We start from the raw sequence: 230,686 nt of genomic DNA on the forward strand, positions 1-230,686 counted from the left end.
CGCGAGCATCAACTCCTGAAAGACGATGGAGATGCCCTTGGCGGCGGCATCGCGCGTACTCGAAAACTCGACCTCCTGACCGTCGAACATCATGCGTCCCGAGGTCGGCGCATGTGCCCCTGCGATCACTTGCATCAAGGTCGACTTGCCCGCGCCGTTCTCGCCCATGACCGCATGCACGGTGCCGGCCTCGACATTGAAGGACACTTCCTGCAGCGCTTTCACGCCGGGATAGGTCTTCGTTATCTGCTCAACGCTCAACAGCACGGTCATGGCAGCACTCTTTCTCACGAATGACGCGGGGCACAGCGCGTGGCCGGCCCCGCGCGCGGTTCATTTACCGCCGACGAATTTATCGACGTTCGACGAGTTGACGATATCCACGCCCGTATCCGTGACCGGCGGCACCTTGCCACCCTTGGTCAGCGCATCGAGTTGCTTGACGGATTCGGTGCCCATCGTGAGCGGCCGCTGACCGATCAGCGTCGTCGCATAACCTTCCTTCAGCAGCTTGATCTGCGATGGCAAGGTATCGAACGAAACGATCACGAACTTGCCCGCCTTGATATCGGCAGCCTTGTTGCGAACCGCGCGAATATAGGCCTCGGGCGCGAACATGGGCCAGCCGCCAGCGAAGAAGATGCCGTCGAGTTTCGGGTTCTTCGCGAGCATGTCCTGAATGAGCTGCACGCCCGTGCTCGAATCGTCGTTGCAGGCGAAAGGCGAGCCCGACACTTCCTTGAAGTCGCCATTGAGCTTCGACTTGAAGCCCTTGATGCGCTCGTTCAGATTCGCCGCCGACAAACCGCCCGTCAGAACCGCATACGTGCCGCCCTTGGGCAGCGCCTTCGCGAACGCTTCGCCCGCCGCTTCGCCGCCCGCTTCGTTGTTCGTGCCGATGAAAGCAATGCGTTTGGACTTCGGCGCGTCCGAGTCGAAGGTCACGACCGGGATGTTCTTCGCCAATGCCGCGCTGATGACGCCGCTGATCGAATCCGCATTGTTCGGCGCGATGGCGATACCCGCGACCTTCTTGGTGATCAGATCGCGCACGATACGGCCTTGTTCTGCGTCGTCGAGCTGGGCCGGGCCGGTGAACAGACATTCGGCGCCGATCTTCGCGGCTTCTTCCTTGCAGCCTTTTTCCGCGTCGGCATAGAACGCGACGCCGAGCGCCTTCGGTACGACGGCGAACACCTTCTTGTCCGCCGCCTGCGACTGGGCAATGCCTATCCCGAGCAGGAGCGTAGCGGCTACGGCACTGAGCATGGTGCGTGTCATGGTCTTCTCCAGAGTCGTTGTAATACAGCTTTCATCGACGTCGCCAGACGCCTTTTCTAAGTTGATCGATAAACACGGCAAGAACGATCACCGAACCGACGAACACCCCTTGCCAGTAAGCGTCCGTGCCGAGCAGAACGAGACCGTTGCGCAGCACTTCGAGAATGACGGTGCCGACGAATACGCCGATCACGGTACCTTCGCCGCCGGACAACGCCGTTCCGCCGATGACAGCCGCCGCGATCACGCTCAGCTCCTTGCCCAATCCTTGATTGGAGATTGCCGACGAGAGATAGCTCACTTCGATGATGCCCGCGAGACCCGCGAGCACCGACGACATCACGTAGACGCTCATCTTGAGGCGGTCGACGTTGAGGCCGGTGAGCATGGCCGCGCGTTCGTTGCCGCCTACCGCGTATAACTGGCGGCCATAGACGGTACGCTTCAGAACGATGGCGGACACGATGGCGAGCGCCACGAAAATCAGAAACGGTACAGGCAGATCGAGAAAGTCGCCGCCGCCGAGGGCAAAAAACGAATCGCCATCGGGACGAAAGCCATCGATAGCCTTGCCGCGCGTAATGACGAGCGCCAACGCCCGCGCAATGCTCATGGTGGCAAGCGTAGGCACGAAGGGCAGCATGCGCAGTTTGGTGACGCAGAAGCCGTTGAAGAGGCCGACGCACGCGGCTATGAGCAGCGTCAGCACGCAAGCGGGAAACACAGGCATGCCGGCCTGCATCATCGCGGCTGACGCGACGGCGGCCAGTCCCCATACGCTGCCGACCGAGAGATCGATGCCGCCCGTGATCATCACCGCTGCCTGCCCCAGCACCACGATGCCAATGAAGGACAGGTTGCGCGCGTCGTTGAGGAGGTTGCCCTTGCTCGCGAAGTCGGGCGCGAAGATCGACAGAAGCACGACCATGATCAGCAGGGCGCCGACGATACCGGTTTCGCGCGAGTGCAGCAATTGAGCGGCGAACCCGCGACGGGGTCTCGCCCGCTCGCTGGCTGCCAGCGTTGGCTTGCTCATGGTGTCGCCTCCAGTGCCTCTGTGCGCCCGTCGCGTGTCATGGACAAGCTGTTTTTGTGCTGAAAGAGTTTAGTTTCGGGTCGAAACCCAGTCAAAGCGGGTTTTCCCTGCCGGGCTTGAGGCGCGATCCGGTTCACCTATGAACCTGCTTTCAAATATTGGATTCCTTAGTTTTCATTCGATCACTTTGCCTGCGTATGCATGCGGCAGGCCTCCGCATAAACACGGATTACGTCGCGGACCTTGCTGTAAATAAGGCTCATGGGCGATGCATCGATCGACCCCCGCCTCACCTGCCAGTATTGCTCCGGCAGATAGCGGCTGATGAGGTTTTCCCGTATGCCGATGTTCGCGAGGTTCGCCACCAGCTTGCGCGTCGCCTCATCGATATCATGGTCGGACCAGTAGTAGCGCACGCGGTCGCTATAGCTATAGGTTCGCAGCAACCGCTTCTCCGCGTCGCTGCCGTGATAGTACTTCTCCCAGTTGTTGGGTTTCGCGCGCATCACGCGTTCGACTATCTCACGCAGATTCGACCGGATATTCGGCGCGAGGAGTTCGCACTCGATGTCCGCCAATGCATAAAGCGCTTCACGCAAAGCGAAGGTTACGCCCGGTCCCACCTTGAGAATGGCGAAGCCATCATCGACCAGCGCCGAGAGCGCCTCGGGCTTTTGATAATCGGTGGAATGCGCTTCGAACACGATACCCGGTAGCCTTTCGAGCACCTTGGAAAGTCCGCTTGCAAGCGCGGGGGCGTAGTCGACGACCCTCGTATGATCGAACTCCACGCCGGGTTGAACGACAAGTCCCACCACACGCTCCCACGCCGCGCCGAGTCCGCGTGCATCCCAAGCCTTGCGATGCACGGCGACGGTTTCGAGCGCAGCGCTCGCGTGCGTAACCTCCACGGTGGCAAGTTCTTCCGATGCACCGCCCGGAACGGGCACTTCAGTGCCGATGATATACACCGGACCTTCGGCGAGCCCCACGCGCGCGGCAGCCGCTTCGGCGACGGCGCACATACGCGCGGCACGTTCGGCCACGACCTCGTCGGATAGACGCGCGGGGTCATCGGCGCAGGGCATGCTTGCATCGAGATGGAGCTTTCTGAAACCTGCGGCGGCATAAGCATCGATCAAGGCATCGGCGCGTTGCATGGCATCTTCGGCAGGCAGATTACGCCATGCGTTAGGGCCTAAATGATCGCCACCGAGAAGCAATCTATGGCGATCAAAGCCCATGCGATCGGCAAGGCCATGCACGAAGCGAACGAAATCCGCAGGCTTCATGCCGGTGTAACCACCATACTGATCCACCTGATTCGACGTCGATTCCAGGAGCAAGGGCGTGTCGTCATCGAGCGCCTGCTTCATCGCGGCTTCGATCACCCAGTGATGCGCCGAACAAATCGAATAGATGCCTTTCAGGCGCCCGGCGGCGCGCTCGTCGCCGGTCAAGCGCGTGACGATGTCAGTCATGCTTTGCCTCCGATGTCGCGGCGATGAACGCATCGAGTTCGGCAAGTGTCGCCGTGCCTTCCATCGGACCACGGAACGTCACGGCCCGCGCGCCCGCCGCGCTTGCATACTTGAGGGCGCGCTCCACGGAAAAGCCCTGCGCGCGGCACGCAATGTATGTCCCGCCGAAGCAATCGCCCGCGCCGGTAGGATCGACCTCCGTAACCGACAATGCCGCGAAGTGGCTCGCGTGATTGCCGTCGTAATGACTACAGCCGTCCTTGCCGCGCTTGATGACGACCTCGCGCACGCCGCGCGCAAGCAGTTCGTCGATTGCGCCTTGCTCCGTTCGCGCATTCGCAAGCAGCATTACTTCGTGGCCGCTCGGAAGAAACACATCGGTGTAGTCGAGAATGAAGTCGAGCGCCTCGCGCATCTCCGGAATGCGCAGCATTTCCTTGCGAATGTTTGGATCGAAGCTAACCGTACCGCCGTTTGCCTTCACGGTCTCGATCACCTTCTTCATCGCCTCGATGATGCGAAACGAGAACAGCGATGAGCCCATCACATGAAAGTGACCACACTCTTTCAGCAAGTGCTCGCGGATCTCGCCGACTGACAAATGCCCCGACGCGCTATTCGCAATGTTGTAGATGAAGTCGCGGTCGCCGTCTTCGCGATACGTCACGAAGGCACTACCTGTCGTCGCGGATTTGATCACGGAGATGCCCGACACATCGACGCCGTCGTCACGCAACCGTTCGACGTTGAGCACGCCGAAGTCGTCGTCGCCGACGCAGCCGATGATCGCGCAACGACTGCCCGACTTCGCCACCTGATCGATGAAGATGGCAGGCGCGCCGCTCGCATACGGTCCCATCAACGTGCCTGGCCGGCGAAACGACTGCCCGATTTGAGTCGCCAGGATTTCGACGAGGATCTCGCCCATCGTTACGATGTAGCCGGTGCGGCCGGCCTCTTGCGCTTGAGCTTGAGCTTCGTCCATGGCGTTCTTTGGTCAGGATGCCAACAAGGCAGATTGACGTTCAGGGCGTACCGCGCTTTCAACTTAATTCTGCCTAAACTCCAGAATGCCGCTATCCCTTCGCTGCAATTGCAGACCGTTGCGCGACACGGTGTCGAGCGTCGGCGAATCGATACCGTCATCCATTATCAACGTGTCGATATCTGCCACGCTTGCGAAGACTTCGCCGTTGCGCTCGTCGAGCAGCGGCTGATAAGCGACGACGACCGTCCGCTTGGCCGTACGTCTTGCCGCTTGCGCAACGCGCGCCTGTGCAGGGTCGGCAGCCAGCAGATTGCCATCGCGATCGAGCCCCGACGCCTGAAGAATGCACAGATCGAGCGAATGACGCGCCACCGATGCCTCGGCGTCGGGTCCAGTCATCGCAGTTGCGCCATGCTCCAGTTGGCCGCCGGTCAGAAGTAACTCGCAATGCAGAAAGCGCTGCGCCATGCCGCCGACCGCGACGTCCTGCACGAGAAGCGACAGGTTGGCGCGGTCCGACAAAAACGGAATGATCTTGTGAATGATCTCTCCCGCTCCCAGCAAGAGTGCTTCGTGATCGCCCACGGCTTCAGCGGCAATTCGCGCGATCATGCTCTCGGACGCCTTGCGCGTGGCGCCATCCGACGCCGGCACGAGAATATCGTCGCCCGTTTTCTGCACGAGATAGCGCGCCTTGCCAAACGAGCGCAGCAAATAACGCTGCTGCTCGAGATACGTCAGATCACTTCGAATGGTGACGCTCGAAACGTCGAACGCCTGACTGAGTTCCTCGACAGACACTTCGCCGCGCTTGCGCACAAGTTCGACGATCTGCAGCCGCCGCTTAAGCGAACTCTTGTTGGTGAGCATCGAATCGTCGAGTCGAAATGTCTTTTGTTCCGTAAGAGTCTAGTTTCGATTCGAAAGAACGTCAAAGGCATTTCCCTTCGTGATCCGTAGGTGTTTTCCCGCTTGGTACTTAGCGGTTTTTTGCTAATGCGCCGCGCAATGTCATTACCGTGCTCGCGACGCTCGCCACGAATTTGCCGTCTTCGCGCTGAATGTCGCATCGGTAATGACTGATGGTCCTGCCGCGATGCTCGGCCCATGCGCGCGCCGAAAGCCTCGATTTCCACACGGGGCGCAGAAAGGTCGCCCTCAGGTCGATGCTCGTGAAGCTCTCCTCGATGTCCATCACAGTGGAATGCGCCGTGCCGATAGCCGCATCGGCGAGTTCGCACAAAAGACCGCCGTGCACGGTGCCTTGTTGATTGCCGTGAATGGCGCAATCGGCATCGAGCTCGATAACGGCCAGCGCTTCGCCTATTTCGACGATGCGAAACTTGAGCAGCGCCGATATCGCGGTGGGATAACGCATGTGCGTGACGGTATCGGCAGTGAGGCTGCCGTCTAGTTGACGCTTCAGGAACTCGAGGACGGGAACGTGGCGGTGTGCGCTATCGGTCATGTCGGCTCCAACTCGGTGTTTTTCCGACAATAATCGCTTAAACTAGGACAATCAAATAATTGTCCTACATACACATGAGCGCAACGACACAGGTCAGGAAAGTTGCAGCCACGCTCGAAGCCGATATACGCAATGGCAAACTGCACCCGGGAGCGCTATTGCCCACGCATCGGCAGCTTGCCACGCGTTACGGCATTGCCATCGCGTCGGCGACCAAGGTCTATGCGGAGCTGAAGTCGTTGGGTCTAGTTGTCGGCGAAACCGGTCGTGGCACCTTCGTGCGCGACCGGCCGCAAAAACGCGAGTGGGATATCGGCGATGAAGCGCGGCTTTCAGGCAGCACCGCCGATCTGTCGTTCAATCATCCAACGTGGCCGGGTCAGACCGACCTATTGCGCTCGATGTTGCGCGAACTCGCATCTTCAGGCGACCTTGCCGCGCTCATGCGTCAGCAACCGCCTGGTGGCCGGCTTCATGAGCGCGCCATTGTCGCCAAGTTTCTGGCCAAGGCGCGTGGAATTCGCGTGGAAGCCGAGCAAATCTTCTTAGTGCTTGGCGCGCAGCAAGGTCTCGACATCACGACGCGCGCACTGCTCGAGCCGCACGATTCCGTTGCGGCTGACGCGCTGACTTATCCGGGATTCAAGATGCTCGCGCATACGCAAGGCCGCGATGTGCACGCGATCCCCACCCTGGATGACGGTCCCGATCTCGACGCGCTCGACAAGCTATGCCGCCGTCACCGCATACGCGCGATCTACACCATGCCAACCGTGCACAATCCGCTCGGCTGGGTGCTGTCGGCTAAACAGCGTCATCGTTTGGTCGAGATCGCACGGCGTCACGACTGTATGTTGATCGAAGACGCCGCCTACGCGTATCTCGTGAACGACGCACCGCCGCCGCTCGTGGCGCTGGCGCCTGAGCGAACGGTGTATGTATCGAGTTTGGCCAAGAGTCTCGCAAGCGGCCTGCGCTTTGGCTTTATTGTCGCGCCAGAAGACTGCACGAGCCGCATCAAGGCCACGATCCGCGCAAGTTACTGGAGCATGCCGAGCATAGTCACTGCGATAGCCACGCGCTGGATGGCCGACGGCACCGTCGCGCGGCACGAAGTCATGCTGCGCCGCGAAGCGCGCCGCAGACAAGCGATCGCGCGAGACGTGTTCGCGAACATGGAGATGCTCGCGCACCCGTCCTCGCTGTTCCTCTGGCTACGCTTGCCAGAAGACTTGCGCGCGGATCGCGTAGCGACGGCGCTGGCTTCGCAGGGTATCGCCGTATCGAAAGCAGAGTCCTATGCGACGACGCGGCATGCACCGCGAGCCTTACGTATAGGCTTGAGTTCAGTGCCCATGGAAATGCTCGAACACGTACTGAAGCAGGTACGCGACACCATCGAGCACTTTCCAATCTGAGCGCTTTGGCCTTTAGACCAGCGCCTCGGCTTGACGCGTGCGCGGCAACATGCGTTCGAACTCACGCTTGACGATGCCGTAGCATTCGCACGCACGCTCTTCCAGACCGGCGCGGTCGAGCACCTTGATACAGCCACGGCTGTGATGGATCAGGCCCGCGTCGTGCAGCTTGCCTGCGGCTTCCGTCACGCCTTCGCGACGCACGCCGAGCATGTCCGCGATCATTTGCTGCGTCACGCGCAGTTGATCCGACGGGGTGCGGTCCGTTTGAATCAGCAGCCAGCGGCACAGTTGCTTCGAGAGCGAATGGTGACGATTGCAAGCGGCCGTTTGCGCGACTTGCGTCAGCAGGGCTTGCATATACAGCAGCATCACACGACGCAGAAAGTCCGACTTGCCGAAGTGTTCACGCAAGGCGCCCGCGCTCATGCGATACGCAAAACCCGCGCACTGCACTTGAACGCGCGTCGGCATGGTGTCGCCGCCCGTGAGCACCGGAACACCCGTCATGCCTTCACGGCCCACTGCCGCGACTTCCACCGAGCCGCCGTCTTCCATCGTATGCAGAAGCGAGACGATAGCCGTGGTCGGGAAGTACACGTGGTGAATGCGTTGTCCGGAATCGCAAAGCAACTGTTCCGTGCGCAACTGGACGAGTTCGAGATGAGGAGCGATTGCTTGCCATTCTTGCGCCGGAAGCGCGCCCAACAAATGGTTGCCGTGCAGGTCTGATTGAAGGCTCAACATGATTTGACTTTTTGGTCTGTGCGCATTGCGCTGTGCTTTTTTCTGGCCACTTGAGGTTTCGTGATCGCATCTGACGGCGATCATCGAAACCTCAGGGCCAGCCCCGTAGCACCGTTAGCCGCTTGTTCGATTCCCGTTCGCGACTATCTACCGTGCTTTGTCATACATAAGCGAGAGGCGTGCCAGGAGCCCTCAATCCTCATACCAGCAAGGCGTCAGCCGGAATGTGCCGGGCCATACGAAGTGCGGCCGATGAAAAATGATTCAGTTTCGAACACGTTAAATCGCCGCTTAATGATCCTGCTTACATTTCAAGCGTCTTTCAGTGTTTCTCGAATACCGGTTTTAGCGTTTGCGCGCCTTTATCGGCCAGTGGTGCTTTTTTAATGGCAATGTTTTTGAGCCCGTTAAAGACTTGCTTCAAAATTGTTGCAGTGCTGCACGATAGACGCGCGCTGAAACCAAGATAGGGAAGAACTAGACTGCAGAACGCCCCGCCGAGGCAGGCGGTGCAAGCAATTGCGGCATCTCGGCGGCCCGAGCGCCTTGAGGAGAAGGGATGACAAAACCCGGCCAAAATTGTTGCATTGCAGATACCCGCTCTCGTTTTCGCCTGCCGACAACCTTCTGTGAAGAACCGCCGAATCACATCTGGATTCAAGTTTTGCGGAAACAATTCCGCCTCACGGGTGGTAACTCTGTCGTTTTCATACATCAGGCGAAAGAAATTTTTACGGAATATTTTGCCGAAAGTGACTTTTTCAACGATCAAAGGCCTGAGCAGCATTTTCTTGAACCAGCGGAAATATTTACGATTGATCAGACTGGAAGCGTCACTGGCGGACCCATATTTCGTCCATGTGAGAAGATTCTTTCTCCGGACAGGACGCCAATAAAGTATTTATCTTCTTTCCATAAACGTTTGCCTACTCAAAAAAGTCCGATCGCAAAGGTTTGCCTCTGTAACATTGTGTTGCATGACAAATGGAATCGCCTCACAATCGGTTCCGTGCTCTGAAACAACTGATGTTTCCGACACTCCCCGTCACAGTCAACTTCGGTCCAACGCCATGACGCACGACAGCCAAACCCTCGATTCGATTCGTGAATTGAACCTGTCTTATCTGCTGCTTGCGCAGCGTGTGCTGACCGAAGACCGGGACGCGGCGCAGGCTCATCTCGGCCTGTCCGCCGAAATGGCTCAAACGCTGACGCAGTTGTCGCCCGACCAGACCGTGCGGCTGGCTTCGTCGTCGCAACTGCTGTGCTTCTTCCGCCTTGGCGGCCATGCGCTGCTCACAGGCCTCGCCAGTCTCACGGAACGCGCGCAAAGCGCTTCTGCCGCATCCAACGCATCGCTTCTGGTGGCCTGAACATGAGCACGACTGCATCGACGAAGAGTCTCGCCGACGACGCAAGCCAGGTGCTGCGCGCGGTTACGCTGATCAAACTCGGCGCACGCATGCAAGTGCTCGAGTCGGAGTTTCCGAAGCTCTCGCGCGACCGTCTCATTCGCCTCTATCGCGAAGTGAAGGGTGCTTCACCGCCCAAGGGCATGCTGCCCTTCTCCGCCGACTGGTATCTGACATGGGGGCCGAACATCCATGCATCCATGTTCGCCAATGTCTATGCGTTTCTCGAAGCCAACAGCCGCGAACTGGACCGCGTCGATCTCTTGAGCCGCGCCTATGGTCTTTATGCCGAGCATTTCACGATGCAAGGCGAGCCGCTGCAAATGGACCTGACGCGCGCATGGACGCTGGTGCGCTTCAAGGAAGCCGGCATGCTGCGCCTCGCGGGCTGCAAGCGCTGCCACGGCAAGTTCGTGGCGCACTCGCAGGACATCACGACCGGCATGGTCTGCGGAATCTGCCAGCCGCCGTCGCGTGCAGGCAAGACCAAGGCGGCGAAGGCCGCGCGCGAAGAAAGCGCCGCGTTGCAGGCGCGTGCCGCATAACACCAAGCCTTCTTCCAAGGTCATTCGCATCGCAGTTCCTCGGGCAAAGTGAGAGACTTCTTCGTGTCTCTCACCGCTCACATGGCCGTCTCACGCCAGACCAACACATGGAACTGCGCCATCTTCGTTACTTCATTGCCGTTGCCGAATTGCGCAGCGTGCGCGCCGCGTCCGAGCATCTGCATGTCACGCAGCCCGCCATTTCCCGGCAGATTCAAGATCTCGAACAGACCATCGGCGCGACGCTTTTCGAACGCACGCCGCGCGGCCTGAAGCTGACCGCTGCCGGCATCGCCTATCTCTCCGAAGCACGCGCGATCCTCGCCCATGTCGATGCCGCGAACCGGCTCGCGCATCGCATGGCATCGGGCGAACAAGGACGTTTGCGTGTGGGTTTCGTCGAGAATGCATCGTGGAGCGGTCTCGTGCTGTCCGCGCTCAACGCGTTTCAGCAGAACGCTCGCGACATAGCGCTCGAATTGCAGCCGATGAACACGCCCGAGCAACTCGATGCCATCGCCGCCGAACGGCTCGAAGGCGGCTTTTGTTACCGCTTCGGCGCGCTGCCCGATGGCTTCGCCAGCATCCGGCTGCTCGAACAGAACGTGGTGCTTGCGGTGCCCGAGCAATGTCCGCTCGCCGCGCAAGCCAGGGTGCGTGCAAGCGAGCTTGCCGCGTTGCCGTTCATCGCGTTTCCGCGACACGTCTATGCGGCCTACTATGACCGCCTCATCTCCGCGTGCGCCGAGCGCGGTCTCACGCTGAATATTCGCCAAGAAGCCTCCACCGAAACCGCGATTCTCTCGCTCGTGGCGGCAGGCGTCGGCGCGGCGCTCGTTAATGCGGCCAATCGCGAACGTCCGCCCGCACGCGTGCGCTTCGTCGAAGTGGAGGACCTGTCGGTGTCGTTGCCGCTCGAATTCTGTTTTCTTGCGCAGCACGGCAGCGCGGCATTGCAACGCTTCATCGAAATGCTCGAAGCGCAAAAGCACCCTGAAGCGTGATGCCCTGAAGGCATCGCCCGCTGCAGAAAACGGCATTGGCCAGCGGATATTTCGTCGGCAATAGTGGATACGAACCTACTCGATTCGAGATCCGCTCATGTCCACTACAGCCTCGCTCATTGCAACCGATATCGACTACGAACGCCACGGTTTTCAGACCGGCACACTGCGTCTACCGTGGTCGCATGACCGTTCCGCATACGGTCATATCCCCATTCCGCTCGCCGTCCTGAACGCGGGCGACGGCCCCACGGTGCTTCTTACCGGCGGCAATCACGGCGACGAATACGAAGGCCCCGTCGCGCTGATGAAGCTCATGCAGCGCATGCCATCGCTTTCGATTCGAGGTCGTATCATCGTCATACCGGGGCTGAATTTTCCGGCGTTCGTGAATGGCTCGCGCACATCGCCTATCGACGGCGGCAATCTCAACCGGCTCTTCCCCGGCTCACGTCACGGCAAGCCGACCGAGATGATTGCGCATTATGTCGAGACAGAACTGCTGCCGCGCGCCGATGTCGTCATCGACCTGCACGCGGGCGGCGCGAGCTTCGAACATGCGCCGACACTGCTTGCATCGCCGCCATCGGGCGATGCCGCACGTCGCGCGCGCTATCTCGATCTGGTGCGCGCGTTCGGCGCGCCCTACACCATGATCATGGATCTGCTCGGCGAGGATCGCACCTTCGCAGCCGCGGCCGAACGCCACGACACGCTCTTCCTATGCGGCGAATTCGGCGGCCATGCCGGTTGCGACGCGGCGAATCTCGCTATCGTCGAAAGCGGTTTGCAGCGCGTGCTGCATCGCCTCGATGTATTGCACGATGCCGCGCACGATGCGCCGCCCAGGACGCGTTATCTACGCGTGGAAGGCACGCAGCATTACGTGTATGCGCCGCATGCGGGCGTCTTCGAACCCGCCTTCGCCTTGAACGACGAAGTGCGCTCGGGTCAGCTCGCGGGCCGTCTCTTCGATCCACAAGAACCGTGGCGCGCGCCGCGCGACATCGCATTTCGTGGCGATGGTCGCGTGATGTGTGCGCGCACCTTTGCCCGCGTCGAAGCTGGCGATTGCATTGCGCTTCTTGCCGCCGAAGCATCCCTCGACTGATTTCAAGGAGCATTCGCATGAGCGCTCATCCGCTTGCGTCGGCTTCTAACGCCGATGCCCCGCTCGACGTCCGTCATCCGCTGTACGTCGTGCTGTTGTTCTTCACGTGCTTCGCGTTTTCGTATCTGGACCGTCAGATCGTCAGCATTCTCGTGCAGCCGATCAAGCTCACGCTCGGCATCACCGATACTCAAATCGGCCTGCTGCAAGGCTTCTCGTTCACCATGTGCTATGCGACTGCGGGTGTGTTCGTCGCGCGTCTCGTGGATCGCGCTAATCGCGTCAGGCTGATCGCCATATGCGTCGCGATCTGGGCCATTTCCACGGCTCTTTGCGGCTTCGCGACGAGCTTCACCGAACTGCTGTTCGCGCGCGCGGGAACCGCCATCGCGGAAGCGGCGCTGAGTCCTGCGGCGCTCTCCATCTTCAGCGATATCTTCGCGCCGCGTAAGGTCGCGCGAGCGAGCAGCGTCTTCATGCTGGGACCGTATATCGGCGGCGGGCTTGCACTCTTCGGCGGCGGCATGCTGCTATCCGCCGCTGGCGGCGACGTGAGTACATGGCTCGCCGCGCATGGCTTTCAGCCGTGGCAAGCGGTTTTCGTGCTCGTCGGACTACCGGGACTCGTGCTGGCAGCACTCGTTGCCTTGACGATTCGCGAGCCGGCAAGACGCGAAGCCACGACTATCAGCATCGCCAATACGGATTTTGATGAAGCCCTGCCCTCGCTACGCGAAGTGCTCGCCGAACTGTTCGTGCGCAATCGCTTCTGCGCACCGTACTTTGCCGCTTATGTCGCGCTCATCACGCTGTTCTATTCGCATGCCGCGTGGTTTCCCACCTTGCTCATGCGGCACTTCCATCTTGCGCCCGCCATGGTCGGAAAGATGGCCGCGCCTGCTTACATGACCGGCGGCATAATGGGCGTGGCGCTTGCTGGCATGCTCGCCGCGCGCGTCACCGACGAACGCACGCTACACAAAGTCCTCATGCTGTCGACATGCGCCGTTACCGCGCTGGTGCCCGCCGCCATCGCCATGCCGCTCGTGACCAACAGCACGCTCGCGATTTTGCTCTACGGCGCATGCGCGCTCGCCGCGAGCATTGCGATGGCGCTCGCCCCTGTGCCGCTGCAAATCGCCGTGCCTAATCGCATGCGCGGCCGTTCGATCGCGCTGCTCGTCTTCATGACCAATGCGATAAGCGGCGGCGTCGGTCCGCTCGCGGTAGGCTACCTCAACGAGCATCTCGCGGGTGCGCATGCCGGCTTAGGCACGACGCTCGCCATCGTCGGCGGTGTATCCGCGCTTGCGAGCGCCCTGCTTTACGCATTGGCGACGACGCGCATTGCATCGACTACGAGGAAGAACGCATGAACACAGCGCTCGACTGGCGTCTTAATGAAATGCGGGTCACGCGTATCGACGAAACGGAATTTTCGTTAAAGGCCGACGTGCTGTTTCCCAACGAAGATTTGGCGAGCATCGGTTCGGACAATCAGCAAGTGACGCTACGCACACATCTATGGGTCGTCGAGATCGACGGGCTGACGCTCGTGGTGGATACGGGCATCGGCAACGGAAAGCCAAGACCCTTCAGTGCGCTATTCGACCGGCTCGACAACCCTGTGCTGCAGCGTTTCGAAGCGGCGGGCTTCGACCGGCATCGCGTGGACTATGTGCTGCTCACGCATTTGCATGTCGATCACGTCGGCTGGAATACGCATTGGGAGAACGGGCGCTGGACGCCTGTGTTTCCCAACGCGACTCATGTATTCGGCGAACGTGAGCGCGCGTTTTTCGACACGCCCGCGGGCGCACCGCGACGCATGGTGTTCGATGACAGCGTTGCGCCTTTGATCGATGCGGGCATCGCGCTTACCGTGCCGGACGAAGGCGCAATCCTTCGCGAAGGCATCCGGTTTTGGCCAACCTTCGGGCATAGCGCGGGACACATGGCGATAGAGATAACGTCCGGCAACGAGCGTGCGCTCTTCTCGGGCGATGTCATGCATAGCCCGTTGCAAGTATCAAGACCGCAGTTCGGTTCGACCTTCTGCCTTCGACCTGATCTTGCACGCGCTTCGCGCGAATGGCTCTTGAACCATGCAGCCGAGACGAATGCAACGGTCTTTCCCGCGCATTTCCCGATGACCTCAGCAGGCAAGGTGCAGCGCATCGGCGATGAATTCGTCTGGCGCTATCTTGCGTACAACGCGAGCCATTGAGCTTGCGCTAAAGCGTCGTCATGCCCATGCCTTGCGGATACGCTTCGTATCACAGCGTATCCGCATCCTGGAGCGACACACGCCGATTCATAACCACCACAAGCGAGATACACCGCCGCGATCCAATACGACCTGACATCGACTCCAAAGGAGTAAATCATGTACAGTCGTTTCAAGATCGCCGCTGTTGCAGCGGGCATCGCGGGCAGCGCGGCGTTCGCGGTCTTCGCATCCAGTCATGTCTCGTTGCCCACTACCGCAACCGTAGCGAACGGTGCAAGCGCGCCGGACTTCAAGGGTATCGACAACTGGTTCAACAGCGCGCCGCTCGATCTTAAGCAACTGCGCGGCAAGGTGGTGCTCGTCGAGTTCTGGACTTTCGACTGCATCAATTGCGCTCACACGCTGCCCTACGTGAAGGACTTGCATGCGCGTTATCGCGACAAAGGGCTCGTCGTGGTGGGCGTGCATTCGCCCGAGTATGGCTTCGAACGCGATACGGGCAATCTCAGGAAAGCCATCGTTCGCAATGGCATTGAATACCCCGTTGCGCAAGACAACGAGTTCGCGACATGGCGAGCCTATGGGAATCGATACTGGCCAGCTTTCTATCTCATCGATCAGAACGGCAAACTCGTCTATAGCCACTTCGGCGAAGGTCAATACGCGCAGACCGAGCAAAAGATTCGCGCACTGCTCGCACGTGACGACAAAGCGAAGTAACCAACCCTCAGTCAGCAAGCACGTTCATGCCGAAAATTCTCGGGAATAGATTCGCCGCAACGGTTGTTTGTCTACATGCAAGCTCATTAAACACGCTCAAGGAGCCGAACATGAACCTCGTCAAACTCGCCGCTGTATCCGCCGCACTCGTCCTCTCCTCAGGCGCTTTCGCGCAGAGCCTCACACGCGCCGAAGTCCGCGCACAACTCGTTCAGGCCGAGCAAAACGGCTCGCGACTCGTGGTCGATGCGTCGTATCCCGACGTCAGCCCGATCTATCAGAACCAGGTTGCGCATGCGAAGTCCGCGGATACGACCTCATACGGCGGCGCCGCGTCCACGAGAGACTCGGGCAACGCACGCATGAACATGAGCGCCTCGCAATGCGTGGGGCCCTACAGCTTCTGCCATATCTACGCCGGTTCCTGATGGCCGCAAGCTCGCCCGCCGCTGCATCGAAAAATATTCGCGTCTTGCGGAATAAACGCGGCGTGGCGCTGTTTGCGTCATTGAACCGATCCTCGAACAGGCCCGCAATCGTGAATCCGCCCTCTGAAATGCGTCTATCCGAAGCCGATGTCCAGGCTTTCGCGGACGGCGTGCTCGCGTCGGAACGGACCGAACGCTTGCACGCCTATCTGGCGCGGCGGCCGGATGAAGCGCGCAGAGTCGTGTTTTACGATCGACTGAACGTGCGACTGCGTTCGATGTACGACGTCAGCCACGCTCAACCAGCATCGCGCCGTCCCACGATCGACCTGCGCTTCCGGTTACTCGCGGCGATCCTGGCGTGTTTCGCGCTCATGATCTCGGCGATCTGGGTCACCGTGCGCGTCCCTGATGAGGCGCTCGAACGCGCAGCTGTCGAAGCACTATCGATAGATGCACCAACAGCGACAACGCCCGTTCCCGCCGCTGCCGCGCCCGATCTTTCGTCGCTTGGATTTCGCGCTAACTGCATACGCAACGTGACGCTCGGCGCTTTCTCGACCGTCAGCGTAATCACCTATCGCAACGCTTTAAATGATCCGCTCGTCCTGCTCTCGATGCGCGCACCCGCGGCATCCATGCGAACGCCGTGGCAGGCGCATAGAATCGATGCGGCGCGCCTTCTCGAATGGACTTCGACCGCTGGCGTGCGCACAGTGGTGGGCGCTAGAGCGGGCACGCAAGGACTGATGCGCGCGGCCGACTTGCTGGCGAAGCAACAGAACATGCAAGGGAATGCCTCGTGAACGCCCGCGTCACCAATCGAACCGCCCGCTGCAAGGAGCCGCAATGAGCGTGCGAGACCAATTGATGGACCACGTACCGCGTTTGCGGCGCTATTCGCGTGCGCTCATCCGCAATCAGGAACTCGCCGACGATCTCGTGCAGGACACGCTCGAACGCGCCCTGCGCAACACCGAAAAATTCGAATCCGGCACCGACCTGCGCGCGTGGCTTTTCACGATCATGCACAACGTGTTCGCCAACCAAACGCGCCGTGCGGATGCGCGAGCCGTGCATGTCTCCGTCGATGAAGAAGCTATCGACGAAAGCGAGTTCGCGGTGGCTAGCCGCGACACGCAATCGCTGGAAATGCGCGATCTCGACTATGCGCTGCAGCGTCTGCCCATCGAACAGCGGCAAGTGGTGCTGCTTGTCGGGCTCGAAGAGATGAGCTATGCGGAAGTGGCGCTCGCCCTCGAAATACCGCTCGGCACGGTAATGTCGCGGCTTTCGCGCGGACGCGAGCGGCTTCGCGCGCTAATGGCAGGCAAGCAGGACAGCGCTCAATTGAAGGTGGTGCGATGAACAGACAATCGACTTCCGTCAGCGAGGACGAAATCCAGGCCTACGTGGATGGCGTGATCGCCGAACACCGGCGCGAGGAAATCGATCGGCTGCTTGAAACCGACGACGCGCTCGCGGGCCGCGTGAGCGACTACTTTTCGCTCAACAGCATGCTGCATGATCGTTACGATCGCGTATTGCAAGAGCCGCTGCCGCAACGTCTCGTGCTGCCGCTCGAATCGGCATCCAGTACTGTCACGAAGGTCGATGCGGGTCGACGTGAAGCCGCGAATTGGCCGCGCTTTGCGGGACTCGCTGCGGCACTCGTGCTGGGTATCGGCATCGGCGCGGGCGGCATGTTCAGCGAAACAGCGCGCGACATGCTCATGCCGAATGGCGAGAACACTTCGCTTCGTCACGTCAGTCTCTCCCGCGACGAATCGTTCGCGCGGCAATCGGCTATCGCCTATGTCACGTATGCGCCAATGGTCACGCGTCCCGTCGAAGTCGGTGCGGATCAGGAAGAAGAACTCGTGAAGTGGCTATCGAGCCGCCTCGGCACCGACGTGCACGCGCCCGTGCTCACGCGCGTGGGCTTCAATCTGATGGGCGGCCGTCTCTTGCCCGGCGATGAAGGTCCTATCGCGCAGTTCATGTATCACGATGCCAATGGCGAACGCATCACGCTCAACGTGTCTCATCGCAAAGTGAGCCGCGACGTCACCGCGTTCAAGCTGTATCAGGACGGCTCGGTCAACGTGTTCTATTGGGTCGATGGCGACTTCGGCTATGCGGTATCGGGCGCGATTGCACGGCCGCAATTGCTCACGGTGTCGCACGACGTGTACGAGCAACTCACCGCGAGAAACGGACAGAAATCAACGCAGTGAGCGCGGCTTATGGGGCATCCGCGGCAAGTTCGACGCGCATCTCGCCGATGGATATCGCCGTTCCCTTAACCGCATTCACACCGCTCACGCGCACGAACGACACGACCACTTCATTCGGGTTCGCCACGCCCGCGCGCGCGAGCAATTCAGTCACGGGAAACTCGATCGAGCTGCCGCCGTGATGCGTCGCTGTCGATACCTCGAACGCGCCGAGCGTGCCGACGAAGTGAGCATCGCGTTGAGCATCCGGGTCGCCGGTTGCGGGCAAATTCACATAGACGTTGTAGAAGAATCCGCCGGCACGCGCCGCCGCCGGCATGGACACGCCGTCCAGCACGAGATTCACATGACGAAATCCCGAAGCGGCGGGCCTGGCCGCTTGCGATTGCGCTTGCGATTCGACCGCGCTGCTGTCGTCCGCTTCCGGAGCCACGGCAAGCGCATCGCGCAGCAACGTGGCATTGGCGGCCAGAAGCGAAATGCGCGCGCTGATGGAGTTGTCGGCAAGGGCGACGCCCTTCACGCCGCCAAGCGAACGCCGCGTGGATGACACCGTGCGCCCCGCGCTTGCGGTAAAGGTGCCTATCTGAGGACGTCCGCTTATGGGTGACATTTGCGCCTGAACCCGAATGATTCCGCCGCGTTCTGCTTGCGGTGGCAAGATGACTGGAACGGTATCGTTGGCGTAATCGTATCCCAGCCCTGTGGTCGTCCGCGTCTTGGCCTTCGTCATCGTGAGGTTGGTCGCATACGTGAAGCTGCCGGACCAGTACTTGTTATTGGCCGCAGGAACCTTGCTCGTCGAGCGTAACGACCAGGCATTCCACAGGCGGTCGAGATTCGCATGATGCAGATAGAAAATGGGATCGAGCGGCGCGGTCATGATATCCGCCATGTATCCGCCGATGATGTCATGCACCGGATTGTGCGGTGCATTCTCCAGTTTAGTCTCGAACGCGTTGCTCGTGCCGCGCTGAAAATTGGCAACGCTGCGCGCGAACGGGCTCAAATCGAGCGCCTGATAGACGTTCGTGTTCACACGCGATGTGTATAAGGGATTGCCGCTCGCGGTATCGGTGAATTCGGAGGGCATCACGGGATACGTGTAGTAATCCCAGTACGGAAGCGTCAGCGTGTTATCGCCTGACACAGTGCGCAGTTGTTGTTCGAAGTAATAGATATAACCGCGATGCCACGTCAGAAAGTACGCCACGCCATGCGGGCAATAATTCGAATGCACGTTGCTCCAGTACTGCCATGATGCCGGTTTGCTGCTGTCGGCCGTGGCTCGCATGGTGCGGATGGCATTGAGAAACGACGCGTAGTGAGGCGTTGTCTTGAAGACTTGCCATTCGAGCCGTATGACATTGGGCGTCGCGGCGAAACCGAGTTCGGGTATGGACGCAAGCGCAAGCGCCGACGCCGTCCCCGTGACGAACGAGCGCCGGGTAATCGTGGAAGCCATGTTTGTCCCCTCGTGCCCGCGGATTGCCCGCGAACGCTCCGCGTCCGACTCTTCTAATGAGTCAGCCGACGTGGCAGTAGTGATCGGAAAATGCCAAGGAAGTATGGTTCACTTCGCGCAGGGTTCAACGAATATTTAGAATACCCAACGAAAGTGAACGTGTACTAGCGCACATTGCCGGAACTCAAACGTCCGTTCGTGCTGCGTTGCTCCAGACGATCACAGTCTGCTCCGACTCTGCCCCATAGCCTATTTCGTGACTGTCATAGGGAATCGAGCACGAGAGGTGTCGCGTCAAGATCGGCGATTGATCGAAGATATGCGCGCAGACGGGGTAGATATAAACCACCGTGAGTTTGCGGATAGTTGCATCTGCAACCGCTTTCTCCAGATTGTTCAGAAGCGTTGCCATGAGCGCGGCGCCGAAGGGATTGAACAGGAAGACAACGAGATCGCCCTTCGGAAATGCGAGTTCGAGCGCATTCTCGACGAAGGCCTGCATGCGTATCCTCTGCGGAAACCGGCGCGCAACGATCTCGGCATTGCGGTTCGCTATCTCGATGAGCGGCTCGGCCAGGTCATAACCGAGCACGGCGTCGAAGGGAAACTCGGTGGCCACGATCATCGGCCGCCCTTTTCCGCAGCCGATATCGATGAACGTGCTGCCACGCACGTCTCCGAGTTGCCGCAGCGCATGCCGCACAATGCTTGGCTGCGATCCCATATACGGTAGATTGCCCGCATCGGCGCCGGGGCCGCTGTCGGATTCGGGCGGATAGACGCCGCCTGTATCGGTGCCGAGCATGCGGTCGATAGGATGCGTTCTATAGCAGCCGTTATAAAGCACGCGCAAGACAGGAACGTGTTCGCCGAAGCGCCTGATCCACGAGACGAAGAGCAGCGTCTGAACCCAGTCCGGCAACGCGGCGACCACGGCGATCAGCCGCCATTTGATCGTGCGTTTCATTCGGGTTTTGAAGCTCATGCTCATCGTCGTGTTCATGGAAACTCCGTTGGGGGCGGGCTGCGAATGTACGCAAGTACGACGAATGACGCGCAACGTCTCGATGGTCGCGACCAGTCTTTATAGACTCGCGCCTGGCGATTGAATGTGACGTGACGCACATAGCGTCGCGGGACAGGAGTGGCGTTTTCCCGAACGCGAGGCCAGTTCGTGATCCCAATGCGCCATGCCTCGCAGGCATGGCCCACTGCCTCGAAAGTCTTTTTCTTGAGCAAGCACGCGCCCTACATTTGAGTCCACCGACGGGCCTGCAACGCAACCCCGTCTCTCTCAGACCTCATGGAGTCACGAAATGGACAAGCCAGTCATTCTCATCACGGGCGCGCTCACCGGCATTGGCCGCGCAACGGCGTTTGCTTTTGCCGACAGCGGCGCGCGCATCGTCGTATCGGGCCGGCGTGAAGCCGAAGGACGCGCGCTCGAAGCCGAACTGCGCGAACGCGGTGCAGAAGCGTTCTTCGTTTCCGCCGACGTACGCCACGAAGACAGCGTGCGCGATCTCGTCGATGCAGCCGTCGCGCACTTCGGCCGTATCGATGCCGCCGTGAACAACGCGGGCACCGAAGGCCAGCCCGGTGCGATCGTCGATCAGAGCGCCGCAAGCTATGCATCGACTTTCGATACCAACGTGCTCGGCACGCTCCTTAGCATGAAGCACGAACTGCGCGTCATGCAGGCGCAGAAGCACGGCAGCATCGTGAACGTGTCGTCGACTTACGGGCATGAAGGCGCGGCGTTCGCGTCGGTCTATGCGGGCAGCAAGCATGCGGTCGAAGGCATGACGAAGTCCGCCGCCCTCGAAGTCGCGGCGCTCGGCGTGCGCGTCAACGCAGTGGCGCCCGGCCCCACGGATACCGGCATGCTCGACCGCTTCACCGGAACAGCCGAACGCAAGGCCGCGCTTGCATCGAAGGTGCCGCTTGGACGTGTTGGCACGCCCGTCGATATCGCGCGCGCAATCGTCTTTCTTGCTTCGGATGCGGCCTCGTTCGTCACGGGTCAGATCGTCACCGTCGATGGTGGCAAGACCGCGGGCTGACGCGTTCTCTTCCCCATTCAAAGGAGCAACGACATGAACGATCTTTCAGGCAAGACCGCGCTCGTCACGGGCGCATCGCGCGGTATCGGTCGCGCAACGGCTATCGCGCTGTCGCGTGCGGGAGCGAGCGTGCTGGTTCACTACAGCAGCGGCGAACAGGAAGCCGAAGCCGTCGTCGCGCAGATTCGCGCCGCAGGCGGCACCGCGCAGAAAGTGCAGGCGAATTTGCGCGATGCAGACGGACCGCATCAACTCGCACGGCGTGTACGTGAAGTGGTCGGCGACAGGCTCGACATCCTGGTTGCCAACGCGGGCATCTCGAAGGCCGCGAGCATCGAGAATACGACCGTCGATGACTTCGACGCGCTCTACGCCGTGAACGTGCGCGCGCCCTACTTCCTCGTGCAGCAACTGCTTCCCGCGATGTGCAAGGGCAGCAGCGTGGTGTTGCTGTCGTCGCTCGTGGCGCGCGCGTCCGTGAACTCGCTGTCCGCTTACGCCGCGACCAAAGGCGCGGTCGATACGCTCGTCAAGCACTTCGCGGCGACGCTCGGCGAACGCGGCATTCGCGTGAATGCCGTGGCGCCGGGCGTCGTGGAAACCGATATGTCGAACTTCACGAAGACCGACGCTGGCCGCGCACTCACGCTCGGCATGCAGGCGCTCAAACGCATTGCGCAACCGGACGACATCGGCGACGCCGTGGCCTTTCTTGCTTCGAATGCCGCACGCTGGGTCACGGGCGAGACGCTACACGTGGACGGCGGCTCGAAGCTTTGACCGTTGAACGCGCATGACGACTCGTGCAGTTGGACGATTGCCCGGATAATCTCTGGGTGATACGTTCAACGACTCGCACGGGAAGCCCATGGAACTGCGGCATCTGCGGTACTTCATTGCAGTGGCGGAAACCGGCAGTCTGACCGAAGCGGCGGAACAGCGGCTGTTCACGTCGCAGCCTTCGCTCAGCAGACAGATCCGCGATCTGGAAGATCAGGTCGGCACGCGCCTCTTCGAGCGTACCGCGCGCGGCGTGGATCTGACGCCCGCTGGCAAGGCCTTCATGGAACACGCGAAAATCGCCTTGAATCAGGTCGATGCCGCCGTCGAAGCCGCGCGCCGTGCCGCGACGCCAAGCAAGCAACGTTTCGCGCTCGGCTTTCTCACGGGCCAAGAGATGAACTGGCTTCCGGGCGCCATGCATATTCTTCGCGACGAATTGCTCAACGTCGATGTCACGGTATCGAGCGATTATTCGACCGAACTCGCGGAAGGCGTCGCGCGCGGCAAGCTCGACCTCGCCTTCATGCGCGCGGAGCCGGACTTCGATCTGGCGTATTACATCGTCGATAAAGAACCGCTCGTCGTGTTGATGCCGAGCGATCACGCGTTGACCGAACGCGCCGAGATTGCGCCGCAAGACCTCGTGGGCGAACCGTTCATTGCCATGGCGGGCAAGGCGAAGGTGCTGCGTTCCGTCGTCGACGATTATCTCGAACGCTCGGGCGTGCATATCGTGCCTTCGCAGAGCGTGGATAACCCGGCGATGGTCATGTCGCTCGTGGCATCGACACGCGGTCTCGTGTTGATTCCATCGTACGTTCAGAACCTGATGCCGTGGTCCGTCGTCAGCCGTCCCTTGGCGGGCGATGCACCGACTATCGACCTGGCTGTCGGCTATAGCAAGTCGAATCAGTCGCCGACCTTGCGCCTCTTTCTTTCGCGGCTCGACGAGCTCATCGCGCGTCACGCCGCCGAGCGTCGAATGAACATAAACAACACTTAACGGCCGGAGCGAATCGTCGCGACCGCGACGCCTCCCGCTGCGAAAGCGCATAGCGCGGACAGCAACGCGACGGCGCGCAATGCGCCGGCGACCGCGCTGGCATCGCTGACAGATGCTGCCTTGGAAGCCATCGCGGCGTCGTGCGACCACACGAACACAATGCCGAGCAGCGCAATCGCAAGCAGGCTCGCCACGCGTGCAACCGCATTGTTGATCCCCGATGCCACGCCCACGCGTTCGCTTTCGACCGACGCCATGACTACCGCCGTGAGCGGCGCGACCGTGATCGTGAGGCCGATGCCGAGCACGACGAGCGCGGGAAGAAAGCCCGTCCAGTAGCTGCCGCTCACGAAAGGCAGCGCGAGCATGCCGAAGCCGAAGCCCGCGACGCACGGCCCCACGGTCAACAATGTGCGCGCGCCGAAGCGCCCCGTCACGCCGCCTGTCACGCGCGACAGCAGTCCGATGATGAGCGGCATCGGCAAGAGCGCTGCGCCCGCTTGCGTCGCCGTATAGCCATAGGCGCGAATCAGCGTGAACGGCAGGAAGAACAACACGCCGCCCAAGCCGAAGTACAGCAGCAACGTGACGACGTTCGCGCCGCTGAAGTCGCGCGAGCGGAAGACATCGAGCGGCATCATCGGCGCCGCGCTTTTCGCTTCTATCGCGACGAACACGGCAAGCACGAGCACGCCGACGGCCAGCGCGCACAGCACGAGCGAATTCACGAAACCGCGTGCCGATGCTTCCGTGAGTCCATAGGTCAGCGCCCCGAGTCCCGCCGCCGCGCACGCCGCGCCGGGCCAGTCGAGGCGCTGTGTCGCGTCGGGCTTGTGGCTGTCGGGAACGGCCAGCATGGCGAGCGCGATGGTCGCGGCGGCCAGCGGCACATTGAGGAAGAAGATCGCGCGCCATGAGTAGGCATCGACGAGCCAGCCGCCCGCCGCCGGACCGAGCGCCGACGTAATTGCGCCAACGCCCGCCCATGTGCCGATGGCGCGTCCGCGCGCTTCGCCCTCGAACACGGCGCCGATGATCGCGAGACTGCTCGGCACGAGGAGCGCCGCGCCGATGCCCTGCACCGCCCGCGCGCCAATGAGCCACGCGGTATCCGGCGCGAAGCCGCATACCGCCGAAGCCAGCATGAAGATGGCGATGCCCGCGATGAACACGGTGCGACGGCCGAGCTTGTCGCCCATCGACCCGCCGACCAGCACGAGCGAGCCGAGCGAAAGCAGATACGCGTTCACGACCCACTGCATGGCCGCGACGCTCGCGCCAAGCTGGCTTTGAATGGACGAGAGCGCGACGTTGACGACCGAGCCGTCGATGAAGGCCATGCTGGAACCGAGGATCGTCGCCGCCAGCGCAAGCCGTTTGCGCCGGCAGGGTCGATCGGTCGCTTCAGGCTGCGTGCGAATGATCAGTTCATCGCACGGACCTTGCGGCGCGGCGTGCCGCACCACGGAAGGCGACACCGCGCGCTCTTTCAAGTCCTGACTCGTCACATTCGCTCCTCGATGGCGTGAACCATCAAGGATACGTCCGCGCGCGGCTAGCCGCCGAAGAGCTTCGTGATAGCCGGCACGCTCAGGACCGCCGTGTAGTAGCCCATGAACTGCACGCCGGTGTTGAAGCCGAACAAGCGCGACAACAGTCCGCCGATCAGCCCCACGGTCAGGATCACGAGCAGCCCGAGCAGTTGCCCTTCCCACACGCTGATCACCACGATCAAGCCGACGAAGGTCGCGATGATCGCCTCGTGACTCAGCTTGCGTGCGACGAACGACGCCGCGCGATGCGCGTAGTTCATCGACAGTGGATAGGCCACGAGCGCCGCCAGCACCACTGCAAGCAAGCCGAAGCCGAGGAACTGCCAGGTCGTCATCATCGTGTGAAGATTGTTGATGTGACCCGTCGCGGTATCCACGGTAAAGCGCGGCGGCGCGTTGAAGAGCGGCGCGGCCGGTCCCGCCGCGACCGGACTCAGCGGCAGACCGAAGGCGATGAGCGGAATCAGCGCCTCGGCGATATACGTGGCCTCGGTCACACCGTTACGCGCCGAAATCACGGTCGTGAGCCGGTGATACGCATGCTTCACGCGCGAGCCGACGAGTTCGCCGAGCACGACCGTCATGGCGACCGGGCTGAACACGAAGGTCGCGCTGGAGATGGCGGCGGTCGCGACGACCCAGCCGCGTTGCTGGCCATCGAGCACCTTCAGCGGATTCGGGAAGTAACCGCTCCAGCCCTTTACATCGGGCGCGAGCGAAAACGTGCGCGGACGATCGCGCCGCATATGTGCGCGGCCCACGGGCGAAAGTATTGAAAAGAGATCGGCGATAAGCGGCCCGATGGCGATGCCGAGAAAGTAGCTGACCGAGAGCTTGACGCCGTATTTGCCCGTGAGCGCCTGCAAGCCGATGATCAAAAGCACGAACGGCACGAGCAGCAGCACCGAAGCCCAGCGTCCCGACGAAAAGTATGCAATGGCAATGGCCGCCGCCAGAAACACCCACGGCGCGGCCTTCGTGATGACCGGCCCGAACGGTGCGAGCAGCACGGCGAACAGCACCGCGAGCGGGACCGCGACGAATGCCGCGATGATCGCGCCCGAGATCATCTTGCGCAGCGCAATGTGCGGCACGCCGAGATTGCGCAGCATCGTCGCTTGTTGCAGAAGCGGCGTGGCGAGCGTGTCGCCGGGAATGCCGAGCAGCGCGGTGGGTATCGCGTGTGTCATGTGCTTGGAGACCGCGCCCGCCATGAAGAACGAGAATACGCCGACAGGCGGCACACCCAGCAACACGACGAGCAGCGTGAGCGGCGCGAGCGTGGTGGTTTCGTCCGTGCCCGAGATGAGGCCGATGCCCGCAAAGACGACCGCGCCGATGAGACCCATCGACAGCGCGACGAGCAGTTGTTGAACGAGCGGTTCCATCAGCGCGCTCCTTCGCGCACATCGGCGCGCTTTTCGTAATCGGCGAAGAGTTCGTAGAGGCCGAGTTCCTTCATTTCCGCCGCCACCGCGGGCGGCAGATCCGCGACGCGTCCGAGGCCACCCGCTTCGCTTGCAAGTTGCGCGAGCACTTCCTCGCGGCCCGCCGCGCCATGCGCTTCCTCGATCACTTCGCGCTTCGGGCGGAACAGCTTCGCGCAGACCGCGCCCGCAATCAGGCATCCCGCGAGACCGACGAGCATTGCGTAGGCGCGCGCCATCGCCGGGTCGGGTACATAGGCCGCGAGCACGCGATTGGCCGCCGCGAACGTGCCATAGCTGATCGCGATGCCGAGCACGACCGACCAAGCGAGATGCCGCGTATCGACGGTATCGCCCCAGATTTCGACGAGCTTGTAGTCGGCCTCGGCCGCGTTCGTCGTTGCCCGATGACCGCGCTGAGGCGCGGCGAGTTGTTGTTCCATGTCTCCTCCTTATACGGAGTTCGTATCGTATTGATGTCGTGCGTCAAACCTTGCGCGCCGCGCTTTCCAGCTGGCGTTTGCCCTCCAGTGCACGCGCCACGCGCGACGATGTTGCGCGTCCGAGCGCTGCCGAAATGAACGCGCCCGCATCCGCAAGTTTGTCGAGGTCGATGTCCGTCGTCATGCCCATACCTTCGCACAGGTAGACGATGTCCTCGGTCGCGACATTGCCCGTCGCGCCCGGCGAATAAGGGCATCCGCCAATACCGGATACCGAGCTGTCGAAGGTCGCCACGCCGCGTTGCAGCGCGGCCAGCACGTTGGCGGCACCCATGCCCCACGTGTCGTGAAAGTGGCCGGCGAGCGCCTGCAGCGGAACCTGCGCGGCGCACGCGTCGAGCATGGCTTGCGTCTTGAGCGGCGTGCCCGCACCGATGGTGTCGCCTAGGCTGATCTCGTAGCAGCCGAGATCGTAAAGCCGTTTGGCGACGCGCGCGACCGCTTCCGGCGCGATTTCGCCTTCGAACGGGCAGCCGAGCACGCACGACACGTAGCCGCGCACGCGCACGCCCGCCTTGCGCGCCGCGCCGATTACCGGCTCGAAGCGCGCGATGCTTTCGTCGATCGAGCAGTTGATGTTCTTCTGCGAGAACGACTCGGACGCCGCCGCGAACACCGCGACTTCATCCGCGTGTGCGGCGAGCGCGGCTTCGAGTCCCTTGAGATTCGGCACGAGCGCGGCGAGCGTCGTACCCGTGCGGCGCGCGGACGGCAACACGCGCTCGAGCACTTGCGCGCCATCGGCCATTTGCGGCACCCATTTCGGCGAGACGAACGACGCGGCTTCGACATAGCGCACGCCAGCATCGATCAGACGCTCGATCAGTTCGGCCTTCACCGTTGCCGAGACGGGCGACGGTTCGTTTTGCAAGCCATCGCGCGGACCGACTTCGACAATCCGCACGCGCTTCGGAAGCTCATGCATCGCGCGGCCCCTGCAGCAGGCTCATGCCGTAGTCGACGCTCACGTTGCGCGCGGCGACCATCTTCTTCACGACCCAGTCGATATCCGCGCCGCTCGCGCCCGCCGCCAGCGCAATATTGCGCGCGTGCAGCGCCATGTGGCCGCGCTGGATGCCTTCCGTGGAAAGCGCGCGCAACGCGCCCATGTTCTGTGCGAGGCCGACGGCCACGGCGATTTCGCCGAGATCCTGCGCCGATTCGACTTGCATGATCTTCAACGCGAGCCGCGCGAGCGGATGCGTCTTGGTCGCGCCCCCGACGAGCCCCACGGGCATCGGCATTTCAATGGCGCCGACGAGGTCGCCGTTGTTCGCCACCTCCCACGTGGTCAGCGACGTATAGCGGCCACCGCGGCTCGCATAGGCATGCGCGCCCGCTTCGACCGCGCGCCAGTCGTTGCCGGTCGCGACGATCACCGGATCGATACCGTTCATGATGCCCTTGTTATGCGTCGCGGCGCGATACGGATCGATGGCGGCGAAGAGATAGGCATCGACCACACCGGCGATCACGTCTTCGCCCGAATACTCCTTCGTTTGCAGCGTGGCGGCGCTGTAGCGCACGGAGGCGCGCGCAAGCCGCAAGTCCGCGAGATTAGAGAGGATACGCAACCGCACCTTGCCGCCCGTGATTTCCTCGATACGCCCGGCTACGGTTTCGGCCATCGTGTTGACGGTGTTGGCGCCCATGGCGTCGCGAACATCGACGATCAGATGCGCGACGACCATCGCGCCGCGCGGCGTATCCGGAAACACGTGTACTTCGATATCGCGGCAACCGCCGCCAAGACCGATCAGCACCTTGTCGCGTGCGTTGGCCATCTCGATCAACTCGTCGCGATGCTTGAGGATAGCGAGACGCGCGCCGTACGGGTCCGACACGCCGACCACCTGCACCTGCGCGCGCATCAGCGGACCGGTGCTCGACGTGCGAAAGCCGCCTTCCACGCGCGCGAGCTTCGCCATATAAGAGGCTGCGGCGACGATAGACGGCTCTTCCACCGCCATCGGCACCAGCACGTCGCGACCGTTGATCTGAAAGTAGCCTGCGACGGCCATCGGCAACTCGAACGTGCCGATCACGTTTTCGATCATGCCGTCCGCCGTTTCGAGCGACAGCGCGCCGGGCGTCTTCAGTAGCGCGTGCTCGGCGTCGTCCATGCCAGTCGCCTGGGCAATATGGCTCAGGCGCTGCGCGGGTGACATCGCGCGAAAGTTGGGCAATTGCGAATCTGTCATGTGTCTTCCTCTTATCTCTTTCGATGGATGTCCGTTCCGTTGTCCGCGAAGCTTGCGGGCGTGCGGCGGTTGGGCGAATAATAGGCTTGCTGTACCCAATGGAAAGGTACAATTCGAGAAGACAGCGCGCGTACTGTACCCATGACAGACGCGAACATGCGACAAGAGGAAGATGCAATGCGCCATGAGAAGCCCAGCCTGTCAGGAACACTGGCGGACAATCTGGCCAGACAGATCGAGGACGGGCTCCTGCGCGCCGGCGACAAACTGCCTTCCATCAGGGAATACGCTGAGGCGAACGGTTGCTCGAAAAACACCGTCATCAGCGCGTTCGACGCGTTGACCGCGCGCGGTCTGATCGAACCGAGACGCGGCGCGGGCTTTTTCGTCGCGAGCGTCGCCGGGCAGCAACTACCGGATGAAGACGCGCCCACACTCGATCGCGCGATGGATTCCGTCTGGCTCATGCGCGAACAGTTGCAGAGCAAGCCCGACTTTCTCAACGTGGGCGAAGGCTTTCCGCCCGTCGCGTGGCTCGAAGAGACGCGGCTCGATCACTTTCATCAGCGCGTGGTGCGCACGGGCGTCGCGTCGCTCTTTCGGTACGGCAGCCGCTTCGGTTATCTGCCGTTGCGCCAACATTTGCAGCAAAAGCTGGCCGGATACGAGATCGAGGCCGCGCCGCCGCAGATCGTCCTCACGCATGGCGCGAATCAGGCCATGGACATGGTCGTGCGTTACTTCGTGCGCGCAGGCGACACGGTTCTCGTCGATGACCCCGGTTACTACGCGCTCTTCGGCAAGCTCAAACTCTCGGGCGCGAATATCGTCGGCGTGCCGCGCGGTGTGGACGGGCCCGATATCGTGGCGCTCGAAGAGCAGCTCAAGACGCATCGTCCGAAGCTCTTCTTCACGCAATCGGTCGGCCATAATCCGACCGCGACCGATATCAGCGCGGCCAAGGCCCATCGCATCTTGCGGCTTGCCGAAGCGCACGATCTGATCGTCGTCGAGAACGATGCCCTCGCCGATCTCAAGCCGCGCTCGGCCACGCGCATCTGCGCGCTCGATCAATTGCGGCGCACGATCTATGTCGGCAGCTTTTCGAAGTCGGTATCGGCAGCACTGCGGGTCGGCTTTCTGGCGTGCGGCGCGGATCTGGCAAGCGATCTGGCTGACGTGAAAATGCTCACGCACGTCAGCAGCTCGGAATACTGCGAACGCACGCTAGACGCCATCGTCAGCGACGGTCATTTCCTGCGGCATACCAATCGCCTGCAAGACCGGCTACGGCGCGCGACGGCCAACGGCGTCGAAGTGCTCACGCGTTGCGGCGCGACGCTTTACAAGGTGAGCGATCAGAGTCTGTACCTGTGGGCCAGGCTGCCCGGTTGCGACGACTCCATCGCCTTCGCACGCGAGATGCTCGACAAGCACGTGATTCTCGCGCCCGGCACCATTTTCTCGGCGCACGCGAATAGCGTCTCGCCGTGGTTCCGCTTCAACGTCGGCTATCTCGGCGATCCGCGCTTCGAAAAGGCAATGGAACGGTTTGCGGGCCGCGCGAAGTAACGGCACGTTCCGCGTCGCACGTTACGTGGCATTCGCGTTTGTCCGTGCAGCATTTGGCCATGCCCGCGTCCGTCATCCTTCCCTGGTCCACCAAGCTTATCGACCCGTTGCTTGCGCCATAAGCGTCGCGTTGAGCGGATACCGCTTTCTTTCATCCTGTCGAAACCCGCACGGCAAGGCAGCCGATGACTGGAACGGTTAGTGCTGAGTAGTCAGTACTCGCACCGCTCGTCGGGAAGATCAACAAACCCGAGCGGCGCGATGCTCAAACCGTTGCCCCGGTGTCCGGCTGCTTCCCGGCGAGCCCTCGTACGCTACCGATGAAGATCATGACTGGACGAAGACCGAAGCTCGTGCTTTCCCCCTCCCGCTATACCGTTCCCGCGCCCGGCATCAGCGCTGGCGACTTCGAAATTTATGCGTCTTACCGCGGCTCGCCCACCTCCGGATTTTTCGGCACGCTGAAAGTCGTCAGAAAGACCGACGGCCGTCTGCTTTTTCCGTTCGATGGCGCCGAAACCATTGGTCCATATAGCAAGAAGGACGAAGCCGTCAACGCCGCATCGGCGCGCGGCAGCGAAATCGTCCAGGCGGATATCCGCATTCCGGAGATGTAATCCGCGTATGCCGCTCAGGCACACGGTGTGCGATTGCATCGCTTCGAAAACGACATGGCGCGCCGGATGATCGGCAGCCAGCGTCGAATCGCGCTCGATGCGCCCGTTCTGCCCACGACTACTTGCTCCACATGCTCAAACCTAAAACCAAGGTGCCTGATTCCGAAAGCCGTCAGGACATCCTGAAGCTCAAGCGCAACGCCAAGATGGCACGCTCGACGCATGCCTATGTGCGCGGTAACACGATCAAGTTTTACGACTGGCTCGAAGAAGCCGAGATTCGCAGTTTGCCGCACGGCCCGGCCATCTGGATTTGCGGCGATTGTCATACCGGGAATCTCGGCCCGATCGCGGACGCGAAAGGGAAGATCGAAATCCAGATACGCGATCTGGACCAGACGGTTATCGGCAATCCCGCGCACGATTTGATCCGGCTTGGCTTGTCGCTCGCGACGGCCGCGCGCGGATCGGCGCTGCCCGGCGTTACGACCATCAACATGATCGAAGCGCTGTTCGCGGGTTACGCCGAAGCCTTCGACAAGGATAGCGACGCCAATTCCGTGCGCAGGCCCGAAGTTGTTCGCGTGGTGATGCGCGAAGCGGTACGCCGTTCGTGGAAGCATCTTGCCCGCGAGCGGCTCGACGACGTGCAGCCCACCATTCCATTCGGCAACCGTTTCTGGCCGATCAGCAAGAAAGAGCGCGCCGAAATCGTATCGCTCTTCGAAAAGGCCAGTGTGACGCAACTCGCGACGAGCCTGCGCGGACGCCCGGATACCGGCGAAGTCACGGTGCTCGACGCCGCCTACTGGGTCAAAGGTTGTAGCTCGCTCGGACGTCTGCGCTACGCCGTGCTGCTGGATGTCGACGGCGGCGTGATCGAAGGCGACGACCTGTGCATCATGGACATCAAGGAAGGCGTCAAGGCCGCCGCGCCGCGCTATCCCGGCACGTCGATGCCGCGCGATCACGCCGAACGCGTCGTGGAAGGCGCGCGCCATCTCTCGCCTCATCTCGGCGAACGCATGCGCGCCGCGAGTCTGCAGGGACGGCCGGTAATCCTGCGCGAATTGTTGCCGCAGGATTTGAAGCTGGAGATCGAGCAGATCGGACAAACGGAGGCGATGGAAGTCGCGCGTTATCTCGCGCTCGTCGTCGGTCAGGCGCACGCGCGTCAAATGGACAAGAACACCCGCCGCAGCTGGCTTTCGGAGCTACGGCGCACGAAGACCAAATCGATCGACGCGCCGTTGTGGCTTTGGAGCAGCATCGTCGAACTCGTGGGCAGTCACGAAACCGGCTATCTCGAACATTGCCGGCGCTACGCGCTTGCGGCAGCCTGAGCATGGGTTGCGGGCGGGTTCGGAGCCGGGTTTTTGGACCTCCGGTCCGCCTTTTATTCACGGTGACAAATATATACTTGACTAAAATATGTGGAATTGTGATAATCCGTTCTGAAGTTCAAGAAGTTGATTGCTGCTCATCAATAGTGCGTTTTCCGCGGTATTCGTTGTCCATTCCCTCCTTGCAGCTTCGCTGTTTCAAAGCAATTTTCATCCAAATTTTTTCCAAGGAATATCATGGATACCGGTACCGTCAAGTGGTTTAACGACACCAAGGGCTTCGGCTTTATCAGCCCGGATAACGGCGGCGACGACCTCTTCGCCCATTTTTCCGAAATCCGTTCGGAAGGCTTCAAGACCCTGGTCGAAGCACAGAAGGTAAGCTTCGAAACGAAGCGCGGCCCGAAGGGCATGCAAGCTTCGAACATCACGCCGCTGTAAGCTCCAAGTAGCTTCGTAGCGTGAGGACCCGGGAAACCGGGTCCTTTTTTATATCAGTTGGGTTTTAGTTGAGCCTCGCAGTCCAAATCTCGCAGTCCAGATTTTCTCCCGCGCAGTTCATCAAACAGGCTAATTCGCCTGACATCCTTCAGTTTTCGTTTTTGCGGCATTAGTCCGCTGACTTTCCGTGTTTATTGCCGGAAGGCCTCTTCATTAAAATTAAAATGGCACATTCTCAAAACTACCGCGGTTATGCGGTATATCCGTCCGCGCATCGTTTGCGCGATCAAAGCTTCTCCGCGAATCTCCTCCTCGAGCGTTCCGACGAAGATCCCATCGACACGCAGTATCGTTTTTATTCGCTCGGCTATTTTTCGAAAGAAGCCGACGCCGTGAATTACTCACGCATCTGGGCACGCGACTGGATCGACGCGCGCGGCTGATCCAGCCTGCGACATGGATCCACGCAGCATTTCTTATAGCGGGAATTTTTCACGCTAGCGGCGTGTAAAGACAGTTAGCCGGATGGCATAATCGGCTGACTTTCATCTGCCTCCCCGCCTGGGCCTATGCGCAGCCGCACTCATCAACGAACGGGTTCTCTGCTGGCATTGCTTGCAATGCTGCTGATTACGTTCGCGCCGATGGTCTCGCAGCTGATTGCCGCCAATACGCATAACGGCATCCCGCTCGCCGAATTGTGTTCGGCACATGCTGCATCGGGCGATGCTGGTTCCGGTCATCACTCGCCCGACGCGCTCTCGCAATTCGACGGCAAAGCGTGTGGCTATTGTCACTTCTTCGCGCATACACCCGTCGTACCGGGCGCAAGCGCGAGCTTCGCGCTCGATGTTCCCGCAGCACGCGCTATCGCGGTCGCACGGACCGAGATCGAGCGTCCCGCACAGCCGTTCACCACCGCGCAACCGCGCGCGCCTCCCGTTCTGATCTGACTTCGTTTTGCCAACGCAATGCCGCACTGCCGTGAGGCGTTGCGCGGTCTCGCACGTTCGTCTGTTCGTGCGAGTCCCGATCAATCGAACTCGGAGATGAACCATGTTCACCACATTCGAACGTGGCGGCGCTTTGCCGTCCACGCGTCATACGCACGTCCCCGCCGGGACGTCTTCCGCGTCTTCCGCACGGGGGACGCGATCATGAGACGACTTGCCAGAAAGGGCGCGTTGATGACAGGCATGACGGCGCTCTTCGCAACGCGCGCCATTGCGCAGACGCCGCAAGACGACGCGACCGCCACACTTCCCGCAGTCATCGTCCAGGGCCAGTCCGCGAACTCGCTGACATCGCAAACTGTCGTCAAGCAAAAGCAGACGCTCGATCAGACCGTCGGCTCCGTGGGCTTCGTGGATAGCGCCGATTACCGCGACACCTACGCGTTCACGTTGCGCGACGTGCTCAAGAACGTGCCCGGCGTATTCGTGCAGACGCGCTACGGACAAGAGTTGCGCTTGTCGATTCGCGGCTCGGGCATCGCACGCGGCTATCACACGCGCGGCCTCGAAATTCTTCAGGACGGCATTCCCACCAATCTCGCCGATGGCAGCGGCGACTACTACCAGATCGACCCGCTCGCGCTGCAATCCGCCGAAGTCTATAAAGGCGGCAACGGTCTCGCGTATGGCTCGTCGACGCTCGGCGGCGCCATCGATTTCCTCACGCCCACCGCCTACACGGCGGATGCGCCCAACATCGTGCGGCTGGAGGGCGGCAGTTACGGCACCATCCGGGGCAGCGCGCAATTCTCGCGCGTGGTCGGGCCGCTGGACTTCATCGGCACTTTCTCGGTGAATCATGCGGACGGTTATCGCGATCACGATCGCGGCCAGTACGAGCAGTTCAACGCGAATATCGGTTATAAATTTTCGCCCGATGTCGAAACGCGCTTCTATCTCGGCGCGTACATCATCGATCAGCAACTGCCCGGCACGCTGTCGCTGAGCGATGCCCTGAACAATCCCACGAAGGCTTCCGCGAGCGCGCTTGCCGGCGATCAGACGCGCGACACGCGCACCGAGCGCATTGCCAATCGCACGACGGTCAAGCTCGATGTCGGACAGCTCGATTTCGTCACGTGGGCCATTCACAAGAGCCTTTATCACCCGATCTTCCAGGTGATCGATCAGGATGGCTGGACCTACGGCTTCGCGCCGCGTTATACGGCGACCATCGACGTGGGCGGCATGCGCAACGATGTGATCGCGGGCGCGCGTTTCTTCGGCGGCAACACCCAGGCGCGGCAGTACGTGAACGTGTCGAGCGAGCGCGGCACGCAAACGCTCGACTCGACGCAAAGCGCCTATAACTACGAAGCGTATGTCGAAGACCGGCTCTTCTTTCTGCCGACCTTCGCCGTGATGGCTGGCCTCAAGGCGCTGCGCGACGTGCGCAAATATGTCGATCATGGCGGTCTCGCCGCCGATCCGAACTACAAGTCGGCGAGCGAAAATTTCAGCGGCGTGAATCCGAAGCTCGGCCTGCTGTGGCAACCGAACAAGGACATTCAGGCATTCGTGGATGTCACGCGCAGCCAGGATGTTCCGGACTTCACCGACCTCACGCAGACCTTCTCGAACACCACGCGCTTCACGCCGCTGGCATCGCAACATGCATGGACGCTCGAGATCGGCACGCGCGGCACGCGCGATCGCGTGAGCTGGGACCTGACCGCATATCGCTCGCTCGTGCGCGATCAGCTGCTTCAATACACGACCGATCCCGACATTCCGGCCTCCACGTTCAACGCCAACAAGACCGTGCTGCAAGGCATCGAGGCGGGTGTATCGGTGGATGTGCTGCGCGACATCACGCATGCCGGCGCGGGCGACAAGATCACGTTGTCCGGGCTCTGGAATCTGAGCGATTTCCGTTTCAAGGACGATCCGCAATACGGCTCCAACCGCATCGCAGGCGTGCCGGTGAACGTGATCCGCGCGGCGCTCGGCTATTCGCGGCCCAACGGGTTTCATATATCGGCATCGGTGGACTGGGTTCCGGCGGGCGCATGGGCGGACGACGCCAACACCTTGCGCGTGCCCGGTTACACGCTCCTCGGCGTGCAGGCGGGAATGGATTTTCGCAATGGTCTCTCGGTTTTCGTCGATGCGCGCAACTTGACGAACAAGCGTTACGTGAGCGACATCAGCACGGTCGCCGATGCTCGCACGACCTCGAACGCAATCTTCTATCCGGGCGAAGGACGTAGCATTTTCGCGGGCATGCGCTACGCTTTCTAAGGCATCTTCATTGACCCACCGCGACATGCAGAGCCGTTTCTTTCGGACATGGTGCAGCTTGCTGGGATTGCTTGCGATCCTCATGGCAACGCTCGCGCCTACGGTTTCGCAACTCGTCGTCGCCGCGCGCATGCCGGCCATGACGATGAACGCGGATTGCCCGATGGAACGAATGCAATCGATGAGCGACGACGCAGACCACGCGTCTCACTCGCACACCACGATGCCGGATGGACAAGCATGCGGTTATTGCAGCCTGCTTGCGCATGTGCCCTTCATTCCGGGCTTGCCGGTGAGCTTTGCGGTCACCGCTCGCGCCATCGCGCAACTCGTCGCCACGCGTTTTGTCAGCACGTTACGCATCGAGCCGCGCACCTCGCGCCATGCGCGCGCCCCGCCCGCTTTCTCCTGAAGCCGATATCCGCTTGATCGATGCCGAACGTCGCGCAGGCATGCGCGCGCACTCGCATCGTGATGTCCCGATCCCACGGTACGCCACCGAAAGTGGCATGGAGAAACACAATGCACGCGAAGACCAGCAGCGCCGCCTCGAGTGCGGCCCAGGCGGCCAGCGCATCCCAGGGCAGTTATCGAACGCTATGGCGCTGGCACTTTTACGCGGGGCTCTTCGTAATGCCCTTTCTGATCGTCCTCGCCATCACGGGAACGATCTATTGTTTTCAGCCGCAAATCGAGCCGTTGTTATACAGACAACAAATGGTGGTTGCACCGCGAACCACGCCACGTTTGCCTCCCGATCAACTGATGCACGATGCACGCGCGGCGGTGCCGCATGGCGCGGTCATATCGACAGTGCACGTTCTCGACGATCCTTCTCGCAGCGCCGAATTCGTCTTCAAGCTGCCGAGCGGCGAAAAGGAAAGTGTCTACCTCAATCCGTACACCGGCGCGGTGCTCGGCACGCTAAGCGTCGAGAACCGGTTCATCCAGCTCGATCGCATGGTGCATCGCAAACTGTTACTCGGCAAGGCTGGCGAGCTGTTGATGGAACTCGCCGCATGCTGGACGCTCGTGATGATCGGCACTGGGGTTGCGTTATGGTGGCCACGCACGAAGACCACCGCGCGCGATGCGCTGCTGCCGCGGCTCTCGCTTAAAGGCCGGCCCTTGTGGAAGAACGTGCATGCGGTAATGGGCATTTGGCTTGCGCTCGGCGCGCTGTTCTTCGTGGTGACGGGTTTGCCGTGGTCGGGCTCGTGGGGCAAAAACTTCAATGCGCTTGCGACGAGCGCGAATATCGGTACGCCGGCGGGCGCTTGGGGCGGCTTGCCCCTGCAATCATCCGTGCCGGGCAAGGCCAGCGTCGCGACCGCTTCGAACAATGCCGGCGAACATCGTCACGACGCCGGCAACGGCGATTCCATGCCCGGCATGGTGATGAGCGATCTACCCTTGACGCAAACACCGTGGGCCGTCACGAACGCCGCTGTTCCCGAGTCGCACGCAGCGGAAGGCGCACGCCTGCCGTTGCAGCGCGTGATGGATATCGCGGCATCGCTTGGCGTGGGAAGCGGCTATGACATCGTGGTGCCATCGACAGCAACGGGCGTCTACACCGTCTCCTGGTTCCCCGCCGATCCGAAACTCGAACGCACCCTCTACGTGGATCAATACAGCGGCGCGGTGCTCAAGGACATCCGCTATCGGGACTATGGCGCAGTTGCGCAGGCGGTTTCGTACGGCACGTCGCTGCACATGGGCCGATACTTCGGCTTCTGGAATCAACTTGCGTGCGCGTCGATTTCGCTCGGCCTCGCGGCAATGGCCGTCACCGGCTTCGTCATGTGGTGGAAGCGTCGTCCGCAACGCACGCTCGGCGCACCGGCGCGTGAGCGACTGGCGCCGCCCATGCGCGCATGGAAAACCGGACTCGCGCTGCTTGGCATCGTATTCCCGTTGATGGGACTCACCATGCTCGCCGTCTGGCTGATGGACCGGCTGATGTTCGATCGCGCGTTTCGCCGCATCGCATCATAAGGACATGACGCGCGTCATTTCGCCGACGCAGCACGGCTCGCGTTGAGTGACGTCTGATCGATGAACGCGGTGACGTCGTCGAGCACCGGTGCAACCTTGATGAGCGGCGACAGCGCGCGCACCGGTCGCCCCACGCTCCCGACGATCATCGCGTGATTGATGCCCGCGTACTGCTTCACCTCGACGCTGTCGCCTGCTTCGTTGGCACGCGCCGCGAACCGGAACGTGTTGCCGGGATCGACCGTTACATCCGACAAACCGACGCCCAGAAAGAGCGGCGGCTCGTGGCCGCTTACATGATTGATCGGCTGGCTCGCCGCTCTGAGACTCGCGGGAAAGATGCTCCTGAGCGCATCGTCCTTCAAGGGCAGGAAGTCATACGGACCGGACAACCCTATCGCGCCAGCAAGCGAACTCGTCTCCAAGCCATCGGCGGCCAGATAGTGCTTGTCCGTGACGAGCAGCATGACGATATGCGCGCCCGCCGAGTGTCCCATCAAGAAGATGCGCTCAGGGTCTGCGCCGTAGTCTTTCGCATGCGCCTTCGCCCATGCAACGGCAGCAGCGGCGTCCTCGACGAAACCTGGAAAAAGGGTGGACGGATATAAGCGGTAATCGGGAATGACCGTGACGATGCCGCGCGACGCCAGCGCCTCGCCCACGAAGAGGTAGTCACGACGGCTTCCCGATTGCCAGCTTCCGCCATAGAAGAACACGACCATCGGCCGGCCGCGTGGGTTATCCGCGGATGCGCGCGGCACATAGACATCGGCTTCGTGCCTGTCGCCTTCTGCATAAGGAACGGCGCGTTGTACATCGAAATCATTGCTTGGCACGAGTGCATTCAGGAGCCTGACGGGACTGCATGCGGTCAGCGCCGACAACACGGCAAAGCAGGAAACGAGCTTGAGCGATAAGCGGCGAGACTGTAGATACGGCATGTCGGATGAAGAAGTTGAAGAGAGCGATTGACGCCACTTACGCTATACGCGAGTGCGTGTCTTGCGGATGCAAAAACATCTTTATTCGAGCACCGTCATGTTTCCCGATGCTCGTCCCGCATCGAGTAAAGAACTCGTCAACCACCGAATAGATGCAAGCATGTGTTACAGCGCGAATCTCTTCGCACGATCTTCAACGTATCCGTCGACGTGGCTGCCAGACGTATCGGTCGAGTCTGCTCACCATCGAAACATCCGTTGGAGAAGCGCGGCGCATGCCCCTTCGTCCATGCGGAAAACATGTACGCCCATCTACCTGAGATAAAGGAGACTGACATGCTCGAAGATATTGCGGTGACATCGGTGCTCGACCGTCGAGTGGAACGACGTGAAAAGCGGCGCCAGTTCTTTCGGAGTGCTGGCGGCCTGGGACTAGGGCTCGTCGGCGGCACGATTCTCGGCGCCTGCGGGGGCGGCTCGGGCGATAACGCCAATGCCGCAACCGGCCCAACCGATGCCGAGATTCTCAACTTCGCATTGAATCTCGAATATCTCGAAGCAACGTTCTATGCCTACGCAACGACCGGCGCAGGACTCCCCGCCAATCTCATGAGCGGCGTGGGCACGCCAGGCAAGGTCGTGGCCGGACAACAAGTCCAGTTCTCCGATCCCGTCGTCGCCGCTTATGCACGCGAGATTGCCAAGGATGAACTGGAGCACGTGGCGTTCCTTCGCACGGCGTTAGGCGCATCCGCCGTGGCGATGCCCGCGCTCGATGTCGGCGGTGTCGATCCGAACGGGGCCTTCTCGCTCGCGGCCCAAGCGGCGGGCCTGGCTCCGGCTGGCACGGCGTTCAACCCTTATCTGAACGACAACAACTTCCTCCTCGGCGCCTATATTTTCGAGGACGTGGGCGTGACCGCTTATAAGGGCGCGTCGCCGCTCATTACGAACAAGACCTATCTGGAAGCGGCAGCGGGCATTCTCGCGGCCGAGGCCTATCACGCGGGTCTCGTTCGAACGGTGCTCTATACGAAGGGAATTCAGACACCGAGCCTCGTAACCGCGACGCAAGCCATTTCCGATGCGCGCGATTCGCTCGATTCATCCAGCGATGTCGATCAGGGTATTGCGGGCGCGTCGTCGCAAATCTCGAACATCGTCCCGCTCGATAGCAACGGCATCGCGTTCAGCCGCTCGTATGACGATGTGCTCAACATCGTTTATCTGAGCAAGGCGGCAGTGAACAAAGGCGGCTTTTTCCCGGCAGGCGTCAATGGCAGTCTGAACATGAGCAGTGCCTTCGTGTAAGTCTTCGCATCACGGGTAGGTTCATCGCGCGGCTCGCTTGCATGGGAGTCGCGCGGAATTGCTTTTACCGCTCAAAGGAGCGCCGAATCATGGGTGACACATCGGTCGAAGACTGGAGAATGCGCGTGCGGCTCAGCGTCGTCGCGTGTTTTCTCGCTGGCGGTGCGCTGTTGCAATGCTTGGCGTCGCTGCACTTGTTGCGAGGCGGCTTTTAGCCGATTCGCGCGCCTTCTCGCAAGTTCAGGCGCCGAGCATGGCGCGTACGCGATCAAGCAGCGCCTCCGTCGAAAACGGCTTGGTGAGCATCTGCATGCCTGTATCCAGCGAGTTGTTCGCGGTCGCCGCTTGCGCATAGCCCGTGATGAACAACACCGGCAGCGCGGGATGATGCATACGGGCGGCATCGGCCATCTGTCTGCCGTTTAGGCCAGGCAGGCCCACGTCCGTAATCAGCAAGTCGACCGGCGTCTTGCTCTGCAAGACAGCGAGCCCCGAGGGACCGTCGTGCGCGGTCATCGTCTTGTAGCCCAGGCGCTCGAATAATTCCTGGAGCACCTGGCGAACGGTTTCGTCGTCATCGACGATGAGGATGGTTTCGCCCGCGCCCGTGCCGATTTCCTTGCGGTGGACCGACGCGTCCGGTGCCGCGTCAGCCTGTTCCATCTCTTCAGGAAGAAACAGTCGCACCACGGTGCCGACGCCGACGCTGCTATCGATGGTCACGAAGCCGCCGGACTGGCCGACGAAGCCATAGACCATCGACAGTCCGAGGCCCGTGCCCTGCCCTAGCGGCTTGGTCGTAAAGAACGGCTCGAACGCCTGATTGACGACGTATTGCGGCATGCCGGAGCCGGTGTCCTTGACCGCGATGCAAACGTACTGTCCAGGGCGCGCATCCTTGTGCATGCGTGCCTCTTTCTCGCTGATCGTCTTGCGCGATGTCTCGATGGACAACGACCCGCCGTCGGGCATGGCGTCGCACGCGTTGATCGCGAGATTGAGCAAGGCGCTTTCGAGCTGGTTCGTATCGCAGAGCACGAAGCACGGCTCGGCATCCGCGACGACGGAAAGCGAAATGGTCTCCTTCGCCATCTGCTGAATCAGGTCTTCTAGCGATACGACGAGCTCGCAAATATCCACCGACTTCGGCGCGAGCGGCTGCCTGCGCGAAAACGCCAGCAGACGATGCGTGAGCCCCGCCGCGCGCTTGGCCGAAGAGATCGCCATCTCGATGAAGCGATCGAGGCCAGCGGTATTGCCTTTCGTGACGAGATGCCGGATGAGTTCGAGCGGTCCGATCACGCCTTGCAGCATGTTGTTGAAGTCGTGCGCGATGCCGCCGGTCAGATGCCCGACCGCTTCCATTTTCTGACTCTGGCGCAGCTGCTGTTCGAGGTCCCGCTGCGAAGTCATGTCGATGCCGACGCCCGTGCGCCGCACCGGCACGCCTGCGTCGTTGAAATGCGTATTGCCGCGCGACAAGACCCAACGGGTAGAACCGTCGGGATGACGAATGCGGTACTCGAGTTCGAGATCGCCGCTGCGCACGAGGCCGCCCGACATCGTGGACTGCAACGCGGCGCGGTCGTCCGGATGGACATTCGCGAGAAATCCCTCGCGCCTGATGCCGCGCGCGGCTTCCTTGGCGTCGATGCCGTAGAGCTCCGACACGGCTGCATCGCAGAAGAAGCAGTCGCTTGCGACCTCATACGTCCACGCGCCCACGCCGCTGACCGCCGACAGCGCAAGCCGCGCGAAGTCTCGAGAATCGTTCAGTGCGATCTCGCGCTCGCGCAGTTCCGTGATGTCGCGCGCCACGATGAAAATGCGTCCGCGCATGCGATCCACTCGACCGTCCAGCAGACGATAACTGCCCGAAGCCGTGCGCATGCGACTTTTGAATTCAGCGGTGGAACCGTCGCGATCGAGCTTTTGCAGTGCATCCAGCGTTTCCTCGCGATCTTCCTCATGCACGAACTCGCCGAGATTCTGGCCGATGATTTCGTCGAGCGACCAGCCGAGATTGCGCGTCCACGCGGGATTGACGTTCGCGAGCGAGCCTTGTTCGTCGGCGACGGCCAGCAGATCGCGACTGAGTTGCCACAGCACTTGTTCGTGCGCGTCGTCGCGTGAATTCAGTTGCGCACGCAAGGACTCGATTTCGGCCTGAAGCGCCGCAACGTCCTGATGCGAGGAAGATTCGTCTGTCATCGACTAAAGGCTAAAGGCTAAAGGCTTTCAAAAGAAACTCTGCGTGCCGAATGCAAGCGATTCGCCGACGATAATACCGTTTTGTCGGCAACGTGAAGGCGTGCGTCGCGGCAACCGACGAGTTTAAGCGGATATGGGTTTTCGCGCGGGATTCGGCCGGCGCGTGGCGCGACTTACCGTCGCATGCAATCGATGTCATACGGCGCGTTCGCGTCGAATACGCGGCGGCGGTCAGCAGAATTCAAGGCGCGGTTGATACCATGCACGCCATTGCACACTCGCACTCTCGCCTGTCTTCTTATGTCGCTCATCAGTTTGCTCGAACCGTGGGAGCCGTCGTACGCGCTGGTTGCCGTGTTTATCGTCGTGGCCGGGCTGTTGGCGCGCGGCGCGCGAAAGGCGCGCATGAGCGTGGCGCGGCGCATCGCGTTCTGGACCGGAATCGTCCTCTTCTACGTCGCGCTGCACACGAAAGTGGACTACTACGCCGAGCATCAGTTCTTCGTGCATCGTTTGCAGCATCTCGTGCTGCATCATCTGGCGCCGCTCGTTCTCATGGCTTCGTATCCGGGCGCCGCGCTGCGTGCGGGCCTGCCGTTCGCCTGGCGGCCCCTGCTACGGAACTGGCAACGCAGTCGCGGTGCGCGTCTGCTCGGAGCGGTACTGCTGAATCCGACGGTCATCGGCATGGCGTTCATCGTGTCGGTGCTCGTGTGGCTGCTGCCTTCAATCCAATTCGTGTCGATGCTCGACTGGCGCATTTATCGCTTCATGAACTGGTCCGTCGCGATCAGCGGACTCATGTACTGGTGGATGATCCTCGATCATCGCCCGAGCCCGCCGAGCCGCGCGCGGCCTGGCTTGCGCGTGCTGTCGCCCGTCATCACCATGACGCCGCAAATTCTGGCGGGTGCGTTGATCACCTTCAGCTCGCGCGATCTCTACCCAGTGTTCGAAGTTTGCGGTCGCGCGTTCACGTCCGTTCCGCCCGCGCTCGATCAGAGCCTCGGCGGACTCATCATGTGGGTGCCAGCCGCCGTACTGGAAACCGTCGGCGCGATGATGGCGCTGCGCTTGATGATGCGTCTGTCGAACTCGCCGCGCGAAAAGGCGCGTCAGGCATCGAGGAGAAGGTCGGCACGACAGGACCGCGTTCACCCGGTCACACGCTAGGCCGCGTGCCCGTGTTTGCAGAAAAGCGCGACGCCACGAAGGCCGGGATGTTTTCGGGCGTGACCACCACGACCGACGACGACAGCGCCACGCCCGAAGCAGGAAGCAGCTTGTGAAACTGCATCACGTGCTGACAGGCCGAACGCATGTCTTGACGAAGATCGTGGTGCAGCACAGCGGAGATCGCGCCCTCGCGCAGCAGATGCGTGTTCTCCCGGTCCAGATCGTGCGCGACGAAACACTTCGGCCGAAGCCTCAATGCTTCGAGCGCTCGGAGTATCGCGACATTGCCGCCGCCGATCGAATAGACCGCCGCGATTTTTTGGCCACCGCCGACAGCCTGCCTCACGCGTTCTTCCGTCGCCGCGTCGAGACCGTGGCCACCGCTGGCATCGATCAAGGCGAGCCGCGGGTTGCGCGCGCGTAGTGCCTGCCGGAAGCTCAGTTCGCGTTCCTCTTCGCCGCGAAAACGTTCGTGGCTCAACGTGACGAGCACATTGCCCGGCCGCCGACCCAGCCACTGTCCGATGAGATACGCCGCCGTGGCGCCTGCCGCGCGGTTATCGAGGCCCGCGTAGGTGATTCGGCCAGACGACGGGATGTCGGTGAAAACCGTCACCACCGGAATGCCACACGATTGAAGCTCGGCAATCGCGCTCGAAATCTCCGGCACATCGCGCGCTTTCAGAAAGACGCCGTGACTGCCCCGGCGCGCGATGTCGCGCAGCGCCTGAACCACCTCGGACGCAACCATGCTTTCGCGCATGAGATAGCGCATACGGAACACGGCCGGATGCAGGCCCGGCACTTCGGCTTCCAGCGCCTCGCGAATCTCGTCGGCGAATCGGCGCGGCGCTTCCACGACGACATCGACGACGATCTTGCGGCCCGTCGTCGCCAGCTGGAATTGCTGCTGTTCCAGTTCCCTGATCGCCTGTTCGATACGCCGCCGCGTATGTTCGCGCACGTGCGCCCGCCCGTTCAGCGCGCGGTCCACGGTGGCGGTGCCGACACCCGCCTGAAGCGCGATTTCCTTGATCAGAAACGGGTGAGACATGGCTTCGCGTCCCGGCGTTTTGATGTGTTTTTGATGTTTCGATGATAACGCAGCCCGCGTCGATAAGACTAAGCTTGTCGCCAGAGTGGAGGAGACACCATGACGTCGGCGCAGCGGTCGGGCTGGTATCGGGAAGAGGATTGTTCGGTGAGCGACTTCGTGGCGCAGGTCGAAGCCGCGGATGACATTGAAGCGCTCGAGTACTGCGCCGAAGTGCGCGAGCGCATCCCTGTTTATGCGTGCCCCGAACTCGAGAACGTGCTCGGCGATGCCGCGCGTCGCCGGTCCTTGCTCGCGGAATGGGCGCACGTGCTGTCGAAGGGCGCCGGTGTTTTCGTGCTTCAGGAAGCGTATGCGGATACCGCGCCCATCGACGAAGCTACCGAAGTCTTCGAAGCAATCATTCGCGAGGAACGCGCTGCGGGCGGCGGCAAGGCGGACCACTTCGCCAAGGCCGGAGCGAACGACCGCATCTGGAACGCGCAGGAAAAGCTCTGCCTGAAAGCGCCAGCCGTCTTCGCTCGATACTTCGCCAACCCCGTCATCGCGGCTGCATCGGAAGCGTGGCTGGGGCCGGGTTATCAGATGACATCGCAAGTCAATGTCGTGCGGCCGGGCGGTGCGGCGCAGCAAGCGCATCGCGACTTCCACCTCGGTTTCCTCACGGTCGACGAGGCGCAGCGCGTTCCCGCGCACGTTCACGCAATGTCGCCGTTTCTCACTTTGCAAGGCGCGGTCGCGCATGGCGACATGCCGGTTGAAAGCGGTCCCACCAAGCTGCTGCCCTGTTCGCAGCGCTATGCCGAAGGCTACGTCGCGTGGCGGCGGCAAGACTTCCGCGACTACTTCGAAGCGAACTTCGTGCAGTTGCCGCTGAAAAAGGGCGATGCAATCTTCTTCAGCCCCGCGCTATTTCATGCGGCCGGCTCGAACCGGACCACGGACGTTCAGCGCATGGCGAATCTGCTACAGGTGTCGTCGGCGTATGGACGTGCGATGGAGTCGCTCGACCGCAACCGCATGTGCGCCGCGCTTTATTCCGTGCTGCGCGAGATGCGTGCCGAAGGACGCATCACGAATACGGAAACGCGGACGATCATCGCTTCCTGCGCGGAAGGCTACGCGTTCCCGACGAACCTCGACATCAATCCGCCGCTCAACGGTCTTGCGCCAGCCACACAGCAGGATCTGTTCAACCAGGCAATCGAAGACGCCTGGTCCGCGCAACGGTTCGATGACGCGCTCACCCACTACGCGTCGCTCGGGCGCACCGCTTGACCTTCCAACGGGACTCGACAATGACGATCGACATAATCGGACGGCGCATCCGTCTTGGACTCGTAGGCGGCGGACCGGGCTCGATAATCGGCGAGACGCATCGGATCGCGGCGCGGCTCGATGGTCAATACGAGGTTGTCGCGTGTGCGCTGACTTCGGACGCCGTGCGCTCGCGCGAGGCGGGCATTGCGCTTGGCATCGTTGCAGAACGCGCGTATGGCTCGTGGCAGGAGATGCTGCAAGCCGAAGCTCAACGTCCCGACCGGATGGACGTGGTCGCCGTCATGACGCCCAACGACTCGCACTACGACATCTGCATGCAGGCGCTGGATCGCGGATTTCATATCATCTGCGACAAGCCGCTCGCGCACGGGCTCGCCGCCGCGCGGGACATTGCGCGCAAAGTCGCCGAGACACACGCCGAATTCTGCGTGACCTACTGCTATACCGGTTACCCGATGGTGCGACAAGCGCGCGACATGGTCGCGGCGGGCGAACTGGGCGAGATCCGGCAAGTGCATCTGCAATACATCCAGGGCTATTTCGCGGACCACGACTTGCCCTCGGGATGGCGCACCGAGGGCAAACGCGGTGGCGAGTCGCTCGTCCTCATGGATATCGGCACGCACGCGTTTCATCTTGGCGGCTTCGTCACGGGACTCGACGTCACGCAAATCTGCGCGGACCTCGGCTCGGCCATTCCCGGCCGCCAGGTGGACGACTATGTCGGCGCGTTGACGCACTACGGCAACGGCGCGCGTGGCTCGTTATACGTGACCAATGCGGCCGCGGGTTCCGAGCATGGCCTGAGCTTTCGAATTCATGGCGACGCGGGCGGCCTGGAATGGCATCAGGAAGAGCCGAACCGGTTGATCCATCGGCGCAAGGATGGCTTCGAACAGATCATCACGCGCAGACTCGGGCCCGCCACGAGCCAAGGCGCGCAGCAATCGACACGCATTGCGATAGGGCATCCCGAAGGTTACTTCGAGGCGTTTGCGAATCTGTACACCGAGTTCGCGAAGCGCGTCGCCAACCGATTGGCCGGGCGCGATGTCTCCGGCGAAGCGACGCTCTACCCGGGTGTCATCGACGGCGTGAAGGGCCTCGCTTTCGTCGCGGCGGCGGTGCAAAGCGCGAACGCCGGACGCTGGACGGATGTGGCCATCTAGAGCGTCTTATCCGGCACGACGATAAAGCCTCCGGCCTCGTCGCCGAAGGCGCGCGTGTTGCCTTCGACAAAGCGCTGCGCCGTGACCGCGCAGAGCGCTGCATCCACGAAGTCGATCGATTTCAGCCGCGTCGTTTCAAAGCCCAGGTCTTCGAGAAGGCGTCGGCGCTGCACGCGCTTCAGCTTCGCCGACGCGACTTCGCGCCCAAGGAGCGCACATGTCGTCGCGTGCGGAAACGTCTCGATGGCGACTGCCTTGCCCGAGTATCGATTCGTTTCGAGAATGGGATGAGTGTTCGCGAATGCATCGTACACACGCGCGCCGTTGATCATCCAGTCGAAGAACCCGCTCGGATTCGATTCTGCGCGTTGGAGCGTTGGCGTCGAGAAACAGGAGATGCGTTCGCGCGCCAGTTGCCGCTCGGCCGTGCGCCCAACGCCTTCCGCTCCCCAACGACAAGGGGCATCGATGGCGACGACAGCGACGCCGAAGCGCAGGCACTGCTCGTGTAATTCGAGCGGATGCGTGCTGGTCAAAACGCATTCGATGCCGCGGCCCCTCACGATGACCAGATGAAACCCCTTCTTCGTCCCGCCGACATCGATACCGGCCACGAATTTTTGATCGACAACGCTCAACTTGTTCCTCTACTCTTATCAGGAAGTACTGCCGCGTGCGCAAATGCGACCTGCTGGTGCCTATTTGCGCGGTATGACAATTGCTACGGATTACGAATAAGCCTCGCCGCGAAATAAAGGCGAAGCTCAAGAGCCGACCTGAGAGACCGGCTCGGGATGTCAGACAAAGAGCGAAAGCCGCATTGGAATGCGAAGTTTTCGCCTATTCCGAGGACAGTGACATGCGTACCAATATCGGCCCGCCATCCGACATGGCTAATCGGGTGCGCTCGTCCGGAGGTCTTCAATGACCGGCGCCGCCACGTCCTCCAAAGACGCATCCGACGAAGTTTCGAGACATACCCCCGACTTCCAGACCGCGCGCCGGCGACTCATGGCCGCGCTCGTCACCTCCGTTACGGTTCCCCTGCTGTGCGCGGCATTGTACGGCTACGTTACGTACGATCGCGCCATTCACGAAAAGCAAATTGCGCTCGACCGTCTTGCGTGGATCGCCGAGTGCAAGCTCGTCAACCTTCTCGATCTGAATCGCGAACTTTTTGCACGTGTCGGAGAGGCAATCGGCTCGACCGACGAGGTAACGCTGCGCACCCAACAGGTGCAGTTGCACGACACGCTGAGTGCGCTCGTCACCAAGCTGCCGCACGTGGCGGCGCTTTCCGTGGTTGGACGAACCGGCCAAATACTCGCGACAAGTAAGCAGATGCCCGCGCCTGCCGTATCGATAGGCGACCGGGACGACTTTCTGGCCACGCGCGCCGCGCACGCACCGCTGTATGTGTCGATGCCGGTGCGCGGCCGGATGGCAGGCCTTGATATCGTGAACGAACTCGTTGCGCGGACCGCGAGCGACGGGCGCTTTATTGGCGCGGTGGTCGTTTCGCTCGACCGGAATTATCTGCTCGACTTCTATCGCCAGCTTCTCGTGGACAATCCTCGACTTACGCTCGGTCTGTATCGACAGGACGGCGGCATTCTCGTGCGTCTGCCGGCGCCGAAGCTCATGAATGCGCCGACGCATCATGTGCCGCTCGCCAACGCGTTCGCGCGCAGGGTGTCCATCGGCTCCATGCGAGGCGACTCACCGCTCGATGGCGGCCAGAGCATGATGGCGTTTCGCGAGGCATCGAATTACCCGGTCTATGTATCGGCGAGTTATGCGATGAGCGACGTGATACACGACTGGTGGCACGACGACATGCTGGTGGCCGGACTCGCGCTCGTGCCATGCGTCTGCTTGTGGTTTCTCGTCGTATTCTCGCTGCGCCGCCTCAAAGCGGAAGAGGCGGCTTGGCTCAACTGGCGCCGCGAACTGGCGATGCGCCAGCGCGCCGAAGACGCGACGCGGCATCTGCAACGCATGGGCGCGCTCGGTAATCTCGTGGCGAGCGTGGCACACGACTTCAACAACCTGCTGATGGTCGTCACGGCCAACATGGAGCTCGTGCGGCGCAAGAACTATATCGGCGTCAGGAACGAGGTGAACGCGGTCGAGCGCGCGTCCATCAATGCGCGAGTCTTGGCTCGCCGGCTGATGAGCGTCGCACGCAAGCAGCCGTTGCAACAGCGCGTGCTCAATCTGAACCGCTGGCTCGAACAGGCGGAGCCGCTGCTCCATTCGGCCATGAGCAGCAAGATCACGGTGCAAATCAATGCGCCGGACGCGCTCTGGATGGTCAAGGTCGATCCTGTCGAGCTCACGTCCGCGCTCGTCAATCTTGCCGTCAATGCGAAAGACGCGATGCGTGGCGGCGGCCATTTCATCGTCACCGCGCGCAATACCTCGTTCAGCAGCCGGCGCTACAGCGTTCCGCCCGGCGATTACGTGGTGATCGAAAGCCGCGACACCGGAACCGGCATGAGCGACGAAGTGGCGCACCAGGCTTTCGAGCCGCTCTTCACCACGAAGGCAGCGGGCGCGGGCACGGGCCTCGGACTCGCTCAGGTACTGGCCATGGCCGAGCAAGCCGGAGGCACGGCGCGACTGGAGACGACATGGGGAAAAGGCACGACCGTTTTCATCTACCTTCCACGCTGGACGGGCGCCGCGCCGCTCGAAGCAGACGAAGCGGAACCGGTCAGCGTGCCTTTGATCGACAATGAGACGTCCGTGCTGCTGGTCGAGGACAACGAGGAAGTGGCTGCGGGACTCGTCGCGGTGCTGGACGTGCTCGGCTGGCACGCGCGCCACGAGTCGGACGGAGACGCGGCCATGGGCGTATTAAAGGAGGGAAACCGATTCACTCTGGTACTGTCCGACATTCAGATGCCGGGCTGCGACGGAATTTGCCTGGCCGAATGGATAAGAAAACATTTGCCCCGGCAAGCGGTCGTGCTTATGACAGGTTACGCTGATCATCTCGCCGAGGCGCGTCGCCTGGGTGTAACCGTTCTGGCGAAACCGTTTAATACCGACGACCTCAGGGCGCTCCTTACCGGAGTACCGATGACTTACCCGGAATGAGCGCCGGCACATATGCTTTACTACACAGATACGCCCCTGTGATAACAATTTTTAGGCGAATAACGCAAGTCGAGGATGGCCGCTATGTCACAAGTCGAACATGAAATTCAATCCGCATTCCTGGATGCCCTGATAGCCGAACGAAAAACCGTCTGGGTTTTTCTCGTGAACGGTATAAAACTCACCGGCGTCATCGAGTCTTTCGATCAGTACGTCATTGCCGTGCAGTCGCCGGTAGGCTCGCAGGCCATTTACAAGAACGCGATCTCCACGGTGTGCGAGCCGCATACGCTGCCGCCGAGAAGGACGGACGAACGTACGCCGATGGCGCGCGTGCAGCGTCCGCGACGCGCGTAACGAACAACGCGTTGCGCACTTTATCCGTGAAGACCGGCTCCCTGTTTGTTGCACTGTGGTTGTGGGCCGGCGCGGTCCGGGCCGACGTGGCGTGCTATCCCGTCGGCACGGCAATCACGCTTTTCGGCACCGCCGTGCGTGAAGACGTGGAATCGAGCGATGGCTCCGTCAGGACCGCCTGGATGCTCGCAATGGACCCGCCCCTGTGCGTCGTGGACAGGCGGTTTTCGCAGGACGCGCTGGGACGGCTCATGGTCCCGCGCATACAGCTCATTGGCGTGCCGCCGCCTCCGGTGCGGGTTCCTATCGCCGTTACTGGCACGCTCTCCACGCGCAATGCGCCGCAGTATTTCATCGTGCCGAGCGCCATGTGGGTAACGCCACCCCGGCCACCCCGGCCACCCCAGCCGCTCCAGCCGCCCGTATCGCGATAAAACCGCCAAAGCCGCATCCAGCGGTCGTTTCAGGGCCTGTGGGATACTATTGGGATTGCCCGCGGCGAAGCTCAAAAGGTCGTTCGCACGGGCGCATGTCCGGCCGCCCATCCCCTGGCCCACATTCTTCCCCGCGACTCCTCGAAATCACAATGCCCGCATACCGTTCCAAAACCTCCACCGCCGGCCGCAACATGGCGGGAGCGCGCTCGCTGTGGCGCGCCACCGGCATGAAAGACGAAGACTTTTCGAAGCCGATCATCGCCGTCGTCAATTCGTTCACGCAGTTCGTTCCCGGACATGTTCACCTGAAAGATCTCGGTCAGCTCGTCGCGCGCGAGATCGAGGCGGCGGGCGGCGTCGCCAAGGAATTCAACACCATTGCGGTCGATGACGGCATCGCCATGGGTCACGACGGCATGCTGTATTCGCTGCCGAGCCGCGAGATCATCGCGGATTCGGTCGAGTACATGGTCAACGCGCACTGCGCCGACGCCATGGTCTGCATTTCCAATTGCGACAAGATCACGCCGGGCATGTTGATGGCCGCCATGCGCCTCAACATTCCGGTTGTCTTCGTGTCCGGCGGACCGATGGAAGCCGGCAAGACGCATCTTGCCAATCCGAAGACCAAGGCAATCGAGTTCAAGAAGCTCGATCTGGTCGATGCCATGGTGATCGCCGCCGACGCCTCCTACTCCGACGCCGATGTCGCTGAGGTCGAACGCTCCGCGTGCCCGACGTGCGGTTCGTGCTCGGGCATGTTCACGGCCAACTCGATGAACTGCCTGACCGAAGCGCTCGGTCTGTCGCTGCCGGGCAACGGCACGGTGGTCGCCACGCACGCGGATCGCGAGCAGCTTTTCAAGCGCGCGGGGCGCCGTATCGTCGGTCTGGCGCGGCAGTATTACGAGCACGAGGAAGACCGCGTGCTGCCACGCTCGGTCGGCTTCAAGGCGTTCGAAAACGCGATGACGCTCGACATCGCCATGGGCGGCTCGACCAACACGATCCTGCACTTGCTGGCCATTGCACGCGAGGCGGAAATCGACTTCACCATGGCGGACATCGACCGCCTTTCGCGCGTCGTGCCGCAACTGTGCAAGGTCGCGCCGAACACGAACAAGTATCACATCGAGGACGTGCATCGCGCGGGCGGCATCATGGCTATCCTCGGCGAACTGGATCGCGCGGGCAAGCTGCATACCGACGTGCCGACGGTCCACGCGCACACGCTCAAGGACGCGCTCGACGAGTGGGACATCAAGCGCAATCCCGACGATGCCGTGAAGACCTTCTACATGGCCGGTCCCGCAGGCGTGCCGACGCAAGTGGCGTTCAGCCAGAACACGCGTTGGCCGAGTCTCGATACGGATCGCGCCGAAGGCTGCATCCGCTCGTATGAACACGCGTTCTCGCGCGAAGGCGGACTGGCGGTGCTCACGGGCAATATCGCGCTGGACGGCTGCGTGGTGAAAACGGCTGGCGTGGACGAGAGCATTCTGGTGTTCGAAGGCACGGCTCATGTCACCGAATCGCAGGACGAGGCGGTCGAAAACATTCTGAACGACAAGGTCAAGGCGGGCGACGTGGTGATCGTGCGCTACGAAGGTCCGAAGGGCGGACCCGGCATGCAGGAGATGCTTTATCCGACGAGCTACATCAAATCCAAGGGGCTCGGCAAGTCGTGCGCGCTTCTCACGGACGGGCGTTTTTCGGGCGGCACGTCGGGCCTGTCAATCGGTCATTGCTCGCCCGAAGCGGCGGCGGGCGGCGCTATCGGCCTCGTGCGCAATGGCGACAAGATTCGCATCGACATTCCGAATCGCACTATCGACGTGCTGCTGTCGGATGACGAGCTCGCGCGCCGCCGCGAAGAGCAGAACGCCCGAGGCTGGAAGCCGGCCGCGCCGCGTCCGCGCAAGGTATCGACCGCGCTCAAGGCTTACGCCAAGCTCGTGATGTCGGCGGATAAGGGCGCGGTGCGGGACGCTTCGCTGCTGGACGATTGAGGTCGTCGCGGGCTTCGGCGGCGGCGTGCGGTGCTGCCGCGCAAAGCCCGCGATGTATCAAGGCGTGATCCCGTCGACGCCATTGGCCGGTTGCTCCGGCCGTGCGACCGCGCGGGCCGCGTAGGATTCGACCGCCCGGTACGCCACCGTCGAACCCGCAATGCCGAGCGCAGCCGGAATCAGAAAGTCCTGGCTGAAACGCGTGAATTCGATCATCAGCACGATGGCCGTCAACGGCATCTGCATCGATGCCCCCAGGAACGCTGCCGCCCCCACCACAGCGAACGCGCCAAGCGACGTTCCCGGCCAGAGCACATTCCACACGCTACCGAGAATCACGGCCAGCAGCGCGCCATTCGTAAGCCCCGGCGTGAGCAGACCGCCCTCCGCGCCCGCGCGCAACGTAATCACTTCGACCATCACCTTGAGCACGAGCAGCACGGCGGCGAGCCCGAGCGTCATCTGATTGTCGAACGACAGGCCCGCCGGCCCCTTGCCGTTGCCGACGAGTTGCGGGAAATACATGGCGAGCGCACCGATCATCGCGAAGTTGATGAGTGCAAGCACCGGCAATGCATTGCCGCGCGGTGCGGCATTGCGCGCCGCCGATGTCAGCCGCACGAACACCCAGGCAGCGACGCCGAAAAGCGGCCCCGTGACCACGGCCCACACGACGATCTGCGCATTGAAGGCGAGCGCGGGCAACCGATACTGATGTTCATCGCCGAGACCGACCCACGCTACCAGCGCGCCGATTGCCGAGGTCGCGAACGCCGCCGCGACGATGGACCATTCGAAGGTGCCGAGCAGCACTTCGAGCACGAACACCGCGCCGCCGAGCGGCACGTTATAGACCGCCGCGAGCCCCGCACCCGCGCCGCACGCCACCATGATGCGCGACTGCGCGGGCGTGAGTCCCGCGTAATGCGCGAGCCATCCCGCCCATAGCGAACCGATCTCGCGCGGCGCGACTTCACGGCCGAGCGGCGAACCCATGGCTACCGTGACGATCTGCAACACCGTATGCGCGAGCGTGCTGATCACCGGCATACGCGGATCGTCCGATTTGACGGCCTTGCGGATACTCACGAGCGGCTTGCCGAAGCGATACACGCACCACCAGCCGATTCCCGCCACGAGACCGCACAACGTAAGCACGACGAGCCGGCGCTCGGGTGGCGCGGCCGTCACGCCTTCGAGAAAGCTCTCCCGGCTGATGACCGCATCGAGGCTATAGCCGAACGCGATGTGCTGGATGGCGTGCAGCAACAACGCGAGCAACATGCCGCCGATGCCCGCGCCCACACCCACGAGCACGGTCACGACGATAAACCTGCTGGCCGAAGCCAAGCCGTTGCCAGGCGAAGTCGGTGTCATCTCGGTCACGTTGAGCGCAAAAACCATAGAGTATCGCGCCTGACTTGCAGGCTCTCCGAACCAAGCGCGTTGTTTTTCTATTCGCACGGCTTTGCGCGATTCACTGACGTGTTGGCGAGAGACCGTTAGTAGCTATTTTGGGATGAAGAAAAGCCGGGCCACGATGAATGGACCCGGCTTGCATCACTTCGCTTCGAACAATCTCGCGATAGGCAAGGTATGCGCGTAGACCGCGCCCGCACGCAGAATGATCGCGACCGCGTAGGCTTCTTCGAGCGCCTCGGATGTGACGCCTGCTTCGATGGCAAGCGCGTGCAGCGACCGCCGCAACGGCTCGTGATTTTGCGCTTGCGCGACAGCGGCGGCGGTCACGAGGCGTAATTCACGCGGCAAGGTATCGTCGCGAAAGACGGTGCTTGCGAACGTATCGCGGCCCGCGCCGATAGCCGTGCCGTTGATCACCGACTCGCGTTGTTCGAACGTGAAGGCGGCATCGATCTTCACTTCACCGCGCCCGAAAGTCTCTAGCGCCGCAGCGATATACGAAGCGGCAAGCAACTCATCGAGCGACGCACCCAGGCGCTTCGCGATCTCCGCGTGATGCTCGATACAGTACTCGCAGCGCGTCACCTGTCCCACCGCCACAGCGACCAAATGTTTGTCGCGGCTCGACAGACGACCGTCGCTCCAATGCGCCTGCGAGAGACGGCGAAACGCCCCAGCATGCGCGTTACGTGATTCGAGCGCGGCGAGCGCGCGGACATCGGCTTGATGAGTCATGTGCGATCCGTTCGATATGAAAGCCAGGCGAGACACGAAACGTACACCATTCTTCGTGGCCGCGCAGCGCTCATCCGCCGCACCGATGCGAAGCATGCTACGTCATATGCACAGCACTTTTTATTGGTTCCTCACGTGGCGAGTCGTTGCTATCGTTCGCGATCCCGCAAGGTGCTCGCCCTGTCTTGCAGCGGCCATCTACCGCAACATCGAATCAACACTACGCAAATATCGCGCAACATCACAACAAGAGGAATCGCACGTGTCGACCAGCACAACACTCAGGCTCTGGCAGCGTTGGGCGCGCCCGCTCGCATTCGTGGCGCTCATCGCGGGATCGAGCCTGGCTCACGCAGAAACGCCCAAACGCGGCGGCACGCTCACCGTCATCTCGCAGCCCGAGCCTGTCATTCTGACGGCAGCACTGAGCACGTCTTCGCCGACGGGAACCTTCAGCACCAATGTCTTCGACGGCCTCATCGAATACGACAACGACTTTCATCTCAAGCCGGGACTCGCGGTCAAGTGGGCGCTTTCGACCGACGGCAAGACGCTCACGTTGAATCTGCGTCAGGGCGTGAAGTGGCACGACGGCAAACCCTTCACTTCCGCCGACGTGAAGTGGACGCTCGAAAACGTGTGGAAAAAATATCATCCGCGCAATCAGGCTCTTTTCGCCAACGCGGACCGCGTGGATACGCCGGACGATTACACCGTCATCATCCATTTTTCGAAGCCATCGCTTGCCGTGCTGAGTTCGCTCAACAGCAACGGCGCGCAAGTGTTGCCGAAGCATCTTTATGAAGGCACGGACGTCCTCAACAATCCGTATAACAACAAGCCAGTGGGCACGGGTCCGTTCATTTTCCGCAAATGGGTGAAAGGCGACTACATTCTGCTCGAACGCAATCCGGACTACTGGGACAAGGGCAAGCCGTATCTCGACAAGGTGATCTATCGTGTGATTCCCGATGGCGGCGCACGCACCGCCGCGCTCGAAAAGGGCGAAGTGCAATACGCGCCGCTGAGCCCCGTACCCGCTCGCGACGCGCAACGTCTCGCGAAACTGCCGAACCTCAAGGTGGAAACGAAGGGTTATGAATGGCTCTCGCCGTGGCTCTTTCTCGACATCAACAACGATCGTCCTCAGTTGAAGGATGCGCGCGTGCGGCAGGCGCTTTATCTGGCCATCGATCGCAATGCATATAACCGCGTGGTGTGGTCAGGCTTCGGCAAACCAGCGGTGAGCCCTGTCGTATCGACGCTCAAGGAATTCTTCGAGCCCGACGTGCCGCAGTATCCCTACGACATTGCAAAGGCCAACTCGCTGCTCGATACGGCCGGTTACAAGGCAGGCCCCAACGGTACACGCTTCAAGCTGACTATCGATTATCTGCCGTACGGTGACGAGTTTCTTCGCAGCGCGGAGTTCATCAAGCAAGCGTTCAAGAAAATCGGTATCGACGCGGATATCCGCAATCAGGACACGCCGACCTACACGCGCCGCATTTACGGCGACCGCGATTTCGACGTGACGATCCAGTGGTACGCAGGCTTCTCGGACCCGCAGGTGGGCGTGACGCGCGAGTATCAGTCGGACAGTATCGGCAAGAACATTCCGTTCACGAATGGCTCGGGGTATCGCAACGCCAAGGTCGATCAACTGATTCGCGATGCGCAAGCCTCCGGCGATCAAGCCGAACGCGTAACGCTTTTCAAAGCGTTCCAGCGTCAGGTGCAGACCGATCTGCCGTCGCTGCCGCTGCTCGAACTGCACTTCTTCACGGTGCAATCGGCCGACCTCAACGATACGGTAAGCGGCGTCGATCAGGTCTATGGCTCGTTCAAGAACGTGTGGTACACCGACCCTTCGAAGCATGAGTGAGCTCATCGCGACCGATACGAAGCGCACCGCGCGATGGCTCTCCATCGCGTTGAGTCGGCTCGGGCAACTCGTGGGCGTCGTGCTCGGCATCGCGGTCGTCAACTTCTTCCTGCTTCGGCTCGCCCCCGGCGATGCCGTGCAGGTCATCGCGGGCGAATCCGGCGGCGCGTCGGCGCAATACGTCGCCGCGTTGCGTCAGCAGTTCGGGCTCGATCAACCGCTCTGGGTGCAGTTTGCAAAGTACCTCGGACATCTTGCGCGCTTCGATCTCGGCTACTCGTTCCGCGAAGGCATGCCCGTCGCGCAGCTCATCTGGAACCGCGTGCCCGCCACGCTTTTGCTGATGGGCAGCGCAGTGCTGATAGCGGCCATCGTCGGACTGCTGCTCGGCGCGCTCGCTGCATGGTACGCGGGACGTTTCGTCGATGTCGTCATCTCCACGCTTTCGCTGCTTTGTTTCGCCACGCCGCTTTTCTGGACCGGGCTCATGCTGGTGGTCGTGTTCTCGGTGTGGCTCGACTGGCTGCCGGTCGGAGGTATGCAGACCATTTCATCTGAGCTCACAGGCTGGGCGCATGTGCTGGATGTCGCACATCATCTTATTCTTCCCGCTGTCACGCTCGCGCTTTTCTACGTCGCCACGTATGCGCGTTTGATTCGCGCGACCGTCATCGAAGTACGTCGCGAAGATTATGTGCGCACCGCTATTGCGCGCGGCGTGCGGCCGTTGCGGCTCTTTCGCGTGCACGTGCTGCGCAATGCGCTCATTCCGTTCGTGACGATGCTCGGCATGCAGATCGGCTCGGTGATCGGCGGCGCGGTGGTGGTCGAAACGGTGTTCTCGTGGCCGGGGCTTGGGCGGCTCGCTTTCGATGCGCTCGTGCGGCGCGATCTCAACGTGCTGCTCGGCGTGCTGCTGTGCAGCTCGATTCTCGTCGTCCTCGTCAACTGGGCCACCGACGCCATCAACCGCTGGCTCGACCCGCGCATTTCCTGAGAACCGCACCATGTCCCAACTCTCCGCGCTGCAAAAGCCTCGCCGCTGGCATGCCGCTCTGCGCTTTCTGCGCGCGCCTTCCGCGTTGATCGGCGGCGTGCTGCTCGTGGCGATCATCGCGGTCGCGCTCTGTGCGCAGTGGCTGCGTCCCGGAGATCCACTAGAACTCGTCGCCGAACCATTTCTGCGTCCGGGGCAAGATGCGGCGTTTCCGCTCGGCACCGACATGCTGGGCCGCGATATCCTCTCGGGATTGTTGTATGGCGCACGCGCCTCGCTCGTGATCGCCGCGGCTTCGACGTTCATCAGCGTCGTCATCGGCGTGGTGGCGGGCCTTTTCGCCGGATACTTCGGCGGCTGGCTCGATCGTGAAATCAATCGCGTCACCGTGTTCTTTCAGACGGTGCCGCCGTTTCTGTTCGCGCTCGCCATCGTCGCCATCGTGCAGCCTTCGGTGATGACGATTGCGCTCGCTATCGGCGTGACTTCGTGGCCGAACCTCGCGCGGCTGGTGCGCGCGGAAACGCAAAAGCTGCGGCACGGCGAGATGGTGCAGGCAAGCATCGCGCTTGGGGCGAGCGACCTGCGCATCATCGTGTCGGATGTCTTGCCCAATACGATGACGCCCGTGCTCGTGTCATCGACATTGCTGGTTGCCACCGCCATTCTCACGGAGTCCGCGCTGGCGTTTCTCGGGCTTGGCGACCCAAACGTGGCGAGCTGGGGCAACATGGTCGGCGCGGGCCGCGAAGTGCTGCGCACGGACTGGTATATCGCGACCTTGCCGGGTCTTGCTATCGTCGTCACGGTGCTTGCGCTCAATCTGCTTGGCGATGGTCTTGCTTCCTTGTTCGGCTTGCATGCGGAGCGTTGACCGCTCAACTGCTTATGCGGCGATGGAATCGCTGCCCGCAATCTGTCGCTGCCCCGCCACCGATGCAATGAGCGTGCGCGTGTAAGCGTGCTTGGGCGCGTCCCAGATCTCGTCGTGCCTGCCGCTTTCGACGATGCGTCCATCTTTCATCACCAGCACGCGATCCGCCATGTAGCGAACGACAGCGAGATCGTGCGAGATGAAGAGCATCGACAGACCGAATTCATCCTTCAGATCGCTGAGCAAATTCAGTATCTGCGCCTGAATGGAAACATCGAGCGCGGATACCGGCTCGTCGCAGATCAGAAGCGCCGGTTCGAGTATCAACGCCCGCGCAATGCCGATGCGTTGCCGCTGCCCGCCCGAAAACTCGTGCGCATAACGACGCGCCGCGCCCGAAGGCAAACCGACTGCATCGAGCATCTTCATGATCCTTGCGTCGCGATCGCGGGTAGGAACGGTGCCCTGAACATCGAGCGCGAAATGCAGAATCTGCCCTACCGTCTTGCGCGGGTTCAACGATGCATAAGGGTCCTGAAACACCATCTGCATCTTATGCCGATGCGGCGCCAGCTCACGCCGCGTCAGCCGCGCGATATCGACGCCATCGAGCACGATGCGTCCGGCATCCGGCGTCAAAAGCCGCATGATGGTGCGCGAGAGCGTGGACTTGCCGCAACCCGATTCGCCGACCAGACCCACCGTCTCGCCACGCGCGATATCGAAGGAAATATCGTGCAGCACATGACGCGTGCCACGCGCTGTCGTGTAAGCCGTGTCGACCTTGTCGAGCGAGAGCAGCGGTCTTGCATCGTGGTCGATGGGCCGTGCCGAATGCGCCGCGCGCGTCGGCACATGTAGCGTGAAATCCGTCGTGCCCGTGGCCGAAGCGAGCGCGCGAATCTCCGGCAAGCGCGCCTCGCGATAATGCTTGTCGGCCGAGAGATGCAGCGCCGCGCCGCGCAGTCCACGTGAATAGGCATGACGCGGATGATCGAGCACGTCGCGCGCCGAACCCTGTTCGAGCGCCTCGCCGCCATGCATCACGACTACGCGATCCGCCCAGTCGGACACGATACCCAGATCGTGCGTGATGAGCAGCAATGCCATCGAAAGATCGCGCCGCAAGTTATCGAGCAGACGCAGGATGCCGGCCTGCACGGTGACATCGAGCGCCGTGGTGGGTTCATCGGCGATAAGAAGCGCGGGCTCGCAAGCGATGGCTGCGGCGATCATCGCGCGCTGGCGTTGTCCGCCGGAAAGATGATGCGGATAGTCGTCCGCCCGACGCGCGGGTTCGGGAATGCGCACAAGATCGAGCAGTTCGACGGCACGCTTGCGCGCAGCGGCACGCGACATCGATGTATGAAGAATCAGCGCCTCGGCGACTTGTGCACCAATAGTCAGCACGGGATTGAGCGAAGTCATCGGCTCCTGAAAGATCATCGACATGCGGCGGCCACGCAGGTCCGCGAGCTTGCGTTCCGGCGCCGATAAAAGATCGATGCCATCGAAGAGCGCCGCGCCGCCGGTCTTCGCATGCTTCGGCAGAAGGCGCATGAGCGACATCGCCGTAGTGGACTTGCCGCAGCCCGATTCGCCGACGAGCGCCACCGCCTGCCCCGCCGCGATGTCGAACGACAGCTTGCGCACCGCGCGATGCGCGCCGTAGTCGACATCGAGGTGACGCACTTGAAGAAGCGGAGAAGTGGAGTTGCTGGGCATGAGACGCGGATAAAAGCCAAAGCCTCGAAAGTAGCGCAGCGCCGCCAAAAATAGAACCAAGCACTTCTGCTAAGAACATGCATGGCATTGCTAACCCGGCCCCATAAGCCGCGGTTGGGTCACTTGTGCAGAAGATGAAAGGCAGTGTTATGTTGCCGGCAAAGATGCTCGAAGATAAGCCCGCACTCACTCCTTACCCGGATCGAAAAACGCCATGCTGATGGAAGACTCGACGCTCGAACGCGCCACGCCCCTGACCGACGACAAAAACTCGTCGCTGCGTCAGTGGCTCGCGGTCGCCGCCGTGACGATTGGCGCGTTCGCGTTCGTCACCACTGAATTTTTACCCGTTGGATTGCTTCCTCACGTCGCGCACGACTTGAACATTCTCCCCGGCGTGGCGGGATTGATGGTGACCATTCCCGGCATCGTCGCGGCCATTTCCGCACCCGCTTTGATGCTCGGCGCGGGACGCATGGACCGGCGGCATGTGTTCCTGTTGCTCACCGCGTTGCTCTTGTGCTCGAACCTGCTGTCGGCGTTCGCACCGAATCTCGTTGTCATGCTGCTTGGCCGCGCGCTTCTGGGCGCCGCGCTCGGCGGCTTCTGGACGCTCGCGACATCGGCGGCGGGAAGGCTCGTCGAGGCGAAAGACAGTGCACGCGCAATGGCCGCCATTCTCACCGGCGTGACGTGCGCGACGGTCATTGGCGTGCCGCTCGGTACGTTCATCGCGAGCGTGGCGTCTTGGCGCGTGTCGTTTCTGGCGACGGGAGGGCTCGTTGCCGTCGCGCTCGTCGCGCAGTGGTTGCTCGTGCCTTCGTTGCCATCGGCTGCGGCTTTGCGCTTCGGCGATCTCACGGCGCTTCTCAAGCACTCGCATCCGCGCAGAAGTCTTTTGATGGTGGCGCTCGTCTTCGGCGCGCACTTTTCTTCCTACACGTACGTAACGCCCTTCTTGCTCGGCGATGCACACCTCGACATGGCGACGGTCACGTGGCTTCTGCTCGGCTTCGGCATCATCGGGTTCTTCTCGAATTTCGCGGCGTCGTCCGCCGTGCAGCGCAATCTCAAGGGCACGCTACTCACGATGGTGTCGCTCCTCATGTTCGCGCTGCTGCTAATGCCGATCCTGCGGCATTCGTCGCTCGCGGTCAGCGCGGTTGTGCTGGCGTGGGGTATTGCATTCGGCGCGCTGCCGCTTTGCTTCAGCATGTGGATTCAGCGCGCGACGCCCGAGCATCCGGAGGCGGGATCGGCGCTTTTCGTGAGCATCATCCAAGTGGCGATTGCGATGGGCTCGTTCGTCGGCGGCGCGGTCGTCGATCGCGCGAGCATTCCGACGGACTTCATGGTGGGCGGTGCGCTGGCGTTGCTGGGACTTGCGACGCTTGCAGGCATCGGCTCGGAGGCACGGCCTGTTGCCGCGGCTTGCAACGTGCCGTGCGAGGAATGACATTCAACCCATGAGCCACGAGGCGCACGCGGGAAACATCGAAGCCGTCCCGCGTGCGAATCACATCACCCGCGCTTACTGACCTGTGCCAAAAGCCTGCTGCAAGCGCGTCCCCGCATACTGCTGCGCATCTTTCGCCTTCTGCACCACAGCCGCCGTGCCGAAGAACTCGTGCGTCACGCCGTCATAGACGCGACGATCGACCGGCCCGTTCACCGCTGCAATCGCCTTCTGCAACTGCGCGCCATCGTCACGCAAAGGATCGATACGCGCGTTGATGATGGTGACCGGCGGCAAGCCCGCGAGATTGGCGTGAACGAGGTCGAGACGCGTGTCCTGCTTGTCGGCCGGCGTGCGCAAGAGCTTGTCGAGGAACCACGCGATCATCGGCTTGTTGAGCGGCTTGGCCACTGCGTTCTCGATATACGACTCCGTGTTCATGCTGCCCGTTTGCGCCACCGGATACACGGCGATCACGGCAAGCGGCTTCGGCGCATTCGCATCGCGTGCGGCGATGGCCGTCGCGACCGCGAGATTGCCGCCCGCGCTTTCGCCCGCGAGCGCAAGCCTCTTCGGGTCGCCGCCAAGCGAAGCGGCGTGGCTTGCCACCCACTTGTACGACGCGAAGGCGTCATCCCACGCGGCGGGAAACCGCGCCTCGGGCGCACGCCGGTAATCGACCGATACGACGATTGCATTGGCCGCCTTCGCAAGCCCACGCGCGCCGCCGTCATAAACCTTGCGGTCCGCGATTACCCAGCCGCCCCCATGAAAATACGTCACGACGGGAAACGGGCCATTGCCTGCGGGCTTGTACACCGTCGCGGGCAAGCTGCCGGCCGCGCCCTGCACGGTAATGTCGCGGCTCGTGACGCCCGGCACCAACGCTTGCGGCGAAGTGCTGCGACCCTGCGTCTTCAGCACGGAGTTGACGGCATCGGCGATAGTAGGTTGAGCGCGCGCCGTCGGCACATCGACCTTCTCGATGGCCTTCGGATCGAGTGCCGCATAAGCGTCGAGCACGGTCTTCATGTCGTCATCCGCGCGCACGGCCGCGGTTGCATTGGCGACCGCGTTCGCCACGGGTGACGGCTTGTCCGGTGCGCTGTTGCATGCTGCAAGAGAGAACGACAAGCAAGCAGCCACACCGAATGCGGCACGACGCATGAGTTTCGGGACGGGCGTTCGAAGGGTGGGTCGGACGTTATGATCGAGGTCGAGGTCACGCATAGGTGGGCTCCGTAGGCAGTCCGCGCGTGGCTTCGCGAGAATGTTTTCGCGAATGTGCAAGACGCGGTTAATGCTATTTTTGTGAGAGAAAGTGCTCGTCATGCGAAGGCTTTCAACAGTGCCTTAGCTCGTAAGCAAGAGCAGACGTTGTTCCCGGCAAAGCCATACGTGGAAGGCATTGAACCGTCCACGTCTTGTCGAACGCGCGTTTGCTCCGGTCGCAAGACGATCAAAACCTAAAGGGAAGCGAGACATGGCACAGGGGCCGAACGCGCATCGCGTCACGCAGGAAGCAGCACAAGATGGCGGACGCTGGCTTGCCATCGGCGGTCCGATTGTCTTTTTGCTTTTGTGGTCCGCGGGCTTTCCCGTCGCCAAGACCGGCCTGCACTACGCCTCGCCGCTCACGTTTCTCTCGATACGCTTTGCGCTCAGCATCGCGGTGCTCATCGGCGTATGCGTGTTCAGACGGCCGCTCTGGCCAAGCGACATGCGAAGCTGGCGTTACCTGGTCGTCATGGGTCTGCTCGTGCAGGTGATGTACTTCGGCCTCAGCTATCTGTCGATGACAGCGGGCATTGCAACGTCATGGCTTGCGCTGATCGTTTCGTTGCAGCCGATACTCGTGAGCGTGCTTGCGCCATCGCTGACCGGTGAGCGTATTGGCGTGCGGCAATGGCTGGGCTTGATACTCGCGCTCGGCGGCTCGGCCGGCGTGATCCTGTCGCGCGGCACGCTGCACGCATCGGCACTCGGGCCGGTATTGCTCGCGGTGGGCGCGCTAATCGGCATCACGGCCGCGATGTTGTACGAGAAACGCGCGGGCACCGCGCAGGACCCGCTCACGTCGAACCTCGTTCAATATTCAGTGGGCTTCGCGTGCTGTGCGCCGATGGCATTCTTCTTCGAGCGCACGGAAGTGCAGTGGAACCCGACGCTCGCCGTCACGCTCGCTTATCTCGTGATCGGCAACTCGCTGATCGCGATCACGCTGCTGCTCGCATTGACACGCGCCGGAAAGGTGTCGCAAGTAGCGGCGCTGTTCTTCTTCGTGCCGCCCGGCGCGGCAATCATGTCCTACTTCATTCTCGGCGAAGTGTTGCCGACAATGGCCTGGTGGGCGATGGGCGTCGCCGTTCTCGGTGTGGCCATCGCGACGTGGAAAGGTCGGGGCGCCAAAAACTAGCGCGCCTCGAAGCGCACCACGCAACGTGCAAGTCAGTTTCGTTTTGCAGCGACGACCGCGGCCGTATCCGTATCGCGTGTCGAACCCTTCGCCGGACGGCCAGCCCAATAACCCGCGAGCATCGAGCCCGAGAGGTTGTGCCACACGGAGAACAAGGCGCCGGGCAAGGCCGCTATCGGCGTGAAATAGAGCTTGCCGAGCGTGGCCGCGAGCCCTGAATTCTGCATGCCCACTTCGATAGCGAGCGTGCGGCACACGGCCTCGTCGAAGCCGAGCAAGCGGCCGCCCCAATAGCCGCTCAGGAGCCCGATGCCGTTATGCATCACCACGCCGAACGCGACCACGAGCCCGACCGACGCAATACTCTTTTGCGTCCCGCCAACCACGGCGGCAATGATGAGCAAAATGGACACCATCGACACGAGCGGCAGCAGCCATTCGATCTTGCGCACGAACTTCTCGAACAGATGATTCACGATAAGTCCGACCACGATAGGCAGCGCGACAATCTGCAGGATGCTAATCAACATGCCGTGGACATCGACCGAGATCGACGCATCGACATAAAGGCGCGTGAGCAGCGGCGTCGCGAACACGCCGACGAGTGTCGAGAGCGCGCTGATGGTCACCGACAAGGCGACGTCGCCGCGCGCCAGATAAATCATGACGTTGGACGCCGTGCCGCTCGCCACGCTGCCAACCAGCACCATGCCCGCCGTCAGATCGGGCGGCATGTGCAACGCCTTTGCAATAACCCACGCGGCAAGCGGCATGACGAGGTAATGCAGCACGATGCCCGCGATTACCGGCGCGGGGCGCGTGAAGACGCGCCGGAAGTCGTCGACGGAGAGCGTTACGCCCATCGACAGCATGATGATGGTCAGGAGCGTGGTGACATGCGGCGCAATGCCCGTGACGGACGAAGGCGAATAGTAGGCGGCAACGGAGACCAGAACGGCCCAGAGCGGAAACAGGCGGGTGATGCGGGCAAGCATGAAAGGCGGTCCTTGAATGTCGTGGCGTGTCGTGGTCTGTCGATGCGGGCGAAAAACGTCGAATTTTAACCGGCACGGGCTAAGGTCTTCTGAAAATGCTTAATTGGGCCAGACTTTTTCGAAAAACAGGTTTTAGGCTGTTTTTACTATTTACAGTCTAAAACTTGTTTTTTGCTTTAACAGGTCATAGACTGTAGAAACGCTTAACAGTCTTAAGACTGTAGGGATCTTCGTGGACTATCCGGTAAAGACGCTCAGCCAATTGCGGCCCATTCTCAAAGGCTTTCGCAAAGCCGCCGGGCTGACTCAGGCAAGCATGGCCGCGCAATTGGGCGTGACGCAGCAGACCTATGCGCAACTGGAAGCCAATCCCGCTGCGGCAAGCATGGAGCGCATGTTCAAAGTCTTGCGCGTGCTGGGCGTCGAGATGATGCTGACGGATGGCGTCATAGCGGACGAAGCCCCGCCCATCACGAAGAAAATCGCGGCGAAGGCAACGTCGGCGCGGGCCAGAGCCGCGAAAAAGCGGGAGAACTGGTAAGCATGGCGCGCCGCACCGACCCGAACCGGCTCGACCTTTGGATGAACGGACTGCCCGTCGGCCACTGGGAATCCAGCACCGGTGGCGAGCGCCTCGTCTATCGCGATGAGTGGATTGCCGACCCGCAAGGCCGTCCTCTCTCGCTGTCGCTGCCGTTCACGCCGGGCAATCAGCCGTATCGCGGGCAAGTCGTCGCGAACTTTTTCGACAACCTTCTGCCCGACAGCGAGCCAATCCGCCGTCGCATTGCCATGCGTTATCGAACGGGCGGCACGGCGCCGTTTCAGCTGCTCGCACAGTTGGGTCGCGACTGCGTCGGCGCCCTTCAAATGCTGCCGCCCGGAGAGACGCCGGTCGATCTCGAAAGCATAACGGGACGCGCGATGAGCGAATCGCAGATCGCCCGGCTGCTGCGCGAAACGACCGCCACGCCGCAACTCGGACAACACGAACCGCTCGACGACCTGCGTCTCTCGATAGCAGGCGCGCAAGAAAAGACCGCCCTGCTTCGGCGCGGCAAGCAGTGGCTATTGCCCGAGGGCAGCACGCCGACCACGCACATTTTCAAATTGCCGCTTGGGCTCGTCGGCAACATGCGAGCGGACATGCGGACATCGGTGGAGAACGAATGGCTTTGCTCGAAGATCGTCGCGGCATTCGGGCTGGCTATCGCGCGGTGCGAGATCGAAGTCTTCGAAGAACAGAAAGTGCTCGTCGTCGAACGGTTCGATCGCCGTCTGTCGAGCGACAAGCGCTGGATTTTGCGGCTCCCGCAAGAGGATATGTGTCAGGCCACCGGCACGCCCGCGCTACAAAAGTACGAAGCGGATGGCGGACCGGGAATCGGCCATGTCATGGAAGTGCTGTCGGGCTCGGGGCGCGCGGCCGACGACCGGCGCGACTTCTTCATGGCGCAGTTGGTTTTCTGGCTGCTCGCCGCCACCGATGGTCACGCGAAGAACTTCAGCATCGCGCATCTGCCCGGCAATCGTTATGAATCGACGCCGCTTTATGACGTGCTGTCCGCGCATCCGATCATCGGACGGGGACGCAATCAGCTTGCCGCGCAGCGCGCGAAACTCGCCATGGCCGTGCATGGCAAGAACATTCATTACGTCATCGCCGAGATTTTGCCGCGTCACTGGATCGCGCAAGGGCGCACAGTCGGACTCGCCGCGCCGGAAGTCGAAGCGCTGATCGCCGAAGTCACGGCGCGCACCGAACAAGTCGTCGATGAAGTCGCGAGCGTGCTGCCCCGCGACTTCCCGATGGACATTGCCGAAGCGATTTTCAACGGCATGCGGCGTCTCTGCAACAAGCTCGCAGGCTAGCCGCCCGCGCCCGTCACGCGCCACACGGTATTGCCGGCATCGTCCGCAAAGACGAGTCCGCCGTCCTTGTCCTGAGTTAGGCCGACAGGCGCGCCGCGCAGTTCCTTCTCATCATCGGAAACGAAGCCTGTTACCACGGGCTTGGGCGTGCCTACAGGCTTGCCGTTCTCGAACGCGATATACGTCACCGCATACCCCGACAGCGGCGAGCGATCCCAACTGCCATGCTCGCCGATAAACACGCCACCGCGATACTGCGCCGGCAAATTGCTGCCCGTATAGAACATCAGCCCGAGCGGCGCGACGTGCGAACCGATTGCGTAATCCGGCGGAATAGCCTTTGCGACGAGATCGGGACGCTGCTCCTTGACGCGCGTATCGACATGCTGGCCGTAGTAGCTATAAGGCCAGCCATAGAAAGCGCCATCCTTTACCGAAGTCAGATAGTCCGGCACGAGGTCCGCGCCAATCTCATCGCGTTCGTTGGCCACGGTCCAGAGTTGCCCCGTCTTCGGTTCCCATTGCAAGCCGGTCGGGTTGCGAATGCCTGCCGCAAAGATACGGCTCGCGCCGGTCGCGACATCCACTTCAAGCACGTTCGCGCGCCGATACTCCACGTCGAGTCCGTTCTCGCCGACGTTGCTGTTCGACCCGACGCCCACATAAAGTTTCTTGCCATCGCGGCTCGCGAGCAGCGCCTTGGTCCAGTGATGGTTCACGCGATCAGGCAGATCGGCGAGCTCGACGCCTTCCGCCGAGATGCTCGTTTCGCCCGTCGTGTACGGGAACTTGAGCAGCGCGTCCGTATCGGCGACATAGAGCGTGTCGCCTATCAACTGCATGCCGAAGGGCGAATGCAGATGGTCGATGAACACGTGCTTTTCCCATTCCCCGCTGCCATCGCCACGCTTTCTGAGCAACGTGATGCGGTTCGCGCCCTTCGATTCCTTGCCTGAGCGGCTCTGGACCATGCCCGCGATCAACTGCTTCGGCGTGGTGACCGGCTCCGCGTTCGGGCTGCCCGATTCGGCCACGAGAATGTCGCCATTCGGAAGCGCATACACCTGCCGCGGATGCTCGAGGCCAGACGCGATCTTCTCGATCTTCAGTCCGTCCGCGACCTTGGGCGTTTCGTTGTCTTTCCAGCCCGCGAACTTCGGGACTTGCATCGGCGGAGTAAAGAAGCTCTTGGCGGTAGGCAGTGGCGGATTCGCGCCAGCCTGATGCGCGCTGTCGTATTCGGCGTGCTCGTTGCATCCCGCAAAGAGTGCAGCAATAGAGAGCGCGATAACGCTCGTCAAAGTGGTTCGCTTAGTCACGAGCCGCCTCCTGGAAGCCGAATTTGTCGAAGGCAAGCGCGATATGTCCAACGCTCAACAGCACCACGGTGATAACCGAAAGAATCACGCCGAGCGGCACGATTCCATAACCGTCGCGGCTATGCACGAACGCGTTGACGACCGCCGCGATGATGCCGAGCAGGTTGAGCCAGAAGTCGAGCTTCTCGGTGCGCGTGACGACGTGGCGTGAGCCGAACCACACATGCCCGAGATTGATGAAGCGCGGAATGATCGCGAGGATGAGCCCCGTCGTGACGAGCCACGCGGCGCCCTTCGCCCAGAACACGTTGGCGGTGATGACGAAGATGATGTCGAAAATCAGCGTCCCGACGAAGAGTCCGTAGGGAATGGGATTGAGTAGATCGAAGAGGGCTGTCGCCGTCCGCGATCGATATCTCAGGCTGGTCGTGCTCATGAGTGAGTACCCCAAAAAAGATTAGGCAGTGGGCCGTGCATCGGTTGCGGAAGGCGGCGTGCATTGCCTTCTGACTCCGTATGAACAGCACATCACATGCCCGATTTTGGGGAACGCTTACATGATCGATTAGACAACGTGCACGCTCGCCACTTTGCAAGCGTGCCGTCAGGTGACAGTCGGCTATCGGTGTGTCACGGGTTCAGACGCCGCGCCCGAGATGCTTCAGTTCGAGCTGCGTAATGGTTCGCTGCAAGGCGCGCTCAGCGCAGCCGCTCAGGTCGATGAAGCGGCAACCGAGAATCGCGCGGCGCTCGCCGGTCTGCATGAGTTCGTAACGCGGCGCGGCGATCTCGAGGTCGACGCTCACTTCGCCGAATGCGCCCATCCGCAAGGTGACGCCTCGCCAGACTCCGCCACGTTCGGCGGTTTCGATGCGGTCATCGGAGACACGCAAGGCCACGCCGCCGAGCGAAAGGTTCTTTACGTCGAAGTGGAAGGCATTGCCGGCTTCGTCACGCCCGTGCGCGACGAACGGATTAACGAGCGGCGTCTCGACCCGGTAATACTGCCGCCGCTGCACGTAATACAGCAGCGTGGGCATCGGCGCTTCGAACGCGGGACGGCCATCGAAAAGCACTTTTACGGCCGGCCCGGTCGTGAATTCCGTCTGGATGCCCGATGGCTGGCTGCGCAACGTCAGGGCATCCGCGCGGGCAAGCGCGGCATTGCTGGAATCCGAGCAGCCGAGATCGAAGACAAAGCGCGCGCTGCGCGAATCGACGTCAAGGACCTGCGTCACGATCTGCCCGCCTTCGAATTCCACGGTGAGAAAGTCGCCGCGCGACAGAAGGCTGCGCAGGCAAAGCGCAATCTGCAACGGATGGCGCTGCGCATAGCATTCGTCGATAAGGGTCGCGGTACGGTCGGCGTCGAGACTCGGGAGGGTGGCGGCAATCATCTTGTTATCCGTGCGTTGTCTGGTTTTTATTAGCGCCAAGCCTCTCAGGTTGCTAGCGCTACGGTGCACACCAGACAATGCAGAGACCGTGCCAATTGCGGCGCACGGTCGCCGATCGCCTGCAAGCCGCGCCGGGCAAGGCTCGGGCGGCATGAGGAAACCAAAGCGATGGGCGCTTGCTACGTTACGCGGACCTCGCGTTACGGCCGCGCGCGGCGGATCACCGCACGCCGATATGCGGCGCGAGCGCGCGGAGCCAGAACGTCACCGCGACCGCGCCGCCATCGGGCGAACCCACGGCGCGCTCGCCCAGATAGCTTGCGCGACCCGCCCGAGGCGTCATGCTCGCCGTGGCCTGCGCGCCCTCTTCAGCGGCCGATAAAGCCGCTTCCCAGGCGTCTCGCGCGGACTTTCCTTCGTTCAATACCGCTTCGAATGTCGCCGATGCGGGGAACAGCGCGTCGAGCATGGTGCGGTCGCCCGCCTTCGCGCCGCCCAGGTCGCTGATGGCCTGCACCGCTTCCCTGAACGCGGCGGCCCAATCGGCCGGCTTCGGTTGCGCGACTCCCGCGAGATGGCGCGACGCGCGCAAGAGCGCCGTCGCGTAGAACGGGCCGGAGCTTCCCGCTATCGCCCGGCGCAAGGACGCGCCGAGCGCGGCAAGCGCGCCGTCCGGCGTGCCGAGCGCCGATCCCGGCACGCCGAGGATCGCGTCCGCCGCGCGTTTCATGCTCGCACCGAGATCGCCGTCGCCGGCGAGGGAATCGAGTTCGGTCAGGCGCGGTTCGTTGTCGATCAGCGCACGCGCCACCGACTGAAGCGCCGGCTCGATGACCCGCGCCCAGCCGCCGTCGCTTTCCCGCGCGATTCCGGGCCGCTCCGCGACGGTATCGGCCGCCATAGCGATACGGATTTCCCGTCCGACCGCGCCGCCGCCCGGCCATGCGCGCGATTCAGTCGCGGCATCGAGCAGACCGAGCGTCGCGTCATCGACACGCAACAGCGAAACGGAGCAGCCCGGCATATTGAGCGCCGACAGCAGCGTGCCCGACCATGCACGCTCGACGTGAATCTCGCGCCGCGACAGATTGTCGAAGGCGGCGCGCAACACGACATCCAGTTCCATTTGCGGCGTCGCGCCAAGGCCGTTCACGAGCAGTGCGACGCGCTCGCCGCTTTCGAGCGCGAGATCGTCGACGATATTCGTGAGCAGAACGTCGGTCAGTTGGTCGGCGGGAAGCGGCGCGGTGCGCTCCACGCCCTTTTCTCCGTGGATGCCGAGACCGAGTTCGATCTCGTCGTCGGCGAGCGTGAAGCTGGACTTTTCGACGCCCGGCAGCGTGCAGCCATCGAGCGCGACGCCCATGGTGCCGAGATTGGCCGCCGCATGGCGCGCGATCGCCGCGACCTCTTCGAGCGACGATCCGCGCGAGGCGGCCGCGCCCGTGACCTTGTGGATGAGCACGGTTCCCGCGATACCGCGCCGCTGATTGCGCGCGGCCTGTTTGCGCAGCGAGACATCGTCGGCCACGATGACCACTTCGACCGGAATGCCTTCCGCGCGCGCCAGTTCCGCCGCGAGACCGAAGTTAAGGCGGTCGCCCGTGTAGTTCTTCACGATCAGCACCGCGCCGCGCGGACCGGCACAAGCGCGGATCGCGGCGAGCACGGCATCCGTGGGCGGCGAGGTGAAGACTTCACCGCATACCGCCGCGCTCAGCATGCCCGCGCCGACATAGCCGCCGTGCGCGGGTTCGTGACCGCTGCCGCCGCCCGAGATGACGGCGACCTGCCGGTCCTTCGCCTCGTGCTGCGCGCGCTGTACGAGCACGTTTTCATTGCCGAGGATGGCTAAATGCGGCGACTGCCGCGCGACGCCTTCGAGCATCTCGCGCACGACATCGGCGGGATTGTTGATGAGCTTCTTCATGGCAGTCTCCTTGACGCGTTCGAGCGATGGCGACCATGTTAAACGACCGCGCCGCGAACGCTCGCGCGCTCTCATTCTTCTTTAATTCAGCCGCTCTACGATGCCTTCATCTGCTCGACAACGAATCATCCGACTGAAGGAGAAACGAAAATGACACTGCAAATGATCGTTCATGGCACGCCGGTCTGGGTCTGGCTGCTGCTGGCTTATCTGATTTCGCGCGGCGTGAAGGCAATGAAAGGCGGTACCACGCCGCTGTCCAAGCTGGCGATCATCCCGCTGATCTTCGCGGGCTTCGGCCTCGTGCATTTGGCTCACAATCCGCACGCGAGCCTCTTTGCGGTGAGCGCGTGGATCGTCGGGATTTTTGCGGGCATCGCGGCTGGCGTGTTCAACGCGACGCGCACGCGCTTTTCCGTCGATATGGTGGCGCGCACCGTCACGCTGCCGGGTTCGGTCGTGCCGCTCTTGCTGATCCTCGCCATCTTCGCCGCCAAGTTCTGGCTCGGCTTCGAGATGGCAACGGTGACGGATGCGGCGCTCCTCGGAACCTATGCGTCCATCGACGCACTCGTGTCTGGCGTCGTCGCCGGGATGTTCGCGGGACGCTTCATCACGTACTGGAAAGCGCTGCAGGCGCACCGCTTCTTGCACGCTTGAACGGCCGAGCCTCCTTCGTGTCGAGCAGGTTTTTACCCGACCTGCTAACCTCGGGCGACATTGAAAACCTGACGCGAAGGAGGCTGCAGCATGAGCGATTCACCCGAATACGTACCGCCCAAGGTCTGGACCTGGGACAAGGAAAGCGGCGGGCAGTTTGCAAGCATCAACCGTCCAATCGCGGGGCCGACGCATGACAAGGATCTACCGGTCGGCAAGCATCCGCTGCAGCTTTATTCGCTTGCCACGCCCAACGGCGTCAAGGTCACGGCGATGCTGGAAGAACTGCTCGCCGCGGGTCACAGTGGCGCGGAATACGATGCCTGGCTCATCAAGATCGGCGACGGCGACCAGTTCGGCAGCGGCTTCGTCCAAGCCAATCCCAATTCGAAGATACCCGCGCTGATCGACCACAGCGGCCCCAAGCCCGTGCGCGTGTTCGAATCCGGCGCCATCCTCCTGTATCTCGCGGACAAGTTTGGCGCATTCGTGCCGACCAGCGCGGCGGAACGCGCCGAGTGTCTCTCGTGGCTTTTCTGGCAGATGGGCAGCGCGCCGTATCTTGGCGGCGGCTTCGGTCACTTCTATGCTTATGCGCCGAGCAAGATGGAGTATCCGATCAACCGCTTCGCCATGGAGGTGAAGCGTCAGCTCGACGTGCTCGACCGGAGGCTTGCGGAAAGCCGGTACATTGCGGGCGACGAATACACCATCGCCGATATCGCCATCTTTCCGTGGTACGGCGGTCTCGTGAATGGCTGGATTTACAGTGCCGCCGAGTTTCTCGCCGTGCATGAATACGAGCATGTGCGACGTTGGGCCGATGCGATCGGTGCGCGTCCCGCCGTGCAACGCGGCCGCATGGTGAACCGGACCTTCGGCGAGCTTTCGACCCAGTTGCATGAGCGGCATGATGCTGGCGACTTTGAAACGAAGACGCAGGACAAGCTCGCGGTTAAGTAGATTTTTGGTCAAGTGCTTGCGCACGAAGGCTGTAACGTCGTTGGCGCGCTTCCTGCGTGCACGAAAATAAACCGCACAGGAAGCCGCCAATGAACCGCTATCTCATTCCCGCAACCGTCGCTGCAAGCCTGCTCTTGGGCGTGACCAATACCTCGCAAGCAGCCGGAAGCGCGGCAATATCTTCCATCGAACAGTACACATGGCACAAGCGTCTGCTCGTCGTTTTCGCCGATGACGTCAGTTCCGCCGCACTCGCGAAGCAACGCGCATCGGTTCAGGATGCGAGCGATGGCTACACGCAACGCGACCTGCAAGTGATCGAAGTAATCGGCAACGACGTGCAAGGCGCAAGCGATTCCGCCGATGCATTGCGTCGACGATACGGCGTCAAACCCGGCGCGTTTCGCGCGGTGCTCGTTGGCAAGGACGGCGGCGTGAAGCTCGAATCGCGCGAGCCGATTGCATCGCGCGAATTGTTCACGACCATCGACGGCATGCCGATGCGTAAGCAAGAGGCAGCGGGTAACGCGCCGAAGTCGTGATCGCCGTATGATCCATGCATGTTGAAGTCTTCTTACGCTTCGTGACCTGATCCCAGCGAAGTCGTCATTCTTTGTCCGGCAACGCGACGCCGATCTTCTGCGCGGCGGCAAGCGCGCGGGGCGGCAACGGTGGTGGCGTCCGCCCCGGCGATACAGATGCTTGCTTGGCCGCGCCTGACATGAAGATGCGCTCAGGCAGGGCGAAGTGCCGTAGCACAAGCACATCCAGCGGTCCAGCGCCCGTCTCCGCGCGAAGTTGAACCGACAGCGGCGGCGTAAGACTCTGATCCGGCGTCCACGAGAGCAGATAACGCGCGTTATCTTGTTGCGAGACCTTCGCACGTTCGAGCAGACGAATCAGCGCGAAACGCCCTTGTGCGTACATGGTCGAGCGTACGCCGCCTGCCTCCGTTTGCCATTGAAGTTGTGCGGTGTTGTCCAGGACTTGCCCCGGCCATTCGAACGGCTCCCATTGCTCCATCTGATTGAAGTAGTGCAACTGTTGACCCGATGTCACCAGCGTCAAATCAGTGATGCCCGGCGTCGGCACGCCGCGTAGTTCATACCGCGCCCGCGCATCGCCAGAGGGAAACACGACCCTTGCTACGCGCGAGAGCTTGTTGAGCGCGACGAGAAACGCCGGATCAAGCATGAGCGTGCCTTGATTCACGCCTTGCGTGGCGACCCAGCGGTCGCCCTGACGTTCGATCACGCCCGCAAGCTGCGTCGTGACGAACTGCGCTATCACGCCGTTGTCCATGCGCATGAAGTGCGCCATATCGGGCAGCGATGCATCGTTGTCGGAGTCCGCAAACGGATAGCGGCCGCCGAAGCTGTGATTCCAGTCAGCAAGGATGGATGTGCGCCAGACTTCGTTCAGACTGGACGATGCCGGTTGCACGACCACTTGCCACGTCTGGTCAAGCGGGGCTTCGAAAAGCCGGCCGAAACCCGACCATTGTTCGCCCAAGCTCGCAGAGAGACGGCTCGCATAATCGCGACTATCGGCGATATCGGACGTTCTACCCTGTAGCACGGCTTGAGCGGCGACGCGCGACATGCCGTCGGGGTCGGGACTGGCCATCATTTGTTGCGTCTTCAAACGCATTGCGGTGACACGCTCAAGATAGCGAGCCAAGCTCAGATCGCTCACGAGTTGCAGCGTGGTTCTGGTGTTGGCGGGTGCGTTGCTTGCGAACTCGCTGCCAGTCAGACGCAGAATAGGACCGAACGCGCTTGCCAGCGGCAAAAGTGATGGCTGCATCTGCTTGGACGGGTCCTTTTCGTCCTTGCCTACAAGATGTTGCGCCTTCGAAATCAGAGCGTCCGATATTGATTGCGTCGATGCGTCCGCACTTGCCTGAAAAACGAGAGCGTTCATTAGTGCGACCAGCGGCGAGCGTTGCGGGTCGCCGAGCAGCGTCAATTGATCGACCGTGCCAGATAACGACGAAGCGTTTTGCCAGCGAATGCTGTTCAAAAACTGCTGCCACGCGCGCGCGTAGTCATCGAAGTAACGTTGACGGAGTTCGGTTTTGAGCGTTGACGGCGCGGTGTTATCAAGTTTCGCGTCAGACAGCACCCAGTCGCCCGTCACCGCGCGCTGTTCGCTCGCCTCATCGATCGCCTTTGGGATGCGTTCGTCCCACGCGGCACGCGTAAAAACGCCCGGAACAGTCGCGCTCGTGTTGAACAAGCCTCGGCTTGGGTGATCGCCGAGCAAGGTTGCCAACGTCATCGGCGGATATTTCGGTTTCGTCTCGTCGATGATCTGCTGATAGATCGCGTCTGTCGAATTCTGGATGCCGCGCACGCCGATGATCGTCTGCCGCGTCGCCGCGACAAGCGTGATCTCAGGCGCGATGGCTGACGCCGATCCGCGCTTAAGGTGCCTCGCGTAAAACCAGACGGCCTGTTGGCGCAAGTCTTCCCAAGTGCCCGCCGTCACTGACGCATTCTGCGGACGCGCTGGCGCATTCGTCGTCAGCAACTGTGTGGCGATAAACGACGCGTCGGCATGCTCGGGATGGGCGAGCATCAAATACGCCTTGAGCGTGTCGTACGCGGCCTGGACCTGTGTGTTGCCACCGCTGGCGATTTCGGCATCGGACAGGGAAGCGAGTTGCTGAAGGCGAGATTCGAGTCTTGCCTTGATCGGATCGATCAGTACGCGCGAGGCGACGCTTTGATAAACCGGGGAAAGCGCTTCATAAAGAGCGGCGTCACGGTTCAGGCCGAAACGAGCGAGCCACGGAGCGCCGAGCTGGCGGTGTATTTCAAGCGTGTCGAGTTGTTTGTCAAGAGCATCCAGGGCGAGCAAGGCTTGCGTCTGGTCGCGCGGCGAAGAAACCTTGCTCAACGTCGACGCAACGTCCCGCATGGTTGCGCGGTTCGACATGCCGGAAATTATCGAGCCGATAAACCATAGTACGGCGACAGCGCTGACGAGATATGCGGCAACACTCGACGACGAGAGGCCCACGCGCCTGCCGTAAGCTTTGCGACTGTGGTTCGCGATGGTTTGCCATAGCGTTCGATTCGACGCTTCGGGCACACCGGCGTGGTGGCGCGCGGCCTCGCGCGGATACTCTGTCGGTCCCGCGGGTATGTCCAGCGGTGTGAAGAAAAGCCCGCGAATAGCATCGTGCGACCGTGAAGCGCCTGTCACGAGATGCTTCAGCGATTCCCGTGCTTTGCTTATGTGCTGCGACAATTCCGCCAGATATCGATCTGCAGGGTTCTTCGACAGACGCATCACCCCGGCGTTTGCCAATTCGCCGCTGAGGTCATGTAGTGCCGAGCCGACGAAATCGGAAACCATACGCGAGTGCGACCAGGTAAGCCCGACCGGCGGCTCATCTGTATGAGACGGACTCGCCTGCAATGGCTCCGCATTCAGCAAATACACCGGAGCAGACCAGCGAAGCACGCGCGCGACACGTGCCAGCGCTTGCGAGACGCTTTGAACATCGAACATATCGTGGCCCGTCGCACGGGCGACGGTCAGTGCAACGACCGCGTCCACTGGACGGCGGCGGCGCAATCGGCGCAACGCGGCGAGATGCTGCACATCCGGGGCACTGTCTGTCTGCTTCGCGTAAAGAAGAACCGCGCCTCCCGCGCTGGCATACCCGAACTTGAAGAGCGTAGGCGCCACGCGCCGAACTACTTCCCCGTCGCCGACAACCAGGATCCAACGCTCGCGCCAACGCCAGCGCCAGCCGTGCTGCTCGACTAGCCATTGCCTGAGATCGCTGAAATCACCAACGCCTGGCTTCGTGGCCCCCTGCGCGGCGTCATCGGACGCACCGCCGTGTTTGAGCATCCAGTCTTTCACCGCGCGATAAGCCACGGCCGCACGCGACGCTTCGCTATAACTGAGCACGAGCCATAGCACGATGAAAATAGCGCACAGTGCTGCTATGACAGCTCCACGACTGTCAGCTGAGATCCCGACCCACTGAGGCCGTACCCAGACCAGCATGCCGGGCAAGATCACGAGGGATAGCGTGGCTAAAAAGTCTAGCTTGAATTTACGAGTCATTCGTCTTTCTGCTTATTACGGCTGTTTTGCACCACAGCCATGTGAAAGTGTTCGCCGGCGCTACGGGCGACGAGTTGCGGCGCGCTCAACCGGTCCGCTCTGTTCGCCCCGCACGCTACGGCGAGCCAGTCGGCCGATCTCCCCGCTCGTCCCACCGTGCCGTCGAGATTGAATTCCGTCAGCGGATCTTCGCCTGCCTCACGCACGCCAACGTGGCTCAGGGATGAGTGCAAAGGCCCGACCGATTCGCCGTCGAATCCGGTCATCCAGACCGACTCCAACGACGGCGCGTCGGCTCTTGCCCATTGCAGCGCATGTGTGAGCGCGCTGTCGAGATGGGTCCGCGCCGAATTCAACGGGCGATGCATGTGCGCGACGGGCATGAGTCGATGCTCGGCCGCTAATCCATGCGAGGCCACGAGAAGCGCGACGCCCGCCTCGGCCTCGCCTGCGTTGGGCGCTCCATCCAACATGCTCTGAAGCGATACCGAAATCAGCAGGACCGCGTAGAGATGCAAGGCGCCACTCGTATCGTCGAGCCATTGATCGACCGTCATCAGATCAACGGGCACTAGCGTGTACGTCGTTTCCGCCTGACGCAACTCATGACGCGCCCATATGCCTTCCCAGGTCGTTTTTGCGTCTGCCTCCCCGATATAGCCCCCGATATCGAGAAAGACGCGCAGCGGAAAATCATCCGGAAGCGACCCGAGACGGTCCGCAAGTTCGCCGATAAGTTGGTCGAAGAGCCAGGACAGCAGCAGGCCGTGGCGCTCCTTGTCGTCGACGGCGAAGAGCGCGTCGTCTGGTTGGAGCCACCGCGCCGTTACCGATGCGTCCTCCATGAGCTCCGATGGCTGAGCCTCGAGTGTCAACGCGTTTTCTTCTATCTTTGTCACGAGTTTCGCTGTCTCGTCATCCGTTACGCGGATGGCCGTGGCGAGCACGGCCATCGGAATGCTTTCGCGTGCGAACAACTTTTCGTTGTACCGCTTTCGTGCCTCATTCCAGTCCCGCGCATCGAGACACTGCCTCTCGTGAATGCTGAACCGACGTGAAACGACAAACGCGGCGAGGCCCGTTGGATATAGCAAAAGGCAAGTCCAGAACAAGGGCGTCTGCATTGGTTCCGCGCGCGGCCACAACGCCATCACGCCGAAGATTCCGGCGATAGCCAGGACGAAGAAGACCACCGTCCAGACGAACCTCGATGGCGGCTCGTCAGGTTCGGCGCGTTCCGGTGGAAGGTTATCCAGGTCCAGCGCCATGCTTAGCTTTTGCCGCTATTTGGAAGTGACGAGATCAGACGACAACCGCATTCGCAGCGGTCGTTGTGTTGCGCGATCTCCAAACCGTTATCGAAAGCCCCTGAGGTTGCCGAAGCAATACGGTTGTCACCGTGGCGGGGACATGTGACACGATCGTGCAGGCGCGCAACCGCGCGTCCCATGAAAACGCAGGTTGCTGAACCTTGCGTGACGGCGCCGTCGCCGGTATGGCTGTCGCCTATGCGAATAATTCCTGGCATGTCTGGTCCGAGGAGGAAATAATCAAGTGGTCATGGCTTACGCAACACATGGCCATGACCGCCACGTTCAAACACGGGCGGGAGGTCGCGGCGCGGGGTTCATGCCACGGTTGATCTGCGACGCGCGGCTCGCGTTCTCTTCCGTACGCTTGCGCGCTTTCTCCTCGGCCTCGTAGTCGGTCGAGCCGAACGCATCGACTCCGCGCAACCGGAAATAAAGCGAGGAAGACAGCACATGGTCCTGCCAGCTCGTGAGCATGGTGTCGTGCACGAGAAGATCGAACAGCGCCATGACCTTGGGCGGAAGCGGGTTCTTGCCCGACAGCCCCATCTTCCACGCCTGAACCAGGCTTTGCTGCTCGGCGCTGATCATCGCGTCCATGTGTTCCTCGATGATCGATGCGCCAAACTCCGGGTCCGCGTCATAAGGCTGTTCGCCGATCTGTACACCGGTGCGCGCTTGATTCACCGCGCGGCGCATGCCGGCCAAAACGGTGTCGCGTTGGATCATGTCCGTCGACTCCGCCTGGATACGCTCCCACACGCCGACCGACGGTCTCGCTTTCTCGGCGCTGGCGTCGCGCAACGCCTCCATTTCAGCGCTCCTTGCCGCCTCCATGCGGTTCTGCGCCTTGCCTAAGGTGATCGAATCCGGCACCGGAAATTGCTTGCGCAAGGCGAGATAAGCAGCAGTCGCGTCGTTGCGTTCCTTCAGAATGGCTTCATGCTTTGCAGCCAGCGCGTCGAACTGGTTGGTCACGGTGGCGCGAAATTCGGACGATGTATAGCGAACCGCCATCCAGCGTAAAAAGACCTGCATGTGATCGACAAAATTCAGACGCGCGACGTAGGGCACCATCTCACGGTAGGCCTTCATCAATTCCCAGATCTTGTACGTGTTCTGGCCGTCAGTGATGGGATTTGCCAAGGTGAATTTTTGGAATGTCTTAGGTTTAAACTTTGCCAAATCCTCCATGCAGTCCAATGCCCCGCCATAAGAAATTGCCTCGTTCAGCATGTCGCGCAGGACGACGCGCTGAAGCTCCGCGCGCGCGCCGAGCGATCCTGGCGGTGCGCCGCCAGTTATGTCTTCGCTGGTGCCGGGATAAAGATATTGCAGGCCGCGTGTATTTTCCAGGCTGTCGAGCCGTTGATAGAAGCGTAGTTCGTGCGCGGCGGCAAAGTGAACGCAGCGCTGAACTGCCTGCGGCACGCCAAGCATTTGGTCGCCGTAATTCTGTTTGATTGCCCCGATCAAGGGCACCATGCTGATCAGCGCATTCTCCTGGACCAACGACGACACCGCGTCGAGCAAACCGACGAACACGATCTCGATAGGAATCGTCGCGCCGTTCGGGTCTTTTGGAATCTTGTATTCCAGTATGGCTTCGCTCGGATGTTTGTATGTCGCGCTCAGGTCATTCAGCAAGGCCCTCGCAAGGACGCAACCGCGATCCGCGCCGAACACAGACACCTTGACGTGCTGGACCTTGGGCATCCTTGCCCTCGCGTCCTCAATCGCTTTCTCAAACTGGGTCTTGGCCGCCTGAAGGCGCGGCTCGACCCCGGTGCCCAAAAGCCGCGCGACCACTGAGTTGTCCCTGAGAACAGGAACCACGTCGAACGAACATTTGAACAGCTCGCCCGCCACTGCCCAGCCAACCTTCAACGGATTCTTCCTGAGATCGAAAAGGATTTGACGGCCGCTTTTCATCGCGTCCTTGGCGAGGATGCGCCCGGCCGCGCGGCCACGGTCGAGCACGGCGCCGGTCCTGAAGAAGCGCAAGACGCGTCCGGCATTGGTACGCAACGCCTTCGCCTCTTTGACGAGTCCATCGTATGCATCCACGACAGGGCGATAGGAATGCTCCTCCAAACCTTTTTTGAATCCGTCGATAATGGCGCTCTTCGGATCGAGCTTGAGACGGTCGATACCGGTGATTTTCTCGCCAATCTTCTTTGCGTTCGATACCTGACCTTGAGCCGCACTCAAGACCTTGCTCGTCAGCGCGGATACGATTTCGCCATCTCTGGCCTCTTTGTTGAGGTCCGTGCCCAGGCCGGAGTAGTAGAGCGGATACCAGAACTGATTCGGCAGGTCTTTTTTGCGTTCATCTTTGTTATCGCGGTACGCCTCCCAAAGTCGGCAGATATTGGAATATCGGGACGTCGATGGGTCATCATGGTCACGGTGTCGACCGAATCCATCAAAAAAGAAGCCGATATGAATTACCGCACCGCATGGGATGCAGTCATCGGAAGGATAAGCCTTCGTGTTGGCGCCAATTGCGTCCAGCACTTCAAGAGGCGTGCGATCTGCGGGATCGGTTTTGTTCGTATTAGCCATTCTTACTTCCACCTGCGGCATGGATAAACTTGTTGCTCTTAATCTCGCGCACAACATCTGCAGGCAGCCTCTGCATTGCAAGACCAAACGCTCCGGGCTTGCCCTTCGACTCCATGACGATGCGCTGCACCGCCGGGTGTTCGTCAAACTTCGGATTGACGAGCAACGTGTAGTACACGTACTGCTCAAGATCGACCGAGTCGGTGAAGCGGTATTTCAGCCAGCCTTGAACAGCCACACGCGTGGTTCGACGGTAGGCGGCAGCCCAGTCAAGATCGTCTGGATTTGCAGCCTTGCCGTATTTCGTTTTAAACCAATGATGTACTTCAGCATAGTCAAATCGAGAGCCGCTAAAGTCATTGCGAAACTCGAATTCGACATGGTCGTCTGGATAGAAGTGCACAGCCAAGACGTCGTTGCCGGCCCGGTCAGACCTCTTCACAGGATCAAGATGAACCGTGGTTACTTTTTTGATCTCCTTTATGGGTGCGTACAGGTCCTTTACGGCCTCGTCCGCGTCATAGACTTGCCACTCGACCGTGAACTCCGTTCCCTTTAGCTTGTAGCAGCAGCTTATTCTTCCTTCGCCTGACCCTGGCGGCAGATCCCCGCCTCCACTGGCTCGATTCCCGTATTTGTCACGGACCACAAACTCCGTCAGGTTGTACGGCGTGTAATTCATACCCTCCGCGCTCAACCCGCCATACACTGGCTCAGAAGAAAAGAAGTCGCAGCCCGCAAGAAAGACGGTTGCCACAAGCAAAAAAAAGATGTGTTTCATCAAACTTGAAAGGTTCATTCGTATGCGCATGATTGCGTTAGTTCACCATTCCACCAGATAGATAGGGCAATACTTTTGGTTGCAACAACCGCGTTCAACCAGCGACGCCGCACGCGGTTAGCAAGATCAAATTGAATCGGCTTGGCCAACTTTGCTTCCGTTTGCCACATGATCGAATTTGTTGCTCTTAATCTCGCGCACAACATCTACAGGCAGCTTCTGCATCGCAAGACCAAACGCTCCGGGCTTGCCCTTCGACTCCATGACGATGCGCTGCACCGCCGGGTGTTCGTCAAATTTCGGATTGACGAGCAACGTGTAGTACACGTACTGCTCAAGATCGACAGTGTCGGTGAAGCGGTATTTCAGCCAGCCTTGAACAGCCACACGCGTGGTTCGACGGTAGGCGGCAGCCCAGTCAAGATCGTCTGGATTTGCAGCCTTGCCGTATTTCGTTTGAAACCACTCATCGACCTTTCCATATTCGAATCGAGAGCCGCTAAAGTCATTGCGAAACTCGAATTCGACATGGTCGTCTGGATAGAAGTGCACAGCCAAGACGTCGTTGCCGGCTCGGTCAGACCTCTTCACAGGATCAAGATGAACCGTGGTTACTTTCTTGATCTCTTTTATGGGTGCATAGATGTCTTTAGAGAATTCTTCCATGTCATAGACCTGCCACTCGACCGTGAACTCCGTTCCCTTTAGCTTGTAGCAGCAGCTTATTCTTCCTTCGCCTGACCCTGGCGGCAGATCGCCGCCTCCACTGGCTCGATTCCCATATTTGTCACGGACCACAAACTGCGTCAGGTTGTACGGCGTGTAGTTCATACCCTCCGCGCTCAACCCGCCATACACTTGACCTGCCCGTTTTTCTAAGACCACTGCGTTCTAGCAATAACGGCTTGGGTTGAATTGGTTTCTAAGCGCTGGCGATACGCCAGCGGCGTGTCGTAGTTCAAGCTCGAATGCGGTCGAACCTCGTTGTAATGCCGTCGCCAGTCGTCAATCACGATCTTGGCTTCAATCCGATTGCGAAACCATTCCATAGCAAGACATTCGTCACGGAATTTACCGTTGAAGCTTTCGTTCGTGCCGTTCTGCCATGGCTTGCCGGGATCGATTAACGCCGATTCGATCTTCTCCGATACCACCCACTTGAGCAACGCTGCGCTGACGAATTCGGGGCCGTTGTCGCTTCGCATATAGCGTGGCGCGCCGTGAACGCTGATTAGCTTGCTCAGCACCTCAATGACTCTGGCCGATCGGATCGAGCCAGACACATCTATGGCCAAACATTCACGCGTGTACTCGTCGACGACCGTCAGACACTTCAGTTGCTGGCCGTTGGCACACGCGTCAAAGACGAAATCGTAACTCCATACGGCGTTGCGAGCGCTCGGAGCAAGCGGTCGAGGACGCGAACCGGCAACGCGGCGTCGGCGTCGTTTGCGAGGCACTTGAAGACCGGCTTGCGCCCACAACCGGCTGCACCGCTCCTTGCCGATGACGATCCCTTCGCGGCCCAGCATGATGCGGATGCGCCGCGAGCCGAAGCGGGGATAATCACCCGAGAGGCGTCGCATCATCTCCACGATCGGGCCGTTCTTGCCCGGCATGAGGCTGATGTAACCGAGATTGGCGCGACTGACGTGAATCAGCGCACACGCACGTCGTTGGCTCAGCCCGCGCGAAATGGCATAGCGGGCTTGCTCGCGGCGTGCCTGTGCGCTTACCATTTTTTTGCGGAAATCTCCCTCATGACCTCGATTTCCAGGTCACGCTCCGCCACGAGCTTCTTCAGTCGATTGTTCTCGAGCTCTAACGCCTTCAATCGCTTGACGTCGTAACTGACCATTTCGCCAAATCGCTTGCGCCACGCGTAAATCGACGCGTCGCTGACACCGTGTCGCTTTGCCACCTCGGCAATCGGCGCACTGTCCGCCTCCCGCAAGATCCGAACAATCTGCTCATCGCTGTATCGACTCTTCTTCATGACGCGCTCCGTATGGATGCGCCGTTATCCTAGATCAATTCGGTCTCAAGTTACCGGGGCAGGTCACACTGGCTCAGAAGAAAAGAAGTCGCAGCCCGCAAGAAAGACGGTTGCCACAAGCAAAAAAAAGATGTGTTTCATCAAACTTGAAATGTTCATTCGTATGTGCATGATTGCGTTAGTTCACCATTCCACCAGATAGATAGGGCAAGCACTTTTGCTTGCAACAACCGCGTTCAACCAGCGACGCCGCACGCGGTTAGCAAGATCAAATTGAATCGGCTTGGCCAACTTTGCTTCCGTTTGCCAAATGATCGAATTTGTTGCTCTTAATCTCGCGCACAACATCTGCAGGCATCTTCTGCATTGCAAGACCAAACGCTCCGGGCTTGCCCTTCGACTCCATGACGATGCGCTGCACCGCCGGGTGTTCGTCAAATTTCGGATTGACGAGCAACGTGTAGTACACGTACTGCTCAAGATCGACGGAGTCGGTGAAGCGGTATTTCAGCCAGCCTTGAACAGCCACACGCGTGGTTCGACGGTAGGCGGCAGCCCAGTCAAGATCGTCTGGATTTGCAGCCTTGCCGTATTTCGTCTGAAACCACTCATCGACCTCTCCATAGTCAAATCGAGAGCCGCTAAAGTCATTGCGAAACTCGAATTCAACATGGTCGTCTGGATAGAAGTGCACAGCCAAGACGTCGTTGCCGGCTCGGTCAGACCTCTTCACAGGATCAAGATGAACCGTGGTCACTTTTTTGATCTTTTTTATGGGCGCATAGATGTCTTTAGAGAATTCTTCCATGTCATAGACTTCCCACTCGACCGTGAACTCCGTTCCCTTTAGCTTGTAACAACAACTCAAACTTCCTTCGCCTGACCCTGGCGGCAGATCGCCGCCTCCACTGGCTCGATTCCCATATTTGTCACGGACCACAAACTCCGTCAGGTTGTACGGCGTGTAGTTCATACCCTCCGCGCTCAACCCGCCATACACTGGCTCAGAAGAAAAGAAATCGCAGCCCGCAAGAAAGACGGTTGCCAGGGCCGAAAAAAGGAAATGCCAGAACAACCTTGATAGGTTCATTCGTTTGTAGCCCATTGGCTTATCTCATCAATTCAGTGTGCGTCGCGAGGGCAAGCACGTATCAAGAACACAAGTCACGGAATCCATACGGCAAACCCGTAACCGCTCAACTCTCCGCCACCTGTTTAATCACGTCAGGAGTAAGTCCGCTCAAAGCCTCCCGATGCGATATCTCGCCGTTTCGCGCTCGTTGCAGACGCTCCTGAATCACCGGATGCTCGTCGAAACGAGGCGAAAGCACGATGCCCTTCGAGACGTAATTCAGGAAGTCGTCTTTCTCTCTTAGACGATAGCGGCTGGCTCGTTCGAGTTGCTCGGTGACAAGCAGGTACAGCGCAAAATCGCTCTTCTCGTCGAGCCTCACGCCATACATTTCGCGCAATTGCATCGCGAGTTTGTCCGCATGGCCAAGCGCAAATAATCGCGCGTGCTGATCCGACGACAGAAGTAATGGCGCATCCGCTCGCGCTGGCTTCGAAGCCCCATCGCTCCGCCAGACGATCTCGCCTTGATCGCGATTTCGAAACCAGATTTCCCTGCAGGGCGCGATAAAACAATATGCCTGCTCGTCGGTCCAGACGCTTCGAATACGCGCAAGAATGCGGTTGTCGTAAAAGTGCAGAAAGTACTCGCGCTTGTCGGGTATCGCGTAACGCGTGTAGTGTTTCAAATGCTCATCCAGCTCTGTCAACGAAAGAGGTGACCAGATCCAGGTGAGCATGAATCCCGAGGCGCCTTCCATCCAGATGCGTCGAGCAAGTCGGCCCGCCAGCTCTTGCGGGTCGTCAAGCGCCAGGCGTTCGACATGAATCAAATACGGTGCGATATCCGTATAGGAGTCGAGCACGGAACCATGCCAAAGCGAAGTCCAAGCGAGGCCTTTTACTTTCGGAAATAGCTTGTCGATTCCCGGGCTGCCACGAGTATCCACGAGCAGATATAGATTGACGGATTGCTCGTGCATGAACGAATCGAATTGAGCCAGCAGCCGATGTCGCCATTGCTCCCAATCCATATCGGCATCTTGCGCGGAAGGTGTCGCGATCATGTTTTCCATCACGCCACCTCGGTCATTGCTTCGACGCCGCGGTGCGCATCCATCAGACACTGCTTGCACGGGCCAATCGGCATTTCGGGCATGGGGAGCGACAGATTGCCGGGGCCTGACCAGTTGAAGCTGCCGCACTTGAGCAGAATGCTGCCTGGTGCGCCCAGTTCGATGTTGCCGCCTTCAATCTTGATATAAGCTCCGCCGCTCGTGAGCGTGAGCGCGCCTTTCGACTGTGCCGTAACAGCGCCGTCGATGCTGTTGAAGTGCATGTCCTTCGACGCGGACAGCTCCATGCCGCCTGTGCGTGCATGAACCACGATATCCTGCTTGGCAGCGGTCAGCCGCATGCCCTGAGACTGCGCAAAGAGTGACACCTGGCGACCTGCTGCCACCGTGAAATTGCGCATTACGCCGATATCGGCGTTGCCACCGGCAGTAGCAATCAAGTTTTGGTCTGCATTCAACTGCAGGTGTTCACCCGACGTGATCCCGATGCCCGAAGGGCCGCTCATGAGCACGACGGACTGTTTGAGCCCGTCGAGTGCGTCGCTAAAGAGCGCTTTCTGCTTCTGCAGGTCAGCGACTACGGCTTCGGCCGACTGCACAGCCTGGTTCAGCAACTCGATGCGCTCGATCGCGCGCTTCAACTGCTCTTGCGCCGCAGCCATGTCGAGTTGCGCGCCCGTAGCTTTCCTTTGCACTTCGGCCGTCAGCAGCAGACCCTTTCCGCCTCTCACCGCTATATGCTCATCCGAGCGTAACTCTGCGCCGCGACCGCGCTCCTTGCGCCCTTCGTCGACCATATGCCCGAGATTGAGCTCGCTGGTCTGATACGGCGTGGTCAGGTGGATATGCTCGACCCCCGCCTTGTCCTCCATGCGCAACTCATTCTCCGCAGCCGAGCGGATAATATTTCGCGTGTGATTGAGGTTATTGACGAGGTCCGGATTGAGGCTGTCATGCAACGCGCCTACGATGATTGGTCTGTTTGGATCTTGTGCCGTAAAAACCAGCGCCACCTCGGTTCCGTCGATCAGCGGCATGTGATGACCGTAGTTAGGTCCCGCATACGGCCGTGCCATCCGGATAGGGCGACTGCGTCCACCCGGACTCCACTCGTCCAAATCGAACGGCATCTTCGTGACGTACAGGCCCTTCTCCGTGAGATAGCTGTACTTGTACTTGCCTGGAGAATCTATCCGCGCGGGAAGAGTTCCTGCGATCTTCGGTCGCTCGATCTTGTCGATGCTCGTGCGCCATCTCCGATCTGCGGGAATCGCCCGGAAAGCGCACCAATACGACGTACCGCGTCCACCTCCGCAGCGTACCGACGTGACAAAGAGACCATGCGGCGCGTCCTTCGGATTCACGTCCAGACGCATTACCTCACCTGCCTCGAGGGAGAACGGATTGCCTCGACCTGAATAGCTGATCTGCTCCGCCAGATGCGCCTCATGACGAATCAGCGCAATCGTCTTGCCTTCTTCTTGCGTCTCATAGTGTTCGCCCCAATGGTTGTCCACGCCATCAGTGGTTTTATCGGCAGGCGCGGCATTGGACTCGACTAGCAATGAGACATCCGCTTGCCGATGGTTGTAATCGTCGAGCTGAATTGCTTCGGGCACGCGCCGGGTGATCGTTTTGAGCGAACGAAGCGATTCCGCACCCGCGCTTTCCAAACCGGAATGAAGACGATAAGGAACGACGCGCTGTTTGCGCGCGTAGGCATCGAGATCGTCGCCGAAAATCATGGCGGTACCATTGGACTTCTGCTCGAAGCGAAACCACAGCCCTTCCTCTGCGCAAAGTCGCTGAATGAAGGCGAACGTCGTCTCGTGATATTGAGTCACGTACTCGCGGCGCTTGTATTTGCCGCGAAGCTTCATAAAATCGAAATCCACGCCAAGGCGATAGCCGTAGTGGCGCAATGTATCGGTGATGATTTCCACGACGGATTGCATCTGGAACAGCCTGCTTTTGCGGGCGCGGGCGAGATCCGCGATCCTGGGGACGAGCACGACGCGGTAACGCGTCTCGTCGGCGGACATTCCGAGTTGCTCAAAGCGGCAGATCATCCCGTGCGTGACGTACGACTTCGGCATCTTGCTAAAGTCCTTCCAGCGCTCACCGAACATTCTTTGCAGATACCCTTGATCGGGATCAACAGGATCGATGGTAAATGTCGCTGGTCGGCCGACGCCTTGGTCCATTGGAATATCGGCGACCGGGCTCGTGAAATCTATTTGATATTCATAGAGCTCACTGACGCTCGCTTTGCCGGAAAATCTAAGCACGGAGACGGGAAAGGACTGCGGCTTGAGTTGTAGCGTATAGGCCTGACTTGGCAATACCATCGACATCTAAATACATCTCCTATGAATCTCTTTTGATGCGCACGACATTTCGATCCAGCGTTTCGGCATCCTGATCGCACTGCGTAGTTCTTTGCCCTGAGATCGACGAATCGCTAGTCGAACTCAATTCAGGCCAGTAAGGAATTGTTGCCGAAAAAATCGCTGCTCGTGCGCAGCCAATCTCTCCGCAATGCGATGCTCGACTATAAGAATTTCTGCAGATTCATCGACTTAACAAGCCATTTGGATATCGATGCAGTATTCTATTTTTAGGAGTTTTCTGATGACCCAAAGGGCTTTCTCGCTGATACATCGGCCACATCTTTACCGAGGCTGCAGTCAGTCACGCGCCCAAAGAAGGCCGCCGTCAGAGCTTCCACCGACGGCGGTCATGTGACTTCCTAACGCGATCCTCGCACGCGCGCCATAACAGGCAACACTCGTCTCACAACTTCGTCACCTGCAACATCGCATCAGCAAACTCCCTCGGCGCTTCCTGCGGAAAGTTGTGTCCGACACCCCCGCCCAGCGTGCGATGCACATACTTGCCCGTAAACTTCTTCGCATACGCAGCAGGTTCGGGATGCGGCGCGCCGTTGGCATCGCCTTCCAGCGTGATGGTGGGCACGGAGATGGTCGGGCCTGCCGCAAGACGCTGTTCGAGCGCGTCGTATTGCGCTTCGCCCTGTACAAGCCCGAGCCGCCAGCGATAGTTATGAATGACCACCGCGACATGGTCCGGGTTCTGGAACGATGCGGCCGAGCGTTCGTACGTGGCATCGTCGAAATTCCACTTCGGTGACGCAAGCTGCCAGATCAGCTTGTTGAAGGCATCGCGATTGGCCGCATAACCCAGCGCGCCACGCTCCGTCGAGAAATAGTACTGATACCACCACTGGAACTCCGCCTTGGGCGGCAGCGGCTTTTTGTTCGCCTCCTGACTGCCGATGAGATACCCGCTCACCGACACCAGCGCCTTCACGCGCTCCGGCCACAATGCAGCGATGCAATCTGCCGTGCGCGCACCCCAGTCGTAACCACCGAAGATGGCCTGCTCGATCTTGAGCGCATCCATGAGCGCGACGATATCCACCGCTGTCACGACCTGTTGACCGTTGCGCACGGTATCGGCGGAAAGGAAGCGCGTGGAGCCATAGCCACGCAGATACGGCACGATCACGCGATAACCGGCCGCGGCCAGAATAGGCGCAACCTCGGCATAGCTGTGGATGTCGTAAGGCCAGCCATGCAGCAGAAACACGACCGTGCCATTGGCGGGCCCGAGTTCCGCATAGCCGACGTTGAGCTTGCCCGCATCGATCTGCCTGATCGGGCCAAACGACGCGCCCGCGCTCGTCGCTCTAACAGTGGACGATTGCGCCTTCGCGAACGTGCTGAAGCCGAAGTCCGCAAGGGCGACGCTTGCAAGCGTCGTCCCAAGCATAAGACGACGCCGTTGATTGACGGGTTCTGACATACCAGACCTCCTTATCGATTGGTTCGGGGATTTTCGTGGGTCCACTTGAAGAGTGGCCTCGACGGTTTTATATCCCAGCCGATCAGGAGCGATGTATCTCAGTGTATCCGTCCATTCAATCTACACATCGCGATTCAAAAGCGCGGAATACTCAGCGCTTTTTGTAGTTTGCAAACACCTCTTTGCGGATGGAGCCATGCACGCCCCAGTTCGCATCGACAACCTGCGTCACGCCGAAATCCGCCGCCACGGACATGAGCGCGATGGCCTCGTCTTCGCTCAGTCCATGAACCGTCATCAGGAAGCGCCGCAGTTTGCGAAAGGCATCGCGCATGGCACGGTCGAGGCTCGCGTGTTGCGCGACTTCGAGTTGCGCGTTGGCGCCGAGTTCGGCGAGATAGTTCGGAAACGTAAAGCCATACACGGACCATTGCTGATCCGTTTCGAGCAGCGGATGCGTCAGTCCTTCGAGCAACGTGCCTTCGAGATCCGCCTGCTTGTGCAGGATGAATTCGAAGTCACCCGTGAGCGACGTTTCAATGGCCGTGCCGCCGAGTTCGCTGTCGCCTTGCGCCGCGTGCGGATCGCCGACTGAAAACAGCGCGCCCGCAACGGCCACCGGGTAATACATCTTCGAACCCTTGCCGATACGCCAGTCGTCGATATTGCCGCCGGTATAGCTCGGAGGAATCGAGCTGACATAGTCCGCTTCGGCGGGCGCCACGCCCATGGTGCCGAAATGTAGCCGCGCCGGCACGCGTATGTCGGGCAGGATGTTCTCGCGCTTCTTCACCAGCCGATGATCCACCTGCACGCCAGGATAATCGATGGTCGCATGCACGATGCCGTCCGGGTCGGTCTGCGGCGTCCACACATAGTTGTAGACGGCGCGCGCATACGGCTCGCCGGAAGTATCGAGTTCGAAGATCGTCACGACTTCGCGCGGCTTCGGCTCCTCGATCAGATCGTGATACTGAAAGCCCCACGACGCCGCCACGTTCGAGCCGAAGCATTTGCCCGCATGACACGCGTTGCAACTCGGGCGCGGCCGTACATCGAGGATGCGCACTTCGAGTACATCGCCGGGTTCGGCGCCTTCTATCTCGACAGGCCCGGTCAGCAGATGCACGCCGACGCCTTCGCCATCGCCCAGTTTGAACGGACCTTCTGTCGGGCCAGCGCCGCGCCGCGATACGCCCTTGTGCTCGCGCGTCCATTCGAACACGCTCTGCGCGCCGGGGTCGCCCGCGACCATGCGCTCGTGGTCGTCGTTGGCATGATGCGTCAGCGTTTCGATGGTGGCGCGGTCGCCCGACTTGAGCGTGAGACGCGGCTCTACCCGTTTGCTGAAGTATCCCCAATGCACGGTGGATGATGAAACGGGCAGCGTGTAATGCTTCATTGAATCGTCCTCGGCTTTAGGGTTTTAATGCACCGTTTCGAGCGTGCTGCCCGCGCCCATCACGTTGAGAAAGCGCGCAGTCAGCGGATGATGCGGATGCGTCAACACCTGATGCGCCGGCCCTTCCTCGACCACCGTTCCGCCGCTCAAGAACACCACGCGGTCGGCCACTTCATCGGCGAAGCGCAACTGATGCGTCGAGATGATCATGGTGAGGCCGTCGTCGAGCGCGAGACGGCGGATCACCTCGAGCACTTCGCCGACCAGTTCGGGATCGAGCGCGGATGTCGGCTCGTCGAGCAGCAGCACGCGCGGGTTCGGCGCAAGCGCACGCGCTATGGCCACACGCTGTTGCTGGCCACCCGACAGATGACGCGGCAAGGCATCCGCGCGATGCACGAGGCCCACGCGTTCGAGCAAGGCATCGGCGCGACGGTTGGCATCGGCGAGCGTTGCGCCGTGCACCCATACGAGCGGCAAGGCAATGTTCTCGCGCGCCGTCAGATGACTGAACAGATTGAATTGCTGAAACACCATGGCGACGCCGAGACTCGCACGTTCTCGCGCCAGCTCGCGCGGATTCATTCGCCGCCCGTCATCGCGAAAGCCGAGACGGCGGCCCCCCACGCGTATCTCGCCTTCGCTCCATTGTTCCAGATGGTTGATGCAGCGAAGCAGCGTGCTCTTGCCCGAACCGCTCGGCCCGAGCAACGCGACGACTTCGCCGGAGCGGATGTCGAGGTCGAAGCCATTCAGCACGGCCTGTTCGCCGTAACGCTTGTGAACGCCACTGATCTGCACGGCCACGCCGTTGCGGGCCAGCGCGTCGTAGCGGCACGCGCGTTCGGCGGGCGTAATCGGCGCGAAGACGGGTGGCAAGTCGCCGGGACTCGCGGGTTTCGGCGCGGGCGCGGGTTTGCGTCGTCCCCAGAAACCGCCGCCCGTGCTCGCGCGATCCAGATCGAGCGCTCGTTCGATCATCAACTGAATGGCTGCAATAGCGCCCGTGAGACACAGATACAAAAGCCCCGACGCGAAGAAGATCGAAAAGAAGTCGAACGTGGACGATGCAAGCTGCGTGCTACGCAAGGTCAGTTCGCCGACCGAGATCACCGACGCCAGCGACGAGTTCTTCAGTGCGCTGACCGTTTCGTTGCCAAGCGCGGGGATCATCGAACGAATCGCCTGTGGCGCGATGATTCTGCGCATCAGCACGCCCGGCGTCATGCCGAGCGCCTGCCCCGCGAGTGTTTGTCCGCGATCCACGCCGAGCACGCCCGAGCGGAATATCTCGGCGATGAACGGCGCTTCGTTCGCGGCGAGCGCGAGGCCCGCCGCGCCGATCGCGCTCAGTTTGATGCCGATATGCGGCAAGGCATCGTAGGCGAACACCAGTTGCAGAATCAGCGGCGTGCCGCGAAAGATCACCGTGTAGCCGCGCGCGATCGCCGCGAGCGGCCCGATACGGCTCAGTTGCATGGCCGCGAGCACGAGTCCCAGCACGAGGCCGCCCGCGAGTCCCAGCAAGGTCACGGCGATCGTGAAGCGGATGCCGTCGAGAAGATACGGCAGGCCGAGATAGTGAAGGAACAGGTCCATGAGCCGATGCTTCCCGTGCTTACTTCGCGACGATCAATTGCGGCGCGGCTAGGTTCTCCACGCCGAGGCCCCACTTCTTGAGCAAGTCCGACTGCGCGCCGCTCTTCTGAATGGCGACGAGCGCGGCCATCACAGCATCGCGGAAATCAAGCTTGTCTTTCGGCACGCCGATACCCACGAAATACGGCAAGGTCACCGCCGTCGCTTTTTCGAGCTTGTCCGGATACGCCTTGACGGCCTGATCGACCGTGTTCACGTCGTTGATATACGTATCTGCGCGGCCGGCGAGAATGGCCTGGATGCAGTTGGCGTTGTTGTCGTAAAGCTGCACGGTGGCTTCCGGCTTGCCTGCCGCCTTGCATTGCGGCGCGAGCGCCTGAACCAGCGGCACTTCCACGTAGCCGGTGTTTTCAGCGGCGGTCGTGCCGCACATCGACGTGTTGATGCCGGTAATTTTCTTGGGGTTGCCCTTCGCGACGAGCACGCCGTCGAACACCTTCGAATACGTGATGAAATCGGCGGCTTTGGCGCGTTCCTCGGTTGCGTAGATGTCGGAGATGACGATGTCGGCCTGACCGCTCTGCAGCGTCGTGAGCAACGCGGCGAAGGTGACGGGCTTGTACGCCATCGTGAAGCCGAGACACTGCGCGATCATCTCGCCCAAGTCGATATCGAAGCCGACGTACTTGCTCGGATCGTTCGGATCGAGCGCTTCATAGCCCGGCGTGTGCGGATTGATCGCGTTGGTGAGCGTCTTGCCCTTGAACTGTGGATACTTCGCCTGCAACGCGCTGCATTCGGCGGGCGAAGCGGCGTGTGCTTGCCCCGTGAACGCGAACAGCGACGCGCACAAAGCGCCGAGCCACACGCGAGCTAAACGGCCCATGAGATTCCTTTGCATCGATACGCTCCTGGCGGCTCTTGACCGCTGATGACGATTGACTTGCGATGCCCTGAGCGTAGGCGACCGAAATCCCGCTAACTTGTCTGGCTGCGCACAACTGCTGGTCCTCACGTGCACGCTCGTCCAAGAACCGCTTTCGCCGGTACCGCCGTGTCGCGCGCGAGTGCATGCATGCGCCGCGATGGCGCATGCATGCACTGTGGTTCGGCACGCCTTGCATCGCGTCGCCGCATGGCCGCGATGGCGCGGGAGTTGCTTTTCCAAAGCGCGTCTTTGCTGCTATTCGTGGAGTTTTCGCTTGAACCTGTCGCGCTTCACCACCGAGTCGTATCCCGAGTTCGAACGTCGACATGAATGGAAAGCGGCGCTCGCGCGCCTGGGGTGGCACGGCAAGATAGAAGGCGGCGAACGCGGTCTGCAAGGCACGCTGACATCGCGTGTATCGGCGGGCGGCATCGAGTTCACGACGATCGCCTCGGCCGCGCAGACGCTCGAACTGAGCGCCGATCAAAGCGGCAGTCTCATGCTCGTATTGCTGATCGATGGCGACGCCACGCTCGTCGCCGACGGCCTGCGCGAACGCGTTAGCCCGCATGACATCGTGTATGCGGCATCGGGACAAAGCGCGTCGCTGATCTTCGCTGGGCGCTTTCGCGCCTTTATCGTGCGTGCGCCGAAGAGCGCGATCAACGCGCGCTTGCTCTCGCCGCTTTCGTTGCGCGTGGCGCTGCTGCCGGGCGCAACAGGCATGGGCCATATCTTTTCGGGCTTCTTGCGCTCGGTGGTCGAGAGCCTCGAGACCTTGAGCGCCGATGAATTGCGTCCCACCGAACTCGCGCTCGCGGAAATGCTCGTCGCGTGTCTTGCGGGACAGGAACGCAAGGGCTCGTTCAACGGACTCACGCCGTCGCAGGCGGCGCTATTCTCGCGGCTATGCCGCTTCATCGAAGCAAATCTCGCCGAATCGACCTTGAGCGTCGCCACGCTTGCAAAGGACGAGCGCGTGTCGCCACGCTATGTGCAGAAGCTTTTCGAACTCGCCGGACAGAGCTTTTCGACCTATGTGCGCTCACGCCGTCTTGAACGATGCCGCGCGGAACTGGCCGATCCGCTCTCCGAGAAAGTATCGATTTCGGACATCTGTTTTCGCTGGGGCTTCAACGATCCCGCGCATTTCAGCCGCGTGTTTCGCGAACGTTACGGCGCGTCGCCGCGCACCTTCAGGCACGAGGCGAGCCTTGAAATAGCGCGTCACCTGGTGCGAAGTCTCTCGCGCGGCTTGCCGGTCAATGCGGCGAGCCTGATCGCGCAGGCGCGTCAGGATCATGCGGGCGATACGCTCGTCGCCGTGCGTGAAGAACTCGATGCCGTGCATATCGAACCTCGGCTCGGACGCGACAAGCCGCGCCATCATCTGCTGCGCGCAACGGCAAATACCGTGCATTGGGGCTATTTCAGCCACGATCTGAAGCCCGTGCTCGAAGTACAGAGCGGCGACACCGTGACCGTGGAAGCGCTCACGCAACATGCCGCGGATGATTGGGATCGTATGATCGCGGGCGATCCCGGCGCCGAGAGCGTGTTCCACTGGACCGCCGAGCGCAAGAACGTGGACCGGCGCGGCGCGGGACCGATGAACGCATCGATCTACGGACGCGGCGCGGGCGAAGGCTTCGGCGTGCATATCTGCACGGGACCGATTGCCGTCACGGGCGCGGAGCCGGGCGACGTGCTCGAAGTGCGGATCGTCGATATTCATCCGCGCCGCTGCGCGAACCCGAAATATCATGGCCGCGCATTTGGCAGCAACGCCGCCGCGTGGTGGGGCTTTCACTATCGCGAGCTCTTGACCGAGCCCAAGCCTCGCGAAGTCGTGACCATCTACGAGCTTCATACGGATACCGAACGCGTCGACGAGAGCGCCTATGCGCGCGCCGTCTACAACTATCGCTGGACGCCGCAACGCGATCCGTTCGGCGTGATGCATCCGATCATCGATTATCCCGGCGTGCCTGTCGATCATTCGACCGTCGTCGAAAATCACAACGTGCTGAAGAACGTCACCATTCCGGTGCGGCCGCATTTCGGCGTGATCGGCGTCGCGCCTCGACAGAACGGTCTGATCGATTCGATCCCGCCTTCGGCCTTCGGCGGCAATCTCGACAACTGGCGCGTGGGACCGGGTGCAAGCGTGTTTCTGCCAGTGGGCGTGGCGGGCGCGCTGCTTTCCATCGGCGACCCGCATGCGTCGCAAGGAGACTCCGAGTTGTGCGGCACGGCTATCGAATGCTCGCTTACGGGCGACTTCGAACTGATCCTGCACAAGAAGCACACGCTCGCCTCACAGCCCTTTGCGGACCTCACGTATCCGCTCGTCGAAACCGCCGACGAATGGGTGTTGCACGGCTTCAGCCACGCCGACTATCTCGCGGAATTCGGCACCAGCGCGCAGAGCGAGGTCTATCAGAAGTCCACGCTCGATCAGGCCATGCGCGACGCCTTCATCAAGACGCGCCGCTTTCTCATGTCGACCAAGGGACTGAGCGAAGACGAAGCCATCTCGTTGATGTCGGTGGCCGTGGACTTCGGCGTGACGCAAGTGGTCGATGGCAACTGGGGCGTGCACGCGATCATCCGCAAGGCGCTTTTCACGGATTAGCGCTTATATATGGAGCGCCATCGTTACTGAACTGCCTCGGGCTCCTCGATCGCCCGCGTCAACAATTCGACGAACGCCACCACCGCTTGCGGCAAGGTGCGTCCCGCCATCGTCTGAATCTGCAAGGTGCGCTGATGCAGTTCGGGATTGCTGATGGGCACGGCCGCCATATCGTCACGCTGCAAACGGCTGCGCACGGTGAGGTAGCCGGTCAGCGTGATGGCGTCGGTGCGTTGCACGAAACTCTGCAAGGCCATGTGATAGTTCGCGATGAACACCGGCTCGAAGACGAGCCCTTCGAGACTGCACGAGATATCGAATAACTGACGCAGCGTCACGCCCTGGTTATGCATGGCCATCGGCCATTCGTGGAGATCGGCGAGCGAAACCGACTCGCGTTTCGCCAGCGGATGACCACCGCGCATCAATGCGAACACCGGCGCGCGCTGCGCATAATGCACGTGCACGTCCTTCTCGGGCGCGACGCTGAAGCACACCGCGACATCGTGCGTGCCTTCTCGCACGCGCTGTGTGGCGACCGATGGCGGCGAGACATCGAGTTGAAACTGCGCACGCGGATGCGTCTCCAGAAACCGCGCAAAGGCTTGCGGCAAGAAATCCGGCGCCACGCCTTCGGACGCGGCGACGCGTATCGTCACGCGGCCGCCCGCGCTCAAATCGCGTATTTCATCGATCACGCGCTCGTTTTCCAGATGACTGCGGCGCGCATGATTGGCGAGCAAGCGCCCGGCATCGGTCAAGACCATGCCGCGCGGACGCCGTTCGAATAGCGGTGTGCCCATCTGCTCTTCGAGCTTCGCCATCTGCCTGCTCAATGCCGACACCGCCACGAACAGCCGCTCCGATGCCTTGCTAAGCGAGCCGCTTCGCGCGATTTCGAGGAAGTAACGCAACGCCGTCTCGTCCATTTCCGCCTTCTCGTTCCGCTCCGGGATAACCCTCGATTTGCCTTTTGGGCAAGGGTTCTTGAGAAATATTGTAATTGTCCAGAAATATCGGCGGCGGCAGCATGAGTCACGATTAAAGGGAGAACGACGTGACCCGCGATACCGCCATCCAGCTTGCCACTCAGCGTTATGAGTCCGGCGCGTTCCTCGAAGACCTGCAGCGACGCGTCGGTCGGCGCACCGATAGTCAGGAAGCCGACAGCGGCGCGCGCCTCTTCGCTTACCTCGAAGAAGAACTTTCGCCCACGCTCGAGGAATGGGGCTTCGCGTGCCGCATCGTCGAGAATCCGGTGGCGGGCGCGGGGCCATTCCTCATCGCGCATCGCCATGAAGCCGCGGACTTGCCGACGGTGCTTGGCTACGGTCACGGCGATGTCGTACGCGGCTACGACGCGCAATGGTCCGAAGGCCGGTCGCCGTGGCGCGTGACGGTGGAAGGCGAACGCTGGTATGGCCGCGGCACCGCCGACAACAAGGGCCAGCACAGCATCAATCTCGCGGCGCTGAAGGCCGTGCTCGACGCGCGCGAGGGCAAGCTCGGCTTCAATCTGAAGCTGCTGTTCGAGACCGGCGAGGAAGTCGGTTCACCCGGCCTGCATGCGGTGTGTCTCAAGTTGCGCGATGAACTGGCGGCGGACGTGTTGATTGCATCCGACGGACCGCGCCTCGCCGCCCACCGCCCGACGCTCTTTCTCGGATCGCGCGGCGTCATCAATTTCCGTCTCGATGTGAAGCTGCGCGATGGCGCGCATCATTCGGGCAACTGGGGCGGCCTCTTGCGCAATCCGGCCGTGGTGCTGGCAAACGCCATTGCATCCATGGTCGATGAGAACGGCAAGATCGTCATCGAAGGATTGCGGCCGCCGCCGGTGCCGGAATCGGTGCGGCGCGCGCTGGAGGGGATCGTCGTGGGCGGCAATCCCGGCGAACCGGAAGTCGATGCCGACTATGGCGAGCCGGGTCTCACGCCCGCCGAGCGCGTGTTCGGCTGGAACAATATCGAAGTGCTGGCGTTTCGCGCGGGCAATCCCGAGAAGCCCGTCAACGCCATTCCGCCGCATGCGTTCGCGCACATGCAGATTCGCTTCGTCGTCGGCACGAACTGGCGCGAGCTTGCCAGGATCGTGCGTGACCATCTCGATGCGCACGGTTTCACCATGGTCGATATCGAAGTGGAACGCGGCATGCCCGCCACGCGCGTCGATCCTGACAACGCGTGGGTGCAGTGGTCGATCCGTTCGCTGACGCAGACGACTGGCAGCGCGCCCGTGCTCTTGCCGAACCTCGGCGGCACGCTCCCCAACGATGTATTCGCCGATGTGCTCGGCATGCCGACCATCTGGGTGCCGCATTCGTATCCCGGATGCTCGCAGCATGCGCCGGACGAACACATGCTCGCGCCGGTGGTGCGCGAAGGCTTGCGCATCATGGCGGGTCTTTACTGGGACCTCGGCGCGCGCGATGGCAACGTAGCGCCTCGATCGAACGGAGAAGCACGCCATGAGCACTGATTCCGTCACGATATCCCCCGCGCGCGATGAGCCGGCGAAGCATCGCAACGTGGCGCGTCTGATCGTCGCCACGTCTATAGGCAATGCGCTCGAGTTCTACGATCTCGTCGTCTATGGCTACTTCGCAGGCGTATTGTCGAAGCTGTTTTTTCCCACGCAGGATCACACCGTCTCGCTGCTGCTCACCCTCGGCACCTTCGCGCTGTCGTATCTCGCGCGGCCCGTCGGTGCGCTCGTGCTCGGCTCGTATAGCGACCGGCATGGCCGCAAGGCATCGCTTACGCTGTCCATCGCGATGATGACCGTCGGCACGGCCATGGTCGCGCTCATGCCTTCGTATGCAAGCATCGGCATTGCGGCGCCCATTCTGATCTTCTTGTCGCGTTTGTTGCAGGGCTTTTCGGCGGGCGGCGAGTTCGGCAGTTCGACGGCATTTCTCGTCGAACATGCGCCCGAGCGCAGCGGCTTCATGTCGAGCTGGCAGTTTTCGAGTCAAGGCGCGAGCACGCTGCTCGCGTCGCTCTTTGGTGCCGTGCTGACGAGCACGCTCACGCCTGCGCAGCTCGAAGGCTGGGGATGGCGCATTCCGTTTCTCTTCGGCGTGTTGATCGGACCGATCGGGCTGTATATTCGCCGACGCATGGACGAAACGCCGGAGTTCGAGCAGGCCGAGAAAGTGGCGTCGCCCGTGCGCGAGTTGCTCAAGACGCAGAAGGAACGCTTGCTCATCTCCATTGGCTCGCTCGTGCTCACGACCACGGCCAACTACATGCTGCTTTATATGCCGACGTACGCGACGCGGCAGTTGGGCTTGTCGCCGTCGTCGGGCTTCATCGCCACGTTGACGGCGGGCTTCATCATGATGGTGCTCGTGCCGGTGGTGGGACACCTGTCGGACAAATTCGGGCGCATTCGCATCATGCAGGTGACGGGCGTCGTGTTCTTTCTGACCGTTTATCCGGCGTTCATGCTCATGAATGCCCATCCTTCGCTGCCGACCTTGCTCGCCGCGGTGATCTGGGTCGCGTTACTCAAGGCCACCTACTTCGCGCCGATTCCGGCATTGATGGCCGAACTCTTTCCGACCGCCACGCGCACCACGGGCATGGCCTTCGGCTACAACATCGGCACGACCATTTTCGGCGGCTTCACGCCGCTCGCGGTGGCTTCGTTGATCGCGGTCACGGGAAACAACCTTGCGCCGGGACTGTATCTGATGATCGCTGCGGTCGTGAGCCTCTTTACGCTCGTGTGGGCGCGCATGCGGATCAAGTTGCGCTAAAGCCTTTGCCAGGAACTTTGAAAATGAACGAGACATTGAAACGTGCGATTCAGTTTTCCATCGATCATGAATCGAAGTGGGACCGGAACGTCGATGGCAACTGGGGCGTGCATATCAACGATCCCGCGCCGTGGAACAAGCTGCTTGGACCGGTACATGATCGTGGTCCGGTGTCGGGCGCGATTGCGCTCGATGGCCACGTGATCACCACGTGGGGCGAGCCGGATCGCGCGGACCTTACCTTCAGCATTGCGAAGACGTACCTCGCCTTGCTTGCGGGCGTGGCGCACGACCGCGGCTTGCTGCCCGATGTCGATGAACCCGTGCGCGAGCGCGTGCCCGGTATCGGCTTCGACGACGCGCATAACGCCCCGGTTACGTGGGCGCAACTGCTGCAGCAGACGAGCGAATGGCAAGGCGATTGCTTCGGGCTTTCGGATCAGGCGGATCATTATCGCGCGGTGACATTTGGCGAGCCGCCCGCAGGCAAGAAAGGCGACTTGCGGCCGTTGCAGACGCCTGGCACCTTCTGGGAATACAACGACGTGCGGATCAACCAGTTATCGCTTGCGTTGATGCATCTGTTTCGTCGGCCACTCCCCGAAGTGTTTCGTGAAGCGATTGCCGAGCCCTGCGGCATGAGCGATGGTTGGCAATGGGTGGGTTACGACCATGCGTGGACCGAGATCGATGGACGGAGCATGCAGTCCGTTCCCGGTGGGACGCATTGGGGCGGCGGCATGTCGGTCAGCGCGAACGACCAGTTGAAGATCGCGCGGATGTTGCTGGACGAAGGTCTGGTTTCCGGGCGGCGGGTGCTGTCCCGCGAGTGGATCGAGAAAATGCGCACGCCTTGTGATATCGCGCCGTTTTATGGGTTTCTTGTCTGGCTCAATACGGGGCGGAAGATGTTTCCCTCGGTGCCGGAGTCGAGCTATTTTGGCGTGGGCGCGGGAAGTTCGTTCATGTGGATCGAACCTTCCACGCGGCTGGCGGTTATCGTGAGGTGGCTGGATTCGGCGTTTGCCGGGGAGTTTTTTGGGTTGGTGTTCGATGGCGTCAAGAGGATGACGCGTTGAAAGCTTGAGCTTCTTTCCGGCCGACACGACAAGTTGGCCGTCCTCTCATTTCGGGCTTTCGATAAATCTCCCAAGCGCGTACCTAGCGTGCACTAAAAAGGCCCCTGAACTCGCCCCCGCTAAATGCCCCACATCGCAACATCAGCAATTCCGACCGAGTAGAACTTCCCGCAATTTCGACCCTTTATTTAAGCGCTCAAACGCAATGTGTCCGAGTACACATACGCGAGTATTTCCATTCGTGCGATGAACGTTCGACGCTGATTTGACCTGCTAAGCTTTGTTTCAATGGCATGACCAATACGCGAACGCGAAGCGGCTCGATCACGCTTCCCGGCACGTACGTCATTGGCCATTCGAACGGCGGGTCAGAGCCATAGAGCTCGATACGGGGATCATCAAAGTGTGGACAAGGTCAAGTTCGGCAGGTCACGAAACGATGCCCGATCGTGTGCGTTCCGGCATTCGTGCATGCACCCCGTCGTTGACTCGTCGCGCCCTGCTCGGTGACATCGCGGCGCTCGCTCTCGGTGCAGCGTCCCCCTTCGCCTTCGCTCAACATGATGCGGTGGGACTCGTCACGCCGCCGCTTCGCCTCGACGATATCGTGCTCGTCGATCAGACCGGCAAGACGCGTCGCTTGAACGAAGTGTTGCGTCACGGCGTGACTGCGTTGCAGACGGTCTACACCGGTTGCGGCACGGTATGTCCTTTGCAGGGCGCGCTATTCAGCGCGGTACAGAAACGCATAACGGGCATCCGTACTCGTCATGCGGTGCAGTTGCTATCGATTGGAATCAATCCGCTTTCCGATTCACCTCAGGCATTGCACGCATGGCTCGCCCAGTTCGAGGCGGGTCCTTCGTGGATCGCAGCGACTCCGACGCTTGCGGATGTCGACAAGATGCGCGTGGCGTTGTCGGGCAGCAAGGCATCGGCAAGTGAAATCGCAGACCATTCGACGCAGGTCTATTGCTTCGATGCCAATGCGATGTTGCGCTGGAGAAGCGCCGACCTTCCACGCGTGAACGATGTCTGCGATGTGCTCGGCGCGCTTGCACTGACATAGCTATTCGACTTATCCACGGGGAGCAGGACCATGCCACGAATCCTTTCGGCCGGGAGCGTGTTGCTTGACGTTGCCCGCCATGCGCGCGTCGTCTTGCTGCTGGCGTTGGCGCTAACGTTAGCGAGTGTGTCGCACCAAGTCCGCGCGCAGACATCGGCGCCCATCACGCTAAGCGGCACCAGCATGTGCGCCGACGTGAGCGGCGAATCCAAAACACCGAACGCGCCAGTCATTACATGGCCCTGCACCGGCGGCGCGAATCAGCAATGGAAGCCGGTTGCTACAGGTACGCGCTACAACCTCATCAATCTCAATAGCGGTCTATGCATGGACGTGTCGGGTCAAAGTCCCGATCCCGGCGGTCCTATCATTCAATGGACCTGTAGTGGCGGCACGAATCAGGCGTTTTCGTTGATCCCGCAAGGCGGAGGTTACGCGATCGTCGCGGGACACAGCGGCTTGTGCGTGACCGCGTCGAGTACGACCTCACAAGGCGTGCAACTGACGCAGCAGGTGTGTAACGCAAGCGCCACGCAGACATGGAAAGTCAGCGGCTTGCCCGCGCCGCAAGCTGCATTGCCTTCGAAATGGACGGCGCCCATCACGTTGCCGCTCGTGCCGCTCCAAGCCGCGAATCTTCCCGATGGAACCGTGCTGGTCTGGTCGGCCGACAGCGCCCTCAACTTCACCTCTGGCGAAGTCACGCCGGGCAAGACGTACACGGCGATCTTCAATCCATCGACCGGCACGAGCAAACAAATGATCGTGACCAACACCGGGCACGACATGTTCTGTCCGGGTATCGCCAATCTTCCGGATGGCCGCATCTTCGTGACGGGCGGATCGAGCACGAAAAAGACCAGCATCTATTCGCCTACGACCGGCACATGGACGTCGAGCAATCAGATGAACATTTCGCGCGGCTATCAGGGCAGCGTGACCTTGAGCAACGGTAACGTGTTTCTCGTGGGCGGCTCATGGAATGGCGGGCTCGGTGGAAAGACGGGCGAGACGTGGACCTCGGGCTCGGGCTGGCAAGTCAACGGCGCCATTCTCGACGACTACATCCTGACGAACGACGCTGCGGGCGTGTTCCGCGCCGACAACCACGCGTGGCTCTTCGCGGTCGCCAACGGACGCGTGTTTCATGCGGGCCCGAGCCGCGCCATGCACTGGTTCGACACGGCGGGCAACGGCAGCGTCACCGCAGCCGGCAACCGGGGCAGCGACAATGACGCGATGAACGGCAACGCGGTCATGTACGACGTCGGCAAGATACTTGCTGTGGGCGGCGCGCCGAGCTACGACCAATCAACGGCCACCTCCAATGCGACGCTGATCGACATCAGCAGCGGAACGGCGATCACGCGCACCATCGCACCGATGAGCTATCAGCGCGCGTTCAACAACAGCGTCGTGTTGCCGAATGGGCAGGTCGTCGTGATCGGCGGTCAGACCTTCGCCGTGCCGTTTTCGGACGACAACGCGATCCTCACGCCCGAGTTGTGGGACCCGACCACGAATGCGTTTTCGCGGCTCGCGCCACAGGCTGTACCGCGCACTTATCACAGCATGGCACTGCTGCTGAACGATGGACGCGTGCTCAGCGGCGGCGGCGGATTGTGCGGCTCGTGCGCCACGAATCACACGAATGTCGAGATATTGACGCCGCCTTATCTTCTCAACGCGGACGGGTCCGCCGCAACCAGACCGACCATGAGTTCCGCGCCGACCGATGCGTTGCTCGGCACGACCATCGTCGTATCGGCGACCAAGGGCATGACAGCATTTGCGCTGATGCGCTCATCGTCGGCCACGCACTCGGTGAACAACGAACAGCGACGCGTGCCGCTGACGTTCACGGTGGGCACCGCTGGCGAGTACAAGTTGAAGATTCCGTCCGATCCGGGCATCGTCGTGCCCGGCTATTACATGCTTTTTGCGCTGAACGCGAAGGGCGTGCCGAGCCTCTCGCGTACCATGCGCGTGCATTGATGGCGCATCGCTGGGTCGGCCTCGCGCTCGTTGCGATGGTAACGGTTGCCCATGCCGCATGTGAACCGCGCGACCTGGGCTGCGCGATTTTCGACGGAGAGCATCCGCTGTCGGCGCATTTGCGTGATGACGATCACACGTTGCCTGCGTGGACGACTCGTTGCGTCAATTGCCATGTGGGCACATCGAAAGCGGCGGCCTTTGCGCCGCCGCTGACTCGCGAGTCCTTGCTTGGCGAAACGCGTCGTCGCGGAGGGCCGATGAGCCATTACGATCCCATCGCTTTTTGCCGCGCGATCAAGGATGGCGTCGATCCAGCGGACATCGTGCTTCGTCGGGCGATGCCGCGTTACAAGATCGCTGACGCACAGTGCGCCGCGCTCTGGCAATTCGTTATGAGCCGATGAGCGCGCGCATTCGTCGATGCGTCTTGAACGACGCAGCCGCTTCGAGCGGTCACGAGCACGGTACGGCGGCATGAGTGAATCGGTTGATCGTTGGTTGAAAGACTCAAGCCACCTTCGTCCCCTTCACCACCTCCCCCAGCAACTCCGCATGCAGCCCCTTCAGCACCTTCACGAACTCCGATGCCAATCTCTCCCTCGGCCGATGCGGCGGAAACAGCAAGTAAGTCGGAAACAACGTAGCCGGCAAAAATGGCTTGATGACAATTCCAGGACCCGCGAAATCCCGCGCGACGATCGGATGCGCAAGCGTCACGCCCATCCCATGACGCACCATCTCGCAGCACATTGCCGTGTACTGCGCCTCGATCGCAAGCACGCGCTCCACGCCCGCACGCTGAAACACCTCGTCCATCAGCGTGCGCGTGCCGTCGCCGTGACACAGCGAGATGAACGACTCGCCTTCGAGATCCTGCGGCTTGATACTGCGTTTCGACGCCAGCCGATGCCCCTCCGGCATAACACACACCGCCGCCACGTTCGACAACTGCTCGACCTCGCAATCCGACGCCTCGCTCACATACACGGCCACGCCGAGATCGCAGAACTGCGACGCCGTCCAGTGATTGACCGTACCAGATGTGTTCACGTGCAACGACACGGTCACCGTCGGAAATAACTCGACGAAGCGCTTGATCGCATGCGGCACGAGAGTCATGCCCGCCGATGGCATCGCCGCTATGCGCAAACGTCCGCTGCCGAGATTGCGTATCTGCGCCGCCGCGTTCGCCAGTCCCTGCAAGCCGACGAACGCACGTTCGACCTCGCGGAAGAACGCGGTGCCCTCGCTCGTGGGTATCAACCGCACGCCGCTGCGCTGAAAAAGCTGCAAGCCGGTTTCGCGTTCGAGCTGCGAAATCAGCCGGCTCACGTTCGGCTGCGAGGTAAAGAGCGCCTTGGCCGCCGCGGTCATCGACCCCGAGACCATGACCGCCCGAAACGCCTCGATGTGCTTCAGATTCATGCGTGATCTCCCTCTCCGGGTGAACCCCGATCCATATCATCCATGCATAGGTAGGTATTTTATTCGTATTGGACGATATGGTCCGGCGGCGCGAAACTGCATTTCAACGACGGGTCATGAAGCCCGCCCCCACACCCCGGATCTGGAGATCGTCGTCATGAAAAGAGCGTTGCATCGCCGTCTGTCCGTCCCCGCTTGTACCGCCTTCGCGGCTCTTTCTTTCGCCGCTCCGCTTCTCGCTCACGCCGAAACCACGCTCTATGTCGCCAATGTGGGCGGCTCGAACGAGCAGTTGTATCGCCAGAAAATCATCCCGCCGTTCGAAAAGACGCATGACGTCAAGATCGTCTACGTCGCGGGCAATTCCAGCGATACCCTCGCCAAGTTGCAAGCGCAAAAAGGCCATCAGCAGATCAACGTCGCCGTGATGGACGACGGCCCGATGTATCAGGCAATGCAGCTCAATCTCTGCGCCAAGCTCGACGAAGCGCCCGTGATGAAGGACGTCTATCCGCTCGCGCGTCTCGGCGCCACGTCGATCGGCGTCGGCATGGTGGCGACAGGCATCGGCTACAACGAGGAAGCGTTCAAGAAGGCCGGTCTGCCGCCGCCCGATTCGTGGAAGGTGCTCACCGACAAACGCATCAAGGGCAAGCTCGGCGTGCCGCCGATCACCAACACGTATGGTCTGCATACGCTCGTCATGCTCGCGCGTCTGAACGGCGGCGGCGAGAAGAATATCGAGCCGGGCTTCGCGGCGATGACCAAGGATGTCGCGCCGAACGTGCTGTCCTGGGCGCCCACGCCCGGCGAAATGGACGGTCAGATGCAATCCGGCGACGTGGTGCTTGCGCCCTACGGCAGCGGTCGCGCGGTTGCGCTGCAGAACACGGGCTTTCCGCTCAAGTTCGTCTACCCGAAGGAAGGCGCGGTCGCGTTGCAGGTGGCGGCATGCGCCATCGCCGAGAACGCACAGCCGCAGTTGTCGCAGCAGTTCGTCCAGTATCTGTTGAGCCCGGAAGTGCAGGCGTTGCAGGCGCAAGGCATCGGTCTCGGTCCGGTCAACAAGACGGTCAAGCTGACGCCGGAAATCGCCGCGCGCGTGCCTTACGGTCCCGACCAGATCGCGAAACTGACCGCGATGGACTGGACCACGATCAACCAGCATCGCACCGAGTGGACGGAGCGCTGGAACCGTTCGGTCGAGCGTTGAACCCCACACCGGCATGAAGGAGCGAGGCGCATGGCCTTCCTGACTCTGCAAGGTATCTCGAAACGCTACGGCGATTTCACGGCGATCGAACAACTCGATCTCGATGTCGAACGCGGCGAACTTCTCGCGCTGCTCGGACCTTCGGGTTGCGGCAAGACGACCACGCTGCAAATGGTGGCGGGGTTCGTCACGCCGACCACGGGCCGCATTCTGCTCGATGGCCGCGACATCACGCACGAACGTCCGGAGAAACGCGGCATCGGCGTGGTGTTTCAAAGCTATGCGCTCTTTCCGCACATGACGGTGGCGGGCAACGTCGGCTTCGGTCTGGAAATGCGCAAGGTCAAGCGCCGCGAACGCGAAGAGCGCGTAGAAGAAGCACTCGCGCTCGTGCGTCTAAAGGGACTCGGGCATCGCTATCCGAAGGAATTGTCGGGCGGCCAGCGGCAGCGCGTGGCCATTGCACGCGCCATCGCCATGCAGCCCGAACTGCTCTTGCTCGACGAACCGATGTCCAATCTCGACGCCAAGTTGCGCGAGGAAATGCATATCGAATTGCGGGCGATTCAAAAGCGCCTCGGCATAACGACGATCCTCGTCACGCACGATCAGGTCGAAGCCATGACCATGAGCGATCGCATTGCGGTGATGCATCGCGGAACCATCGCTCAATTGAGCACGCCATACGACGCCTACGAGCGTCCCGCCACGCCGTTCGCATCGACCTTTCTCGGGCGCACCAATACGTTTTCCGGCGAAGTCCTGCGGCGCAATCCGCGTTGCGCCGAAGTCGATGTACTCGGCACCACGCTGCACGTGCCGCACGAAGGCCGTCATGTGAACGGCGCGGTCAACGTTTATATCCGCCCGGAGAAGGTGCATATCGCCAATGGCGCAGCGCGCGTGCGCGGACGTATTGCAACGCGCGTGTTCGTCGGCAATCAGTGGCTGCTCGAAGTGGAAACGGAACTCGGCAAGCTGCGTGTCGCGCAGCCGAATCACGGTGCTCCGCCGCCCGAGGAAGGTCACGAAGTCGGCCTTGCCTGGACCGACGACGATCTGCGCGTGCTCACGCAAGATGCTCCGGAGGGCGCTCATGGCCACGCTTGACGACGACCGTCCCGGCGCCGCGCCGTGGCTCCTGTCCGGCCCCGCGCTGCTGCTTTTTGTCGGCTTGCTGCTGGCGCCGCTCGCGCTCACGCTCGTGCTGTCGTTTCGCGTTTTCAGCGACACGGCCGGCGTCACCGCCGCCTACACGCTCACGAACTATTGGGAAGTAGTGAGCGACCCGTACTACCACACCATCTTTCTGCGCACTGCCGGCCTCGCCTTCGCGGTCACGCTGCTCTCCATCGTGCTTGGCGTGCCGGAAACTATCGTGCTCGCGCGCATGAAGAAGCCGTGGCAGTCGCTGTGTCTTCTCGTCGTGCTCGGCCCGCTCCTGATCTCGGTCGTGGTGCGCACGCTCGGCTGGCAGATCCTGCTCGGCAACAACGGCGTGCTCAACAACGTGCTGCAAGCGCTGAAAATCACCGATGAACCCATCCGCCTCGTCTTCACGATGACCGGCATGATCATCGCGCTCACGCACGTTCTGGTGCCCTTCATGGTGATGTCCGTGTGGGCCACTATGCAAAAGCTCGACCCGCAAGTGGAATGGGCCGGACACTCGCTCGGCGGCTCGTCGTTCGCGGTGTTCCGCCGCGTGGTGCTGCCGCAGATCATGCCGGGCGTGCTGTCGGGATCGATCATCGTGTTCGCGCTGTCGGCATCCGCGTTCGCCACGCCCGCGCTGATCGGCGGACGGCGTCTGAAGGTCGTCGCCACCGCTGCCTACGACGAGTTTCTCGGCACGCTCAACTGGCCGCTCGGCGCGAGTATCGCCGTGTTGTTGCTGATCGCGAACGTGGCAATCGTCATGGGTTGCAGCCGCCTCGCCGAACGCCGGTTCCGGCATATCTTCGACTAACGCGGACGACGATCATGAAACAGAACGGCATTCTCGGGCTCGTCTACAACGCGTTTTTCCTGACCTTCATCATGGCGCCGCTCGTGGTCGTGATGCTCGTCGCCTTCACCGACAAAGGCTTCATCTCGATGCCTTTCGATGGCGCGTCGCTGCGCTGGTTCCGCGCGATCGTCGAGAACGGCGACATCGTTTCGGCGTTCTGGCTGTCGATCCGCCTCGCGTTCGCGGCGGCGACCATCGGCGTGCTGCTCGCGGTGCCCGCGGCGCTGGCCATCGCGCGCTATCGCTTTCCCGGCCGCGCCGCGCTCACGAGCTTTTTCCTCTCGCCGATGATGATCCCCGCCGTAGTGCTCGGCATCGCGTTCCTGCGCTTTCTGTCGCTGCTGCATCTGTCGGGATCGTTCTGGTCGCTGGTATGCGCGCACGTCATCATCGTCTTGCCGTATGCATTGCGGCTTGCGCTTTCGTCCGCCGTCGGCCTGGATCGCGATGCCGAACGCGCCGCGCTTTCATGTGGCGCGAGCCGCTTCACCGCATTTCGCCGCGTGGTCCTGCCGATGATCCGCACCGGCGTGGCAGGCGGCTGGGTGCTCTCGTTCATCCAGAGTTTCGACGAACTCACGATGACCATTTTCGTCGCGACGCCCGGCACGACCACGCTGCCCGTCGCCATGTACAACCAGATCGCGCAGACGATCGATCCGCTGGTCGCCTCGGTCTCGGCGGTGCTGATCGTCGGCACGGTGTTGCTGATGATCCTGCTCGACCGCATGGTCGGACTGGACCGCATTCTGATCGGAGAAGCGCGATGACACTTTCAACCTCCGCCAGCCCCGACGTGCTCGTGCTCGGCGGCGGCCTGGTCGGTTCCGCCGTGGCTTACGGTCTTGCCCGCGAAGGCGCGCGCGTGACCGTGCTCGACGAAGACGACGGCGGCTTTCGCGCCTCGCGCGGCAACTTCGGCCTCGTATGGATTCAAGGCAAGGGCTATGGCCTCTCGCCTTACGCACGCTGGTCGCGCAGTTCGGCCACGCGCTGGCCCGGACTCGCCGAGAGCCTCTTGAACGAAACGGGCATCGACGTGGCCTTGCGCCAGCCGGGCGGCTTCCACTTTTGCTTTAACGACGACGAACTCGCCGACCGCGAGAAACGTCTCTCGACGCTCAAGGCCGAGATCGGCGACTACCCGTATCAGATGCTCGATGCCGCCGAGATTCGCGAGCGCATTCCGCAGATCGGCCCGCAAGTGATCGGCGCGAGCTACACGCCGATGGACGGCCATGTGAACCCGCTCAAGCTCTTGCGCGCGCTTCATTCGGCGATGCAGGCGCGCGGCGTGAAGCTCGTCTCGGGCGAACGCGCGGAACGCATCGAACCGGACGCGAACGGCCAAGGCTTCGTCGTGCATGGCAAGCGCGGAACGTATCGCGCGGGGCGTGTCGTGCTTGCGGCTGGCCTCGGAAACCGCATGCTCGCGCCGTTCGTCGGATTGAACGCGCCGGTCGCGCCGAATCGCGGGCAGGTGCTGGTGAGCGAACGCGTCGCGCCGTTTCTCGACTATCCGACGCTCAACGTGCGCCAGACCGACGAAGGCAGCGTGCAATTCGGCGATTCGATGGAAGAAGTCGGCTTCAACGATTTCACGACCACGCATGTGCTCGCCGATATCGCGCGGCGCGGCGTGCGCGCGTTCCCGATGTTGCAGCACGTGCGGCTCGTGCGGATGTGGGCCGCGCTGCGCGTCTACAGCGCGGACGGCTTTCCGATCTACGACCGGTCGGAAGCGCATCCCGGCGCGTTCGTCGTCACTTGTCATAGCGGCGTGACGCTCGCCGCCGCACATGCCATGCGCGTGGCGCCGTGGATCACCGGTGCACCCGTGCCCGAGGAATTGCCGACCTTCTCCGCACGCCGCTTCGAGAACGCTCAAGAACCGATTCCCGCACACTGAATTCGACATGACTTTCCAATCGACTCACACGCTGTTCAAGCCGCTGCCGGGGGAATCCGCCGCGGCCATCGAGATCTTCTTCAACGACCAGCCTTTGTCCGTGCCGGGCGGCCGTTCCGTCGCGGCCGCGCTGCTCGCGGCGGGCGTCTCGCGCTTTCGTGCGACGCCGGTGTCGGGTGCGCCGCGCGCGCCGTATTGCATGATGGGCGCGTGCTTCGAATGCCTCGTCGAAATCGACGGCATTCCGAGCCGTCAGAGTTGCATGGTCGAAGTGCAGGCGGGCATGCGTATCCGCTCGCAGGAAGGCGCGCGCGATCTGCCGCCCATGACACTCGCCGATACCCCGCTGGAGAACGCGCATGGCCGCTGATTTCGCCTCCGAAGCCGTCGATGTGGTCGTGATCGGCGCTGGACCGGCCGGCATGAGCGCGGCCACGCGCACCGCCCGCGCGGGCCTCAAAACCGTGTTGATCGATGAACAGGACGCCGTGGGCGGCCAGATTTATCGTGGCATCGCTCACGCCGATGCGCGTCGCAAGGAAATACTTGGCCCCGACTACGCGGCGGGCGCGGAGATCGCCCGTGCGTTCGCGGCATCGGGCGCGCGTCACGTGACCAATGCGAGCGTCTGGCAAGTCACGCGCGAGCGCGGCATCAACTATCTGAAGGACGGCAAGATCGGCAGCTTCGACGCGCAACGCGTGGTTCTCGCAAGCGGCGCGCTGGAGCGGCCCTTCCCGATTCCCGGCTGGACGCTGCCCGGCGTGCTGACGGCGGGTGCCGCGCAGATTCTCCTGAAGAGCGCGGGCGAAGTGCCTGCCGCGCCACCGGTTCTCGCGGGCTGCGGGCCGTTGCTGTATCTGCTCGGCTGGCAATATGTGCGCGCCGGCGTGCCGATTCGCGCGCTCGTCGATACCACGCGTCACGAAGACCGCTGGCGCGCGAAGCGTCACATGCTGTCCGCGTTGCGCGCGTGGCCCTTCCTGAGCAAGGGCCTGCAACTGATCCGCACCTTGCGCGACGCCGGCGTGCCGATCTTCGAAGCGGCCGACGATCTGCGCGTGGAAGGGCGCATCGGCGCGGATAACGTCGAGCATGCGGCCGCGCTTCACTTCACGACGCAAGGCGCGGCGCACCGCCTTGAAGCGGACGTGATCCTGCTGCATCAGGGCGTCGTGCCGAATACGCAGTTCACGCAGGCTTTGCGGGCGTCGCATCGCTGGGACGACGCGCAGCTTTGCTTCACGCCCAAAGTCGATGCGTGGGGCGAGCTGGATGTGCCCGGCATCTTCGTCGCGGGCGACGGCGCGGGTATCGGCGGCGCGCAGGCGGCGGCCTTGCAGGGCTCGCTCGCGGGCCTCGCGGTCGCGGCGCAACTCGGCGCGCTGAACGCCGCCACGCGCGACGCCGAAGCGGCCGGGCAGCGCCGCGCGCTGGCGGGCGTGCTGCGCATCCGGCCATTTCTCGACAGCCTTTATCGTCCGCGCGATATCAACCGCATTCCGCGCAACGAGACTATCGTGTGCCGCTGCGAGGAAGTCACGGCGGGCGAATTGCGCAAATTCGTCGAGATGGGTTGCGTCGGACCGAATCAGGCGAAGTCGTTCGGACGTTGCGGCATGGGTCCGTGTCAGGGCCGCATGTGCGGCCTCACGGTGACCGAAGTCATCGCGGATGCGCGGCGTGTCTCGCCCGCCGAAGTCGGCTACTACCGCATTCGTCCGCCGATCAAGCCGCTCACGCTCGGAGAACTCGCCGGTGAATGACGCAACCGACGTTCAGGAAGCCGATGTGCTCGTGGTTGGCGGCGGACTGCACGGCACGAGCAGCGCGTTCCACATGACGCGGCGCGGCGCGAAGGTGATCGTGCTCGAAGCCGATTACGTCGCGCGTCATTCGTCCGGCGTGAATGCGGGCGGCGTACGCACGCTCGGACGCGCGCTGCCCGAGATTCCGCTCGCGCTGATGTCGCGTGAAATCTGGCATGGCATGCGCGATCTGATTGGCGAGGATGGCGGCTTCGTGCCATCGGGCCAGCTCAAGATAGCCGAGACGGACGATGAACTCGAAGCATGCCGCGAGCGCGTCGCCCTGCTCGAATCGCATGGCTTCACGCACGAGAAAGTGATAGACCGAGAGGCCGTGCTCGAACTCGAACCCGCGCTGGCTCGGCATGTCACGGGCGGCATCTGGGTCGAGCGCGATGGCTTCGCGCTGCCGTATCGCACGACCACGGCCTTCCGGCTCGCCGCGCAAAAACTCGGCGCGCGCTTTCTGGAAGGCACGCCGGTGCGTCGTATCGAGCAACGCGGCGCGCGCTGGTTCGCCTACACGCCGCACGGCACGTTCAGTGCGGAAAAGCTGCTCGTCACGGCGGGCGCGTGGTCCGGCGAACTCGCGAAACAGGTGGGCGAGCCGGTGCCGGTGCATCCCGAAGGTCTGATGCTGATGGTCACGCATCGCGTCGCGCCCTTCTGTCGCGCGACACTCGGCGCAACGGGACGGCCGCTGTCCTTCAAGCAGTTCGATAACGGCACGGTGGTGATCGGCGGCAAGCTGATCGGCATTGCGGACCTGCTTGCGCGTCATGGCGAAGTGGATTTCGTGCGCCTCGTGCGCAGCGCTAAAACCGTCACCGATCTGTTCCCGCATCTGCGCCATCTGGGCGTCAATCGCGCGTGGGCCGGTGTCGAGGCATTCACCGAGGATGAGCTTCCAGTGATCTCGGCAAGCCGCAAGGCATCGAATCTCTATTACTCGTTTGGCTATTGCGGCAGCGGTTTTCAGCTCGGACCCGGCTGCGGCAAGCTCGTCTCCGAACTCATGCTCGATGGCGCGCCGTCCATTTCACTCGATGCATTCGCCATCGATCGCTTCGGGCGCGCGGCCGCGTCTTCTTCGGATGCGAATACCGCGCGTCTCGTCGCGCATTGAATGCCGCGCGTTTTCGCGCGGCGACTTCGTTTCAATCTCAACGTTCAAGGAAAAAAATCATGGGCGATATCGTTCGCATCGACACCAATCAGCGGATGAGCCGCGTCGTCAAGGCAGCGGGTCTCGTGTTTATCGGCGGCCAGACTTCCGCCGATCATTCGCCGGATATCAAACTGCAAACCGCCAAGGTGCTCGAAAAGATCGACGGCTTTCTGGAGAAAGCGGGCATCGACAAGACGCGTCTCGTGTCGGCACAAGTGTGGCTTGCGGATATCTCCCGCGATTTCAGCGGCATGAACGAAGTGTGGGATGCGTGGGTGCCGCAAGGGCATGCGCCGACCCGCGCGACGGTGCAAGCGCAATTGGCAACGCCCGAGTTGCTGGTGGAGATCGCGGTGGTGGCGTTGGCGTGAACGGGCTGCTGCCGCTTATCGCTTTTCGTGATTTGAATGTGCGAAACGCACCGCACAAAAAGCCACGTTTCATGGTAACTTCCAGCCTGTTCATCGCACGGTTGCGATGAGCGAGTTCTCGGGGCGGGGTGAGATTCCCCACCGGCGGTAATCGTTTCCCGATGTTTTCACGAAAGGGACGTAGCCCGCGAGCGCTCTCCGGCTTTCACGGTCGGAGAGGTCAGCAGACCCGGTTTGATTCCGGGGCCGACGGTATAGTCCGGATGAAAGAGAACAGGACAGTCAGTGTGCTTCGTCACGCTTCGTTCGCGCTTATTTTGTCGCGTGCGAAGGCCATTGGCCGTCCTTCGCCCTGTTCACACCAAACAGGCTGATGTCCATGAACTTTTCCAATTCGAACGAAACCCAGGCAGTATCGGCTGCAGGCTCCACTCGTGCGCGCGTCGCTTTCGTGCAGGCTTGCTGGCATCGCGATATCGTCGATCAATGCAAGACCTCGTTCATCGAAGCCATGCAGAAGCGCGGTTACACAGCGGACGATATCGATCTCTACGAAGTCGCTGGCGCATTCGAGATTCCGCTGCACGCCAAACGTCTTGCACTAAGCGGCCAATACGCGGGCATTGTCGCGGCGGGACTGGTGGTCGATGGCGGAATTTATCGGCACGAGTTCGTCGCGACGGCTGTCATCAACGGCTTGATGCAGGTGCAACTCGAAACCGGCACGCCGGTTTTTTCGGCCGTGCTTACGCCGCATCATTTTCATCATGGCGAAGAGCATATCGGCTTCTTCAAGGAGCACTTTCTCGTAAAGGGTGCGGAAGCGGCGCATGCTTGCGCGGATACGATCGCCAAGTTGAGTGCGTTGCCGGTGGCGGGTTGAGCATTTGAAGCAGATGAGCGGGCCTTTCGACGAAGGCCCGCTTCAATCGCAAAGCGACGTGCTTTGATCGCCGACCGCGAACAGCCGTCGATCCCACACCACGGATATCGGTTCCGAAACCACGATCCGCGCGGCATCGGGATGAGCGGATTTCACGACGGCATTGAACTCCGTGCGCGCAATCACGGACGGAACCAGCAACACGGCGCACTTTGCGTTACGCCGCGATCCACTCAACTTGCGGAATCCCCTGGTTTCACCGCGCGCATGGAATCCAGCGCCTGCAACACCTCTCCATCCGACGACACCACGCAGAACCCCGCCGACGGTAAATCGTCATTGCCGACCGTCGCGAAGCCCGCTATTAGCAACGCCGTCAGCACCACACCCGCCACCCATCCCAGACGCTTTTTCATGATGTTCCCCGCTCATGCTTCTCGAATGACTCCATGAAGCGCACTTTGCGCCAGCAGAGTTACACGAGCGTTAGCAAAAGGAAGCACGGGGGTTTCATCTGAAACATAGCTCCGTTACACGCCCATCAAGGCTGCAACGCCGCAACGTCACGCCGATTTCCGCCAAAAATCAAGCGAAACGCGTGTTACACTCGGTTCGCTTTTTTAAGACAATTCCTCTTGCCCGATCCGCCAAATCGTCTTTAGGGAGTACTGGCATCCGGTCACGGAATCAGGGAATCAAGGAATTGGCAAGTTGCGCACGACCGGCTGGCCATCGGGATACACCGCGAGCGTGTTGCCCGGGTCGTATGGCAGATCGGCGGACATCGGCTTGCCGTCGAGCATGAAATCAACCTTGTAGAGATCGCCGCCGCGAAAGCGGGCGTGCTGGACATCGCCGCATTGGTCGTTCGTCACGAAGTGCTCCACCGGCACGTCGACGGGCGAATCGGGCGTGGCCGGCTTCGGCGGGGGAATCAGGAAATGCCAGAGCGCCATGCCGATAAGGCCGCCCGCCACGCCGCCGGCGACCGTCACCGATATCTTGTGCGTCAGCGCGTGCCCAAGCACGCCGCCGCCCGTACCCAGCAGGATGCCGAACGGTCCGACCACCCAGCCCACGGCGCCGCCCGCGAGCGCGGCCGGCAAAATCCAAATGCGCTCCGCCAGAAAATGCGCCGCGAGCCACGCCGCGCCCGCCGCCCCGAGCGGAGCGCCAGTCAGACCTTCGATATGCCGCACGAACCACGGGCGCGCATTCGCCTGCGCCACCTCGAACTCGCGCACGGTGGTGAGCGTCGGGCGGCACTCGTGCTGACTGGCGAGCGTGGTCGTGGTGAGCGTGCTGACGGAAACGACCGGCACGGTGACGGGCAGGCCCGTGTGCGCAACTTCGGTCGATTGCACCTCAGGTTGAGCGGTGTCGCTGCCGTTATCCGTGTTAGCCATATCGGCGGCCCTGCATCCGGGCGCGGTGGCCGAAAGCATCGCGAAAGTCATCAAGCATGCGCTCGCGACGGCAAGACGGCGCAAGCCCGGCTTCGGCGGCAAGGATCGCTTGGCCAGACCATGACTACGACTATGATTACGACGGGAAAGATCGAGGGACATGAGTAGACCGACTCTCAGGCAAGCCGAATTTGCCGCAAGCGTAGCAGAGCAGACGATTCGCGTCGCCCCCACGTTGCGACGCGCGGCGCAACGCGTACTCACCGTCTGCGCGCTCGCCTTCGGCTTGGTACTCGCGGGCTGCTCCATGTTCAGCGGCACGAGCGCGAAGCAGGCCGTCGCGGCCGTCGACTGGAGTGCGGCGGGCGACGCCATCCTCGTGCAGCTCGACGCCGACGATCTACTCAACGAATACAACAACGAGCCGCATACGCTCCTGCTCGGCGTGGTGCAGACCGCCGACGCCGATTCGTTTCGCAAACTGTCGGCCGATGCCGGCACGCTCGCCTCGACGCTCGGCGAAGCGGCGCCGAATCCCGCGATCCTTCAGCTCACGCGCTACGTCGTGCAGCCGGGCGGTCACACGATCCTCTCGATCGATCGCGCCGCGAAAGCGAAGATGGTCGGGCTGATCGCGGGCTTCTACACGATGGACCCGGCGTCCAGCGCGCGTCTCTTCGAGATTCCGCTCGCCATATCGAATCAGGCGTTCGTCGGCCACGATTATGCGGCGCAACCGCAAACGCTTGCGTTGCGCCTGTCGCTCGGACGTGATGCGATCAGCGACGCCGCGCGTCTGAATCCGGAACCGCCGCAGATCGTCGCCGCGCAAAAACGCGCACAGGCGAAGCAGCAGATCGTGCCGCTCGACGGCGGCGGCAAGGAAGTGCCGCTCACGCCATCGAACGGCGCAGCCGATACCGCCACCATCAAACTCCCCAACTGACGAGCCCGACGTGGAAGACAAGCAAGCCGTCTACTGGCATCAGGGAATGTTTCTGCAGCCGCAGCATTTTCAGCTCGCGGATCAGCACAGCCGTTTCACGCAGACGCCGCTTTACGAAGCCGGCGTGCCGCATTTCTGGGGCGTCGGCGCGCTCGAACTGTCGAGAAGCGCCATCGCGAATCGCACCATCGACGTGCAGCGCGCGCGTCTTCTGTTCCGCGATCATCACTATGCCGAGTATCCCGAGAACGCGGTGATCGCGCCGCGCACCTTCGAGGCAAGCTGGGTGCAGGGCGACCGTCCGCTCAACGTCTATCTCGGCGTGCGCCGCGCGAGCGAGCAGGAAAAGAACGTCACCGAAGTCAGCACGCTCGCCGACGCCGCGAACGTCGCCACACGCTTCGCCACGGTGATGTCCGTTCCCGAGACGCCCGACCTCTATTCCGAAGGCCCCGACGCGCCGCTGCAAACGCTGCGCTATGTGCTGAAGGTGTTCTTCGAATCGGAGCTGGATCATCTGGATCAGTACGAGCTGATTCCCATTGCGCGGCTGGTGCGCGATGGCGACACCGTCGTGCTCGCCGACCGCTTCATCCCGCCGAGTTACGCGCTCGCCGGTTCCGATGCGCTGCGCACGATGCTGCGCGAGATCCGCGACGAGCTTGCAGGACGCGCCCGCCAGTTGCAGGAGTACAAGAATCCGCGCGAGATGCAGAAGGCCGAGTTCGACGCGTCGTACATGCTGTTCCTGCTCGCGTTGCGATCGCTCAATCGCTTTTCGCCGAGCCTGTTCCATCTGATCGAGAGCGAACAGGTGCATCCGTGGCTCGCATATGGCGTGTTGCGGCAACTCGTCGGCGAACTGAGCTCGTTCTCGGAGCGCTTCACCATGCTCGGTGAGATGGACGGCGGCGCCGGTCTGCCCGCTTACGATCACCTCGACCTCGACGGCTGCTTCGGGCGCGCGCGCGTGACCATCGGGCATCTGCTCAACGAGATCACGGTCGGGCCGGAGTTTCTGGTCGTGCTGGAGCCACGCGACGGCGTCTATCACGGACAAGTGCCGCGCAGCGTGTTCGGCAACCGCAACCGCTTTTATCTCGTCGTGCGGACGCAGGAAGATCCGCAATGGGTGGTGGATGGCATCGTCAACGGCGCGCGTTTGTCCGCGCTCGGCGAGATTCCGACGCTCGTGCGCCATGCCCTGCCCGGCCTCGAACTGATTCATATGCCGCACGCGCCGCAGGGTTTGCCGCGTCGCGCGCATTCGTTCTACTTCCGTATCGAACAGGTGAGCGAGCAGTGGGAACTCGTCGAGCGCGAAGGCGATATCGCTCTTCACTGGCTCGATGCCCCCGCCGATCTGCGCGCCGAGATCGTGATCCTGCGGAGATGACGTGCATCTGACCGACACTTTGATCCCCGTCATCGCGCTGGTGCGGCAGACGATCGATACGGCCGCCGCCCCGGCCTTCTTGCGGCCGTCGACGGCGGCGCCTGCCGTTCCAAGGCCCTTGCCCGCCGCGCCACGTCCGGTTGCATCGCAGCCTGCTTCCGCTGGCGGTTCGCCGTTTGCGCCGCAGCCTATCGGCGAGATGGCCGCCAATGGCAATGCAAGCGCTAACGCTAACGCTAACGCTAACGCCAACGCCGTCGCCATCGCCGATGCCCCGCCGGCGCCCGCGCCGCTTCCTTCGCTCGCGCCACGGGCGAGTGTATCGAACGCATCGAGCGGCACGCCCGCCGAGGACGCCGCGCGCGCACGCGCACTCGCCGAAGCGATCGACGAAGCCATCGACCAGGCACGGCACGAAGCGCGCATCCACAATTTCGTACCATCGGATTTCGACAACGCGCTTTTCGCCGTGCTCGCCTGGGCCGACGAAGTGCTGATCTCATCCGAATGGGCTGGCGCGCCGCACTGGCAGCGCCATCTGATGCAGCGCCGCCACTTCAACACGACGACCGCCGGCGTCTCGTTCTACGCGCGTCTCGACGATCTGCGCGACGATCAGGCCGATGTGCGCGAAGTCTTTGCGCTGTGTCTCGCGCTCGGCTTCAAGGGTCGCTATGCGCAAGAGCGCAGCTCGCGTCAGCTCGACGAACGCCGCCGCGTCACGCTTCAGAAAGTGCTCGACGAAGGCGGCGTTCCGGCCGCCACCGGCGCGGTGCTCTTTCCGCAAGCGTATGTCAGCGAAGAATCGGCGCGCGCGGCGCAAACCGGCGTCGAACCGGCGGCGCGCCGGGTGCGCTGGCGGCTTCGCCGGCAGACGCTCATCGGCTTCGGCTTGCCCGTGGTCGTGCTCGCCGTGCTCTACGGCACCTATCACCTGATCATCGTGCAGATGGTGAACGCTCTTCTTCCGCTCATCCAATGAAAGTCCTGCGCACCGTTCTGCTGTGGCTCCTTGCGCTCGTCGTGCTGGCGCTCGTCAGCTGGGGGCTGACGCTGTATCTCGAATGGCCGTTGTGGGCGTCCGCCGCGATTTTCTTCGGCGCGCTCGGCATGTTCTTCATGTTGATCTTCCTGCGGCGCCTGACGCTTGCGTATCGTTCCCGCAGCATCATCGCGCGGCAGCGGCGTGCCGAACAGGAAGCCGCGCAGCGCGGGTCGCGCACGGGCGCCTTGCGCCGCAAGTTCCGCGATGCCGCGGCGCTCCTGCGCGGTTCGAGCCTGAAGCGTCTCGGCAATCCGCTCTACGTGCTGCCCTGGTACATGGTGATCGGCAGACCGGGCGCGGGCAAGACCACGGCGCTCGCGCGCTCGCGGCTGTCCACTTCGCTGCAGGATCACACGCAACAAGGCGCGCCGGTCCCGCAAACCGAAAATTGCGACTGGTGGTACTTCGACCGCTCCATCGTGCTCGACTGCGCGGGCCGTTATGTCGATGCCGACAACGAAGACGCCGACCGCCGCGAGTGGAATCTGGTGCTGGACCTGCTGTCGCGCTATCGCGGACGCGAAGGCATCAACGGACTCGTGCTCGCCATCTCCGCCGACCGGCTCGTCACGCCGGACCGCGAGGCGATCGATCAGGAAGCGCGCGTGATCCGTGCGCGCATAGAACAGTTGATCCGCCTTTTCGGGCGGCGCTTTCCGGTGTACGTGCTCGTCACCAAGTGCGATCAGCTCTATGGCTTCGAAAGCTGGAGCACGCTCTTGCCCGAGACCGCGTTGAATCAGGCGATGGGTCATCTCGCGCCCGCCACCGCCGACGATCCGCCGACCGAGCGCTTCCTCTCACTGGCCTTCGATGCCATCGTCGAACGACTACGCGCGATGCGGGTTGCGCTGGTTGCGCGGCATCCGCAATCGGCGGTGGAACTGCTGCTGTTTCCGAACGAACTCGACCGCCTGCGCGCGGGCACCGAACTCTTCGTGAAGGCGTGCCTTGGTAACAGCCCGTATCTGGAATCGCCGTTCTTGCGCGGACTGTTCTTTTCGAGCGGCCTGCAGGCCGGCGGCGCGCGCTCGGCGGTGCTGCCGGAGACGCTGCGCCCGATGCCGCCGCACGAACCCTCGACGACCGGCGTGTTCCTGCACGATCTCTTCGGCCGCATCCTGCCGCAAGACCGCAACGTCGGCAAACCTGCCGCGCTCGTCAATCGCTGGTTCGCCGCGACCCAGCATCTAGGCATGCTCGCGTGGGTGATGTTGGCCGTTGCGTTCGGCTTGCTGATCACGATGTCGTTCATCCGCAACGTCAACACGCTGACGCAGATCGAGCGCAGCTATCCATTTCATCAGCGCTTCGACGGCTTGCTCGTCGATGACGCCGCTACCCTCACGCGCAGCAACACCGCGCTGCGCGAGATCGATCGCCGCAACCGCAACTGGCGTTCGCGCTGGATGATCTCCGGCCATATCGACCGCTTGCAGGAACGGCTGCGCCAGCAATACACGCAGCAATATCTGCAGTACATCCGACCAGCCGTCGAACGCGATTTCGATCTGGATTTGCGGCGCGATCTCGTCAACGATACCGACGGCACGCTGCCGCTTAGCATCCTCAACGAAGTGCGCGTGACGAATCTGCTGCGCGCGAAAGTGGCGGGCGCGGATCGTCCGGAACTTGCCGCGATGCCTCAGCCGCTTTATAGCGACATGGCGCCGTGGTCGTCGCAACTCTTCGACCAGATCAACGACTTGCGCATTTCCTATATCGCGTGGTCGGCGACGAATGCGCGCGACATCGTGACGCGCGTGGCGCAACAGCAGGCGACGCTTGCCCAGGCGCTGTACCAGAACCGCATGCACTGGCTCACGCAGCTTGCGCCGATCGACCCGCATCTGCACGATGTCTCGCTCGCCGACTTCTGGCTCGACGCGAACTCGGCGCGCGCGCAATCCCTGCGTCTGGCAAACGTGGATGCTCCGGTTGCGGGCAATGTCGCGGGCGGGCGCATCACGGCGGCGTCGAGCCGTGCAACGGCGCCGGATTCGAAGGCCGTGGAAGCCGCGCGCACCGACGCGCAACTCGCCGAAGCCAACCGGCTCGCGGAGATCAAGGTGCCGGCCGCGTACACACGCGCGGGACGGGTGGATATCGACGGCTATCTGAAGGAGATTCACCAGGCGGTCGTCGACGATGCGCAACTCGTGCAGCAACAGGCGTTCTTCGACCACGACTATCAGATCGAGCGCTTTCAGGCGTGGCAGAGCTTCGTGCAAACCGTGCCGCAGGGCGAACGCATGCTACCGGGCCGCGACGCCTGGCGCGGACGGCTCGCGACCATCACGCAGAACGCGAGCCCTTATCTGCGCGCGCTCGATCGCGTCAACGACGAGTTCGAAGGCGTGGCCGACGCCCAGTTGCCCGACTGGCTGCAGACCGCTCGACGCATGGGCCGCCTGCGGCGCGATGCCACCGGCGCGCTGATCGCGAGCCGTGCGGGTGGCATCGTGCAAAGCATCAACTCGTTCGGCGGCCAGGCGATCCGCGACAGCATCGCGAGCAGTCCGCTGGCGGGCGCGGCGGCGGTGCGCGTCAATGCGCGGGCGGCATCCGCCATGCGCGACTATTTTCAGGACATCGATCAGATCGCGGCCACCGTCACCGATGGCACCGCGAAGGCATATGGCGTATCGGCTGCGTTTCATGGCTTTGGCGTCGATCCGGCGGTGAAGACATCGCCTGTACACGATGCCGCGCGCGCCCTCCTGCGCCTGCGTGACGAAGTCGATTCCAACGGCGCGGCTGATCAGGCCATCTGGCATCTGATCGGCGGGCCGCTGCATTTCGTGCTGGCTTATACGGAAGAAGAGACTTCGTGCGCGTTGCAATCGGATTGGGACAGCAAGGTGTATTGGCCGTTGCAGGCGGCGACCAGCATGACGCAGGTCGTCGATCAGTTGTACGGTCCGCAGGGTTCGGTGTGGAGTTTTGTCGATGGGCCGGCCAAGCCGTTCCTGACGCATTCGGCGAGCGCGATTTCTGAAGTGCAGACGGCCGATTACAGCGTGCCCTTCACCACCGCGTTCCTGCCGACGCTCAATTCGGCGGTCGGCAAGCGCACCGCGCAGCTGATGGAAGCACAGCGCGCCAAGTCCCGCGCCGAAGCCGACGCAGCGCAGGCGCAGGCGGCGCAAGAACAGGCCAAGCAGCAGCAGGCCAATGCGGAGCAGGCCATTGCGAGTGTGAAGCAGCAGATTGCGGCGGCGCAGGCGAAGGCGTATCCGTTGACGATCACGGCGCAGCCTATCGACGTGAATCCTTCAGCGCGCATGCGGCCATTCGCGACTGTGCTGACGGTGCAGTGTGCGGCGGGCGCGCGCACGTTGACCAACTTCAACTTCCCGGTGAGCGACACTTTCAACTGGACACTCGGCCAGTGTGGCGAGGTGAGTTTGCTGATTCGTTTCGATGGCCTGACGCTCTCCAAGCGTTATCGCGGCGATGCGGGCGTGGTCAGTTTCCTGCGCGACTTCCGCGATGGGCACCGATTGTTCACGCCGCAGGATTTTCCGTCGTCGGCGGCGGCGCTCGCGCAGCGCGGCATCGACCAGATCACGGTGCGTTACGAGTTCCGTGGCGAGGACGCGATCATCGATGGCGCGACGCAACTGGCGCAATTGCAGGACGCGCAGCAGAAAGAGACGCAGCTGCGCCAGCAAGCGATCGATACGCTTGCGGCGCAGACGCAGCAGTTGTTGCTGATCAAGCTGGCGGGTAATGGTGGCGGGACGACGCCGCAGCCGCTACGCGTGTCGTTGCCGCAGCAGATCGGGATGTGCTGGAATGCGCCGGCTTCTCCGGCTGGAACGCAGACGCTGCAGGCGCGTTTCGATAGTCTGCTGGAAGCGCGCGGCCCGTTGGTGACGGCGGCGGCGCCTTCGTTTGCACCGATTCAGTCAGGACCGATGACGGCGCCGGACGTGCCGCCGTTGCCGGTTTTGCCGGTTTTGCCGACAGTGCCGGGGTTGTCGGGGGCGGGGTCTTGAGTTCGGTGTTTGGTATCTGGGCGGGGCTTGGGATGAGGCAACGGGCCGGCTATTCTTTATTGCTGAATACACTATGACACCGGCAACGACGCTGGTTCTTCGTTCTTCCCTTCTTGCTCGCGCATCGTCTCGCGCTCTCGCCATTCAAGCGGCACGGAGTAAACTTCCGTGCCGCCTTATCTAGATATTTCCGCTCTGCTACATCTTCTCAAGGATACTGCCGCCAATGCGCGGGCTTATCCTGATCCTGCAAATGCCGCTCTCGTGCAACGTGTACCGAGTAGTTCATTGACAGTGCCCAATCCGCTGCCTCTTTCTGCGTTTTAGTTTCCTTTACCTCTTTTCGGTCAACGATTACCACGTGATGCGTCGTGCCCTTACCCTTTTCATTTGATAACGGCCTATGCGCAACATAAGCGTGCTTTTTCACAATAAATTCCTCGACTAAATTAACGGAAACTAAGTTCTTACTGCCGCATAGACATCAGGCTGTCCGCTGATTTTTTCAATGCCAGTATTTTCTGAATATTTTTAATGCGCGTCCTTGTCCGCTTCGGCATTCTTCGTCGCTAAGAGCGAAGCGGCGGTATCGCCATGAAGTGCCATGCCTCGCTATCGGGCTCGGCGTTAATTTAGATGCGCTAATTTCTGATGAAGGCGAGCGCGGCCCCGATGATGTCGTGCGTTGTCAGTTCGAAACCATTGCGCGCATGCCGAGCAGGATCAGCAACTCGTGCGCGACGTGCTCGATGCGTTGATCTTCAAGAATCAGGCGGGCGCAATGACGCGCGTGGCCGAGAGTGAGAAGCAGCTCGCGCGTAAAGCGCGTAAAGACAGTAAAAAGGGGTAGGGACCACAGCGGTAAATGGAGCGCGGCTGGGAGTTAGCACTCGCGGCCCGTTGACCAGTTCACTTGAAGGCCTGAATATGGCTAACGCCGATTCTAAAGCACATTCGCCTGTCGCGGAACGGGTGCTGACAGTGCAGCAGTTCTCCTGCGAGCACAACCAACTGGCACAAGCAGTATCACAGCAGCTTCGAACGGCGGCCTGCGCCCAAGTTTCCAACCTATGTTCTCTGGATTTGCCTCACTGGACGATGGCTTGAATAGGCGGGCTACTGGAACCGTGGGTGGCGCGCGTTGAGCAAGCGAACGAGGCGTTGTCCGGCGGCCGTCGTCACGCGTCGCGCGCGACCGCCTTCCCCTACACGCCCCCCAACGCCAACTTCACCGCCGCAGCCGCATCGATCTTCGCAATGCGCGCCACCAGTGCAATCGCTTCGGCATGCGCATCGTTTTGCTGATACAGCGCGTGCGCCGCGCTCAACGCTTCCAGCGCGAGTTGCGGCGTCCAGCGGTCGAGCTCATGCCGATCCACTTCGCCGACGATCATCTGCGCGAACGGCCGCAGCGGCGCGTTCGGCCGATGCGCCAGCATCAATTCGCTCAAGTGGATGGTCGCGCGCAGGCGTTGTTCCGGATTCGTGCCCAACGTCGCGCCCTGGAGCGCCACTGCCGCCGCTTCGAGGTCGCCCGCCGCGGCGAGCGAGCGCGCCGTGCCGAGCGCGACCGCGAGCGCATCCGGCGCCGCGCCGCCGCCCGAACCCGTCGCCGCATTGCGTTGCAGGCTCGTGATCCATTCGAGCGTCGCGCCATCCGCGAAAGGTTTGCCATCCGCGAAAGTCAGATTCGGCAACTCCGGGGCGCGGCGCAACAGTTGCAGCGTCGCCGCGTTCACTTCGGCGAGCGCGTCCGCGAACGGCTCGCCAAGATTCGCAAGCGCCTGCGCGCTCGCGCGATTCAAATCCATCCAGAACGGAAACGCCGGCAAGTTCGCCTCTGCGAACGTGAGCGTGTCCTCGGGCGCATCGCCGGATTGCAAGCGGTCCAGCGCAATCGCCAGTTCCGCGATCGGCCCCGGAATGCGCGTCTGGCCACGCTCGGCAAGCGGCGCGGTTTCAATCGCGCCCCACGCCGCAAGCCGATTCAGCCGATACGCCTGCGCATCGCTCGCCCGATTGCCACGCCGGAAGCCCGCCAGCGTCACCAGCCGCTCGGCGATCTGCTCGAAGGCGCGGTCGGCATCGGCATCGGACACAATGGCCGCGCTCGAAAGCGGCGCGACTGCAAGCGATGCGGCAGCGGCCGGCGCAGAAGGACGCGAGATTTGTGCTGGTCGTGTCTCCGCCGACGCGACAGGCGCGTCTAAAGCAGGCACGGGCTCGGGCACAACTTCCCGAACCGGCAACGTGCGAATCTGATTGAGCAACGGCCGCACGCTCGGCGCGTCCGGGTCTTTCTCGGCAAGACGCGTATCGATGGCTTCGAGGCGCGTCTGCAACGCATCGATCAATGCGCGCTCCTGCTGCGTATCGCGGTCCACCTTGTCCACGACGAACTGAACCGCCCGCTCGAAAATCCACGACAACGCGTTGCGCCGCGCCCGCAAGCGCGAGAGACCCGGATGCAGCGTTTCCCAGTAATTGGCGAGCAGATCGTCGATGACCGTCAAGCCGCTCGCAAGGCCTTCGAGGCCGGAACGGCGCATGAGTGCGCCCGCGAGATAACACGCGACGAGCAAGTCCTTGCCGCGTTCGGTGAGCAGCACGGTGGCAGCGCGCTGCACCACGTCCCAGTCCGTGCCGGCCGCCGCGCTCGGGCTGTTGAGTTTGTCGATCTCGGTCTGCAGGCGATCGAAGTCGGGATCGTCGCGGACATCGTCGCCAGCGGGGTTGTCCGGCGTAATGGGCGCGGAACCGAGCGTATCGAAAGGAGGACTCATGGCTTATTCGTCGAGGATAAATCGGGAAACACGCAAAGGTCGATCACCACACTTCCTCGATTTCCGCATTCAGGTAGTAGCCCGCGCCGCGTTCCGTGCACAGCAGCTTGGGCGCGCGCGCATCTTCCTCGATCTTGCGACGCAGCCGCAAAATCTGGACGTCGATGGCGCGGTCATAGACATCGTCGAACGCGCGCGTGCGCTCGATCATGTGTTCGCGCGACACCACGCGATTAGGCGCGCCGAGCAGCACGACCAGCAAATTGAACTCGGCGTTGGTGAGGGTAACGGTCTCGTCGTCCTGCGACTTGAGGCGGCGCGTGTTCAGATTCAGCGTCCAGCCGCCGAAGCGATACGCGCGCGGCAGCTTTCCGCGCGTGATCGGCGCGCCCTGCGCCGCGCCCGCGCCCGTGCGCCGCAACACGGCGCGCACGCGGGCGAGCACTTCGCGCGGCGAAAACGGCTTGGTGACGTAATCGTCCGCGCCGAGTTCGAGGCCCATCACGCGGTCGGCTTCCTCGGTGCGGCCCGTGAGGCAGATGATCGGCATGGCGCCGCCCTCGCCGCCCGCGCGCCATTCGCGCGCGAGTTCGAGGCCGTCGCCGTCGGGCAGGCCGAGGTCGAGCAACACGAGATCGAAGGTATCGGCGGCGAGGCATTCGCGCGCTTCGGCGGCGGATGCCGCGCCTTCGGTCGTCATGCCGTGTCCGGCTAGATATTCGACGAGCAGAACACGCAAGGAATGGTCATCGTCGACGATCAATATGCGGGGTGAACTCGGCATGGTGTTAGCGCGTGGCTTCGTGTGAGTGATAAAGCGCCTGCACCGCGCGCGAAAAATCGGCGCGGCCAAACGGTTTGGCGAGAAACGGCACGCTCACGCCCGCGGCGATATGCGCGCCCTGCCGCGCCCCGCTGATCAAGAGCGCGGGCAGCGCGGGACTGCGTTCGCGCGCGGCGACGATGAGTTCGTCGCCGCGCAGGTCATCCATTTCGATGTCGCTGACGAGGAACGCGAAGCCGTGCGGATCGGCTTGCAATGCGTCGAGCGCGGTGGCGGGCGACGCGTAGCTCGCAGGCTCGAAGCCGGATTCGGCGAGCCAGTCTTCGAGGAGCGCGCGGAGGGTGTCGTCGTCTTCGACAAGGAGGACGGGCTCGCCTTGGCCGATGGGAGCGTTGGGCTCGGTGCAGGGCGTGCCCGGCGCGTGAGCCGCATCCATCGCTCGCGACATGGACGCAATGCTCGGCGCTGTCGCCAAATAATCCGCGTTAGCCTTTTCTCCATCCGACGGCGACGCATCGGTTCCGATAGTCGACCGCGGCGGCGTCACATAAACCGCATCCGCACCACTAGCCTCACGCATTCCCCCGTCGCCCAGGCCACCGCGCGGCCCCGTCGCCACACCCTTCACGCGCTTCGCCGGCAACAACACCCGAAACATCGCCCCACCCAGCGGCCCGTTTCCGACCGTAATCCCGCCGTCGTGATCCGCGACGATTCCCGCCGCGATCGACAACCCCAACCCATGCCCGCTCTGCTTGCGCTTGGTCGAAAAGAACGGGTCGAAAATCCGCGACGCGATATCCGGCGCAATTCCGGGCCCATCGTCGTGCACTTCCAGAATCACCGCGGTGCGCTCCGGCACGCGCCCGACATCCGCGATTTCCTCGCGCGGCACGCCCGTCGACACGCGCAGGATCACCCAGCTGCGCGCCGCCTGCGCCGCGTTGCGCAGCAGGTTCAAAAGCACCCGCACGAGCTGCGCATGATCGCCCGCGACAGGCCACGCATCGATGCCGCTGGCGCCCAGGCGAACGTCGTCGTATTCCACGGCAATCGTCACCGGCCCGCGATGATCCGCCGTCGCCAAACCCACCGCCTCGTCGATGACCACGCGCATCGACACCGGTTCGCTACGTCGCGGACTGCCGCGTCCGACCGCGAGCAGCATCTGCTCGGTCATCGCGGTGCCGCTTCTGACTGCCGCCAGCACGTGTTGCAGCGGACGGCGCGCATCGGCATCGGCGGGAAGAAGTTCATCGGCGTATTCGGCGTGGCCGCGCACGGCGCCCAGCACATTGTTGAAATCGTGTGCAATGCCGCTCACCAAAAGGCCGAGCGATTCGAGCTTCTGCACGCGTTGCAGACGCGCCTCGTAACCACGCCGTTCGAGCAGCGCGACCGCCACGTAAAACACCAGCGTGCACAGCACGGCAAGGTCGATCTGCAACTGCCGCACGCCGACGATGCCGTTTTGATGGTACGAACCATTGCCCGTCACCGTGAGCGCCACGCCCGCCGTCACGATGACGAAAGCCGCGAGCGTCGCCGCGCGGATCGACCCGGCGACCGCCGCCCAGACGAGCAGCAGAATCAGCAGCAAATGCTCGGTCTCGTCAGGAAGCTGGATGCGGAACGCCTCGATCATCAGCGCCGCGCCGCACAGCGCCGGCACGACGACGACCCACGCGCGCACCGGCCGCGCATCCGGATCGGGCGGCGTAGTCCACGCGAGCAGACCGGGCACGAGGACGAGCATCGCCAGACCGTTGCTGCCCATGATGGTGCGCCAGACATCGATGAGATCGCGACCGCCGATCGCATGCGATAGCGCGCTACCCGCGAGCGCCATCGCGAAAACGGTGCCAAACGGCAGCAATAACAGGAAGCGTGTGAAGCGCGCGGTGGTATCGAGACGCGCGCGGCGGCTCACAAAGCGCCAAGCAAGCCCGACGCCCACGCCCACGCCGAGCACGTTGACGAGCGCGAAGGACGCATCGACCCAAAGCGGGAACACGTCGAACTGACCGACGATGACCATCGCGATGAAGATCGCGACGAGCGCGGCCGGCCATTCGCCGAGCGGCCGACGCCAGAGATAGGCCACCGCCATCGCCGGGGCGGGCCACACCACCGCCGCCAACGCCGAACCGGTGCCGAGCGTGTCGAGCGGTGTCGAAAGGACGCCGTAAAGCACGCCCAAAGACAGGGCGCGCCGCAAGCCCGCCACATGGTGACGCGCGCCGGTAGCGGGCAGACCGTGCGGCGCGGCGGCGGCCGCACGAACGTCATTGGTCACAGTGGCCCCCGGTTGAGCGAGCGCATCGGCGATAAGCATTCCGATACGACCTGAGATTTATCTTAGAAATGGTCGCAAGTGTAATGCGGGCTAAAGCAACGCACAACGCAGCGCACAAATCGCGCAACAGGTGACCGAACGTTCGCGAACCCAGGCAGTTGCGCGTTCGTTACGGATGAAACATGCGGCGCCCTTGGCGCAACACGGCTGCAACGGCGCCCGCCGACACTACAAACATGCGCCGGACCTGAAGAGAACGGCGCTCCAACCCGAACAACCTAGAAGAGGTGAATCATGCCGATGCCGTGCTATCTGACCGTCGAAGGTCAAAACCAGGGAAAAATCGAAGGCGCCACGAAGGTGCAAGGTCACGAAGGCAAGATCCTCGTGCAAGCCGTGGATCACACCATCGAAATTCCGAAAAGCCCGCAGACCGGACTGCCCACCGGCAAGCGCGTGCATGGCGCGATGACGGTGAGCAAGGAGATCGACAAGTCGAGCCCGAAGCTTTATCAGGCGTTGACGTCCGGCGAACAGTTGAAGACCGTCACGCTCGAGTTCTATCGCATCTCGCCGAAAGGCACGGAGGAAAAGTACTACACCGCCAAGCTCGAGAACGCGATCCTGACCAACATGAAGTCATGGACACCGAACTGCCTCGATCCGAACAACCGGCAGATCGGACACATGGAGGACCTCGCGTTCACCTACGAAAAGATTACCTGGACCTACGAGCCGGACGGTATCGAAGCCGAGGATTCATGGCTCGCGCCGAAGGCCTGAGCCACCTGGACAGCCGCTGGACATACGCTCGAAAGCCTTGTCGCACAAGGGTTTTCGAGCGCTGAAGCCGCGTCTTCGGAGGCCGCCGTATACGGCTTGTCGAGGACGATCTTTAGAGCATATGAACTGATAAAAATGCGTTGGGTTTTTGAGATACGTCTGTTTATAATGGCTCGCACTCAATTCCGGGACAGGCACTCAAGCCTCAAGGACCGTTTCCCATCCGGACTCGCCGATCCTTTCGCTCAATCGCGGGCAGAGCATCCGACAGTCTGAAGCGGCTCACATCCGCCCCGCGCCGCACCCCGCATTCCGTATCACGCAATTTCGTTAGTTATCCCGTGCTCAGGCGATGGCTGCCCGCCCGAGCGTATGCAGTGGCGGCGGCCCGCGTCAGTCGCACGGTGCGCGAGACGCGTTTTCATCGATGTCCGCACTGCCAGCGCGGCGCCGTGAATCTGGAGATGGAAATGGCAAATGATGGTTCGGTTGCTCCGAAGGAACGCGTCAATATCGTCTATCGCCCGGCCACGGGAGACGCGCAGGCAGAAGTGGAACTGCCGCTCAAGTTGCTCGTGCTCGGCGACTTCACGTTGCGTCAGGACGACGTACCGATCGAAGACATGAAGCCGATCAACGTCGACAAGGACAACTTCAACGAAGTGCTGAAAGGCCAAAAGCTCGGCCTGCAACTCTCGGTGCCGAACAAGCTCGACGAGAAAGCCGGTCCCGACGACGTGCTCTCGCTCGACCTGAAGTTCGACTCGATCAACGACTTCACGCCCGATGCGCTCGCGGAACGCATTCCCGAGCTGCGTCAGATGCTCGAACTGCGCGACGCCCTGAAGGCGCTGAAAAGCCCGATCGGCAATCTGCCCGACTTCCGCAAGCGTCTGCAAGAGCTGATCCAGGACGAAGGCGTGCGCGCGCGGCTGCTCGGCGAACTCGGCGCACAAGACAAGTAACGCGGAACCAGCACTTCGTAGATGAAGGAGATTGAATTGAGCGACGAACAACAGCAATCCGGCGCAGCGGCGCCGGCAGAGGCCGCGGCGGGCGAAGTCTCGCTGCTCGATCAACTGGTGGAGTCGGCCCGCATCAAGCCGGGCGACGAAGCGTACTCGATCACGCGCCAGGGTATTCAGGCGTTCGTCGCGCAACTGCTCGAACCGCAGCGTTCGGTGGAGCGTGTCACCGCCGCGACCGTCGACGACATGATCGCGAGCCTCGACCGCAAGCTGTGCGCGCAGGTCGATGCCATCCTGCATCACGATGACTTCCAGAAGCTGGAATCGTCGTGGCGCTCGCTCAAGTTTCTGGTGGACCGCACCAACTTCCGCGAGAACATCAAGATTCAGTTGATGAGCGTGAGCAAGCAGAAGCTGCTCGACGACTTCCAGGACGCGCCCGAGATCACCAAGTCAGGGCTGTACAAGAACGTCTATACGGCCGAATACGGCCAGTTCGGCGGCCAGCCGTTCGGCGCGATCATCGCTAACTACGAGTTCAATGCAAGCGCGCCCGATGTCAAGCTGCTGCAATATTCGGCAAGCGTCGCCGCGATGGGTCACACGCCTTTCGTCGCCGCCGCCGGCGCGGATTTCTTCGGCATCGACTCGTTCGATCAGTTGCCGAACCTGAAAGATCTGTCGTCCATCTTCGAAGGTCCGAAGTACGTCAAGTGGAACGCCTTCCGCGAAAGCGAAGATGCGCGCTACGTCGGCCTGACCGCGCCGCATTTCCTCCTGCGCGTGCCGTACGGCCCGGAAACGGCGCCTTCGAAGAAATTCAACTACAAGGAAGACGTCTCGAGCGGTAACGACCAGTTCCTGTGGGGCAACGCGGCCTTCGCGTTTGCCACGCGTCTCACCGAAAGCTTCGCGGACTACCGCTGGTGCGCCAACGTGATCGGCCCGCAAGGCGGCGGCACGGTGCAGGACTTGCCGGTGTATTCGTTCGAATCCATGGGCGAGATCCAGAACAAGATTCCGACCGAAATCCTGATTTCCGAACGACGCGAGTTCGAGCTGGCCGAGCAAGGTTTCATGGCGCTCACCATGCGCAAGGACAGCGACAACGCCGCGTTCTTCTCCGCCAACTCGGCGCAGAAACCGAAGTTCTTCGGCCAGTCGAAAGAAGGCAAGGAAGCCGAGCTCAATTACAAGCTCAGCACGCAATTGCCGTACATGTTCGTCATGAGCCGCATGGCGCACTACATCAAGGTAATGCAGCGCGAGAACATCGGCACGTGGAAGGAGCGCGGCGATCTGGAGAAGGAACTCAACAACTGGATTCGCCAGTACGTCGCCGACATGGACAACCCGAGTCCGGGCGTGCGCAGCCGCCGCCCGTTGCGTCAGGCCGAAATCAACGTGCTCGACGTGGAAGGCGAACCGGGCTGGTACAAGGTCGACATGAAGGTGCGCCCGCATTTCAAGTACATGGGCGCGTCGTTCACGCTGTCGCTCGTCGGCAAGCTGGAAACTGCCTGATGCGCGCATCGGGTTCGAGGCAGCCGCGAACATAAGCGGCGCTTCGGCCAGGTTTCATCCGTAACACGCGGGCGGTCACCTGCAACGAGGCGGTAACCGCCCGCGCTCACACTGTGTTCATGCGCTCCGACACCTACACGTAAATGAGCGCATCGAGTCGATGCATCAAGTCAAGAAGCGACACGCGGACAAACCATAACGGCAACTGGAGGCCACCATGCCGATGCCATGCTACCTGACCCTCGAAGGTCAGAATCAAGGAAAGATCGAAGGTTCCACGAAGGTTCAGGGCCACGAAGGCAAGATCCTCGTGCAGGCCGTGGATCACACCATCGAGATCCCGAAGAGCCCGCAAACGGGTCTGCCCACGGGCAAGCGCGTGCATGGCGCGATGTCGGTGACCAAGGAAATCGACAAGTCCAGCCCGAAGCTCTATCAGGCGCTCACCTCCGGCGAGCAAATGAAGACCGTGACGCTGGAGTTCTATCGCATTTCGCCGAAGGGCACGGAAGAGAAGTACTACACCGCCAAACTCGAGAACGCGATCCTCACGCACATGCAGTCCTGGACGCCGAACTGCCTCGACCCGAACAACAAACAGATGGGTCACATGGAAGATCTCGCGTTCACCTACGAAAAGATCACGTGGACCTACGAGCCGGACGGCATCGAAGCCGAAGACTCGTGGCTCGCGCCGAAGGCCTGACGCATTCCAAATCACGCATGACGCGGCGGCGGACTTACGCCGCTGCGTCGATCGGGACCGTCGATGAGAGAGCGCAGGCTGCTGGAACGCATATCCGGCTGGGAACAGGGCGCGGTGCGCACCAACGAGACCAGCACCGAGGTGCTCGTGAGATCCGTGATGGAGCATCTGTCGCGCATCCTCAATACGAGACAGGGCAGCGTGCAGCTCGATCCGCAATTCGGCGTGCCCGATTTCACGAATATCGCGGGCGGGCTGGAAGGCGGATCGACGGGCGAAATCGAGGAAGAGATTCAACGCATGGTGTCGCGTTACGAACCGCGCGTGCTCAACCCGAAAGTGCATCTCTTGAGCGACCGCAGCGACGTGATGTCGATCCGCTTCAGTCTCGACGGCACGCTCGCCGTGAACGATCGCGAGATTCCACTGCGCCTGTCCACCACCGTGAATTCCGATGGCCGCGTCACCGTGCTTTGACGCCTTGACGGCCCGCGACCGATCCCGACGATGCTCAATCGCTATTACGAAAACGAACTCACCAAGCTGAAGACGCTTGCCGTCGAGTTTGCCGAGGCCAATCCGGCGCTCGCGCCGATGCTCGCAGGCCGCTCGACCGACCCGGACGTCGAACGCCTGCTCGAAGGCGTGGCCTTCCTCACGGGTCTTGCGCGCCAGAAGCTCGACGACGAGTTCCCGGAGTTCATCCAGGAACTCTCCACGCTGCTGTTTCCGCACTATCTGCGTCCGGTTCCCGCGACGACGATGGTGCTGTTCGAGCCGCGCGGCGCGCTCACGGAAACCGCGAGCGTGGCGGCGGGCGTGGAGCTGGCATCGGCGCCGGTGGACGGCACGCCCTGCCGTTTCCGCACGACCCAGGCCGTGGACGTGCATCCGCTCACGCTCGCCGCGCGGCTTTCAGCGGGCGAAGGACGCACGCCTTCCATCGATCTCGACTTCAGCTTGCGCGGGCTCGATCTCGCGCGCTGGCAGACGAAGTCGCTGCGGCTCTTTCTGGCGGGCGGCTACAGCGATGCCTCCAAACTCCTGATGCTGCTCATGACCGAAGTGACGTCGGTGCGGCTGACGGCTAGCGGGGTATCGACGGAACTGGGCGCGCGTTCGCTCGTCCCGTCGGGCTTCGACAGCGAGCTCGTGCCGTATCCGAGTCACGCGTTTCCGGGGTATCGCAGTCTGCAAGAGTTCTTCGTGCAGCCGGAGAAATTCCTGTTCCTCGACCTGAACGGGATCGACAAGCTGCGCGGCGCCACCGGCACGACGTTCTCGGTCACGCTGTGCCTCAAACGTTTGCCCGTATGGCTCACCGAATTGAGCGCCGACGCCTTCATGCTCAACGTGACGCCCGTCATCAATCTGTTCGAGCATCACGCCAATCCGATCACGCTGGATCATCGGCAGATGGACTATCGCGTGAGCCCGGAAGGCGCGAACCGTCAGCATTACCAGATTCATTCGGTCGACAAGGTCACGTCGTATCGGCAAGGCGTGGCGCAGCAGCGCGTGTACCGGCCATTCGGCGTGCTCGGGCACGCGGCATCCGCCGCGACGGCGAGCGAAGACCAGCGCGCGCCGGGCGATCTCGTCTATCACACGTCGTTGCGCCCCGCCGCCGTCGGCAACGAGACTGAGCTGTATCTCTCGGTGGCGTATCCGCCCGAGGCCACGCCGCAGACCGAAACGCTTTCCATCGAGCTGACCTGCACCAACCGCTATCTGCCCGAGAGCCTGCGTTACGGTGATCTCAGCGAGCCAACCAGCAGTTCGCCCGAGCGCCTCAAGTTCCGCAATATCCGGCCGATGACACCGGTGGTCAATCCGCCCGTCGGCGAGGCGTTGCGTTGGCGGCTGCTCGGTCACGCCGCGCTCAACTTCCTCTCGCTCGCGGATGCCGCCAACCTGCGCGCCCTCCTCTCGCTCTACGTGTTCTCTGAGCGTCAGGAGCAAGGCCACGAGGCGGCGAACCGCAGACGCATCGCGGGCCTGAAGGAGATGAGCGTCACGCCCGAAGTGCGGCTCTTCGGGCGCAACATGCTGCGCGGTCAGCTGATCCGCGTGCGCTGCGAGATGGATCACTTCGCGGGCGCGGGCGATCTCTACGTGTTCGGCAGCGTGCTGGACCGTTTTCTCGGCGCCTACGCAAGCATGAACACGTACACGCGATTCGAGCTGGAAGACATTTTCTCCGGAGAGGTATTCAGATGGACGCCGCGGCTCGGTCAACAAGCTCTGCTCTAGACGACGCGCTATTTGAGCAAGGCGAACGCTTTGCGTATTTTCAGGCGGTGCGGCTGCTGCGCCGCCGCGCGCGTCTTGCGGGCGACGATCCGGAACGCCTGCGCGTGCGTCCGCGTCTTGCGCTCGGCTTTCCCGAAAGCGATATCGACCAGATCGAGCGCGATCTGCCGCGCCGTCATGCCGATCTCGACGACGACGCGCCCGAGCCCGCGCCGACGCCGCGAATTACCGCGAACTTCTTCGGGCTATACGGTGTGTCCTCGCCGCTGCCGAGCTTCTATACCGAAGACCTGATCGAGGAAGAACGCGAAGGCCGCAGCGGGATGCGCGAGTTTCTCGACATCCTGCATTACACGCTGTATCCGCTGTTGTTCGAAAGCTGGGTCAAGTACCGGCCGCACGTGCGCGTGGTCGAGGAAGGCGACACGGCGATGCTCGAACGCCTGTATGCGTTCGTCGGCCTGCACGAGCGCTCCATGCGCCGCGACGACACGCCCGGCGTCTCCGACATGCTGCGCTACGCGGGCCTCTTCTCGCAGCGCCCGCATTCGGCGCTTGGCCTGAAAACGCTGCTCGCCGATGCCTTCGCGCCCGCCGACGTGCATATCGTCAATTGCGTGGAAAGCTGGCTGCCGATTCCCGACGATCAGCGTCTCACGCTCGGCGATGGCCGTCATGCGCTCGGCGTCGAATGCTATCTCGGACAAGAGAGCCGCGATGCCAACAATCATGTGCGAATCGAGTTGCGCGGCCTGCCGCTGGCTCTGTTCGAAGCGTTGCAGCCAGGCCGGCGCGAGTACGAGCGTCTGCGTTTTTTCACGCGCTATTACCTGACCGAACCGTTCGACGTGACGGTGCTTCTCGAACTGCGCGCGGGTCTCGCCGAGAACGCCCGCACGGGCGGCATGCAATGGAACGCGCTGGGCCGCGACACGTGGCTCGCGCCGCGCGCGAATGCCGTGCCGCGTCCGGTCAGCTTCGCGATCTGAACCACCGATATCAAGAGACACGAGAGGAGCCCAAGCCATGTTGCTGGTCGATCTGAAACCGCTGGTGAGCCGGCTCAACGGCTACTGCCGGCAAGCGCTCGAAAACAGCGCCGGTCTGTGCATCTCGCGCGGCCAATACGAGATTTCCGTCGAGCACATGCTCGTCAAGCTGCTCGACGATCCGCAAAGCGATATCCCGCTTTTGCTGCGCGAACAGAACATCGATGCCGCGCTCTTTCGCCGCGCGCTCGATCAGTCGATAGAAGATTTGCGCGGCGGCAATACGGGCCGGCCGGTGTTCTCGCCGGTGCTGCTCGAACTGCTTCAGGATGCGTGGCTGATCGCCTCGGTGGACTTGCTCGAAACGCGCGTGCGTTCCGGCGCGATCCTGCTCGCGCTCCTTGCTCGCGCCACTTTCTATGCAACCGGCGGCTATGCCGACATGCTGCGGCCGATCAACCGCGAGAGCTTGCTCGCGCGATTCGGCGCGGCGTCGGCGGCGTCGTTAGAGCAGACGGCGGCGGGCACTTCGTCGGCATCGGAAGGCGGCGCGAGCGCGGCGGCCAGTTCGGACGGCAGCGCAATCGCCAAGTACTGCGAGAACTTCACCGAGAAGGCGCGCGAGGGCAAGATCGATCCGGTTTTCGGACGCGACGCCGAAATCCGCCAGATGGTCGATATCCTCGCGCGGCGGCGCAAGAACAACCCGATCTGCGTGGGCGATCCGGGCGTCGGCAAGACGGCGGTGGTCGAAGGACTGGCGCTGCGTATCGTCGATGGCGACGTGCCCGAGTCGTTGCGCGACGTGACCATCCTCGGTCTGGACATGGGCATGTTGCAGGCGGGCGCGAGCGTCAAGGGCGAATTCGAAAACCGGCTGAAGGGCATCATCAATGAGATCAAGGCATCGGTGAAGCCGGTGATCCTGTTCATCGACGAGGCGCATACACTGATCGGCGCGGGCGGTCAGGCGGGCACGTCGGACGCCGCGAACCTCTTCAAGCCGGCGCTCGCGCGCGGCGAGTTGCGCACCATCGCGGCGACCACCTGGGCCGAGTACAAGAAGTACTTCGAGAAAGACGCGGCGCTCGCGCGGCGCTTCCAGCTCGTGAAGCTCGACGAACCCGACTTGCCGACCGCGGTGCTGATCCTGCGCGGCCTGAAGGAACGTTACGAAGACGTGCACAAAGTCGTGATGCGCGACGACGCCATCGTGGCCGCCGCCGAATTGTCGAGCCGCTATATCACCGGGCGCCAGTTGCCGGACAAGGCCGTCGATCTGCTCGATACCGCGTGCGCCCGCGTCAAGGTGCTGCAAAGCGCGAAACCCGATGTGCTCGAAGACACCGAGCGCCGCATTCAGGCGTTGGAGCGCGAACGGCGCGGACTCGAACGCGATCGCGACAACATGCAGCCGGTGGACGACGAACGCCTCGCCGCCATCGCCGATGCCCTGCCTTCGCTCGAAGCCCGCGCGGCGGATTTGCGCGTGCGCTGGCTCGCGCAGAAGGAAGCGGGCGAGGCGCTCGTCGCGGCACGGGGAGCCGTGGCCGCCGCACGCGCCGCCGCGCAACCCGAAGCGCAGATCGACGCCCTGCGCGACGCCGCCAAGCGCGCCGAAGCCGATTTGCGCGAAGCCCAGGGCGATCAGCCGATGGTGCGCGTGGACGTCGATCCTGACGTGGTCGCGAAGGTCGTCAGCGACTGGACCGGCATTCCGCTCGGCAAGGTGCAGCGCGATCAGGCGCAGACCATCCTGAACATGGAAACGACGCTCGCCAGACGCGTGCGCGGTCAGGATCACGCGATGCATCAGATCGCCGAAGTGCTGAAGTCGTCGGCGGCGGGGTTGAAGGACCCCGAGCAACCGATGGGCGTGTTCCTGCTCGCGGGACCGTCGGGCGTCGGCAAGACGGAAACGGCGCTGACTGTCGCCGACATTCTCTTCGGCGACGAGAAGTCCACCGTCACCGTCAACATGAGCGAGTTCCAGGAGCGCCATAACGTGAGCCGTCTGATCGGCTCGCCGCCGGGTTATGTCGGCTATGGCGAAGGCGGTCTTCTGACCGAAGCCGTGCGTCAGCGTCCTTACTCGGTCGTGTTGCTCGACGAAACCGAGAAGGCGCATCTCGACGTGATGAACCTGTTTTACCAGGTGTTCGACAAGGGCATGCTCTCGGACGGCGAAGGCAAGGAAATCGACTTCTCCAACACGGTCGTGTTCCTGACTTCGAACCTCGCCACCGATGTCATCACCGAACTCACGGCGAACGGCGAGCGTCCCGACGACGAGACCATTCTCGCCGCCGTGCGGCCGATCCTCTCCGCGCACTTCAAGCCCGCGCTGCTCGCGCGCATGACCGTGATTCCGTACTACACGCTGCCGACGGATGCGCTCGCGGGCATCGTGCGCCTGAAGCTCGACAAGATCGTGAAGCGTCTTCTGGGCGCCAACAAGATTCGTCTCGCGTACACGGACGAGGTCGTGGACACCATCGCCGCGCGCTGCACGGAAGTGGAAACGGGCGCGCGCAACATCGACTTCATTCTGCGCGGCACCGTCATGCCGATGCTCTCGCACGAGATCCTTATCCGCATGAGCGAAGCCGAGCAGCCGACGCACGCCGAGCTCGACGTGAACGACGAAGGCGTGTTCGTCGTGTCGTTCGGTTTCGAGCCTGCCGAGGCGAAAGCCGCTGTCATCGAGGAAGAAGCGCAATGAAGCAGGTATGGGTCACGGCGCTCGCCAAAGACGAAGCGCGCATCGCGCAAGTGGCGGCGACGCTCAAGCGCTACGGGATCGCGGCGCAAGGCCACGTATGGCTCGACGAACCGGACAAGGCCGTCGCGCGTGTCGTGCTCGACGCGATGCAGGCGGCCGACGCGTGGATCGTCCTCGTCGATGAAGCGGCGCTCGCCAAACCATCCGTGCGCTATGGCTTGTCGCTTTTGTACGCGAGCCTGCAGGCATCGCGCGGCGCGGCGCCGCCGGTGTTGTTCCTCACCGCTTCGGGCGATACCGTGCCGCCACCGTTGTTCGCCGGTGCGCTCACCTTCGCCGATCGGAACGCCGCGTGGCCCGCGAAGCTCGTCGCCGCGCTCGCACGCGCGCCGAAGCAGGCGCCGTTGGCGACGCTCGGCGGCTATCGCCTGACGCTGTGGGGCGACGAGAACATCGGTCAGTGGTTCGAGATCGGCTCGCTCGAAGGGCCGCTGGCGGGCTTCGCGTTCGGCGTGCCGCGCAGCGACGAAGTATCGATCGACTTTCAGGCGGTCGGCGCACGCGGCGCGCTGCCGGCAAAGACCACGCTCGAATACGCACAGGAGGGTTTGCGCATGCAGATTGGCGGCACGGATTACGTGAGCTGGGCGGTGAGGAATGCGATCGGCCCGGACGATTCGTACTTCGTGCGCGTGCGCGGCTGCCCGGCCACGCTGCTGCTCATGCCTTATCCCGAAGGCGACGACGTCGAAGCGACGATCGTTCGGCTCGGATAACACCGCCATGTTTCGGATGTAACAAACCCGCGCCCCACTCGAAACGAAGCCGCAACGCGGCGACCTTAATCTGTACTCATGCGCTGAACGAGATCGAAGGCGCAAGCGGCCAGGCAAACACACAGCGCGCCGCCAACCCAAACTAACTGGAGATTAATCATGCCGATGCCCTGCTACCTCACCCTCGAAGGCCAGAACCAAGGAAAGATCGAAGGCTCCACCAAGGTTCAAGGCCACGAAGGCAAGATCCTCGTGCAAGCCGTGGATCACACCATCGAAATTCCGAAGAGCCCGCAAACTGGTCTGCCGACCGGCAAGCGCGTGCATGGCGCAATGACAGTGACGAAGGAAATCGACAAGTCGAGCCCGAAGCTGTATCAGGCGCTGACGTCGGGCGAACAGTTGAAGTCGGTGACGCTCGAGTTCTACCGCATTTCGCCCAAGGGCACGGAAGAAAAGTACTACACGGCCAAGCTCGAAAACGCGATCCTTACGCACATGCAGTCGTGGACGCCCAATTGCCTGGACCCGAACAACCGTCAGATGGGCCACATGGAAGACCTCGCGTTCACCTACGAAAAAATCACGTGGACGTACGAGCCGGACGGCATCGAAGCCGAAGATTCTTGGCTTGCTCCCAAGGCTTGATGTAACGCGTCGCGCCGCGGCCTGACCGCGGCGCGCTCCTCGCTTGAACGGCAGATAAAACGCCATGACTTCGCTCTCCGCACGACTCGCCAACAATCAGCGCTTCAGCTTCGTCTCCGATGCTTACGCGGCCGACACGTTCTCGGTGGTGCGCATGCACGGGCGCGAGGCGATCTCGCAACTCTTTCGCTTCGAAGTGACGCTCGTCGCCGACGACGCCGCCATCGATCTGACGAAGATGTTGCAGAACAACGCGACCTTCAGTATCGGCGCACCCGATGACAGTTCGCGCACCACGCCATATTCCGGCATGCTCGCCGAATTCGACCAGTTGCATCATGCGGGCGGCTACACGTTTTATCGCGCGGTGCTCGTGCCGCGTGCGTGGCGGCTTACGCTTACGCGCACCTGCGAGGTCTATTTGAACGAGCAGACCATCCCGCAGATTCTGGGCGGCGTGTTGCGCGACGCGCAACTCACGGGCAACGCCGTCGATCTGAAGCTGACGGGCGAGTATCGTCCGCGCAGCTATGTGTGCCAGTTCCAGGAAAGCCACTTCGACTTCGTGTCGCGCTGGATGGAAAAGGAAGGCATGTACTACTACTTCGCGCAGAGCGGCGAGGCGGACACGTTGACCATCGTCGATGACCGCGCCATGCACGCCGCCGATGCGCTGCCGGTCAACTACCGCCCCGCCGACGAACTGGATACGGGCGTCGCGCCGGACTCGGTGCAGAGCTTCGTGTGCCGCACGAAGCCGCTGCCCGCGAAGGTGGTGCTGCAGGACTACAACTATCGCAAGGCGTCGTTGCCGCTCGTTGCGCATGCGGATGTATCCGCGCAAGGTTTCGGCGAAGCGATGTTCTACGGCGACAACTTTCGCGACGCCGACGAAGGCACGCGTTACGCGAAGCTGCGCGCAGAGGGGATTCTTTGCGGCGGCGTCCGTTTTCATGGTCAGGCCACGGCGGTGGGCTTGCGCAGCGGCTATTTCATGCAGATGTCGCATCATTATCGCGACGACTTCAACGGCCGCTATCTCGTGACCGAGATCACGCATGAAGGATCGCAGGCGGGCGCGCTGCTCGCGGGCATCAAGACGCCGTTTAGCGAAAACGGCGCGGCGCGTGAAGAGATCATCTACCGCAACACGTTTTCGGCGATCAAGGCGGACGTTCAGTATCGCGCGCCGCGCGACACGGCGCGGCCGACTATCGCGGGCACGCTGAACGCGACCGTCGATGCGGAGGGCAGCGGCGAATATGCCGAGCTCGACGAATACGGACAGTACACGGTGCAGTTGCCGTTCGACCGCACGGACAAGGCGGCGGCGAAAGGCTCGGCGCGCGTTCGCATGGCGACGCCTTATTCCGGCGATGGACACGGCATGCATTTTCCGCTGCTGAAGGGCGCGGAGGTGTTGCTTGCATTCAGCGACGGCGATCCGGATCAGCCGGTGATTGTCGGAACGGTGCCGAATTCGGTGAATTCGAGTGTGGTGAATCAGGGGAACCCGGCGATGAATCGAATGGTGACGAAGGGTGGAAACATCCTGGAGATGTCGGATAAGGATGGTGGCCAGACGATCCATCTTTTCTCGCCGAACGGCGCGACACATATTTTTATCGGCGCGCGCGACTAAGGCGCGATAGGCACGCGTTTCCATGTTCCTTTCATTGCATCGACAGCCACGCATCTGCGCTTTCAGGAGATAACAGTCATGAGCTTCACTCAGTTCACACTGGAAGACGTCAACACGATGACGGTCGGAACCACCAACAACCTCGCGGTCGGGGAAGTCAACTCCGCGTTTTGTACCGGCCAAACCGCACTCACAGCAACGACCAACAATTCGGTGACGCTCGGCACATATCTGGCTGCAGTGCTCGGCAACAACGTCACATGGACTTATGGGACCACGCTGGGCATGCAGGACGGTGCAACGGTCGATTTTAGCGACTCCACCTCCACGCAGGCACAAGGAACCGTAGCCCTCAAGGGCGGCATTCATCCTCTCGGCATGTCCGCACTCGCCATCCTCAAGGCCGCGATGACGGCGACCAAGGCGCTGATCGGCGTGACTGTCGCGATTAATCTCGTGTACGGCACCGCGCTCGGTGTGCTCGACGCCACCGACGTCAGCAAGGACAAGGTGAAACAGCAAGCGGCCGAGGCCGCGTCCATAGGCGCGAGCAATGCGCTGCTCACCGCGCTCCTGGTCGTCGTCGTCAAGCGACTCTCGACACTGTGCGAGGCGCTGCGCCAGACATCGACCCTGACCTTGGGACAGACCGGCGTGTCGCTCGGAACGGACTTTCTGCCAGCTTCCCAGAGCACGCTCGAAATGTCGCTTGCAGAAACCACGCTGACACGAATCACGCCGGCCGGCCAGAGTTCCATCTCATTGACGAATGCCACTGCGGGGTTCAAGCGCGTAGGCATCGACACAGGCTCGCTGAATTTCAGCGACGGCGCTTCGTCGCTCGACTTCACCGGACCAGCAGGCGCATCTTCGTTGCTGATGGGCCCGGACCAGGCAACCCTGCGCGGCGGCGACAGCAGCGTGCTCGTTACGCCCGCTACGTTGACGGCGCAGGTCGGCGCGAGCGCTCTGAACATGACACCCGAAGATTTTCTCGTCGAGTCGTCGGGTTGCACACTCAACATGGCTCAGGAAGTGTTCGTCGCGTCCGCGCCCGGCGCCATGATGCTAATCAGCCCCGAGGCGATCGAGGCCGATTCCGCATTCATCAAGCTCGGCTAGGCGACGAACGATCATGAAAATCCTCAAACCAGATACCGCCGGACTCGTCTATCGCACGTTGCGTTTCAACGAGCGCGATCTACTTTCCATGGGCGTGCTCGTGATGTTCGCTCTCGATGCGCCGCACGATGGACCGCCACGTCTCGGCTCCGAACCGGACTTGTGGAAGGCAGGCGCCAGCGCGACGGGAGACGGCCCGCTCGACGCCGGCTTCCCGAAGCCATGCGGCGAATGGCTCGCTTATGGCGCAGCCCACGCGCCGGCAGGCGCGACCGCGACACTCGTCGAAACGACCGTGCAAGTAGGCGCTTCGCGAAAATCGCTCTTTGTGTATGGCGATCGCCGCTTCGGCCCGCTCGGAACGATCTCGGCCCCCGAGCCTTTCCACCGCATGCCGCTCGATGCCACGCGCGCGTTCGGCGGTCCTGAACACGCCGCCAATCCCGCCGGGCGCGGCGCGGTGTTCGCCGGCGACTCGGACCGCATGTTACCTAACGTCGAGACGCCGGACGCGCTGATCGCCTCGCCCAGCGATGTCCGCGAACCCGCCGGATATTGGGCATTGCCCGCCACGTCGCCGCAACGGACCGCGTTGCTCGGCGCCTTCGATGACGACTGGCTCGCAAAGCAATGGCCGCATCTTCCGGCTGACACCCGGACCGATTACTTTTGCACGGCGCCGCACGACCAGCGTATCGCGGGATTCTGGCAAGGCGACGAGCGCATTGTTGTCGATTACATGCATCCCGATCAGCCGCATCTGGCGGCGCGCCTTCCGGCACTCAGGGCGCGCTGCTTCGTGACCCGTCGTATTGCTGGCGATATGCGCTTCGAGGAGTGCGCCGCGCGCCCGGAAACCGTCTGGATCCTGCCGGAGATCGGACAGGGCATCGTGTTATATCGCGCGGTTGCAGCGCTCGGCGATGAAGACGCGGACGACATCGCGCAGTTGATGGTCGACTTCGAGAGCATGACAAGCGCGCCGTTACCCGCCGAATACTATCGAGATCGCCTGCAAGCGCGGCTCAGTCTGACGCCTCCCGTGCCAGCCGCCGCAAGTGCGTCGCCCGCCCCTGCGGCGGCCGTCGCCACCCCGCCTGCCCTGAAAGCACCCGATGCACCTGATGCACCCGCCGTAGCGGGACCGAGCGATCCGGCTGCGTTCGCCGAACTCGAATCGCTCACCGCGCAGATCGAATCGACGACTCAGAATCTGTTGTCGAAGCACGGCATGCAAGCAAGCGAGCTCGAAGCACACTTACCGCAAGCGGGCATGCCGCCGTTCGACATCAAGTCGGGTGGCGATGCGGCATCCATGCAGCGTGACCTTCAATCGCTGACGCAAACGCTAGAAAGCAGCGCCGCTGATCTGATGAAGCGCTACGAACTCACGCCAGCCGATGTCGAGAAACTAACCGCGCCCGTGCTCGGCGCGAACGGCGCCAGCGCTCCCGCCGACGCGGCGACGCTCGCCGGGCAGTTGCGCGCAGCGTTCGCGCAGACTCAACAGGCGCTCGCGGCGCGCGGCAGTTCGATCACCGGTCTTGCCGCACAGGTCACCGACCCTGAGACGGTCGCCGCACTGAACGAAGCGGCGAGCATCGACTTCGAGAGCATCGTGGGCGCGCTTTCGACCCTTGGCGCATCTCCGACCGCTGCTGCGCCCGCGACGCAACCGCCTGCGAGCGCCGTGCTCGGAGCGCCGCAGCCGTCTCTACCGCTACGGCTGAATCGCGACGATGTGATAGCGCGCGCCGCGGCTGGTCATTCGCTTGCCAGCCTGAATCTGAGCGGCCTCGATTTGTCAGGCGCGATGCTCGAGCGCGCCGACTTGCGCCTCGCCGTGCTCAACGACGTCCGTCTCACTGGCGCGCGGCTCTCCGGCACCGATCTGTCGGGCGCGATGCTCGCTGGCGCCGATCTCGTCGGGGCGCAACTGCACGACGCGAAGCTCGACAACGTCAGCGCCCGCAACGCCAACTTCGGCGGTGCGCAGTTGCAACGCGCGTCTCTAAGTGCGAGTGACTTCGCGGACGCGGACTTTTCGGCGGCGAATCTGGAGGGCGCGCAACTCGCCCGCGCCATCTTCAGCAACGCGAAGATGATGGGCGTGAAGGCGTCCAGATGCGGCGCGGCGAAAGCTAGTTTTTCGCGCGCGGTCCTTGCGGGCGCCGACTTCACCGGGGCAAATCTCGCGAACGCGGTATTCGATCATGCGTCAATCGCGGGCGCCAGTTTCGTCGATGCGGACTGCTCCGTTCTCCGTCTGTTCGGCACCCAGGGCGCGGGCGCGCGTTTCGACAACGCCAACCTCTCGCAATCGCGCGCGGGCCTCGCCGCAAACCTCAGCGGCGCGAGTTTCGTGGGCGCGCGGCTGAACGCGGCCGTATGGCTTGACATTGACATATCTCAGGCAAACTTCGACCAAAGCGCGCTCGATCACGTGAATTTCAGCGGCGTCATAGCCCGTGGCGCGCGCTTCGTCAACGCGCGCGCGGTGTCTATCCGTCTGTCCAAGGCCGATTTGAGCGGTGCCGATTTCAGCCGCGCCAACCTGATGAACGCCAACTTGCGACGCGCCCGCCTCGACGGCGTGCGCTTCGTCTCGAGCAATCTTTACGGTGCGCAATGCTACGGATCAACGGTCGGCAACAGCGTGCTCGACGGCGCCAACGTCGATCGCACGCTGCTGCAGATTCCCGGCCGCGTGGAAGGTGAGGTGCGCTTATGAGCGCGCTTCCCGAACTCGTGCCGGGCGCGGCGCTGTCCAGAACCAGCCTGGCGGGCGCGGACCTCGCCGGGCGCGACCTAAGCGGCTGTCTTCTGGAGGGCGTCGATTTGCGCGGCGCCGACCTTTCGCGCACGAAGCTGAATGGGGCGCGCATCCGCCAATGCGATCTTTCGGGTGCGAATCTGAATGCCAGCGTTCTCGATGGTTCCCAATGGCACAACACGCAAGTTGCCGGTGCGAGTCTGCGTGAGACGCAAGCCACACGGGTGTTCTTTACGCGTGTCGGCTTCGGACGCACCGACTTTACGAGCGCGCAGATCGAGCGCGCGATGTTCGACGGCTGCGATTTGAGCGCCGCGACCTTCGCCGGCGCTCGCGTCTATCGCAGCGATGCGCTTGCCTGCAAGTTCGACGGCGCCGACTTCACCGACGCCGATCTCACGCGCTTTACGGCCCGCGACGCCGCGCTCGCGCGGGTAACGTTCTTGCGCACTGAACTCGTACAAGCTTTCTTTCTGAACGGCGATCTTGCCGGCCAGCGCTTCGACCAATGCAACCTCCATCAGTGCCAGTTCACGAATGCGAACCTTTCCGGCTCCGATTTCACCGGTGCAGAGCTCGTGCAGACGCGTTTTGATCGCGCGAAGCTCAACGCGGCGCGCTTTGCGGGCGCATCCGGCCGATACGCGCGCTTTGCGCAAGCCGACTTGTCCGGTGCCGATCTGACCGATGCCGAATTCGTCGTGGCCGATTTCAGCGGCGCGACGCTGACCGGGTCGCGCTGCGACGGCGCGAGTTGGACGCAGGCGGTCTTCACGCGCGCCATCTGGCAACGTTCGACGTTGACGGCGGCACGCTTCACGGACTGCGATCTGTCACACGTCGATCTGACGGAATCCGATTGCGCACGCGCGGATTTCGGCAATGCCGACTTCCATGCGCTGATCGACTCGCGTACGCATTGGGCGGGCGCGTCGCGCAACCACACACGTCCCACCGATCCGGTTCGGCTGCGCGCCGAAACCTGGGGTGTTTGACTTCTACTGTCTTGGAGCACGACATGGATACGCTGCCACTTACCCCTAACGACATTCCCGCCGGCTGCGCGCCAGCAGTCAGCACGACCCTGCGTGCCGCCACGGTGACCGGTCGCGCAGGACCATGGTTTTTGCTCGACAGTCACGCCGAGCGTGCCTTGCAGGCTCAAAGCTGTCTGCTCGAACCGCAAGCGGGCGATCTCGTCCTCGTCTGCGGCGCGTTGCCCGCACAGGCTGCAGCCGACGGCGTGACGGCAACGACCACGGTGCCGTATCTCCTCGCGGTGCTGACCCGTGCCCAACCCGACGCCGGCACCATGATGCTGCCGGGCGGCGCAAGGATCGAATCCGCCGACGGCGACTTGCGGCTTTGTGCCACGCGTATCGCGCTGAACGGCGAGGAGGCCGTCGATGCCAGCACGCGCGCGTTCTCGCTCGACGCGGTTTCGACAGCGGTCACGAGCCACCAGGCCAGCGCGCGCATAGCGTCGCTCGACGCGGGTATCGAACGTCTTACGCTAGTCGCGCGCCATTTTCTCTCGACCGTCGGACGTGCCATCTTCCGTGCAAACGACAGTTCGCGATGGATTGAGGGTAACGACGAATTGCGTGCGGGCACGGCTCGCTGGCGCGTAAGCGGCGACGCGCACTTGCACACTCGCCACACGACCCTCGTCTCCGACGAGATGACGCGCATCGACGGCTCGAAGATAGAACTGGGCTGAGGCCCGGCCCCAGTCGACAAGACGCGACGAGACAATCGCACAAACGGAGGTATGCCGTGTTTGCAGTAACCATAGCTGCTGGCGAGATGATCGCCGAACCCGATGTCTGCCAAGTGCCGACGCCCGCTGGACCGGTACCGACGCCGTTTCCGAATATCGCCATGCCCATGATGGGCACGCCGCCGGCCGAGACCGTGCTGATCTGCGGAGCGCCCGCACTCAATCTCGGCTCAGAGATTCCGTTGACCAATGGCGATCAGGCCGGCGTGGCAGGCGGCGTGGCCTCGGGCACGATCATGGGCCCGGCGCGCTTCACCGAGGGCAGCATGAAGGTAATGGTGGCCGGCAATCCCGCCGTTCGGCTTACTTCGCCGACGACGCAAAATCAAAGTAACGCCATCGGCGTCGTGCTGGTGCCGAGCCAGCCTACCGTGATGATCATGAGCTGACCCCACGAGCCACACCGCCTCAAGCAACCACAACAACGACCATGCGCCACACCGCCCTCGCCCTTCTCCTCACCGCCTGCGCCACGCTTCCCGCCGCGGCCCAGCAACCCGCCGACGACAGCGCCGCCATCCGGCAAGTCGTCGATACCTACTTGCAGCCGCTGCTCTCGTCGCATCAGGCGGCGGGGGCAATCGTCGGCGTGTCGCTGCACGGCAAGCGTTACTACTACGCATACGGCTCGGCCAACGACAACGGCGCGCCCTTCACGGCCGATAGCATCGTCGAGATCGGCTCGTGCACGAAAGTCTTCACGACCACGCTCTTCGCGCTCGCCATCGGCCGGCATCAGATCGCGCCGGATTCGTCGATACAGCGCTACATGCCCAACGGCGTCACGCTGCAAAGCGCCGCGCAGAACGTCACGCCGATGCAGCTCGCCGACTTCACTTCCGGCATGCCCGACAATCCGCCCGACGCACCGCGCAATCTGCGTTATCGCGGTATCGACCACTACACGTCGGCGGACTTCTTTCGCTGGGTATCGTCGTGGTCGCCGGACGGTCCCCTGCCACGTCCCTACATGTATTCGAACGCAGGCGTCGGCGTGCTCGGCGTGACGCTCGTGCAGGCAACGGGGCGCGCGTGGGCCGATCAGCTATCGACGGATATCCTGCAACCGCTTGGCATGACGAGTTCGTTCTCGGGACCAGTCGACGTGCCAGGGCGCACGGCCGAAGGGCATCTTCGAGACGGGCAGCGCGCGCCGCAATGGCCGCTCTACGCGTGGTACGCGGCAGGCGCCATGCGCTCCACCGCCGCAGACATGTTGCGCTTCGGCGAGGCCAATCTCGGACACGGTGAAATAGACGGACGTCCGGTGCCCGCCGAACTGATCTCGGCGATGCACGCGGCTCAAGCGCCGCGCTACACGTTGCCGAACGGCATCGCGCAGCAAGGCATGGCGTGGGTCACGAACAACGGCAACGGCTCGCCCGGCTTGCATCCGGAAATTCTGAAGAACGGTGGAACGGCGGGATTCAGCTCGGTGATTCTCGTGAATCCGCACAAAGACGCGGCGATTTTTATCGCGGTCAATCAGGGCGAGACGCCGCCCGCGCCAGTGGCGATTGCCATCGGGCGGCATCTGCCTTGATGCGAAGCGCCGGAGTGGCGCATCGCATCATGCGTTTTTTTTTCGGCGCTTTTACTTCGGAATACCCACGCGCTCGCACGTCGGCAAGCCGTTTTTCGGCACCTGGGTGTAGTGCATGACGTAGCCGTTCGCGAGCCCTTGCTTCGAGGCGAGCACGATCTGTCCCAACTGAGTCTTCGAGGCCAGCGTGGCCTTAGTCGGCTGCTGTTCGATGATCAGATTCTTGAGATCGGGATTCGCGCGCGCCGCGTCCTGACCGATGATCCGCCGGACATCCGACACGCTCGACCGATACCAGCCAATGAACGGGCGATACGAAGGCCCCGCATAGTGGCTATCGATGATCATCCACGGATCGAGTTTGTCGAGCGCCTCCAGCACGTTGTCGTTCTGGAGGATGGACGCGAGATCGCCGCCAAGACGCGAACCCGGCTCGCCGATATGCGCCGGATCGTAGCGCCAGGCATCCGGTCCATTGCGCAAATCGGACCACTTCTTGCCGGTCCAGGTCACGACGTGCGTGAGGCCAATGGTGCTCGTCGGCGTAAAGGGAACCATCTTGCCTTTGACGATCGGCGACGCGGTGATATAGAGCAAGTCGCCCGGCAGCAGATACTGCGACGCGGTGTCGAAGTTGCCGCTGTTGATATCGAGCAGAACGCCCGCTTGCTTCGGTCCCGCCCAATCAGGCGTGCTGGTTGCGCCCGCGGGCGTCATGCACGCTTGCGTGGTCACGCCGGTTTCGACTTCCGTACTGCCCGTGAGCCCCGCGAAGTTGTAGACCCAAGACGTGAAGTCCGAGCAATCCACGCCATGCCACATGACCTCGGCAGGCTTGTAAGCCGGCGTGTTCGTGGCGGTGACACCGCTCGCCTGGATCTGCTGCGAACCGGTAGCGCTGCGTTGACCGGTGCAGGTCATGCCGTACTTTGGCGTCTTGGCGCCGCTCGCGCTCGCGGCCGCACCCGACGTGCTGCCCGCCGACGAATTGCGGTACTTCGGATCGGTTCCGCCCGAATCGTCCGGCGGCAGCCAGCCCGGCACATGATGATGGCAATAGTTGATGTCCTGATCGACCCAGAAGTTTTCCACCGCCATCACGAGTTCGCGATAAAACGTGTCGGTGTCGGTGCATCCTGAAGGCGCCTTGATCGCGCCGTACTGAGCGGCGAGCGGCCCCCAGCTGCTGGCGGTCAGATAGGTCGCCCAATTGGTCTTGGTAAGACCGCCGGTGAGCTTTGCCTGAACGTCGTTCTGACGGCCCGCGAAGATCGCGGCGTTGTCCCTGAGCAAGGCGATGCGGTCGCCGCAAGTGGCCGCGCTGCCAATAGCCGTTTGCGCCGCGCCTGGCACGACCGGCGCGAACTGCGCCATCGACGTAATGCCCGAGCGGTTGCCCGCGCTGCCCGCATAGGTCGCGGCGCCTTGCGTGATCGTGCAGTTGCCGCCCGAGGGCGCGGCGACGGTGCCGTCATCGGCGATATCGCCCGAGCCTGCGTGACAGGACGCGAGCGTATCGCCATTGGCTGCCTGTGCGACGATGTTCTGCGTGCTGGTATCGATGGAAGAACCATCCGTCGTGCGGCTCTGCGATTCGGCGCCGAGCGCAAGACTCATCTTCGCGCCATCCGTGACCGTTCCGGTCGTGCCTGCGGTGACGAGCGTCGGTGTGGTCTGCTGGACGTCGATGTCGCCCGCGAACGCGTTCACGCGCGCGACTGCGGCGTTGATGTTGTCGGCGCTGAGGCCGCCGGCCGCGCGTGCATCGGCGACGATTGCGTTCGAATACGCCGAGACGACCATCTGCGAAGGCGCGTTGAGATACACGGCGTCGATTTCGGTGGAAAGGCTCGTGTTGGTGCCGGTCGCTTCTTCCTGATAGCTGCCCCCCGTTACGCGCACGAGGAGCGGATAGTGCAGGCTGCCCTTGAGCGCGAAGGTGCCGTCGTTGTTGGTCGTGGCAGTGGCGAGCGGCTTGTCGGAGACGGTGCCGTCGGCGGCGAGTTGATACACCGCCACCGCTGCGTTCGCAACGGGACCCATGTACACGCCACCTGAAGTGGACGGCGACGAGCTGCCGCCGCCGCATGCGGCGAGAGCAAGCGAGAGCGCGGCGCTTGCCGCGACAGTAAGAAGAACGGGCTTCACGATAACCTTGCAGAAAGGGAACTGGGCACCACGAAGACTGGCGCGTGACTGATGCCTTTACGGCATGTCACTAGCGTAGGTGAAGGCCGTCAACGGCAAATGGCCGATAAGCCTTACAAACCACGTCCATTTCCGAAGATTGAAGCGGTTAAGTGAAAGCGGTGCAAAGGGCGTTCGTCAATGGGCGAACGCCTGGGCGAGGGGTTTGACCGGTGTCTCTTGCAGAAGCTGCTGGCGACGACGCATTCACGAAGCCCCAAGAAGATACGTACTCGCACCGGTTGTGTGTGAGCAATCGACGCTTCCAAATTCCTGATGATCGACTCATCTAATCGATTGTCACATTCTGTTGTCGTGCTTTCGGAACAACTGCGCGTGTCGTAGCCTGTTCGGCTCTTCAACCCTCATGGCGTAGGAGATCGTCAGGCGTTACGGCCAGTCATCGTCCTGCGTCGCACGGAAGACTTGAATGGAAGCACAAGCCAAGCCCACCGGCGCACTCGCGCGCTGGATCACCGGGCGTCAATCGTACTTTCTCAAAGTCGGCGGCGCGCCCGAGACGGATAACTTATCCATTTTCTCAGTCCATGCCGTCGAGCGGCTCGGCGAGCCCTACCGCATTACGCTCGAACTCACCGCCAAGACCGAACTCGCGCGCGCGGACTATCTCGGCAAGCGCGCCAAGTTCACGATCGAGCCGCCCGCCGATAGCGGCGAGCCGCGCATCTTCGACGGCTGTGTAACGCGCTTTACGCGGACCCGCAAGACTCGCGATTTCACTGCTTACCGCCTCATTGTCGAATCGACGCTGGCGCGTCTGAATCTCACCCAGGCGACGCGCATCTATCAGGACATGTCCGCGCCCGAGATCGTCATTGCAATACTCGAGCGTCACCAGTTTCTGCCGCACCAATACTCGCTCAAGCTGCGCAAGTCGTTCCCCAAGCTCGCGTTTCACATGCAGTATCAGATGTCCGACTGGGCATTCCTGCATCTGGTCATGCAGCAGGCCGGACTGTTTTGCTACACGCGCACCAGCAAGTTTGGCGAGGTGGTGCAGTTTGCCGATGACGTGGATGGCTACGTTTATCGCCCAGACGTCACTGTCCCTTACCGTGAGATCTCGGGGCTTCTGTCGGCTCAAGAGGCGATCTATCAGCTCGAGGCGCATAGCCAGCAGATACCGGCATCGGTACGGGTCGCGAATTACAACCCCGCGCTCGCGTGGGAACGGCTCGCCGCCGATATCAACCTCGCGCTCGGCGATCAGACCACTTACGGCGAAACCTATACCTACGGCACTCACCACCTCGATGCGGCAAGCGCACAGTGGGAAGCGCGTTTGCGCCATGAGGCGGCGCTCTCGCAGCAAATCAGGTTCGACGGCAAAAGCACCAATCACGACCTGCATGCCGGGCTCGTGGTGCGGGTTGACGAGACGTTGCCGGACGCGCCGCATGGCTTGCTGATGACCGAGGTCATTCACGAAGCAAGCCGCGAGCGGGATTACTTCAACTCGTTCAAGGCGATTCCGTGCGACCGGCCTTACCGTCTACCGCTTGACGAAGCGAACTGGCCCAAGATCGCCGGCACGCTCTCGGCGCGCATTACCACGCGCAGTGAAACCGAGTACGCCCAGCCCAATGCGCAAGGCCATTACACGGTGCGCTTTGACTTCGACTTCGATGACTGGCCGCAAGGTGGCGAAAGCGTACCGCTACGCTTGGCCAAGCCGTTCGCCGGGGCGAACCAGACGGGCTTTCACTTTCCGCTGTTGCGCGAGACGGAGGCCGGTGTCGCCTTTATCGGAGGCGACCCCCGGTTCCCCTACATCGCCCATGTCCATCATCACAGTCAGGCAACCGACCTCGTGATCGGGCGCGACGGCTGGGACACGCGCAACGTCATGCGCACAAGCAGCAATAACAAGCTCAGGCTGGAAGACGAACGCGGCAAGGAAGGCATCAAGCTCTCGACCGAGTACGGCGGCAAGACCCAGTTGAACATGGGCTATCTGGTCGATTCCGAGAGAAAGAAGCGCGGCGAAGGATTCGAACTGCGCTCGGACGATTGGGGTTCGTTGCGCGGCGGCAAGGGTCTGTTCCTGAGCGCTGACAAACAGCCGCGTGCAGGCGCTCAGGCGCTCGATATGTCGGCCGCGCTCGCGCAATTGCAGTCAGCACAAGCGCGCATGCAAAGTCTTTCCGAAGCGGTCAAGAAGGCACAAGCCGTGGTCGCCGACTGCGAGGCACAGAAGACGCTTCTTGAAACGCAACTCAAGGACTTGCAGCAGGCGGTCCTGCTGGCGTCGGCTCCGCATGGTGTGGCGCTCACGAGCGGCGAGCACATGCAGTTCTCGGCGGCCGGGCATTTGTTCACCACCACGGGCGGTAATGCAGACGCGGCGATCGGCGGCAATTACACGGTCGCGGCGGGCCATGCGGTGTCGCTCTTCGCGAACACGCAGGGCGTCAAAGTCACCGCCGCGGAAGGCAAGGTGGACGTACAGGCGCAAGGCGATGCACTCAATCTCGCCGCGCTCAAGGGCGTGACGATCGCAAGCACCGAGGACGCCATCACGCTCACCGCCAAGACCGCACTGACGCTCTACTGCGGTGGCTCATACGTCAAGCTGACCAATACGGGCGTGGAGATAGGCAGCCCCCACGACATCCTGCTGAAGGGGCCGATGCGTATCGGCAAGTCGGCAACCAAACAGAACGCGTTGCCGTTGATGCCCAAGCAGGAGCCGGTCGGCATGCAGTTATGGCACGCCTACCCCAACGGCCAGCCAGTGAAGAACGCATGGTATCGGATTGGCTTCCCGGACGGCTCGTCGCGCACAGGAAAGCTCGATGAAAACGGGCGTGGGATGCTGACTGACGTCCCGCGCGGGGGCGGTCATATCCAGTACTTCGAGGATGGTTACGGCTTGCAAAGCGACAAGCGCAAGTGGGCGCAGCCGAAGAACGCGCCGCAAACACCAACGGACCCGAGCACGCCTGGTGAGACCGAAGCCGCACCGCCAAGCTTGACGGGCGCGGCCATGGCGAGCGCCGCGCAGGCGCTCACTCAGGCAGCAGCTCCGCCAGCGCTTCAAGCGCTCGCCTCGCAGGTGCCCGCCTTGGCGCGTGCCGCCGTCTCGGGCGGCGCAAGCGCGGCGGCGCAGACGGCCGTTCGCACCGCGGCGAGTTCGGCAGAGCACGCGCCGATGCCGAGTCTTGCCAAGTCGCTGACTTCGACCTGACCCGCCGCCCAACCTCATAGTCAACACAACAACAACGAACAGAAACATGGCAGCAACGGACACACCCGCAGCACCCGCCCCGCATCAAATACCGCAAGGCATTAAACAGAACGCTGAAGAACGGCGGCGCATCAGTTACGACATCACGCCCGCGAATCCCGCGCCGAAGACGACGCCGAACCTGACGCAGTTGGGCATCGAATCGGTCGAGAATCACAGCCACGAGATATTCGTTCAGTGCCTCTACATGTTGCCGGTGGTCGGCAACGCGATGTCGCTGTACGACGTCGGGACCGACATCTATGGCATTTGCAGCAGCGCCGAGAAGGCCAGTAGCCTGACGAGCTGGGGCATTCTCGCCATTGACGCTATCGGCGTGATTCCGGCGGCGGGCAATGCCAGCCGGCCGATGCGCGCGGTCGTCAAGGAAGTCCTCCTTGCCTTTGCCAAGGGCGCGGCGGCCTCCGTGCTGGTTGACCTGTTCTGGGCGACGGCGGGCGGCGACGCGGTCGCGTTCATGGAGAAACTCGATCAGAAGCTCACGCAGTGGCGCGAAGAAATCTCGCGCGGCATCTCCGACGCATCGCGCATGGTGCGCCGCTTTGTCGAGAATCCGGTCTCGGCGGCTGAACAAATGGGCCGCATCAAGCACAACGAGGGCTTTTTGTCGTGGGTCCCGTCCGGGGAGACGATCGCGCTGCACGGCATCGATCAGTTGCTGAAGGTATCCGGCCAGCGCACGACCATTCTTAAGTGGCTCGATGAGTTCGACCGCAATCGCGACGCCATGCTCAGGCGCGCGTTCGGCGATGCGGCGACGGCGGGTTCGTTGATCTTCATGGCCGCGCAGATTGTCGAGGAGATCAAGTTCCGCAAGGCACGCAGCACGCCCTCGCATGTCGCGCACGCCGCCCCCGGCACGATGCACGAACCGCACGTCAAGCCCGGCACGCATACCGAGCACACGCAGAAAGGAGCGAAGGCGAGCGACGTGCCCGCTAAGGACGGCTGCGGCTGCCCCGTTACCAAGACCGGCAAACCCGTCGACCTCGTGATGGGTGACGAGAACCTCGAACAAACCGACTTTGCGCTCGACGGCGTCGCGCCGATCGTGTGGACGCGGCGCTATCGGTCAAGCCTTGCCGCTTACGATGACAGCGCGCTCGGCGCACGCTGGACGAGTCCGTATCACCTCTCGCTCGAACAGCGCGACGGCGTGCTTACGTTCTTCGACCCGGACGCGCGCGCCGTGCCCTTGCCGAAAGTTGCGATCGGCGATTCGGTCGAGGTGCCGACGGAACAGTTGACGGTGAGCCGTCCAGATGCGCGCAGCGTGGAGCTTGCCTATGCGGACGGATCGCGCGAACGTTACGAACAGAGCCGCACCCTTGCCGGTTCACGTTATCGGCTTATCTCTCGCATAGGCCGCGATGGCCTCGGTCTGACCTTGTCCTACAACTCTAAGGACGAACTGACGGGCATGACGGACGGCGCGGAGAACACGATCCGCATCGACTACGAGAACGGGCGCGTCGCGGTTATCTACCGGATCGGGTTGCTTGGGAGCGCGGACGAAGCAATCGCCCGCTATGCCTATAGTCCCGAGGGCGACCTGACCGAGCACCGCGACGTGCTCGGCTACGCGCGCAAGTACGTCTATCAGCATCACCTGCTCACGCGCTATACCGACTTCAACGGCAACCCGGCCAACCTCGAATGGGACGCCCGTGGCGCAGACGCGCACACGTCCGCGCAAGCACGCTGCGTGCGCACATGGATTGCCAAGGACGAGGTGATCGACCGGGAGATAAATATCCATGAGCTCGCGCCGAAGCAAGACACGCGTTTCGAGTACCACCGCGAGCACTGGTACACCAAGGTCACGGACGGCGAGGGCAACAGCACGATTCACCGCTACGACCAACATAACCGTATCGTGCTGGTCGAGCATCCCGATGGCACGAGTGAATCGTTTAACTGGAGCGAGAACAACCAGCTCGTCAGCATGAAGAACGCGCTGGGGCAAATTCAGCGCTTCGAGTATGACGGTCAGGGGCGCGTCACGGCCGTGACCGACGCGCTCTCGATGACCACGCGCACCGAGTACAACGCCGCTGGTCTGCCGGTCAAAGTAACCGACGCCATCGGCGACGTGACGACGACCGATTATGACGCGCTCGGGCGGCCCGTGTCCGTCACCGATCCGGCCGGCCGCACCACGCAATACGCTTGGAACAGCAAGGGGCGCCTGACCGCGCTGACCGACCCCAAGGGCGGCGTGAAGCAGTTCAGCTATGACGCTGCGGGACGGCTGACCCAAGCGACGGACTGTTCGAACAACGCGACGCATTACGGCTACGACGAACGCGGCTATCTCTCACACATAACCGACGCCGAAGGCCATGAAACCCGCTACCGGCGTGACGCGCGCGGGCAGATCAAGACCATCACACGCGCCGATGGTGTCGAGGAACAGTTTCGCTGGGACGGCAACGGCAACCTCGTTGCTTACCGCGATGGCGCGGGCGTTGAAACGCTGTATTGGTACGACGCGCTAAATCAGTTGAGCGTGCGCCAAACCGACGTGAAAGGCGACGATTGGGGCCGCGTCGCGTACCGCTACGACAAGCAGGGGCGGCTAACCACGCTGAACAACGAGAACCACGAATCTACCGAGTTTCGTTATGACGCGCTCGGTCAGGTCATCGAGCAGACGGGGTTCGACGGGCGCAGCGTCGCCTATGCGTGGGACGATGCCGGGCGGCTGGTGGCATCGACTGAAGCCGGCGTCGAGACGCGCTACGAGCGCGACCCGATCGGACGGCTCACCGCGCGCACGATCGGCAAGCAAGCGACCGAGAGTTTTTACTACGACGCGCGCGGGCGGCTCGCGACCGCCACGGCCGCTGGCAGCACGACCCGCCTGCACTACGACGATGCGGACAACCTGATCGCCGAAGAGCAGCACGTTCGCCCGTATTACCGGGGCCAGTATTCGACCGTCACGCGCCACCAATACGACGTGCTCGGCAATCGCACGAAGACCATCCTGCCGAATACACGCTCCATCGACTGGCTGCGTTATGGCTCGGGCCACGTCCATGGCGTCATGCTCGACGGCAAGCCGCTGATGGATTTCGAGCGCGACAAGCTGCATCGGGAAATCAAGCGCACGCACCGCAGCTTCACGCAGGCGCGCCAGTACGATCCGGTCGGACGGCTCGCACAGATGTCGGTGCGTCATGTGAGTTCGGTGAATTTGCTCGATGTGCTGGCCGAGCGCACCTATGGGTACAGCACGGCGGGCAACCTGACGCGCATCGAGGACCATGTGCGCGGGGTGACCGATTACACCTACGATCCGGTAGGCCGGCTGCTCAAGTCGGCGACGCCCGACCTGACCGAAATCTTTGCGTTCGATCCGGCGGGCAATCCGGTCGATGCCGACAAGGTTCCACCGCGCCCAGCGATCAAGACGGCCGAGGCGCGTGCCGCGCGCCATGCCCGGGAGGATGAAGAAGACGCGGCATTGACACGCGCCGGCCGAAGCGTGCCAATGCGCTGGCGCAGCTCGGAGGACACGAGCAACTTCGGGGCGTGGTGGAGGTCGCTGCCCAAGTGCATCGGCAACGTACTAAGGGAATTAGACTCGACGAGCTACGACTACGACGAGCGCGGCAATCTGATCACGAAATCGGGCGGCGCTCACGCGCCGTGGCGATACCGATATGACGAACAGAACCGGCTAATAGAGGCCAGCCGCTATGCGCGACCGCCCGCGCCGTGGGAACGCAGCCACCATGCGCCACGGGACGACAGCCCGCTCAAGCCCGAACTCGTGGTTCGGTTCTCCTACGACGCGTTTGGCCGGCGCATTGCCAAGGACGTCCAGCGCGCAAGCGGCCCCGCCGAACTGACGGTCTTCACGTGGGATGGCGACGCGCTCCTGATGGAAGAGCGCTTCGAGGCGTTGCCGCGTGAACGCGGCTTCGAGCGCAGATCGGAGAATGCGCGGTACGCGATGGTGCGTGAGGATGCGCAGGACGCGTACTCGCTACCGGTCGCGCAGCGCATGCACACGCTCGACGCGGAGTACCAGTGGACGCGCGCCTCGCTCTATCTGCATGAGCCGGGGACGTTCGTGCCGCTGGCGCGGCTCGATGAGAAACTGGTTGAACCGGCGTTCCTCGCCACCGGCACGGACGGGCGTTTTGTGCAGGTGCCCGCGAAGTCGAAGCATGCGACGGTGTTCTATCAGAACGATCATCTGGGTACGCCGCAGGAGTTGCTCGATGAGTCTGGCAAGGTGGTTTGGCTTGCGCGCTATAAGGCGTGGGGCGGGCGAAAGGACGCGCCCTATGGTAAGGAAGACCCGGCTGAGACGGATAACGCGATCCGGTTTCAGGGGCAATATGTCGATGAAGAGACGGGGCTGCACTACAATCGAATCCGATCATTCAAGGCTCGGACATGCTAACCGACACCAACGGCAAACACGTTGCGCTGGATGGCCATCTCACAGCGTGCGGTAGTCGAATAATTGCCTTGGGCGATCATGGCTCGATTGATTGACTAGCTCTGATCGTGAGATCACGCGCTCGGGCAGGTACGAGCAGACCGGATTTTACGTGCGCAACATCAACTATTTCTGCGGGACGATGCCGGCCGGCTGGCGGCATCAACGGAAGCTGGTGTCGAGACACGCTACGAGCGCGACCCAAAGGAACGCTCAGTGCTCGCAAGGTCGGCAAGCAGGCCCCAGAAGATTGCCACTACGACTCACGACTGCCAAAACTGCTGGAAGCCGATAAGTCTGCATCCACGACCGAGAGACCCGAGCGACTTCATGGCACCGAGTAGCCATTCTTCACGCTCATGCTAAACGGCGGAATCACTTCGAACGTATTAATTGCGATCGGGGCAAGATAACCGATTCGCCGGATCTGCCCAAACCACCGCCTGAACTGCCAAACAAAGCCCTAAATCACCTTCCCCGGATTGAGAATCCCATCCGGATCGAGCGCCGCCTTGATCGCGCGCATGGCTTCGAGATCGGTCTCGCGACGGCTCTGCGGCAAGAAGTGCCGCTTCTTCACGCCGATTCCATGCTCGGCCGAAATCGATCCCGCGAACTCGCGCGTCACGTCGTAGATCACACTGTCGATCTCGTCGTGATCGTGCTTGCCCATGCCCGGCACGTCCACGACGATATGAATGTTGCCATCGCCAAGATGCCCATACGTCAGGACGAGCGCTTGCGGCCAGCGTTCGCGAAGACGCGCCTCGCACTTTTGCGCGGCATCGCCCACTTGCGCGATCGAAAAGCTCACGTCGTACGCCGCGTGATTCGGAATGAAGCGCTGATACTCGCCGGGCGCATCGCGAATCGACCAGAAGTCGCGCGCGTGCGCTTCCGACGACGCAATCGCGGCGTCCGTCACCACGCCGTCTTCCAGCATCGCGCCGAGAAACTCTTCGAAGGCATCGCCGTGACGGACCGGATCGGTGCCGACGCTCTCCAACAGCACGTAGAACGGATGCGCATCCGCGAGCGGCGCGCGCAGGTTCTTGAGGTTGCCGATAACAGCATCGTGATAACCCGCCCACATCACTTCGAACGCGGATACCCCCGCGGCCAGCCCCGCCTGCGCACGCGTCAGCAGCGTGGTCACCGCGCGAAAGTCCGGCAAGCCGCACCACGCGGTGGCGGTCGCCGTTGGCTTCGGCCGCAATCGCAGCACGACACGTGTGATGATCGCGAGCGTGCCTTCGCTGCCGATCAACAAATGCCGCAAGTCATAGCCGCTGTTGTTCTTGATCATCTTGTTCAAGTCGCCGATGACCTTGCCGCTCGCCAGCACTGCTTCGACGCCGAGTACCTGATCTCGCATCATCCCGTACTTGATGACGCGGTTGCCGCCCGCGTTGGTGGCAAGATTGCCGCCAATGGAACAACTGCCGCGAGCACCGAGATCCAGGGGAAAGTAAAAGCCCGCCGCGCTCGCCGCTTCCTGCACCACTTGCAACGGCGTGCCCGCTTCCACGGTCATGGTCGCGGAGACTTCATCGATCTCGAGGATGCGGTTCATGCGGTCGAGACTGAGCACGACTTCGTCCGTCAGCACGTTCGCGCCGCCCACGAGCCCGGTGAGCCCGCCTTGCGTGACGACCGCCTGCTTGTATTTCGTGCAGAGAGCGAGCGCCTTGGCGGCTTCCTCCGTGTTGCGCGGCCGGACGATGGCCGAAGGCGTCGCGCCCGGCAACCCGCTCCAGTCCACGACGCGCCGGTCGCCGAACTCTTCGGGCAACGCGACGACTTCCGCGCCAAGGGTTTCGCGCAAGGCGCTCACTGCTTCGCGTGCGGTCATTTGATGCTCGTCTCCATGCTGTTTTTGCGGATCACCAGACAGTGTAGCCACCGTCCATGACGAGGTCCGAACCGGTCACGAAGGCGCTCGCGCGCGAAGCGAGGAACACCACGCCGGGCGCGATTTCATCGGGCGTCGCCATGCGGGCGAGCGGCGTGCCGTCGATCCACACCTTGCGCCACGTTTCGTTTTCGAAACCGCGTTTCGTGAGTTCGGTGCCGACATATCCCGGCGATATCGAATTGACGCGCACGCCATCCGCGGCCCATTCCGCCGCGAGCGAGCGCGTCAAATGAATCACGCCCGCCTTCGATGCGTTGTACGACGCCTGCGGCTGCGGCTTGTTGGCGATCGACCCGCTCATGCTCGCGATGTTCACAATGCGCCCGGACTTCTGCCGCGTCATGTGCCGCGCGGCGCTTCGGCAGCAATAGAACACGCCGTCGAGGTTGACCGCGAGCACCGCGCGCCAGGCGGTATCGTCGGTTTCGAGCGCGGAGGCGTTCTTTACGATGCCCGCGTTGTTCACGAGCACGTCGAGCTTGCCGTGACGCGCGACGACGGTATCGAAGGCTTGATCGACAGACGATGAATCCGTCACGTCCAGTGCGACGAACGTGCCGCCGATTTCCTGCGCGGCCTTTCGTCCGAGCGCTTCATCGCGATCCGCGACGACGACCGTCGCGCCCGCGCTCTTCAAGCCTGTCGCAATCGCGAAGCCGATGCCTTGCGCCGCGCCCGTCACCACGCAGACATCGCCATCCAGACGGAAGGCATCCAGTGTCGAACTCATGTGCGCGCTCCTTCGAAGACGACGATATCCGCCGTGCCATCCGCGTGACCGACGATCATCTCGCTTGCAATGCCAGTGAAGAGGCCGTGTTCGACCACGCCCGGAATGGCGTTGAAGCGCGGCGACAGCGCGAGCGGCTCGGGAATGGCTTCGAGATGACAGTCGAGAATCCAGTTGCCGCTGTCGGTGACGACGAGTTCGCCGTTCTTCACGCGCCGCTCGATACGGACGCTTTCGTCGAAGCCCGCCGAGACGAACAGATCGCGCAGCAAACGCTCCGTGCTCTGCCAGCCGAACTGGATGATCTCGATAGGCAAGGGAAAGCGCCCGAGCGTATCGAAGACTTTCTTATCGTCGACGACAGCGACCATCTTGCGCGATGCCGCCGCCACGATCTTTTCCCACAGAAGACACGCGCCGCCGCCCTTGATCATGCTGCCCTGATGATCGATCTCGTCCGCGCCGTCGATAGTCACGTCGAGCCGGTCGATCTGCCCTAGATCGGTCAACGGCACACCGAGTTCGAGCGCAAGCTCACGCGTGGCGTTCGACGTCGGCACGCCGACGATATCCAGCCCGTCCTTCACGCGCGGCGCGAGCGCACGCACGAACCAGTGCGAGGTCGTGCCCGAACCGAGACCCACCTTCATGCCCGGCTTCAGATAGTGATCGACCGCCTTGTTGCCAGACACGAGTTTCGCTTCGTCCTGTTTCGATGCGGGTTTGAGCTGGGCATAGCCCGGTTCGATATACGTAGCCAATTGCGTCTCCGTTGACTTGCTTAGTCCATGAATTTGTCGGTGAACCACGGGTCGAGCGCGGCGAGATTGTCGGGCAACTCGCGGCCTTGAGCGAGGCCGAGCATCGCCACGAGCATGTTCACCACGAGCAGATGGTTGATCCGCGCCGTGAGCGGCGTGTACAGCTCGGTGTTCTCATAGGCGGGCACGGCAATGGTCAGATCGCACGTCTGCGCGAGCCGCGAGCCGGGCGCGCAAATGGCGATGGTGATTGCACCCTTGCCCTTGGCCATGGCGGCGGCCATCACGAGCGACTTGGTCGAGCCGGAATGCGAGAAGAACACGGCCACTTCGTCGTTGCGCAAGGTTGGCGCGAGCAGCAACTGACGCTGGCTTTCGAGCACTACGCGGCAATGCAGCCCCAAGCGAAAGAACTTGTGCTCGGCATCGAAGGCAATGGTTTCGGAGATGCCGAGGCCGAACAGAAAGATGCCCTTCGCCTCGATCAGATACTTGGCCGCGCGCTCGATGGCGCTCGCATCGACATCCTTGGCGAAGCGCTGAATGGCGTGCAGCGAGTTGTTGATGATCTTGTTGCAGACGTTCTCGGGCGCGTCGGCGTTGGTGATCGCTTCGTAATCGAAGGGCGCTTGCGGAATCAGACCCTGGCCCAGACGCACCTTGAAGTCCTGATAGTCCGCGCACTCGAAGCGCCGGAAAAAGCGCACCACGGTCGGGTCGCTCGTCTGCGCCGCTTCGGACAACTCGGCCATGCTCATCTTGAGCGCGGCTTCGGGCGCGCCCAGCAAGACATCGGCGATACGCAAGGTCGCGCCCGTCAGCGCAGGGTGTTCGAGCGCAATGCGCCGCAACAGGTCGTTTCTCATCAGGCTCCCGGCAGGCGCGACGCATTGAGCGCGGCGCACCTTGTTACTAGATCGGCGAACGAGTCGAGCCGGGCATCCTCGGCAACGGGAACGTCGGGTCCCGTGCCCCAGTTGACGATCAGGCAACGCACCTGCGCACGTTCGGCGCATTCGGCGTCGATGCGCGTATCGCCGATATAGAGCGCATGCTCGGGCGCGACGTCGAGCGCTTCGAGCGTCGCGAGCAGATGCCGGGGATGCGGCTTTCTCTGTGCAAGCATATCGCCTCCGATCACCGAGCTGAAGTACTGCTCGATGCCGAAATGCGCGAGCACCGCCTGCGCCAGATGCTGTGCCTTGTTCGTGCATACGCCGAGCTTGATGCCCGCCGCATGCAGCGCGGGAATCGCGGTGAGCGCGTCGGCGTACACGGTCGCTTCGCCAACCGGGTGCTGCTTGTAAATGGACAAATACGCTTCGACGTCGGCGCTCACGCGATCATGATCGAGCGTGAGACCCAAGCCCTTGTACAACTTGTCGATCAGCCCGAACGAGCCTTCGCCGATGTACTGCGCCACGAAGCTCACCGTCTGCGGCGGCAGGCCATGCGTCGCGAGCAGACGATTCACCGCGTTGGCGATATCGGGCGCCGTGTCGACGAGCGTGCCATCGAGGTCGAACACGATGGCACCGACAGGAACTTCCGCGAGATTGACGGTCATCGGTTGGTGCTCTCCGAGTAGGCGGGTTCGGCTGCGATACGCTCATAGACCGGGCGCAACGTGTCGTACAGCGTGCGGAAGGTTTCGAAACGTGCGTCGTAGAGCGGCCCGAGCCGCGCGTCGGGACTGATGCGCTCCGTCACGCGCAAGGTGCTGACGGCTTCGTCGAGCGTGGTCCACCAGCCCGCGCCCACGCCGGCCGCGAGCACCGCGCCGTATGCGCCGCCTTCCGACGCGCCCGTGACGGTGGTGACTTCGCGTTGCAGCACGTCGGCAAGCAGGCGCAGCCAGAAGGGTTCGGCGGTCGCGCCACCGGACACCCGCACTTCGTCGCAGGCGAGGCCTGCGCTTGACCCCAGCGCCGCGATGGCGCGAATGTTCAACAACACGCCTTCCATGACGCTGCGCACGAGGTGCGAGGCGTCGTGCATCGAGGTGAGGCCGATCCACGCGGCACGGCCGTCGGCGGCAACGTGCGGACAGCGTTCGCCGAGCAGATAAGGCAGGAACAGCAAGCCGTCCGATCCGGGCGCGGCGGCTTTGGCGAGATCGGTCATCTCCGAGAACGACAGCGCGGGCGTCATGCGTCTTAGCGCACCGCGCAGCCATTCGAACGCGCCGCCCGCCGACAGCGTCACGCCCATCACATGCCAGCGGCCCGGCGCGTTGCCGCACGAAATCTGCAACTGGCCTGTCGCCACCGGGCACTCCCGCATGCCGCCCGCGACGATACCCGCCGTGCCGATGGTCACGCCGAGCGGTCCGGTATCGATCGCGCCCATCGACGTGGTCTGGATCACCGAATCGCCGCCGCCGCCGAAGACGGGTGTATCGGCGGACAGGCCCCACGCTTGCGCAAGCTCAAGCCGCAAGACGCCCGCGCGTTCGGTCGATTCCACGACCTCCGGCACGAGGCTCCCGGGCAGGTCGAGCAGCGAGAGCAGCGCTTGCGACCAGGCGCGGCGCTTTACATCGAAGAGGCCGGTACCGGATGCATCGGAAACATCGGTGATATGTTCGCCCGTCAGACGCAGGCGCAGATAATCCTTCGGGTTCAGCATGCGCCTCATGCGCGCGAAGAGTTCGGGCTCGTGCTCGCGCATCCACAAGAGCTTGCCCGCAGTGAAACCCGGCAGCATGCGGTTCTGAACCATCGCAAGCAAGCCGTCGAGACCGCCCGCGCGCGCGGTGATCTCATCGCAATGGGGCGCCGCGCGTTGGTCGCACCAGAGAATCGCGGGGCGCAGGACGTGGTCGGCTTCGTCGAGCGCGGCGAGACCATGCATCTGACCCGACAGGCCGATACCCGCCACCGCACGGCGATCCGGCAGCGCGGCGAGCACTTCGGCCAGCGCGCTTTGCGTGGCCTGCCACCAGTGCTCCGGGTCCTGTTCCGCCCAGCCCGGACGCGGCGAGACGAGCGGATAAGACGCGAGCGCCTTCGCCGCCACGCGCCCATTGCCATCCACCGCGATGACCTTGCACGCGGACGTCCCCACGTCGATGCCGAGAAGATAGCGTTCCATCGTCGCTCTCCGCTCAGGCGCCGTGTCGCAAACGCACGTGCTTCAGATGCAGATACCCTTCCATGCCTTCGCGGCCGTGCTCGTAGCCCGTGCCGCTCTGTTTGCGGCCGCCGTAGGGCGCGTTCATGATGCCCGCATCGACGTGATTGATGGCGACGTTGCCGAAGTCGAGTTCGCGCGAAAGCGTGAAGCTCTCCTTGACGTGCTCCGTGTACGCATAGGCCGCGAGTCCGGCGGGCGTGCCGTTGGCTGCATCGATGGCTTCGTCGAGCGTCTTGTAGGGCGCAACGCCGATCACCGGGCCGAAGGTTTCCTCGTGCATGACGAGCATCTCGGGCGTGCCATCGGCGATGACGGTCGGCGCGAGAAACAGGCCCGCGCCGGAACCGAGCGCGGAAGGACGCCCGCCGCCGCAGAGAATGCGCGCGCCGCGCTCGCGTGCATCGTCCAGATGCCGCTCTACCTTGACGACGCCCGCGCGCGTGGCCATTGGTCCGATATCCGCGCGTTCGTTGGCCACGCCATCGGCGACGACGAGTTTGTTCGCGCCTTCGGTTAGCCGCGCGAGAAACGCGTCGTAGACCGACTCTTGCACATACGCGCGATTGATCGAGATGCAGATTTGCCCGGCATTGCGAAACGCGCGCCGCAACGTGCCCGCGACGGCGAGATCGATATCGGCATGCGCGGTCACGATGAGCGGACAACTGCCGCCGAGTTCCAGCGACAGACCTGTGATGCCGCGCACCGTGCGATAGATGTCCTCGCCCGCCGTGCCCGAACCCGTGAACGCCACCTTATCGATACGCGGATGCCCGACGAGCCGCTTGCCCGCCTCGCGCGCGCCCATCACCAGATTGGCGACGCCCGCTGGCAAGCCCGCGCGATCCACGCAGCGAAACACGGCTTCCGCGCTCGAAGGCGTGTACTCGGAAGGCTTCACGACGATCGTGCAACCCGCCGCCAGCGAAGCCGCGAGCTTCCAGCCGATCAGTTCGACCGGATAATTCCACGGCGCAATGGCCGCGACCACGCCGACCGGTTCCTTCTCCACGAAACTGACGAAGCCATCCTCTTCGTTCGGAATGGTTTCGCCATAGATACGCACCGCCTCTTCCGCGTAATAGTGAAACGCCTTCGCGAGTTTGCGCGCTTCGCCTTGTGCTTCGGCCAATGGCTTGCCCATTTCCACCGTGATCGACATGGCAATGGCGCGTTCGTCCTTCGCGATTTCGTCGGCGATGGCGTGCAGCAGGCGCGAGCGTTCGAACGGATTCACGCGCCGCCATGTTTTGAACGCGCGCGAGGCGGCTTCGATTGCGGAATCGATCACGTCCTGGCTCGCATCCGGCGCGCGGGAAACGACTTGCTCCGTGCTCGGATTCGTTACGTCGATCCATTCGCTCACGCTTTCTTTCGTGAAGCGTCCATCGATATACATCTCGCAGTGTCGTGGTTCTGTCATGGCGAAAAAGTGGTGAATGCGTTTATTGCGAGACGAAGTTGACGCGGATCGCGTCGACGGCCACCGCGACGAAAATCAAAATGCCGCCGATCATCTGCACGTAGAACGACGGCACTTCGGTGATCGCGAGACCAACGTGGATCACCGTGAGCAGCAGCACGCCGCCGAGAATGCCGAGCGCGCCGCCGCGTCCGCCGAACACGCTCACGCCACCGATGATCGGCGCGGCAATCGCATACAGCAGGAAGCCTTCGCCCTGATCCGAGGTAATGGCCATTTGCCACGCGGCAAGCAGATAGCCCGCGACGCCCGAAAGAAAGCCCGACAACGTAAAGGCGATCACCTTCACGCGATTCACGCGAATGCCCGCCGAGTTGGCCGCGAGCGCGTTGCCGCCGGTCGCATACAGATAACGTCCGAGCACGGTCTTGCGCAGCAAAAAGCCCATGCCCAGCAGCACGACGAGAAACACGATAGGCATGACCGGCCAGTTGTTGATGGTGTACTGCCCGATCCAAATATAGCCGGCGGACATATCGGAGATGGTGTTGCCCTGCGTGACCGCAAGCAGCGAGCCTTGCAGCACGATCATCACGGCGAGCGTCTGGATCAGCGAGACCATCTTGAGGCGCGTCACGCACATGCCGTTGAAAAAACCGATAGCCGTCGCCGCCGCGATGCCCACCGGCACGCCGACAGCGGGCGACAAGCCGAGCCGCGTCGAAACGATCGCGCCGATGGCCGCCGAAAAGCCCATGTTGCTGGCGATCGAGAGGTCGATTTCCGCGACCATCAGCGGCAACGAAACCGCGAGCGCGAGCAAGCCAAGCACGGTTGCCTGCACGAGCACGTTCTGCAGATTCGAGAGCGTGAAGAAGAACGGATTGAGTACGCCGAACACGATCACGAGCGCCGCGAGCCAGAGCCACACGACGTTCTGAAAGACCCACTGCACGCCCGCTCTGCTGCGCTTCGTGCCCGGCGCCGCGCCCGCCTTCGACAACGTGGCCGGCGCCGGCGTGATATCGCTACCTGATTGCATGGACTCTCTCCTCATGTTTGGCTCGCGAGCGGTTCCGGCTCGGTTTGTACCGACGCGGTTTCGACGTTGAACGCCGATTGCAGGATCGCGTCCTTCTCGATCTGCGCGCCCGTGTATTCACGCTCGATGCGCCCGCCCACGAACACGCAGACGCGGTCCACCATGCGCACCATCTCGTCGAGATCGCTCGTGATGACGATCACCGAGAGGCCTTCGCGCGTCAGCGTATCGATGATTCGGTGGACTTCTTCCTTCACGCCGACGTCGATGCCGCGCGTGGGTTCATCGAGAATCAGAAGGCGCGGCGACGTGGCGAGCACGCGGCCGAGACACACCTTTTGCTGATTGCCGCCCGAGAGCGTGCCGAGCAGCACTTCGGGCGTGGCCGCCTTCACGCGAAAGTGTTCGAAATAGCGTTTGACGACGTGACGTTCCGCGCCCGCGTCGATCACGCCGCCGTGCGAGACATCCGCAAGACTCGACAGCGTGATGTTGTGCGCGATGCTCTGCAGACCGACGAGGCCATCGCGATGCCGGTCGTCCGACAAATACGCGATGCCGCGCTCGAACGCCGGACCCGGATGATTCGGCATGACGCTTGTGCGGCCGTCGTGCGAGACGCGACCGCTTTTTGCGCGATTCAGGCCGAAGAGCGCCAGCGCGAACTCCTTCGCGCCCGATCCCGGCAAGCCCGCGAAGCCGACGATCTCCCCCGGCGCAATCGAGAAACGCTCCACGTCCACGCCCGGCGCGACCAGGTCTTCGACGAGCCACGCGGCGCCCGCCGCGTCGCCTGCGCCGCGTGCACGGGTGGCTTCACGGTCGCGATAGAAAAGCGGCACGTCGCGGCCGATCACGAGTTCGGACAGGCCGTCGGAGTCGATCTGCGAGAGGTCGTCGTGCTCGCCCGCGAGTTTGCCGTTGCGCAGCACGGAGACGCCGTCGCAGATATCGAGAATCTCTTCGTTGTAATGCGAGATGAAGACGAAGGTCACGCCGCGCGCCTTCAGGCTGCGCATGAAGTCGAACAGATGTTCGCGGTCGGCGAGCGTCAGCGCGGTCGTGGGTTCGTCGAGAATCAGCAGCTTGCCGCCGCTATGCAGCGCACGCAGGATGTTGAGCTTGCGCTTGGCGACCGCCGACAGCAAACGCGCGGGCATGCGTGGATCGAAACCCGTTCCTTCGAGCGCGATCTCGACGCTTTGCATCTGCGCGCGCTGGTCCACCTGTTTCAAGAGGCCGCGCTTGACCGGCCAGCGGCCCAGCATGAGATTGTCAGCGACCGACATGGAGTCGACGATCATCGGTTCCTGCGTCACGAGGAACACGCCGCGCGCTTCCATCTGCTTGACGTCCGAGCCTTGCATGTCCTCGCCGTCGAAGGTGATGCTGCCTTCGGTCGGCGCCGTCTGGCCGGAAATGAGCCGCACGAGCGTCGATTTGCCCGCGCCGTTTTCGCCGAGCAGACCGTGAATGGTGCCGCGCCGGATGTTGACCGACACGCGATCCAGCGCGACTACCGCCTTGTAGCGCTTGACGACATCGTGCGTTCTCAGGATGTACTCGTTGCTGCTCATATCCGCCATGAAGCGAACCTCCGTTTGGCGATGGCGCGCGAAGCTCGCGCGCCGCCCTGCTCAACGTGAATCACCGGTGCATCAGGAGTAACGCAGTCCCCATTCGTTATAGGCGATGTTGCCCCACTGGCGTTTGTCCTTCACCGAGGAGGCATCGACGATAAACGGCTGGATCACGAGACTCGGGCCGGTCTCCGATTTGGTGATCTGCGCTTTCTCCCAAAAGTACTGGCTGTTCTGATACGGCCCGAGCGGCACCGGCTGGCCCTTCAGCGAATACTTGTCGAGCATGTCGACGGTGATCTGCGCGTAGGCGATCGGGTCTTGCGAAACCACCGCATCCATGTAGCCGTCCGCGATCCATTGCAGCGCGGCCGGCTCGCCGTCGATATTCACGAAGATCACGTGTCCCTGCTCGCCGACCTTCTTCCACTTGCCCTTTTGCTGCAAGGCCGTGACGATGCCGCGCGCGGGCGAATCGCTCGGCGCGTGGACGGCGTCGAGATCGGGATACTCGGAGAGCGTCGAGAGCGTGACGGACAACATGTTCTTCAGAAGCCCTTCGGTCGGACGGCTGATGAGCTTGACGTCCGGATACTTCTTCATCGTCTCCTCGAAGCCTTCCTTGCGCAGCCGCCACGCCACCGATTGCAGCGCGCCGTAGCAGTTGAGCACCGAGCCTTTCGCCGACCCGTGCTTCTTCTTGAGCAGACCGACAATGGCTTCCGCCGCCATGATGCCGCCCTGATGATTGTCGAAGTCCACCGTCACCGCGACATCGCCGCCGAGCGCGGGGGTATCGATAATGCCGACGGGGATCTTTTTCATGTTGTACTTCTTGATGACGCTGACGATAGCCTGGCTGTCGATCGGGTCCGCGATGATCGCCGACGGGTTCTTCAGCATCAGGCTGTTCCACTGTTCGAGCTGCGTCGTGTTGCTGAAGTTGGCGTTGACGGCCTGAAACGTCCAGCCCTTCGCTTCGACGGCGCGCTTCACCGCTTCCTGCTGCGTGGCGAAGAAGTAGTAATCCAGACTCTTGTTGCTATAAGGAACGAACACTTTCTGCTGGGCGAAAGCCTTGCCTGAGACCGACGAAAGCGCGACCGAACCGGCCGTGGCGGCAAGTCCCGCCAGGAACTTTCTACGCGATGCGACTTCCAGTGCTTCTTCCATAGTTGTTGTCTCCTCAACACCGATATGGCAGCGACATTCGCCACGGGACTTGCGCCTTGGGTCAGGTAGTAAATTTCTTTTTGACCGTAGTAATACAAACAAAATATACAAAACGCTGTAGGCGGGCGACAAGATAGGGTTTACTAGCTGACGCGCTGCAATACTATATACAGCGGGCCTTTCGGCGAATTTTTAGCGCAAATAAAGTGTCCGTTGCAAACGTAGCGTTACTATTTTTTGACATGATGTCGAGCGAACGGACTACGGCAACCCTTCATTTCGCCGACGAAGGCATCAGGGCGCGCGAAAGCTGAAGCTGGTAGAGATAAGACCAGCACGCTTGCTCACTCAAGGAGACACCACATGAACGACGCCACGCGTTATCGCGTGAATCCGGACGCCTTGCGCGCGTTCGTCGCCGAGGTTTATAGAAGCGTGGGCGCGAACGCCGAGGACGCGCACATCGCCGCCGATGCAATGGTGCAGGCCGACCTCTGGGGTCATCAGTCGCATGGGGTGTTGCGGCTCGGCTGGTACTACGCGCGGTTGCGTTCGGGCGCCATGAAGGCGTCGACCAGCCTGAGTTTTCCCGTCGATGCAGGCGCCGTCGCGGTCATGGACGGCGGCGACAGCATAGGTCCGGTGGTGGGACGCGCGGCGACGCTCGACGCAATCCGCCGCGCGAAGGCGCATGGCATCGGCGCGGTATCGGTGCGCAACTCGAATCATTTCGGCACGTGCATGTATTTCACGCGGATGGCGGCGAACGACGGCTGCATCATGCTGTGCATGACCAACGGCGGCCCGAACATGGCGCCGTGGGGCGGGCTCAAGAAGATGATCGGCACCAATCCGTGGTCCGTGGCCGCGCCCGCCGGACGTTATGAACCGATGGTGATGGACGTGGCGAACTCGGGCGTCGCGCGCGGCAAGATCTTTCTCGCGCAGATGCGTCACGAACCGATTCCACTCGGCTGGGCCGTGGATTCACGCGGCCGCCCGACGACCGACCCTGTGGAAGGCCTCAAGGGTTTCATCCTGCCGATGGCAGAGCACAAAGGGTATGCCATCGGTACGATGGTCGACGTGCTTTCCGGCGTCCTCTCGGGCAGCGGGTGTCTGACGGACGTGCACGGTCCGTACGATCCGGTGAATCGCAGCCGCGCGGGGCATCTGATGATCGCGCTGAATGTCGCCGCATTTCAGCCGCTCGCCGAGTTCAACGCGCGTATGGAGCGCTATGTGGAAGCGCTCAAGGCCGCGCCGCTCGCCGAGGGTGTCGACGAAGTGTTCTATCCGGGCGAGAAAGAAACGCGCGCCCAGCAGACTCAACTCGAAGAAGGATTGTGGCTGCCCGCTGATACCATCGCCGGGCTGGACGCGGTCGCCGCCGAAGCCAACGTGAAGATCGTGGCGCGCGACTGACCGCGTGAGACGCGTCGTTCAGGCAAACGTCGCTTCGTTCTGGCGAGCGGCGCGCGGCAGCATCCGGTCGAATTCGCGCTTGACGATGCCGTAGCATTCGCACGCACGCTCTTCCAGACCGGCGCGGTCGAGCACCTTGATGCAGCCGCGGCTGTGATGGATCAGACCTGCGTCGTGCAGCTTGCCTGCGGCTTCCGTCACGCCTTCGCGACGCACGCCGAGCATGTCCGCGATCATTTGCTGCGTCACGCGCAACTGAGCCGACGGGGTGCGGTCCGTTTGAATCAGCAGCCAGCGGCACAGTTGCTTCGAGAGCGAATGGTGACGATTGCAAGCGGCCGTTTGCGCGACTTGCGTCAGCAGGGCTTGCATATACAGCAGCATCACACGACGCAGAAAGTCCGACTTGCCGAAGTGTTCACGCAATGCGCCCGCGCTCATGCGATACGCAAAACCCGCGCACTGCACTTGAACGCGCGTCGGCATGGTGTCGCCGCCCGTGAGCACCGGAACGCCCGTCATGCCTTCGCGGCCCACTGCCGCGACTTCCACCGAGCCGCCGTCTTCCATCGTATGCAGAAGCGAGACGATAGCCGTGGTCGGGAAGTACACGTGGTGAATGCGTTGTCCGGAATCGCAAAGCAACTGCTCCGTGCGCAACTGGACGAGTTCCAGATGGGGAGCGAGAGCCTGCCATTCCTGAGTCGGAAGTGCGGCCAGCAGATGGTTGCCATGCAGATCGGATTGAAGGGTCAACATTTTTTATTCGCTTTATAAGAGCGCTTTCGCGCCGTACTTTTATCTGGTCCGCTCGCAGGTTTCGTGAGCGCATCTGGTGGCGTACATCGAAACATGTGGGGCCAGCCCCGTGAGCCTTGCATCGCCGCTTCGTGCCGTCACCGGCTACAGTGATGTTCGTGCTTTGTCGTACATAAGCGAGAGACGTGCCAGGAAGTGTCCGATCTATGTCCGATAAGGCATAGACGGCGATGCACGGAAGATGCGCGGCCGGCGGCCAAGCGCGCGATGCATTTTTGATTCAATTCTGAACATTTGCTGAAGGGGCGCAAATGGCGGGGCACCACCGGCCGAAGCGGCTTTCGTCTGTGGGATGCCTTGCCGGGCTTAGGTTTCCGGCGCGTTTCACCTTATCAAACGTAGATTGCGCGCTATGCAAACGTGCCTGGAAGCAGGCGTCAGCGGGAACGGCCAAAAATGTTGCAAACCTGTTCATTCCGCGAAGGCGCGAGTCGCGGAGCACGAGCAAGAATGTGGCCAGTAGCCCGGTGAGGCGCGCTCGGCGCGACTTCGACCGTTTGCCTGGCGGGTTGTGAACGATGCCAGGCGGCCCGCAAGCGAAATTGCTGAAAGTGTTGCATCGCGCACAAGAGCGCTGCGGCTCTTCGGGGATATCGGCAAAAAGTGTTCAAGACTGAACCACTTTTGGAGAGAGCAAGTTTTTGTCGAAGCGCGAAGGTCCAACCGGCATCGCGCGTCCATGTTGCTCACTCCACCAGTTCGCCTTCGAGAACCGATGCCAGAATCATCGCGTGGGCGTTGCGTGGCGCGGTGCGCCGACTCGGCCGATACACCGCGTCGCCGATCAGTACCGGCTGACCGCTCATTGCGCAGACGCCGGTGGTGCGTGCATGCGAGACGCGCCACATTTGATCGCCATAACAGCAGTGCGTGGAATCGCGCCACGCGATGATCGCCGTCGTCGACGAAGGACGTTCGATCAGGCTGATCGACAACCCGCGCTTTTCCAGCAGATCGCTTTTGGTCAGACGCTCGGGCGGCTTCTTCAAGATGCCGCTCAAACTCGCGTCTTCTGTCTTCACGCCCAGCATGAAAATGGTCCGTGCCCACGGGTCCATGATCTTCGCGCTTGCCTGCATGGTCTGACTCCTCAAAAATGGATGAACCTGCTCGATTAAGAATTTGCAAATGGCGTATGAAACGTCAGACCAGAGCGCGCGTCTTCACGCGCCCGCTGATGACGTGGCGCTGACCGTTCGTTCGCTTGAATGCCGAGGTGTGACGAGGCTGAAAACGAATACCGCACGAAAGCGCGATATCGATGATGTGCTGCGATAAGAAGAGCAGTTCTCGCGCCTGTTCGATGCACCGCACCGAATGACGTGCGCGCTTCGCGATGCGGTGACGCGCATCGCCGCTGCCTGAAGTTTCCTGGAAGAGAATCATGGCGAATCCGTTCGTTTCCTTGAGGCTTGCCGGCTCGGTCGGAAGACCGGAACCCATGCATCAAAGTTAATCAAACGAACCCGCTGCGACTAGCCGTACCTTGGGTTGCCGGCGTCGCTGAAAGGTTTGGACAACCTATATCAAGGTTTAGTGTGGTTGATGCTCAGGTGCGCTGCACGCGCGACGGCGTGGTCGCGGACGCGGATGGCTTCACGCCGAGCGCTTCGGCCTTGAGCACGAAGTCGGCGAGCGAGCGCGACTCCATCTTCTTCATCGCCGCGCCGCGATGAATCTTCACCGTGATCTCGCTAAGGTTCATCTCGGCGGCGATCTGCTTGTTCATCAGACCACTCGCGACGAATGCCATCACCTCGCGTTCACGCGGCGTAAGGCGAGCGTAGCAGCGGCGCAAGTCCGCCACGGAGCGGTCTTCGTTGCGCCGCACTTCGTCTTTCGCGAGCGCGTTCGCCACGGCGTCGAGCATGTCCTGGTCGCGGAACGGCTTGGCGAGAAAGTCGATGGCGCCGCCTTTCATCGCCTTCACCGACATGGCGATATCGCCGTGCGCCGTGATGAAGATGATCGGCACGGACAGGTCGCCCGCCGCAATCTGCTCCTGCACGGCAAGCCCGCTCTGTCCTTTGAGGCGCACGTCGAGAATGAGGCAGCTCGGAACGTCCGGCATGTCGAAGGCCATGAACTCCTGCGCGGACGCGAACGCCTGCACCTGCAGGCCGACCGAGCGCAGCAGCATGGTGAGCGCGGTGCGCATGGAGTCGTCGTCGTCGACCACGTAGGCGATCGACTGGCTCGCGCCTTCCTCAGTTTCGTGGCTCACTGCATGTCTCCTCTTCGAGCGGCAAGACGAACTGCATCGACGCGCCCTGACCTTCCTGCGATTCGGCCCAGATGCGGCCGCCGTGTGCCTCGACGATGGATCGGCAGATCGACAGCCCCATGCCCATGCCATCTTTCTTGGTGGTGAAAAACGGGTTGAAGAGCGAGCCCGCATCTTTCTCGCTGATGCCAATGCCCGAATCTTCGACCGAAAGCTGCGCGTGACGCTCGTCCGCGAGCCGGGTGGCGACGCGCATGACGCGCTTGCGTCCGCTCACGCCGGACATGGCCTGTACGCCGTTCATCAGCAGATTGATGACGACTTGCTGAAGCTGCACGCGGTCGCCGCAAACCACTGGCGCGGGCTCGGCAAAAGTAGCGGAAAGCTCGACGCGCTGGCTTTGCAATTCGCGCCGCACGAGTTCGACCGATTCTCTCACGATCATATTCAGATCGACCAGCGCGGGTTGCGGATCGCGCTTTTGCGCCATGGAACGAATCTGGCGAATGATGTCCGTCGCGCGCTTGGCGTCGCTCGTCATCTGACTGATCGACTGCACCGCCTCGTGTACATTCGGCGGCTGACGGTTGAGCCAGCGAAACGCGGCGTCGCCCGCGGTTACGATGGCGGCGAGCGGCTGCGTGACTTCGTGCGCAATTGACGCGGCCATCTCACCGAGCGTCGTCACGCGCGTGACATGCGCGAGTTCCGAGCGCGAGCGGTCGAGCGCCTGTTCCGCGCGCTTGCGTTCCTCGATGTCGGTGTTCACGCCATACCAGCGCACGAGATTGCCTTCGGAATCGCGCAGCGGCGCGGCACCGATGTGCATCCAGCGAAACACGCCGTCGCCGCGCCGGATGCGCGCCGTCACTTCGAAGCCGCTGCTGGTGGCGAGCGCCTCGCGCCACGCGGCCTGCAACGCGGCGAAGTCTTCCGCATGCACGATCTCCTGCCAGATGTCGTGGCCGTCGTCCGCGAGCTTCACGCCGTACTCGTTCCAGCGGCGGTTGAGATAAATGAGGCGGCCATCGTTCGATGAACTCCACACCATGCCGGGAATGGCGTCGATGGTCGCGCGCAGTTCGTTCTTCTGGCGCAATAGCTCGCCTTCCATGCGCTTGGCGTCGGTGATGTCGTTGTTCGTCGCGAGAATGGCGAGCGGCTTGCCCCATTTGTCGCGCGAAAGCGTCCAGCGGCTCGACACGACCACCGTCTCGCCGCTCTTCTTCACGCGCTTGAGTTCGCCTTGCCAGTTCCCACGCGTAAGCGTTTCGCGGCGAATGTCGTCCACGGGCATGGCCGCATCCGTCTGCGTGAGTCCGTGAATGGGCTGGCCGATAGCCTGCTCGGAAGTCCATCCGTACAGCCGTTCCGCGCCCTGATTCCAGAACGTGATGCGGTCGTCCATGTCGTACACGACCACCGCGTCGTGCGTGAGATTGAGGAGTTCGACCTGCTTGCGCAAGGTGGCGGTGCTCGTCTGATTGCGCAGCGCGAGAAACGACACGGTCAGAATGGCGATGAGACTCACACCGCAACGCGCGATGGAACTGCCTGGGTCCTGCGCGTTGTGCGAGAGCATGAAGCCGAGCACCGTCGCCGCGACGCAGGCCCACGCGACTGCAATCGTGACAGGCCGCGATGCGACCGAAGCCACGAGCAGCACCACTACGACATACAGCACGGCAATGGCGATATCGAGCGGCGTGAATGCGTCGATGAGAAACACCGCGAGGCCGACTACCGTGGCCATCGCCTTGAGGGTGGTGGGATTGCCGAGGAAAGACTGCTCGGCTGCTTGGTCGAGCTTCATCGCGGCCTCATTGCGGAAAGCGGCCGCTCATTCATGCCCGATGGCCCGAGTAACGGACTGCCCAGATTCACATTGCGCGGATCTTTCATAGGACGAGAGAGCCTGAGCCCGGAAAGCGGGCCACTTCAAGGATGAGCGCCAGCGCCGCTGGCCCGGATGTCGTCGAGACAGTGCATTACCTGTGCGCCGTCGACAGGCTTGCCGAGCACGCACAGCGCGCCGACGTCCAGCGCCTGTTTGCGCATGGCGTCCGAAGCGAACGCGGAGATGAAGATGATAGGTGGCGCGACGCCGCGATCGACGAGTCTACGGTACATCTCCACGCCCGAGATGCCTGGCATCTGGACATCCGAAATGATACACGCGACATCCGCGATCGAACCCGAATTCAGGAACGCTTCGCCGGAGTCGTAGAGCCGAACCTCCCAGCCAAGCGAGCGAACCAGGCTTGAGGTCGCGATGCGGACGGATTCGTCATCGTCGATGATCGAAACGACTGGGTTATTGAACACGCAACAAAGTCCTCGGGCCTAGTGTGCGGTGGCGGCGATAAACCAGGCGGCGGGCCGTCGACCGTGATGCCATGTTAAGTAAAAGCATCGGACGTGAAAATCATATTTATGTATGAGACGAAGCCGGTCTAATACCTTCGTATGAGCCGCTTAACCTTGCGTCTCATACCGCTTCATACGCGCGGCCTAACCATTCGGCGCAGGCAACGACGCCGTGCCGACTACTCATGCAAAGGTTTAGGCGCGTCATCTCTAACGGCCGCATGAGCGAACGCACGTAGGGATAGGCTCACCGCGCATCCGGACATAAAGTTACTCCAAGGTCGCAGCAACGAAAGCCTCACCGCTCAAGCAGACGACCTCATCGTATGCGAAGCCAGTGAATCGGCTTCCTAAGTAATGCCATCTATCCATTACGTCATTCGGCTCCACACGGAAACGCCGAGCCTTTAAAGGAGTATCACCATGAACAAGTTTCTCGTCAGTCTCGCTTTCGCAGTCAGCGCCGTTGCCGCTCCCGCCATGTCGTATGCGCAGTCGAATCAGCCGGTGACGCGCGCCGAAGTGCGCGCCGATCTCGTGCGCCTGGAGAAGGCCGGGTACAAGCCCGCAGTGAACGACGACGCAACCTACCCCGCAGACATCCAGGCAGCCGAAGCCAAGGTCGCGGCGAGCTACGCGGCCACGCATGGCACGAGCGATGTAGGCGGCGTGGCATTGACCGGTGCGTCCGCCAGCGGCTCGAAGGTGTCCGCCGCTTCCAGAAACTGCGTCGGCCCTGCGGACTACTGCGTGCCGTATTTCGGCAGCTAAAGCCAAGCGGTCCGGCGCCGGTCACTGCGGCATGCCGGACCGCACACGCGTACTGAATGCCACTCGGAGTTCCACATGAAAAACCTGTTGCTCTCTGCCGCGATGTTCGCGGTATCCGCCGCTTTTCTCACCTCGGCGCCCGTCATGGCGCAAGGCGAAAAGCCCGTGAAGAACATCGTGCTCGTGCACGGCGCCTGGGTCGACGGTTCCGGCTGGCAGCCGGTCTACGACATTCTCAAGAAGGACGGCTACCACGTCAGTATCGTGCAGGAGCCGCTGACTTCGCTCGATGACGACGTCGCCGCCACCAAGCGCGTGCTCGACTTGCAGCACGGACCGACGATCCTCGTCGGACACAGTTATGGCGGTTCGGTGATCACCGAGGCAGGCGAGCATCCGGATGTGGTCGGACTCGTGTACGTGGCCGCGCATGCGCCAAATGTCGGCGAGGACGAAAGCACGCTCGGCAAGGGCAAGCCGAGCTTCACCTCGAAGCAGGCCGGCGCGATCGAGAAGACGAGCGACGGTTATACGTTCCTGAATCCTTCCGCGTTCCCCAAGGACTTTGCCGCCGATCTTTCTCCAAAGGAAGCGACCTTCGAAGCGCATTCGCAAATGCTGACCGCAGCGAAAGTCTTTTCGGAGCCGCTCACGTCCGCTGCGTGGACCACGAAGCCGAGCTGGGGCATCGTCGCGGGCGCGGACAAGATCATCAATCCGGATCTGGAGCGCTGGTACTACGAGCGCGCGCATAGCCACATGACCGTGATTCCGGGCGCGAGCCACTCGGTGTACGAATCGCAGCCGGTTAAGGTGGCCGCAGTGATCGAGGACGCCGCAAAGCACGCGCAATAACCTGCAATAACGCGACCTTGGATAGACGAGACATCGACACTTCAAAGGTGCCGATGTCTTTTGCATGGCGCTCGAGCCGCGACTGTGCAGGATTCAGGCGCGGTTTTTCTTCTGCTGTTAAATTAGGGGCCAGCCAAACCACCGATCGAGAGAATCCGATGGCTGAACAACCCGCATCCCCAATACGCCCGCTCATTCTTATCGCTATCGTCGTGGCCGTCGTGGTCGCCGCGTTCGCGTACACCGCCGGCTGGCTGTCGCCTACGCGACTCACGCCTGCGAAGATCGTCAATAGCCTCGCGCCACCGGGCGGACCCGCGCTCGGCTTCAGACGCAACCATGCGAAGGGCGTCTGCTTCACTGGCAACTTCGAGTCGAATGGCGGCGCGGCTTCGCTATCCAAGGCGCAGCTTTTCGCGCCTGGCAATTACCCCGTGACCGGCCGATTCAACCTTGCGACGCCCGACCCGAAGACCGCCGATTCATCGGCGCGCGTGCGCGGACTGAGCTTGCGAATCGTCATGCCGGACCACAGCGAGTGGCGCTCCGCGATGATCGACGCGCCCTTCTTCCCCGTCGCCACGCCGGAAGCGTTCTATGAACTGCAGCGCGCATCCGCCCGCAAGGACGATCCCGACGCGATGAAGCAGTTCGCCGCCGCGCATCCGGAGATCGGCGCATTCGGCAAATGGGCGTCGAGCGCCCCGTTCACCGGCTCCTTCGCGGACGATCAGTACAACAGCCTCAATAGCTTCGTCTTCACGGACGCCTCCGGGCAAGACCGCGTCGTGCGCTGGTCGTTCGTGCCGGTGGCCAAGCCCGAGACCTTGACGGGCGATCAGCTGAAGCAGAAAGGCGCGAACTTTCTCGATGCCGACATCACGCAGCGCGTGCAGAGCGGGCCGCAACGCTGGACCATGGTCGTGACGGTGGCCAATCCCGGCGACCCCACGGCGGACCCGAGCAAGGCGTGGCCGGACGATCGCCAGAAGGTCGAAGCGGGCACGCTGGTCGTCACCGCGATCGAGGCCGAGCCGGATGGCCCATGCCGCGATCTGAATTTCGATCCGGTGGTGCTTCCGCCCGGCATGCACGTTTCCGACGATCCGTTCCCTGCCGCGCGTTCGGCTGCCTATTCGGTGTCGTTCAACCGGAGAACCGCCGAGGACAAGGACTATCCGCATCAACCGGCGCAAGGAGCGAATCAATGAGCACGATCCACACACGCTTCTCGCCCCTGCAACGCGCGCTGCACTGGCTCATGGCGATTTGCATTCTGGCAATGCTGTTCATCGGCGTCGGCATGGTGTCCACCGTGCGGCCCGACTATCTCACGCTGGTGTCGATCCACAAGCCGCTCGGCGTGACGATTCTCGTGCTCGCGCTGATCCGGCTGGTCGTGCGGCTCGTGCGCGGCGCGCCACCGTTGCCCGCCAATATGCCGGAGCCGATGAAGCTCGCCGCCCACCTCTCGCATCTCGCGTTTTATGCGCTGATGATCGGCTTGCCGCTCATCGGCTATGGCATGTTGTCGGCGGCGGATTATCCGGTCGTGGTGTTCGGCGTGCGATTGCCCTCCATTCTTCCGCATAGCAACTCGCTGCATTCGCTGCTTTGGGACGCACACAAGTACCTGGCGCTTTGCTTCTTCGCGCTGATCGTCGTGCATCTCGCGGCGGCGCTGTTTCATGCGCTCGTCCGGCGCGACGGCGTGTTTCAGGCAATGGCGCCGTGGAGCGATCGCTGACGCACACACAGGCGGCGCTTCTGTATGATGGCGGACCACCATCATTCGAGGATTCATCGCCATGAGCGCAGCATCGCAATTCGATCAGGTTTCCGTCATCAAGCGCGCGAACGTTTATTTCGATGGCAAGTGCGTCTCGCATACGGTGCTTTTCGCCGACGGCTCGAAGAAGACGCTTGGCGTGATTCTGCCCGGCACGCTCGACTTCGGCACCGATGCGCCGGAACTGATGGAAGTGCAGGCGGGCCAATGCCGTATCCGTCTTCAAGGTAGCGATGAATGGAAAACCTACGGCGCTGGCGAGTCTTTCTCGGTGCCGGGAAAGAGCCGCTTCGATATAGAAGTGGTCGAGACGCTGGATTATGTTTGCAGTTATCTTTAACCTGGTTTAGAGGCTAGGGGCGAAGCGGCTGATCCGGCGTGATTGGCCGTTCTTTTTCGGCGGCTGCGGTCAGACAGCGCCGATCATCGACCAGACGCTGAAGATGAGTATCGCGAGAGAGACTGCCGACGCTATCCAGCCGGCCATCGCGCTCGTTCCGCCGCGCAGCTTCAGTTGCTCTGCGCGCTCGCCCGGCAGCAACACCTCAGCCTTGATCCGTTCGACTGCTTTCTCGACATGCGCGCGATAAATCAAGTTGCCTGAAAAAGCCCACGCGAACATCAATGCATAACTCGACACCTCGCCAAGCGAATCGCTGATCAAGCCGAGCAGCAGGTTCAGAAACGTGCCGCCAACGAAGACCGCGACCGCCTGCCAGTACATCTTGCGATACGCAAACCATACGGGACCGCCAAAGAACGCCGCGACATTCCACGTCGGCTTAATGTTTCCATTTTTGTCCTTGGCTGACCACTTGCCCGCGTAATACTCCACGTTCTTTCCGACAAAAGCGGCCATATCCTTATCCAAGCCAGCCGCTGCCGCAGTCGTAACCGTTCCCTTGATGCCTTCGTTGTTATCGAATTCCATGTCTTGCTTTAGTTGCTGTTGCATCTGTCCGCATGGAAGCGGACTTGAATTGCCGAATGCGAACGACGTTTAGAACGCGTTTAATTCGGGCAGCAGACAATACACGCGCGACCCGCACTTGAAAAGTCAGGACGCGCGAGCCTTACAAAAATTTGCGCTTGCTTGTCGCCGTGTTCAGGCGAGCTTCGAAGCCACACCGCTCACTGAAACACCACTGGCACCGGCCTCGTCAGCAAGTCCACGTACAGCTTGAAGAATCGATCATTATCGAACTTCGTGACATACGTGATCTTTTGCGGCGATGCCCCCGCAGCAGGCGTGTCCGGATACACCCGCACATGACCCTGATCCTCGCCGGGCGTCGTGTCGATATCCAGGTACGCGCTCTGCGTTTGCGTCGCGTAAGTTGCATCGCTGAAGTAAGCGATGGTCAGCGTGTCGTAGAGATCCGTGCTCGATGCGAACGCACCCGCATTCACGGTTGCATACGCCTTCGTCACGGCCGTCTGCCCGGTCGGCGGGTTGACGATCTGGTTGTAGATGCTCTCGGTCAACGGCACGGTGTTGGTCACATCGAGCGGAATGACGGTTTGCGGAATCGACGTCTGCAAGAGCGTGCGCACCGCGAGCGGATCGAACCACCAGTTGAGCTCGCCGACTGCATTGGCGTTGCCCGGCACGTTCATCGCGCCGCCCATGTAGACGATCTGCTTGATGAGCGGCACGATCTCCGGCGCCTTCTGCACCGCCGTCGCGAGATTGGTGGGCGGCCCGACTTCGAGAATCGTCACTTCATGCGGATAACGTTTGATCGTGTCGATGAGAAAGTCGGCGGCTGCTTGCGTCTGTAGCTTGGTCGAGGTTGCGAAGCCGTCCGGCGGCGCGGTGAGCTGCGCTTGCGAAGTCGGCTCGGGACGCGACCACGCGCCGAAGTATCCGTTCGGATTCGCGGCCTGCTGCGCGCGGATGCTCGTCACATCGTATTGCAGCGGATAATCCGCGCCGCCGTACACGCCGACCTTGTTCTGCACGCCCATGCGTTCGACGGCCTTCAACGCATCGGCTTCTTCTTGCAGCAACCAGTCGTTGCCCGTCACCACGCACAGGCCGAGCAGATTCACCTTGCCCTGTCCCATCAACTGCGTGGTCATGGCGAAGAGCTGGCCGTCGTCGCCCATGGTGTTGAAGTCGGAGTCGATCACGATCTTCGGCGCGTTCGTGTATGCGTTGTGGTCGTCGGATGAGCCGCCGCAAGCGGCAAGCACCGCGACGACACAAAGGGAAAGAGTCAAGCCTGCTGCAGTGCAACGTCGCATGATGCTGTCTCCGGATCGTTATATTCGAGTGATCACGTCATCGCGGACGGTGATTCATTCTACGACCGTTTAAGCAGATACGACTATGCTTCGATCGGCGAGCCGTCCTTGCGCACGAACCGGCCATCGGCGTTGGCACTCATCATGTCGATGTCGGAACACGTGGTGAGATCGGGCCACGCGCGCGAGCCGACTTCGAGATACACGGCCATTTCCCGCGACCGGTTGATCATGTGATGCCCGTTGCCCGTGCCCTTGGCGAACGCGGCGCAATCGCCCGCACGCAACATGGTTTCGCCTTCGTCTTCGATCAGCACGAGTTCGCCCTGCAGCACATATACGAACTCGTCCTCGTGCGAATGCCAGTGACGCTGACTCGACCAGCTTCCCGGCGGCAAGTGCATCAAATTCACGCCGAAGTCCGTCAAGCCTCCAGCATCGCCAAGACGCCGACGGATGCGCGCGGCGCATGGTTGATCGTAAGGCGGTGGATAGCCAGAGCCTTGGTGCTCGGGCACATTGGCAAGATCGATTTTCGGCATGATGCGGCTCCTTTGGAAAGTCGCGGAAAAAGCGCTTGTGCAAGGGTGTAGAAAGAATACGCTACGATGCACGTTTTCTTCGCGCAAGCCCGCCGTATCTTCGTGACCGCTTCTGAATTCAAAGCCCTGGCGCGCGCATTCCTCGTTCGCCTTGCCGTCGAGCTTCGCCCGCATGCGCGTGTGCGCACGCTGCTGCTATTGCCCGCGCTTTTCGTGCTCTATGTGCTGGTGCTGATTCCCTTCACGCCCGGCATTCGCGATCTGCGCCGCGCGAAGGTGGATCAACCCGCGCAAATCTATTCCGCCGATGGCAAGCTGCTCGCCGAATTCAAGCCAACGCATCGCGAATGGGTGAGCCTCAAGGACGTCTCGCCGCAGGTGATCGACGCGCTCATCGCCACTGAAGACAGGCGATTTCATGAGCATCATGGTATTGACTGGCGACGCACGGCATCGGCCGCGCTGCATACGTTCAAAGGCCAGAAACAAGGCGGTTCCACGCTTACGCAGCAGCTCGCGCGCAATCTTTATCCCGATGACATCGGCCGCTCGCAGACGCTCACGCGCAAAGTGAAGGAGGCCATCACCGCGTTCAAGATCGAAGCGGTCTATTCGAAGGAAGAGATTCTCGAAACGTATCTGAACACGGTGCCGTTCTTGTATAACGCGTATGGCATCGAGATGGCCGCACGCACTTACTTCGATAAATCCGCGAGCGAACTCGACGTGCTCGAAAGCGCGACGCTTATCGGCATGCTGAAGGGCAACAGCTACTACAACCCTGTGATCAACCCTGAACGCGCGCTCGACAGACGCAATATCGTGCTCGGGCAGATGGTGCGCTTCGGCCATCTCGCGCCTGCGAAGCTCGAAGCGTTGCAGAAGAAGCCGTTGCGCATCGACTTCGAACGTCAGACCGAGGAGCCGGGACGCGCGCCGCATTTCGCGCAACAGTTACGCAAGTGGCTGATCGCGTGGGCCGACGACAACGACTTCAACATCTATTCCGATGGTCTCGTCGTGCGCACGACGCTCGACTCGCGTTTGCAGACGATGGCCACGCATTCGCTTACGTGGCAAGGCAATCAGTTGCAGTCCATCGCCAATGCGGCTTGGGGCGGGCGCGGTGGCTGCGCGAATGCGAACGCGGACCTTGCACATGCGTTCATCCGCGAGACGAGCGAGTATCGCGTGGCGCGCGATGGCGGAGCGAACGACGCCGACGTCATCAAGAGCCTTAGCGCGAATCGCACGTTCATGCAGGCGTTATGCGAGAACAAGACGCGCGTGCAGGCCGGCTTTTTAGCGCTAGATCCGCGCAACGGGCAGATCAAGGCGTGGGTCGGCAGCCGCGACTTCACGCAAGACCCGTTCGATCATGTGCAACAGGCGCGCCGTCAGCCGGGCTCGACATTCAAGCCGTTCGTGTACGGCGCGGCCTTCGCGCGCGGCTCGAAGCCCACGGATACGATCATCGATCAGGCGGTGGAGATTCCCATCAAGGGCGAGGAAACCTGGCGTCCCACCGACGATTCGCCGCCAAGCGGCCGGCCGGTGAGTCTGCGCGACGGCATCGCGTATTCGAAGAACCGCATCACCGCGCAACTGATGCAGCAAGTGGGTCCGGCGCGCGTGGCGCGACTCGCGCGCGACATGGGCGTGCGCGAAAGTCATCTCGACGTGGTGCCTTCGCTTGCGCTCGGCACGAGTCCGGTGACGCTCAAGGAGATGGTGGCGGCTTACGGCACCATCGCCAACGACGGCAACTACATGGAGCCGCTGCTCGTGACGCGCATCGAGAACAAGGATGGCGAGGTGCTCGCGCAATTCGAAAGCAAGCCGGAACGCGCGCTGTCGGTCGATGCCACGCGCAAGCTCGTCGACGTCATGCGCGATGTCATCAATCGCGGCACGGGCACGCTGATCCGCACGCGCTTTGGCATTCGCGGCGACGTCGCGGGAAAGACCGGCACGACGCAAGACAACGCGGACGGCTGGTTCATCCTGATGCAGCCGCAACTCGTGGCGGGCGCTTGGGTCGGCTTCAACGACAGCCGCGTGACCTTGCGTAGCGATTACTGGGGACAAGGCGCACACAGCGCATTGCCGATGATCGGCGACTTCACGCAACGGGCGATGCGTTCGCATCTGATCGATGCCCGTGCACGCTTCGATACGCAGGAAGTGCCGGGCATGTGGGACATCATGGCGACGCGTGTGAAGACGTGGTTTGCCGAGACGTTTTCGAAAGCGCCGAAACCCGCGCAGACGCCTCAGCACGCACCGCGCGCGCGTCGTTCACCCGCCACGCGTACCGCGCCCGCTGCTGAAGTCACGGAAGAAAAAGCGCAGCCGCCCGTCTTCGACACATTGCCGCCGATACTTCCCGCGCCTGCGGAACCGGCCTCGCCGACACGTCAGGAATAAGGTTAGCAAACGTTCTCTAAAGTTTCCTTGTACCGCTCCGTTAACTCGGATGTCTCCTGACATGACCGCGTGAATCATGGCGTCCGCCTCTCCGGCGGCAATTCCTGCCATATCGCACAGACGCGCTCGGGTCTTATCCTCAAGGAATTCTTGCAATGATGAAAACGTTGGTCGCGCTTGCGGCGGGTATCGCCGCGCTTTCCGCCCCTCTCGCGCACGCACGCGAAATCTATGGACAAGTCGGCACCGAAGGCGTGGGTATCGGCTATTCGGAACCGCTTGGCACGCGCGATAACGTGCGCGCCGAATTCAACGGCATCGCCTTCTCGCACAACTTCAATGCGGGCGGGCTGCATTACGACGGCACCGCGCACATCTATCACGGCGGTCTTTATCTCGACTTCTTTCCCGCACCGAACACGGTGGCCTTCCGCCTGACCGCTGGCGCGCTGATCGGCGGCGACAACGTGGACGCCGTCGCGACGAGCCCGACCGACACCTACACGTATCACGGCACAACCTACAACGTGGCCGGCGAGCAGATCCACGCGAAGGCGCGATTCCCGACCGTGCGCCCGTATGTCGGCATCGGCTTCGGTCACACGCCGGTGGCGCAGAAAGGCTTCTCCGCGTTCTTCGATGCAGGCGTGGCTTTTGGCCGTCCGCATGTCGATTACGACGTGCCCGCCGAAGTCGTCGCGATCACTGGTCAGGCTTTCGTCGATCAGGAAAAGCAGGACTTGCAGGACAAGGCCGACAAGTTGCGCTTTTATCCGATCGTCAAGGTCGGCGTGACGTATCGCTTCTAAGCGGCTTTCGCTTCAGATCCACAAGTCGTTCGGCACCGTGCGCTCGTTTCGCGAGTCGCCGGTGTTGACGACGCCGCGCGGCTCGATCAGCATGATCTTGACTTCGCGCGCGGCATGGGGTTTGTGCTCGACGCCCTTCGGCACGATTCCCATCTCCCCTGCTCTCAGCACCATCTCGCCATCGCGAAAGTCGATGCGCAATTCGCCTTCCAGCACGATGAACGTCTCGTCGGTATCGGCGTGCGCGTGCCACAGGAACTCGCCTTCCAGACGCGCGACCTTGAACTGATAGTCGTTCATTTCAGCGATAACGCGTTGCTGCCAGAAGCCGTCGATCAAACGCGCTTTTTTTAATGGATCGATGGCGGCGCGCTGGCCACGTGTAGCTTCGGCTGTCGCTGCGTGTGTTTGCATGATGCGGCTCCCTGACGATGAATTCGTTCAAGGCTACCGCTGTCACACCTAAAGAGTCTTGAACGATCGTGCAAGCTCTAACGCGTACTAACACAGGCCCGCCAACGCGCGGGCGGCATGCCGAAGGTGCGTGTGAATTGCCGCGTCATATGGCTTTGATCGGCGAAACCGGCGCTCGCGGCGACATCCGCCAACGATGCGCCCGTGAGCACGAGACGGCGCGCGACATCGAGACGGCGCATTGTCAGATAGCGGTAAGGGCTCGTGCCGAAAAAGAGCCTGAAATCGCGCGACAAGCTGTAGCGGTCGCGTCCCGTCGCGCGTTCGAGTTCCTCCATCGTGACGATACGATCGCAATTGGCGAGCAGAAAGTCTTTCGCCAGCACGGCGCTTGCGTAGTCGCCCGTGTCGCGCGAGGTGGTCACGCCCGCTGCTTGCGCCAGCGCGAATGCGAGTTCGGCGAGCGCATCGTTTTGTGCGAGCGGTTCGCGCAGCGTCTGTGCGAGCAGCGCTTCGGTGGCGGCGCTGACGCGCGCATCCATCGTCGTTCCACCGGCGATGAACGGCAACGCGCGACCGCCGAGCGCGGCCTGGATCATCGCGGGTTCGACATAGAGCATGCGATACCGAAAGCCATCGCCGGTGCCGGCGTGGCCGTCATGTGCTTCGTCGGGATGAAGCACCATCGTCTGGCCGGGCAAGCTGTGACGCAATTCGCGCCGGTAATTGAAGCTCTGCACGCCCGTCATGGTGCGGCCGATGGCATAGGTGTCGTGCCGATGCCAGCCGTATGCCTTGCCGCCGAAAAAGGCTTCGATCCGTTCGATGCCCGCCGATGATTCGGCATGGCGGACCCAGTCGGAATTCTGTGGAGCGGTGCGTCGGTTCATGGTTGCGGCATCGCGGAGACGATACGCAATGATATGCCCGAAGGTGAAAAACGCCGCGCGAGACTGTTCGCGCGGCGCGTCGGCGCGATCAGCCGCCCAGTGCCGGATCGCTCAGGCTGTCCTTGCCCGTTTCGACGTGGCCCGCAAAGCGGCGCAGAAAGGCGCTGTCCGTGTCCACCTTGACCTCGATGTCGTACCAGCCGTGCGCGCTGCGCAAGTCGAGGTACAGCTGCGCGGTGTCGCCGCCTCGCACACGCTTGGTGATGGTCTTCGCGGCATCGTAGGCATTCACGATACTGAAGGTGCACGCGCCCGAGCCCTTGTTTTCCAGCCTCAATTGCAGGTTGCCGTTAGCGACGTCGTAGCCTTCCGCGACTTCCGGCGCGGCGTCATCGTGCGACCACCAGCCGCCATGTTGCGCCTTCGCCTTGCCCGCGACACGGCGCAAGAAACCGTTCGGCCCATGCACGACGAAGTCGAAGCTGCCATCCGCGTTTGCATCGATACGATCCGACAGGCGCTTGTGCGCTTCGACCGTGTAAGTGTGCGGAACAGCAGTACTGGCATTGCGATACAGCAAAAAGACCGCGCCTGCATCGCCCGTGTTGATGAAGTCGAACGACACCGCGCCCTTCGATGCATCCGGCTTCGAGCGCACGAACAATTCGTAAGGCAATGCACGCGACGGACGCACGCCGGGCTCTTGCACGGGCAGTCTCTGATCGACGGGCGGCAGCGGCACGTAATCCGGATGACGCGCCTTGTCGGGCGGAACGTAAGAGGTCGTGGCAGGCAGCGTCGGCAGCTTGCTGTTGGGATTACGGAAGTCGAACGCGGAGGTCAGATCGCCGCAAATCGCGCGACGCCACGGCGAGATATTCGGCTCGGCCAGTCCATGCGCGCGGCCGAAGCGCTTCTGAATGAAGCGGATCACCGACGTATGGTCGAACGTCTCCGAACACACCCAGCCGCCTCTGGACCACGGCGAGACGACGAGCATCGGCACGCGTGCGCCGAGGCCATACGGGCCGCTCGCATACTTCGCGCTGCCGGGGAAAATCTCGAGACTCGTATCGACAGTGGAAAGACCGTTCGCGTTCGATGAAGGCGGGAACGGCGGGACGATATGGTCGAAGAAACCATCGTTCTCGTCGTAGTTGATGAGCAGCGCCGTCTTGCTCCACACCTCCGGATTCGACGTCAGCACTTGCAGCACTTGATCGATGTACCACGCACCATAGTTCGCGGGCCAATTCGGATGCTCGGAGAAGGCTTCGGGCGCGACGATCCACGAGACTTGCGGCAGCGAGCCGCTCTGCACGTCGTTTTTCAGAATGGAGAAATAGTCGTCGCCCGCGGCGGCATTCGTGCCGCGCCGCGCCTTTTCATAGAGCGGATTGCCGGGCTGCGCGTTCTGATATTGCGTGAAGTAGAGAAGCGAGTTGTCGCCGTAGTTGCCGATATAGGCGTCGTCGGTCCAGCCCCACGAACCTTTCGAATCCAGTCCCGTGCCCTGATCCTGATAGACCTTCCACGAAATGCCCGCACGTTCCAGCACTTCGGGAAATGTGGACCAGCCGTAGCCCGCTTCTGCGTTATCGACCACCGGCCCGCCGCCCGTGCCGTCGTTGCCCACATAACCGGTCCACATGTAATAGCGATTCGGATCGGTGGATGTATTTGTCGAGCAGTGATACGCGTCGCAGATCGTGAAGGCGTCGGCGAGTTGATAGTGGAACGGAATGTCGTCGCGACGCAGATGCGCCATCGTCGTCGTGCCCTTGTACGGCACCCACTGATCGTAAAGACCGTTATGGAACGCGCCCTGTCCGCTTACCCAGTCATGCGGCAAGTCCTGCAGAAACTGCAAGCCGAGATTCGATGCGCCCGGATGAAACGGCAGTACTTCGCCCGCACCCGCCGCGATAGGCTGGTGATAAACCGGCTTGCCGTTCGGCAGCGTGACGGCGGCTTTATCGCCGAATCCGCGCACGCCGCGCAAGGTTCCGAAGTAATGATCGAACGAGCGGTTCTCCTGCATCAACACGACGATATGCTCGATATCCTCGATCGAGCCATGTCGCTGATTCGCTGGAATGGCAAGCGCCTGGCGAATGCCGAGCGGCATTACGTTGAGCGCTGCCGCTGCGCCTGCGGCCTCCATCGCCGTGCGCAGAAATTCACGTCGGTTCTTCGTCATTTGAGTAGTGGGGAAGTAGAAGGGATGCTAGTCGACCGTATGGATCACCGGGGTTGCGAGCACTTCCGATGAAGCCCGCGCAATACCTCTTTGCTCGGCTTGCACCGGAGCACCGGACGTGGCTTGTTTCGCCCAGTCCTCGAGATCGCTCGTTGCGTTTGTCGTGGGCGCTTCGCTGCTGGCTGCTGAGACGGATGCCGGCGGCTTGATGTCGGTCGAGTTCGAATCGCCGCAGGCACTCAGGCCAACGATTGCGCAGGCGCAAATAGCGAAGCGCGCCACGCTGAAGTAGCGACGTGATGAAGTCGACATGATCTGGCTCCCGCAAAGCGCGTGAAGGTCTCACAGCGCCGGGAAGCTTATCGGTCGCTTATGTAAGCAATATGACGATTCTTTCCCGCATCATTCAATCTCAAATGTAACGAGGTCGATACATCTCGGCCATTTGGTAGATTGCTTAGTTTTCCGATTTATTAATTACCGGATTAGAAATGTTCCCACTGATGATATGACCAAGCAAAAATGGCTGGTCGGTGACGGAATAATGCGTAAAAAATGTGACATCGGTTTACATCGAGTTCTGGAGGCAGTACTCTTTCGACCGCTGCAGGAGTTTCGGCAAGCCTTGCCGAAGCAGCGGGAAAATCGGTAAATCTTCAACAGCAACATTGCTGTTCGCAGTGCGGTACACGGGCGGGCTGCCATGACTGGCGGACTTCGCGCGTATCTCCTCGATCGTTTTGCACGACCTTCGACGAGCCTTTGAAGACATGCGCTTCACAGGCTGTCATCCGTCGGGCAGCGGCAGGCATGAGCCGCATCAGCACATACGTATTGCCGCCGCGGTTGCCCGCCAACGTTTATCCGTCTGGCGCAGGTCAGCCCCTTTTCAACTGCAGAAACGAATCGTTCGTTCTGCTAACGACCGTTCGCATCCCGTAGTAATGGGACATGTGGTTGGCGGTCGTCGAGGCATCCATCCTGCCGCATGCAGCATCGGCAAGCGCCTTTTCGCGCATGGACGCCCATACTTTCATTAGTACGCCGAAATCTTATGAAGAAACTTACATCGCTTCCGGTTTTTCCTTACTTCGCCACGCCTAAGGCCACGGTAATCGCTGCAGCCGTCGCGACGAGCCTGTTGCTCGCGGCATGCGGCGGCAGCAGCGACAGCGCGGTGGATGCCGCCACGGGCAAGAGCGCGTCCGAGCTCAAAGCCACGTCGAAAGCCGCGAACAATGGCTCTATTTTCTACGGCATGAACGGCCACAACAACGGCGGCGGCGCCTACGACGCATCCAGCCCGCAGCAACAGTTGTCGCAATTGCAGGATTTGGGCGCGAAGATTTATCGCAACGAGGTATACAACCAGGCATCCGCGACGAAGCTCGCCGGCATTGCAAAGACGATGGCCGACGGCGGCGTGACGGTGTATCCCGTGATGATGATGGGTATCGACTTCAACAGCGAAGACGACGCCTACAACGCCGCGTTCACGCTCGGCCAGCAAACGGCCAACGCGTATCACTACCCGTACTACGAGATCTCCAACGAACTCGAAGCCAATACGCTGAATGGCAACGTCGACGGCGTTTTCTGGCAGCAGTACAACAACCACCAGTATCAGGTTGCACGCGGTGTCATTCGCGGCCTGATTGCGGGCGTGCGCTCGGTGGATAGCGGCGGACAGATCGTGCTTGGCGGAACGTGGCTGCACTACTCGTTCTACCAGATGCTCGCGGACGGCTCGCAACCTGACGGCACATGGGGCCATCCGACAGTCAGCTGGGACATCACCGCATGGCACTGGTATTCGAACGAAGGCGACATCACGAACGCATGCGGCGGCACGGGCTGTCACGATGTGCTCGCCGTGCTTCACAACATGGGCAAACCGATCTGGATCAACGAGTTTGGCGTGCGTCCGAACTATGGCTCGGATCAGCAGATCGCGTCGTATCTGACGGGCAACGACATGATGGCGCAGTTCGTGAGCGTGGCGTCGAAGTACAACATCCAGTCGATCCAGGCGTACGAGCTATACGACGACAGCGAAGGCAACTACGGCATGCTGCAAGCGGACGGCAAGACGCAGAAGGACGCGTACTGGGCCTACCGGAGCTTCGTGCAGAGCAACCCGAGGTGATGCAGAGAGCGGGCGGACCATGCCGGCTTCAGAAGTCGGCCGGTCTGCCCGCGCCGAAACCCTTGTTCGCCCACGGCGGTGCACGGCCCACGCTGCCGTTGATACCGGCGGCGCGTGCAAGGATCGCCTTGGTGCCGGGCGTAACCGGCATGGTGTGCAGCAGGGGGATGTTGACCCAGCGCACCTCGTCGACGCCCTGCCCCGGATTCGTGAACAGCCGAGCATCCGCTGGAATGGCGACGCGAAAAACATGATGCAGATGCTGCGCGGATACGTGCTGCCACATAAAGGCCGCCGCGCTCGCCTCGGCGCCGGTTCCCTCGTGCAGTTCGCGGATCGCCGCGGCCATCACCAACTCGTTATGCCTTACTTCACCGCCCGGCAGATACCACGGGCCACCGCGTTGCCTGACGAGCAACACCGCGTCATGGCGAACCACCAGCACAGTTGCGCGAACCCTCATTGTCCCCGTCTCCCAGTCGTGATTTGCATGCTTGCTTTGGCCGCGCTCGTCTGAGAATGATTCCAGATTCGGCGGGCATCGTTTCTTTTAACGCAGAACGTGCATGCGATGCAATCCGTGACGCCGCTATGGCCGTCATATTGACCGAAAGTAACTTGATATGAGGCGTATTTGCCGGGTCTTGCGGCTTGTTATGCAAACACGGCGGACGGAACGTTGCACAACAGTTTGAAGCACGCGCCAGTTGCGCCATAATGCGCGCACCCTCACGAGCCGCCGCCGCAGAGACCATGATGTTTAAGCCGATCCTGCTCGTCGAGGACAACCCGAATGACCTCGAACTCACGCTGCTTGCGCTTGCAAAGACCCATCTCGCCAACGACATCGTGGTGGCGCGTGACGGCCAGGAAGGCATCGACTATCTTCTTGGCGATGGCGAGTGGCGCGAACGCGTGCCGGGCAATCCCGCCGTCATCCTGCTCGATCTGAAGCTGCCGAAAATCGACGGACTCGAATTGCTGCAGCTGATCCGCGCGAACGCGTCGCTGAAAACCATCCCCGTCGTCATGCTGACTTCGTCGCGCGAAGAACGCGATCTCATCCGCAGCTATGAACTCGGCGTGAACGCCTACGTCGTAAAGCCGGTCGAGCTTGCCGAGTTCTTCCGCGCGATTAGCGATCTGGGGATGTTCTGGGCCGTGCTCAACGAGACGCCGCCCGGTTCGCCCCGCCGCGAACCATAAGGCTCAACCTCCGCCGTTCGACGCGCCGCTGTCTTTCACCGTCGATCCGAACCGATCTGGAATCTCTTTTTCGAAGGTTTTGAGGTAGCGCGCACGGGCGGCGCTCGCCTCGACACCGAGCATCGGTTCATATGGTGCCGACGCGCTTCCCTGCGCCTGCATGGCAAACCACGCGCTGGCGGCATCGCCTATTCTCGCTTCTTGCTCTTCCGAAAAGACAGCGCCCGCGTTCGTTACCAGCGCAGCGCCCATCAAGCTGAATATAAGCCGTTTCATTTTTGAATATCCGCGTTAAACATAAATCCGGACGCACGTGCCAAATCAACGCGCGCCAATATATGTTTTATCGGCTATTTCAAGCGAAAAGACAGGATTTACAACGAGACAAGTCTTTAAAAACGGAAATCGGTAAAAACGAAGTAAGTGTTAACCATGCGGTCCAAAAATTTCCACAAAAAACCTAATGTCCTCAACTTGACGGCCGTAATCAAAAATATGAAGTCCGGTTGCGGTTCCGCCAGCAGCATGCCGAACTCGATAACCGTTACTTCTAGTCGTCCGACATAACGGGCGAGAGTAATACCAGAGCTTTAGTAGAGAGGCTTGGGCATTAGACGAAGCGTCTGCGCACACACAAACTTCGGATCCGTCAACTGAGAGAGGCGGCTACCGATGCAGACGAAGACTCCCGTGCACCGGGCAGAAGACAGCAAAACGTAGAACCCGAGGATCATCATGACGCACTTCTTCAAGCGCTATCTCAAGGATACGCGCGGCATTACCGCCATCGAATACGGCCTGATCGCCGGCGTACTTGCGCTTGGCATCATGACCGCTGTCGGCGGCCTTGCCGGTCAACTCGAGACCACTTTCAACAGCATCACGGCCAAGCTAGCGACCGTCCATTAAGTCCGGACGTCGTACTCCCGCCATTTCCGTCGGGAAGCGCCTTGCCGTCGATGAACCGCGATCACAAGTCGCGGTGGTCCGTGCACGCCTGTAGCCATTCCGCAGGCCGGCGCGCGTTTTATTTACGCGCAATCGAATCTCCGATTTCATCCGCGCGCAAATGACGTGCTTTTAAAAAGCGGCATTCAAACCGGTATTTGCTCGATGCAATTACCACGGATAGCCGTCGAATCAAAAATATATATCTGAGAGAAAAATGAAGACATCCAGTCTCAAAGGCGAAACCATTCGCATGACCGGGGCAGCCGCGGCCGTGGCCCTGCTTCTGGCGTTGAGCGCCTGCGGGGGCTCGGGCTCGGTCAACAAATCGACGGGCGGAGCAGCCAGCCATCCGGCTGCCACCGCTTCGACCGACGGCACGCAGCAGGAGCATCCCACCACCGGCGCACGCGATACCAGCACCGCGTCGAACACCGACGCAAACGCCACGACAATCGAAGCCAGCGCAGGCGGTACTGTCGGCGCGACGGTCAAGACCGGTACGGGCGGCGGTAACGGCGGTGGCGGTAACGGTAATGGCGGTGGTGGTAACGGCGGCGGAGGCGGTGGCGGCGGCAATGGTGGCAACGGCGGCACGCCCACCGTCACGCCGCAGCCGGTCGCGCAAGTGGTCGACAAGGCTAGCAACATCGTGACCGCCGCAGGCGAAACCGTCACCGGTCTCGGCACGGCTGTTGGCGGTGCGAAAGTGCCCGGCCTCTCCGACGGCACCACCAAGAACCTCGGCGGCGTCGTTCAAAACGTGGGCGCGGCGGTCTCGACGCTCGGCGACGGCGTGGGCAATGGCATCGGCTCGCTTGGCTCCAACCCGAACGCAGTCGGCACGACCGTGACGAGCGTCGGCAGCGTGGTGCAAAAACTCGGCGATGCCGTCACGAGCGGCGGAAACGCGGTCACGAGCCTCGGCAGCGGCCCGCTTGCTCCGCTCGCCGCCATTACGACGCCCGTTGGCGCGCTCACGAGCGGTGTCGGCGGCGTGGTCTCGCAAACCGGCGGCAATCTGACGGCCGTGTTGTCCAGCGCACCTGTCCAGCAACTGACGACGCAAGCGACGACCGCCATCGCTCCGATCACCTCGATGATCGGCACCGCGACGCAGACCGTTGGCACGGCAACCGGTGTCGGCGCACCTGCCGCTGGTCTTTTGACTGCGCTCGGTTCGAACCTCGCCGCGGGCGGCCAGAAGCTGACCGCGAGCTCGAATCCGGTCACGTCCGGCACGGGCACGCTGGTTTCGGCTGTCGGTACGACGGTCGCGACCACGGGCACGCTCGTCGGCGGCAAACCGGCAACGACGCTCGGCACTTCGCTTGGCAACACCGTCACCGGCGTGACGACTGCAACCGGCACCACACCGGTCGCGGGCGTCGTGAGCGGTGTCGTATCCACCGTGGCGGGCACCGTCAACACCGTGACGTCATCGCCTGCGGCGACCTCGCTGCTGGCTCCGGTCACGACCGTGGTCAGCACGGTGCTCGCGCCGGTCACGAGCGGCGTAAGAACCGCGCCCGCGACGACGACCGCGCCCGCAGCCGCCGCCACGACCACGACGGCAACTGTCACTGCTGGCGTGGGCGCAACGGCGAGCACGGGTTCGACCAACGGCGGCGTCGTGGGCGGCCTGCTGACGGGCGTCACCACGACGCTCGGCGGCGCGCTCGGCGGCCTGCGTCGCTAAGTCGAAGCAACGAAGCACGAAGCAAGACACGCAGCCTCGCGATCCTGCAAATCACCGCAACTTCGCGAGGCGTGCGTCGCGCGATCAACAGTCAGACGACATACGAAGAGAATCGGAACTGAAATGGGTACCTGGAAAACGACCGCACTCGTGGCCGCACTCGCAATGACGCAGATTGCGCACGCCCAGACACCGGCCGCCGCGCCGCGCTCGAGCGTCGGCAGCAACCCGCTCGACGCTTTACCGCAAGTGAACGCTCCGGCGCGACCGCCCTCGGTCGAAGTCGAAGTCAAGGCGCCGCAACAACAGCTTCAGGAGCTGCTCGCGCGGCACATCACGCCATCGTCGATTCAGATCGAAGGCGTGAAGTCGATTCCCTTCGATGAAGTCGCCAAACGTTTCACGTCGTTCGTGGGCACCGACATCACCATCGGGCAACTGGTGGAAACCGCGAACGGCGTGACCGCGCTCTACAAGGAACGCGGCTACGCACTCTCGTTCGCGTTCGTGCCAGCGCAGACCTTCGAGAAAGGCGTCGTGCGCGTGACGATCGTCGAGGGCTACGTATCGGACATCAAGATCAAGGGCGAGCCCGGCAATCTCGAGAAGCGCATTCGTGCGATCGCAGAGCGCATTGCCGCCGACCGTCCCTTGCGTCAAGCCACTTTCGAGCGCTATATCAACGTGCTCGGCATGATTCCCGGCGCGAAGATCGATGCCACCGTCGCGCCGCCGCAGAACACCAACGGCGCCACGACGATGGAGCTCAACGTCACGCGCAAGCGCTTCAACGTGAGCACGGGTATCGACGTGAATCATCCGGGGCTGCAGGGCATTTTCAGTGCGACGGAGAACGGGCTGCTGGGACTCGGCGAATCGATCACGGCATCCGCGCTCGCACCGAAGGGCCGCAACGATTCGACTTACTACGGCATCAATGCGATGGCGCCCGTCGGTTCCGATGGCTTCGCAATGAAAGTCGATGCCTCGCACTACTACGGCCATCCAGTCGATAACCCCGGCCTGCCTTCGTATATCGAACGCACGGTGGTGAACGACAAGCTCGCGCTGTCGGCGATCTATCCGTTCATTTTGAGCAACTCGAAGAGTCTGCTCGGCACGGCGACCGTGTACGCCACGCATGACGAAGACCGCTTGAAGAACATGATTGTCGCGGGCAATCCGCAACTTACGCAACGTTCGCAAATTCGCGTCGCGCAGTTGTCGCTCGACTACACCGGCATTCAGACAGGCGTCACGCGTCGTGTGAATGTTCAGATAGCGAAGGCATTCGATGTGCTCGGCGCATCGAAGACGGCGGAAAGCAACATCGTCGGCCTGCAACTGCAGAACCCGGTTTCGCTGACCTTCCTGCGCACGGGCGCCACCTACACGCAGACCAACGACTGGCCGTTCAAGATCGGCACGGTGGTCGCCATGACGGGGCAGTTCTCGCCAGATACCTTGCCGACCTCCGAACAGATTTCGTTCGGTGCACAGCGCTTCGCGCTGGGTTATCAACCGGGCGAAGTGTCGGGCGATTCGGGCTGGGGCGCGTCCTTCGAAGTGAACCGGCCGCTGCCACTCGAATGGGCGTATTTGAAATCGCTCACGCCGTATGCATCCGTCGACATGGCGCGCATCTTCCTGCATGGAGGTACGCCGACGCCGCGTCGCTTGTCTTCGGTGGGCATCGGCTTCCGCATTTCGGATGCGAAGCACTACAACATCGACCTCTCGGTGGCGCGTGCCATAGGCGATGCGCCCATCGAAAGTTCATCGCGTAGTCCGCGTGTCAACGCGACATTCTCGTACCAGTTGAATTGAGCGATAAGGCCTGTTTCTACGGCGTTTATCGCGCTCAAGGACAGGTACTCAGTACCGTTAAGTAGTTATTAGCAGTCGAACATAACAGAGCATTGGCGAGCAGAGAACCATGAACGACACCACGATCCGAAACACGCACGACGAATCGACCGCAAGTCGCTTCGTGCCGCGTTTCGCGCGTGATGAAGAAGGCGCCACGGCCCTCGAATTCGCGATCGTGTTTCCGCTCTTCTTTCTCATCTTCTACGCGATCGTCACCTATAGCCTCATCTTCGTCGCGCAGCAGTCGCTCACGCTCTCGGCGGAAGAAGGTGCGCGCGCCGCGTTGCGTTATCAGCGTGGCGCGACCACCGCGGCGCAAGCGCTCGATCTACGCACAGCTGCAACCTGCACCACGGCTAACGGCCTGAAGAACTGGCTCGGCTCTGCATCGACGTGTACGGCAAGCCGCGCGCCGTGTACCTACGACACGACGATGCAATGCGTCGCCGTCGCGCTGTCTTACGACTACGCATCGAATCCGCTCGTACCGACGCTGCCGCTTTTATCGCTAGCGTTGCCGGCGAAACTCACGGCGAACGCGAGCGTGCAACTCAATCCCGACAGCGTGCTTTGAACGCTGACTTTTTTTGAAGAACCGATGTCATGGCCAACGTTTCCCGCATCATTGCAATCGCGCTGTTCGCGCTGGCTGCACTGCTCGGCCTCTATGCCGTCACGTTGACGCGCGCCGCGCCCGCGTCACGCGCGCCACTCGTCATGCCGGCCGGTTCGCCCGCGGTGACGGTGATCGTCGCGGCGCACGATCTCTTGCCCGGCAAGGCGCTCACCGCCGACGATCTCACCATGCAGGCGCAAGCCGTTCTGCCCAGGGATGCATTTAGTTCGGCATCCATATTGCTTGGCCGTGTGCCGGTTGTACGCGTCCCGGCTGGCAGCGCGTTGACCGATGGTGTGCTCGCGGGCGGACTCACGGCGGCTATAGAACCGGGCGAGCGCGCAATCGCGATTCGCGTCGACGAATCGAACGCGGTGAACAATCTCGTGAAGCCGGGCGATGCCGTCGATGTCTTCGTCGTGCTCAAGCGCGATTCCGTGACGGACGGAGAAATCCCCGCGAGCCACGCACGCTTGCTGCTTTCGAAAGTGCGCGTGCTCGGCTTTGGCGACAGCGTCATCGCGGGCGATGCGGCCACTAATGCCGCTAACGCCACCAACGCAACGAACCATGCAACGGCCGCGCGTACCGCCGTGCTCGGCGTGCGCGTCGACGACATCGACACGCTCACGCTTGCAGAAAACAGCGGCCGTCTCTTGCTCGCGCTGCGTAACCCCGCCGATACGGCCAGCACGGACTCGCAGGCACGCAATGCATCCGCTCAGTCGCCGATAGCGCGCGCTGCGGCGGGCGTCTCGCTCGCGACACTTTCGGGCGGCACATCGCGCCCTGCGCCACCAGCTTCCGCGATGCTCGCCGCCGCGCCGATGCTCCCGCCGCTTCCCGCCGCGCTCGCAACCGGCGGTGCAGTTGCGTCGCGCAAGGTCGCGTCGGCGAGCGGCATCGAAGTCATTCGCGGCTCGCATAGCGAAACCGTGTCGAACCCCTGATTGGCCATCGAGATCATGTATCAACTTCCTCTTTCCCGCGCCGCGCGTCGTATCGCATTCACCTGCGCACTCTCGATGCTTGCGGCAACGCCCGCCGAAGCGCGTCATTCGCACGCGTCCTCGAAGAAGCCGAACGCACAGAAGCCGCAGACGACGCCAAACCAGTCGCCCGCGCAAGCCGAAGCCATCAAACTGACCAGCGGCGCACAGAAGCCGCTCATGCTGGGACGCGCGTTGCAACGCGTCGCCGTGGGCGATCCAGCCGTCGCGGACGTGCTCGTGCTGAAGGGCAACGACGGCGTGATGCTGGTCGGCAAAGCGCCCGGCAACACCGACGTCATGCTGTGGGAACCAGGCCGCAAGACGCCGCTCACCTGGCATGTGCAAGTCGAGTCTCAAGCAAGCGCGGCACTCGTCGATGGCGCGACGCCCACCGTCAACGTGCTCGGCAACACGGCGCTCGTGCAAGGCTCGGCCGCGACGATGGAAACGCATGAACGCGCGGTCGCGGCGGCGAAGGCGTCGGTGGGCAAGGACGGCGCGGTCGTCGATACCTCCATCGTTGCCACCAAGAGCGTCGTTCAGGTCGATGTCAAAGTGGTCGAGTTCAGCAAGTCGGTGTTGAAGGAAGCGGGCTTCAACCTGTTCTCGCAGAACAACGCCGGCTTCGCGTTCGGTACGTTCGCGCCGAGTTCACTCGGCAGCGCGTCGCGCAATGCGGGCGGCACACTCGATGTCACGTCCGCCTCGCCCATCGGCGCCGCGTTCAACCTGCTGCTCAATTCGAGTTCGCGTGGTCTGTTCGCCAATCTGAGCCTTCTGGAAAGCAATAATCTCGCGCGCGTTCTCGCGCAACCGACGCTCGTCGCGCTCTCCGGACAAAGCGCCAACTTCCTCGCAGGCGGTGAAATTCCCGTGCCGGTGCCGCAGTCGCTCGGCACCACGACCATCACGTACAAGCCGTATGGCGTGGGTCTCACGTTGACACCGACCGTGCTCGGACCGCATCGCATTGCGCTCAAGGTCGCGCCCGAAGCAAGCCAGCTCGACTTCGCACACGCCATCACGCTGGATGGCGTCTCGGTGCCGGCGCTCACCACGCGCCGCGCCGAAACCACCGTCGAACTCGGCGATGGCGAGAGCTTCGTGATCGGCGGACTCGTGGATCGCGAGACCGCATCGAACGTGAGCAAGGTGCCGCTGCTCGGCGATCTGCCGATCATCGGCACGTTTTTCAAGACTTTGCAGTACTCGCAGACGGATCGCGAACTCGTGATTCTCGTCACGCCGCATCTCGTCACGCCTATCGCGAAGGGCGCAGCCGTGCCGCCGTTGCCGGGCGCGTCCGAGCAACGCGACGGCAACGTGTGGCGCAGCTTCGCGGCAGGCGCGGCATCCGATGACGAAGCACCGGGATTCTCCAAATGACCGCAGCCACGCAAAGCTTCGCGCCTGAAGCCGTATCGGCGGATGAGCGCGCACGCCCTCGACTTCTGTGTGCAAGCGCGCAACCCGGACGCATCGCGCGTCTCGCCGCCGCGCTCGCCACGGTAGGCGAAGTCATGCTCGCCTCGACCGTTGCGGCGCAACTCGTGCAAGAGATTGCATCGGCCGCGCCCGCGCTCGTGTTCATCGACTTCGATACGCCCGTGGAAGCCACGATGCTCGTCGCCGAGGTTCATCGCGCGTTTCCATTGCTGCCCGTGATCGCGCTCGGTTCGGAAGCCGTCGGTGAAATCGCGCTTGCCGCAATGCGCGCGGGCGCACGCGATCTGCTCGACATCGAACCCCGCCACGCGACGCCCGAAGCCATGCAGATCGCCGCCTTGCGCGCGCTCGACATGGTGAGCCGCATCATGGCGCAAGCATCGGCAATGAGCGCGCCTGCAAGGCGCGGCAAGCTCACGGTACTGCTCGGCGCACGCACGGGCGCGGGCGTCAGCACGCTTGCGGCGAACCTTTCGGTGCTGCTGCAAAAACGCCTTGGCAAACGCAACCAGGGCGCGGCGCTGCTCGACCTCGGCCTGCCCGCCGCCGACAGCACGCTGCTGCTCGACACGCGCAGCGAACTGCATTTTCACGACGCGGTGCACAACCTGCGCCGCTTCGATGAAACCTTCGTGCATACCGCATTCGCGCGTCACGCGAGCGGCCTTGCGTTGATGACGCTGCCCGCCGATCTCGCCGAGATGCGCACCGTCTCTTACGCGGCCGCGGTCAAAACGCTCGAACGCTTGCGCGCGTTCTTCGATCATCAGGTCGTCGATCTCGGTGGCTTTTCGAATCTCGAATTCGTGAGCCATCTGATCGAAGCCGCCGACACGCTCTGGCTCGTCTGCGATGCCAACATCGCGTCGGCGGTATCGGCGGCGAGTCTTTGCACGGCGCTCGAAAGCGCGCGCGATGCCGAAAGCACGAGTCATCGCAAGCCGGAACTCATCGTCAACAAGCACGATCCGGCCTGCAATCTCGGACCCGAGGCGCTCGCCGCGCGTCTTGGGCTGCCGCTCGTGGCGACGTTGCCCGCGCGTGCGCAAGCACTCGTGCGCGCGGTGAATCAAGGTCAATTGCTCGGCGATACCGCGCCCGCCGATCCCTACGTCCGCGCCGTCGATGCCCTCGCCGCGCAACTCGCGGGAGAGCCCGTGCGCGCGTCGAACGATGTCGCGCCCGCAAGCCTCGCCCGTTTGTCGGCCAGACTTTTCAAGCGAGCCTAAGCGATGATCTCTTCCTTCGATCAGGATGTTGCCTTCGCGAGCGAAGCAGGCCCCGAAACCGTGGCCTTCGCTCACTCGCAACAGTTCCAGGATGTGGCGAGCGCCGCGCACGAGCATCTGCTTACGCGCATCGAGGAATTGGGCGCCGAGTTCGGCCGCTGGTCGCGTCAGGCGATTCAACAGTTCGTCGATACGGAAATGGACAGCTTCGTGCGGCAACGGCGCATACCGCTCAACGAAAGCGAAGTGCGCCTGGTCGCCGCCGCGTTGACTAAAGAGCTCGCAGGTTTCGGTCCGATAGAAGACTTGCTCGCCGATGCCGCCGTGGAAGACATCCTCATCAACGGCTATAGCGATGTCTACGTGTCGCGTCACGGCATGCTCGAAAAGATTCCCGTGCGCTTTGCGGACAACGCGCACCTCTTGCGCATCGTGCGGCGGATTCTCGCGCCCATCGGCCGACGGCTCGACGAGTCGAACCCGATGGTCGATGCGCGCCTGCCCGATGGCGGCCGCCTGAACGTGATCATCGAACCGTTGTCGATAGACGGACCAGTAATCTCCATCCGCAAGTTTCGCCGCGACCCTTTGCGTCCCGACGATCTGCTAGCCAACGGCACGTTCGATGAAAACATCTCGGCGGTGCTGACGGCTGCCGTCGAAGCGCGCTGCAATATTTTGGTCTCGGGCGGCACGAGTTCGGGCAAGACATCGCTGCTCAACGCGCTCGCGTTCTTCATTCCGAAGCACGAACGCGTCGTGACTATCGAGGACACGGCCGAGTTGTCGCTCAATCATCCGCATGTGGTGCGGCTCGAAAGCCGTCCGGGCGGCTTCGATGGCGCGGGCGTCGTCGCTATCCGCGATCTCTTGCGCAATACGTTGCGGATGCGGCCGGACCGCATCATCGTGGGCGAAGTGCGCGGCGGCGAAGTGCTCGAAATGCTTCAGGCGATGAACACCGGCCACGATGGCTCGATGGGAACCGTGCACGCGAGTTCGCCGCGCGAGTGTCTTTATCGACTGGAGATGCTTGCGGGTTTTGCCGGCTTTCAGGGCACCGAAGCCAGCTTGCGCCGGCAGATCGCCAATGCCATCGACTTCATCGTGCAAATCGGGCGGCTCTCGAACGGCAAGCGGCGCATTCTCTCGGTGACGGAAGTGACCGGCCTGTCAGACGACATCATCGCGACGCAAGAGCTTTATCACTATGAAGCGGTCACGTCGGCGGATGGCGTCGATACGGACAACTGGGCCTCGCTCGGACTGCAACCGCATTCACCGAAGCTCGCGAAGTTCCGTCAGTCGCTTGCCGCCTTGACGCGCGCCGAAGACTTCCCGCCGCAAGAAGGCCGCTTCAATTTCAGCGGAGGCTTCGGTGTCTAGCGGAATCGCACTCGTCTGCATGATCGCCGTGCTGTGCGCCGCAAGCGGCATGCTGCTGTGGATGCGCGGCTTGCAAAAACGCGACGCACGCCTCGCGCAGCATTTCTTCACGCGTCAGATGCAAACGGCAGGTACGCAGACACCGTTGCCGCCGCTTTCCGCGCGCGTGGCGCAAGCGCAGCATCGGCAAGCGGGTGAAGCCGTCGCGCCGCGCAGCGACGTTCATCGCGCGATAGAGCGCGTCATGGGCGAACTCGGCGCGCTCTTTCACCGCGCAAGCGTGCGCAAGCCGCGCGCGGCGCTCACCATGTGGGCGGCGTTCACTGGCGTGGCGGCGCTCGTATGCTGGACGCGTATCGGCATGGTGATGGCGCTCGTTGCCATCGCGATGTCGGCGGTCGGCTTCTACGCGATCCTCACGTGGCGCGCGCAGAAACGCAATCAGCGCATCGTGCGCCAGTTGCCTTCGTTTCTCGAAGGCATCGTGCGGCTCGTGACCATCGGCAATAGCGTTCCGGCGGCCTTTCAGGGCGCGGCCGCATCCGCCGACGATCCATTGCGCGAGTGCCTCGAACAGGTCATGCCGCGTCTGAAGGGCGGCGCGGATATCGATCAGGCGTTGACGGCCGTCGCGCGCATGTATCGCGTGGAGCAGTTCGAACTGATCGGCTCGGTGTTGCGCATCTCGGTCAAATTCGGTGGCCGCTCGGACGTAATGCTCGAACGCATGGCCGCGTTCATGCGCGATCTCGAACAGGCGGATCGTGAACTCGTCGCGCTATCCACCGAGACGCGGCTTTCGTCGTGGGTACTCGGCTCGCTGCCGGTCGGACTCGGCGCCGCGATCATCCTGCTGAACCCCGCCTATTTCGATGCAATGTGGACGGACGTGCTCGGCAAGAAGCTCGTCTACGGCGCGTTCGCTCTGCAGACGCTCGGCGCGTTCCTGCTGTATCGCCTCGCGCGTCTGCGCGATTGAAACAACACATGGACAACAGCATCGTGCCCGCTCAATTCGTTATCGCGCTTGCCGCCGTCGCCGCCGCACTCGGTTGCGTGCTTATCGGCGTGAACGCGTTCTCGCGGACCTTACGCTCGCGCCGCGCGTCCGGCGTGCTCGAACGCGCGCTCGACCGTCAGAGTGCGCCCGTGCAAAAAGACGACGCAAACCGGCGACCATTTCCGCGCTTTTTCTCGCTCACGGGAATGGCTCATGTCGTCGGCTCGAAGTGGCTCGAATCGCGGCTCGGACGGATGATCGTCGCCGACGAAGACCGCCGCCTGCTCGACCGCTGCGGCCATACCGATGCAAGCTCCCGCGCCCGCTTTCTCGCCGCGCGGCTCGTTGCATCGTTCGTGCTACCGGCCTTCGTGGTGTTCGCATCGCACGGCAATGTGCACGGCTCGCGCTTCATGCTGACGTGCTTCGCCGCGCTCCTCGTAGGCTTCATGGCGCCGAAGTGGTATGTGAAGCGCAAGGCAACGAAGCGGCAACGGTCGATCATCGGTGAATTGCCAATGTTCGTCGACCTGTTGCGCATTCTTCAGGGCGTGGGGCTTTCGCTCGATCAGAGCATCTCGGTCATCGTCAGCGACTTTGCCAAGGTGATGCCGATTCTCACGCAGGAACTCGCGCTCGCGCAACGGCAATACGCGACAGGCCGCACGCGTGAGCAGGCCATGAAACGCCTTGCCACGAGCTACGAAAGCGACGATCTCGCCGCCGTGCTGCGCCTCATGATTCAAATCGAACAGCATGGCGGCGCGGTGCAGGAACCGCTGCGGCAATTCGGCGACCGGCTGCGCGAAATGCGCCGCACGGGCCTGCGCGAACGCATCGGCAAATTGACCGTGAAGATGACGGGCGTGATGGTGCTGACGCTCTTGCCCGCGCTTCTCATCATGACGGCGGGGCCGGGCTTCATCGCCGTATTCCATTCGCTGGCCGGCTTGCACAGGTAACGCGGCCAACCTTTTCAACGAGATCAGACATGAACTTCACGACCCACGCGCGCATCGGCGCCATTCTTCTCTGTGCCTTGCTTGGCGCATGCGCCTCGAAGCAGGATCGCGGCTATGGTCTCGGCGCGCAGGCCGAGCACGAAGCAACGCTCGAACGCACGAACCGTGAGAGCGCGTTGCCCGACACGCCCGGCATGTATCTGGCGTTGATCGACAAGATGCAGAGCGAAGGGATGTTCTATGCATCGCTCGCGCATATCGACGCTTACGAGAAGCGCTTCAACCGCTCCGCCGATTCCACCTTGCGCCGCGCCGATGCATTGCGGCAGACGGGACAAGCGGCCGCGAGCCGCACCGCGTACGAAGCGCTTTTGTCGACGCCGCTCGCCGCGCGTGGCTATCGCGGACTGGGCTTGCTGTCGGGTCAGTCAGGCGATTTCGACGCGGCCGCCGCGCAATTCGCGCACGCCTCCGATCTCGCCCCGACCGATGCGCCGATTCTTTCCGATCTTGGTTATGCACTGCTGCGTGCAGGCGACGTGGAAGGCGCGCGCGTGCCGCTGATGAAGGCGTCCGAACTCGCGCCGAACAGCACGAAGACCATGAGCAATGTGGCGTTGTATCTGCTCGCGAGCGGTCAGGCGGCGAATGCGCAGAGCCTGATGACGCAGCAGAAATTCTCGCCGAACGCGCAGCAGGCCATTGCCGACGATGCAAAGCGCGTCGCGGATGCGGCGCGCTCGCATCGCCCGGCAAGCATGGCGAGCGCAGCGCTGTGAGGAACTACGCCGCGGCGCTGACGGCCGCCATGCGCCGCGCCGCGAGTTCGGCTTCGGCCGATATGGGCGCGAAGCGAAAGCCGTTGCGGCCCTTGCGCTTGGCTTCGTACATGGCGCGGTCGGCTTCCGCGAGCATCGTTTCCGTGGATGTCGCATAACCTGCCGCGCACATCGCGATACCCACGCTCGTGCCGAGCTGCGCCTCGCGCTGACCCAGATCGAACGTCTTGCCGATAGCGCGGCAGATATCCTGCGCGATACGGCTGCAAGCACTCGCCGATGCAATGTCGCGCGCCAGCAAGACAAACTCGTCGCCCGCGAGGCGGCAGACCAGATCGGTCGCGCGCGTCGCTTTCTTCAGGCGGTGCGCGACTTGTCTCAGCAAGGCATCGCCCGCGTCGTGACCGTACTGGTCGTTGATGGCTTTGAAACCGTCGAGGTCCATGAAGAAGAGCGCGAACGGAATTTCTTCATCGCGCGCGGAGTGCACCGCCAGCGACAGCTGCTCTTGTAACGCGCGGCGGTTCGGCAGGCCGGTCAATGCATCGAGCATGATTTCCGAATGCATTTGATTCTCGCGCTGCTTGCGCTCCGTGATGTCCTGCGACATCACATAGAAGCCGACCACCTTGCCGCGCTCCATGTCGGGAATATAAGTCGCGCTCCACACACGTCCGGATTCCACGTTGTAGACGATATCCTCATGCGTCACGCGCTCGCCTGCCAGCACGCGCTGGAACAGCGGATAACTGCGCTCGAAAACTTCATCGCCCACGGTCTCGCGAACAGACTTGCCGCGCAGCGCCATGGGATCGAAGCCGAATACATCGCGATACACCTCGTTGTTGAAGCGGTAGCAGAGATTTGCATCGACGTGAGCGATCAGAATCGGCAGGTTGTCCGTGATCGTCTGCAACGCCATGCGGCTGCTCGTCAGTTCGCAGGTGCGTTCGAGTACGCGGCGTTCGAGTTCCTGCTGATAGTCGCGCAAAAGCTGCTCGCTATGTTTGCGGCTCGTGATGTCCTGCATGACACTCACGAAGTGGCTCGGCGTGCCGTCGTGATCGCGCAATAGCGCGACGCTCAGGTGAATCCACACGGTGCCGCCGTCTCGTTTGCGATAGCGTTTTTCAAGCGAATAAGTTTGACGCGCACCACTCAGCAGTTCCGCGACGAGTTGCAAGTCGGCGGCAAGATCCGCTTCTTCCGTGATCTCCTGGAAGGTCATGTGCACGAGTTCGCTCGCGCTGTAGCCGGTGATCTCGCACAGCTTCGGATTCACTTCGATGAAGCGCCCGTCGAGATCGACGATAGCCTTGCCCGTCGGCGTCTGCTGGAAGATCGTATGGAAGCGCGTTTCCGAAAGCCTCAAACGGCGGCGGTCGTTCTCCTGGACTTCGCGCGTATCGCGGGCCGCTTCGCGTTGCACGAGTTCGCGCTCGACTGTCGCCGCCAGATCGCACAGCGCGGCACGCAGATTGGCGGACAACGTGCGCGGCTTCGTATCGATAGCGCAGAGTGTGCCGAGCACGAGACCTTCGGCCGAACGCAGCGGCACGCCCGCATAAAAGCGCACGAAGGGCTCGCCCGTGACGAGCGGATTGCTCGCGAAGCGTTCATCCGCGAGGGCATCATCGACGACGAGAAGCGCCTCGGAATGCACCGCATGCGAACAGAACGATACGTCGCGCGCGGTTTCGCACACGTCGAGCCCTACTCGCGACTTGAACCACTGCCGGTGTCCATCGACGAGCGACACCAGCACGATAGGCACCTGCAACAGCTCCGCGACGACGCGCGTAATGCGGTCGAATACTTCTTCTGGCGGCGTATCGAGCACGTCGATACTCCGCAATAATCGCAGCCTCTTTTTTTCGTTCGCGGGCAGCGGCGCTACATGCCATGTATTCACGATCGGTCGAATGCTCGTTACGGTTGCGATAAACCGTTGCGCTGTCTGGCGACGCAACGGGGGTTTCTTGCATCGCACTCTAACGTTCTCGAATGAAAACCAATTCGCCGATTAGGGGCTTTTTCACGCCGTTTATCCGGCGCTTCGTGGAGTTCAAACGTCGACGATCACCGCGTCGGGCCACATCAGCAGCTCGAATTGCGTGGGCGGCACGGGCTCCGAATACAGGAAACCTTGCGCGAAATCGCAGCCCACGGCCGCGAGGAAATCGCGTTGCTTGATCGTCTCCACGCCTTCGGCAATCACCTTCAGGCCGAGCTTGTGCGCGAGTCCGACCATCGCTTCGCAAAGCGCCTGGTTGTCGCGGTCGGAATCGAGGTTGTGCACGAACGAGCGGTCGATCTTCAGATAATCGATGTCGAAGCGCGTCAGATAAGCCAGCGATGAATAGCCGGTGCCGAAGTCGTCGATGGAAATGCGGATGCCCGCATCGCGGAAAGCCAGCAGCTTTTCGTCGATGTTTGCTTCGGCATGCAGCAACAGACCTTCGGTGATCTCCACCGCGACGCTTTGCGCGGACATGCCGTGGCGGGCGAGATAGTCGGACCACTCCGTGCAAATCTGGCTGTCGTGCCGAATCTGCACCGGCGACATGTTGATACTGATCTGGAAGTCTTGATGAAAGCGCTCGCGCCAGTCGCGCGCCTGATGCGCCGCCTGCCTGAACACCCAGTCGCCGATGGGCACGATCAGCCCCGTATCCTCGGCAAGCGGAATGAACTCCAGCGGGCTGATGGTGCCGCGTTCCGGATGCAGCCAGCGAATCAGCGCCTCGGCCTTATGAATTTCCCCGGTCGCGAGATCGACGATCGGTTGATAGTAGACGCGGAATTGCTCTTCGGCCAAGGCGGTGCGCAGATCGCTCGTAAGCCGCAGGCGCTTTTCCGCTGCCACTTGCAGGTCGGGCGTGAAGTAGCTGAAGCGATTGCGCCCGGCGTTCTTGGCCGCGTACATCGCCTGATCGGCATTCTTGAAGAGCACGTCGAGTTCGCCCGCGTCGTCCGGATAAAACGTCACACCCACGCTTGCGGAAATGAACGCCTCGTCGGGACCGAGCGTGAACGGCTCCGCCAAGGTGTCGATGATCGTGCGCGCCATCTCTTCGATGCTTTTGCTGTCGTCATCCACGTTCGGCACGATCACCGTGAATTCGTCGCCGCCCAGACGGGCGACCGTATCGGTGCCGCGCACGCAGGACGTGATGCGGCGCGCGGCTTCGATCAGCAGGACATCGCCCGTGTCGTGACCAAGCGAGTCGTTCACTTCCTTGAAGCGGTCGAGGTCGATCAACATCAGCGCCATGCGCCGCCCCGACAGACGCGACATGCGCGCTTCGTATTCCAGCCGGCTCAGGAACATCTGCCGGTTTGGAAGATGCGTGAGCGCATCGAAGTTGGCCTGCTTCCAGATGGTCGCTTCGAAAGCCACGCGCTCGGAGATATCGCGGCCCACCACGAGCACGGAGATTACCTTGCCCGACCAGTCGATTTCCGGCGTCAGGCGAAAGTGCGTGCACTGCTCCTCGCCGTCGCTCGTCACCGCGCGCAGTTCGAATTGCGCGCTTCGTGCGCTCGCAATCACTTCGCGTACGCGTTCCTCGTAGAGTTGCGCGTTCGGACCGCCCGGAATTTCGGAAGGCCGCCTGCCGAGCAGTTCGCCAGGATTGCGCCCGGTCCACGCACAGAACGCCGGATTGGCATAGATACGCCTCAGATTGCGGTCGTATCGCGTGATCGTGTCGGGCGAGTTCGTGATGAGCGTGCGCGATTCCTGTTCGCGCGTCACCAGTTCCGCCGTGCGTTCGATGACAGCCTGTTCGAGCGTCGTGTTGATCTCGTTGATCTTCTGGATCTTCTGCTTGATCGCTTCGCGCATTTTCTCGAAGCGTTGCGCGAGCCGGCCGAGTTCGTCTTTCGCGTCGTCCGTATGGTCTTGCGAAGGCGCGCCTGCGTCGGTGCCGGCATCGTTCATCTTGCGCACGAGGTCCTTGAGCGGCGCCGAGATGCTGTAAGAGATGAAGTACGCGAGGATGATCGAAAGCAGAAAGCCCGAGATACCGACCAGCATGATCTGGTTGCGCACGGACTGCACTTGCGCGGTCAGTTTCTCCTCGGGAATGGTGCTGACCACGAACCAGTTGGTGCCGGGAATGCGCGTGTAAGCCGCGAAATAGCGGTCCTGCCGCGTGCCTTCGAAGGGCACGAAGCCGTTCGGCTGCGCGCCATCCCGCGTGTGCGCGATCTTCTCGACGAGGTCTTTCGCGGCGGATGCATCGGTGCTCGCGCCGCCTTCCGCGCGCACGATCACCTTGTTGTTGCCGGCATCGAGTACATAGATTTCGGTCTTGTTGCCGAGCGCGACGTCGGAGAAGATCGTCGAGAAATGCTCGGGGCGAATCACCAGCACGAGATTCCCGATTTGCCGATTGTTGTTCTTGCCAAAGATCGCGCGCACCATGCCGAGATTTTGCTGGCCGACGCCGTCGTCATAACTGCCCCAATAAGGGCGTCCGTTACGATCGGGCACCTGAGCGACGAGACGCGTGACGCCGCGCGACAATTGCGCGAACGCCTGTGTATCCATGATGCGGTTATGCTGATCCAGCAAATACTTCTGGTTGATATAACCGAGCGAACCATAGTGATCCAGCAAGAGGCGCGTCATGTCCTGCCGCGCTTCGCTGCGTTCCTTTGCGCTGCCATTCGCAGCCTTGGTCAATGCACCCTGCACGCGATCCGACAACACGAGCAATGCACTTTCCGTTTCCAGTTGCTCCATGCGCAGCGCGATATTGCGCGATACCTGCTTCACCACTTCCTTCGAAAACATCTCCGCATTCTGTTTGATCGCGGCCGTCGATTCCACGTAGGAGATATAGCCCGAAATCAGAATGGGCAGCAGCGCAACCAGAATGAATGCCGCGATCAGGCGATAGCGAATCTCGACGCGTCTCAGAAGATCTAGAGACAGCAATTCGAACGCGCGTCGTAGCGAACCAAGGATTGAGCTCATTTGTAATGCATCTTTGCTTCGTTCTTGACTGACTCATCCAGGAGGCGCGCGGCCTGCCGGGGCGTGATCTTTCCAAGCAGCACATCCTGCATCAGACGATGCAGCCGCTCGATCGAATTGGACGGCAGCACCGAATAATACGGGCTGGATGTCACGGGGTAATGACTGACCATGACGGTGTACTCGGCAATTTTCGGATCGCTCAGACTGGCGTCCGACGCCTGCGTGAATGGCGCGATATTGCGGCGTTTTCTCTGCATTACCGAAAAGCCCTTGCCCGCGATGAAATCCAGGAAACGCGTGGCAGCCGCTTTATTCGCCGTTTCGCAAACCGCGAAGCCCGTCTCGCTGCCGACGACCGGCACCGCTTCCTTGCCCGGCGCATTCCACGGCGGCACGAAAACGCCGACTTCAAAAGGATTGCCGTGCAGCAAAAGACCGGCGGCCCAGCTTCCATGAAACGCCATCGCGACTTCGCCGTCCTTGAATAGACGGATGCCTTCGTCGTAATCGGTTGCCATATAACCGTCCTGCACGTAGTGACGCGCGGGCAATAAAAGAATCTTCGAGAAGATATCGGCGACTTCGGGCGTATTCAGATCGAGCGTACCGTCCGCGATTCTCGCTTTCCATGCCGGATCGCGGGCTACGACGTTATCCGCGAAGCCGGAGCCGAAAGGACCATTACCGAGCATGTTCGGAAAACCGCCGTTCCACATGATCGGTGTGAATCCCGCGCGCTTGAGTTGCGCGCAGGCGGCGAGAAACTCGCGGAAATTTGTCGGCGGCTGTTTTATGCCGGCGAGTGCGAACATCGCCTCGTTGTAATAGATGAGCGTCGTCGCCACGCCGCCGGATATGCCGAAGTGCCGGCCTTGACGGCTTGTCCAATCGCTCTTGAGCGGCGTGAGCATGGCTTTCCAAGCCGCCGTATTCCCGACATCCGCGAGAATGCCTTGATCGGCCAATTCGGCGGCGTAAGCGTTTGGATTGACGCTCACGAAATCCGGCAGATTGCCCGATGCCACGCGCGGCTTGATATTTTCTTCGACCGAATTGCCGATCATGAACTGCACGTTCACGCGGATATCGGGATTCAACTTGTTGAATTGCGCCGCGATCTGGAGCATTTCTTCCGTCCAGTCGGGCGCCCAGACGAGCGCGGAGATAGTCGTGACCTCGTGCGCGGCCGCCGCGTCATTCGCGGGATCAGCGGACGTGGCGCGGTCGTCCTGACGGCAGCCCGCGAAGGACAGCAGTATCAGGCTCAAGAAACCCGCCAGCAGGGAAGCAAGCCCGATTCGTCGCACTTGCGCTTCGCTCGTTGTGTTTGTGTTGTTGTTGGACCGGATCGGCTGCGGTGCTGCGACGCAATTTGCCGATGCAGCACCAGCACTGCTTATCGGCAAACAATTTCAGTTCTTTAGTGACTACGCGCCGCTATTGCGCGACAGCGATGCTCGTTGACATCAGGCCGCGGACGCCTGGTTGCTCGCGGGCGTGGACGATGCGGCGCCGTTCTGCGGATCGAGCGCGCCAGCCGTTTTGCTCGCGGCCGATTTCTTTCGCGGTACCGCGACGCGCTTTGTCGCGGTCGGCGCCTTGCGTGCCGTCTTGCTTGCCGCGTTGGCTTTGGTTTTCTTTGCCGCTGTTTTCTTTACGGCGGTTTTTTTAACAGCCGCTTTCTTTGCTGCCGTTTTCTTGACGGCCGCTTTCTTTTCCACGGCTTTTTTAGCAGTCTTAGCCGCTTTGCCGATTAGATAAACAGAACGATCGCTTGCGCTTGCGATCCAGCCAGGTGCGCGGCCATGTCCGGTCCAAGTCGCGCCGCTCTCGGGATCTTTATATTGCGCGACGCCTGCGTTTTTGCTGGAAGCGCGCTTTTTGGCGCCCGTCTTGACGACACTGCTCGCTAAAGCCTCGCTTTTATCGATCAGAAATTTGCTGCGATTCTTCACGCTCGCAATCCATTTCGGCGGTCTTGCGCGGCCGCTCCATGTTTCGCCGGTTTTCGGATTGCGATATTTGACCGCGACTTTGCTATTGCCAGCCGACCCGGATTGATCGCTCGTGTCCTTCGATGCGAGCGCCGTGCCCTGTCTGCGTTTGCGCGCGGCGTTTTCAATGTCGGATGTAGTGAGCCCATGCTCGAGCATGAGATTGCGAATCTGGTCGACCACCTTCTGCGCCTGCTTTGCGATGATGGCATCGGCCTGCTTTTGCAGCTTTTGTATTCTCGATTGAATCTGCTTGATGGTCGTCATGGCGCAGTTCCTTTGGAATGTTTGTGCTGAACTATGCCATCAAATCGGGACGCATAAAAGCTTGCTTCATAAAGTCCATGACGCGGCGCCGGACTTTAAGCTTGCCCGTCACGCATATAAAGATTCGCTTACGTGAACACTACGCGAACCAAAGCGTGTTTTCGCTAAAGAGGACGAAGCATTTTTTAGCGCGCACTCGTGGACGACGCGCCTCGCAAGGCTTACCGCATGATAAAACGATTGCCACTATTTCTTCTGACGAATTAAAAAACCGCTAGCTTCGCGGCTATTATTCCCATTCATGCTTCTTGCGAAATAGAGCCTCAACTCTGCGCCGAAAGTGCCGTTAGTACTCGGAGCGACAGGACTTTTCCTGCGCAGAAAGTCTTAGCCGGAGGTCAAGAAGGCTGCCATGCGGCACGACCTGCATCGCCCCACCCCGGAATAAAACGGAAAAGAAAGGCTCGATATGCCTGCGGCCTCCCGAACCAATCGACAGTTGTTCAGAACGACATGGCCCTTCGTGGCCGTGGTGGTCTCGTTGCTCACGCTCGTGGCGACGAGCCTTTCGATCATGTCGTCGGTGCGCGCGTATATCGGCGGCGAAAGCACTTGGTCGAAAGGCCAGAAAGACGCCGTGTTCTATCTCATCCGCTACGCGCAAACGGGCGACGAAGAGGCGTATCGGCAATATGAAAGCTCGATTGCAATCCCGCTCAATTTGAAGCGCGCGCGGCTCGCGCTCGACCGTGCTCATCCCGATGTCGAAACGGCGCGCGCCGCGCTGCTTGAAAGCGGCGTCTATCCCGCGGATGTTGGTTCGGTGATCTGGGTCTTTCGCACGTTTCGCCGCGCGAGTTACTTCGAGCAGGCCGTCGGCTACTGGACGAGCGGCGATCTTTACGTCGAACGGTTGACCGTCGCCGCGCGCGAGTTGCGCACGGCGAAGGCGGCGGGCGTTTCGGCGCGCAATGAAGTGGACTATCTGACGGGCGAAGTGTGGAACATCAACGCGTCCATCGCGCCAATCTCGCGCGCTTTCGCCGATGTTCTCGGCGCCGCGTTTCGGCAAACCGCGCTGCTTTTGTTCGTCTTGAATTTGCTCGTCGCCGTCATTCTGGTGTCGCTGTCGGTGTGGTACGCGCGGCGCTTCATCACCGGACGCATCGCCACCGAAAACGCCTTGCGTCGAAGCGAGGCGCGCGCAAAAGCGACACTCGGGTCGATTGGCGAAGCGGTCATTTCAGTCGGCCCGATGGGACTGGTCGAGTTCATCAATCCCGCCGCCGAACGCCTGCTTTGCCGCGAGGCCGCCGCTTGCGTGAAGCGCCCGCTCACGGATCTCGTAACCATCGTCAGGGAATGGGACAGACGGCCTGTCGATCTCATCGAGAAGGCGCTGCGCGGCGCGGATCGCGAAGAACCGGGCGGCGATCTCATTCTGACTAACGTGCATGGCGTCGAAACCGTCGTGCAGGCCATTACGTCGCTCGTGCACGATACGTCCGAAACGATCACCGGCGTCGTGCTGCTCTTGCGCAACATGACGCGCGAGCGCGAGTACGTGTCGAGCCTTTCATGGCAGGCATCGCACGATGGCTTGACGGGGCTGCTCAACCGCACGGAATTCGAACGGCGTCTCGCGGCATCGCTCGATCCGCAAGCGGACAGCGCAACCGAACGCGCCTGCATGCTGATGATGCTCGATCTCGATCAGTTCAAAGTCGTCAACGACACCTACGGTCACGCAGCCGGCGACACCATGCTGCGCGAAGTGGCCGCGCTCATCAAAAAATGTCTGCGCGACGAAGATTCGCTCGCGCGTCTGGGCGGCGACGAATTCGCGGCGCTCATGTTCGACTGCCACGAAAACCACGCCTTGCAGATCGCCGAACGTCTGCGCAGCGAAATAGCCGCTTTCGAGTGGTCGTGCGAGACGCACACGTTATCGACGAGCGTGAGCATCGGCCTCGTCGATCTCAAGGGACTCGATGTCGAAACCGCCATGCGCTTCGGCGATATTGCCTGCTATCTCGCGAAGGAACGCGGACGCGATCGCGTTCATCTCGCGCTGCGCGGCGACGCGGAACTCACGCGCCATGCAAGCGCGATGTCGTGGTGCGGGCGCATCAAGGACGCGCTCGCCAACAATCGCTTTTGCCTCTACGCGCAAGAGATTCGGGCGATTGCGCCCGAGCACTGCGAGTCGCATCCACGGCATGTGGAAGTGCTGCTGCGCATGGTGGGCGAAGGCGGCAAGATCATTCCGCCGAACTTCTTCATGCCAGCGGCCGAGCGCTATGGCCTCATGTCCGCCATCGATCGATGGGTCGTGCGCGCCGTGTTCGCGGTGCTCGCGAAGACCGGAAATCACGAGGGCGTGCAGTACGCGATCAATCTTTCGGGCGCCTCCATTGGCGACGAGCGCTTCCTGCAGTTCTTGAACGATCAGTTCGCGGTCAGCCATATCGCGCCTTCGTCGATCTGCTTCGAAGTGACGGAAACGACGGCCGTGGCCAACCTCGCGACGGCCGCGCGTTTTATCCGCGAACTCAAGAGCCGCGGCTGCAAGTTCTCGCTCGACGACTTCGGCGCGGGCATGTCCTCGTTCGGTTATTTGAAGCATCTTCCGGTCGACTACATCAAGATCGACGGAGGATTCATTAAGGACATGTTGAAGGATGCCGTTAACCGAGACATGGTGGCGGCAATCAACGATATCGGGCATTCGATGGGACGCTTGACCATTGCGGAATACGTCGAGAGCGAAGCGATCTTGCGCGCACTCGCCGCGATGGGCGTCGATTTCGTTCAGGGCTTTCACGTCGGCCGCCCGGCTCTCTGGGCGCAGAACGTCGAGTTCCTTGCGATCAACTAGGAGGAGTTTTGGATCCCACTTTTCAGCGGGTTGGTGACCTCAAGGACATTGCCAGCTATCCGGCATGGCTCGCGGATGTTCTGGCTGAAACACATGCGGCCAAGCAACGGGTCGTCGACCATCCCATTTTCGCGGCGATGCGTGAAGCGCGTCTGGAACCGCGTCAGGCCGAAGCGTTCCTCGTGAACGGCTGGCCGGTCGTCGAGCAGTTTCCGCAATACATGGCGATGAATCTGCAGAAGCTGCGCTATGGACATTCGCGCGGCGAAGATCTGGCGCGTCGCTATCTGACGCGCAACATTCGCGTCGAGCAAAACCATGCGGATTATTGGGTCGATTGGGCCGCGGCTCACGATGTCAGCAAGCGCGCGTTGATGAAGGGCAATGGCCCGTCGCTCGCTTATGCGCTCAGCCACTGGTGCTGGAAAAGCAGCAGCACGGATGCGCTGGCTGCGAGCATCGCCGCGACGAATTTCGCTATCGAAGGCGTCACGGGCGAATGGTCCACGCTGGTTTGCAGCACCGATACCTACGCAATGAGCTTTGCGCCGTCGATGCGTCGCAAGGCGATGCGCTGGCTCAGCCTGCACGCCCATTACGACGATGCGCATCCGTGGGAAGCGCTGGAGATCGTGGCGACGTTGCTCGGCAATGCGCCGGGCGTCGATGAAGTGCATGCGGTCAAGCGCAGCATCGAGATGAGTTACGAGTATTTCAAGGTGAGCCTCGACTGCTGTTTTTGAGGCTTGCTTTCCTTTGTGGTGCTCCGGTTCCGCAGGCGTTGCCTGAGCGGTTCGGATGCGCTCGGCCGTAATCCGAACCGAATCTGGAACAGCAGAATGAAGATCAAATTGATGGCATGTGCGGCAATGGCGGCGCTTTGCGCGACGGGTGCACACGCACAGGCCGCTGGGGATATTCAGCTTAATGCCGGCTGGATGCATTTCGCGCCGCAGGATTCGAGCGATCCGTTCAACATCTCGGCGCTCGGACAATCGATGACATCGCCGGGCGCGGGCGCTTCTGTCAGTAACTCCGACACGCTCGGACTCACGGCGGCTTACTTCTTCACCGATCACATTGCGGTCGAGGGAATCGCCGGCGTGGCGCCGAAATTTCATCTCGATGGCAAGGGCACCCTCGGACGCCTGGGCGAACTCGGCACGGCGCGCGAGTGGAGTCCTACCCTCTTGCTGAAGTACTACTTCATGAGCTCGCAGAGCAAATTCCGGCCTTATGTCGGCGCGGGCGCGTCTTATGTGTGGTTCTCGGATGTAAAGCTCAGTTCGGCGATGTCAAATGGCGCGTTTCTTTACTCGCCGCAATTTGGAACCGCGCTGACGGGACCGACGACGGCGCATATCAGCAGTTCGGTTGCGCCGGTGGTGAATGCGGGCTTTGCCTATAACTTCACGCAGCATTGGTCGGCGGCGTTTTCGGTGTCTTATATGTGGCTGTCGGCACGAGCGACGTTGACGACGAATTCAGCGGTGGGGACGGTGCGGAGTGAATCGAAGATCAAGCTCGATCCAATCGTGACGTTTCTTTCGGTGGGGTATCGGTTTTGATGGGTTCGTTGTTTGTCGTGTTTGATGTCGTGTTGGTTGATGGCGTATGCGCGGGTGGCGATCTAGCGACGGGGTGAGTGCGTTGTTGCTGTTCGTGGATATGGTTGACGCTTCGGTTAGGGACTTTGATTCTTCGTGGGTCAAATTGGGTTCGGCGGGTGCTTGGGTATGAGCGGCGGTTTATCAGCGTCGCGCGAGGGCTTTGTATTGCGACGAACTTTTTGAATAAACCCGATGCGTGTGTCGCTGTTGGTGTCCAACTTTCCGAAGGACCGAGGCGCGAGTCGGCGAGAGTTTTGGTTGTTTTCGCCGAACCGAAGATGTGGTGGTTTGCCGATCAGCGGTTGCAAATTCGGGTCGAGGCTCATATGAGGCGTCTTGCGCATTCTCAAATTTAAGTACGAAAAGCGTATTGTTTGATACGTCGAACTGTAATCAAGCGCTTGCATGTTGTTTTCCGTTCAGGTTTTGCCAAGTCGGCTAGTTCTGATCGGCCAAAAGCTGCATAGCTGCGTGAAACAACTTGCATTCATACGCTTAACTAACTGATTTAAAACGAATAATTTGAATTCACAGGGAGACGACATTGTTTCACGGTCGCGACTGTGCGCGCTTGCAGATAGCATCGATATCTCAGCATTTCTTCAAGCGATTTTGGACTGCAAAGCTGTTTAATGGTCGAGAGTTAAACCGGTTTGGAGGCTTTCGCGGCACTCTCTGCTGCGTGGAGCTCATGACGCCTGATCGTGATCATCGTTTAACCCGACTACGCGTGCAAAAGCATTCCGCGATGCGAGTCTCGGTCTGGTGTTGTTCGTCGATCGACGGCTAGCCAGGCCTTTGTTAAGAGGCCTTTCTTCCTCTGCAGGATCATGCCTTAGTCGCCGACTAGCCGCTGCCTAGCTTCGTTCCTTTTAACCATCGACTGGCCATTACAGACTCAGCGAATGTGGCATGCGTCTCGCGCTTCCCCCAGCAGCGTTACAACGATATGCGAAAGCTGTGCAAAGGTAGTTGGCGACTCGGCGCAAAGCCGCTGGATGCCATCTGTCATCGAATGCTAAATCTGCCAGTCGCTTTCTGCCTTGCTGTTTCACGAAGGTGCGGCGGTATTTGGTCTCTCTGATGCGGTGAAGCATTCATGGTCCCCGCCGTGATGCTGCGGCATACCTGAGGTGCCGTCTAAGCTCGCGCCATGGAAGTAGCCGTGCGTGTCAAATTCGGTGCGCATACAGGCGAGTCGATTCATAGTGTTTCTTAGCTGCCTTATTCGGCGAGGGGCGTGGAGGTTAAAGACACTCGAACCCAGCCAACCAAATGCGGCTGCTCTTTGCCGCCCCTCCCCTCTTCTCGAGCGCAACTCAAGTTGCGCGGCGTATTGCGTCATTAACTTAGTTTTACGGAGATAGCGTCGATATTGCTGTTATGCACATAGTTGCGATTGCACGCTTGGACTTCCTTCGCTTTTGGCCAGTTGGAGCGGACAGAGCGCAGATTGAATGCGCCTGGGGCTTGCGTTCGGACACGCTTCGACTCAATCAGCGCCGAGGAAATTGGTCTCCAACGCAGCGCTTGAGTTTAATTGTCCAGTCACTTACACAGCGCCGAAGTAAGTCCGAGCAGTCCACTCGCCTGAATATACGTACTCCCTTTGGATGAGCATTCATCCCCAACGTCATTCGACACATATCATCATCGACTTTTAAATGCGCTCTCTGCATTAACGTCTCGGCTACACGACCATGCAAACGTCATCTCGAAAGCCTGCTCTCGAGTTCCGGAGTCGTTGTTGTCCCGTGGGAGGACCGCGTCCAGTTTTGGCAAATTCACCGAGTACACGGCAGTGTCGGCTTCGTTGTGATCGATTGTTAAGTCTCTGCGGGCAGGACGACCGACAGTTAGGGAGGTGGACGCAATCAGACGGCAACTGGGAGTCCAAGGCACTTAGGCAGCATTCGTCAGCGACAGGTATCCGACCTCACTGCCTCATGTACTCAAAAAAAGCAGCGGCGCGTAAGGAATGCGATTTTAAACGCGGATGGGAAATTACCGCCGCGCGAATGAACAAAATCCGATCACAGAAGGTTTCGCTGCCATATCTGTTATCGCCCGGCGATGCCGGGACGCTTGCGCGAGATGAAAGCCAGGCCGACGCATGCCCACCAGCCTTACTCAACGAACCCTGAGCAGCGCCGTGATTTCACATGCCGTGACATGCACTGGATTGCGTGAGTCACCTGTTGTTTCGCGTGCGCGATCCGGTGATTAATAGCCGTCGAAACTCGGGGAAGAATCTGCGAGCATCAGGAAAGCCACCGTCAAAGCCGCGCAAGAGAATGACCATGCATGCCTCTTGGACGAAAGAACCCTACCCGCCCATGTTCGCGTGTCCGAATTCGGACACTAATTCACCCCGAATTGATCCGCGTATCGCGCCATTTTGCTGCGTCCGCTCATGCGTTGCAGAAGCCTCAAGATCAGGCTTATCAGCTTCTCTCGCTGCCTGTCCGAATTCGGACACCCAAGGTCGGGCGCCTCAAGAGCGCTCGTTCGATCCTCGCCCGTGGTGCGGAATCATCGGCGTGCAGCTGCGCCCCATAACGGTCGGAGCGCGATCGCCTAAAGTTATGCATACACGCAATGTCAATGCTTCGAGATTTTGCGAGCGTGGCGTCATCCGTCCTGCACCGTAAATTGTGTCTTCGCGATGGCGCGCGATCGTGGACTGGCACGTGTGTCTCGATCTGCAAACTTCGTTCGCGGACGAAACTGTCCGAATTCGGACAGTCATGAGAAGCGCGGGCAAGGTGAGAGGAGTGCGCTGCACGTTAACTAAAGCGCTCGCTAGAATTGCTCATTAGTTGTTGCTTCGAACCAGCGAAACGGCGCCTCGTACCGGTGGTGCGGAGGTCTCTTCAACTCGAATTTGCTTAAAGTATTGTTGGACAGCAGAGTGTTTGCGAGCGTCCACATTGACGCCGGCAGGGTAGCGGAGGGGGACCACCGGCAGGCGCCACGCTAATGCTCGCTAAGCCGGCAGCGTCTGTCGAAACATTTTGCCTCGCGGAAACAGACGATCTATTTCGCGTGTACATTCATCTCACAACGGCGAGTAACCTTTCCGCACTCATCGCGAGAAATTGTTAGAACCTCCGTGCTCTAACGCGTCGACAATGCGCAAGAAGCACATAAGACTGCGAAGCGAAAATCGCCGCACCCGACCGAGTGTGACCCGCTTGCAAAAAATGTCTTCGTACGCTGAAGTGCGCACGCGTAATCCGAACACTGTCCGAATTCGGACACTTCGATGCGACTTTGGAATGGCTCCCGGTAAAGTAAAAGCTTCGTGCGAAAAAAAACCCGCCAGCGGCGGGCCAAAGAGACTCAATTATCACTCCGACCGAATCGAAAACATTTTCCCAATATGTTCCCTAAGCTGACTTTCCTGTTCCTCGGTCATCACACCAGACTTAAACTTAAACGTAAGTCCCTTCACGTCTTTGGTAATGCTCCCAGCCTGAACCTTCCCCGCGAAAATCTTTAAAATGCTTCTTCCGCCGGCATCCGTAGAAGAACCACGCTGTCCCGCCTGCGCGCTCAAACTAGCCGCGAGCTTTGTTTGAACTAGATCACCCGACACGACCTGCGGCCACAACTCTTCGAGGGCCCGCACTCCAGATTCACCGGTCTTCTTGAGCGCATTAACCGTATCTTGTGCCGATGAAGCACCCAATACCGCCGGATTCAAATCAAGGTCACGCTTCACAAAGTCCGGCAGATCGTCATAGGCCAAAAAACGATATAGGTCGCTACGCGAGATACCCATCGCTTGCGCGAGTCGGGTTCGATTAGGAAACTCGGCTTCGGCCCGTCGAATCGAAATTGCGATCTCATAATCGGAAAGATCATCTCGCGTGACATTTTCCATCAGCGCAAGCGCCGCCATGTCTTGATCCGAACACTCGATCACCACCGCCCTGATGTTCTCGCGATTGATCAGCTTATGAGCGCGAAGCCGCCGCTCGCCCGCAACCAACTGAAACCCATCACCCAAACGGCGGACGGTAACGGCTTGCAGCAAGCCGACCTCATCAATCGAACGTGCTAGCTCCGAGAGCTTGGCTTCGTTGAACTGCCGACGAGGCTGCCAGGGATTCGGTACGATCTCACTCACCGGAATCTCAGTCTCGACGCCCTTCCCCTCCAACTCCTGAATCCGAAGTTGGGCCGCCGCCAAGGCACTCGTAATTCCCGGCATGGTTTGCGGACCGCGCGCCGACTTGTCCTTCTTCGTCTCGCCTTTGAAGTCTGCCGGCTTCGGCAAGTTGGCCGTCTTGGCCATGAGTTGTTCTCTGATGTTATTGCTCATGCCGACTCCTTCCAGGATTTGACGAACATGTCATCTAGCCACTTGGCATACTGCATCATCGGCTGACGAACACGCTGAAGCGACTTGGCGATCGAGTGCGTGCTCACTACATCGAGCGCAGTCGAAAAGGACAAAGCTCCTCCACTCATGACAGAACTTGCCGGGATTTCGAACGGATCGAGCCACCGTCCATACGCACTCTGTGCCCACTGACGAACGACCGGAGCTGAAGACGTCTTCCCGTAATCGACCTTGGACAACAAGATCGAAATGAAGTCATAGACCTTGTCTTCCTCATAGGGCAGAAAGTCTTCCGCGACATCCGAGAACAGACGCCAAAACGCGAGCGAACTGATGAAGTCGAGGTTCTCGGGAATCATCGGCATGACAAGCGCATCCGCTGCGAGCAACGCGTTCAGATTCATATACGAGAGCGACGGCGACGTATCGATCAGTATGTAGTCATACTGCGCCTTCAAAGGCTCAAGACCTTCACGGAGGACCGCCCAAAAGCGATATCCCTGAATCGTTTTCTGACGCGCGGGCAGCAAGAACTCCGCGCCATAGAGGAACGTGTGTCCTGGAATGATGTCGAGTCCATCCCAATAGGTCGACTGAACGCTCGCGCCCAGACCGCCTTCGACATTCTGGTCATATATGTAGGGGAGCACGGTGTCGTCTCCGGAGATTTCTTTCTCGGCGTAGAGTCCGCAAAGCTCGGAAGCCGATGCTTGCGGATCCAAGTCAACGAGCAGTACCTTACGTCCTAACAGCGTCAATGCCTGCGCGAGACATACAGTCGTCGTCGTCTTCGCAGAGCCGCCTTTGAGCTGTGCAGTCGTCAGCACTTTCCCTCGGAAATCGCTTTCGCCATCCGCGAGACGAGTCTGATAGATATCGGACGCCATCTTCACCCACAGACGAACCTCGGGCAGCGTGAATGTGCGGCTGCGGCCGTTGCCGTTGAGCGTGCCTTGCGGCAAGCCGCCTTCGCCCTTGGTCACTAGATACTGAATTTGCTGCCGCGTTAGATTGCACATCTCCGCAAGCTCGCCGATCGTGTAATACGGCGCAAGTTTACGCGGACGAGGCGCTAGGATCTGTTCGCGAAGATTGTCCGAGAAGGGTTCGAGGTTATCGGCGAACTCCGCGACTTCGCGAAGCGTGACCCTGCGGTCTTCCATCGGTAGGGTGCCTACGTTTGCCATTCTGCGCTTCCTCCTTGTTTTGATGTCGAAGCGCAGAATACACGATAACGCGTAAACAAGGTTGTAGCGAAAATCGGAGCCTGTCGCACACAAACACACGCACGGACTAACTCCTTGTTTATTAGCGACTTATTGCGGCCGAAGACGCGTCAAACTTTGTCGCCAATGCCTAATCTTGACCAATGAAGCCTGCACACATCGTCCACCTTAAAACGGCTGCACAAAAACCACCCCGGGGTCGCTTTTTGTGCGACACGAATTAATCAATAATTTCAAGGACTTAAATACCAAAATTCGAAGATTCCTATTTTCCTCGAAGTCCGGTTTGTTATGTTCTTTTGTAAACTCTAACCCGCAAACCTACAAACAGAGACCGAAAAACCGTTTCGAATCAGAGATCACCCCTGTGGATAGGGACGCTTTTTGTGCTGTACAGGGCGGTTTTTGTGCGCGATAGGCCGGAAAATGTGAACGACAGGGCGGAAATTGTGGGCGGCGGGGCGGAAATTGGGCAAGCCGTCCGACTGCCGGGGCGCTTTTTGTGCGGATCGCGTCGCACGCAACCGGGGTGGTTTTTGTGTTGACACGCCTTTGTTGCCTGATAGAGTGCCGGGGAATCGAACCGAACCAAACGCATGCAAGCTCAGGACCTCACCGCTACGCCGCAGCAACTCGCCTTGGACATCTACGAAGACATGTCCTCGCAAGGCTCGGCTATTTGCGAGTCCACGAGGGACATAGGCTTTCTGCGCAACAACATTTTCACGCGGGTCGGTGGCCTCGGCATCGCCGCACGCCGCGTGCTGGACGCCGCCTACTTCATCGTGGCCACCAAGGCGCCTGATGAACTGATCGACGACAAGGTCTACACCTTCACAGCCGACATCAACTACTTCAAGTGGCTGATGCGCTACGACAGCCGCAACCATAGCCACCTGATCGCGCAAATGCGCTCGGCGGCACGGGCGCGGGTCGAAATCATGACGGCGCCGTCTATCGAAGAACTCACCGAGAAGGATTCGTGGGGCACCATCAGTCTGCTCGGCGACTGCTATATCGAGCGCAACGTCGTTTGCATTCTGCTGGCGGGGCGCGTCATCAAGTACCTGATCAGCCCGTACAAAGCGCATTGGCTGAGCTTGCGCGCATCGACGGCATTTTCATTGTCGCTTGCGCGCGCCATCTACGACCGTCTGATTCCCTGCGAAGGGCACGGCGTGACCGAATGGTTTCCGTTCTCGGAAGTGATCGAGTGGCCCGGCAAGGTCGGCGAATCGCGAAAAGAGGTGAAGGAGTTCAAGAAGCGCTTTCTCGAACCCGCCATCGATCAGCTCAATGAAGTATCTGATTTCGATGTCAGCTGGGAACCCAATGCGGAACGCGTATCGGGCGACAAGCTGAAGATTCGTTTTCGCTTCACGAAGAAGCAGGGCGCCGATGCAGCCCGAGCCGGCATTCAGGACTCGATGTATCTCGTGCTCCACAACGAATTCGCCTTCGACACCCCCGACTTCGAGCGCCTCGCGAGCCGCCGCGACCTCTGGACAGACGAGCGTCTTCAGCAGGCTATCGAATACACGCGTTTCAAGCTGAACGAAGGCAAGGTCACGGTCAGTCCGCGCGGCTATCTGTTCAAGGCGCTCGAGGGCAACTACCGGATCGGCGAGGCGGATCGCAAGATGGCGTCGATCAAGGCGAAGCAACTCGAAGACGACAAGAAGACGCGCCGCGATCACACCGACGCGCAAGCGCAGCTCGAAGCCAGCATCCAGGCTCAGAACGACACGGCCCGCGCGAAGATGGGCGAAGAGACGAAGGCGGGCCGCGAGTTTTTCGAAGCCGCCGATGCGCCGCTGCGGCGGGAACTGTGTCAGTCGTTCGTGAGTCAACTGATTCCGCAGCGTCTCATCGAGAAACAGGGCGTCTCGCGTGAAACCCTGAGCGCCGACAATATCCTCACCGTCAATCGCGTGGTCGCGGATGCATTCTGCTCGCACGTTTTCAACAAGATGAAGAAGGTCAGAGCGGGCTTGAAGCCTGCGTGACCGATGCCAGCGGGACAGCGCTCCCGCGTCTCAACAGGAAGCTGTATGCCCGCGAATCAGGATAGCGTCAGCATGGCGCTCTTTTGCGACTTCGAAAACGTCGCGCTCGGCGTGCGCGACGCGAAGTACGAAAAGTTCGACATCAAGCCCGTGCTCGAACGATTGCTCCTCAAAGGCAGCATCGTCGTGAAGAAGGCTTACTGCGACTGGGATCGCTACAAGGGCTTCAAGTCCGCGATGCACGAGGCAAGTTTCGAGCTGATCGAGATTCCGCACGTGCGGCAGTCGGGCAAGAATTCAGCCGATATCCGGCTCGTCGTCGATGCGCTCGACCTTTGCTACACGAAGTCGCACGTCGATACGTTCGTCATCATCAGCGGCGACTCGGACTTCTCGCCCCTCGTCTCGAAGTTGCGCGAGAACGCGAAGAAGGTGATCGGCGTGGGGGTGAAAAACTCGACCTCCGACTTGCTCGTCGCCAATTGCGACGAATTCATTTTCTACGACGACCTCGTGCGCGAACAGCAGCGCGCACTCGCCAAACGCGAGGCGAACGTCGCAACCAAGCGTCCCGCCGATGCCGACCGGCAGCCCAAGCAGGAGCCCGACGCGCGCAAGTCCCAGGCGGTCGCGATCGCCGTGGAGACGTTCGAGGCGCTGGTGTCCGAGCGAGGGGAGGGCGAAAAGATTTGGGCGTCGGTGCTCAAGAGCGCGATCAAGCGTCGCAAGCCGGGGTTCAGCGAATCGCACTATGGCTTTCGCGCGTTTGGGAATCTGCTCGACGAGGCGCGTTCGCGCGGTCTGCTGGAAGTCGGTCGCGATGACAAGTCCGGCTCTTTTGTCTTTCGTGCGGCCCAGACGGTGAGCACGGATGCGGGGCAGGGAGAAGCGGTAGCGGCATCGGTGGCGGAGCCTCAGGGCAATCAGCGCCGACGCGATAAGCGTAGCGGCCGTAAGGACAAGCAGCATGCCGTTGCGGAGGCCGTGCAAACTTCGGCCGATGACGACGCATTCGAAATCGTGGATGAATTCACGGAGCATACCCGCGAAGACGCGCAATATCCCGCGCAAGAGTCGGCCGACAACGACGCGCTCGCAATTGCCGACGAACCCTCGGGCCACCATTTGCGTGGACGTGGCAGGCGGAATGATCGCCGAGGGTCGCAGCGTCCTGCGCCCGAATTCGCACGCGCTTTGGCTGACGACGACACGTTAGAAGTCGCGGGCCACGCAGTCGTACCCGGCGATCACGATAGTCGCGAAGACGCGTCGGAGCGCTTGCAAGCGTCGCCTGACAACGACGCGTCCGCACTGGCCGACGAACCCACGGGCTATCCACGCGGGCGGGGCAAGCGAAATGGCCGAAGAGACGCGCAGCGTCGCGCATCGAGTGATAACGACGCGTCTGAAGTCACCGACGAACCCGCTGCCCCGATCAACCAGGAACCCACCGTTGCATCTCACACCGAGAAGAAGCCCTCAGCGAGCCGACGCGGCGGGCGAAAGACCGCTGCAAAGAAGGCCGCTGCCGAAAGCGCTGCCGCGTCCTCGGATACAGGCGTGTTCGTGCAGCCTGGCGATGCAACCGACATTCCGAAGCCCGTAAAAAAAGCGCGCAAAACGACGTCACGCACGAGCCGGTCGCGCAAAGCCACCACGCCAACCGACGAGCAGTAAGCAACCTCAGTCGAGACGGAGTCGTTTCAGCACACGACTTCGTCGATGACCACTTCAATCGCTCTCGAAGCCCAGTCGATGAGCGCTGACGGCAAGCGCCGCGCGTTCGCCGAAAGCAACGCAATCAACACCGCGAGCACAATGAGGGGAATGACAAAACGCTTCATCGTTTTGTCGCCCCGATTTCATTCGGGCGGCACTTGCGCAACGAGACGCGCACCGCCAACGAACACGACGAATAGACTGACGTTCGCATTCATCGTCGAGATACACGAAGGGCTCTTTCAAGCGCGAAGTGACGCGCGATGGATTCCGGTCGCGCAATGAAAGCGTGAATCGAAGGCGGCTTCCTTCCCGCCAAAACTGATTCGGATGACGAAATAATAAATCATGCGTCCATCGGTACATCGGTTTTCCTCAAGGCTGCGGCAACAAACCGAGTGCACGTTTCAACGTCATTTTCACGAACTTGTTGTAATCTAGAATTTCGTTCACCGCTTCGTCATCAACAGGAAAAAGACGGCGGCACGACGCACTTCGAAACCATGTCCATGTATGCCGAGTGGAGGAAGCCATGGAGTCAGCCGTTGACGTTTATGCAGGGTTCGAGATTTCCGTGCGCGCCAAGCGCAACGAGCGCGAAGCGTGGGTCGCGGATATCGACGTTCGTCGCGATGGCGCGTCCGTCATCGACGAATGGCCGCAGACCACGCAGCCGGAATGGCGCACCGTCGAAGAAGCGCTACGCGACGGCATAGAGTGGGCGCGTCGCACCATCCGGCATCGCTTTCTCAACGATCCTTCCCACTCCGACGTAGCCGAGCGCGAGCGCGCGCAAACCTGGTTCAACGACGAACTCGAGCATCGGCCCGGAGCGGTCGTGGTGCGCGTCGGTTGAAGCCGCTTCGCCTACGACAACATCATTCCTTGCAATCGAATAGAACAGATGCCCAACGAGATTCCGGAATCGCAAGCTGTCTGTAACCCCATTTCGCGCAGCGCGATCTTTATCGTCGCCACGGTGGCGCACGGACGCGAGCACGGCGACACCGTGCGCTCCTGGTGCGGCGATATCGCCGCGCTGGTCC

General features: G+C 61.7%; 198 protein-coding genes, 1 pseudogene and 1 riboswitch (2 of these 200 running past the window's edge). Of the genes and pseudogenes, 113 read left to right on the forward strand and 86 right to left on the reverse strand.

Annotation, left to right across the window (positions count from 1 at the left end):
- The 7 genes from ACYQ47_RS12750 to ACYQ47_RS12780 form a co-directional block, all read right to left on the reverse strand.
- Positions 1 to 273, reverse strand: partial view of a sugar ABC transporter ATP-binding protein gene (locus tag ACYQ47_RS12750; RefSeq protein WP_459905574.1) — the 5' portion only. Its footprint begins 1,269 nt before the window's first position; the window shows 273 of its 1,542 coding nt (coding positions 1-273); it begins with the start codon at positions 271 to 273; its stop codon lies beyond the left edge, outside the window.
- A 60-nt stretch (positions 274 to 333) separates the two neighbouring features.
- Positions 334 to 1,281 (reverse strand): sugar-binding protein, encoded by a 948-nt coding sequence (locus tag ACYQ47_RS12755; RefSeq protein ID WP_244831757.1) that lies wholly within the window; start codon positions 1,279 to 1,281, stop codon positions 334 to 336.
- Between the two features lie 31 nt (positions 1,282 to 1,312).
- Positions 1,313 to 2,317, reverse strand: a complete 1,005-nt coding sequence (locus ACYQ47_RS12760) for an ABC transporter permease (protein ID WP_244831758.1) — start codon at positions 2,315 to 2,317, stop codon at positions 1,313 to 1,315.
- Positions 2,318 to 2,499: 182 nt separating this feature from the next.
- A complete protein-coding gene (locus ACYQ47_RS12765; RefSeq protein WP_459905575.1) occupies positions 2,500 to 3,798 on the reverse strand; it encodes a D-tagatose-bisphosphate aldolase, class II, non-catalytic subunit in 1,299 nt (432 codons plus the stop codon).
- Positions 3,791 to 4,783: a tagatose kinase gene (locus ACYQ47_RS12770; protein ID WP_459905576.1), complete on the reverse strand. Its 993-nt coding sequence runs from the start codon at positions 4,781 to 4,783 to the stop codon at positions 3,791 to 3,793. Before ACYQ47_RS12770 ends, ACYQ47_RS12765 begins: the two co-directional genes overlap by 8 nt.
- Positions 4,784 to 4,846: 63 nt before the next feature.
- On the reverse strand, positions 4,847 to 5,656 hold the full coding sequence (locus ACYQ47_RS12775) for a DeoR/GlpR family DNA-binding transcription regulator (protein ID WP_250494942.1): 810 nt from the start codon (positions 5,654 to 5,656) through the stop codon (positions 4,847 to 4,849).
- 109 nt (positions 5,657 to 5,765) lie between these two features.
- Entirely contained in the window at positions 5,766 to 6,254 is a 489-nt protein-coding gene (locus ACYQ47_RS12780) for a PaaI family thioesterase (RefSeq protein ID WP_250494941.1), read from the reverse strand.
- 74 nt (positions 6,255 to 6,328) lie between these two features.
- Here ACYQ47_RS12780 and ACYQ47_RS12785 point away from each other — a divergent pair, with 74 nt between their 5' ends.
- A complete protein-coding gene (locus ACYQ47_RS12785; RefSeq protein WP_459905577.1) occupies positions 6,329 to 7,672 on the forward strand; it encodes an aminotransferase-like domain-containing protein in 1,344 nt (447 codons plus the stop codon).
- A 12-nt stretch (positions 7,673 to 7,684) separates the two neighbouring features.
- On the opposite strand, the gene ACYQ47_RS12790 is transcribed toward ACYQ47_RS12785, so the two are convergent.
- Both ACYQ47_RS12790 and ACYQ47_RS12795 read right to left on the reverse strand, forming a co-directional pair.
- Positions 7,685 to 8,419, reverse strand: coding sequence for a Crp/Fnr family transcriptional regulator (locus ACYQ47_RS12790; RefSeq protein WP_244831764.1), 735 nt, complete (start codon positions 8,417 to 8,419; stop codon positions 7,685 to 7,687).
- A gap of 322 nt (positions 8,420 to 8,741) precedes the next feature.
- Positions 8,742 to 9,206 (reverse strand): hypothetical protein, encoded by a 465-nt coding sequence (locus ACYQ47_RS12795; RefSeq protein ID WP_459905578.1) that lies wholly within the window; start codon positions 9,204 to 9,206, stop codon positions 8,742 to 8,744.
- 283 nt (positions 9,207 to 9,489) lie between these two features.
- On the opposite strand from ACYQ47_RS12795, the gene ACYQ47_RS12800 reads away from it, so the two are divergent.
- The 11 genes from ACYQ47_RS12800 to ACYQ47_RS12850 all read left to right on the forward strand — a co-directional run bounded on the left by ACYQ47_RS12800 (position 9,490) and on the right by ACYQ47_RS12850 (position 18,106).
- Positions 9,490 to 9,792: a flagellar transcriptional regulator FlhD gene (locus tag ACYQ47_RS12800; RefSeq protein WP_459905579.1), complete on the forward strand. Its 303-nt coding sequence runs from the start codon at positions 9,490 to 9,492 to the stop codon at positions 9,790 to 9,792.
- 2 nt (positions 9,793 to 9,794) lie between these two features.
- Positions 9,795 to 10,376 (forward strand): flagellar transcriptional regulator FlhC, encoded by a 582-nt coding sequence (gene flhC, locus ACYQ47_RS12805; RefSeq protein ID WP_244831767.1) that lies wholly within the window; start codon positions 9,795 to 9,797, stop codon positions 10,374 to 10,376.
- A gap of 107 nt (positions 10,377 to 10,483) precedes the next feature.
- Positions 10,484 to 11,380, forward strand: coding sequence for a LysR family transcriptional regulator (locus ACYQ47_RS12810; protein WP_459905580.1), 897 nt, complete (start codon positions 10,484 to 10,486; stop codon positions 11,378 to 11,380).
- A 97-nt stretch (positions 11,381 to 11,477) separates the two neighbouring features.
- On the forward strand, positions 11,478 to 12,491 hold the full coding sequence (locus ACYQ47_RS12815) for a succinylglutamate desuccinylase/aspartoacylase family protein (RefSeq protein WP_250527439.1): 1,014 nt from the start codon (positions 11,478 to 11,480) through the stop codon (positions 12,489 to 12,491).
- A 17-nt stretch (positions 12,492 to 12,508) separates the two neighbouring features.
- A complete protein-coding gene (locus ACYQ47_RS12820) occupies positions 12,509 to 13,867 on the forward strand; it encodes an MFS transporter (protein WP_459905581.1) in 1,359 nt (452 codons plus the stop codon).
- The gene (locus ACYQ47_RS12825) at positions 13,864 to 14,718 is read left to right on the forward strand and encodes an MBL fold metallo-hydrolase (RefSeq protein ID WP_459905582.1); all 855 of its coding nucleotides are present in this window, start codon (positions 13,864 to 13,866) and stop codon (positions 14,716 to 14,718) included. Before ACYQ47_RS12820 ends, ACYQ47_RS12825 begins: the two co-directional genes overlap by 4 nt.
- Before the next feature lie 159 nt (positions 14,719 to 14,877).
- Positions 14,878 to 15,441 carry a thioredoxin family protein gene (locus tag ACYQ47_RS12830; protein WP_459905583.1) on the forward strand — a complete coding sequence of 188 codons (564 nt, stop codon included), beginning with the start codon at positions 14,878 to 14,880 and terminating at the stop codon, positions 15,439 to 15,441.
- A gap of 110 nt (positions 15,442 to 15,551) precedes the next feature.
- On the forward strand, positions 15,552 to 15,869 hold the full coding sequence (locus ACYQ47_RS12835) for a DUF4148 domain-containing protein (protein WP_244831773.1): 318 nt from the start codon (positions 15,552 to 15,554) through the stop codon (positions 15,867 to 15,869).
- A gap of 110 nt (positions 15,870 to 15,979) precedes the next feature.
- Positions 15,980 to 16,675 (forward strand): anti-sigma factor family protein, encoded by a 696-nt coding sequence (locus ACYQ47_RS12840; protein ID WP_459905584.1) that lies wholly within the window; start codon positions 15,980 to 15,982, stop codon positions 16,673 to 16,675.
- Positions 16,676 to 16,718: 43 nt separating this feature from the next.
- Entirely contained in the window at positions 16,719 to 17,237 is a 519-nt protein-coding gene (locus ACYQ47_RS12845; RefSeq protein WP_244831775.1) for an RNA polymerase sigma factor, read from the forward strand.
- The gene (locus tag ACYQ47_RS12850; RefSeq protein WP_459905585.1) at positions 17,234 to 18,106 is read left to right on the forward strand and encodes an anti-sigma factor family protein; all 873 of its coding nucleotides are present in this window, start codon (positions 17,234 to 17,236) and stop codon (positions 18,104 to 18,106) included. Before ACYQ47_RS12845 ends, ACYQ47_RS12850 begins: the two co-directional genes overlap by 4 nt.
- Positions 18,107 to 18,113: 7 nt before the next feature.
- Here the strand turns inward: ACYQ47_RS12850 and ACYQ47_RS12855 are convergent, their stop codons facing one another.
- Together ACYQ47_RS12855 and ACYQ47_RS12860 are read right to left on the reverse strand one after the other, a co-directional pair.
- Entirely contained in the window at positions 18,114 to 19,571 is a 1,458-nt protein-coding gene (locus ACYQ47_RS12855; protein ID WP_459905586.1) for a tyrosinase family protein, read from the reverse strand.
- A 184-nt stretch (positions 19,572 to 19,755) separates the two neighbouring features.
- On the reverse strand, positions 19,756 to 20,574 hold the full coding sequence (locus ACYQ47_RS12860; RefSeq protein WP_459905587.1) for a class I SAM-dependent methyltransferase: 819 nt from the start codon (positions 20,572 to 20,574) through the stop codon (positions 19,756 to 19,758).
- A 313-nt stretch (positions 20,575 to 20,887) separates the two neighbouring features.
- On the opposite strand from ACYQ47_RS12860, the gene ACYQ47_RS12865 reads away from it, so the two are divergent.
- The 3 genes from ACYQ47_RS12865 (at position 20,888) to ACYQ47_RS12875 (ending at position 23,420) form a co-directional block, all read left to right on the forward strand.
- Complete coding sequence (locus tag ACYQ47_RS12865) at positions 20,888 to 21,634, forward strand: SDR family NAD(P)-dependent oxidoreductase (RefSeq protein ID WP_459905588.1); 747 nt, start codon at positions 20,888 to 20,890, stop codon at positions 21,632 to 21,634.
- A gap of 33 nt (positions 21,635 to 21,667) precedes the next feature.
- The gene (locus ACYQ47_RS12870) at positions 21,668 to 22,414 is read left to right on the forward strand and encodes an SDR family NAD(P)-dependent oxidoreductase (RefSeq protein ID WP_459905589.1); all 747 of its coding nucleotides are present in this window, start codon (positions 21,668 to 21,670) and stop codon (positions 22,412 to 22,414) included.
- Positions 22,415 to 22,502: 88 nt separating this feature from the next.
- A complete protein-coding gene (locus ACYQ47_RS12875) occupies positions 22,503 to 23,420 on the forward strand; it encodes a LysR family transcriptional regulator (protein WP_459905590.1) in 918 nt (305 codons plus the stop codon).
- On the opposite strand, the gene ACYQ47_RS12880 is transcribed toward ACYQ47_RS12875, so the two are convergent.
- From ACYQ47_RS12880 to ACYQ47_RS12900, 5 genes are read right to left on the reverse strand one after another with little or no spacing between them, the layout of a single operon-like run.
- Complete coding sequence (locus ACYQ47_RS12880) at positions 23,417 to 24,928, reverse strand: MFS transporter (protein WP_459905591.1); 1,512 nt, start codon at positions 24,926 to 24,928, stop codon at positions 23,417 to 23,419. The two genes, ACYQ47_RS12875 and ACYQ47_RS12880, sit on opposite strands and share 4 nt — an antisense overlap.
- Positions 24,929 to 24,975: 47 nt before the next feature.
- On the reverse strand, positions 24,976 to 26,361 hold the full coding sequence (locus ACYQ47_RS12885; protein WP_459905592.1) for a tripartite tricarboxylate transporter permease: 1,386 nt from the start codon (positions 26,359 to 26,361) through the stop codon (positions 24,976 to 24,978).
- On the reverse strand, positions 26,361 to 26,843 hold the full coding sequence (locus tag ACYQ47_RS12890; RefSeq protein ID WP_459905593.1) for a hypothetical protein: 483 nt from the start codon (positions 26,841 to 26,843) through the stop codon (positions 26,361 to 26,363). The genes ACYQ47_RS12885 and ACYQ47_RS12890 overlap by 1 nt, the downstream gene beginning before the upstream one ends.
- Positions 26,844 to 26,886: 43 nt before the next feature.
- On the reverse strand, positions 26,887 to 27,828 hold the full coding sequence (locus tag ACYQ47_RS12895; RefSeq protein WP_459905594.1) for a hydroxymethylglutaryl-CoA lyase: 942 nt from the start codon (positions 27,826 to 27,828) through the stop codon (positions 26,887 to 26,889).
- Entirely contained in the window at positions 27,821 to 29,290 is a 1,470-nt protein-coding gene (locus tag ACYQ47_RS12900; RefSeq protein ID WP_459905595.1) for a hydroxymethylglutaryl-CoA reductase, degradative, read from the reverse strand. Before ACYQ47_RS12900 ends, ACYQ47_RS12895 begins: the two co-directional genes overlap by 8 nt.
- Here ACYQ47_RS12900 and ACYQ47_RS12905 point away from each other — a divergent pair.
- The 9 genes from ACYQ47_RS12905 (at position 29,282) to ACYQ47_RS12945 (ending at position 38,329) form a co-directional block, all read left to right on the forward strand.
- A complete protein-coding gene (locus ACYQ47_RS12905; RefSeq protein WP_459905596.1) occupies positions 29,282 to 30,676 on the forward strand; it encodes an aminotransferase-like domain-containing protein in 1,395 nt (464 codons plus the stop codon). The genes ACYQ47_RS12900 and ACYQ47_RS12905 overlap by 9 nt on opposite strands.
- 329 nt (positions 30,677 to 31,005) lie before the next feature.
- Positions 31,006 to 31,293 (forward strand): DUF6723 family protein, encoded by a 288-nt coding sequence (locus ACYQ47_RS12910; RefSeq protein ID WP_459905597.1) that lies wholly within the window; start codon positions 31,006 to 31,008, stop codon positions 31,291 to 31,293.
- Positions 31,294 to 31,424: 131 nt separating this feature from the next.
- Positions 31,425 to 32,636 carry a DUF2252 domain-containing protein gene (locus ACYQ47_RS12915; protein ID WP_244831788.1) on the forward strand — a complete coding sequence of 404 codons (1,212 nt, stop codon included), beginning with the start codon at positions 31,425 to 31,427 and terminating at the stop codon, positions 32,634 to 32,636.
- 237 nt (positions 32,637 to 32,873) lie between these two features.
- On the forward strand, positions 32,874 to 33,077 hold the full coding sequence (locus ACYQ47_RS12920) for a cold-shock protein (RefSeq protein WP_244831789.1): 204 nt from the start codon (positions 32,874 to 32,876) through the stop codon (positions 33,075 to 33,077).
- 224 nt (positions 33,078 to 33,301) lie between these two features.
- On the forward strand, positions 33,302 to 33,520 hold the full coding sequence (locus ACYQ47_RS12925; RefSeq protein ID WP_244831790.1) for a hypothetical protein: 219 nt from the start codon (positions 33,302 to 33,304) through the stop codon (positions 33,518 to 33,520).
- A 126-nt stretch (positions 33,521 to 33,646) separates the two neighbouring features.
- Positions 33,647 to 34,030, forward strand: coding sequence for a DUF2946 domain-containing protein (locus ACYQ47_RS12930; RefSeq protein ID WP_459905598.1), 384 nt, complete (start codon positions 33,647 to 33,649; stop codon positions 34,028 to 34,030).
- A gap of 204 nt (positions 34,031 to 34,234) precedes the next feature.
- On the forward strand, positions 34,235 to 36,331 hold the full coding sequence (locus tag ACYQ47_RS12935) for a TonB-dependent receptor family protein (protein ID WP_459905599.1): 2,097 nt from the start codon (positions 34,235 to 34,237) through the stop codon (positions 36,329 to 36,331).
- A gap of 10 nt (positions 36,332 to 36,341) precedes the next feature.
- Positions 36,342 to 36,743, forward strand: coding sequence for a DUF2946 domain-containing protein (locus tag ACYQ47_RS12940; protein WP_459905600.1), 402 nt, complete (start codon positions 36,342 to 36,344; stop codon positions 36,741 to 36,743).
- 110 nt (positions 36,744 to 36,853) lie between these two features.
- Positions 36,854 to 38,329 carry a PepSY-associated TM helix domain-containing protein gene (locus ACYQ47_RS12945; RefSeq protein WP_459905601.1) on the forward strand — a complete coding sequence of 492 codons (1,476 nt, stop codon included), beginning with the start codon at positions 36,854 to 36,856 and terminating at the stop codon, positions 38,327 to 38,329.
- 14 nt (positions 38,330 to 38,343) lie between these two features.
- Here ACYQ47_RS12945 and ACYQ47_RS12950 read toward each other — a convergent pair whose 3' ends face one another.
- Positions 38,344 to 39,270 carry an alpha/beta hydrolase gene (locus ACYQ47_RS12950; RefSeq protein ID WP_459905602.1) on the reverse strand — a complete coding sequence of 309 codons (927 nt, stop codon included), beginning with the start codon at positions 39,268 to 39,270 and terminating at the stop codon, positions 38,344 to 38,346.
- A gap of 336 nt (positions 39,271 to 39,606) precedes the next feature.
- Between ACYQ47_RS12950 and ACYQ47_RS12955 the strand changes: the two genes are divergently transcribed.
- The gene (locus ACYQ47_RS12955; protein ID WP_244831796.1) at positions 39,607 to 40,581 is read left to right on the forward strand and encodes a ferritin-like domain-containing protein; all 975 of its coding nucleotides are present in this window, start codon (positions 39,607 to 39,609) and stop codon (positions 40,579 to 40,581) included.
- A gap of 89 nt (positions 40,582 to 40,670) precedes the next feature.
- Positions 40,671 to 40,796, forward strand: a complete 126-nt coding sequence (locus ACYQ47_RS12960) for a hypothetical protein (protein WP_459905603.1) — start codon at positions 40,671 to 40,673, stop codon at positions 40,794 to 40,796.
- 25 nt (positions 40,797 to 40,821) lie between these two features.
- Here ACYQ47_RS12960 and ACYQ47_RS12965 read toward each other — a convergent pair whose 3' ends face one another.
- On the reverse strand, positions 40,822 to 42,792 hold the full coding sequence (locus ACYQ47_RS12965) for a hybrid sensor histidine kinase/response regulator (RefSeq protein WP_459905604.1): 1,971 nt from the start codon (positions 42,790 to 42,792) through the stop codon (positions 40,822 to 40,824).
- 300 nt (positions 42,793 to 43,092) lie between these two features.
- On the opposite strand from ACYQ47_RS12965, the gene ACYQ47_RS12970 reads away from it, so the two are divergent.
- Entirely contained in the window at positions 43,093 to 43,965 is an 873-nt protein-coding gene (locus tag ACYQ47_RS12970; protein WP_459905605.1) for a cytochrome c oxidase assembly protein, read from the forward strand.
- Here ACYQ47_RS12970 and ACYQ47_RS12975 read toward each other — a convergent pair.
- Positions 43,955 to 45,022: a LacI family DNA-binding transcriptional regulator gene (locus ACYQ47_RS12975; RefSeq protein ID WP_459905606.1), complete on the reverse strand. Its 1,068-nt coding sequence runs from the start codon at positions 45,020 to 45,022 to the stop codon at positions 43,955 to 43,957. The genes ACYQ47_RS12970 and ACYQ47_RS12975 overlap by 11 nt on opposite strands.
- A 99-nt stretch (positions 45,023 to 45,121) precedes the next feature.
- Between ACYQ47_RS12975 and ACYQ47_RS12980 the strand changes: the two genes are divergently transcribed.
- Positions 45,122 to 46,300 carry a phytanoyl-CoA dioxygenase family protein gene (locus tag ACYQ47_RS12980; RefSeq protein WP_459905607.1) on the forward strand — a complete coding sequence of 393 codons (1,179 nt, stop codon included), beginning with the start codon at positions 45,122 to 45,124 and terminating at the stop codon, positions 46,298 to 46,300.
- A gap of 20 nt (positions 46,301 to 46,320) precedes the next feature.
- The gene (locus tag ACYQ47_RS12985; protein WP_244831802.1) at positions 46,321 to 47,472 is read left to right on the forward strand and encodes a Gfo/Idh/MocA family protein; all 1,152 of its coding nucleotides are present in this window, start codon (positions 46,321 to 46,323) and stop codon (positions 47,470 to 47,472) included.
- On the opposite strand, the gene ACYQ47_RS12990 is transcribed toward ACYQ47_RS12985, so the two are convergent.
- On the reverse strand, positions 47,469 to 48,110 hold the full coding sequence (locus tag ACYQ47_RS12990; protein WP_250494908.1) for a DUF429 domain-containing protein: 642 nt from the start codon (positions 48,108 to 48,110) through the stop codon (positions 47,469 to 47,471). The genes ACYQ47_RS12985 and ACYQ47_RS12990 overlap by 4 nt on opposite strands.
- 286 nt (positions 48,111 to 48,396) lie before the next feature.
- Here ACYQ47_RS12990 and ACYQ47_RS12995 point away from each other — a divergent pair, with 286 nt between their 5' ends.
- The 4 genes from ACYQ47_RS12995 (at position 48,397) to ilvD (ending at position 53,377) form a co-directional block, all read left to right on the forward strand.
- Entirely contained in the window at positions 48,397 to 50,574 is a 2,178-nt protein-coding gene (locus tag ACYQ47_RS12995; protein WP_459905609.1) for an ATP-binding protein, read from the forward strand.
- Positions 50,575 to 50,658: 84 nt separating this feature from the next.
- Positions 50,659 to 50,931, forward strand: a complete 273-nt coding sequence (gene hfq / locus ACYQ47_RS13000) for an RNA chaperone Hfq (protein ID WP_244831805.1) — start codon at positions 50,659 to 50,661, stop codon at positions 50,929 to 50,931.
- A gap of 11 nt (positions 50,932 to 50,942) precedes the next feature.
- Positions 50,943 to 51,365: a hypothetical protein gene (locus ACYQ47_RS13005; protein ID WP_250494906.1), complete on the forward strand. Its 423-nt coding sequence runs from the start codon at positions 50,943 to 50,945 to the stop codon at positions 51,363 to 51,365.
- A gap of 152 nt (positions 51,366 to 51,517) precedes the next feature.
- Positions 51,518 to 53,377 carry a dihydroxy-acid dehydratase gene (gene ilvD / locus ACYQ47_RS13010; protein ID WP_459905610.1) on the forward strand — a complete coding sequence of 620 codons (1,860 nt, stop codon included), beginning with the start codon at positions 51,518 to 51,520 and terminating at the stop codon, positions 53,375 to 53,377.
- A gap of 57 nt (positions 53,378 to 53,434) precedes the next feature.
- Here the strand turns inward: ilvD and ACYQ47_RS13015 are convergent, their stop codons facing one another.
- Together ACYQ47_RS13015 and ACYQ47_RS13020 are read right to left on the reverse strand one after the other, a co-directional pair.
- A complete protein-coding gene (locus ACYQ47_RS13015) occupies positions 53,435 to 54,754 on the reverse strand; it encodes a chloride channel protein (RefSeq protein ID WP_459905611.1) in 1,320 nt (439 codons plus the stop codon).
- A 183-nt stretch (positions 54,755 to 54,937) separates the two neighbouring features.
- Positions 54,938 to 55,534, reverse strand: coding sequence for a carboxymuconolactone decarboxylase family protein (locus ACYQ47_RS13020; RefSeq protein ID WP_250494903.1), 597 nt, complete (start codon positions 55,532 to 55,534; stop codon positions 54,938 to 54,940).
- 262 nt (positions 55,535 to 55,796) lie between these two features.
- On the opposite strand from ACYQ47_RS13020, the gene ACYQ47_RS13025 reads away from it, so the two are divergent.
- The 3 genes from ACYQ47_RS13025 to ACYQ47_RS13035 are packed head-to-tail and all read left to right on the forward strand — an operon-like array spanning position 55,797 to position 59,290.
- On the forward strand, positions 55,797 to 57,419 hold the full coding sequence (locus tag ACYQ47_RS13025) for an ABC transporter substrate-binding protein (protein ID WP_310390940.1): 1,623 nt from the start codon (positions 55,797 to 55,799) through the stop codon (positions 57,417 to 57,419).
- Entirely contained in the window at positions 57,412 to 58,416 is a 1,005-nt protein-coding gene (locus tag ACYQ47_RS13030) for an ABC transporter permease (protein WP_459905612.1), read from the forward strand. Before ACYQ47_RS13025 ends, ACYQ47_RS13030 begins: the two co-directional genes overlap by 8 nt.
- A 10-nt stretch (positions 58,417 to 58,426) precedes the next feature.
- The gene (locus tag ACYQ47_RS13035; RefSeq protein ID WP_459905613.1) at positions 58,427 to 59,290 is read left to right on the forward strand and encodes an ABC transporter permease; all 864 of its coding nucleotides are present in this window, start codon (positions 58,427 to 58,429) and stop codon (positions 59,288 to 59,290) included.
- 12 nt (positions 59,291 to 59,302) lie between these two features.
- On the opposite strand, the gene ACYQ47_RS13040 is transcribed toward ACYQ47_RS13035, so the two are convergent.
- Entirely contained in the window at positions 59,303 to 61,015 is a 1,713-nt protein-coding gene (locus ACYQ47_RS13040; protein WP_459905922.1) for an ABC transporter ATP-binding protein, read from the reverse strand.
- A gap of 214 nt (positions 61,016 to 61,229) precedes the next feature.
- On the opposite strand from ACYQ47_RS13040, the gene ACYQ47_RS13045 reads away from it, so the two are divergent.
- Entirely contained in the window at positions 61,230 to 62,471 is a 1,242-nt protein-coding gene (locus tag ACYQ47_RS13045; RefSeq protein WP_459905614.1) for an MFS transporter, read from the forward strand.
- 75 nt (positions 62,472 to 62,546) lie between these two features.
- Here ACYQ47_RS13045 and ACYQ47_RS13050 read toward each other — a convergent pair whose 3' ends face one another.
- Positions 62,547 to 63,701: an alpha/beta hydrolase gene (locus tag ACYQ47_RS13050; protein ID WP_459905615.1), complete on the reverse strand. Its 1,155-nt coding sequence runs from the start codon at positions 63,699 to 63,701 to the stop codon at positions 62,547 to 62,549.
- Between the two features lie 253 nt (positions 63,702 to 63,954).
- Here ACYQ47_RS13050 and ACYQ47_RS13055 point away from each other — a divergent pair, with 253 nt between their 5' ends.
- Complete coding sequence (locus tag ACYQ47_RS13055; protein ID WP_244831816.1) at positions 63,955 to 64,887, forward strand: DMT family transporter; 933 nt, start codon at positions 63,955 to 63,957, stop codon at positions 64,885 to 64,887.
- Positions 64,888 to 64,919: 32 nt separating this feature from the next.
- Here the strand turns inward: ACYQ47_RS13055 and panS are convergent, their stop codons facing one another.
- Positions 64,920 to 65,882: a ketopantoate/pantoate/pantothenate transporter PanS gene (gene panS, locus ACYQ47_RS13060; RefSeq protein WP_459905616.1), complete on the reverse strand. Its 963-nt coding sequence runs from the start codon at positions 65,880 to 65,882 to the stop codon at positions 64,920 to 64,922.
- Positions 65,883 to 66,114: 232 nt separating this feature from the next.
- On the opposite strand from panS, the pseudogene ACYQ47_RS13065 reads away from it, so the two are divergent.
- Positions 66,115 to 66,304 (forward strand): annotated as a pseudogene (locus tag ACYQ47_RS13065) (helix-turn-helix transcriptional regulator); the annotation flags it as partial.
- Between the two features lie 121 nt (positions 66,305 to 66,425).
- Complete coding sequence (locus ACYQ47_RS13070) at positions 66,426 to 67,754, forward strand: type II toxin-antitoxin system HipA family toxin (RefSeq protein WP_459905617.1); 1,329 nt, start codon at positions 66,426 to 66,428, stop codon at positions 67,752 to 67,754.
- Here ACYQ47_RS13070 and ACYQ47_RS13075 read toward each other — a convergent pair.
- The 4 genes from ACYQ47_RS13075 to ACYQ47_RS13090 all read right to left on the reverse strand — a co-directional run bounded on the left by ACYQ47_RS13075 (position 67,751) and on the right by ACYQ47_RS13090 (position 72,400).
- A complete protein-coding gene (locus ACYQ47_RS13075; protein ID WP_459905618.1) occupies positions 67,751 to 69,073 on the reverse strand; it encodes a PQQ-dependent sugar dehydrogenase in 1,323 nt (440 codons plus the stop codon). The two genes, ACYQ47_RS13070 and ACYQ47_RS13075, sit on opposite strands and share 4 nt — an antisense overlap.
- Positions 69,066 to 69,509 (reverse strand): DUF2231 domain-containing protein, encoded by a 444-nt coding sequence (locus tag ACYQ47_RS13080; RefSeq protein ID WP_244831820.1) that lies wholly within the window; start codon positions 69,507 to 69,509, stop codon positions 69,066 to 69,068. Before ACYQ47_RS13080 ends, ACYQ47_RS13075 begins: the two co-directional genes overlap by 8 nt.
- Before the next feature lie 202 nt (positions 69,510 to 69,711).
- Positions 69,712 to 70,470 carry a flagellar brake protein gene (locus tag ACYQ47_RS13085; protein WP_459905619.1) on the reverse strand — a complete coding sequence of 253 codons (759 nt, stop codon included), beginning with the start codon at positions 70,468 to 70,470 and terminating at the stop codon, positions 69,712 to 69,714.
- A 220-nt stretch (positions 70,471 to 70,690) separates the two neighbouring features.
- Entirely contained in the window at positions 70,691 to 72,400 is a 1,710-nt protein-coding gene (locus ACYQ47_RS13090) for a dihydroxyacetone kinase family protein (protein WP_459905620.1), read from the reverse strand.
- 150 nt (positions 72,401 to 72,550) lie between these two features.
- On the opposite strand from ACYQ47_RS13090, the gene ACYQ47_RS13095 reads away from it, so the two are divergent.
- The 3 genes from ACYQ47_RS13095 (at position 72,551) to ACYQ47_RS13105 (ending at position 74,565) form a co-directional block, all read left to right on the forward strand.
- Entirely contained in the window at positions 72,551 to 73,060 is a 510-nt protein-coding gene (locus ACYQ47_RS13095) for a DUF6622 family protein (RefSeq protein ID WP_244831823.1), read from the forward strand.
- Positions 73,061 to 73,150: 90 nt separating this feature from the next.
- On the forward strand, positions 73,151 to 74,023 hold the full coding sequence (gene yghU, locus ACYQ47_RS13100; RefSeq protein WP_459905621.1) for a glutathione-dependent disulfide-bond oxidoreductase: 873 nt from the start codon (positions 73,151 to 73,153) through the stop codon (positions 74,021 to 74,023).
- Positions 74,024 to 74,112: 89 nt separating this feature from the next.
- Positions 74,113 to 74,565, forward strand: a complete 453-nt coding sequence (locus tag ACYQ47_RS13105) for a DUF4174 domain-containing protein (RefSeq protein ID WP_250527467.1) — start codon at positions 74,113 to 74,115, stop codon at positions 74,563 to 74,565.
- A gap of 64 nt (positions 74,566 to 74,629) precedes the next feature.
- Here ACYQ47_RS13105 and ACYQ47_RS13110 read toward each other — a convergent pair whose 3' ends face one another.
- The 15 genes from ACYQ47_RS13110 to ACYQ47_RS13180 form a co-directional block, all read right to left on the reverse strand.
- Positions 74,630 to 78,109: an ImcF-related family protein gene (locus ACYQ47_RS13110; protein WP_459905622.1), complete on the reverse strand. Its 3,480-nt coding sequence runs from the start codon at positions 78,107 to 78,109 to the stop codon at positions 74,630 to 74,632.
- Complete coding sequence (locus ACYQ47_RS13115) at positions 78,106 to 79,377, reverse strand: hypothetical protein (RefSeq protein ID WP_459905623.1); 1,272 nt, start codon at positions 79,375 to 79,377, stop codon at positions 78,106 to 78,108. Before ACYQ47_RS13115 ends, ACYQ47_RS13110 begins: the two co-directional genes overlap by 4 nt.
- A gap of 2 nt (positions 79,378 to 79,379) precedes the next feature.
- Positions 79,380 to 79,637: a PAAR domain-containing protein gene (locus ACYQ47_RS13120; RefSeq protein WP_459905624.1), complete on the reverse strand. Its 258-nt coding sequence runs from the start codon at positions 79,635 to 79,637 to the stop codon at positions 79,380 to 79,382.
- Between the two features lie 67 nt (positions 79,638 to 79,704).
- Positions 79,705 to 81,984 (reverse strand): hypothetical protein, encoded by a 2,280-nt coding sequence (locus tag ACYQ47_RS13125; protein ID WP_459905625.1) that lies wholly within the window; start codon positions 81,982 to 81,984, stop codon positions 79,705 to 79,707.
- Positions 81,977 to 82,765, reverse strand: coding sequence for a DUF3304 domain-containing protein (locus ACYQ47_RS13130; RefSeq protein ID WP_459905626.1), 789 nt, complete (start codon positions 82,763 to 82,765; stop codon positions 81,977 to 81,979). Before ACYQ47_RS13130 ends, ACYQ47_RS13125 begins: the two co-directional genes overlap by 8 nt.
- 126 nt (positions 82,766 to 82,891) lie before the next feature.
- Complete coding sequence (locus tag ACYQ47_RS13135; protein WP_459905627.1) at positions 82,892 to 83,596, reverse strand: DUF3304 domain-containing protein; 705 nt, start codon at positions 83,594 to 83,596, stop codon at positions 82,892 to 82,894.
- A gap of 44 nt (positions 83,597 to 83,640) precedes the next feature.
- Positions 83,641 to 84,761, reverse strand: a protein-coding gene (locus tag ACYQ47_RS13140) for an IS3 family transposase (RefSeq protein WP_459904298.1) whose coding sequence is annotated in 2 segments (ribosomal slippage) — positions 83,641 to 84,503 and positions 84,503 to 84,761 — 1,122 coding nt in all. Because the reading frame shifts where the segments join, the coding sequence is not laid out codon by codon here.
- Between the two features lie 63 nt (positions 84,762 to 84,824).
- Positions 84,825 to 84,932: a lipoprotein gene (locus ACYQ47_RS13145; RefSeq protein ID WP_459905628.1), complete on the reverse strand. Its 108-nt coding sequence runs from the start codon at positions 84,930 to 84,932 to the stop codon at positions 84,825 to 84,827.
- Positions 84,933 to 85,029: 97 nt separating this feature from the next.
- Positions 85,030 to 85,866 (reverse strand): DUF3304 domain-containing protein, encoded by an 837-nt coding sequence (locus ACYQ47_RS13150; protein ID WP_459905629.1) that lies wholly within the window; start codon positions 85,864 to 85,866, stop codon positions 85,030 to 85,032.
- Positions 85,867 to 85,957: 91 nt separating this feature from the next.
- Positions 85,958 to 86,908 carry a DUF4123 domain-containing protein gene (locus ACYQ47_RS13155; RefSeq protein WP_459905923.1) on the reverse strand — a complete coding sequence of 317 codons (951 nt, stop codon included), beginning with the start codon at positions 86,906 to 86,908 and terminating at the stop codon, positions 85,958 to 85,960.
- Entirely contained in the window at positions 86,908 to 89,262 is a 2,355-nt protein-coding gene (locus tag ACYQ47_RS13160) for a type VI secretion system Vgr family protein (protein ID WP_459905630.1), read from the reverse strand. Before ACYQ47_RS13160 ends, ACYQ47_RS13155 begins: the two co-directional genes overlap by 1 nt.
- A gap of 439 nt (positions 89,263 to 89,701) precedes the next feature.
- Positions 89,702 to 90,733 (reverse strand): alpha/beta fold hydrolase, encoded by a 1,032-nt coding sequence (locus ACYQ47_RS13165; RefSeq protein WP_250468052.1) that lies wholly within the window; start codon positions 90,731 to 90,733, stop codon positions 89,702 to 89,704.
- Positions 90,734 to 90,884: 151 nt separating this feature from the next.
- Complete coding sequence (locus ACYQ47_RS13170) at positions 90,885 to 92,135, reverse strand: acetamidase/formamidase family protein (protein ID WP_244831831.1); 1,251 nt, start codon at positions 92,133 to 92,135, stop codon at positions 90,885 to 90,887.
- Between the two features lie 24 nt (positions 92,136 to 92,159).
- Complete coding sequence (locus ACYQ47_RS13175; protein WP_459905632.1) at positions 92,160 to 93,734, reverse strand: amino acid ABC transporter permease/ATP-binding protein; 1,575 nt, start codon at positions 93,732 to 93,734, stop codon at positions 92,160 to 92,162.
- Between the two features lie 19 nt (positions 93,735 to 93,753).
- Entirely contained in the window at positions 93,754 to 94,635 is an 882-nt protein-coding gene (locus ACYQ47_RS13180) for an ABC transporter substrate-binding protein (RefSeq protein WP_459905633.1), read from the reverse strand.
- A 301-nt stretch (positions 94,636 to 94,936) separates the two neighbouring features.
- On the opposite strand from ACYQ47_RS13180, the gene ACYQ47_RS13185 reads away from it, so the two are divergent.
- Positions 94,937 to 97,297 (forward strand): acetamidase/formamidase family protein, encoded by a 2,361-nt coding sequence (locus ACYQ47_RS13185; RefSeq protein ID WP_459905634.1) that lies wholly within the window; start codon positions 94,937 to 94,939, stop codon positions 97,295 to 97,297.
- Positions 97,298 to 97,320: 23 nt separating this feature from the next.
- Here ACYQ47_RS13185 and ACYQ47_RS13190 read toward each other — a convergent pair whose 3' ends face one another.
- Positions 97,321 to 98,226, reverse strand: a complete 906-nt coding sequence (locus ACYQ47_RS13190) for a LysR family transcriptional regulator (protein WP_244831834.1) — start codon at positions 98,224 to 98,226, stop codon at positions 97,321 to 97,323.
- A gap of 128 nt (positions 98,227 to 98,354) precedes the next feature.
- On the opposite strand from ACYQ47_RS13190, the gene ACYQ47_RS13195 reads away from it, so the two are divergent.
- The 6 genes from ACYQ47_RS13195 to ACYQ47_RS13220 all read left to right on the forward strand — a co-directional run bounded on the left by ACYQ47_RS13195 (position 98,355) and on the right by ACYQ47_RS13220 (position 105,608).
- On the forward strand, positions 98,355 to 99,776 hold the full coding sequence (locus ACYQ47_RS13195; RefSeq protein WP_459905635.1) for a M20 family metallopeptidase: 1,422 nt from the start codon (positions 98,355 to 98,357) through the stop codon (positions 99,774 to 99,776).
- Positions 99,766 to 101,058: an MFS transporter gene (locus ACYQ47_RS13200; RefSeq protein ID WP_244831836.1), complete on the forward strand. Its 1,293-nt coding sequence runs from the start codon at positions 99,766 to 99,768 to the stop codon at positions 101,056 to 101,058. The genes ACYQ47_RS13195 and ACYQ47_RS13200 overlap by 11 nt, the downstream gene beginning before the upstream one ends.
- 23 nt (positions 101,059 to 101,081) lie before the next feature.
- Positions 101,082 to 102,137, forward strand: a complete 1,056-nt coding sequence (locus ACYQ47_RS13205; RefSeq protein ID WP_459905636.1) for a serine hydrolase domain-containing protein — start codon at positions 101,082 to 101,084, stop codon at positions 102,135 to 102,137.
- A gap of 439 nt (positions 102,138 to 102,576) precedes the next feature.
- Positions 102,577 to 103,206, forward strand: a complete 630-nt coding sequence (locus ACYQ47_RS13210; protein ID WP_459905637.1) for an SCO family protein — start codon at positions 102,577 to 102,579, stop codon at positions 103,204 to 103,206.
- Between the two features lie 30 nt (positions 103,207 to 103,236).
- Positions 103,237 to 105,201 (forward strand): RICIN domain-containing protein, encoded by a 1,965-nt coding sequence (locus ACYQ47_RS13215; protein WP_250468059.1) that lies wholly within the window; start codon positions 103,237 to 103,239, stop codon positions 105,199 to 105,201.
- Positions 105,201 to 105,608 carry a hypothetical protein gene (locus ACYQ47_RS13220; protein ID WP_459905638.1) on the forward strand — a complete coding sequence of 136 codons (408 nt, stop codon included), beginning with the start codon at positions 105,201 to 105,203 and terminating at the stop codon, positions 105,606 to 105,608. The genes ACYQ47_RS13215 and ACYQ47_RS13220 overlap by 1 nt, the downstream gene beginning before the upstream one ends.
- 103 nt (positions 105,609 to 105,711) lie before the next feature.
- Here the strand turns inward: ACYQ47_RS13220 and ACYQ47_RS13225 are convergent, their stop codons facing one another.
- The gene (locus ACYQ47_RS13225) at positions 105,712 to 106,629 is read right to left on the reverse strand and encodes a LysR substrate-binding domain-containing protein (protein ID WP_459905639.1); all 918 of its coding nucleotides are present in this window, start codon (positions 106,627 to 106,629) and stop codon (positions 105,712 to 105,714) included.
- 157 nt (positions 106,630 to 106,786) lie between these two features.
- Here ACYQ47_RS13225 and ACYQ47_RS13230 point away from each other — a divergent pair, with 157 nt between their 5' ends.
- The 10 genes from ACYQ47_RS13230 to ACYQ47_RS13275 all read left to right on the forward strand — a co-directional run bounded on the left by ACYQ47_RS13230 (position 106,787) and on the right by ACYQ47_RS13275 (position 115,992).
- Complete coding sequence (locus ACYQ47_RS13230) at positions 106,787 to 107,842, forward strand: ABC transporter substrate-binding protein (RefSeq protein WP_459905640.1); 1,056 nt, start codon at positions 106,787 to 106,789, stop codon at positions 107,840 to 107,842.
- 30 nt (positions 107,843 to 107,872) lie between these two features.
- Positions 107,873 to 108,952, forward strand: coding sequence for an ABC transporter ATP-binding protein (locus ACYQ47_RS13235; protein ID WP_244831843.1), 1,080 nt, complete (start codon positions 107,873 to 107,875; stop codon positions 108,950 to 108,952).
- Complete coding sequence (locus ACYQ47_RS13240; protein WP_459905641.1) at positions 108,939 to 109,811, forward strand: ABC transporter permease; 873 nt, start codon at positions 108,939 to 108,941, stop codon at positions 109,809 to 109,811. The genes ACYQ47_RS13235 and ACYQ47_RS13240 overlap by 14 nt, the downstream gene beginning before the upstream one ends.
- Positions 109,812 to 109,825: 14 nt before the next feature.
- Complete coding sequence (locus tag ACYQ47_RS13245; RefSeq protein ID WP_250468062.1) at positions 109,826 to 110,623, forward strand: ABC transporter permease; 798 nt, start codon at positions 109,826 to 109,828, stop codon at positions 110,621 to 110,623.
- Positions 110,620 to 111,762 carry an NAD(P)/FAD-dependent oxidoreductase gene (locus ACYQ47_RS13250; protein ID WP_244831845.1) on the forward strand — a complete coding sequence of 381 codons (1,143 nt, stop codon included), beginning with the start codon at positions 110,620 to 110,622 and terminating at the stop codon, positions 111,760 to 111,762. Before ACYQ47_RS13245 ends, ACYQ47_RS13250 begins: the two co-directional genes overlap by 4 nt.
- 7 nt (positions 111,763 to 111,769) lie before the next feature.
- A complete protein-coding gene (locus ACYQ47_RS13255) occupies positions 111,770 to 112,132 on the forward strand; it encodes a (2Fe-2S)-binding protein (RefSeq protein ID WP_459905642.1) in 363 nt (120 codons plus the stop codon).
- A complete protein-coding gene (locus ACYQ47_RS13260) occupies positions 112,122 to 113,528 on the forward strand; it encodes an FAD-dependent oxidoreductase (protein ID WP_459905644.1) in 1,407 nt (468 codons plus the stop codon). The genes ACYQ47_RS13255 and ACYQ47_RS13260 overlap by 11 nt, the downstream gene beginning before the upstream one ends.
- Complete coding sequence (locus ACYQ47_RS13265; protein WP_250495319.1) at positions 113,521 to 114,696, forward strand: NAD(P)/FAD-dependent oxidoreductase; 1,176 nt, start codon at positions 113,521 to 113,523, stop codon at positions 114,694 to 114,696. Before ACYQ47_RS13260 ends, ACYQ47_RS13265 begins: the two co-directional genes overlap by 8 nt.
- A 59-nt stretch (positions 114,697 to 114,755) precedes the next feature.
- Positions 114,756 to 115,109, forward strand: coding sequence for a RidA family protein (locus ACYQ47_RS13270; RefSeq protein ID WP_250468066.1), 354 nt, complete (start codon positions 114,756 to 114,758; stop codon positions 115,107 to 115,109).
- 110 nt (positions 115,110 to 115,219) lie between these two features.
- Positions 115,220 to 115,388, forward strand: a riboswitch (FMN riboswitch).
- A gap of 100 nt (positions 115,389 to 115,488) precedes the next feature.
- The gene (locus ACYQ47_RS13275) at positions 115,489 to 115,992 is read left to right on the forward strand and encodes a 6,7-dimethyl-8-ribityllumazine synthase (protein WP_250468067.1); all 504 of its coding nucleotides are present in this window, start codon (positions 115,489 to 115,491) and stop codon (positions 115,990 to 115,992) included.
- A 42-nt stretch (positions 115,993 to 116,034) separates the two neighbouring features.
- Here ACYQ47_RS13275 and ACYQ47_RS13280 read toward each other — a convergent pair whose 3' ends face one another.
- The 3 genes from ACYQ47_RS13280 to ACYQ47_RS13290 all read right to left on the reverse strand — a co-directional run bounded on the left by ACYQ47_RS13280 (position 116,035) and on the right by ACYQ47_RS13290 (position 117,398).
- On the reverse strand, positions 116,035 to 116,196 hold the full coding sequence (locus tag ACYQ47_RS13280) for a hypothetical protein (protein WP_459905648.1): 162 nt from the start codon (positions 116,194 to 116,196) through the stop codon (positions 116,035 to 116,037).
- A gap of 29 nt (positions 116,197 to 116,225) precedes the next feature.
- Entirely contained in the window at positions 116,226 to 116,408 is a 183-nt protein-coding gene (locus ACYQ47_RS13285) for a hypothetical protein (protein WP_459905650.1), read from the reverse strand.
- A gap of 279 nt (positions 116,409 to 116,687) precedes the next feature.
- On the reverse strand, positions 116,688 to 117,398 hold the full coding sequence (locus ACYQ47_RS13290; protein ID WP_459905652.1) for a hypothetical protein: 711 nt from the start codon (positions 117,396 to 117,398) through the stop codon (positions 116,688 to 116,690).
- A gap of 160 nt (positions 117,399 to 117,558) precedes the next feature.
- On the opposite strand from ACYQ47_RS13290, the gene ACYQ47_RS13295 reads away from it, so the two are divergent.
- The 5 genes from ACYQ47_RS13295 (at position 117,559) to ACYQ47_RS13315 (ending at position 125,636) form a co-directional block, all read left to right on the forward strand.
- A complete protein-coding gene (locus ACYQ47_RS13295; RefSeq protein ID WP_244831854.1) occupies positions 117,559 to 118,344 on the forward strand; it encodes a type VI secretion lipoprotein TssJ in 786 nt (261 codons plus the stop codon).
- Between the two features lie 10 nt (positions 118,345 to 118,354).
- The gene (gene tssK / locus ACYQ47_RS13300; RefSeq protein WP_350029520.1) at positions 118,355 to 119,740 is read left to right on the forward strand and encodes a type VI secretion system baseplate subunit TssK; all 1,386 of its coding nucleotides are present in this window, start codon (positions 118,355 to 118,357) and stop codon (positions 119,738 to 119,740) included.
- Position 119,741: 1 nt separating this feature from the next.
- A complete protein-coding gene (locus tag ACYQ47_RS13305; protein WP_459905654.1) occupies positions 119,742 to 120,722 on the forward strand; it encodes a DotU family type IV/VI secretion system protein in 981 nt (326 codons plus the stop codon).
- Positions 120,719 to 124,786 (forward strand): type VI secretion protein IcmF/TssM N-terminal domain-containing protein, encoded by a 4,068-nt coding sequence (locus ACYQ47_RS13310; protein ID WP_459905655.1) that lies wholly within the window; start codon positions 120,719 to 120,721, stop codon positions 124,784 to 124,786. The genes ACYQ47_RS13305 and ACYQ47_RS13310 overlap by 4 nt, the downstream gene beginning before the upstream one ends.
- 685 nt (positions 124,787 to 125,471) lie before the next feature.
- On the forward strand, positions 125,472 to 125,636 hold the full coding sequence (locus ACYQ47_RS13315; RefSeq protein ID WP_244831857.1) for a hypothetical protein: 165 nt from the start codon (positions 125,472 to 125,474) through the stop codon (positions 125,634 to 125,636).
- A gap of 355 nt (positions 125,637 to 125,991) precedes the next feature.
- Here ACYQ47_RS13315 and tssA read toward each other — a convergent pair whose 3' ends face one another.
- From tssA to ACYQ47_RS13330, 3 genes are read right to left on the reverse strand one after another with little or no spacing between them, the layout of a single operon-like run.
- A complete protein-coding gene (gene tssA / locus ACYQ47_RS13320) occupies positions 125,992 to 127,569 on the reverse strand; it encodes a type VI secretion system protein TssA (protein ID WP_459905656.1) in 1,578 nt (525 codons plus the stop codon).
- A gap of 43 nt (positions 127,570 to 127,612) precedes the next feature.
- Positions 127,613 to 128,353: a response regulator transcription factor gene (locus ACYQ47_RS13325; protein WP_244831859.1), complete on the reverse strand. Its 741-nt coding sequence runs from the start codon at positions 128,351 to 128,353 to the stop codon at positions 127,613 to 127,615.
- 4 nt (positions 128,354 to 128,357) lie between these two features.
- Positions 128,358 to 130,688: an ATP-binding protein gene (locus ACYQ47_RS13330; protein ID WP_459905657.1), complete on the reverse strand. Its 2,331-nt coding sequence runs from the start codon at positions 130,686 to 130,688 to the stop codon at positions 128,358 to 128,360.
- Positions 130,689 to 130,943: 255 nt separating this feature from the next.
- Here ACYQ47_RS13330 and ACYQ47_RS13335 point away from each other — a divergent pair, with 255 nt between their 5' ends.
- The 17 genes from ACYQ47_RS13335 to ACYQ47_RS13415 all read left to right on the forward strand — a co-directional run bounded on the left by ACYQ47_RS13335 (position 130,944) and on the right by ACYQ47_RS13415 (position 150,878).
- Positions 130,944 to 131,432 (forward strand): Hcp family type VI secretion system effector, encoded by a 489-nt coding sequence (locus ACYQ47_RS13335; RefSeq protein WP_244831861.1) that lies wholly within the window; start codon positions 130,944 to 130,946, stop codon positions 131,430 to 131,432.
- A gap of 470 nt (positions 131,433 to 131,902) precedes the next feature.
- Positions 131,903 to 132,397, forward strand: coding sequence for a type VI secretion system contractile sheath small subunit (tssB, locus tag ACYQ47_RS13340; protein WP_244831862.1), 495 nt, complete (start codon positions 131,903 to 131,905; stop codon positions 132,395 to 132,397).
- A gap of 36 nt (positions 132,398 to 132,433) precedes the next feature.
- Positions 132,434 to 133,924 carry a type VI secretion system contractile sheath large subunit gene (gene tssC, locus ACYQ47_RS13345; protein ID WP_244831863.1) on the forward strand — a complete coding sequence of 497 codons (1,491 nt, stop codon included), beginning with the start codon at positions 132,434 to 132,436 and terminating at the stop codon, positions 133,922 to 133,924.
- A 217-nt stretch (positions 133,925 to 134,141) separates the two neighbouring features.
- Positions 134,142 to 134,630 (forward strand): Hcp family type VI secretion system effector, encoded by a 489-nt coding sequence (locus ACYQ47_RS13350; protein WP_244831864.1) that lies wholly within the window; start codon positions 134,142 to 134,144, stop codon positions 134,628 to 134,630.
- Between the two features lie 63 nt (positions 134,631 to 134,693).
- The gene (tssE, locus tag ACYQ47_RS13355; protein WP_244831865.1) at positions 134,694 to 135,107 is read left to right on the forward strand and encodes a type VI secretion system baseplate subunit TssE; all 414 of its coding nucleotides are present in this window, start codon (positions 134,694 to 134,696) and stop codon (positions 135,105 to 135,107) included.
- Positions 135,108 to 135,137: 30 nt separating this feature from the next.
- The gene (gene tssF, locus ACYQ47_RS13360; RefSeq protein ID WP_244831866.1) at positions 135,138 to 136,883 is read left to right on the forward strand and encodes a type VI secretion system baseplate subunit TssF; all 1,746 of its coding nucleotides are present in this window, start codon (positions 135,138 to 135,140) and stop codon (positions 136,881 to 136,883) included.
- Entirely contained in the window at positions 136,847 to 137,872 is a 1,026-nt protein-coding gene (tssG, locus tag ACYQ47_RS13365; RefSeq protein WP_244831867.1) for a type VI secretion system baseplate subunit TssG, read from the forward strand. The genes tssF and tssG overlap by 37 nt, the downstream gene beginning before the upstream one ends.
- Before the next feature lie 37 nt (positions 137,873 to 137,909).
- On the forward strand, positions 137,910 to 140,594 hold the full coding sequence (gene tssH / locus ACYQ47_RS13370; RefSeq protein ID WP_459905658.1) for a type VI secretion system ATPase TssH: 2,685 nt from the start codon (positions 137,910 to 137,912) through the stop codon (positions 140,592 to 140,594).
- Positions 140,591 to 141,370 carry a hypothetical protein gene (locus ACYQ47_RS13375; RefSeq protein ID WP_459905659.1) on the forward strand — a complete coding sequence of 260 codons (780 nt, stop codon included), beginning with the start codon at positions 140,591 to 140,593 and terminating at the stop codon, positions 141,368 to 141,370. Before tssH ends, ACYQ47_RS13375 begins: the two co-directional genes overlap by 4 nt.
- Before the next feature lie 159 nt (positions 141,371 to 141,529).
- Entirely contained in the window at positions 141,530 to 142,018 is a 489-nt protein-coding gene (locus ACYQ47_RS13380) for an Hcp family type VI secretion system effector (protein WP_244831870.1), read from the forward strand.
- 64 nt (positions 142,019 to 142,082) lie between these two features.
- Positions 142,083 to 143,660, forward strand: a complete 1,578-nt coding sequence (locus tag ACYQ47_RS13385; protein WP_459905660.1) for a type VI secretion system Vgr family protein — start codon at positions 142,083 to 142,085, stop codon at positions 143,658 to 143,660.
- A gap of 78 nt (positions 143,661 to 143,738) precedes the next feature.
- A complete protein-coding gene (locus ACYQ47_RS13390; RefSeq protein ID WP_459905661.1) occupies positions 143,739 to 144,782 on the forward strand; it encodes a hypothetical protein in 1,044 nt (347 codons plus the stop codon).
- A 13-nt stretch (positions 144,783 to 144,795) separates the two neighbouring features.
- The gene (locus ACYQ47_RS13395; protein ID WP_459905662.1) at positions 144,796 to 147,513 is read left to right on the forward strand and encodes a DUF2169 family type VI secretion system accessory protein; all 2,718 of its coding nucleotides are present in this window, start codon (positions 144,796 to 144,798) and stop codon (positions 147,511 to 147,513) included.
- Positions 147,510 to 148,550 carry a pentapeptide repeat-containing protein gene (locus ACYQ47_RS13400; RefSeq protein WP_250469932.1) on the forward strand — a complete coding sequence of 347 codons (1,041 nt, stop codon included), beginning with the start codon at positions 147,510 to 147,512 and terminating at the stop codon, positions 148,548 to 148,550. The genes ACYQ47_RS13395 and ACYQ47_RS13400 overlap by 4 nt, the downstream gene beginning before the upstream one ends.
- A gap of 23 nt (positions 148,551 to 148,573) precedes the next feature.
- Positions 148,574 to 149,275 carry a DUF3540 domain-containing protein gene (locus ACYQ47_RS13405; RefSeq protein ID WP_459905663.1) on the forward strand — a complete coding sequence of 234 codons (702 nt, stop codon included), beginning with the start codon at positions 148,574 to 148,576 and terminating at the stop codon, positions 149,273 to 149,275.
- Positions 149,276 to 149,331: 56 nt separating this feature from the next.
- Positions 149,332 to 149,724, forward strand: a complete 393-nt coding sequence (locus ACYQ47_RS13410) for a DUF4150 domain-containing protein (RefSeq protein ID WP_244831876.1) — start codon at positions 149,332 to 149,334, stop codon at positions 149,722 to 149,724.
- 41 nt (positions 149,725 to 149,765) lie between these two features.
- The gene (locus ACYQ47_RS13415; RefSeq protein ID WP_309846353.1) at positions 149,766 to 150,878 is read left to right on the forward strand and encodes a serine hydrolase domain-containing protein; all 1,113 of its coding nucleotides are present in this window, start codon (positions 149,766 to 149,768) and stop codon (positions 150,876 to 150,878) included.
- Between the two features lie 51 nt (positions 150,879 to 150,929).
- Here ACYQ47_RS13415 and ACYQ47_RS13420 read toward each other — a convergent pair whose 3' ends face one another.
- Positions 150,930 to 152,921: a hypothetical protein gene (locus ACYQ47_RS13420; protein ID WP_459905924.1), complete on the reverse strand. Its 1,992-nt coding sequence runs from the start codon at positions 152,919 to 152,921 to the stop codon at positions 150,930 to 150,932.
- Between the two features lie 574 nt (positions 152,922 to 153,495).
- On the opposite strand from ACYQ47_RS13420, the gene ACYQ47_RS13425 reads away from it, so the two are divergent.
- Genes ACYQ47_RS13425 through ACYQ47_RS13435 form a run of 3 tightly spaced genes read left to right on the forward strand, consistent with a single transcriptional unit; the run spans position 153,496 to position 160,845 of the window.
- The gene (locus tag ACYQ47_RS13425) at positions 153,496 to 156,273 is read left to right on the forward strand and encodes a type VI secretion system Vgr family protein (protein ID WP_459905665.1); all 2,778 of its coding nucleotides are present in this window, start codon (positions 153,496 to 153,498) and stop codon (positions 156,271 to 156,273) included.
- Positions 156,274 to 156,319: 46 nt separating this feature from the next.
- Positions 156,320 to 160,750, forward strand: a complete 4,431-nt coding sequence (locus ACYQ47_RS13430) for a DUF6531 domain-containing protein (RefSeq protein WP_459905666.1) — start codon at positions 156,320 to 156,322, stop codon at positions 160,748 to 160,750.
- Entirely contained in the window at positions 160,744 to 160,845 is a 102-nt protein-coding gene (locus ACYQ47_RS13435) for a hypothetical protein (RefSeq protein WP_459905667.1), read from the forward strand. The genes ACYQ47_RS13430 and ACYQ47_RS13435 overlap by 7 nt, the downstream gene beginning before the upstream one ends.
- Before the next feature lie 407 nt (positions 160,846 to 161,252).
- Here ACYQ47_RS13435 and ACYQ47_RS13440 read toward each other — a convergent pair whose 3' ends face one another.
- From ACYQ47_RS13440 to ACYQ47_RS13485, 10 genes are all read right to left on the reverse strand, one after another.
- Positions 161,253 to 162,641, reverse strand: a complete 1,389-nt coding sequence (locus tag ACYQ47_RS13440) for an FAD-binding oxidoreductase (RefSeq protein ID WP_250468130.1) — start codon at positions 162,639 to 162,641, stop codon at positions 161,253 to 161,255.
- A 31-nt stretch (positions 162,642 to 162,672) separates the two neighbouring features.
- A complete protein-coding gene (locus tag ACYQ47_RS13445; protein ID WP_459905668.1) occupies positions 162,673 to 163,434 on the reverse strand; it encodes an SDR family NAD(P)-dependent oxidoreductase in 762 nt (253 codons plus the stop codon).
- A complete protein-coding gene (gene rpiA, locus ACYQ47_RS13450; RefSeq protein WP_244831883.1) occupies positions 163,431 to 164,195 on the reverse strand; it encodes a ribose-5-phosphate isomerase RpiA in 765 nt (254 codons plus the stop codon). Before rpiA ends, ACYQ47_RS13445 begins: the two co-directional genes overlap by 4 nt.
- Positions 164,196 to 164,215: 20 nt before the next feature.
- A complete protein-coding gene (locus ACYQ47_RS13455; protein ID WP_244831884.1) occupies positions 164,216 to 165,061 on the reverse strand; it encodes a MurR/RpiR family transcriptional regulator in 846 nt (281 codons plus the stop codon).
- The gene (locus ACYQ47_RS13460) at positions 165,061 to 165,762 is read right to left on the reverse strand and encodes an HAD-IA family hydrolase (protein ID WP_459905669.1); all 702 of its coding nucleotides are present in this window, start codon (positions 165,760 to 165,762) and stop codon (positions 165,061 to 165,063) included. Before ACYQ47_RS13460 ends, ACYQ47_RS13455 begins: the two co-directional genes overlap by 1 nt.
- Entirely contained in the window at positions 165,759 to 167,288 is a 1,530-nt protein-coding gene (gene xylB, locus ACYQ47_RS13465) for a xylulokinase (protein WP_459905670.1), read from the reverse strand. The genes ACYQ47_RS13460 and xylB overlap by 4 nt, the downstream gene beginning before the upstream one ends.
- 13 nt (positions 167,289 to 167,301) lie before the next feature.
- Positions 167,302 to 168,753, reverse strand: coding sequence for an aldehyde dehydrogenase family protein (locus tag ACYQ47_RS13470; RefSeq protein ID WP_459905671.1), 1,452 nt, complete (start codon positions 168,751 to 168,753; stop codon positions 167,302 to 167,304).
- 22 nt (positions 168,754 to 168,775) lie between these two features.
- Positions 168,776 to 169,795: an ABC transporter permease gene (locus ACYQ47_RS13475; RefSeq protein ID WP_250468124.1), complete on the reverse strand. Its 1,020-nt coding sequence runs from the start codon at positions 169,793 to 169,795 to the stop codon at positions 168,776 to 168,778.
- 11 nt (positions 169,796 to 169,806) lie between these two features.
- The gene (locus tag ACYQ47_RS13480; protein ID WP_244831889.1) at positions 169,807 to 171,381 is read right to left on the reverse strand and encodes a sugar ABC transporter ATP-binding protein; all 1,575 of its coding nucleotides are present in this window, start codon (positions 171,379 to 171,381) and stop codon (positions 169,807 to 169,809) included.
- A gap of 72 nt (positions 171,382 to 171,453) precedes the next feature.
- Positions 171,454 to 172,548, reverse strand: a complete 1,095-nt coding sequence (locus ACYQ47_RS13485) for a sugar ABC transporter substrate-binding protein (RefSeq protein WP_244831890.1) — start codon at positions 172,546 to 172,548, stop codon at positions 171,454 to 171,456.
- 363 nt (positions 172,549 to 172,911) lie between these two features.
- On the opposite strand from ACYQ47_RS13485, the gene ACYQ47_RS13490 reads away from it, so the two are divergent.
- A complete protein-coding gene (locus ACYQ47_RS13490; protein ID WP_310391037.1) occupies positions 172,912 to 173,973 on the forward strand; it encodes an Ldh family oxidoreductase in 1,062 nt (353 codons plus the stop codon).
- 18 nt (positions 173,974 to 173,991) lie between these two features.
- Here ACYQ47_RS13490 and ACYQ47_RS13495 read toward each other — a convergent pair whose 3' ends face one another.
- The 6 genes from ACYQ47_RS13495 to ACYQ47_RS13520 form a co-directional block, all read right to left on the reverse strand.
- On the reverse strand, positions 173,992 to 174,732 hold the full coding sequence (locus ACYQ47_RS13495) for a Crp/Fnr family transcriptional regulator (RefSeq protein ID WP_309846373.1): 741 nt from the start codon (positions 174,730 to 174,732) through the stop codon (positions 173,992 to 173,994).
- A 746-nt stretch (positions 174,733 to 175,478) separates the two neighbouring features.
- Complete coding sequence (locus ACYQ47_RS13500; RefSeq protein WP_250493806.1) at positions 175,479 to 175,871, reverse strand: DUF3331 domain-containing protein; 393 nt, start codon at positions 175,869 to 175,871, stop codon at positions 175,479 to 175,481.
- Positions 175,872 to 175,935: 64 nt separating this feature from the next.
- Entirely contained in the window at positions 175,936 to 176,178 is a 243-nt protein-coding gene (locus ACYQ47_RS13505; RefSeq protein WP_459905672.1) for a hypothetical protein, read from the reverse strand.
- 163 nt (positions 176,179 to 176,341) lie between these two features.
- The gene (locus ACYQ47_RS13510; RefSeq protein ID WP_309846378.1) at positions 176,342 to 177,016 is read right to left on the reverse strand and encodes a response regulator transcription factor; all 675 of its coding nucleotides are present in this window, start codon (positions 177,014 to 177,016) and stop codon (positions 176,342 to 176,344) included.
- A complete protein-coding gene (locus tag ACYQ47_RS13515) occupies positions 177,000 to 178,829 on the reverse strand; it encodes a PAS domain-containing sensor histidine kinase (RefSeq protein ID WP_459905673.1) in 1,830 nt (609 codons plus the stop codon). The genes ACYQ47_RS13510 and ACYQ47_RS13515 overlap by 17 nt, the downstream gene beginning before the upstream one ends.
- A gap of 125 nt (positions 178,830 to 178,954) precedes the next feature.
- Positions 178,955 to 179,341 (reverse strand): response regulator transcription factor, encoded by a 387-nt coding sequence (locus ACYQ47_RS13520; RefSeq protein ID WP_244831896.1) that lies wholly within the window; start codon positions 179,339 to 179,341, stop codon positions 178,955 to 178,957.
- Between the two features lie 465 nt (positions 179,342 to 179,806).
- Here ACYQ47_RS13520 and ACYQ47_RS13525 point away from each other — a divergent pair, with 465 nt between their 5' ends.
- The 5 genes from ACYQ47_RS13525 to ppnP all read left to right on the forward strand — a co-directional run bounded on the left by ACYQ47_RS13525 (position 179,807) and on the right by ppnP (position 183,138).
- Positions 179,807 to 180,154, forward strand: a complete 348-nt coding sequence (locus tag ACYQ47_RS13525) for a DUF4148 domain-containing protein (protein ID WP_244831897.1) — start codon at positions 179,807 to 179,809, stop codon at positions 180,152 to 180,154.
- Positions 180,155 to 180,229: 75 nt separating this feature from the next.
- Positions 180,230 to 181,009 (forward strand): alpha/beta hydrolase, encoded by a 780-nt coding sequence (locus tag ACYQ47_RS13530; protein ID WP_459905674.1) that lies wholly within the window; start codon positions 180,230 to 180,232, stop codon positions 181,007 to 181,009.
- 158 nt (positions 181,010 to 181,167) lie between these two features.
- Positions 181,168 to 182,220 carry a catalase family peroxidase gene (locus ACYQ47_RS13535; RefSeq protein WP_250467756.1) on the forward strand — a complete coding sequence of 351 codons (1,053 nt, stop codon included), beginning with the start codon at positions 181,168 to 181,170 and terminating at the stop codon, positions 182,218 to 182,220.
- Positions 182,217 to 182,756 carry a cytochrome b gene (locus ACYQ47_RS13540; protein WP_244831899.1) on the forward strand — a complete coding sequence of 180 codons (540 nt, stop codon included), beginning with the start codon at positions 182,217 to 182,219 and terminating at the stop codon, positions 182,754 to 182,756. The genes ACYQ47_RS13535 and ACYQ47_RS13540 overlap by 4 nt, the downstream gene beginning before the upstream one ends.
- Positions 182,757 to 182,817: 61 nt before the next feature.
- Positions 182,818 to 183,138: a pyrimidine/purine nucleoside phosphorylase gene (gene ppnP / locus ACYQ47_RS13545; RefSeq protein ID WP_250467757.1), complete on the forward strand. Its 321-nt coding sequence runs from the start codon at positions 182,818 to 182,820 to the stop codon at positions 183,136 to 183,138.
- A gap of 69 nt (positions 183,139 to 183,207) precedes the next feature.
- On the opposite strand, the gene ACYQ47_RS13550 is transcribed toward ppnP, so the two are convergent.
- The 3 genes from ACYQ47_RS13550 to ACYQ47_RS13560 all read right to left on the reverse strand — a co-directional run bounded on the left by ACYQ47_RS13550 (position 183,208) and on the right by ACYQ47_RS13560 (position 185,587).
- Positions 183,208 to 183,753: a DUF2628 domain-containing protein gene (locus ACYQ47_RS13550; protein WP_459905675.1), complete on the reverse strand. Its 546-nt coding sequence runs from the start codon at positions 183,751 to 183,753 to the stop codon at positions 183,208 to 183,210.
- A gap of 176 nt (positions 183,754 to 183,929) precedes the next feature.
- On the reverse strand, positions 183,930 to 185,045 hold the full coding sequence (locus ACYQ47_RS13555) for a nucleoside hydrolase (protein WP_250467759.1): 1,116 nt from the start codon (positions 185,043 to 185,045) through the stop codon (positions 183,930 to 183,932).
- An 83-nt stretch (positions 185,046 to 185,128) separates the two neighbouring features.
- Positions 185,129 to 185,587, reverse strand: a complete 459-nt coding sequence (locus ACYQ47_RS13560; protein WP_244831903.1) for a cupin domain-containing protein — start codon at positions 185,585 to 185,587, stop codon at positions 185,129 to 185,131.
- 66 nt (positions 185,588 to 185,653) lie between these two features.
- Between ACYQ47_RS13560 and ACYQ47_RS13565 the strand changes: the two genes are divergently transcribed.
- On the forward strand, positions 185,654 to 188,014 hold the full coding sequence (locus ACYQ47_RS13565) for a penicillin-binding protein 1A (RefSeq protein WP_459905676.1): 2,361 nt from the start codon (positions 185,654 to 185,656) through the stop codon (positions 188,012 to 188,014).
- 155 nt (positions 188,015 to 188,169) lie between these two features.
- Positions 188,170 to 188,823: a hypothetical protein gene (locus tag ACYQ47_RS13570; protein ID WP_244831905.1), complete on the forward strand. Its 654-nt coding sequence runs from the start codon at positions 188,170 to 188,172 to the stop codon at positions 188,821 to 188,823.
- A 12-nt stretch (positions 188,824 to 188,835) separates the two neighbouring features.
- Here ACYQ47_RS13570 and ACYQ47_RS13575 read toward each other — a convergent pair whose 3' ends face one another.
- The 4 genes from ACYQ47_RS13575 to ACYQ47_RS13590 all read right to left on the reverse strand — a co-directional run bounded on the left by ACYQ47_RS13575 (position 188,836) and on the right by ACYQ47_RS13590 (position 192,639).
- Positions 188,836 to 189,237 (reverse strand): cupin domain-containing protein, encoded by a 402-nt coding sequence (locus ACYQ47_RS13575; RefSeq protein WP_244831906.1) that lies wholly within the window; start codon positions 189,235 to 189,237, stop codon positions 188,836 to 188,838.
- Positions 189,238 to 189,314: 77 nt separating this feature from the next.
- Positions 189,315 to 190,127, reverse strand: coding sequence for an AraC family transcriptional regulator (locus ACYQ47_RS13580; protein WP_250511410.1), 813 nt, complete (start codon positions 190,125 to 190,127; stop codon positions 189,315 to 189,317).
- An 88-nt stretch (positions 190,128 to 190,215) separates the two neighbouring features.
- Positions 190,216 to 192,327 (reverse strand): phosphocholine-specific phospholipase C, encoded by a 2,112-nt coding sequence (locus tag ACYQ47_RS13585; protein WP_309846406.1) that lies wholly within the window; start codon positions 192,325 to 192,327, stop codon positions 190,216 to 190,218.
- Between the two features lie 27 nt (positions 192,328 to 192,354).
- Complete coding sequence (locus ACYQ47_RS13590; protein ID WP_250467763.1) at positions 192,355 to 192,639, reverse strand: hypothetical protein; 285 nt, start codon at positions 192,637 to 192,639, stop codon at positions 192,355 to 192,357.
- A 742-nt stretch (positions 192,640 to 193,381) separates the two neighbouring features.
- Here ACYQ47_RS13590 and ACYQ47_RS13595 point away from each other — a divergent pair.
- Positions 193,382 to 194,473 carry a lipopolysaccharide biosynthesis protein gene (locus ACYQ47_RS13595; RefSeq protein ID WP_244831910.1) on the forward strand — a complete coding sequence of 364 codons (1,092 nt, stop codon included), beginning with the start codon at positions 193,382 to 193,384 and terminating at the stop codon, positions 194,471 to 194,473.
- Positions 194,474 to 194,501: 28 nt separating this feature from the next.
- On the opposite strand, the gene ACYQ47_RS13600 is transcribed toward ACYQ47_RS13595, so the two are convergent.
- Positions 194,502 to 194,936: an NUDIX domain-containing protein gene (locus ACYQ47_RS13600; protein ID WP_250493819.1), complete on the reverse strand. Its 435-nt coding sequence runs from the start codon at positions 194,934 to 194,936 to the stop codon at positions 194,502 to 194,504.
- 293 nt (positions 194,937 to 195,229) lie between these two features.
- Here ACYQ47_RS13600 and ACYQ47_RS13605 point away from each other — a divergent pair, with 293 nt between their 5' ends.
- Positions 195,230 to 195,679: a response regulator gene (locus ACYQ47_RS13605; RefSeq protein WP_250468034.1), complete on the forward strand. Its 450-nt coding sequence runs from the start codon at positions 195,230 to 195,232 to the stop codon at positions 195,677 to 195,679.
- A gap of 3 nt (positions 195,680 to 195,682) precedes the next feature.
- Here the strand turns inward: ACYQ47_RS13605 and ACYQ47_RS13610 are convergent, their stop codons facing one another.
- Complete coding sequence (locus ACYQ47_RS13610; protein WP_250493820.1) at positions 195,683 to 195,931, reverse strand: DUF3613 domain-containing protein; 249 nt, start codon at positions 195,929 to 195,931, stop codon at positions 195,683 to 195,685.
- Positions 195,932 to 196,414: 483 nt separating this feature from the next.
- Between ACYQ47_RS13610 and ACYQ47_RS13615 the strand changes: the two genes are divergently transcribed.
- The 11 genes from ACYQ47_RS13615 to ACYQ47_RS13665 all read left to right on the forward strand — a co-directional run bounded on the left by ACYQ47_RS13615 (position 196,415) and on the right by ACYQ47_RS13665 (position 208,605).
- Positions 196,415 to 196,588, forward strand: a complete 174-nt coding sequence (locus ACYQ47_RS13615; RefSeq protein ID WP_244831914.1) for a Flp family type IVb pilin — start codon at positions 196,415 to 196,417, stop codon at positions 196,586 to 196,588.
- A 256-nt stretch (positions 196,589 to 196,844) separates the two neighbouring features.
- Entirely contained in the window at positions 196,845 to 198,326 is a 1,482-nt protein-coding gene (locus ACYQ47_RS13620; protein WP_459905678.1) for a collagen-like triple helix repeat-containing protein, read from the forward strand.
- A gap of 111 nt (positions 198,327 to 198,437) precedes the next feature.
- Positions 198,438 to 200,153, forward strand: coding sequence for a ShlB/FhaC/HecB family hemolysin secretion/activation protein (locus ACYQ47_RS13625; RefSeq protein WP_404989381.1), 1,716 nt, complete (start codon positions 198,438 to 198,440; stop codon positions 200,151 to 200,153).
- Between the two features lie 109 nt (positions 200,154 to 200,262).
- Positions 200,263 to 200,769: a TadE/TadG family type IV pilus assembly protein gene (locus tag ACYQ47_RS13630; RefSeq protein ID WP_244831917.1), complete on the forward strand. Its 507-nt coding sequence runs from the start codon at positions 200,263 to 200,265 to the stop codon at positions 200,767 to 200,769.
- A 29-nt stretch (positions 200,770 to 200,798) separates the two neighbouring features.
- Positions 200,799 to 201,761 carry a Flp pilus assembly protein CpaB gene (cpaB, locus tag ACYQ47_RS13635; RefSeq protein ID WP_459905679.1) on the forward strand — a complete coding sequence of 321 codons (963 nt, stop codon included), beginning with the start codon at positions 200,799 to 200,801 and terminating at the stop codon, positions 201,759 to 201,761.
- Positions 201,762 to 201,776: 15 nt separating this feature from the next.
- The gene (locus ACYQ47_RS13640) at positions 201,777 to 203,189 is read left to right on the forward strand and encodes a type II and III secretion system protein family protein (RefSeq protein ID WP_459905680.1); all 1,413 of its coding nucleotides are present in this window, start codon (positions 201,777 to 201,779) and stop codon (positions 203,187 to 203,189) included.
- On the forward strand, positions 203,186 to 204,478 hold the full coding sequence (locus ACYQ47_RS13645) for an AAA family ATPase (RefSeq protein WP_250467768.1): 1,293 nt from the start codon (positions 203,186 to 203,188) through the stop codon (positions 204,476 to 204,478). Before ACYQ47_RS13640 ends, ACYQ47_RS13645 begins: the two co-directional genes overlap by 4 nt.
- A 3-nt stretch (positions 204,479 to 204,481) precedes the next feature.
- Positions 204,482 to 205,864: a CpaF family protein gene (locus ACYQ47_RS13650; protein WP_459905681.1), complete on the forward strand. Its 1,383-nt coding sequence runs from the start codon at positions 204,482 to 204,484 to the stop codon at positions 205,862 to 205,864.
- A complete protein-coding gene (locus ACYQ47_RS13655; protein WP_250467770.1) occupies positions 205,857 to 206,843 on the forward strand; it encodes a type II secretion system F family protein in 987 nt (328 codons plus the stop codon). The genes ACYQ47_RS13650 and ACYQ47_RS13655 overlap by 8 nt, the downstream gene beginning before the upstream one ends.
- An 8-nt stretch (positions 206,844 to 206,851) precedes the next feature.
- Complete coding sequence (locus tag ACYQ47_RS13660) at positions 206,852 to 207,826, forward strand: type II secretion system F family protein (protein WP_250493825.1); 975 nt, start codon at positions 206,852 to 206,854, stop codon at positions 207,824 to 207,826.
- A 29-nt stretch (positions 207,827 to 207,855) separates the two neighbouring features.
- Positions 207,856 to 208,605: a tetratricopeptide repeat protein gene (locus ACYQ47_RS13665; protein ID WP_244831924.1), complete on the forward strand. Its 750-nt coding sequence runs from the start codon at positions 207,856 to 207,858 to the stop codon at positions 208,603 to 208,605.
- 4 nt (positions 208,606 to 208,609) lie between these two features.
- On the opposite strand, the gene ACYQ47_RS13670 is transcribed toward ACYQ47_RS13665, so the two are convergent.
- From ACYQ47_RS13670 to ACYQ47_RS13685, 4 genes are all read right to left on the reverse strand, one after another.
- The gene (locus ACYQ47_RS13670) at positions 208,610 to 210,445 is read right to left on the reverse strand and encodes a diguanylate cyclase domain-containing protein (protein WP_459905682.1); all 1,836 of its coding nucleotides are present in this window, start codon (positions 210,443 to 210,445) and stop codon (positions 208,610 to 208,612) included.
- A 225-nt stretch (positions 210,446 to 210,670) separates the two neighbouring features.
- Complete coding sequence (locus tag ACYQ47_RS13675; protein WP_459905683.1) at positions 210,671 to 213,589, reverse strand: bifunctional diguanylate cyclase/phosphodiesterase; 2,919 nt, start codon at positions 213,587 to 213,589, stop codon at positions 210,671 to 210,673.
- A complete protein-coding gene (locus tag ACYQ47_RS13680) occupies positions 213,586 to 214,860 on the reverse strand; it encodes an extracellular solute-binding protein (RefSeq protein WP_250493828.1) in 1,275 nt (424 codons plus the stop codon). The genes ACYQ47_RS13675 and ACYQ47_RS13680 overlap by 4 nt, the downstream gene beginning before the upstream one ends.
- Positions 214,861 to 215,058: 198 nt before the next feature.
- Positions 215,059 to 215,853, reverse strand: a complete 795-nt coding sequence (locus ACYQ47_RS13685) for an H-NS family nucleoid-associated regulatory protein (protein ID WP_459905684.1) — start codon at positions 215,851 to 215,853, stop codon at positions 215,059 to 215,061.
- A gap of 499 nt (positions 215,854 to 216,352) precedes the next feature.
- On the opposite strand from ACYQ47_RS13685, the gene ACYQ47_RS13690 reads away from it, so the two are divergent.
- The 3 genes from ACYQ47_RS13690 (at position 216,353) to ACYQ47_RS13700 (ending at position 220,299) form a co-directional block, all read left to right on the forward strand.
- Positions 216,353 to 218,731 carry an EAL domain-containing protein gene (locus tag ACYQ47_RS13690; RefSeq protein WP_250511395.1) on the forward strand — a complete coding sequence of 793 codons (2,379 nt, stop codon included), beginning with the start codon at positions 216,353 to 216,355 and terminating at the stop codon, positions 218,729 to 218,731.
- Between the two features lie 8 nt (positions 218,732 to 218,739).
- The gene (locus tag ACYQ47_RS13695) at positions 218,740 to 219,474 is read left to right on the forward strand and encodes a TenA family transcriptional regulator (protein WP_250527108.1); all 735 of its coding nucleotides are present in this window, start codon (positions 218,740 to 218,742) and stop codon (positions 219,472 to 219,474) included.
- Between the two features lie 102 nt (positions 219,475 to 219,576).
- Positions 219,577 to 220,299: an OmpW/AlkL family protein gene (locus ACYQ47_RS13700; RefSeq protein ID WP_459905925.1), complete on the forward strand. Its 723-nt coding sequence runs from the start codon at positions 219,577 to 219,579 to the stop codon at positions 220,297 to 220,299.
- 140 nt (positions 220,300 to 220,439) lie between these two features.
- Here the strand turns inward: ACYQ47_RS13700 and ACYQ47_RS13705 are convergent, their stop codons facing one another.
- The 3 genes from ACYQ47_RS13705 to ACYQ47_RS13715 all read right to left on the reverse strand — a co-directional run bounded on the left by ACYQ47_RS13705 (position 220,440) and on the right by ACYQ47_RS13715 (position 225,876).
- Complete coding sequence (locus ACYQ47_RS13705; protein WP_459905685.1) at positions 220,440 to 220,748, reverse strand: hypothetical protein; 309 nt, start codon at positions 220,746 to 220,748, stop codon at positions 220,440 to 220,442.
- A 2,942-nt stretch (positions 220,749 to 223,690) separates the two neighbouring features.
- On the reverse strand, positions 223,691 to 224,668 hold the full coding sequence (locus ACYQ47_RS13710; RefSeq protein WP_244831059.1) for a ParB/RepB/Spo0J family partition protein: 978 nt from the start codon (positions 224,666 to 224,668) through the stop codon (positions 223,691 to 223,693).
- Entirely contained in the window at positions 224,665 to 225,876 is a 1,212-nt protein-coding gene (locus ACYQ47_RS13715) for a ParA family protein (protein WP_244831060.1), read from the reverse strand. The genes ACYQ47_RS13710 and ACYQ47_RS13715 overlap by 4 nt, the downstream gene beginning before the upstream one ends.
- 635 nt (positions 225,877 to 226,511) lie before the next feature.
- Here ACYQ47_RS13715 and ACYQ47_RS13720 point away from each other — a divergent pair.
- A complete protein-coding gene (locus ACYQ47_RS13720; protein ID WP_250467778.1) occupies positions 226,512 to 227,921 on the forward strand; it encodes a replication initiation protein in 1,410 nt (469 codons plus the stop codon).
- Between the two features lie 45 nt (positions 227,922 to 227,966).
- Positions 227,967 to 229,598, forward strand: a complete 1,632-nt coding sequence (locus ACYQ47_RS13725; protein WP_459905686.1) for an NYN domain-containing protein — start codon at positions 227,967 to 227,969, stop codon at positions 229,596 to 229,598.
- Between the two features lie 26 nt (positions 229,599 to 229,624).
- Here ACYQ47_RS13725 and ACYQ47_RS13730 read toward each other — a convergent pair whose 3' ends face one another.
- Positions 229,625 to 229,765 carry a hypothetical protein gene (locus ACYQ47_RS13730; protein ID WP_459905687.1) on the reverse strand — a complete coding sequence of 47 codons (141 nt, stop codon included), beginning with the start codon at positions 229,763 to 229,765 and terminating at the stop codon, positions 229,625 to 229,627.
- Positions 229,766 to 230,172: 407 nt separating this feature from the next.
- On the opposite strand from ACYQ47_RS13730, the gene ACYQ47_RS13735 reads away from it, so the two are divergent.
- Both ACYQ47_RS13735 and ACYQ47_RS13740 read left to right on the forward strand, forming a co-directional pair.
- Positions 230,173 to 230,496: a DUF6566 family protein gene (locus tag ACYQ47_RS13735; RefSeq protein ID WP_250467782.1), complete on the forward strand. Its 324-nt coding sequence runs from the start codon at positions 230,173 to 230,175 to the stop codon at positions 230,494 to 230,496.
- Positions 230,497 to 230,544: 48 nt separating this feature from the next.
- Positions 230,545 to 230,686 carry the 5' end (the start) of a Dyp-type peroxidase gene (locus ACYQ47_RS13740; protein ID WP_459905688.1) on the forward strand. The gene runs 908 nt beyond the window's last position, so the window shows 142 of its 1,050 coding nt (coding positions 1-142); its start codon is at positions 230,545 to 230,547; its stop codon lies beyond the right edge, outside the window.

It is taken from the genome of Caballeronia sp. HLA56 (assembly GCF_054655155.1).

Bases quoted from the DNA above. Each gene is read 5' to 3' on its own strand.
- ACYQ47_RS12970 (WP_459905605.1), top strand. From the start codon at position 43,093: ATGTCGCTCATCAGTTTGCTCGAACCGTGGGAGCCGTCGTACGCGCTG.
- ppnP (WP_250467757.1), top strand. From the start codon at position 182,818: ATGAGCGCAGCATCGCAATTCGATCAGGTTTCCGTCATCAAGCGCGCG.
- ACYQ47_RS12875 (WP_459905590.1), top strand. From the start codon at position 22,503: ATGGAACTGCGGCATCTGCGGTACTTCATTGCAGTGGCGGAAACCGGC.
- ACYQ47_RS13285 (WP_459905650.1), bottom strand. From the start codon at position 116,408: ATGAAAAAGCGTCTGGGATGGGTGGCGGGTGTGGTGCTGACGGCGTTG.
- ACYQ47_RS13095 (WP_244831823.1), top strand. From the start codon at position 72,551: ATGACACTGCAAATGATCGTTCATGGCACGCCGGTCTGGGTCTGGCTG.
- yghU (WP_459905621.1), top strand. From the start codon at position 73,151: ATGAGCGATTCACCCGAATACGTACCGCCCAAGGTCTGGACCTGGGAC.
- ACYQ47_RS13500 (WP_250493806.1), bottom strand. From the start codon at position 175,871: ATGCAGGCAAGCGCGAAGATCATGGACCCGTGGGCACGGACCATTTTC.
- ACYQ47_RS13730 (WP_459905687.1), bottom strand. From the start codon at position 229,765: ATGAAGCGTTTTGTCATTCCCCTCATTGTGCTCGCGGTGTTGATTGCG.
- ACYQ47_RS12855 (WP_459905586.1), bottom strand. From the start codon at position 19,571: ATGGCTTCCACGATTACCCGGCGCTCGTTCGTCACGGGGACGGCGTCG.
- ACYQ47_RS12945 (WP_459905601.1), top strand. From the start codon at position 36,854: ATGCACGCGAAGACCAGCAGCGCCGCCTCGAGTGCGGCCCAGGCGGCC.
- ACYQ47_RS13375 (WP_459905659.1), top strand. From the start codon at position 140,591: ATGAAGCAGGTATGGGTCACGGCGCTCGCCAAAGACGAAGCGCGCATC.
- ACYQ47_RS13535 (WP_250467756.1), top strand. From the start codon at position 181,168: ATGGCTGAACAACCCGCATCCCCAATACGCCCGCTCATTCTTATCGCT.
- ACYQ47_RS13525 (WP_244831897.1), top strand. From the start codon at position 179,807: ATGAACAAGTTTCTCGTCAGTCTCGCTTTCGCAGTCAGCGCCGTTGCC.
- ACYQ47_RS13150 (WP_459905629.1), bottom strand. From the start codon at position 85,866: ATGGGCTACAAACGAATGAACCTATCAAGGTTGTTCTGGCATTTCCTT.
- ACYQ47_RS12775 (WP_250494942.1), bottom strand. From the start codon at position 5,656: ATGCTCACCAACAAGAGTTCGCTTAAGCGGCGGCTGCAGATCGTCGAA.
- ACYQ47_RS13275 (WP_250468067.1), top strand. From the start codon at position 115,489: ATGAACTTTTCCAATTCGAACGAAACCCAGGCAGTATCGGCTGCAGGC.
- ACYQ47_RS13030 (WP_459905612.1), top strand. From the start codon at position 57,412: ATGAGTGAGCTCATCGCGACCGATACGAAGCGCACCGCGCGATGGCTC.
- ACYQ47_RS12930 (WP_459905598.1), top strand. From the start codon at position 33,647: ATGCGCAGCCGCACTCATCAACGAACGGGTTCTCTGCTGGCATTGCTT.
- ACYQ47_RS13515 (WP_459905673.1), bottom strand. From the start codon at position 178,829: ATGAAGCTCGACCAAGCAGCCGAGCAGTCTTTCCTCGGCAATCCCACC.
- ACYQ47_RS13650 (WP_459905681.1), top strand. From the start codon at position 204,482: ATGATCTCTTCCTTCGATCAGGATGTTGCCTTCGCGAGCGAAGCAGGC.
- ACYQ47_RS12770 (WP_459905576.1), bottom strand. From the start codon at position 4,783: ATGGACGAAGCTCAAGCTCAAGCGCAAGAGGCCGGCCGCACCGGCTAC.
- ACYQ47_RS13630 (WP_244831917.1), top strand. From the start codon at position 200,263: ATGAACGACACCACGATCCGAAACACGCACGACGAATCGACCGCAAGT.
- ACYQ47_RS13270 (WP_250468066.1), top strand. From the start codon at position 114,756: ATGGGCGATATCGTTCGCATCGACACCAATCAGCGGATGAGCCGCGTC.
- ACYQ47_RS13105 (WP_250527467.1), top strand. From the start codon at position 74,113: ATGAACCGCTATCTCATTCCCGCAACCGTCGCTGCAAGCCTGCTCTTG.
- ACYQ47_RS13350 (WP_244831864.1), top strand. From the start codon at position 134,142: ATGCCGATGCCATGCTACCTGACCCTCGAAGGTCAGAATCAAGGAAAG.
- ACYQ47_RS13580 (WP_250511410.1), bottom strand. From the start codon at position 190,127: ATGAACCGACGCACCGCTCCACAGAATTCCGACTGGGTCCGCCATGCC.
- ACYQ47_RS13705 (WP_459905685.1), bottom strand. From the start codon at position 220,748: ATGCAAGCGCTTGATTACAGTTCGACGTATCAAACAATACGCTTTTCG.
- ACYQ47_RS13190 (WP_244831834.1), bottom strand. From the start codon at position 98,226: ATGGACGAGACGGCGTTGCGTTACTTCCTCGAAATCGCGCGAAGCGGC.
- ACYQ47_RS12890 (WP_459905593.1), bottom strand. From the start codon at position 26,843: ATGGAACAACAACTCGCCGCGCCTCAGCGCGGTCATCGGGCAACGACG.
- ACYQ47_RS13380 (WP_244831870.1), top strand. From the start codon at position 141,530: ATGCCGATGCCCTGCTACCTCACCCTCGAAGGCCAGAACCAAGGAAAG.
- ACYQ47_RS13565 (WP_459905676.1), top strand. From the start codon at position 185,654: ATGCACGTTTTCTTCGCGCAAGCCCGCCGTATCTTCGTGACCGCTTCT.
- ACYQ47_RS12950 (WP_459905602.1), bottom strand. From the start codon at position 39,270: ATGCCGTATCTACAGTCTCGCCGCTTATCGCTCAAGCTCGTTTCCTGC.
- ACYQ47_RS13035 (WP_459905613.1), top strand. From the start codon at position 58,427: ATGTCCCAACTCTCCGCGCTGCAAAAGCCTCGCCGCTGGCATGCCGCT.
- ACYQ47_RS12835 (WP_244831773.1), top strand. From the start codon at position 15,552: ATGAACCTCGTCAAACTCGCCGCTGTATCCGCCGCACTCGTCCTCTCC.
- ACYQ47_RS12925 (WP_244831790.1), top strand. From the start codon at position 33,302: ATGGCACATTCTCAAAACTACCGCGGTTATGCGGTATATCCGTCCGCG.
- ACYQ47_RS13395 (WP_459905662.1), top strand. From the start codon at position 144,796: ATGAAAATCCTCAAACCAGATACCGCCGGACTCGTCTATCGCACGTTG.
- ACYQ47_RS13050 (WP_459905615.1), bottom strand. From the start codon at position 63,701: ATGCGTGACCTCGACCTCGATCATAACGTCCGACCCACCCTTCGAACG.
- ACYQ47_RS13555 (WP_250467759.1), bottom strand. From the start codon at position 185,045: ATGCGACGTTGCACTGCAGCAGGCTTGACTCTTTCCCTTTGTGTCGTC.
- ACYQ47_RS13415 (WP_309846353.1), top strand. From the start codon at position 149,766: ATGCGCCACACCGCCCTCGCCCTTCTCCTCACCGCCTGCGCCACGCTT.
- ACYQ47_RS13290 (WP_459905652.1), bottom strand. From the start codon at position 117,398: ATGGCTAACACGGATAACGGCAGCGACACCGCTCAACCTGAGGTGCAA.
- ACYQ47_RS12900 (WP_459905595.1), bottom strand. From the start codon at position 29,290: ATGGCGCATTGCATCTTCCTCTTGTCGCATGTTCGCGTCTGTCATGGG.
- ACYQ47_RS13455 (WP_244831884.1), bottom strand. From the start codon at position 165,061: ATGAGAAACGACCTGTTGCGGCGCATTGCGCTCGAACACCCTGCGCTG.
- ACYQ47_RS12975 (WP_459905606.1), bottom strand. From the start codon at position 45,022: ATGTCTCACCCGTTTCTGATCAAGGAAATCGCGCTTCAGGCGGGTGTC.
- ACYQ47_RS13445 (WP_459905668.1), bottom strand. From the start codon at position 163,434: ATGAGTTCGACACTGGATGCCTTCCGTCTGGATGGCGATGTCTGCGTG.
- ACYQ47_RS12765 (WP_459905575.1), bottom strand. From the start codon at position 3,798: ATGACTGACATCGTCACGCGCTTGACCGGCGACGAGCGCGCCGCCGGG.
- tssG (WP_244831867.1), top strand. From the start codon at position 136,847: ATGGACGCCGCGGCTCGGTCAACAAGCTCTGCTCTAGACGACGCGCTA.
- ACYQ47_RS13210 (WP_459905637.1), top strand. From the start codon at position 102,577: ATGCCCGATCGTGTGCGTTCCGGCATTCGTGCATGCACCCCGTCGTTG.
- ACYQ47_RS13530 (WP_459905674.1), top strand. From the start codon at position 180,230: ATGAAAAACCTGTTGCTCTCTGCCGCGATGTTCGCGGTATCCGCCGCT.
- ACYQ47_RS13620 (WP_459905678.1), top strand. From the start codon at position 196,845: ATGAAGACATCCAGTCTCAAAGGCGAAACCATTCGCATGACCGGGGCA.
- ACYQ47_RS12820 (WP_459905581.1), top strand. From the start codon at position 12,509: ATGAGCGCTCATCCGCTTGCGTCGGCTTCTAACGCCGATGCCCCGCTC.
- ACYQ47_RS12830 (WP_459905583.1), top strand. From the start codon at position 14,878: ATGTACAGTCGTTTCAAGATCGCCGCTGTTGCAGCGGGCATCGCGGGC.
- ACYQ47_RS13590 (WP_250467763.1), bottom strand. From the start codon at position 192,639: ATGTCGACTTCATCACGTCGCTACTTCAGCGTGGCGCGCTTCGCTATT.
- ACYQ47_RS13505 (WP_459905672.1), bottom strand. From the start codon at position 176,178: ATGATTCTCTTCCAGGAAACTTCAGGCAGCGGCGATGCGCGTCACCGC.
- ACYQ47_RS13085 (WP_459905619.1), bottom strand. From the start codon at position 70,470: ATGATTGCCGCCACCCTCCCGAGTCTCGACGCCGACCGTACCGCGACC.
- ACYQ47_RS13425 (WP_459905665.1), top strand. From the start codon at position 153,496: ATGGAAGCACAAGCCAAGCCCACCGGCGCACTCGCGCGCTGGATCACC.
- ACYQ47_RS13575 (WP_244831906.1), bottom strand. From the start codon at position 189,237: ATGCAAACACACGCAGCGACAGCCGAAGCTACACGTGGCCAGCGCGCC.
- ACYQ47_RS13475 (WP_250468124.1), bottom strand. From the start codon at position 169,795: ATGCAATCAGGTAGCGATATCACGCCGGCGCCGGCCACGTTGTCGAAG.
- ACYQ47_RS12995 (WP_459905609.1), top strand. From the start codon at position 48,397: ATGACCGGCGCCGCCACGTCCTCCAAAGACGCATCCGACGAAGTTTCG.
- ACYQ47_RS13080 (WP_244831820.1), bottom strand. From the start codon at position 69,509: ATGAGCACGACCAGCCTGAGATATCGATCGCGGACGGCGACAGCCCTC.
- ACYQ47_RS12905 (WP_459905596.1), top strand. From the start codon at position 29,282: ATGCGCCATGAGAAGCCCAGCCTGTCAGGAACACTGGCGGACAATCTG.
- ACYQ47_RS13665 (WP_244831924.1), top strand. From the start codon at position 207,856: ATGAACTTCACGACCCACGCGCGCATCGGCGCCATTCTTCTCTGTGCC.
- ACYQ47_RS12785 (WP_459905577.1), top strand. From the start codon at position 6,329: ATGAGCGCAACGACACAGGTCAGGAAAGTTGCAGCCACGCTCGAAGCC.
- ACYQ47_RS13045 (WP_459905614.1), top strand. From the start codon at position 61,230: ATGCTGATGGAAGACTCGACGCTCGAACGCGCCACGCCCCTGACCGAC.
- ACYQ47_RS13585 (WP_309846406.1), bottom strand. From the start codon at position 192,327: ATGACGAAGAACCGACGTGAATTTCTGCGCACGGCGATGGAGGCCGCA.
- ACYQ47_RS13405 (WP_459905663.1), top strand. From the start codon at position 148,574: ATGGATACGCTGCCACTTACCCCTAACGACATTCCCGCCGGCTGCGCG.
- ACYQ47_RS12845 (WP_244831775.1), top strand. From the start codon at position 16,719: ATGAGCGTGCGAGACCAATTGATGGACCACGTACCGCGTTTGCGGCGC.
- ACYQ47_RS13200 (WP_244831836.1), top strand. From the start codon at position 99,766: ATGAGCACTGATTCCGTCACGATATCCCCCGCGCGCGATGAGCCGGCG.
- ACYQ47_RS12915 (WP_244831788.1), top strand. From the start codon at position 31,425: ATGCTCAAACCTAAAACCAAGGTGCCTGATTCCGAAAGCCGTCAGGAC.
- ACYQ47_RS13055 (WP_244831816.1), top strand. From the start codon at position 63,955: ATGGCACAGGGGCCGAACGCGCATCGCGTCACGCAGGAAGCAGCACAA.
- ACYQ47_RS13110 (WP_459905622.1), bottom strand. From the start codon at position 78,109: ATGACTCGTAAATTCAAGCTAGACTTTTTAGCCACGCTATCCCTCGTG.
- panS (WP_459905616.1), bottom strand. From the start codon at position 65,882: ATGCTTGCCCGCATCACCCGCCTGTTTCCGCTCTGGGCCGTTCTGGTC.
- ACYQ47_RS13570 (WP_244831905.1), top strand. From the start codon at position 188,170: ATGATGAAAACGTTGGTCGCGCTTGCGGCGGGTATCGCCGCGCTTTCC.
- ACYQ47_RS13640 (WP_459905680.1), top strand. From the start codon at position 201,777: ATGTATCAACTTCCTCTTTCCCGCGCCGCGCGTCGTATCGCATTCACC.
- ACYQ47_RS13595 (WP_244831910.1), top strand. From the start codon at position 193,382: ATGAAGAAACTTACATCGCTTCCGGTTTTTCCTTACTTCGCCACGCCT.
- ACYQ47_RS13610 (WP_250493820.1), bottom strand. From the start codon at position 195,931: ATGGGCGCTGCGCTGGTAACGAACGCGGGCGCTGTCTTTTCGGAAGAG.
- ACYQ47_RS13090 (WP_459905620.1), bottom strand. From the start codon at position 72,400: ATGAAGAAGCTCATCAACAATCCCGCCGATGTCGTGCGCGAGATGCTC.
- ACYQ47_RS13325 (WP_244831859.1), bottom strand. From the start codon at position 128,353: ATGCCGAGTTCACCCCGCATATTGATCGTCGACGATGACCATTCCTTG.
- ACYQ47_RS13720 (WP_250467778.1), top strand. From the start codon at position 226,512: ATGCAAGCTCAGGACCTCACCGCTACGCCGCAGCAACTCGCCTTGGAC.
- ACYQ47_RS12935 (WP_459905599.1), top strand. From the start codon at position 34,235: ATGAGACGACTTGCCAGAAAGGGCGCGTTGATGACAGGCATGACGGCG.
- ACYQ47_RS13260 (WP_459905644.1), top strand. From the start codon at position 112,122: ATGGCCGCTGATTTCGCCTCCGAAGCCGTCGATGTGGTCGTGATCGGC.
- ACYQ47_RS13330 (WP_459905657.1), bottom strand. From the start codon at position 130,688: ATGCTTATCGCCGATGCGCTCGCTCAACCGGGGGCCACTGTGACCAAT.
- ACYQ47_RS13420 (WP_459905924.1), bottom strand. From the start codon at position 152,921: ATGGGTCCCGTTGCGAACGCAGCGGTGGCGGTGTATCAACTCGCCGCC.
- hfq (WP_244831805.1), top strand. From the start codon at position 50,659: ATGTCACAAGTCGAACATGAAATTCAATCCGCATTCCTGGATGCCCTG.
- ACYQ47_RS13645 (WP_250467768.1), top strand. From the start codon at position 203,186: ATGACCGCAGCCACGCAAAGCTTCGCGCCTGAAGCCGTATCGGCGGAT.
- ACYQ47_RS13070 (WP_459905617.1), top strand. From the start codon at position 66,426: ATGGCGCGCCGCACCGACCCGAACCGGCTCGACCTTTGGATGAACGGA.
- ACYQ47_RS13165 (WP_250468052.1), bottom strand. From the start codon at position 90,733: ATGTCAGAACCCGTCAATCAACGGCGTCGTCTTATGCTTGGGACGACG.
- ACYQ47_RS13685 (WP_459905684.1), bottom strand. From the start codon at position 215,853: ATGACGACCATCAAGCAGATTCAATCGAGAATACAAAAGCTGCAAAAG.
- ACYQ47_RS12815 (WP_250527439.1), top strand. From the start codon at position 11,478: ATGTCCACTACAGCCTCGCTCATTGCAACCGATATCGACTACGAACGC.
- ACYQ47_RS12810 (WP_459905580.1), top strand. From the start codon at position 10,484: ATGGAACTGCGCCATCTTCGTTACTTCATTGCCGTTGCCGAATTGCGC.
- ACYQ47_RS13400 (WP_250469932.1), top strand. From the start codon at position 147,510: ATGAGCGCGCTTCCCGAACTCGTGCCGGGCGCGGCGCTGTCCAGAACC.
- ACYQ47_RS13160 (WP_459905630.1), bottom strand. From the start codon at position 89,262: ATGTCGATGGTATTGCCAAGTCAGGCCTATACGCTACAACTCAAGCCG.
- ACYQ47_RS13675 (WP_459905683.1), bottom strand. From the start codon at position 213,589: ATGAGCTCAATCCTTGGTTCGCTACGACGCGCGTTCGAATTGCTGTCT.
- ACYQ47_RS13135 (WP_459905627.1), bottom strand. From the start codon at position 83,596: ATGAACTACACGCCGTACAACCTGACGCAGTTTGTGGTCCGTGACAAA.
- ACYQ47_RS12965 (WP_459905604.1), bottom strand. From the start codon at position 42,792: ATGACAGACGAATCTTCCTCGCATCAGGACGTTGCGGCGCTTCAGGCC.
- ACYQ47_RS13295 (WP_244831854.1), top strand. From the start codon at position 117,559: ATGAGTAGACCGACTCTCAGGCAAGCCGAATTTGCCGCAAGCGTAGCA.
- ACYQ47_RS13470 (WP_459905671.1), bottom strand. From the start codon at position 168,753: ATGACAGAACCACGACACTGCGAGATGTATATCGATGGACGCTTCACG.
- ACYQ47_RS13175 (WP_459905632.1), bottom strand. From the start codon at position 93,734: ATGGACCTGTTCCTTCACTATCTCGGCCTGCCGTATCTTCTCGACGGC.
- ACYQ47_RS13715 (WP_244831060.1), bottom strand. From the start codon at position 225,876: ATGGCAAACGTAGGCACCCTACCGATGGAAGACCGCAGGGTCACGCTT.
- ACYQ47_RS13310 (WP_459905655.1), top strand. From the start codon at position 120,719: ATGAAAGTCCTGCGCACCGTTCTGCTGTGGCTCCTTGCGCTCGTCGTG.
- ACYQ47_RS13155 (WP_459905923.1), bottom strand. From the start codon at position 86,908: ATGGAAAACATGATCGCGACACCTTCCGCGCAAGATGCCGATATGGAT.
- tssH (WP_459905658.1), top strand. From the start codon at position 137,910: ATGTTGCTGGTCGATCTGAAACCGCTGGTGAGCCGGCTCAACGGCTAC.
- ACYQ47_RS13240 (WP_459905641.1), top strand. From the start codon at position 108,939: ATGGCCACGCTTGACGACGACCGTCCCGGCGCCGCGCCGTGGCTCCTG.
- tssA (WP_459905656.1), bottom strand. From the start codon at position 127,569: ATGAGTCCTCCTTTCGATACGCTCGGTTCCGCGCCCATTACGCCGGAC.
- ACYQ47_RS13550 (WP_459905675.1), bottom strand. From the start codon at position 183,753: ATGCAACAGCAACTAAAGCAAGACATGGAATTCGATAACAACGAAGGC.
- ACYQ47_RS12960 (WP_459905603.1), top strand. From the start codon at position 40,671: ATGGGTGACACATCGGTCGAAGACTGGAGAATGCGCGTGCGGCTCAGC.
- ACYQ47_RS13605 (WP_250468034.1), top strand. From the start codon at position 195,230: ATGTTTAAGCCGATCCTGCTCGTCGAGGACAACCCGAATGACCTCGAA.
- ACYQ47_RS13615 (WP_244831914.1), top strand. From the start codon at position 196,415: ATGACGCACTTCTTCAAGCGCTATCTCAAGGATACGCGCGGCATTACC.
- ACYQ47_RS13130 (WP_459905626.1), bottom strand. From the start codon at position 82,765: ATGAAACACATCTTTTTTTTGCTTGTGGCAACCGTCTTTCTTGCGGGC.
- ACYQ47_RS12870 (WP_459905589.1), top strand. From the start codon at position 21,668: ATGAACGATCTTTCAGGCAAGACCGCGCTCGTCACGGGCGCATCGCGC.
- ACYQ47_RS12795 (WP_459905578.1), bottom strand. From the start codon at position 9,206: ATGCTGCTCAGGCCTTTGATCGTTGAAAAAGTCACTTTCGGCAAAATA.
- xylB (WP_459905670.1), bottom strand. From the start codon at position 167,288: ATGGAACGCTATCTTCTCGGCATCGACGTGGGGACGTCCGCGTGCAAG.
- ACYQ47_RS13495 (WP_309846373.1), bottom strand. From the start codon at position 174,732: ATGTTGACCCTTCAATCCGATCTGCATGGCAACCATCTGCTGGCCGCA.
- tssF (WP_244831866.1), top strand. From the start codon at position 135,138: ATGCTCAATCGCTATTACGAAAACGAACTCACCAAGCTGAAGACGCTT.
- ACYQ47_RS12825 (WP_459905582.1), top strand. From the start codon at position 13,864: ATGAACACAGCGCTCGACTGGCGTCTTAATGAAATGCGGGTCACGCGT.
- ACYQ47_RS12920 (WP_244831789.1), top strand. From the start codon at position 32,874: ATGGATACCGGTACCGTCAAGTGGTTTAACGACACCAAGGGCTTCGGC.
- ACYQ47_RS13735 (WP_250467782.1), top strand. From the start codon at position 230,173: ATGGAGTCAGCCGTTGACGTTTATGCAGGGTTCGAGATTTCCGTGCGC.
- ACYQ47_RS13725 (WP_459905686.1), top strand. From the start codon at position 227,967: ATGCCCGCGAATCAGGATAGCGTCAGCATGGCGCTCTTTTGCGACTTC.
- tssE (WP_244831865.1), top strand. From the start codon at position 134,694: ATGAGAGAGCGCAGGCTGCTGGAACGCATATCCGGCTGGGAACAGGGC.
- ACYQ47_RS13480 (WP_244831889.1), bottom strand. From the start codon at position 171,381: ATGGCGGATATGAGCAGCAACGAGTACATCCTGAGAACGCACGATGTC.
- ACYQ47_RS13040 (WP_459905922.1), bottom strand. From the start codon at position 61,015: ATGCCCAGCAACTCCACTTCTCCGCTTCTTCAAGTGCGTCACCTCGAT.
- ACYQ47_RS12760 (WP_244831758.1), bottom strand. From the start codon at position 2,317: ATGAGCAAGCCAACGCTGGCAGCCAGCGAGCGGGCGAGACCCCGTCGC.
- ilvD (WP_459905610.1), top strand. From the start codon at position 51,518: ATGCCCGCATACCGTTCCAAAACCTCCACCGCCGGCCGCAACATGGCG.
- ACYQ47_RS13015 (WP_459905611.1), bottom strand. From the start codon at position 54,754: ATGACACCGACTTCGCCTGGCAACGGCTTGGCTTCGGCCAGCAGGTTT.
- ACYQ47_RS13485 (WP_244831890.1), bottom strand. From the start codon at position 172,548: ATGGAAGAAGCACTGGAAGTCGCATCGCGTAGAAAGTTCCTGGCGGGA.
- ACYQ47_RS13180 (WP_459905633.1), bottom strand. From the start codon at position 94,635: ATGCAAAGGAATCTCATGGGCCGTTTAGCTCGCGTGTGGCTCGGCGCT.
- ACYQ47_RS13540 (WP_244831899.1), top strand. From the start codon at position 182,217: ATGAGCACGATCCACACACGCTTCTCGCCCCTGCAACGCGCGCTGCAC.
- ACYQ47_RS12755 (WP_244831757.1), bottom strand. From the start codon at position 1,281: ATGACACGCACCATGCTCAGTGCCGTAGCCGCTACGCTCCTGCTCGGG.
- ACYQ47_RS13430 (WP_459905666.1), top strand. From the start codon at position 156,320: ATGGCAGCAACGGACACACCCGCAGCACCCGCCCCGCATCAAATACCG.
- ACYQ47_RS12910 (WP_459905597.1), top strand. From the start codon at position 31,006: ATGACTGGACGAAGACCGAAGCTCGTGCTTTCCCCCTCCCGCTATACC.
- ACYQ47_RS13225 (WP_459905639.1), bottom strand. From the start codon at position 106,629: ATGAATCTGAAGCACATCGAGGCGTTTCGGGCGGTCATGGTCTCGGGG.
- ACYQ47_RS13250 (WP_244831845.1), top strand. From the start codon at position 110,620: ATGACACTTTCAACCTCCGCCAGCCCCGACGTGCTCGTGCTCGGCGGC.
- ACYQ47_RS12865 (WP_459905588.1), top strand. From the start codon at position 20,888: ATGGACAAGCCAGTCATTCTCATCACGGGCGCGCTCACCGGCATTGGC.
- ACYQ47_RS13115 (WP_459905623.1), bottom strand. From the start codon at position 79,377: ATGGCGCTGGACCTGGATAACCTTCCACCGGAACGCGCCGAACCTGAC.
- ACYQ47_RS13600 (WP_250493819.1), bottom strand. From the start codon at position 194,936: ATGAGGGTTCGCGCAACTGTGCTGGTGGTTCGCCATGACGCGGTGTTG.
- ACYQ47_RS13710 (WP_244831059.1), bottom strand. From the start codon at position 224,668: ATGAGCAATAACATCAGAGAACAACTCATGGCCAAGACGGCCAACTTG.
- ACYQ47_RS13235 (WP_244831843.1), top strand. From the start codon at position 107,873: ATGGCCTTCCTGACTCTGCAAGGTATCTCGAAACGCTACGGCGATTTC.
- flhC (WP_244831767.1), top strand. From the start codon at position 9,795: ATGAGCACGACTGCATCGACGAAGAGTCTCGCCGACGACGCAAGCCAG.
- ACYQ47_RS13560 (WP_244831903.1), bottom strand. From the start codon at position 185,587: ATGCCGAAAATCGATCTTGCCAATGTGCCCGAGCACCAAGGCTCTGGC.
- ACYQ47_RS13020 (WP_250494903.1), bottom strand. From the start codon at position 55,534: ATGACTCATCAAGCCGATGTCCGCGCGCTCGCCGCGCTCGAATCACGT.
- ACYQ47_RS13390 (WP_459905661.1), top strand. From the start codon at position 143,739: ATGAGCTTCACTCAGTTCACACTGGAAGACGTCAACACGATGACGGTC.
- ACYQ47_RS13660 (WP_250493825.1), top strand. From the start codon at position 206,852: ATGGACAACAGCATCGTGCCCGCTCAATTCGTTATCGCGCTTGCCGCC.
- ACYQ47_RS12895 (WP_459905594.1), bottom strand. From the start codon at position 27,828: ATGCATGAGCTTCCGAAGCGCGTGCGGATTGTCGAAGTCGGTCCGCGC.
- ACYQ47_RS13120 (WP_459905624.1), bottom strand. From the start codon at position 79,637: ATGCCAGGAATTATTCGCATAGGCGACAGCCATACCGGCGACGGCGCC.
- ACYQ47_RS13215 (WP_250468059.1), top strand. From the start codon at position 103,237: ATGCCACGAATCCTTTCGGCCGGGAGCGTGTTGCTTGACGTTGCCCGC.
- tssB (WP_244831862.1), top strand. From the start codon at position 131,903: ATGGCAAATGATGGTTCGGTTGCTCCGAAGGAACGCGTCAATATCGTC.
- ACYQ47_RS13170 (WP_244831831.1), bottom strand. From the start codon at position 92,135: ATGAAGCATTACACGCTGCCCGTTTCATCATCCACCGTGCATTGGGGA.
- ACYQ47_RS13435 (WP_459905667.1), top strand. From the start codon at position 160,744: ATGCTAACCGACACCAACGGCAAACACGTTGCGCTGGATGGCCATCTC.
- ACYQ47_RS12955 (WP_244831796.1), top strand. From the start codon at position 39,607: ATGCTCGAAGATATTGCGGTGACATCGGTGCTCGACCGTCGAGTGGAA.
- ACYQ47_RS13245 (WP_250468062.1), top strand. From the start codon at position 109,826: ATGAAACAGAACGGCATTCTCGGGCTCGTCTACAACGCGTTTTTCCTG.
- ACYQ47_RS12800 (WP_459905579.1), top strand. From the start codon at position 9,490: ATGACGCACGACAGCCAAACCCTCGATTCGATTCGTGAATTGAACCTG.
- ACYQ47_RS13440 (WP_250468130.1), bottom strand. From the start codon at position 162,641: ATGACCGCACGCGAAGCAGTGAGCGCCTTGCGCGAAACCCTTGGCGCG.
- ACYQ47_RS13125 (WP_459905625.1), bottom strand. From the start codon at position 81,984: ATGGCTAATACGAACAAAACCGATCCCGCAGATCGCACGCCTCTTGAA.
- ACYQ47_RS13490 (WP_310391037.1), top strand. From the start codon at position 172,912: ATGAACGACGCCACGCGTTATCGCGTGAATCCGGACGCCTTGCGCGCG.
- ACYQ47_RS13335 (WP_244831861.1), top strand. From the start codon at position 130,944: ATGCCGATGCCGTGCTATCTGACCGTCGAAGGTCAAAACCAGGGAAAA.
- ACYQ47_RS12980 (WP_459905607.1), top strand. From the start codon at position 45,122: ATGACGTCGGCGCAGCGGTCGGGCTGGTATCGGGAAGAGGATTGTTCG.
- ACYQ47_RS12985 (WP_244831802.1), top strand. From the start codon at position 46,321: ATGACGATCGACATAATCGGACGGCGCATCCGTCTTGGACTCGTAGGC.
- ACYQ47_RS13385 (WP_459905660.1), top strand. From the start codon at position 142,083: ATGACTTCGCTCTCCGCACGACTCGCCAACAATCAGCGCTTCAGCTTC.
- ACYQ47_RS13205 (WP_459905636.1), top strand. From the start codon at position 101,082: ATGAACGAGACATTGAAACGTGCGATTCAGTTTTCCATCGATCATGAA.
- ACYQ47_RS12780 (WP_250494941.1), bottom strand. From the start codon at position 6,254: ATGACCGATAGCGCACACCGCCACGTTCCCGTCCTCGAGTTCCTGAAG.
- ACYQ47_RS13230 (WP_459905640.1), top strand. From the start codon at position 106,787: ATGAAAAGAGCGTTGCATCGCCGTCTGTCCGTCCCCGCTTGTACCGCC.
- ACYQ47_RS13220 (WP_459905638.1), top strand. From the start codon at position 105,201: ATGGCGCATCGCTGGGTCGGCCTCGCGCTCGTTGCGATGGTAACGGTT.
- ACYQ47_RS12790 (WP_244831764.1), bottom strand. From the start codon at position 8,419: ATGTTGAGCCTTCAATCAGACCTGCACGGCAACCATTTGTTGGGCGCG.
- ACYQ47_RS12850 (WP_459905585.1), top strand. From the start codon at position 17,234: ATGAACAGACAATCGACTTCCGTCAGCGAGGACGAAATCCAGGCCTAC.
- cpaB (WP_459905679.1), top strand. From the start codon at position 200,799: ATGGCCAACGTTTCCCGCATCATTGCAATCGCGCTGTTCGCGCTGGCT.
- ACYQ47_RS13460 (WP_459905669.1), bottom strand. From the start codon at position 165,762: ATGACCGTCAATCTCGCGGAAGTTCCTGTCGGTGCCATCGTGTTCGAC.
- ACYQ47_RS13145 (WP_459905628.1), bottom strand. From the start codon at position 84,932: ATGCACATACGAATGAACATTTCAAGTTTGATGAAACACATCTTTTTT.
- ACYQ47_RS13255 (WP_459905642.1), top strand. From the start codon at position 111,770: ATGACTTTCCAATCGACTCACACGCTGTTCAAGCCGCTGCCGGGGGAA.
- ACYQ47_RS12860 (WP_459905587.1), bottom strand. From the start codon at position 20,574: ATGAACACGACGATGAGCATGAGCTTCAAAACCCGAATGAAACGCACG.
- ACYQ47_RS12885 (WP_459905592.1), bottom strand. From the start codon at position 26,361: ATGGAACCGCTCGTTCAACAACTGCTCGTCGCGCTGTCGATGGGTCTC.